This window comes from Afipia sp. GW821-FHT04G03, from assembly GCF_059419985.1.
On the sequence record NZ_JBWKSV010000001.1, the window covers coordinates 1,246,025 to 1,476,710 of the forward strand.

At 62.1% G+C, this 230,686-nt stretch carries 188 protein-coding genes, 1 pseudogene and 2 riboswitches (2 of these 191 cut by a window edge); of the genes and pseudogenes, 78 read left to right on the top strand and 111 right to left on the bottom strand.

Annotation, left to right across the window (positions count from 1 at the left end):
- The 4 genes from AC07UB_RS06105 to AC07UB_RS06120 form a co-directional block, all read right to left on the bottom strand.
- A protein-coding gene (locus AC07UB_RS06105) for a Y-family DNA polymerase (protein ID WP_492793001.1) crosses the window boundary here: on the bottom strand, nucleotides 1-1,173 show its 5' portion. The gene continues 414 nt to the left of window position 1, outside the view; the window shows 1,173 of its 1,587 coding nt (coding positions 1-1,173); it begins with the start codon at nucleotides 1,171-1,173; the stop codon falls past the left edge of the window.
- Nucleotides 1,070-1,864 (bottom strand): ImuA family protein, encoded by a 795-nt coding sequence (locus AC07UB_RS06110; protein ID WP_492793002.1) that lies wholly within the window; start codon nucleotides 1,862-1,864, stop codon nucleotides 1,070-1,072. The genes AC07UB_RS06105 and AC07UB_RS06110 overlap by 104 nt, the downstream gene beginning before the upstream one ends.
- 332 nt (nucleotides 1,865-2,196) lie before the next feature.
- Nucleotides 2,197-2,775, bottom strand: a complete 579-nt coding sequence (locus AC07UB_RS06115) for a YciE/YciF ferroxidase family protein (protein WP_492793003.1) — start codon at nucleotides 2,773-2,775, stop codon at nucleotides 2,197-2,199.
- 98 nt (nucleotides 2,776-2,873) lie between these two features.
- Nucleotides 2,874-4,052 (bottom strand): M20 aminoacylase family protein, encoded by a 1,179-nt coding sequence (locus AC07UB_RS06120; protein WP_492793004.1) that lies wholly within the window; start codon nucleotides 4,050-4,052, stop codon nucleotides 2,874-2,876.
- A 178-nt stretch (nucleotides 4,053-4,230) separates the two neighbouring features.
- On the opposite strand from AC07UB_RS06120, the gene AC07UB_RS06125 reads away from it, so the two are divergent.
- Entirely contained in the window at nucleotides 4,231-5,850 is a 1,620-nt protein-coding gene (locus AC07UB_RS06125) for a GMC family oxidoreductase (protein WP_494651713.1), read from the top strand.
- Here the strand turns inward: AC07UB_RS06125 and AC07UB_RS06130 are convergent, their stop codons facing one another.
- Nucleotides 5,851-7,407, bottom strand: a complete 1,557-nt coding sequence (locus AC07UB_RS06130; RefSeq protein ID WP_494651712.1) for an acyl-CoA carboxylase subunit beta — start codon at nucleotides 7,405-7,407, stop codon at nucleotides 5,851-5,853.
- 156 nt (nucleotides 7,408-7,563) lie between these two features.
- Here AC07UB_RS06130 and AC07UB_RS06135 point away from each other — a divergent pair, with 156 nt between their 5' ends.
- From AC07UB_RS06135 to AC07UB_RS06150, 4 genes are all read left to right on the top strand, one after another.
- Nucleotides 7,564-7,785, top strand: coding sequence for an acyl-CoA carboxylase biotin carboxyl carrier protein subunit (locus AC07UB_RS06135; protein WP_492793007.1), 222 nt, complete (start codon nucleotides 7,564-7,566; stop codon nucleotides 7,783-7,785).
- Between the two features lie 147 nt (nucleotides 7,786-7,932).
- Nucleotides 7,933-9,093 (top strand): TAXI family TRAP transporter solute-binding subunit, encoded by a 1,161-nt coding sequence (locus AC07UB_RS06140; RefSeq protein ID WP_494651710.1) that lies wholly within the window; start codon nucleotides 7,933-7,935, stop codon nucleotides 9,091-9,093.
- A gap of 55 nt (nucleotides 9,094-9,148) precedes the next feature.
- Entirely contained in the window at nucleotides 9,149-11,254 is a 2,106-nt protein-coding gene (locus AC07UB_RS06145) for a TRAP transporter permease (RefSeq protein WP_494651709.1), read from the top strand.
- Between the two features lie 202 nt (nucleotides 11,255-11,456).
- Entirely contained in the window at nucleotides 11,457-11,693 is a 237-nt protein-coding gene (locus AC07UB_RS06150; protein ID WP_492793010.1) for a hypothetical protein, read from the top strand.
- Between the two features lie 86 nt (nucleotides 11,694-11,779).
- On the opposite strand, the gene hpnO is transcribed toward AC07UB_RS06150, so the two are convergent.
- On the bottom strand, nucleotides 11,780-13,171 hold the full coding sequence (gene hpnO, locus AC07UB_RS06155) for an aminobacteriohopanetriol synthase HpnO (RefSeq protein WP_492793246.1): 1,392 nt from the start codon (nucleotides 13,169-13,171) through the stop codon (nucleotides 11,780-11,782).
- Nucleotides 13,172-13,295: 124 nt separating this feature from the next.
- On the opposite strand from hpnO, the gene AC07UB_RS06160 reads away from it, so the two are divergent.
- Nucleotides 13,296-13,928, top strand: a complete 633-nt coding sequence (locus AC07UB_RS06160) for a DUF2147 domain-containing protein (RefSeq protein WP_492793011.1) — start codon at nucleotides 13,296-13,298, stop codon at nucleotides 13,926-13,928.
- Nucleotides 13,929-13,993: 65 nt separating this feature from the next.
- Here AC07UB_RS06160 and hpnN read toward each other — a convergent pair whose 3' ends face one another.
- Complete coding sequence (gene hpnN, locus AC07UB_RS06165) at nucleotides 13,994-16,588, bottom strand: hopanoid transporter HpnN (RefSeq protein WP_492793012.1); 2,595 nt, start codon at nucleotides 16,586-16,588, stop codon at nucleotides 13,994-13,996.
- 216 nt (nucleotides 16,589-16,804) lie between these two features.
- Here hpnN and dxs point away from each other — a divergent pair, with 216 nt between their 5' ends.
- The 3 genes from dxs to hpnH are packed head-to-tail and all read left to right on the top strand — an operon-like array spanning nucleotide 16,805 to nucleotide 20,906.
- Nucleotides 16,805-18,721, top strand: coding sequence for a 1-deoxy-D-xylulose-5-phosphate synthase (gene dxs, locus AC07UB_RS06170; protein WP_494651707.1), 1,917 nt, complete (start codon nucleotides 16,805-16,807; stop codon nucleotides 18,719-18,721).
- Nucleotides 18,722-18,743: 22 nt separating this feature from the next.
- Nucleotides 18,744-19,703: a 4-hydroxy-3-methylbut-2-enyl diphosphate reductase gene (gene ispH, locus AC07UB_RS06175; protein WP_492793014.1), complete on the top strand. Its 960-nt coding sequence runs from the start codon at nucleotides 18,744-18,746 to the stop codon at nucleotides 19,701-19,703.
- 6 nt (nucleotides 19,704-19,709) lie between these two features.
- Nucleotides 19,710-20,906, top strand: coding sequence for an adenosyl-hopene transferase HpnH (gene hpnH, locus AC07UB_RS06180; RefSeq protein WP_492793015.1), 1,197 nt, complete (start codon nucleotides 19,710-19,712; stop codon nucleotides 20,904-20,906).
- Between the two features lie 77 nt (nucleotides 20,907-20,983).
- On the opposite strand, the gene AC07UB_RS06185 is transcribed toward hpnH, so the two are convergent.
- From AC07UB_RS06185 to AC07UB_RS06215, 7 genes are all read right to left on the bottom strand, one after another.
- Nucleotides 20,984-21,706, bottom strand: coding sequence for a phosphorylase (locus tag AC07UB_RS06185; RefSeq protein ID WP_494651706.1), 723 nt, complete (start codon nucleotides 21,704-21,706; stop codon nucleotides 20,984-20,986).
- The gene (gene shc, locus AC07UB_RS06190) at nucleotides 21,703-23,673 is read right to left on the bottom strand and encodes a squalene--hopene cyclase (RefSeq protein WP_494651705.1); all 1,971 of its coding nucleotides are present in this window, start codon (nucleotides 23,671-23,673) and stop codon (nucleotides 21,703-21,705) included. Before shc ends, AC07UB_RS06185 begins: the two co-directional genes overlap by 4 nt.
- A 23-nt stretch (nucleotides 23,674-23,696) precedes the next feature.
- Nucleotides 23,697-24,959, bottom strand: coding sequence for a hydroxysqualene dehydroxylase HpnE (gene hpnE / locus AC07UB_RS06195; protein WP_494651703.1), 1,263 nt, complete (start codon nucleotides 24,957-24,959; stop codon nucleotides 23,697-23,699).
- Complete coding sequence (gene hpnD / locus AC07UB_RS06200) at nucleotides 24,959-25,801, bottom strand: presqualene diphosphate synthase HpnD (protein ID WP_492793019.1); 843 nt, start codon at nucleotides 25,799-25,801, stop codon at nucleotides 24,959-24,961. Before hpnD ends, hpnE begins: the two co-directional genes overlap by 1 nt.
- 6 nt (nucleotides 25,802-25,807) lie before the next feature.
- Nucleotides 25,808-26,686 carry a squalene synthase HpnC gene (gene hpnC, locus AC07UB_RS06205; RefSeq protein WP_494651702.1) on the bottom strand — a complete coding sequence of 293 codons (879 nt, stop codon included), beginning with the start codon at nucleotides 26,684-26,686 and terminating at the stop codon, nucleotides 25,808-25,810.
- 291 nt (nucleotides 26,687-26,977) lie between these two features.
- Nucleotides 26,978-28,165, bottom strand: a complete 1,188-nt coding sequence (locus AC07UB_RS06210; protein WP_494651701.1) for a BaiN/RdsA family NAD(P)/FAD-dependent oxidoreductase — start codon at nucleotides 28,163-28,165, stop codon at nucleotides 26,978-26,980.
- 44 nt (nucleotides 28,166-28,209) lie between these two features.
- Nucleotides 28,210-29,796: a B12-binding domain-containing radical SAM protein gene (locus AC07UB_RS06215; RefSeq protein ID WP_494651699.1), complete on the bottom strand. Its 1,587-nt coding sequence runs from the start codon at nucleotides 29,794-29,796 to the stop codon at nucleotides 28,210-28,212.
- 402 nt (nucleotides 29,797-30,198) lie between these two features.
- On the opposite strand from AC07UB_RS06215, the gene AC07UB_RS06220 reads away from it, so the two are divergent.
- The 3 genes from AC07UB_RS06220 (at nucleotide 30,199) to AC07UB_RS06230 (ending at nucleotide 34,323) form a co-directional block, all read left to right on the top strand.
- Entirely contained in the window at nucleotides 30,199-31,194 is a 996-nt protein-coding gene (locus AC07UB_RS06220) for an NADP-dependent oxidoreductase (protein ID WP_492793023.1), read from the top strand.
- Between the two features lie 128 nt (nucleotides 31,195-31,322).
- On the top strand, nucleotides 31,323-32,606 hold the full coding sequence (oxlT, locus tag AC07UB_RS06225; RefSeq protein ID WP_492793024.1) for an oxalate/formate MFS antiporter: 1,284 nt from the start codon (nucleotides 31,323-31,325) through the stop codon (nucleotides 32,604-32,606).
- A gap of 127 nt (nucleotides 32,607-32,733) precedes the next feature.
- The gene (locus tag AC07UB_RS06230) at nucleotides 32,734-34,323 is read left to right on the top strand and encodes a gamma-glutamyltransferase family protein (RefSeq protein ID WP_494651698.1); all 1,590 of its coding nucleotides are present in this window, start codon (nucleotides 32,734-32,736) and stop codon (nucleotides 34,321-34,323) included.
- A 122-nt stretch (nucleotides 34,324-34,445) separates the two neighbouring features.
- On the opposite strand, the gene eda is transcribed toward AC07UB_RS06230, so the two are convergent.
- The 7 genes from eda to AC07UB_RS06265 form a co-directional block, all read right to left on the bottom strand.
- The gene (eda, locus tag AC07UB_RS06235; RefSeq protein ID WP_494651697.1) at nucleotides 34,446-35,105 is read right to left on the bottom strand and encodes a bifunctional 4-hydroxy-2-oxoglutarate aldolase/2-dehydro-3-deoxy-phosphogluconate aldolase; all 660 of its coding nucleotides are present in this window, start codon (nucleotides 35,103-35,105) and stop codon (nucleotides 34,446-34,448) included.
- Entirely contained in the window at nucleotides 35,102-36,055 is a 954-nt protein-coding gene (locus AC07UB_RS06240; RefSeq protein WP_494651696.1) for a sugar kinase, read from the bottom strand. Before AC07UB_RS06240 ends, eda begins: the two co-directional genes overlap by 4 nt.
- Nucleotides 36,056-36,072: 17 nt before the next feature.
- Nucleotides 36,073-37,056, bottom strand: coding sequence for a D-erythronate dehydrogenase (denD, locus tag AC07UB_RS06245; protein WP_494651694.1), 984 nt, complete (start codon nucleotides 37,054-37,056; stop codon nucleotides 36,073-36,075).
- Nucleotides 37,057-37,178: 122 nt separating this feature from the next.
- A complete protein-coding gene (locus AC07UB_RS06250; RefSeq protein ID WP_494651693.1) occupies nucleotides 37,179-38,090 on the bottom strand; it encodes a carbohydrate ABC transporter permease in 912 nt (303 codons plus the stop codon).
- Nucleotides 38,083-39,042, bottom strand: coding sequence for a carbohydrate ABC transporter permease (locus AC07UB_RS06255; RefSeq protein WP_492793030.1), 960 nt, complete (start codon nucleotides 39,040-39,042; stop codon nucleotides 38,083-38,085). The genes AC07UB_RS06250 and AC07UB_RS06255 overlap by 8 nt, the downstream gene beginning before the upstream one ends.
- Nucleotides 39,043-39,199: 157 nt before the next feature.
- Complete coding sequence (locus tag AC07UB_RS06260; protein WP_494651691.1) at nucleotides 39,200-40,525, bottom strand: ABC transporter substrate-binding protein; 1,326 nt, start codon at nucleotides 40,523-40,525, stop codon at nucleotides 39,200-39,202.
- A 128-nt stretch (nucleotides 40,526-40,653) separates the two neighbouring features.
- Nucleotides 40,654-41,721, bottom strand: a complete 1,068-nt coding sequence (locus AC07UB_RS06265; RefSeq protein WP_492793032.1) for an ABC transporter ATP-binding protein — start codon at nucleotides 41,719-41,721, stop codon at nucleotides 40,654-40,656.
- Nucleotides 41,722-41,971: 250 nt separating this feature from the next.
- Here AC07UB_RS06265 and AC07UB_RS06270 point away from each other — a divergent pair, with 250 nt between their 5' ends.
- The 3 genes from AC07UB_RS06270 to AC07UB_RS06280 are packed head-to-tail and all read left to right on the top strand — an operon-like array spanning nucleotide 41,972 to nucleotide 45,361.
- Nucleotides 41,972-43,837, top strand: a complete 1,866-nt coding sequence (locus tag AC07UB_RS06270) for an IlvD/Edd family dehydratase (protein ID WP_494651689.1) — start codon at nucleotides 41,972-41,974, stop codon at nucleotides 43,835-43,837.
- A 15-nt stretch (nucleotides 43,838-43,852) separates the two neighbouring features.
- Nucleotides 43,853-44,587, top strand: coding sequence for an SDR family oxidoreductase (locus AC07UB_RS06275; protein WP_494651688.1), 735 nt, complete (start codon nucleotides 43,853-43,855; stop codon nucleotides 44,585-44,587).
- 27 nt (nucleotides 44,588-44,614) lie between these two features.
- Entirely contained in the window at nucleotides 44,615-45,361 is a 747-nt protein-coding gene (locus AC07UB_RS06280) for an SDR family NAD(P)-dependent oxidoreductase (protein ID WP_492793035.1), read from the top strand.
- Between the two features lie 171 nt (nucleotides 45,362-45,532).
- Here AC07UB_RS06280 and AC07UB_RS06285 read toward each other — a convergent pair whose 3' ends face one another.
- From AC07UB_RS06285 to AC07UB_RS06330, 10 genes are all read right to left on the bottom strand, one after another.
- Nucleotides 45,533-46,849, bottom strand: a complete 1,317-nt coding sequence (locus AC07UB_RS06285; protein WP_492793036.1) for an MFS family transporter — start codon at nucleotides 46,847-46,849, stop codon at nucleotides 45,533-45,535.
- A gap of 198 nt (nucleotides 46,850-47,047) precedes the next feature.
- Entirely contained in the window at nucleotides 47,048-48,751 is a 1,704-nt protein-coding gene (locus AC07UB_RS06290) for an IlvD/Edd family dehydratase (RefSeq protein ID WP_492793037.1), read from the bottom strand.
- 71 nt (nucleotides 48,752-48,822) lie between these two features.
- A complete protein-coding gene (locus tag AC07UB_RS06295; RefSeq protein ID WP_494651686.1) occupies nucleotides 48,823-49,794 on the bottom strand; it encodes a fatty acid desaturase family protein in 972 nt (323 codons plus the stop codon).
- A 39-nt stretch (nucleotides 49,795-49,833) separates the two neighbouring features.
- Nucleotides 49,834-51,357 carry a UxaA family hydrolase gene (locus tag AC07UB_RS06300; protein WP_492793040.1) on the bottom strand — a complete coding sequence of 508 codons (1,524 nt, stop codon included), beginning with the start codon at nucleotides 51,355-51,357 and terminating at the stop codon, nucleotides 49,834-49,836.
- Between the two features lie 88 nt (nucleotides 51,358-51,445).
- Nucleotides 51,446-52,222 carry an HpcH/HpaI aldolase family protein gene (locus AC07UB_RS06305; RefSeq protein ID WP_492793041.1) on the bottom strand — a complete coding sequence of 259 codons (777 nt, stop codon included), beginning with the start codon at nucleotides 52,220-52,222 and terminating at the stop codon, nucleotides 51,446-51,448.
- A 95-nt stretch (nucleotides 52,223-52,317) separates the two neighbouring features.
- Nucleotides 52,318-53,403: a malate/lactate/ureidoglycolate dehydrogenase gene (locus AC07UB_RS06310; RefSeq protein ID WP_494651685.1), complete on the bottom strand. Its 1,086-nt coding sequence runs from the start codon at nucleotides 53,401-53,403 to the stop codon at nucleotides 52,318-52,320.
- 4 nt (nucleotides 53,404-53,407) lie between these two features.
- Nucleotides 53,408-54,136 (bottom strand): ABC transporter ATP-binding protein, encoded by a 729-nt coding sequence (locus AC07UB_RS06315; protein WP_494651683.1) that lies wholly within the window; start codon nucleotides 54,134-54,136, stop codon nucleotides 53,408-53,410.
- Between the two features lie 2 nt (nucleotides 54,137-54,138).
- Entirely contained in the window at nucleotides 54,139-55,914 is a 1,776-nt protein-coding gene (locus tag AC07UB_RS06320; RefSeq protein ID WP_492793044.1) for a branched-chain amino acid ABC transporter ATP-binding protein/permease, read from the bottom strand.
- Nucleotides 55,911-56,786 carry a branched-chain amino acid ABC transporter permease gene (locus AC07UB_RS06325; RefSeq protein WP_492793045.1) on the bottom strand — a complete coding sequence of 292 codons (876 nt, stop codon included), beginning with the start codon at nucleotides 56,784-56,786 and terminating at the stop codon, nucleotides 55,911-55,913. Before AC07UB_RS06325 ends, AC07UB_RS06320 begins: the two co-directional genes overlap by 4 nt.
- Before the next feature lie 159 nt (nucleotides 56,787-56,945).
- Nucleotides 56,946-58,091, bottom strand: a complete 1,146-nt coding sequence (locus AC07UB_RS06330; RefSeq protein WP_492793046.1) for an ABC transporter substrate-binding protein — start codon at nucleotides 58,089-58,091, stop codon at nucleotides 56,946-56,948.
- A 298-nt stretch (nucleotides 58,092-58,389) separates the two neighbouring features.
- On the opposite strand from AC07UB_RS06330, the gene AC07UB_RS06335 reads away from it, so the two are divergent.
- The gene (locus tag AC07UB_RS06335) at nucleotides 58,390-58,887 is read left to right on the top strand and encodes a hypothetical protein (protein ID WP_492793047.1); all 498 of its coding nucleotides are present in this window, start codon (nucleotides 58,390-58,392) and stop codon (nucleotides 58,885-58,887) included.
- Between the two features lie 121 nt (nucleotides 58,888-59,008).
- On the opposite strand, the gene AC07UB_RS06340 is transcribed toward AC07UB_RS06335, so the two are convergent.
- Nucleotides 59,009-61,774 carry an autotransporter outer membrane beta-barrel domain-containing protein gene (locus AC07UB_RS06340; protein ID WP_494651680.1) on the bottom strand — a complete coding sequence of 922 codons (2,766 nt, stop codon included), beginning with the start codon at nucleotides 61,772-61,774 and terminating at the stop codon, nucleotides 59,009-59,011.
- Between the two features lie 322 nt (nucleotides 61,775-62,096).
- Nucleotides 62,097-64,469, bottom strand: coding sequence for an efflux RND transporter permease subunit (locus AC07UB_RS06345; protein WP_494651679.1), 2,373 nt, complete (start codon nucleotides 64,467-64,469; stop codon nucleotides 62,097-62,099).
- Between the two features lie 267 nt (nucleotides 64,470-64,736).
- Here AC07UB_RS06345 and trhO point away from each other — a divergent pair, with 267 nt between their 5' ends.
- The 7 genes from trhO to AC07UB_RS06380 all read left to right on the top strand — a co-directional run bounded on the left by trhO (nucleotide 64,737) and on the right by AC07UB_RS06380 (nucleotide 70,926).
- Nucleotides 64,737-65,549 carry an oxygen-dependent tRNA uridine(34) hydroxylase TrhO gene (trhO, locus tag AC07UB_RS06350; RefSeq protein WP_494651678.1) on the top strand — a complete coding sequence of 271 codons (813 nt, stop codon included), beginning with the start codon at nucleotides 64,737-64,739 and terminating at the stop codon, nucleotides 65,547-65,549.
- Nucleotides 65,542-65,769, top strand: coding sequence for a SlyX family protein (locus AC07UB_RS06355; RefSeq protein ID WP_492793051.1), 228 nt, complete (start codon nucleotides 65,542-65,544; stop codon nucleotides 65,767-65,769). The genes trhO and AC07UB_RS06355 overlap by 8 nt, the downstream gene beginning before the upstream one ends.
- A gap of 206 nt (nucleotides 65,770-65,975) precedes the next feature.
- The gene (locus AC07UB_RS06360; protein ID WP_494651677.1) at nucleotides 65,976-67,157 is read left to right on the top strand and encodes a substrate-binding domain-containing protein; all 1,182 of its coding nucleotides are present in this window, start codon (nucleotides 65,976-65,978) and stop codon (nucleotides 67,155-67,157) included.
- A gap of 217 nt (nucleotides 67,158-67,374) precedes the next feature.
- Nucleotides 67,375-68,142 carry an ABC transporter ATP-binding protein gene (locus tag AC07UB_RS06365; RefSeq protein WP_494651675.1) on the top strand — a complete coding sequence of 256 codons (768 nt, stop codon included), beginning with the start codon at nucleotides 67,375-67,377 and terminating at the stop codon, nucleotides 68,140-68,142.
- On the top strand, nucleotides 68,139-68,861 hold the full coding sequence (locus tag AC07UB_RS06370) for an ABC transporter ATP-binding protein (protein WP_494651674.1): 723 nt from the start codon (nucleotides 68,139-68,141) through the stop codon (nucleotides 68,859-68,861). Before AC07UB_RS06365 ends, AC07UB_RS06370 begins: the two co-directional genes overlap by 4 nt.
- Nucleotides 68,858-69,868: a branched-chain amino acid ABC transporter permease gene (locus AC07UB_RS06375; RefSeq protein ID WP_494651672.1), complete on the top strand. Its 1,011-nt coding sequence runs from the start codon at nucleotides 68,858-68,860 to the stop codon at nucleotides 69,866-69,868. The genes AC07UB_RS06370 and AC07UB_RS06375 overlap by 4 nt, the downstream gene beginning before the upstream one ends.
- Nucleotides 69,865-70,926: a branched-chain amino acid ABC transporter permease gene (locus tag AC07UB_RS06380; RefSeq protein WP_494651671.1), complete on the top strand. Its 1,062-nt coding sequence runs from the start codon at nucleotides 69,865-69,867 to the stop codon at nucleotides 70,924-70,926. The genes AC07UB_RS06375 and AC07UB_RS06380 overlap by 4 nt, the downstream gene beginning before the upstream one ends.
- 98 nt (nucleotides 70,927-71,024) lie before the next feature.
- Here the strand turns inward: AC07UB_RS06380 and AC07UB_RS06385 are convergent, their stop codons facing one another.
- From AC07UB_RS06385 to AC07UB_RS06415, 7 genes are all read right to left on the bottom strand, one after another.
- Nucleotides 71,025-71,492, bottom strand: a complete 468-nt coding sequence (locus tag AC07UB_RS06385) for a cupin domain-containing protein (protein WP_494651669.1) — start codon at nucleotides 71,490-71,492, stop codon at nucleotides 71,025-71,027.
- A gap of 183 nt (nucleotides 71,493-71,675) precedes the next feature.
- Entirely contained in the window at nucleotides 71,676-72,452 is a 777-nt protein-coding gene (locus AC07UB_RS06390) for an alpha/beta hydrolase (protein WP_492793058.1), read from the bottom strand.
- A gap of 197 nt (nucleotides 72,453-72,649) precedes the next feature.
- Entirely contained in the window at nucleotides 72,650-73,933 is a 1,284-nt protein-coding gene (locus AC07UB_RS06395) for a DUF445 domain-containing protein (RefSeq protein ID WP_492793059.1), read from the bottom strand.
- A 129-nt stretch (nucleotides 73,934-74,062) separates the two neighbouring features.
- Entirely contained in the window at nucleotides 74,063-74,551 is a 489-nt protein-coding gene (locus AC07UB_RS06400) for a phasin family protein (RefSeq protein WP_492793060.1), read from the bottom strand.
- Nucleotides 74,552-74,708: 157 nt separating this feature from the next.
- A complete protein-coding gene (locus AC07UB_RS06405) occupies nucleotides 74,709-75,305 on the bottom strand; it encodes a GNAT family N-acetyltransferase (protein WP_492793061.1) in 597 nt (198 codons plus the stop codon).
- On the bottom strand, nucleotides 75,302-76,396 hold the full coding sequence (locus AC07UB_RS06410) for a PHA/PHB synthase family protein (RefSeq protein ID WP_492793062.1): 1,095 nt from the start codon (nucleotides 76,394-76,396) through the stop codon (nucleotides 75,302-75,304). The genes AC07UB_RS06405 and AC07UB_RS06410 overlap by 4 nt, the downstream gene beginning before the upstream one ends.
- Nucleotides 76,393-76,779 carry a hypothetical protein gene (locus tag AC07UB_RS06415; RefSeq protein WP_492793063.1) on the bottom strand — a complete coding sequence of 129 codons (387 nt, stop codon included), beginning with the start codon at nucleotides 76,777-76,779 and terminating at the stop codon, nucleotides 76,393-76,395. The genes AC07UB_RS06410 and AC07UB_RS06415 overlap by 4 nt, the downstream gene beginning before the upstream one ends.
- A 215-nt stretch (nucleotides 76,780-76,994) precedes the next feature.
- Here AC07UB_RS06415 and AC07UB_RS06420 point away from each other — a divergent pair, with 215 nt between their 5' ends.
- A complete protein-coding gene (locus tag AC07UB_RS06420; protein WP_492793247.1) occupies nucleotides 76,995-77,879 on the top strand; it encodes an alpha/beta fold hydrolase in 885 nt (294 codons plus the stop codon).
- 6 nt (nucleotides 77,880-77,885) lie between these two features.
- On the opposite strand, the gene AC07UB_RS06425 is transcribed toward AC07UB_RS06420, so the two are convergent.
- The 4 genes from AC07UB_RS06425 to AC07UB_RS06440 all read right to left on the bottom strand — a co-directional run bounded on the left by AC07UB_RS06425 (nucleotide 77,886) and on the right by AC07UB_RS06440 (nucleotide 84,702).
- Complete coding sequence (locus AC07UB_RS06425) at nucleotides 77,886-81,128, bottom strand: bifunctional cytochrome P450/NADPH--P450 reductase (RefSeq protein ID WP_492793064.1); 3,243 nt, start codon at nucleotides 81,126-81,128, stop codon at nucleotides 77,886-77,888.
- A 148-nt stretch (nucleotides 81,129-81,276) separates the two neighbouring features.
- Entirely contained in the window at nucleotides 81,277-82,284 is a 1,008-nt protein-coding gene (locus AC07UB_RS06430; RefSeq protein ID WP_494651666.1) for an alpha/beta fold hydrolase, read from the bottom strand.
- A gap of 15 nt (nucleotides 82,285-82,299) precedes the next feature.
- On the bottom strand, nucleotides 82,300-83,841 hold the full coding sequence (locus AC07UB_RS06435; protein WP_494651665.1) for a WS/DGAT/MGAT family O-acyltransferase: 1,542 nt from the start codon (nucleotides 83,839-83,841) through the stop codon (nucleotides 82,300-82,302).
- 60 nt (nucleotides 83,842-83,901) lie between these two features.
- Nucleotides 83,902-84,702, bottom strand: a complete 801-nt coding sequence (locus tag AC07UB_RS06440; protein ID WP_494651664.1) for an esterase/lipase family protein — start codon at nucleotides 84,700-84,702, stop codon at nucleotides 83,902-83,904.
- 459 nt (nucleotides 84,703-85,161) lie between these two features.
- On the opposite strand from AC07UB_RS06440, the gene AC07UB_RS06445 reads away from it, so the two are divergent.
- Entirely contained in the window at nucleotides 85,162-87,864 is a 2,703-nt protein-coding gene (locus AC07UB_RS06445; RefSeq protein ID WP_492793068.1) for a bifunctional acetate--CoA ligase family protein/GNAT family N-acetyltransferase, read from the top strand.
- Between the two features lie 114 nt (nucleotides 87,865-87,978).
- On the opposite strand, the gene AC07UB_RS06450 is transcribed toward AC07UB_RS06445, so the two are convergent.
- On the bottom strand, nucleotides 87,979-89,034 hold the full coding sequence (locus tag AC07UB_RS06450) for an alcohol dehydrogenase (RefSeq protein ID WP_492793069.1): 1,056 nt from the start codon (nucleotides 89,032-89,034) through the stop codon (nucleotides 87,979-87,981).
- Nucleotides 89,035-89,254: 220 nt separating this feature from the next.
- On the opposite strand from AC07UB_RS06450, the gene AC07UB_RS06455 reads away from it, so the two are divergent.
- Nucleotides 89,255-90,163, top strand: coding sequence for a LysR family transcriptional regulator (locus AC07UB_RS06455; protein WP_492793248.1), 909 nt, complete (start codon nucleotides 89,255-89,257; stop codon nucleotides 90,161-90,163).
- A 3-nt stretch (nucleotides 90,164-90,166) separates the two neighbouring features.
- Here the strand turns inward: AC07UB_RS06455 and AC07UB_RS06460 are convergent, their stop codons facing one another.
- From AC07UB_RS06460 to AC07UB_RS06470, 3 genes are all read right to left on the bottom strand, one after another.
- Entirely contained in the window at nucleotides 90,167-91,096 is a 930-nt protein-coding gene (locus tag AC07UB_RS06460; RefSeq protein ID WP_492793071.1) for a FecR family protein, read from the bottom strand.
- Between the two features lie 11 nt (nucleotides 91,097-91,107).
- Nucleotides 91,108-92,409: a tetratricopeptide repeat protein gene (locus AC07UB_RS06465; protein WP_492793072.1), complete on the bottom strand. Its 1,302-nt coding sequence runs from the start codon at nucleotides 92,407-92,409 to the stop codon at nucleotides 91,108-91,110.
- A gap of 214 nt (nucleotides 92,410-92,623) precedes the next feature.
- Nucleotides 92,624-94,297 (bottom strand): glycosyltransferase, encoded by a 1,674-nt coding sequence (locus AC07UB_RS06470; protein ID WP_494655260.1) that lies wholly within the window; start codon nucleotides 94,295-94,297, stop codon nucleotides 92,624-92,626.
- A 215-nt stretch (nucleotides 94,298-94,512) separates the two neighbouring features.
- Here AC07UB_RS06470 and AC07UB_RS06475 point away from each other — a divergent pair, with 215 nt between their 5' ends.
- The 4 genes from AC07UB_RS06475 to AC07UB_RS06490 all read left to right on the top strand — a co-directional run bounded on the left by AC07UB_RS06475 (nucleotide 94,513) and on the right by AC07UB_RS06490 (nucleotide 98,302).
- Nucleotides 94,513-95,697: a nucleotide disphospho-sugar-binding domain-containing protein gene (locus AC07UB_RS06475; protein ID WP_492793074.1), complete on the top strand. Its 1,185-nt coding sequence runs from the start codon at nucleotides 94,513-94,515 to the stop codon at nucleotides 95,695-95,697.
- Between the two features lie 102 nt (nucleotides 95,698-95,799).
- Entirely contained in the window at nucleotides 95,800-96,213 is a 414-nt protein-coding gene (locus AC07UB_RS06480) for a Zn-ribbon domain-containing OB-fold protein (protein ID WP_494651661.1), read from the top strand.
- Between the two features lie 5 nt (nucleotides 96,214-96,218).
- Nucleotides 96,219-97,358 (top strand): thiolase C-terminal domain-containing protein, encoded by a 1,140-nt coding sequence (locus AC07UB_RS06485; protein ID WP_494651660.1) that lies wholly within the window; start codon nucleotides 96,219-96,221, stop codon nucleotides 97,356-97,358.
- A gap of 23 nt (nucleotides 97,359-97,381) precedes the next feature.
- Nucleotides 97,382-98,302, top strand: coding sequence for an SDR family NAD(P)-dependent oxidoreductase (locus AC07UB_RS06490; protein ID WP_492793077.1), 921 nt, complete (start codon nucleotides 97,382-97,384; stop codon nucleotides 98,300-98,302).
- Nucleotides 98,303-98,373: 71 nt separating this feature from the next.
- On the opposite strand, the gene AC07UB_RS06495 is transcribed toward AC07UB_RS06490, so the two are convergent.
- From AC07UB_RS06495 to AC07UB_RS06510, 4 genes and pseudogenes are all read right to left on the bottom strand, one after another.
- Nucleotides 98,374-99,162 (bottom strand): crotonase/enoyl-CoA hydratase family protein, encoded by a 789-nt coding sequence (locus AC07UB_RS06495; RefSeq protein WP_494651659.1) that lies wholly within the window; start codon nucleotides 99,160-99,162, stop codon nucleotides 98,374-98,376.
- A gap of 23 nt (nucleotides 99,163-99,185) precedes the next feature.
- Nucleotides 99,186-101,924: pseudogene (ppc, locus tag AC07UB_RS06500) on the bottom strand (phosphoenolpyruvate carboxylase); the annotation flags it as partial.
- A 152-nt stretch (nucleotides 101,925-102,076) separates the two neighbouring features.
- Nucleotides 102,077-103,627, bottom strand: coding sequence for an acyl-CoA synthetase (locus tag AC07UB_RS06505; protein ID WP_494651657.1), 1,551 nt, complete (start codon nucleotides 103,625-103,627; stop codon nucleotides 102,077-102,079).
- A gap of 12 nt (nucleotides 103,628-103,639) precedes the next feature.
- A complete protein-coding gene (locus AC07UB_RS06510; RefSeq protein ID WP_494651656.1) occupies nucleotides 103,640-104,449 on the bottom strand; it encodes a crotonase/enoyl-CoA hydratase family protein in 810 nt (269 codons plus the stop codon).
- Nucleotides 104,450-104,556: 107 nt separating this feature from the next.
- On the opposite strand from AC07UB_RS06510, the gene AC07UB_RS06515 reads away from it, so the two are divergent.
- The 5 genes from AC07UB_RS06515 to AC07UB_RS06535 all read left to right on the top strand — a co-directional run bounded on the left by AC07UB_RS06515 (nucleotide 104,557) and on the right by AC07UB_RS06535 (nucleotide 110,391).
- Nucleotides 104,557-105,429: an SDR family oxidoreductase gene (locus AC07UB_RS06515; RefSeq protein ID WP_494651655.1), complete on the top strand. Its 873-nt coding sequence runs from the start codon at nucleotides 104,557-104,559 to the stop codon at nucleotides 105,427-105,429.
- Between the two features lie 45 nt (nucleotides 105,430-105,474).
- Nucleotides 105,475-106,701, top strand: a complete 1,227-nt coding sequence (locus AC07UB_RS06520) for an ABC transporter substrate-binding protein (protein ID WP_492793083.1) — start codon at nucleotides 105,475-105,477, stop codon at nucleotides 106,699-106,701.
- 102 nt (nucleotides 106,702-106,803) lie between these two features.
- Nucleotides 106,804-108,228, top strand: coding sequence for an amidase (locus AC07UB_RS06525; RefSeq protein WP_492793084.1), 1,425 nt, complete (start codon nucleotides 106,804-106,806; stop codon nucleotides 108,226-108,228).
- 57 nt (nucleotides 108,229-108,285) lie between these two features.
- Complete coding sequence (locus tag AC07UB_RS06530) at nucleotides 108,286-109,581, top strand: O-acetylhomoserine aminocarboxypropyltransferase (protein WP_492793085.1); 1,296 nt, start codon at nucleotides 108,286-108,288, stop codon at nucleotides 109,579-109,581.
- A 3-nt stretch (nucleotides 109,582-109,584) separates the two neighbouring features.
- Nucleotides 109,585-110,391 (top strand): alpha/beta fold hydrolase, encoded by an 807-nt coding sequence (locus tag AC07UB_RS06535; protein WP_492793086.1) that lies wholly within the window; start codon nucleotides 109,585-109,587, stop codon nucleotides 110,389-110,391.
- 25 nt (nucleotides 110,392-110,416) lie between these two features.
- On the opposite strand, the gene AC07UB_RS06540 is transcribed toward AC07UB_RS06535, so the two are convergent.
- The 7 genes from AC07UB_RS06540 to AC07UB_RS06570 form a co-directional block, all read right to left on the bottom strand.
- Nucleotides 110,417-111,676: a Glu/Leu/Phe/Val family dehydrogenase gene (locus AC07UB_RS06540; protein ID WP_494651652.1), complete on the bottom strand. Its 1,260-nt coding sequence runs from the start codon at nucleotides 111,674-111,676 to the stop codon at nucleotides 110,417-110,419.
- Between the two features lie 102 nt (nucleotides 111,677-111,778).
- Nucleotides 111,779-112,486, bottom strand: coding sequence for an ABC transporter ATP-binding protein (locus AC07UB_RS06545; protein WP_492793088.1), 708 nt, complete (start codon nucleotides 112,484-112,486; stop codon nucleotides 111,779-111,781).
- Nucleotides 112,476-113,210 carry an ABC transporter ATP-binding protein gene (locus tag AC07UB_RS06550; RefSeq protein WP_492793089.1) on the bottom strand — a complete coding sequence of 245 codons (735 nt, stop codon included), beginning with the start codon at nucleotides 113,208-113,210 and terminating at the stop codon, nucleotides 112,476-112,478. The genes AC07UB_RS06545 and AC07UB_RS06550 overlap by 11 nt, the downstream gene beginning before the upstream one ends.
- Nucleotides 113,207-114,214 carry a branched-chain amino acid ABC transporter permease gene (locus AC07UB_RS06555; protein WP_492793090.1) on the bottom strand — a complete coding sequence of 336 codons (1,008 nt, stop codon included), beginning with the start codon at nucleotides 114,212-114,214 and terminating at the stop codon, nucleotides 113,207-113,209. Before AC07UB_RS06555 ends, AC07UB_RS06550 begins: the two co-directional genes overlap by 4 nt.
- Nucleotides 114,214-115,092 (bottom strand): branched-chain amino acid ABC transporter permease, encoded by an 879-nt coding sequence (locus AC07UB_RS06560; protein WP_492793091.1) that lies wholly within the window; start codon nucleotides 115,090-115,092, stop codon nucleotides 114,214-114,216. Before AC07UB_RS06560 ends, AC07UB_RS06555 begins: the two co-directional genes overlap by 1 nt.
- Before the next feature lie 109 nt (nucleotides 115,093-115,201).
- Complete coding sequence (locus tag AC07UB_RS06565) at nucleotides 115,202-116,452, bottom strand: ABC transporter substrate-binding protein (RefSeq protein ID WP_494651650.1); 1,251 nt, start codon at nucleotides 116,450-116,452, stop codon at nucleotides 115,202-115,204.
- Between the two features lie 65 nt (nucleotides 116,453-116,517).
- On the bottom strand, nucleotides 116,518-117,342 hold the full coding sequence (locus AC07UB_RS06570; RefSeq protein ID WP_494651649.1) for a putative hydro-lyase: 825 nt from the start codon (nucleotides 117,340-117,342) through the stop codon (nucleotides 116,518-116,520).
- 112 nt (nucleotides 117,343-117,454) lie between these two features.
- On the opposite strand from AC07UB_RS06570, the gene AC07UB_RS06575 reads away from it, so the two are divergent.
- Nucleotides 117,455-118,417: a LysR family transcriptional regulator gene (locus AC07UB_RS06575; protein ID WP_492793094.1), complete on the top strand. Its 963-nt coding sequence runs from the start codon at nucleotides 117,455-117,457 to the stop codon at nucleotides 118,415-118,417.
- On the opposite strand, the gene AC07UB_RS06580 is transcribed toward AC07UB_RS06575, so the two are convergent.
- A complete protein-coding gene (locus AC07UB_RS06580) occupies nucleotides 118,371-118,625 on the bottom strand; it encodes a DUF6894 family protein (protein ID WP_492793095.1) in 255 nt (84 codons plus the stop codon). The two genes, AC07UB_RS06575 and AC07UB_RS06580, sit on opposite strands and share 47 nt — an antisense overlap.
- 123 nt (nucleotides 118,626-118,748) lie before the next feature.
- Here AC07UB_RS06580 and AC07UB_RS06585 point away from each other — a divergent pair, with 123 nt between their 5' ends.
- Nucleotides 118,749-119,507 (top strand): sulfite exporter TauE/SafE family protein, encoded by a 759-nt coding sequence (locus tag AC07UB_RS06585; RefSeq protein WP_492793096.1) that lies wholly within the window; start codon nucleotides 118,749-118,751, stop codon nucleotides 119,505-119,507.
- Here AC07UB_RS06585 and AC07UB_RS06590 read toward each other — a convergent pair.
- From AC07UB_RS06590 to AC07UB_RS06620, 7 genes are all read right to left on the bottom strand, one after another.
- Nucleotides 119,504-120,343, bottom strand: a complete 840-nt coding sequence (locus tag AC07UB_RS06590; RefSeq protein ID WP_492793097.1) for an aldo/keto reductase — start codon at nucleotides 120,341-120,343, stop codon at nucleotides 119,504-119,506. The genes AC07UB_RS06585 and AC07UB_RS06590 overlap by 4 nt on opposite strands.
- A 15-nt stretch (nucleotides 120,344-120,358) precedes the next feature.
- Nucleotides 120,359-121,462, bottom strand: coding sequence for a lipocalin-like domain-containing protein (locus tag AC07UB_RS06595; RefSeq protein WP_492793098.1), 1,104 nt, complete (start codon nucleotides 121,460-121,462; stop codon nucleotides 120,359-120,361).
- Nucleotides 121,452-123,929, bottom strand: a complete 2,478-nt coding sequence (locus AC07UB_RS06600) for an ABC transporter permease (RefSeq protein WP_494651646.1) — start codon at nucleotides 123,927-123,929, stop codon at nucleotides 121,452-121,454. The genes AC07UB_RS06595 and AC07UB_RS06600 overlap by 11 nt, the downstream gene beginning before the upstream one ends.
- Complete coding sequence (locus AC07UB_RS06605) at nucleotides 123,926-124,594, bottom strand: ABC transporter ATP-binding protein (RefSeq protein WP_494651645.1); 669 nt, start codon at nucleotides 124,592-124,594, stop codon at nucleotides 123,926-123,928. Before AC07UB_RS06605 ends, AC07UB_RS06600 begins: the two co-directional genes overlap by 4 nt.
- A gap of 178 nt (nucleotides 124,595-124,772) precedes the next feature.
- The gene (locus AC07UB_RS06610) at nucleotides 124,773-127,859 is read right to left on the bottom strand and encodes a MexW/MexI family multidrug efflux RND transporter permease subunit (protein ID WP_494651643.1); all 3,087 of its coding nucleotides are present in this window, start codon (nucleotides 127,857-127,859) and stop codon (nucleotides 124,773-124,775) included.
- A 21-nt stretch (nucleotides 127,860-127,880) separates the two neighbouring features.
- On the bottom strand, nucleotides 127,881-129,071 hold the full coding sequence (locus tag AC07UB_RS06615) for an efflux RND transporter periplasmic adaptor subunit (RefSeq protein ID WP_494651642.1): 1,191 nt from the start codon (nucleotides 129,069-129,071) through the stop codon (nucleotides 127,881-127,883).
- A 1-nt stretch (nucleotide 129,072) separates the two neighbouring features.
- Complete coding sequence (locus AC07UB_RS06620; protein WP_492793249.1) at nucleotides 129,073-129,774, bottom strand: TetR/AcrR family transcriptional regulator; 702 nt, start codon at nucleotides 129,772-129,774, stop codon at nucleotides 129,073-129,075.
- A 308-nt stretch (nucleotides 129,775-130,082) separates the two neighbouring features.
- Here AC07UB_RS06620 and AC07UB_RS06625 point away from each other — a divergent pair, with 308 nt between their 5' ends.
- On the top strand, nucleotides 130,083-132,098 hold the full coding sequence (locus tag AC07UB_RS06625) for a TRAP transporter permease (RefSeq protein ID WP_494651641.1): 2,016 nt from the start codon (nucleotides 130,083-130,085) through the stop codon (nucleotides 132,096-132,098).
- Nucleotides 132,099-132,126: 28 nt separating this feature from the next.
- Nucleotides 132,127-133,095, top strand: coding sequence for a TAXI family TRAP transporter solute-binding subunit (locus tag AC07UB_RS06630; protein ID WP_492793105.1), 969 nt, complete (start codon nucleotides 132,127-132,129; stop codon nucleotides 133,093-133,095).
- A 63-nt stretch (nucleotides 133,096-133,158) separates the two neighbouring features.
- Here the strand turns inward: AC07UB_RS06630 and AC07UB_RS06635 are convergent, their stop codons facing one another.
- The 4 genes from AC07UB_RS06635 to AC07UB_RS06650 form a co-directional block, all read right to left on the bottom strand.
- Nucleotides 133,159-134,403 carry an NAD(P)/FAD-dependent oxidoreductase gene (locus AC07UB_RS06635; protein WP_494652665.1) on the bottom strand — a complete coding sequence of 415 codons (1,245 nt, stop codon included), beginning with the start codon at nucleotides 134,401-134,403 and terminating at the stop codon, nucleotides 133,159-133,161.
- A gap of 93 nt (nucleotides 134,404-134,496) precedes the next feature.
- On the bottom strand, nucleotides 134,497-136,005 hold the full coding sequence (locus AC07UB_RS06640; RefSeq protein ID WP_494651639.1) for a tripartite tricarboxylate transporter permease: 1,509 nt from the start codon (nucleotides 136,003-136,005) through the stop codon (nucleotides 134,497-134,499).
- A 6-nt stretch (nucleotides 136,006-136,011) separates the two neighbouring features.
- Nucleotides 136,012-136,497, bottom strand: a complete 486-nt coding sequence (locus AC07UB_RS06645) for a tripartite tricarboxylate transporter TctB family protein (RefSeq protein ID WP_494651637.1) — start codon at nucleotides 136,495-136,497, stop codon at nucleotides 136,012-136,014.
- A gap of 93 nt (nucleotides 136,498-136,590) precedes the next feature.
- The gene (locus AC07UB_RS06650; RefSeq protein WP_494651636.1) at nucleotides 136,591-137,565 is read right to left on the bottom strand and encodes a tripartite tricarboxylate transporter substrate binding protein; all 975 of its coding nucleotides are present in this window, start codon (nucleotides 137,563-137,565) and stop codon (nucleotides 136,591-136,593) included.
- A 272-nt stretch (nucleotides 137,566-137,837) separates the two neighbouring features.
- Here AC07UB_RS06650 and nikR point away from each other — a divergent pair, with 272 nt between their 5' ends.
- The 4 genes from nikR to AC07UB_RS06670 all read left to right on the top strand — a co-directional run bounded on the left by nikR (nucleotide 137,838) and on the right by AC07UB_RS06670 (nucleotide 143,399).
- Nucleotides 137,838-138,290, top strand: coding sequence for a nickel-responsive transcriptional regulator NikR (gene nikR, locus AC07UB_RS06655; RefSeq protein ID WP_494651634.1), 453 nt, complete (start codon nucleotides 137,838-137,840; stop codon nucleotides 138,288-138,290).
- A 51-nt stretch (nucleotides 138,291-138,341) separates the two neighbouring features.
- Entirely contained in the window at nucleotides 138,342-139,610 is a 1,269-nt protein-coding gene (locus AC07UB_RS06660) for a Zn-dependent hydrolase (protein ID WP_494651632.1), read from the top strand.
- Between the two features lie 186 nt (nucleotides 139,611-139,796).
- Nucleotides 139,797-141,908, top strand: coding sequence for a S9 family peptidase (locus tag AC07UB_RS06665; RefSeq protein ID WP_494651630.1), 2,112 nt, complete (start codon nucleotides 139,797-139,799; stop codon nucleotides 141,906-141,908).
- A gap of 195 nt (nucleotides 141,909-142,103) precedes the next feature.
- Complete coding sequence (locus AC07UB_RS06670) at nucleotides 142,104-143,399, top strand: MFS transporter (protein ID WP_494651628.1); 1,296 nt, start codon at nucleotides 142,104-142,106, stop codon at nucleotides 143,397-143,399.
- A 16-nt stretch (nucleotides 143,400-143,415) separates the two neighbouring features.
- Here AC07UB_RS06670 and AC07UB_RS06675 read toward each other — a convergent pair whose 3' ends face one another.
- Both AC07UB_RS06675 and AC07UB_RS06680 read right to left on the bottom strand, forming a co-directional pair.
- Nucleotides 143,416-144,024, bottom strand: a complete 609-nt coding sequence (locus AC07UB_RS06675; RefSeq protein WP_494651627.1) for a hypothetical protein — start codon at nucleotides 144,022-144,024, stop codon at nucleotides 143,416-143,418.
- Nucleotides 144,025-144,027: 3 nt separating this feature from the next.
- Nucleotides 144,028-145,017, bottom strand: coding sequence for a hydroxyacid dehydrogenase (locus AC07UB_RS06680; protein WP_492793114.1), 990 nt, complete (start codon nucleotides 145,015-145,017; stop codon nucleotides 144,028-144,030).
- A 190-nt stretch (nucleotides 145,018-145,207) separates the two neighbouring features.
- Between AC07UB_RS06680 and AC07UB_RS06685 the strand changes: the two genes are divergently transcribed.
- Both AC07UB_RS06685 and AC07UB_RS06690 read left to right on the top strand, forming a co-directional pair.
- Entirely contained in the window at nucleotides 145,208-145,927 is a 720-nt protein-coding gene (locus AC07UB_RS06685) for an RraA family protein (protein WP_492793115.1), read from the top strand.
- Between the two features lie 169 nt (nucleotides 145,928-146,096).
- Nucleotides 146,097-147,515, top strand: a complete 1,419-nt coding sequence (locus AC07UB_RS06690; RefSeq protein WP_494651625.1) for a protein adenylyltransferase SelO — start codon at nucleotides 146,097-146,099, stop codon at nucleotides 147,513-147,515.
- 130 nt (nucleotides 147,516-147,645) lie between these two features.
- Here AC07UB_RS06690 and AC07UB_RS06695 read toward each other — a convergent pair whose 3' ends face one another.
- The gene (locus AC07UB_RS06695) at nucleotides 147,646-148,659 is read right to left on the bottom strand and encodes an NAD(P)H-dependent flavin oxidoreductase (protein ID WP_492793117.1); all 1,014 of its coding nucleotides are present in this window, start codon (nucleotides 148,657-148,659) and stop codon (nucleotides 147,646-147,648) included.
- Between the two features lie 275 nt (nucleotides 148,660-148,934).
- On the opposite strand from AC07UB_RS06695, the gene hemE reads away from it, so the two are divergent.
- Nucleotides 148,935-149,906 carry a uroporphyrinogen decarboxylase gene (hemE, locus tag AC07UB_RS06700; protein WP_494652664.1) on the top strand — a complete coding sequence of 324 codons (972 nt, stop codon included), beginning with the start codon at nucleotides 148,935-148,937 and terminating at the stop codon, nucleotides 149,904-149,906.
- Here the strand turns inward: hemE and hemC are convergent.
- The 7 genes from hemC to AC07UB_RS06735 all read right to left on the bottom strand — a co-directional run bounded on the left by hemC (nucleotide 149,903) and on the right by AC07UB_RS06735 (nucleotide 156,365).
- Nucleotides 149,903-150,871, bottom strand: coding sequence for a hydroxymethylbilane synthase (gene hemC, locus AC07UB_RS06705; RefSeq protein ID WP_494652663.1), 969 nt, complete (start codon nucleotides 150,869-150,871; stop codon nucleotides 149,903-149,905). The genes hemE and hemC overlap by 4 nt on opposite strands.
- 120 nt (nucleotides 150,872-150,991) lie before the next feature.
- A complete protein-coding gene (locus tag AC07UB_RS06710) occupies nucleotides 150,992-151,576 on the bottom strand; it encodes a flavin reductase family protein (RefSeq protein WP_494651623.1) in 585 nt (194 codons plus the stop codon).
- A gap of 7 nt (nucleotides 151,577-151,583) precedes the next feature.
- On the bottom strand, nucleotides 151,584-152,438 hold the full coding sequence (locus tag AC07UB_RS06715) for an ATP-binding cassette domain-containing protein (protein ID WP_494651621.1): 855 nt from the start codon (nucleotides 152,436-152,438) through the stop codon (nucleotides 151,584-151,586).
- Nucleotides 152,439-152,449: 11 nt separating this feature from the next.
- Nucleotides 152,450-153,259: an aliphatic sulfonate ABC transporter permease SsuC gene (ssuC, locus tag AC07UB_RS06720; protein WP_494651619.1), complete on the bottom strand. Its 810-nt coding sequence runs from the start codon at nucleotides 153,257-153,259 to the stop codon at nucleotides 152,450-152,452.
- A complete protein-coding gene (ssuD, locus tag AC07UB_RS06725; protein WP_492793121.1) occupies nucleotides 153,256-154,419 on the bottom strand; it encodes an FMNH2-dependent alkanesulfonate monooxygenase in 1,164 nt (387 codons plus the stop codon). Before ssuD ends, ssuC begins: the two co-directional genes overlap by 4 nt.
- Nucleotides 154,416-155,369, bottom strand: coding sequence for a sulfonate ABC transporter substrate-binding protein (locus AC07UB_RS06730; RefSeq protein WP_494651617.1), 954 nt, complete (start codon nucleotides 155,367-155,369; stop codon nucleotides 154,416-154,418). The genes ssuD and AC07UB_RS06730 overlap by 4 nt, the downstream gene beginning before the upstream one ends.
- A 45-nt stretch (nucleotides 155,370-155,414) precedes the next feature.
- Nucleotides 155,415-156,365 (bottom strand): aliphatic sulfonate ABC transporter substrate-binding protein, encoded by a 951-nt coding sequence (locus AC07UB_RS06735; protein ID WP_492793123.1) that lies wholly within the window; start codon nucleotides 156,363-156,365, stop codon nucleotides 155,415-155,417.
- Between the two features lie 395 nt (nucleotides 156,366-156,760).
- On the opposite strand from AC07UB_RS06735, the gene AC07UB_RS06740 reads away from it, so the two are divergent.
- From AC07UB_RS06740 to AC07UB_RS06750, 3 genes are read left to right on the top strand one after another with little or no spacing between them, the layout of a single operon-like run.
- Complete coding sequence (locus AC07UB_RS06740; RefSeq protein WP_494651615.1) at nucleotides 156,761-157,735, top strand: aliphatic sulfonate ABC transporter substrate-binding protein; 975 nt, start codon at nucleotides 156,761-156,763, stop codon at nucleotides 157,733-157,735.
- A 15-nt stretch (nucleotides 157,736-157,750) separates the two neighbouring features.
- The gene (locus AC07UB_RS06745) at nucleotides 157,751-159,184 is read left to right on the top strand and encodes an FAD/NAD(P)-binding protein (RefSeq protein WP_494651613.1); all 1,434 of its coding nucleotides are present in this window, start codon (nucleotides 157,751-157,753) and stop codon (nucleotides 159,182-159,184) included.
- A 57-nt stretch (nucleotides 159,185-159,241) separates the two neighbouring features.
- Nucleotides 159,242-160,054: an HpcH/HpaI aldolase/citrate lyase family protein gene (locus AC07UB_RS06750; protein ID WP_494651611.1), complete on the top strand. Its 813-nt coding sequence runs from the start codon at nucleotides 159,242-159,244 to the stop codon at nucleotides 160,052-160,054.
- Here AC07UB_RS06750 and AC07UB_RS06755 read toward each other — a convergent pair.
- Nucleotides 160,051-160,650 carry a TetR/AcrR family transcriptional regulator gene (locus AC07UB_RS06755; RefSeq protein WP_494651609.1) on the bottom strand — a complete coding sequence of 200 codons (600 nt, stop codon included), beginning with the start codon at nucleotides 160,648-160,650 and terminating at the stop codon, nucleotides 160,051-160,053. The two genes, AC07UB_RS06750 and AC07UB_RS06755, sit on opposite strands and share 4 nt — an antisense overlap.
- Nucleotides 160,651-160,874: 224 nt before the next feature.
- Here AC07UB_RS06755 and AC07UB_RS06760 point away from each other — a divergent pair, with 224 nt between their 5' ends.
- Both AC07UB_RS06760 and AC07UB_RS06765 read left to right on the top strand, forming a co-directional pair.
- Complete coding sequence (locus AC07UB_RS06760) at nucleotides 160,875-162,053, top strand: efflux RND transporter periplasmic adaptor subunit (protein WP_494651607.1); 1,179 nt, start codon at nucleotides 160,875-160,877, stop codon at nucleotides 162,051-162,053.
- A 150-nt stretch (nucleotides 162,054-162,203) separates the two neighbouring features.
- Nucleotides 162,204-165,419, top strand: coding sequence for an efflux RND transporter permease subunit (locus AC07UB_RS06765; RefSeq protein ID WP_492793129.1), 3,216 nt, complete (start codon nucleotides 162,204-162,206; stop codon nucleotides 165,417-165,419).
- A 169-nt stretch (nucleotides 165,420-165,588) separates the two neighbouring features.
- On the opposite strand, the gene hutX is transcribed toward AC07UB_RS06765, so the two are convergent.
- The 3 genes from hutX to AC07UB_RS06780 form a co-directional block, all read right to left on the bottom strand.
- A complete protein-coding gene (hutX, locus tag AC07UB_RS06770) occupies nucleotides 165,589-166,089 on the bottom strand; it encodes a heme utilization cystosolic carrier protein HutX (protein WP_494651604.1) in 501 nt (166 codons plus the stop codon).
- Nucleotides 166,090-166,101: 12 nt separating this feature from the next.
- Nucleotides 166,102-166,437: a heme-degrading protein HmuQ gene (gene hmuQ, locus AC07UB_RS06775; RefSeq protein WP_492793131.1), complete on the bottom strand. Its 336-nt coding sequence runs from the start codon at nucleotides 166,435-166,437 to the stop codon at nucleotides 166,102-166,104.
- Nucleotides 166,438-166,584: 147 nt separating this feature from the next.
- Nucleotides 166,585-168,870 carry a TonB-dependent hemoglobin/transferrin/lactoferrin family receptor gene (locus tag AC07UB_RS06780; RefSeq protein ID WP_494651603.1) on the bottom strand — a complete coding sequence of 762 codons (2,286 nt, stop codon included), beginning with the start codon at nucleotides 168,868-168,870 and terminating at the stop codon, nucleotides 166,585-166,587.
- 245 nt (nucleotides 168,871-169,115) lie between these two features.
- Here AC07UB_RS06780 and AC07UB_RS06785 point away from each other — a divergent pair, with 245 nt between their 5' ends.
- From AC07UB_RS06785 to AC07UB_RS06835, 11 genes are all read left to right on the top strand, one after another.
- Nucleotides 169,116-169,319 carry a hemin uptake protein HemP gene (locus AC07UB_RS06785; protein WP_492793133.1) on the top strand — a complete coding sequence of 68 codons (204 nt, stop codon included), beginning with the start codon at nucleotides 169,116-169,118 and terminating at the stop codon, nucleotides 169,317-169,319.
- 8 nt (nucleotides 169,320-169,327) lie between these two features.
- Nucleotides 169,328-170,308, top strand: a complete 981-nt coding sequence (locus AC07UB_RS06790) for a heme/hemin ABC transporter substrate-binding protein (RefSeq protein ID WP_494652662.1) — start codon at nucleotides 169,328-169,330, stop codon at nucleotides 170,306-170,308.
- A 50-nt stretch (nucleotides 170,309-170,358) separates the two neighbouring features.
- Entirely contained in the window at nucleotides 170,359-171,402 is a 1,044-nt protein-coding gene (locus AC07UB_RS06795) for a FecCD family ABC transporter permease (RefSeq protein WP_494651601.1), read from the top strand.
- Entirely contained in the window at nucleotides 171,399-172,193 is a 795-nt protein-coding gene (locus tag AC07UB_RS06800) for a heme ABC transporter ATP-binding protein (RefSeq protein WP_494651599.1), read from the top strand. The genes AC07UB_RS06795 and AC07UB_RS06800 overlap by 4 nt, the downstream gene beginning before the upstream one ends.
- Before the next feature lie 210 nt (nucleotides 172,194-172,403).
- Complete coding sequence (locus AC07UB_RS06805; RefSeq protein WP_492793136.1) at nucleotides 172,404-173,198, top strand: FadR/GntR family transcriptional regulator; 795 nt, start codon at nucleotides 172,404-172,406, stop codon at nucleotides 173,196-173,198.
- 176 nt (nucleotides 173,199-173,374) lie between these two features.
- Nucleotides 173,375-174,685 (top strand): ABC transporter substrate-binding protein, encoded by a 1,311-nt coding sequence (locus tag AC07UB_RS06810; protein ID WP_494651598.1) that lies wholly within the window; start codon nucleotides 173,375-173,377, stop codon nucleotides 174,683-174,685.
- An 89-nt stretch (nucleotides 174,686-174,774) separates the two neighbouring features.
- Complete coding sequence (locus AC07UB_RS06815; protein WP_494651597.1) at nucleotides 174,775-175,671, top strand: branched-chain amino acid ABC transporter permease; 897 nt, start codon at nucleotides 174,775-174,777, stop codon at nucleotides 175,669-175,671.
- Entirely contained in the window at nucleotides 175,671-176,660 is a 990-nt protein-coding gene (locus AC07UB_RS06820; protein ID WP_494651595.1) for a branched-chain amino acid ABC transporter permease, read from the top strand. Before AC07UB_RS06815 ends, AC07UB_RS06820 begins: the two co-directional genes overlap by 1 nt.
- On the top strand, nucleotides 176,657-177,406 hold the full coding sequence (locus AC07UB_RS06825; RefSeq protein WP_494651593.1) for an ABC transporter ATP-binding protein: 750 nt from the start codon (nucleotides 176,657-176,659) through the stop codon (nucleotides 177,404-177,406). Before AC07UB_RS06820 ends, AC07UB_RS06825 begins: the two co-directional genes overlap by 4 nt.
- Nucleotides 177,403-178,065, top strand: a complete 663-nt coding sequence (locus tag AC07UB_RS06830) for an ABC transporter ATP-binding protein (RefSeq protein ID WP_492793142.1) — start codon at nucleotides 177,403-177,405, stop codon at nucleotides 178,063-178,065. Before AC07UB_RS06825 ends, AC07UB_RS06830 begins: the two co-directional genes overlap by 4 nt.
- A gap of 26 nt (nucleotides 178,066-178,091) precedes the next feature.
- Nucleotides 178,092-179,687 (top strand): class I adenylate-forming enzyme family protein, encoded by a 1,596-nt coding sequence (locus AC07UB_RS06835; RefSeq protein ID WP_494651592.1) that lies wholly within the window; start codon nucleotides 178,092-178,094, stop codon nucleotides 179,685-179,687.
- A gap of 115 nt (nucleotides 179,688-179,802) precedes the next feature.
- On the opposite strand, the gene AC07UB_RS06840 is transcribed toward AC07UB_RS06835, so the two are convergent.
- Complete coding sequence (locus tag AC07UB_RS06840; protein WP_494651590.1) at nucleotides 179,803-180,327, bottom strand: MarR family winged helix-turn-helix transcriptional regulator; 525 nt, start codon at nucleotides 180,325-180,327, stop codon at nucleotides 179,803-179,805.
- A gap of 111 nt (nucleotides 180,328-180,438) precedes the next feature.
- On the opposite strand from AC07UB_RS06840, the gene AC07UB_RS06845 reads away from it, so the two are divergent.
- Together AC07UB_RS06845 and AC07UB_RS06850 are read left to right on the top strand one after the other, a co-directional pair.
- Nucleotides 180,439-181,593: an efflux RND transporter periplasmic adaptor subunit gene (locus tag AC07UB_RS06845; RefSeq protein WP_494651589.1), complete on the top strand. Its 1,155-nt coding sequence runs from the start codon at nucleotides 180,439-180,441 to the stop codon at nucleotides 181,591-181,593.
- 1 nt (nucleotide 181,594) lies between these two features.
- Complete coding sequence (locus tag AC07UB_RS06850; RefSeq protein ID WP_492793146.1) at nucleotides 181,595-184,738, top strand: multidrug efflux RND transporter permease subunit; 3,144 nt, start codon at nucleotides 181,595-181,597, stop codon at nucleotides 184,736-184,738.
- A gap of 14 nt (nucleotides 184,739-184,752) precedes the next feature.
- On the opposite strand, the gene AC07UB_RS06855 is transcribed toward AC07UB_RS06850, so the two are convergent.
- The 7 genes from AC07UB_RS06855 to urtA all read right to left on the bottom strand — a co-directional run bounded on the left by AC07UB_RS06855 (nucleotide 184,753) and on the right by urtA (nucleotide 191,434).
- Nucleotides 184,753-185,091 (bottom strand): FmdB family zinc ribbon protein, encoded by a 339-nt coding sequence (locus tag AC07UB_RS06855; RefSeq protein ID WP_492793147.1) that lies wholly within the window; start codon nucleotides 185,089-185,091, stop codon nucleotides 184,753-184,755.
- A gap of 94 nt (nucleotides 185,092-185,185) precedes the next feature.
- Nucleotides 185,186-186,415 (bottom strand): formamidase, encoded by a 1,230-nt coding sequence (gene fmdA / locus AC07UB_RS06860; RefSeq protein WP_494651586.1) that lies wholly within the window; start codon nucleotides 186,413-186,415, stop codon nucleotides 185,186-185,188.
- A 31-nt stretch (nucleotides 186,416-186,446) separates the two neighbouring features.
- Complete coding sequence (urtE, locus tag AC07UB_RS06865) at nucleotides 186,447-187,136, bottom strand: urea ABC transporter ATP-binding subunit UrtE (RefSeq protein ID WP_492793149.1); 690 nt, start codon at nucleotides 187,134-187,136, stop codon at nucleotides 186,447-186,449.
- Between the two features lie 10 nt (nucleotides 187,137-187,146).
- Nucleotides 187,147-187,902: an urea ABC transporter ATP-binding protein UrtD gene (gene urtD, locus AC07UB_RS06870; protein ID WP_492793150.1), complete on the bottom strand. Its 756-nt coding sequence runs from the start codon at nucleotides 187,900-187,902 to the stop codon at nucleotides 187,147-187,149.
- 10 nt (nucleotides 187,903-187,912) lie between these two features.
- Nucleotides 187,913-189,106, bottom strand: coding sequence for an urea ABC transporter permease subunit UrtC (gene urtC, locus AC07UB_RS06875; protein WP_494651584.1), 1,194 nt, complete (start codon nucleotides 189,104-189,106; stop codon nucleotides 187,913-187,915).
- A 12-nt stretch (nucleotides 189,107-189,118) separates the two neighbouring features.
- Nucleotides 189,119-190,045 carry an urea ABC transporter permease subunit UrtB gene (urtB, locus tag AC07UB_RS06880; RefSeq protein ID WP_492793152.1) on the bottom strand — a complete coding sequence of 309 codons (927 nt, stop codon included), beginning with the start codon at nucleotides 190,043-190,045 and terminating at the stop codon, nucleotides 189,119-189,121.
- A 126-nt stretch (nucleotides 190,046-190,171) separates the two neighbouring features.
- On the bottom strand, nucleotides 190,172-191,434 hold the full coding sequence (gene urtA, locus AC07UB_RS06885) for an urea ABC transporter substrate-binding protein (protein ID WP_492793153.1): 1,263 nt from the start codon (nucleotides 191,432-191,434) through the stop codon (nucleotides 190,172-190,174).
- Between the two features lie 161 nt (nucleotides 191,435-191,595).
- Here urtA and AC07UB_RS06890 point away from each other — a divergent pair, with 161 nt between their 5' ends.
- A complete protein-coding gene (locus AC07UB_RS06890) occupies nucleotides 191,596-194,982 on the top strand; it encodes a hybrid sensor histidine kinase/response regulator (RefSeq protein WP_494652661.1) in 3,387 nt (1,128 codons plus the stop codon).
- Nucleotides 194,972-195,889 carry a response regulator gene (locus tag AC07UB_RS06895; protein WP_494651582.1) on the top strand — a complete coding sequence of 306 codons (918 nt, stop codon included), beginning with the start codon at nucleotides 194,972-194,974 and terminating at the stop codon, nucleotides 195,887-195,889. Before AC07UB_RS06890 ends, AC07UB_RS06895 begins: the two co-directional genes overlap by 11 nt.
- On the opposite strand, the gene AC07UB_RS06900 is transcribed toward AC07UB_RS06895, so the two are convergent.
- From AC07UB_RS06900 to AC07UB_RS06910, 3 genes are all read right to left on the bottom strand, one after another.
- Nucleotides 195,890-196,663, bottom strand: a complete 774-nt coding sequence (locus tag AC07UB_RS06900; protein ID WP_492793155.1) for a ferredoxin--NADP reductase — start codon at nucleotides 196,661-196,663, stop codon at nucleotides 195,890-195,892.
- Between the two features lie 396 nt (nucleotides 196,664-197,059).
- Entirely contained in the window at nucleotides 197,060-198,955 is a 1,896-nt protein-coding gene (locus tag AC07UB_RS06905; protein ID WP_492793156.1) for a TRAP transporter large permease, read from the bottom strand.
- Between the two features lie 9 nt (nucleotides 198,956-198,964).
- A complete protein-coding gene (locus AC07UB_RS06910; RefSeq protein ID WP_492793157.1) occupies nucleotides 198,965-199,984 on the bottom strand; it encodes a TRAP transporter substrate-binding protein in 1,020 nt (339 codons plus the stop codon).
- A gap of 396 nt (nucleotides 199,985-200,380) precedes the next feature.
- On the opposite strand from AC07UB_RS06910, the gene AC07UB_RS06915 reads away from it, so the two are divergent.
- The 5 genes from AC07UB_RS06915 to AC07UB_RS06935 all read left to right on the top strand — a co-directional run bounded on the left by AC07UB_RS06915 (nucleotide 200,381) and on the right by AC07UB_RS06935 (nucleotide 204,931).
- Nucleotides 200,381-201,601, top strand: a complete 1,221-nt coding sequence (locus AC07UB_RS06915) for an ABC transporter substrate-binding protein (protein WP_492793158.1) — start codon at nucleotides 200,381-200,383, stop codon at nucleotides 201,599-201,601.
- A gap of 110 nt (nucleotides 201,602-201,711) precedes the next feature.
- Entirely contained in the window at nucleotides 201,712-202,566 is an 855-nt protein-coding gene (locus AC07UB_RS06920; protein WP_492793159.1) for a branched-chain amino acid ABC transporter permease, read from the top strand.
- Between the two features lies 1 nt (nucleotide 202,567).
- A complete protein-coding gene (locus AC07UB_RS06925) occupies nucleotides 202,568-203,497 on the top strand; it encodes a branched-chain amino acid ABC transporter permease (RefSeq protein WP_492793161.1) in 930 nt (309 codons plus the stop codon).
- Nucleotides 203,494-204,237, top strand: a complete 744-nt coding sequence (locus tag AC07UB_RS06930; RefSeq protein ID WP_492793162.1) for an ABC transporter ATP-binding protein — start codon at nucleotides 203,494-203,496, stop codon at nucleotides 204,235-204,237. The genes AC07UB_RS06925 and AC07UB_RS06930 overlap by 4 nt, the downstream gene beginning before the upstream one ends.
- Nucleotides 204,224-204,931: an ABC transporter ATP-binding protein gene (locus AC07UB_RS06935; RefSeq protein WP_492793163.1), complete on the top strand. Its 708-nt coding sequence runs from the start codon at nucleotides 204,224-204,226 to the stop codon at nucleotides 204,929-204,931. The genes AC07UB_RS06930 and AC07UB_RS06935 overlap by 14 nt, the downstream gene beginning before the upstream one ends.
- Before the next feature lie 140 nt (nucleotides 204,932-205,071).
- Here the strand turns inward: AC07UB_RS06935 and AC07UB_RS06940 are convergent, their stop codons facing one another.
- From AC07UB_RS06940 to AC07UB_RS06950, 3 genes are all read right to left on the bottom strand, one after another.
- Nucleotides 205,072-205,467, bottom strand: coding sequence for a carboxymuconolactone decarboxylase family protein (locus AC07UB_RS06940; RefSeq protein ID WP_492793164.1), 396 nt, complete (start codon nucleotides 205,465-205,467; stop codon nucleotides 205,072-205,074).
- A 141-nt stretch (nucleotides 205,468-205,608) separates the two neighbouring features.
- The gene (locus tag AC07UB_RS06945; RefSeq protein ID WP_492793165.1) at nucleotides 205,609-206,592 is read right to left on the bottom strand and encodes a tripartite tricarboxylate transporter substrate-binding protein; all 984 of its coding nucleotides are present in this window, start codon (nucleotides 206,590-206,592) and stop codon (nucleotides 205,609-205,611) included.
- Nucleotides 206,593-206,670: 78 nt separating this feature from the next.
- A complete protein-coding gene (locus tag AC07UB_RS06950; protein WP_492793166.1) occupies nucleotides 206,671-207,753 on the bottom strand; it encodes a tartrate dehydrogenase in 1,083 nt (360 codons plus the stop codon).
- A gap of 190 nt (nucleotides 207,754-207,943) precedes the next feature.
- Here AC07UB_RS06950 and AC07UB_RS06955 point away from each other — a divergent pair, with 190 nt between their 5' ends.
- The 3 genes from AC07UB_RS06955 to AC07UB_RS06965 all read left to right on the top strand — a co-directional run bounded on the left by AC07UB_RS06955 (nucleotide 207,944) and on the right by AC07UB_RS06965 (nucleotide 210,929).
- Nucleotides 207,944-208,648 (top strand): GntR family transcriptional regulator, encoded by a 705-nt coding sequence (locus AC07UB_RS06955; protein ID WP_492793167.1) that lies wholly within the window; start codon nucleotides 207,944-207,946, stop codon nucleotides 208,646-208,648.
- A 141-nt stretch (nucleotides 208,649-208,789) separates the two neighbouring features.
- On the top strand, nucleotides 208,790-210,007 hold the full coding sequence (locus tag AC07UB_RS06960; RefSeq protein ID WP_492793168.1) for an MFS transporter: 1,218 nt from the start codon (nucleotides 208,790-208,792) through the stop codon (nucleotides 210,005-210,007).
- A gap of 85 nt (nucleotides 210,008-210,092) precedes the next feature.
- Nucleotides 210,093-210,929, top strand: a complete 837-nt coding sequence (locus tag AC07UB_RS06965) for an alpha/beta hydrolase (RefSeq protein ID WP_492793169.1) — start codon at nucleotides 210,093-210,095, stop codon at nucleotides 210,927-210,929.
- 8 nt (nucleotides 210,930-210,937) lie between these two features.
- Here the strand turns inward: AC07UB_RS06965 and AC07UB_RS06970 are convergent, their stop codons facing one another.
- The gene (locus AC07UB_RS06970; protein WP_492793170.1) at nucleotides 210,938-212,107 is read right to left on the bottom strand and encodes a M20 aminoacylase family protein; all 1,170 of its coding nucleotides are present in this window, start codon (nucleotides 212,105-212,107) and stop codon (nucleotides 210,938-210,940) included.
- Nucleotides 212,108-212,195: 88 nt separating this feature from the next.
- A complete protein-coding gene (locus tag AC07UB_RS06975) occupies nucleotides 212,196-213,326 on the bottom strand; it encodes a M20/M25/M40 family metallo-hydrolase (RefSeq protein WP_492793256.1) in 1,131 nt (376 codons plus the stop codon).
- Nucleotides 213,327-213,554: 228 nt separating this feature from the next.
- Between AC07UB_RS06975 and AC07UB_RS06980 the strand changes: the two genes are divergently transcribed.
- Nucleotides 213,555-214,424, top strand: coding sequence for a DMT family transporter (locus AC07UB_RS06980; protein ID WP_492793258.1), 870 nt, complete (start codon nucleotides 213,555-213,557; stop codon nucleotides 214,422-214,424).
- A 6-nt stretch (nucleotides 214,425-214,430) separates the two neighbouring features.
- On the opposite strand, the gene hppD is transcribed toward AC07UB_RS06980, so the two are convergent.
- Nucleotides 214,431-215,555, bottom strand: a complete 1,125-nt coding sequence (gene hppD, locus AC07UB_RS06985) for a 4-hydroxyphenylpyruvate dioxygenase (RefSeq protein ID WP_492793171.1) — start codon at nucleotides 215,553-215,555, stop codon at nucleotides 214,431-214,433.
- A 139-nt stretch (nucleotides 215,556-215,694) separates the two neighbouring features.
- Here hppD and AC07UB_RS06990 point away from each other — a divergent pair, with 139 nt between their 5' ends.
- Entirely contained in the window at nucleotides 215,695-216,171 is a 477-nt protein-coding gene (locus tag AC07UB_RS06990; RefSeq protein WP_492793172.1) for an Lrp/AsnC family transcriptional regulator, read from the top strand.
- Here the strand turns inward: AC07UB_RS06990 and fahA are convergent.
- From fahA to AC07UB_RS07020, 6 genes are read right to left on the bottom strand one after another with little or no spacing between them, the layout of a single operon-like run.
- A complete protein-coding gene (gene fahA / locus AC07UB_RS06995) occupies nucleotides 216,168-217,439 on the bottom strand; it encodes a fumarylacetoacetase (RefSeq protein WP_492793173.1) in 1,272 nt (423 codons plus the stop codon). The two genes, AC07UB_RS06990 and fahA, sit on opposite strands and share 4 nt — an antisense overlap.
- 16 nt (nucleotides 217,440-217,455) lie before the next feature.
- Nucleotides 217,456-218,094, bottom strand: coding sequence for a maleylacetoacetate isomerase (maiA, locus tag AC07UB_RS07000; RefSeq protein ID WP_494651578.1), 639 nt, complete (start codon nucleotides 218,092-218,094; stop codon nucleotides 217,456-217,458).
- 9 nt (nucleotides 218,095-218,103) lie between these two features.
- Nucleotides 218,104-219,450 carry a homogentisate 1,2-dioxygenase gene (gene hmgA / locus AC07UB_RS07005; protein WP_494651576.1) on the bottom strand — a complete coding sequence of 449 codons (1,347 nt, stop codon included), beginning with the start codon at nucleotides 219,448-219,450 and terminating at the stop codon, nucleotides 218,104-218,106.
- Nucleotides 219,451-219,454: 4 nt separating this feature from the next.
- On the bottom strand, nucleotides 219,455-220,411 hold the full coding sequence (locus AC07UB_RS07010; protein ID WP_494651575.1) for an MBL fold metallo-hydrolase: 957 nt from the start codon (nucleotides 220,409-220,411) through the stop codon (nucleotides 219,455-219,457).
- Nucleotides 220,408-220,641 (bottom strand): DUF2783 domain-containing protein, encoded by a 234-nt coding sequence (locus AC07UB_RS07015; RefSeq protein ID WP_492793177.1) that lies wholly within the window; start codon nucleotides 220,639-220,641, stop codon nucleotides 220,408-220,410. The genes AC07UB_RS07010 and AC07UB_RS07015 overlap by 4 nt, the downstream gene beginning before the upstream one ends.
- On the bottom strand, nucleotides 220,638-222,272 hold the full coding sequence (locus AC07UB_RS07020; RefSeq protein WP_494651573.1) for an FAD-dependent oxidoreductase: 1,635 nt from the start codon (nucleotides 222,270-222,272) through the stop codon (nucleotides 220,638-220,640). The genes AC07UB_RS07015 and AC07UB_RS07020 overlap by 4 nt, the downstream gene beginning before the upstream one ends.
- Nucleotides 222,273-222,337: 65 nt before the next feature.
- On the opposite strand from AC07UB_RS07020, the gene AC07UB_RS07025 reads away from it, so the two are divergent.
- Nucleotides 222,338-222,871, top strand: coding sequence for a MarR family winged helix-turn-helix transcriptional regulator (locus AC07UB_RS07025; RefSeq protein ID WP_494651572.1), 534 nt, complete (start codon nucleotides 222,338-222,340; stop codon nucleotides 222,869-222,871).
- 181 nt (nucleotides 222,872-223,052) lie between these two features.
- Here AC07UB_RS07025 and AC07UB_RS07030 read toward each other — a convergent pair whose 3' ends face one another.
- The 3 genes from AC07UB_RS07030 to AC07UB_RS07040 all read right to left on the bottom strand — a co-directional run bounded on the left by AC07UB_RS07030 (nucleotide 223,053) and on the right by AC07UB_RS07040 (nucleotide 229,513).
- Nucleotides 223,053-225,098 carry a methyl-accepting chemotaxis protein gene (locus AC07UB_RS07030; protein ID WP_492793180.1) on the bottom strand — a complete coding sequence of 682 codons (2,046 nt, stop codon included), beginning with the start codon at nucleotides 225,096-225,098 and terminating at the stop codon, nucleotides 223,053-223,055.
- A 203-nt stretch (nucleotides 225,099-225,301) separates the two neighbouring features.
- Nucleotides 225,302-226,435, bottom strand: coding sequence for a ribonucleotide-diphosphate reductase subunit beta (locus AC07UB_RS07035; protein ID WP_494651571.1), 1,134 nt, complete (start codon nucleotides 226,433-226,435; stop codon nucleotides 225,302-225,304).
- 156 nt (nucleotides 226,436-226,591) lie between these two features.
- Nucleotides 226,592-229,513 carry a ribonucleoside-diphosphate reductase subunit alpha gene (locus AC07UB_RS07040; RefSeq protein ID WP_494651570.1) on the bottom strand — a complete coding sequence of 974 codons (2,922 nt, stop codon included), beginning with the start codon at nucleotides 229,511-229,513 and terminating at the stop codon, nucleotides 226,592-226,594.
- Nucleotides 229,514-229,623: 110 nt separating this feature from the next.
- Nucleotides 229,624-229,842, bottom strand: a riboswitch (cobalamin riboswitch).
- Nucleotides 229,843-230,089: 247 nt separating this feature from the next.
- Nucleotides 230,090-230,305: riboswitch (cobalamin riboswitch) on the top strand.
- A 99-nt stretch (nucleotides 230,306-230,404) separates the two neighbouring features.
- On the opposite strand from AC07UB_RS07040, the gene metE reads away from it, so the two are divergent.
- Nucleotides 230,405-230,686: the 5' end (the start) of a 5-methyltetrahydropteroyltriglutamate--homocysteine S-methyltransferase gene (metE, locus tag AC07UB_RS07045; RefSeq protein WP_494651569.1), read on the top strand. 2,061 nt of this gene lie beyond the right edge of the window; the window shows 282 of its 2,343 coding nt (coding positions 1-282); the start codon lies at nucleotides 230,405-230,407; the stop codon falls past the right edge of the window.

Sequence of the window (230,686 nt, forward strand, 5' to 3'; positions counted from 1 at the left end):
GTCCTGCGGCAGATGCACCACGACACGCTTGCCGCCGATACGCGCGGCGATGCGGTCGATCAGCGCCGCCACTTCGTCGTTGTCCTGCGTGCGGGTGTCGAAATCGCGCTGCTCCTGCACCACGATCTCGACATGGCTGGCGGACAGCCGGATGAGATCGAACCCGAATCCGGGATCGAGCGGATCGGCCAGCGCATCGAGCCGCTCGCGAAACAGCCTGTCCACGACATTGACCCTGGTCACTGGCTGTCCGGCATCCACCGCGATGGTGCGCACCGCGCCGTCGGTGCGGAAGAAACTCGCTTCCAGCCGCCGCGCGCCCTTGCCTTGTTTGTCCATCGCCGCGACCAGCATCTGCGCGAGGCCCGAGAGTATCGCGGCAATCACGGTATCGGTGGCGACAGGCTCTGGAAAACGCTTCTCCACCATGAAATCCGGCAGCGGCTTGCGCGGCGAGATCGGCGCATCACCCTGCCCCAGCGCCTGCTGCAACAGGCTCGTGAAGTCCGCGCCGAACCGTGCAGTGATCTCATGCGGCGCGCGGGACGCCACATCGCCGATAGTCTTGAGCCCCGCCCGGCGCAAGCCGCGCGTGATCGCATTGGCAGCACCCAGCGCGAATACCGGCAGTGAACTGACGGCGCGCGCTTCCTCGCCGTCCGGCACGATGCAGCTTCGCGCCGCGCGTGTCATGGTGCGCGCGCAGACCGGCGTACTCGCAATCGCCGCATTGACGATAAAGCCTTGCCGTTCGAGCGAGGCGCACACCGTGCGCAGCATCGCAGCCTCGCCGCCGAACAGATGCGCGCAGCCGCTGATGTCGAGCAGCAGACCATGAGGTGGATCGAGCGCCACCAGCGGCGTGAAGCGGTCGCACCAGTCGGCGATGGCCTCGAGCAGCCTTGCATCCGCCGCCTCGTCGGCGTCGCACACCTGCACGTCGGGACAGACCGCCCGCGCGTTCGCCAGCGGCAGGCCGGCCTCAAGACCGATATGCGCAGCAGCATCGTTCAGCGCCGCGATCTGCAACGCGTTGTTGAGCTTGGCGACGACGACGCAGGGACGTTCGTTATCCGGCGCGGCGTCGCCCGGCAGCCGCTTCAAGCGGTCGGTCGGCAGGCGCGGCAGCCACAGGCTGAGGATACGCCGAGTCCTTATGGAAGATGCCTTCACGGAAGAGGCCCTCATCACATTTCCACTCCATGATCCATTGCCCGGTCGAGCCGTGACGGTTGCGAACGAGTTGTGCGTCGAACATCGGCGCGCCCCACACCTCGTTTACGGATGACGATGGTGCTGCGCGCACGACCCATCGCGTCTCGGCGGTGCTGGCGGATGGTGTCGCCGCCGTTCGCAGCACCAGACACGCGACATTCGATGTACGTGCAGTAAGCGTCAGCCTGCGACTCGCGACCAGATCGAGCGCGCGCACCTCGCCCCACACATCCAGCACCACCGCGCCGAGCGCGTCGCAGGCAAGCGCATCGGCGGCCACGCGCAGCGCGGTCTCCGCATCCGCCGCCCACACCGTCACCAGCAGGCGCGGATCGAGCCCGAGTTCGTTGAGGCCGCTCATCGACAGCGCGCCGGATTCGATTTCGGTGAAATCCTGCCGCACCCAGACCAGCGGCCGCCGCCCCGCGAGACGATGCGCAAGACCGGCGACAAAGCCCGTCGCCACAGCACCGTGGCGGCCACTTTCCGCGAACACCTCATGCAGCGCGCCGCGCACCAGCCCGCCTTGAAGCATCGCGTCCGCCTCGGCATGACCGAGCGCCACGCGCGCAAGTCCACCGGCCTCGCCTTCAAGGCGGCCGATGGTCCCCCGCAGGGACGCAAGTGTTCTCGTGCGCGCGCTCATCATGCGCCGCTCCTGACAATCCGGTTCGTCACTCTCCTTATGGAACGGGTGACGGTCTCATTTGTTCATGATATGTTCTAATATAAAGCTAACAGTCGCCTGCGAGTCAACCGGCTTTATGGGTCATTTTTCTTGAGCAAAAACAATCATCTAGAAGGGCAACAAGGCGCAACATGAGTTTTCGCAGCCCCAGCACATCAACCTTATGGTGAGGAGCACGGCTCTCGCCGCGCGTCTCGAACCATGAGGCATGACGACATGCCCTCATCCTTCGAGACGCAGCCAAAAAGGCCGCTCCTCAGGATGAGGGGATGGATCGCCTTCAGATTATTCCGTCACGCCGCAAGCGCTTCGGGATTCACTTCCGCCAGCGCGAGGCTCGTCAATGCCTCGTCGGTGTTGTGTTCCTGCTGGAGCGTTTCATCCAGCAGCCGCACGGCTTCCGACATGCCGAGCTTGGTCGCCCACGCCTTCAAGGTTCCATAGCGCGAAATCTCGTAATGCTCGACCGCCTGAGCCGCTGCGAGCAAACCAGCATCGAGCGCTTCGGTGCCCTTGTACTCGTCCATGATCTCCTTGCCCTCGTCGAGAATTCCCATGATGGCGTGACATGTTTTTGCTTTCGCAGGCTTGTCGATCAGGCTGAACACCTGCTCGAGGCGATCCACCTGGCCCTCGGTTTCACCGTGATGTTTCTTGAACGCCGCGCTCAGGTCCGCCGACTGGGCCGCCTTCGCCATCTTCGGTAGTGCCTTCAAAATCTGTTTCTCGGCGAAGTAGATGTCCTTGAGCGTGTCATGGAACAGGTCGTTGAGATCCTTGTCCTTCGGCGCAGCCCTCTTGGCCGCCGGCCGTTTGGGTGCCTTCTTCGCTGACTTCCTGGCTGATTTTTTCGCGGATTTCTTCGCTGCCATCTGTCCGACTCCAAGTTGAATGCGGGATCGTTCCCGCCTCTCAACTCAACGTCCGGAGCAATGTTCCGTCAGCATGCTGAATCCAGCCGATCCGCGCTTCAGCTCGCGGCAAGCTGTGTTTCGACCAGCTTGATCCAGTAAGACGAGCCATAGACGATGGCGTCATCATTAAAATTGTAGGCGGGATGATGCAGCCCGGCGCTGTCGCCGTTGCCGATAAAGATGAAAGCACCTGGTCGGGCTTCCAGCATGTAGGCGAAATCCTCCGCGCCCATCACCGGCGGAATCTCGGAACTGACATTGCTGTCCCCTGCCACGGCGGCCGCGACCCGCGCGGCAACGCCGGTTTCGACAGGATGGTTGACCAGCACCGGGTAGCTGCGCTCGTAATCGAGGGTGATCTTCGCGCCCGACAGCCGGGCCACGCCTTCCACGACCTCGCGCACGCGCTGCTCGATCAGGTCGCGGACCTCGGGCGTGAGACTCCGCGCGGTGCCGAACAGTTCCGCCGTCTGCGGAATGACGTTGCGGGCATTGCCGGCATGGAACTCGCAGATCGAAATCACGGCAGCGTCGAGCGGATCGACGCTGCGCGAGACGATCGACTGCAAGGCGGTGATGAGTTGAGCGCCGACCAGCACCGAGTCGATGCTCTTGTGCGGCCGCGCGGCATGACCGCCCATCCCCTCGATGTGGATGTTGATGTGATCGGTCGCGGCCATCGCCGGGCCGACGCGCGTTGCAAAGGTGCCTATCGGCATACCGGGCGAGTTGTGCATCCCGTAAACCTGCTCGATCTTGAAGCGATCCATCAGGCCGTCTTCGATCATCGCGGCAGCACCCGCGCCGCCCTCCTCCGCCGGCTGGAAAATCACCACGGCGTCGCCGGCAAAATTCCGCGTCTCGGCGAGATAGCGCGCTGCACCCAGCAGCATCGCGGTGTGGCCGTCATGACCGCAGGCGTGCATCTTGCCGGGCACCGTCGAACGATAGGCTACGCCGGTTTCTTCCTCGATCGGCAGCGCATCCATGTCGGCGCGCAAACCGATTGCCTTCACGTCGCCGCCGTTGGCTAGCTTGCGTCCCTTAATGACGCCGACCACGCCGGTCCGCCCGAGGCCCGTCGCCACTTCATCGCAACCGAATTCGCGCAGGCGCTCGGCGACGAATGCCGCAGTGCGATGCACGTCATACATCAGCTCTGGATGCGCATGCAGGTCGCGGCGCCAGCCCATGATCTCGGGTTGCAGGTCGGCGATACGGTTGAGGATAGGCACGGCTGACACCTCACGGGACTGATCGAAACAGGAAAACTAGCATGATGCGGCGGCGGACCCAACATCCGTGCAAACGTCAATTGCACAGGATCGGACTGTACAGCCAACCCCGGCCGAGGCCATAAGATAAGAAACGTCTCGAATACGAAGAAACGCAGGCGAAGAATCAGGACAGGGAATGGCGAAACGTCTCGAAGGAGATTTCGACTACATCGTCGTCGGCGCCGGCACCGCGGGGTGCATCGTCGCCAATCGCCTGAGCGCCGATCCGCGCAAGCGCGTCCTGATCCTGGAGGCCGGCGGCAAGGACAACTGGATCTGGTTTCACATTCCCGTCGGCTATCTCTTCGCCATCGGCAATCCGCGCTCCGACTGGATGTTCAAGACCGAACCGGAGCCCGGTCTCAACGGCCGCGTGCTCGCCTATCCGCGCGGCAAGGTGATCGGCGGCTCGTCGGCGATCAACGCGATGATCTCCATGCGCGGTCAGGCGGCGGACTACGATCACTGGCGGCAACTCGGATTGAGCGGCTGGGGCTGGGCCGACGTGCTGCCCGCGTTCAAGAAACTGGAAGATCATTTTCTTGGGCCAAGCGAGCATCATGGCACAGGCGGCGGCTGGCGCATCGAAGCGCCACGCCTGTCATGGCCGGTGCTCGATGCCGTCGGCAATGCCGCACATGAGATGGGAATTCGCCGCACGTACGATTTCAACACCGGCGACAACGAAGGCATCGGATATTTTCACGTCAACCAGAAGCGCGGACGGCGATGGTCGGCGGCGCGCGGTTTTCTCAAGCCGGCGCTGTCGCGGCCGAACCTGCGGCTGGAAACCAATGTTCTGGTGGACAAGCTCATCGTCGAGAACGGCCGCGCCGTCGGCGTGCGCCTCACGCAAGGCGGCGAGACGATGGAAGCCCGCGCGAAGGGCGAAGTCATTCTCTGCTCCGGCTCTGTCGGATCAACGCAGGTTCTGCATCGTTCCGGCATCGGCCCGCAGGAGTGGCTGTCGCCGCTCGGGATCGACACCGTGCTCGACCGGCAAGGCGTCGGCCGCAACCTTCAGGATCACTTGCAGCAGCGCGCCATCTATAAGGTGGACGGCATCCGCACCCTGAACGAGACCTACTACAATCTGTTCCGGCGCGGCTGGATGGGCGTCGATTACGCGCTGCGGCGGCGCGGGCCGCTCACCATGGCACCGTCGCAACTCGGCATCTTCACGCGCTCCGATGCACGGCAGGAGCGCGCCAACATCCAGTTTCATGTGCAGCCGCTGTCGCTGGACAAATTCGGCGAGCCGCTGCATCGTTTCCCGGCCATTACGATCGCCGCCTGCAACTTGCGCCCAACCTCGCGCGGCACCATCCGCATTAAATCCGGCGCCCCCGATCAGGCGCCGGCGATTGCACCGAATTATCTCTCAACGCCCGAAGATCGTCAGGTCGCCGCCGACGCGATCCGCGTGACGCGCAAACTGATGAAGCAGCACGCGCTGGCCGCCTACCATCCGCAGGAATATCTCCCCGGCCCAGCTGTGGGCGATGACGATGCGTCGCTGGCGAAGGCAGCCGGCGACATCGGCACCACGATCTTCCATCCGGTCGGGACCGCGAAGATGGGCAGCGCCAGCGATCCGTTAGCAGTGGTGGATGAGCGCCTGCGCTTTCACGGCCTCAAAGGGCTGCGCGTCATCGATGCATCGGTGATGCCGACGATTACATCGGGCAACACCAACACGCCCACCGCGATGATCGCGGAAAAAGGCGCATCGATGGTGATCGAGGACGCGAAATAATTACGGTCTGATTGTCATGTGCGCCACGCCCGGCGTGCGCAGCGGCTCGGCCAGCCGCGCGAACTCGCACAACAAGCCGCGCGTCTTGCGTGGATCGATGATTTCCTCGACCCAGAATTTCTCCGCCGTACGAAACGGCGAACGCAGCTTGTTGAGACGATCCTCGATCTCCGCGAGCTTTGCCTTCGGATCGTCGGCTTCCGCGATGTCGGCGCGATAGGCGGCCTCGATGCCGCCTTCCAGCGGCAGCGACCCCCAGTAGGCCGACGGCCATGCATAGCGCATCGAGAACCGTCCCGCAGGCTGATGCACCACACCCGCGACGCCGAACGAGTTGCGCACGATGATCGTGCACCATGGCACGGTGCTCTGGTTGACGGCGGCCATCGCACGGACGCCGTGGCGGATCGTGGCCGCCTTCTCGGCATCGAGACCGATCATGAAGCCGGGGCAATCCATCAGATAAACCACCGGCAGATGGAACGTCTCGGCAAGGTCCACGAACCGCACGACCTTCTGACAAGCGTCGGCCGTCCACGAGCCACCATAGACAAAGGGATCGCTCGCCAGCACCAGCACGGCGCGGCCCTCAAGCCGTGCAAAGCCCGCGATGACCGAGCGCCCGAAATTCTGGGCCATCTCGAAGAACGAACCCTTGTCCATCACCGACTCGATGATGGGGCGCATCTTGTAAACCTGCTTGCGGCTGCGCGGCACGATGTTGAGCAGCGCTTCGTCGATGCGCTCCGGATCGTCGTCGCACGCAGTCGTCGGCGGAAGATCAAACACCGACGATGGCAGATACGACAAAAACCTGCGCGCGCATTCGAACGCTTCTTCCTCGGTGTCGACCGCATGGTCGACACCGCCGGCCTTGGTCTGGATCTGCGCGCCGCCAAGCTCCTGCTTCTCCAGCGATTGCCCGAGACGCGCAACCACCGGCGGACCCGCGACGAACATCGCGGATGATTTTGTCATGACGGAATAATGACTGGCCGCGAGCCGCGCAGCACCCAGACCCGCGACCGATCCCAGACCGAGGCCGACAACCGGCACGCGCGCCATGTTCGCAGTCGTGTACCAGTACCATTCCGTGCCGCCGATGCCGCCCGGCAGATTGGCCGCGCCCTTGGTCTCGATGGTCTTCACCGATCCGCCGCCACCGGAGCCTTCGATCACGCGGATGATCGGCAGGCGGAAATCATGCGCCATCTGCTCGGCCATGGTCGGCTTCGCGGAGATCGATGCATCGGCCGATCCGCCGCGCACGGTGAAGTCGTCGCCGACCACGACAACAGGACGGTCGGCGATCTTGCCGCGGCCGAACACGCAATTGGCCGGCGTCACGGTTTTCAGTTCGTTGGTCTCGTCATATTCCGCGATGCCCGAGAGCGCGCCCATTTCATGGAAGCTTTTGGGATCGACCAGCTTGTCGATCCGCTCACGCACCGTCAGCCTGCCCTGATCGTGCTGCCGCTTGACCTTGTCCGCGCCGCCCATTTCGCGGGCGAAGGCTTCCCGCCGCGCGAGTTCATCGAGTTCAGGCTTCCAGTTCATCGTGACTCCTTGGAGTACGCGCTGCGAACGCGCGTTTTCATTTGCTCACCGGCTCAAGTTTCCTCTTGCGGATCACGCTACCCCGGGCAATCTTTCGTCACAACAAAGAAGCCGCACGGGCATAACTTGCTCAAAGCGGAGGGAGGGGAAACTTTCGTGGCCGACATCAAGATCACGACCGAGGTTGCCGGACGCATCTGCGTGATCGCGGCCAGCGTCGGCGGAAGCGTCGGCAACGGAGACGATGTTGTGCTGGTCGAAGCCATGAAGATGGAAATTCCAGTCCCCTCGCCCGCCGCAGGAAAGATCAAATCGATCCTCGTCAACATCGACGACGTTGTGGCGGAGGGACAGACGATCGCAATTCTCGAAACGTGATTCGTTTGCACTGCAGCTTTTCCGCGACAAACTGTCCGGTAAACCTAAGTAGGCTTGCAGGCGTTGCGCCGGGTGCGGCACGATGACATGATCCGACAAAATCAAAAACGCATTCCGCATAGCGGAAGCACTGGGAGGACTTATTTCATGACGCGACCAATCACTACGATTGCGGCAATGTTTCTCGCGGGTGCGGCGGCGATATCGTCCGCGCAGGCCCAGGACGTCAAACTGCCTCCGACGATGGCGTTCACCGCCTATGATACCGGCACCTCCGGTTTCAATATCGCCGTCGGCGTCGGCAAGATGATGAAGGACAAATACGGCTCCGACGTGCGCGTTCTTCCCGCAGGCAACGACGTGGCGCGTCTCGCCCCGCTGCGCGCAAACCGCGCGGTGCTGGCTTGGATGGGCACCGGAAGCTATTTCGCTCAGGAAGGCGTGTTCGAATTCGGCGTCAAGGAATGGGGTCCGCAGGCGTTGCAAATGACGCTTTCGACCGTCGACTGCAACGGATTGTCGGTCGGCGTCGCGAAAGATGCCGGCGTCAAGGAGTGGAAGGATTTCCGCGGCAAACGACTCGGATTCGTGGTCGGCTCGCCTGCGCTGAACCAGAACGCCCTTGCGATCATCGCCTATGGCGGGCTCACGCAGAAAGACGTGAAGATCGTCGAATTCGCGAGCTACGGCGCGATGTGGAAGGGCCTCCTCAACAACGATGCCGATGGCGCATTCGGCTCGACGGTGACAGGGCCCGCCAAGGAACTGGAAAGCTCGCCGCGCGGTATTAACTGGCCGCCGCTTCCGCCGGAAGACAAGGCCGCATGGGAGCGCGTCAAGAAAGTCGGCGCGTTCTTCACCCCGCACAGCGTGACGTGCGGCGCCGCGATCGAAGCCTCGAAACCGCAGAAGCTCGCGACCTACCCCTACCCGATCGCGACGACCTACGCGACGCAGCCTGCCGATCAGGTTTACGGACTCACCAAGGCGATGATCGCCGGTTACGATTCGTACAAAGACGCCGCGCCGGGCTCGTCCGGCCTCGACGTCAAGCGCCAGACCAAGCAATGGGTCATTCCGTTTCATCCCGGAGCGGTGAAGGCGCTGAAGGAAGCCGGCAACTGGACCGCCGAGGACGAGACGTTCAACAACAATCTCATCAAGCGGCAAGGCGTTCTGGCTGACGCATGGAAAGCCTACAACGCAGCGAACCCGCCGGCAGAAGCCGACAAGTTCCTGACCGGATGGATGGCTGCGCGAAAGACCGCGCTGGCCAAGGCGAACATGCCGAACGGTTTCGAAGAATAACAGTTTCGATCCCGGCAAATACGGACGTCGTCAACATCCACTATCGGAATCGCCAATGTCAGCTTCGTCCGACGACACCAATCCGGCAGCCGCGCCCGTCGCGGCTGCCGCCATCGCCTCGGCGCAGAAGAAAGTGCAGTTCGACGATCCCCATGCCGGGGTCGGCGGCTTGCAGGAGGCCGAGGTCACGCGGGTGCGCACCTTGCGCGGCGGATGGCGCTGGGCACTGGTCGTCGCGACCGCCGCGACCATCCTGCTCTGCATCAATCAGCAATTCGCGCTGCGTTTTTTCGTCGATTTCACACAGCTCAACACCGAATACTTCTATTTGCTGATCGCGCTGATGCTGCCGTTCACGTTCCTGATTTTTCCGGGCACGGAGACCGCGCCGCTCGATCGCATTCCCTGGTACGACATTGTGCTGTTCGTCATGACATTCGCATCGGCGATCTGGCTGATGATGAACATCCGCAAGGCCGCCGCGCTCGGCTGGGAATTCGCCGGCGCACCGATGCCGGTCATCGCCGGCGGTCTGGTGATGTGGGCGGTGTTGATGGAGGCGCTGCGCCGCACCGGCGGCTGGAGTCTGCTGCTGAGCGTTTTCCCTTTCACCGTCTATCCGCTGTTCGCGGAGTCGTCCTGGCTGGGGCCGTTTCGCGGCAGCCAGTCGACACTTGAACAGGCGACCGCCTATCACGTGCTTTCGGGTGAAAGCCTGCTCGGCATTCCGATCCAGGCTTTCGCCGACACGGTAATCGGCTTTCTGGTGTTCGGCACCGCGCTGATGATGACCGGCGCGGGCAAGTTCTTCATCAACATCGCATTCGCGTTGTGCGGAACATTCCGCGGCGGCGCCGCCAAGGTCTGCATCTTCGCGAGCGGGCTTCTCGGCATGATGTCCGGATCGATCATTTCCAACGTGCTGACCGCAGGCACCATGACCATCCCCGTCATGAAGAAGAGCGGCTTCCGCGCGTCCTATGCGGCCGCCATAGAAGCGTGCGCCTCCACCGGTGCGGTGCTCGCGCCGCCGGTGATGGGCGCGACCGCGTTCGTCATCGCGCAATTCCTGAACGTGAGCTACGCCGACGTCGCGCTCGCCGCGATCATTCCGGCTGCGCTTTATTATCTCGGATTGTTCATGCAGGTGGATTCCTACGCGGCGCGTCACGGCCTCGCCGGAATACCGCGCTCCGAACTGCCGAAGATCTGGGATACGATCAAGGAAGGCTGGTACTACATCTTCGTCATCGCGCTGCTGATCGTGATGCTGCTGTACTTCAAGCGCGAAAGTCATGCGCCGTTCTATGCAACCGCCCTGCTGCTGGTGCTGAACCAGTTGTTCTCGAAGGACACACGCTGGACCTTCGCGACGATCGGAAAATTCCTCGAGGTCAACGGCCGCACCTTTGTCGAGCTGGTGGGCATTCTCGCCGGATGCGGCCTGCTGATCGGCGCGTTCTCGATGACGGGCGTGGTGTCCAGCCTCGCCAACGATCTTCTGACGATTGCCGGCGATAGCGCGTTCCTGCTGCTGGCGATGTGCGCGTTCACAAGCCTGGTGCTGGGACTCGGGCTGACGACAACGGCTTGCTACATCTTCCTCGCCATTCTTGTCGCGCCCGCGCTCGAGAAGGTCGGCCTCAACAAGATGGCCGTCCACATGTTCATCTTCTATTGGGGCATGTTGTCGTCGATCACGCCGCCGGTCGCCATCGCGTCGTTTGCCGCCGCAGGCATCGCCGGTTCACCCGCGATGAAGACTGGCTGGGAATCGATGTGGGTCGGCAGTATCATCTACTTCATCCCCTTCTTCTTCGTGCTGAACCCCGCACTCGTGTTGCAGGGAGACTTCCCCTATTTCGAGGCGCTCGGCCTGACGGCGCTGGTGGCATTCGGCACGCTGTTCATCTGCGGCGGAATTCAGGGCTATCAGGCTTTTGTGGGAGACCTCAGGCGGACTGGCACATTCGAATGGCCGCTTCGTTTTCTGCTGATCATCGGAGGATTCACTGTCGCAACGCCGGGCGGCGGCATCGTGCCGATTTCGCAGCTGCAAATGACAACGCTGGGACTGTCGATCCTGGTTCCGACATTAATCGTCGCTCTCGTATTGATGCGCCGGAACCCGCTTGCGCCGACGCCGCTGTCGGCGCGCTAACGCTATCGGCAGCGCGCGTTCGAGCGGACCGTGCGCTCATCGAAATGTGGCAGCAAGTTGTGCGGCGTGTTCCAACTCAGTGCGCGAACGCCACACCCGGCGAAATACGATTTCGCTGTCTCGATGCGTAAGACTTGTGTCTGGCCTTCTGATGTGTTGGACATATAGTCCAGTCATCAACGAACCTTCATAAGGGATAACGATGTTCAAAGCACTTCTCGCGACCACATTGCTTGTCTCGGCCACGGCCGGTGCATTTGCCCAAGGCCAGCAGCGCAGCGGCACACCCGAAGAACAGAAAGCCTGCGCACCGGACGTCTCGCGTTATTGCCGTACCGTGATGAATGATGGCGACTTCGTGATTCTGGGCTGCCTTCAGGCGAACCGCCCCAAGATCAGCAAGAAGTGCGACGCGGTTCTCAAGAGCCACGGTCAATAACAGACCGCCTGCCCTGGCGCCCATGCCGGGACGCATATGACTGGACCGGACCGATCGGCCTGACACCCGTCAGGCTGATTTCGTTGTCAGGCTGATTTTCTCGCGGCGTTGTCGACCAGGGTCTTGCCGAGCGACCAGATCGCGCCGGGCACGCGATGACTGCTTTCGATCACGTTGTCGAACGCGCCGGTGATCCAGTCGCAATCCTCGGTGGTCAGCGTCAACGGCGGGATCAGCTTGATCGTATGGCTGGCGTGGCCAGACACCTGGGTGAGGATCTTGTGGTCCTTGAACAGCGGAATGGTGATCAGCTGGCAGAACAGGCCTTTGCTCGCCGCCTCCAGCATGGTCCACGACGCCTTGAGCTTCAGCGATTTCGGCGGACCGAACTCGACGCCGATCATCATGCCCTTGCCGCGCACGTCCTTGAGCAATTCATAGCGCGGCACCATCGCCGACAGCGCCGAGAGCAACTGCTCGCCGCGCGCCGCCGCGTTCTCGATCAGCTTCTCGGATTTCAGCACCTCGAGCGTGGCAATGCCGGCCGCCATGGCAAGATCGTTCTTCGCAAAGGTCGATCCGTGCACCACGGCACGGTCCATGCGATCGAAAATCTTGTCGAAGATCGCCTTGCGCGTCAGCACCGCGCCGACCGGCACGTGGCCGCCGGAAAGCGATTTCGACAGCAGCACCATGTCGGGTTCGACATTCCAGTGCTCGACTGCGAGGAAGCGCCCGGTGCGGCCCATGCCCGTCTGAATCTCGTCCGCGACGAACAGCGTTCCGTAGCGTTTGCACAGCGCGGCGGCCGTTGGCAGAAAGTCATCGCCAGGAATGTTGACGCCCTTGCCCTGGATCGGCTCGACGATGAAGGCCGCGATCTGGCGGGAGGCCAGCGCCTTCTCAAGCGCAACGAGATCGTTGAACGGGATCGAGGTGCAGTCCGGCAGCAGCGGCCCGAAGCCGGTGCGGAAATTCGTATCGCCGGTCAGCGACAGCGAGCCATACGACAGGCCGTGATAGGCGTGGTCGCAATAAAGGATGCCGGTGCGGCCGGTCGCGCCGCGCGCAAACTTGATCGCAGCTTCGACACATTCTGTCCCTGAATTCGCGAAAAAGACCTTATCCAGATAAGGCACATTCGCGATCAGGCGCTCGGCCAGAATGCCGGCCAGCGTCGACAGATCGAGCTGAACGAGATTCGGAAGATCGCTGTCCAGAACGCTCTTGAGGGCGTCCTTGACGGTGGGATGGTTGCGGCCAAGCGCGAAAACGCCGAAGCCGCTCAACAGATCGAGGTAACGGTCGCCGTCGCGGTCGAACAGATACTGGCCCTGCGCGCGCTGAAAGCCGACGTCATAACCGATGGTCTTAAGCACCCGGACGAGTTGCTCGTTGAGGTACCGTGTATGCAAAGTGTTACGCTGGAACTGGCGATCCGCGAACATCTCTGAAATGTCTAGATTTGACTGCATGATGTCATACATACTTCGCTTGGCGGGCATCTAGTCAACCTAAAATAGTGTCTGCGTCGTTTTGTCAGTATCTAGAACAATGAGCGACTCTTGTGATTAAAGTTGGTTGCAATGCACGCGAGGATTCATGCGGAAATTAGCCTTTAGTGGAATGTTTTTTCTCGCCGCCGTCGGAACAGCCCATGCCGCCGACCCGCTGGGTGAATGGCGGGACGAGGACGGCAAGGCGACGATCCGAATCGTCGAGTGCAATTCACGCATATGGGGGATCATTGCGTCCGAAAAAACCCCCGGCACGATCGACAAGAACAATCCCGACAAGGCAAAGCGCACGCGCGCCACACTCGGCATTCCCATCCTCATCAACATGAAGAAGGATGAGGAAGAAAAAGACAGATGGGAAGGCGAAATCTACGACCCCATCCGCGGCAAGAACTTCTCCTCATCGATTCAGGTCAAATCCGCCAACGCATTGCGCGTCGAGGGATGCCTGGCGATGGTCCTGTGCGGCGGTCAAACCTGGACCCGCGTTGAACCTGGAACATCCGGTTTCACCTACTTGCCGAGCCTCGCCGCAAAGGCAGCACCGGGCGCGGCTCCTGCCCCTGCCGGCGCGCCCAAGACCACAGCCTCGCCCTTCCCTGCTCCGATCGGCACGCCCAAGGCTGCCGCCCCGAAAGCGGGCGCAGCCAAGGCGGGCGATTCGGTCTCGCACGAAATCTGCATGCTGCCCGAGATCATGTCCGCCCCGGTCAAGTAGGCTTCAGGCAGACGTCAAACAAACTTTAAAGGCAGGCTTCACGAAGCCTGCCTTTTTTACGGTCGTTACTTGTCCGTGGTCTCGCGCGGCTTGCCCATCAGCGCAGGCTGGAACAGCACAGCGGCCGCGAGAGTCGTGACCAGCGAGAGCGCCAGCAGCTTGCCCATGCTCGATGTGCCGGGATGGCTCGAAAGCCACAGGCTGCCGAACGCCGTCGCGGTGGTCATCGCGCTGTAGAAGATCGCGCGCGTCAGCGGAGACTGTAGCAGGTCGGTCTGACCGTTTCGCCACGCCGTCACGTAGTAGATCTTGAACGCGACGCCGATGCCGAGCAGCAGCGGTAGCGCGATGATGTTGGCGAAGTTCATCGGCAGCCCGATCAGGACGCAGATCTCCAGCGTGACCACACCTGCCAGAATCAGCGGCACAAGCGTCAGCAGCACGTCGCCGATTCGCTTCAGCACGATCCAGAGCAGGATCGCGATCGACAGCAGCGCCCAGCCGCCGGCCTGAATGAAGGCCGACACGATGGTGTCTCCCGATTTCAGGATCGAGATCGGACCGCCGATGGCGTCCGGCTGAACTTTCAGGATCGCGCCGGCAAACTTGCGCAGCGTGTCGTTGTCGTTGGGATCGCCCTTCGGCTGTGCCTCGACGCGGGTGCGCCCATCCGTGGACACCCAGTCGCTCAGGATGTCGGGCGGCAAGGTTTTCACGCTGACCGGCTGCGCCTTGAGCAGGCCACGGACCTGATCCAGCGCGACGTTCAACGGCGAGATGAACGTCGTCTCGGCCTTCTCGCGGGTGGCCTTGTCGGCCTGCGCGAGTTTCGCCAATGCGTCAGCCAGACGGCGCGCCGCCAGAGCGCCCGCCCCCTTGTCGTCGCCTGCGGTCTTGCGCAGGCTTTCCACGGAGCCTTTTAGCGCCGCGACGTTTTCCTCATCGGACGGCGCGGTGCCGCGCGATGTTTCGTTCAGGATCGGATTGAGCGACGCCGCAGCCTTGCGAATGATCCCGAGTTTCGCTTGCTGATCGTCCGGGATGAAGGTGTCGAGCGAAAGCGTTCGCGACACTTCGGGAAGTTTCGCAAGACGGGCCTGGATTTCCTTCGCCGCGGCCGGGGACGCAGCCATCACTTCGACGGCATTGGTGCCGGTGTTGGGATCACGCCGCAGATCGAGATAGGTCGCAACGGATTCGACCTTTGCGCTGCGCAGGTTCATCGGATTGAAGTCGAACTGCAGGAAGTAAAGTAACGGCAAGCCGAGGACAGCCACGCCGAGCGTCGCGACAACGACGCCGACGCGATGCCGCTCCAGAAAGCTGTCGACCGGAGCCAGAAACTTGAAGCCGAGCGCTTCGGCCTCGCCCGGAGGATTCAGGACCTTGAGCAGCGCGGGCAGCACGGTGATCGCCGCAATAAACGCGATGATCATGCCGGCGCCGGCGATCTTGCCCAGTTCCGACACACCCTTGTAGTCCGTCGGCAGGAACGAGAGGAAACCGGCCGCCGTGGCCACCGCCGCAAGCGTGAGCGGAACCGCGGAATACTCGGCGGCCTTCTCGATCGCGGGACTGAGTTCATCATTTTCGTGGCGTTCGGCGCGATAGCGCACGCTGTACTGGATGCCGAAATCGACTCCCAGACCGACGAACAACACGAAGAACGCAATCGAGATCAGGTTGAACGCCCCGACGATCATGAGTCCCATGGCGGTCGTGACCGACAGGCCGATCACCAGCGTGATGAAAACCGCGGCGATGATCTTGGATGACTTCAGCGCGCACCACAGGATGAACAGCACGATCAGGACGGTGCCGGTATGGGTGACAAGCGCCCCCTCCTGCACCGTCGCGAACTCATCGTTCGCGATCGGGACCGGCCCGGTCAGACGGACCCTGGCGCTGTAATCGCCCGCGAGTTTCACGTCCTCGGCCGCCTTGCGGATGGCATCGACAGCGGCGCCGCCCGGCTCCAGCGCCTTGAAGTCGAGAACCGGCCGGATCATGAGAAGCGTGCGCTTGTCGGACTCGGTCAGAGGCTCGGTGCTGGACAATTCCCTCCAGGAGAAGGTCGCAGGCTGGTTCGCCGTCACCTTTTCGACGGTCTCGGCCACCTGATTGAGCGGCTTCGCCATGGAATCGCGGGAATACTGGCCCCGCTGGGATCCGGCGAGGCCGAATTCCAGCACGCCGGTCAGGCCGCGCAGGCTGGGGTCATCGACCAGAATGTCGAAAATCGGGGCTGCGGAGGCCAACTGGCTGGTCTGCTTGGCCACCTCGGGGGTCGGCAAGAACAAAAGACCGTTATTATCGAAGAACGGTCCACCGCCCGGCCGGCGCACCCAAATGAACCTGTCGGTTTGTGGGAGCAACTTCTTCTCAAGGGCGTCGGCGGCCTGCCGGGAGAGTTCCGGGGTCGGCGCCTCTACAACGGCCAAAATGGTGTCATTTCGGCCCGGAAACGCCTTTTCGAACGTAATTTCGCGCTTACGCCAGTCCAGATTAGGAGAGATCAGCGTCGCAACGTCGGTATTGATGGCAAAGTTCCGGTGGGAATAGACGCCTGCCGCCGCTGCCAGAGCTACGCCGGCCAGGATGACCAGCCATGCATGGCGCGTGCAAAAACGAACAAGCGATACAATAGTCCTTGTCAGCACAGGTTTTCTTTCTATTTCTGGCGGCCAGCTTGAGGAAAAGAGGCAACTGCCGGGGGGGGCAAGCCGTTAACTAACTGATGCCTCAAACGATGCCCTTAAGTCACACAATAGTGGCATTTAACCGGCAGTTCCTCAGAACTACTGATGGATAGCTGCAATAATGCTACACTGCAAAATGTTCCCGTCTTGTTCCACTGTCGCATTGGAAGCCTTGTTATGACCTCATCGACCCCATTGCTCGACGCAATCAAAACGCCCGCCGACCTTCGCAAGATGAAGGAAAGCGAACTGCCTCAAGTCGCAGCAGAGCTTCGCGCCGAGACCATCAACGCGGTTGCGGTAACCGGCGGTCACTTGGGCTCCGGCCTTGGCGTCGTGGAACTGACGGTGGCGATACATCATGTTTTTAATACGCCGAACGACCGTGTCATCTGGGACGTCGGCCATCAGGCCTATCCCCACAAGATTCTGACCGAACGCCGCGACCGGATTCGCACCCTGCGTCAGGGTGGCGGATTGTCCGGGTTCACCAAGCGCGCGGAGAGCGAGTACGATTGTTTCGGCGCGGCGCACTCCTCGACCTCCATTTCAGCAGGCCTCGGTATGGCTGTCGCGCGTGATCTCGCGGGCGAAGAGCGAAATATCGTCGCAGTAATCGGCGACGGCGCGATGTCCGCCGGCATGGCCTATGAAGCGATGAACAATGCAGGTGCAATGGATTCGCGCCTGATCGTCATTCTGAACGACAATGAAATGTCGATTGCGCCGCCGGTCGGCGCGATGTCGTCCTATCTGTCGCGCCTCACCTCCAGCAACACCTACCGCTCGCTCCGCGAAATCGGCAAGCAGGTGGCCAAGCGTCTTCCAAAATTCGTTGAGAAGGGCGCGCAGCGCGCCGAGGAATATGCCCGCGGAATGTTGTCCGGCGGCACGCTGTTCGAGGAACTCGGCTTCTACTATGTCGGCCCGATCGACGGCCATAACCTTGACCATCTTCTGCCCGTGCTGAAGAACGTGCGCGACTCCAAGGTCGGCCCGACGCTGATCCACGTCGTCACCGAAAAGGGCAAGGGCTACTCCCACGCCGAAACCGCCGCCGACAAGTATCACGGCGTCGTCAAATTCGATGTCGCCACCGGCAAGCAGGCGAAAGCACAGGCCAACGCCCCCGCCTACACCAAGGTGTTCGGCAACAGCCTCGTCAAGGAAGCCGAGAAGGACGACAAGATCGTCGCGATCACCGCCGCCATGCCGTCCGGCACCGGCGTCGATATTTTCAGCAAGGCTTTCCCGGACCGCACGTTCGACGTCGGCATTGCAGAGCAGCACGGCGTGACGTTCGCCGCCGGTCTCGCCTCCGAAGGCATGAAGCCGTTCGTCGCGATCTACTCCACCTTCCTGCAGCGCGCCTACGATCAGGTCGTACACGACGTTGCGATTCAGGGCCTGCCCGTCCGCTTCATCATCGACCGCGCCGGTCTGGTGGGCGCCGATGGTCCGACCCATGCCGGTTCGTTCGATCTGGCTTATCTCGGCTGCCTGCCCGGCATGGTGCTGATGGCCGCTGCCGATGAAGCCGAACTGGTTCACATGGTTGCCACCGCGGCCGCGATTAACGACGCGCCGTCAGCGATCCGCTTCCCGCGTGGCGACGGCGTCGGCGTCGATCTGCCCGCCGTCGGCGTTCCGCTGGAAATCGGCAAGGGCCGCATCGTCCGCGAAGGCACCTCGGTGGCGCTGGTGTCGCTCGGCACGCGCCTCGCCGAATGCCTCAAGGCTGCAGACATTCTAAAAACGCACGGCTTGACCACGACGGTGGCCGATGCACGCTTTGCCAAGCCGATCGATACGGACATGATCCTGCGTCTGGCGCGTGAGCACGACGTGCTCATCACCATCGAGGAAGGCTCCATCGGCGGCTTCGGAGCGCAGGTCCTGCATACCCTTGCAGAGAACGGTGCGCTGGACAGAGGACTGAAGGTTCGCGCGATGGTTCTGCCGGATACGTTCATCGACCAGGACAGCCCGGCCGCGATGTATGCGAAGGCCGGCCTCGATGCCAAGGGTATCGTGACGCGGGTGTTCGAGGCATTGGGCCGCGAAGGCAAAACCGGCGCGGTGCAGCTTGCTTGATCGCGCGCCAATGAACGCCCCGATGAAAATCCTGCTGGCTCAGCCGCGCGGGTTTTGCGCTGGCGTGGTGCGTGCGATCGAGATCGTCGAGCGCGCGCTGGAGAAGTACGGCCCGCCGGTCTATGTCCGTCACGAGATCGTGCACAACAAGTACGTCGTCGAAAGCCTCAAGGCCAAGGGCGCGGTGTTCGTCGAGGATCTGCACGAAGTGCCGGCCAACGCCATCACGGTATTCAGCGCGCACGGTGTCGCCAAGAGCGTCGAGGAAGAAGCCGCTTCGCGCGGGCTGCCCGTTCTGAACGCCACCTGCCCGCTGGTGACCAAGGTCCACAACCAGGGCAAGCGCTACGTGTCCAAGGGACGCAAGCTGGTGCTGATCGGCCATGAGGGCCATCCGGAAGTCGTCGGCACCATGGGACAGGTCCCCGGCCCCGTCATCCTCGTCCAGAGCGTCGAGGACGTCGCAGCGCTGGACCTGCCCAATGACGCCCCGATGGCCTACATCACCCAGACCACGCTCAGTGTGGACGACACACGGGACATCATCGCAGCCCTCGAGGACCGCTTTACCGACCTCGAAGGCCCGGATACCCGCGACATCTGCTATGCGACACAAAACCGCCAGTCTTCGGTGCGAGACCTCTCCAAATTGGTCGATGTCATCCTCGTGGTGGGTGCGACCAACAGTTCCAACTCCAACCGCCTGCGGGAAATCGGGACCGAAGTCGGCGTCCCGAGCTACCTCCTCGCTGACGGCAGCCAGCTCAATCCCGAATGGTTGAAAGACGCGAAAACCGTCGGCATCACCGCGGGCGCCTCGGCGCCGGAGGTGCTGGTGGACGATGTGATTGACGCCCTGCGGAGAATCGGACCGGTAACAGTGTCCGTGCTGCCGGGCCGGGAGGAAAACATCGAATTCAGGCTTCCTGCGGAGCTGGTTCAACGCCAGCCGCGCCTCTCTCCTGCGATGCAAGAAAGATAGTTGTTCATGGCCATTCCATTTTTCAAAGAAATCAAGATCGGCTCCTACCTGGTGAAGCAGAAGCTGCTTGGCCGGAAACGCTATCCGCTCGTGCTGATGCTGGAGCCGTTGTTTCGCTGCAACCTCGCCTGCGTCGGTTGCGGCAAGATCGACTATCCCGATGCGATCCTGAACCGCCGCATGTCGGCGCAGGAATGCTGGGACGCCGCCGACGAATGCGGCGCGCCGATGGTCGCGATCCCTGGCGGCGAACCGCTGATCCACAAGGAGATCGGCGAGATCGTGCGCGGCCTCGTGGCGCGCAAGAAGTTCGTCTCGCTCTGCACCAACGCGCTGCTGCTCGAAAAGAAGCTCGATCTGTTCGAGCCCTCGCCTTACCTGTTCTTCTCCGTGCATCTCGACGGCCTGAAGGACCATCACGACAAGGCCGTGTCGCAGAAGGGCGTGTTCGACCGCGCCGTGTCCGCGATCAAGGCTGCGAAGGCACGCGGCTTCACCGTCAACGTCAACGCGACCATCTTCGACGGCCATGCCGCCGAGGACATTGCCAAGTTCCTCGACTACACGGTCGAACTCGGCGTCGGCGTTTCGATGTCGCCCGGCTACGCCTACGAGCGCGCGCCGGATCAGGAGCACTTCCTGAACCGCACCAAGACCAAGAAGCTGTTCCGCGACGTGTTCGCGCTCGGCAAGGGCAAGAAGTGGAATTTCATGCACTCGGGCCTGTTCCTGGACTTCCTCGCCGGAAATCAGGAATACGAGTGCAAGCCGTGGGGCATGCCCGCGCGCAACATCTTCGGATGGCAGAAGCCCTGCTATCTGCTCGGCGAAGGCTATACCAAGACCTTCAAGGAGCTGATGGAAACCACCGACTGGGAAACCTACGGCACCGGCAAGTACGCGAAGTGCGCCGACTGCATGGCCCATTGCGGTTACGAGCCGACTGCGGCCGATGCGGCGCTGACCAATCCGCTCAAGGCGCTTTGGGTGTCGCTGCGCGGCGTGAAGACCGAAGGCCCGATGGCGCCGGAGATCGATCTCAGCAACCAGCGGCCGGCGCAGTACATCTTCTCGTCGGAAGTGCAGAAGCGCCTGTCGGAAATCCGTGCCGATGAAGCGAAAGCGGCGGAAGCCAAAGCCGCCAAGCTCGCCGCCGCAACGGCAGACGCAAAGTCGGCTCAGGGCGCTTCGACCGCGGCATAACGATTTCAGCAACTGCTGATAAAAAAAGGCGCGAGCAATGCTCGCGCCTTTTTTAATTCGCTAGATGACGCGGGCCGTCAGCCCAGCGCGCCCCGGCAGCCGCGCAGCGAGCGCAGCGCGCGGCTGAAATCCCGGCCCGTCGAAATCAGATGAGGGATCGTCTTCGGATTACGCGCGATGCCGCGCATCACCTTCCACATATCGACATTGCCGTTCGGCTTGATGGCGCTCATCGTCAGTTCCGGCAGCGCCCGATGCGCCGGGTCGCTGATCACGCGGACCGCCGCAAAAGGCAGGCCGTAGTGCTCGGCATAACGCGCAGCGATATGGCTTTCCATGTCGACGGCATCGGCGCCGGTGGTCGCGCGCAGCGCGGCCTTTCCGAGCTGGCCGGTCACGATTTCTTCCACGCCGACCAGAACACCCGGCACGACCGAACGGCCGCGCTTGGTTGGCCGCGCGATCAGGTTCTCGGTCAGTGAAGCTGAGGTCGCCCAGCGATGATCCGCGGCGACGATTTCAGAGGCGATGATAATGTCGCCCGACTTGAGCGCCGGATTGAGACCGCCTGCGACGCCGAAGCTCACGATGCCGCGAATGCTCGCCGGATCGAACGACGTCATCATCTCGCGCAGCTGAATCGGATTGCTCGAACTGCAAATGACAGTGAGGCCGGGGCCGGCAGCGATGCGGGCCTCCTGCTTCAAACCGGTGACGATAAGCACCGGCAATTCGACCGGCAGTCCATCCCGTCCAAGTGCGATGTGTGCGGCGTTGTCCCCGCCGGCGCCGTTGATCACATTCCAATCCCCACGAAGCGGCTGTTAGTATTGCGCAAATTTCGGTATCGCGCCAGCGCCCACAGCGGGAAGAACTTGGAATATCCGTGGTATCGCAAATAGAACACACGCGGGAACCCGCCGCCTGTGTATTGCGGCTCGGTCCAGAGCCCGTCCTTGGCCTGATTTTGAATCAAATAGTCGATGCCCCGTTTGGTCGCGGGATGATCGACCTTCCCCGCCGCCATCAGAGCCAGCGTCGCCCAGGAGGTCTGTGAGGCCGTCGTATCGGCCTTCACATAGCCCTTGTAGTCCAGCCGGTAGCTGTTGCCGTCCTCGCCCCAGCCACCGTCGGCGTTCTGGATGGCGATCAGCCAGTCCGCCGCCTTGGCGATCACAGGGTCGCTGTGATCGATGCCGGCGGCATTCAGCGCGCACAGCACGGACCAGGTTCCGTAGATGTAGTTGACGCCCCAGCGCCCGAACCACGAACCGTCGGGCAATTGCGTGCGGCGAAGATAGTCGATGCCCCGCGCCATCGCCGGGCTCGTCTCGGCGGTCTCGCCAAGCTGCGCCAGCATCGAAACGCAGCGCGCGGTGACATCCTCGGTCGGCGGATCGAGCAGCGCGCCGTGGTCCGAAAATGGAATGTTGTTGAGATAGTATTCGAGATTGTCGGCATCGAACGCCGCCCAGCCGCCGTCCTTGCTTTGCAGCCCGAGCAGCCATTCCGTTCCGCGCGCGATCGCCTCGTCGTACTTTGTGCCCGCATTCAGCGTGCCGCGCGCGCGGTCCATCGCCATCACCACCACGGCGGTGTCGTCGAGGTCGGGATAGTGCGCGTTGTTGTACTGGAACGCCCAGCCGCCCGGACGCACGCCCGGCCGCTTTTCGATCCAGTCGCCCTCGACATCAAGCACCTGCCTCGGCTTCAGCCAATTCAGCGCAGCCTTGGCCGCCTCGACGTTCTCGTCGCCGCCGGCTTCGATCATGGCGTGCGCGGCGAGTGCGGAGTCCCATACCGGCGAGACGCACGGCTGGCAGTACGCCTCGTCATCCTTGATGACGAGCAGGTTCTCGATCGACTGGCGCGCCAGCACATAGTCCGGATGATCTTTCGGATAGCCGAGCACATCGTACATCATCACGGTGTTGGCCATCGCCGGGAAGATCGCGCCGAGACCATCGACGCCGTTCAGGCGCTCGGTCACGAAGTCGACCGCCTTGTCGATCGCCCGCTGGCGGGTCTTCTTCGGAAAGAAAGGATCGAAGGCGCGCAGCGCGGCATCGATGATCGCAAAGCCCGTGAACCAGAGCTGGCTCTGGTGCGGCGCCTTCGCCGTCATTCCGATGGTCTTCGGATCTTCAAGAAACAACTCGTCAATGCCGACCTTGAGTTCGTTGCGCGCGCGCGGCTTCTTCGCCAGCAGCACAAGCAGCGGCACGATCACGGTGCGCGCCCAATAGGATATCTTGGTGAGGTGGAACGGAAACCAGCGCGGCAGCAGCATGATTTCAACCGGCATCACCGGCACCGCGCGCCACGTCATGATGCCGAACAGCGCCAGCATGATGCGCGTGAAGACGTTGCTCTTGATCGCGCCGCCGCGGCGAAGCATTTCCTCGCGCGCCTTCTTCATGTGCGGCGCGTCCACGGAGTCGCCGATCATCTTGAGCGCGAAGTAGGCCTTCACGCTCGCGCTCATGTCGAACTCGTGGCCGTGGAACAGCGACCAGCCACCGTTCTCGTTCTGAATGCGCCGCAGGTAATTAGCGATCTTCGCTTCCAGCCCGGAATCGACAGGCTCGGCGAGATAATGCCGCAGCAGGATATACTCGGCCGGGATCGTGGCGTCCGCTTCAAGCTCGAACACCCAGTGTCCGTCCGGCTTGTGATGAGTCAGCAGCGCGCTGCTCGCGGTCGCGATGCTTGCCTCGAGAGCCGCAGCAGCGGGCGCGGCCTCCATATGCTGGTCTGTGATCGTCATGATGGTCGTTGAATTGAGCCCAATTACTGCATTTTGAGGGCGAAATCCGCGGCTTTATCGCCGGATCGGATCGAGCCCTCGATGGTCGCAGGCAGTCCCGTATCAGTCCAGTCACCCGCGAGGAACAGGTTTTTCCACTCGGTGCCAGTCCCGGGACGCATGGCGTTCTGTTCCGGGGTCGCCTCGAATGTGGCGCGGCGTTCGCGCACGATCTGCCACGGCGGCAGCGGGCCTTCCGCGACGTCGGTTCCGATTTTGGCGGCCTTGCAGATGTCGCGCCAGATGTCGCGCGCAAGCTCTTCGCGCGGCGCATTCACCAGCCGGTCGGCATTGCTGATGGTCACCGACAGCCGCTGCGGGAATGCGAACAGCCATTCGACCACGCCGCCGATCACGCCCATCATCGCCGGCGTGCCGGGCGGCGGATCGTAACGGAAATGCGCGTTGACGATGGCGCGGAACTTGGTCGGCGTCTTGAGCCCGAGCAGGATCGACGAGGCGGCGCGCGGCGGAACGGCCAGCACGATGACGTCGCTCGGCGCGACCGCAATCGTATCGTCGACAAACTCCAGCGACGAGACCGTTTCGCCGCCCATCAGCATCTGCCGCAGCTCATGTCCGAAATTGACGGTGCCGCCCTTCTCGCGGATCAGCTTGATCGCGGGATCGACCAGCACGGAGCTGAGACCTTCAGCCGCGATCAGCGGACGGCATGACTTGCCGCCGGCGAGCAGCGTCTCGCGCACGATCGCGCCCGCCAGGCCTGCCGATCCTTCCGGCGGATCGACATTGAGCGCCGCCAGCAGCAACGGCTGCACAAGACGGTCGTAGAGCGGGCCTTCGCATTTGATCGTGTTGCCGATCAGCGCGTCGTTGTTCGCCCAGATCACCGGCGCGAGCGCGACATAATCGCCGACGGTCGTATCCGGGACGCGGCGCGACTTGTCGAAAACCCAGGTCGGCAACCGGCCGTTGCCGAGATCAAGCTTCCAGCGCTTGTCGGATTTGAGATCGACAAAATCGAACTCGGCGCGCTCCGGACCGACGAGGCCGGCTTCGGAGCCGATCGACAGCGCATAGGACCGCGCGTGGAGATTGCCCGACAGCATCAGGTGGTTACCGTTGTCGATCACGAGATCGGTTGCTGCGTCATAGTACGAACGGCAGCGGCCGCCGGCCTGCTGCGTCGCTTCGTGGACGTGAACCTCGAAACCTTCATTCGCGAGCCGAACCGCCGCGGACAGGCCGGATATGCCGGCGCCGATGATGTGAGCTTTTTTTGTCATCAGATAAATGCGTACCGAATGAGAATGAAAATCTTGGCAGCCTTGCTGAGCTTGACCGGCTTGCGGGGCAGCGCGAAGCCGCGCTCCACCAGTTTCTCCAAAATCGCGTGGTAGTATTCCGACATGATCCTCGGCGCGCGCACGACGCGGCGCGAGTTGCGCGCCATGATGTCGTTCGATTTCGCGAAATGATCGCGCGCCTGTTTCAGAATCCCCTCGCACGCGCGGGGCAATCGCGGATCGGAAGCAACCGTCAGCGGATCGTTCGACATGATGCCGGCGGCGTTGAGATTTTCACGCGGCAGATAAAGCCGGCCGAGACCTGCGTCTTCGTCGATGTCGCGCAGGATATTGGTGAGCTGAAGCGCGCGGCCAAGATGGTGCGCGAGCAGAATGCCGTCTTCCTCGCCGAGGCCGAACACCCGCACCGACAGGCGCCCGACGGCGCTGGCGACGCGGTCGCAATACAGATCGAGCGTCTTCGCGTCCGGCGCGCGGATGTCGGCGGGCACATCCATCGCCATGCCATCGATGATCGCGATGTAATCCTCACGCCGCAGGCCGAACTGTTTCACCGATGGCGCGTAGTCCTTCACCCGCGCGGGCGGGTTGCCGGCATAGAGCGCGTCGATGTCGCGCCGCCACTGATCGAGCGCAGCAAGACGCTCCGGGCGCGGGCCGTCGGAATCCGCGATGTCGTCCACCTGACGGCAGAAGCTGTAAATCTGGAACATCGCATCGCGCTGCTCGCGCGGCAGAATACGCATCGCCGCATAGAACGAACTGCCCGAGGCGGTACCCTGCGCGTTGGTGTCCGGCGCTGTGGTGTCAATCGAGGTCATGTCAGATCACGCGCCCGGTACATGCCGCACGGCGGACGTCTGCCCGGTCGCGCGCCGATAAAGTCCCTGCGCCATCGCGGAGAGCGCAATGCCCGCCATCTGCCCCTTGGACAGATGCACGGTCTCGCTCAACGGATCGCGCACCTTCAGCAGATTGACGATCCTGTCGGCGAATGCATCGATCACGGCGATCTCCAGCCCGAACCGCGTATCCTTGATGTCGGTCGGAAGCGACGCGCCCTCATGCAGCAGCGTTTCGGTCCGGCGCGCCAGACCATGAATGCATGTCAGCAATTCCGGCGACGACTTCGGCGCGCCAAGCATCTCTACCGTGGCGCCCGAGGCCGCCAGCGCATCGCGCGGAATATAGACGCGGTCGAGTTCGCGATAGTCCTTGCCGCAATCCTGCAAGTGATTGTTGATCTGCAACGCTGCGCAGATCGCGTCCGACGCCGCCCAGGTCGAGCGGTCCTCGCCGTGAACATCCAGCATGAAACGTCCGACGGGCATGGCGGAGAGCGAGCAGTAATGGATCAGTTCGTCCCAGTTCTCGTAGCGCAGCTTGGTGACATCGAGACGAAACGCATTCAGCAGATCCTGTGCGTGCTTCGGCGGCATCCCGCGTTCCGCGAACGCCGCGCGCAGCGTCACTGCTTCGGGCTGGCTGTCGCCCTTGCCCAGCAACTCGGCTTCCAGCAGATCGAGCCGGTCGAGCTTTTCCTGCGCCGGCAACGAGATGTGGTCGGCGATGTCGTCGCCGGTGCGGACGAAATTGTAGAACGCAAGAATCAGCGCGCGGTGGCGCGGATGGATGATCCACGACGCGACCGGGAAATTCTCGTCCTTGTGGCTTTTGCCTGAACGCAACTCGCCCGCGGTCGTCATGGCGCGCACGCCGCGTTGGTTTGGACATGCGCCATCGCGCCGGATTTGGTCCAACGATCGCAGGTCACAGGAAACAAGATGATTTCAGCCGACAAATCAGGCTCACAGATCATGGGGCGTCAGTTGCAAAGGAATCCGGCGAATTCCAGCCGTCGATTAGCAGTTTAGCGCGACCGAATACAAATTCCTATAGGTCAGGGAAATATAGTCCTGATTTCAGGGGGTTATGGCGCGTCAAAACGGCGCTCCGAGAGCATTTTTTACCGTTTTGGAACCCCTGCCCGCGCAGGCTTACACATTGCGGCCCGCGGCCACGCCGGACGACCAGGCCCACTGAAAATTGAAGCCACCGAGATGGCCGGTAACGTCGATCACCTCACCGATGAAAAACAGTCCAGGCACGGATTTGGCCTCGAAAGTTTTCGACGATAATTCCGCCGTATCGACACCACCAAGCGTGACTTCAGCAGTCCGGTAGCCTTCGGTGCCGCGCGGAGTCACGCGCCATTGGTTCACAAGAGCTGCGACCGCCTGCAATTGCTTGTCCGGCAGATCGGCCATCCGCGAAACGCCGCCGGCTGTTTCCGCGATCATCTGCGCGAGCCGCGCGGGCAGCAGCCGCGCAAGCACCGTCGCCAGTTCCTGACGCGGATGATCGCGCCGCATCTCCTTCAGCGCAGCCAGCACATCGACGCCGGGCGCCATGTCGATCTGGATGTCGTCGCCGTCGCGCCAGTAGGATGAAATTTGCAGGATCGCCGGGCCGCTCAGGCCGCGATGGGTGAACAGCATCGCCTCGTCGAACTGTGTCCCGTTGCAACTCACCACCGTCTCGACCGCAACGCCCGCCAGATCGCGCAACCGCGCCAGCAGCGCCTCGTCGAAGGTCAGCGGCACCAGCGCCGCGCGCGGCGGCACAATCTTCAAATCGAATTGCTCCGCGACTTTGTAGCCAAAGCCGCTCGATCCCATTTTCGGAATCGACGGCCCGCCGGTGGCGATTACCAGCGATTGGGCGCGTATCTCGCCGCGATCGGTGACGACGGCAAATCCGCCCTCGCCCTTTGCGATCGACGAGATTTTCGTACCCGAATGCAGCGCCACGCGGGCGGCGCCACATTCATCCAGCAGCATGTCGATGATCTGCTGCGAGGAGCCGTCGCAGAACAGTTGCCCGCGCGTCTTCTCGTGATAGGCGATGCGGTATTTTTCGACCAGCGCGATAAAATCGTGCTGGGTGTAGCCGCTCAGCGCGGACTTGCAGAAATGCGGATTGCGCGACAGGAAATTCGCAGGCGTGGTGTGCAGGTTGGTGAAGTTGCAGCGCCCACCGCCGGAAATGCGGACTTTCTCGGCCGGACGCTTCGCCTGCTCGATCACCGCCACGGAACGACCGCGCGCGCCGGCGACACTGGCGCACATCAGTCCGGCCGCGCCCCCGCCAAGGACCACGACGTCATAAACCAGCGGCTGTTTCATGGATGCTCAGGCCGCGAGACGATGCGCGCGGCCGTCATGCGCCGTTACTCGGCGGCGACAGGCATGTCCCGCAATCTGGTCGAATAATACGATGCATTCTGCTGCCCGCCCGATGCGTCCCGCGCGAACAATATCAGATGGTGCGCGACCAGACCAACAGTGATGATCCGCTCGATATCGCCGCGCCTGAGCAGCGGCAGCGAGAACTTCCAGAATTCGCGCCGGTAGTCGCTCTTGACGCCGACCTGCCAGACGATATTGGCGAACATCGTCAGTCCGCGCTTGATGTTTCGCAGCGACAACCGCTGCTTGCTTTTCGGAAGCTTGATCCGGTTCGGATAGGTGTGGATCACCTGATACTCGAAACGCGCAAACAGCTTCTCCGGCGTGTACGCCCGGCCCATGCACTCGCGCCATGTCGAGACGACGTGATCGTAGGGCAGCAGGAAATCGACGTTTGAATCGCGGTCGCTGTCCTCGATCAGGCGGCCTTCGCGCTTGAGGCGATCCCACAGCGGCGTCTTCGGCAACGCCTGCAGCAGGTTGATCGTCAGCAACGGGATCTCGGACTGGTCGACGAATTCGAGAATGCCCTCGCCCGCGTCGAGCGAGTCGGTATCCAGCCCGAGGATGATGCCGGACACCACTTCCAGGCCGTAACTGTTGAGCGTCTGCACGCCCTCCAGAATCGGCACCACCATATTGTGCTGCTTCGACATCGCCTTCAGCGCGGCCGGGTCCGGCGTCTCGATGCCGCAGAACACCGTGGCGAAATAGGCATCGCGCATCAGCGAGAGAATTTCAGGGCGCTTGGCGATGTTCAGCGTGGCTTCACATGCGAATTGCAGCGCGAAGCCGTTGCGCTTCTGCCATTCGACGAGATGCGGCAGCAAATCCAGCGCCGCCTTGCGGTTGCCGATGAAATTGTCATCGACGAAATACACCGAGCCGGTGAGACCGCATTCCAGCAGCTTGTCGAGTTCGGCGGTAACCTGCTCGGGCGTCTTCAGGCGCGGGTTGCGCCCATAAAGACCGGGGATGTCGCAGAATTCGCACTGATAGGGACAGCCGCTGGAAAACTGGATGCTGCCGAGAAAATAACGCTCCAGCGGAATCAGTTCATAGGCCGGGATCGGAAACTCCGACATCTCGCGGCGTTCCTGCGTCGTGAGAACGACCTGCTTGTCGGGCCGCGAAGTATCGCGCGCCAGCCGCCGGAACAGCTCCTCCGTCGCGTCGCCAAGCTCGCCGACATGCAGATAGTCGAAATCGGGATAGTTTTCGGGACACGCGCTGACGGACGGCCCGCCCAGCGCCACGGCGAGATTGTGCTCGTGGGCGCGGCGGCAGATGTCGTTGATCTGCGGGCGCTGGATGTGCATTCCGCTGACGAACACGGCATCGGCCCAATCGAAATCCTCTGCCGTCGCAACCTTCATGTTCTCGTCGAGAAAGCGGACCTCCCAGCCCTTCGGTAGGGAGGCAGCAATCAGCAACAGCCCCTGAGGGGGCATGAAGGCCTGAACGCCGTCGGTCAGGGGATAGGCGTATTCGAAAGTGCCAAAGGAAGGGGAATACTTCGGAAAAACGCAAAGGATGCGACGAATAGATGGACTTACGACGTCTCTCATCAGGCCCCCTGCTCTCGATCTGTGCAGTCTTGGTAAGAACGGGCCACAATTTCGGTGAGATTAGGGCGCTTCCGGGGAGGCAGCCCTGCCCCACGCAGCTCGCAACTGGAGAAGCAAGTAGCGCACCAGTTCTCGAATAACGCCTTTAACGCCATCGGGTTCCGTGAGGCAGGCCCGCAAAACCATTCCCTCGAATTTCCCTTCCTCCACCATCACGCCGGGCCTGCGGTCCGGTGCCGCAAGCCTGTTTGAAAAGCGTCTGTTTGAAACGCATGCGCCGCGATCCTCACACCCGCAGACGACCGTATTGCGACAAGGCACCTCGCCGGTTCCATTCCCCCGGTGAACGCTGCTATCGTGCCGCACGAAACGCAAAAAACAACGCCGCCGGAGGGACAACACATGACCGCCAACCGCCAGATCCTGCTGGTCGAAAAGCCCACAGGCAAGCTCTCGCCGCAGAACTTCAAGATGACTGAAGCGGCAATGCCCGAAGCGCAGGACGGCGAGGTTCTGCTGCGCGTGCGTTACATTTCGCTCGATGCAGCGAACCGCGCGTGGATGCATGGCGCAACCTACCGCTCTGCGGTCGAGGCCAACTCGGTGATGGCCGGCGGCGCGGTCGCGGAAGTCGTCACATCGAAAGCACCGGGCTTCGCGCCGGGCGACCTCGTGTTCGGCGATACCGGCTGGCAGGATTATGCCGCGGTGAAAGCCAAGACGCTGGTCAAGGTGCCGCACATGGAGCCGATGACCCATTTGCTCAGCGTGTACGGCATCGCCGGCCTCACCGCCTATTTCGGCCTGCTTGAAGTCGGCAAGCCGAAAGCCGGCGAAACGGTTGCCGTTTCGGCGGCGGCGGGATCGGTCGGATCGATCGTCGGCCAGATCGCGAAAATTAAAGGCTGCCGCGTCGTCGGTATCGCGGGCGGCAAGGAGAAGTGCAACTGGCTGGTCTCCGAACTCGGCTTCGACGCCGCGGTCGATTACAAGTCGGAGCCTGTGTTCAAGGCGCTGAAGGCGGCGGCGCCGAGCGGCATCGACGTCTATTTCGACAATGTCGGCGGCGACATTCTAGAAGCGTGTCTCCCGCAGATGAACCAGAATGGCCGCATCGCATGCTGCGGCGCTGTCTCGCAATATGACGGCGCACCCTCCGCCACGGGTCCGCGCGGCGTGCCCGGGTTGATCGTTGTGAAGCGCCTCATCATGCAGGGCTTCATCGTGATGGACTACTACGACCAGACCGCGCGGGCGATGGCCGACCTTCAGTCATGGGTGAAGTCCGGCAAGCTCAAGGTGCAGGAAGACGTCATCGACGGCCTGGAGAATACACCGCAGGCGCTGATCGGCCTGCTCGCCGGCGAGAACCGCGGCAAGCGGATGGTGAAGGTGTAACGAACACATCTGCGGCGGATTCATTCCGTCCAAAAATGCATGTGCCGCCACTTCATAAACGCATAGCGCAAATGCGGTGAATGGCACGCACATTGCTGTGTTTTCTCCAGAACATGGAGAAAACGGGCATGAGCCTTACGACCGATTCAAAGACAAGCAACGCGCGCTGGATTCAACTGTTGCTGGGAGTCATCGCCATGATGGCGATCTCCAGCCCGCAATACGTCTGGACGCTGTTCGTCAAATCCTTCCAGACCACGACCGGCGCGACGCTGCCGGCCATCCAGATCACGTTTTCGCTGCTGATCGTCCTGCAAACCTTTTTCTCACCGGCGCAAGGCTGGTTGATCGACAAGTTCGGCCCCAAATGGCTTATCGCGATCGGAGCCGTCTTGAGCGGCCTCGGCTGGGTTCTTTCGGCCCATATCACATCGCTGACCGGACTTTATGCAACCTATGGCTTATTTTGCGGCATCGGCACCGGCCTCGTGTATGTCGGCATCGTCGGCCTGATGGTGCGCTGGTTTCCGGACAAGCGCGGTTTCGCGACCGGCATGGTCGCAGCCGGCTACGGTTTCGGCGCGATCCTCACCACCTTCCCGATTTCCGGCATGCTGGCGACATCGACCTATCAGCAAACTCTGACGACATTCGGCATCGTCCTCGGCGCGGTCGGATTTCTGGCGGCATTGGGTCTGCGCGATCCAAAGCCCGGCGAGGTCAGCGGCATCGCTCCCATGGTCTCGACGTCCACAACGGATTATGCGCCGAAGCAGATGCTGAAAACGCCGATCTTCTGGCTCATGTTCATCATGATGACCATGATGTCGACCGGCGGCCTGATGGTGATTTCGCAGTTCGCGAACTTCACCAAGGATTTCGGCGTCGCCAATGTGATGGTCTGGGGATTCGCCGCACTGCCCCTCGCCCTGACCATCGACCGCATCACCAACGGGCTGACGCGGCCGTTCTTCGGCTACGTGTCGGACAGGATCGGGCGCGAGAATACGATGGCCCTCGCGTTTATCTTCGAGGGCATCGCCATCGCGCTGATGGTCGCCTTCCGCGACAACGCCCTTGCGTTTGTGCTGTTGTCGGGCGTCGTGTTCTTCGGATGGGGTGAGATCTTCTCGCTGTTTCCCTCCACCCTGACCGACACGTTCGGCACCAGGAACGCGACGACGAATTACGGCTTCCTTTATATGGCGCAAGGCATCGGCTCCGTGCTCGGCGGACCCGTCGCGGCGATGATCCGTGAATCCACCGGAAGCTGGATGCCGGTTTTCAGCCTCATCATCGTGATGGACGTGCTGACCGGCCTGCTCGCCCTGTTCGTTTTGAAGCCGTGGCGAATGGCATGGTTCGGGCACACAGCGCCCGGCACACCTCCTCTCGCCGCCCCGGCGGAATAGGATTCACACCCCATCCACGTCCAGAATGCCCGGTAAGCCGGGCATTTTGCGTTTTGTCAAAAGCGAAGTTTTCGCTTACATGAGGGACATCGCGTCCATTGTTGACGCTCGAACGTGGACACGATCAATGCTGAATACGCCTCGCTCCCGCCGCGGCATGGTGACTTCGCCGCATCATCTCGCCTCTGAAGCCGGACTGCGCGTGCTGCGCGAAGGCGGCAACGCCATCGAGGCGACGCTGGCCATGGCGGCGTCCCTGCCCGTGGTCTATCCGCACATGAATTCCATCGGCGGCGACGGATTCTGGCTGATTTCGAAAGACGGCAAGCCACCCGTTGCGGTGGACGGCTGCGGTAGCGCCGCCTCCGCGGCGACCGTCGATTTCTACAAGAGCAAGGGCCTTTCCGCGATTCCGTCGCGTGGGCCGCTGGCCGCGAACACGGTTGCGGGCACGCTGTCCGGCTGGGCCGAAGTGCTCGCGATCAACACGGAGATGGGCGGTAAGCTCCCGCTGTCGCGCCTCGTGGAAGATGCAGTTTGGTCCGCCGAGAACGGTTTCGCCGTCACCGCCACGCAGCAGGAATTGACCGAAACCAAATTCGCGGAGCTGAAGGATTCTCCCGGCTTCGTCGAGACTTTCCTGCTCGACGGCCAGTTGCCGAAGGAAGGCCAGTTGATGAAGCTGCCGGCGCTCGGCAACACGCTCAAGCGCCTCGGCCAGCATGGCGCAATGGATTTCTACACGGGTACGCTTGCCAAGGAGATCGCGGCGGATCTGGCGCGCGTTGGCTCGCCGGTGACACTGGAAGACCTCGCCGCGCACAAGGCGCAGCGCCGCGCGGCGCTGTCCGTCGCGGTCAAGGGCGCGATCCTCTACAACTTCCCGCCGCCGACGCAGGGCCTTGCCTCCCTGATGATCCTTGCGATCTTCGAGCGGCTCGGCGTCAAGGAAGCCGAGAGCTTCGATTACCTGCACAGTATCGTGGAAGCCACCAAGCAGGCGTTCATCGTGCGCGACCGCATCGTTGGTGACCCGGCGCTGATGATGGAGAAAGCCGAACACTATCTGACGCCGGCCACGCTCGACGGACTGGCGGCCAACGTCAACCGCAAGCGCGCGCTGCCGTGGCCGGTGCCGGCCAATCCCGGCGATACGGTCTGGCTCGGCGCGGTCGATAAGGACGGCATCGCCGTCTCCTTCATCCAGAGCATCTATTTCGAATTCGGCTCCGGCTGCGTGCTGCCGAACTCCGGCATCGTCTGGCAGAACCGCGGATCGAGCTTCCTGCTCGAAGGCGATGGCCCGCGCGCGCTGCGCCCCGGCCGCAAGCCGTTCCACACCCTCAATCCGGCGATGGCGCTGTTCAATGATGGCCGCCGCATGGTCTATGGCAACATGGGCGGCGAAGGCCAGCCGCAGAGCCAGTCCGCCGTGTTCTCGCGCTACGCGATGTACGGTCAGGGCTTGCAGGCCGCGATTACCGCGCCGCGCTGGCTGCTCGGCAAGACATGGGGCGACGCCACGGTGACGCTGAAGCTGGAAGACCGTTTCGATCCCGCGGTCGTGCAGGCCATGCGCGACGCCGGCCATGACATCGAAATCCTGCCGGCCTTCACCTCGACCATGGGCCATGCCGGCGCTGTGGTGCGCCATGCCGACGGCATGTTCGAGGGCGCGACCGACCCGCGCAGCGATGGTGCCGCGATGGGATTTTGAGAGTCAGGCCGAGTCGTTAGGCGGCTTTTCTCATGTTCATGCAGAACCTGATTCCGGGATTCAACCTCCGCCGGCGATCCGAATCGTAACCCGTTCGCCGGACTCTGTTTTTCGGTCTGAGCTTACCTCCGCCGCAGCGCCTTCATCGCGTCGATGCAGCGGCCGGTAATGACCTCCCAGTTCGCCGCCTTGACGTCCGACGCCGGACACAGCCACGAGCCGCCGACCGCGATCACATTCGGCTCCGCGAGCCATGACACCACGTTGGCGGCATTGATGCCGCCTGTGGGGCAAAAGCGCGTGCCGGGAAACGGCCCCGCCAGCGCGCGCAGCATGGAAATTCCGCCCGCCTGCTCGGCGGGGAAAAACTTCAACAGATTGAATCCCTTCGCGTGCGCCTGCATCACTTCGGATGAAGTTGCGACGCCGGGCAACAATGGCAGATCGCTTGCAGCGGCAGCGTCGAGCAGGTCCGGCGTGGCGCCGGGGCTGACGGCGAACTGCGCGCCGAGTTCCTCTGCGCGCCGCAGGTCATCGCCGTTGAGGACAGTGCCCATGCCGACGATGGCATCCGGCACCTCCGCGATAATCAACCTGGCGGCAGCGGCGGCGGCCTCGGTGCGGAACGTGACTTCGAGAACCTTCAGCCCACCGGCCACCAGTGCGCGGGCCAGCGGCACGCCATCCTCGACGCGGTCGATGGTCAGCACCGGAACGATCCGCGCCGGGATCAGGATTTTCTCCAGTGCGGCCTGTCTTGCAGCCGCCGACAAGCCGGTCATGACGATCGCTCCATAGCAGCCGCTCCGGTCGCACCCACGGACGGCATAACTTCAGGCGGCATGGCTTCGCGCTGAATGATCGCGCCGGGATGGCCGATCACCGCGCCCGCCAGCCGGTGCCCCGCCCGCGCAGCATCCACCGGAGCCGCGCCGCGCAGCCGGGCGGCGAGATAAGCCGCCGAGAAACTGTCACCCGCCGCCGTGGTGTCCACCACCTTGCCGACCGGCTCCGCCGTCACGGCATGGTCCACGCCGTCAAGCCTGACAACGCTGGCGGGCGTGCCAAGTTTCAGCACGACTTCGCGCGCGGCCATCCGGTCAATCAGTTCGCCATGCATCCGCGCGCCGAACAGCGGGGTGAGATCATCCACCGATGCCAGCACCACGTCGGCGACCGCGAACACGTCGCGATACACCTGGCGCGCGGTGTCCAGCACCGGCCAGCCTTGAATCCGGAAATTGGTATCGAAGGCGATGCGGGTTTTACCCCCGCGTGCTGCGCCAAGGGCCTCGATCAGCTTACGGCGGCCGTCGGCGCTGTAGAGCGACAGCGTGATCCCCGAGAGATAGACCATGTCGTAGCTTGCAAGCGCCGCGAGAATGGCACCGGTTTCGGGCAGGTCGAGCAGCAGCCGCGCCGCCGCGTTCTCGCGCCAGTAATAGAACGAGCGCTCGCCAACCTTGTCGGTGCGGATCGCATAGAGCCCCGGCAGCTTGCCGCCCACGCGCGCGACGCGCCCGGTCCCGATGCCCTCGCCTTTCCACACCTCGATCATCTCGTCGCTGAACGGATCGTCGCCGAGCGCCGTGATGTAATCCACGCCGACGCCGAGCCGCGCCAGATAGACCGCCGTGTTCAGCGTGTCGCCGCCATAGCTGTACGTGAGCTGGTTGCCTGCGCCCCGCGACAGTTCGATCATGCACTCGCCAATGCAGGCGATTGTCGTCATCGCGGCACCGGTGGTTGTCAGGTTGCGAATTTCCCGCCGAGTTCGTCGTCGATGTGAATGCGGATGATGTCGTCGAACGTCTTCTCCGCCGTGGTGAAGCCGAGTTTCACCGCACGGTCGGTGACGAAGTCGCGCGGCCAGCCGGCCACGATGCCGACAATGGTCGGATCGGGCTCACGCTTGATGCGCGCGACGACGTTCTTGCCTGCAACGCGCTCCAGCGCCGCGATCTGTTCGCCCACGGTCACGGACAGGCCCGGCATGCTCAGCGCGCGGCGCGGGCCGATGGTGCTGGTGTCCATGGTCCCCGCATGGATCAGAAATCCTACCGCCGAACGTGGCGATGCGTGCCAATGCCGGACATCCTCGGACACCGGCAGCACGGCTTCCTTGCCGGCGAGCGGTTCGCGGATGATGTTGGAGAAGAAGCCCGAGGCGGCCTTGTTGGGAAGACCCGGCCGCACGCAGATAGTCGGCAGACGGATGCTGACGCCGTCGAGCAGGCCCTTGCGGGTGTAATCCGAAATCAGCAGTTCGCCGATGGTCTTCTGCGTGCCGTAACTCGTCAGCGGCGTGTTGAAAAACTCGTCGCCGATCTTCTCGGGGAACGGCGCGCCGAACACGGCGATCGACGAGGTAAACACCACGCGCGGCTTGTAACCGCCGCCGATGGCCCGGATCGCATCGATCAGATAGCGCGTGCCGTCGAGATTGATGCGATAGCCCTTGTCGAAATCGGCCTCGGCTTCGCCCGACACGATGGCGGCGAGATGAAAGATCACATCTGGCTTCGAGGCGACGAGCTTCGTCACCGACGCCTCGTCCGACACGTCTGCCGTCACGACATCGACAGGAATCGACGTGTTCGGCTTGGCCGGGGCCACGACGTCCTGCAACGTCAGACGCGTGATGTCGGTTTTGCCAAGCCTGCCTTCGCGGGTCAGCCGCTCGACGAGTTTGCGCCCGACCATGCCGGCCGCGCCGAGAACCATAATGTGCAAAGGGGTAACTCCTCTTCAGATCGACATCGTCATTGCGAGCAAAGCGAAGCAATCCAGAAACGTGCAAATGGATTGCTTCGTCGCTGCGCTTCTCGCAATGACGGTCTTTTATTGCTTCCTTGTTATTCCTTCACCGCGCCGGTCATGGCGGACACGTAGTGTTCAACAAAGAACGCATAGAGAATGACCAGCGGCAGCGAGCCGACCAGCGCGCCCGCCATCAGCGATCCCCATTTGTAGATGTCGCCGTCGACGAATTCGTTGACGATGGCCACCGGCACGGTCTTGTTCTGGGTCGAGGACAGGAACGTCAGCGCGTAGATGAATTCGTTCCAGCACAGCGTGAACGAGAAGATGAACGCCGAAATCAATCCCGGGATTGCGAGCGGCAGAACGATCTTGGTGAGAATCTGCCAGCGGCTGGCGCCGTCGATCAGGGCGCACTCCTCCAGCTCATACGGGATGGTCTTGAAATATCCCATCAGCAGCCAGGTCGAGAACGGAATCAGCAGCGTCGGATAAACTAGGATCAGCGACAGCGGCGAGTCAAACAGTCCATAGGAATGAATGACCGACGCCAGCGGAATGAACAGGATCGATGGCGGAATGAGATAGGCGAGGAAGATCGACGCGCTGACGACTTCAGCGCCCTTGAAGCGCAAGCGGACGATGGCATAGGCCGCCAGCACGCTGGCGATGATCGACAGCGTGGTCGCCGCCGCCGCCACATACATCGTGTTCCAGAGCCAGCGCGGGTACTGCGTCTCGAACAGCAGCTTCTGGATATGCTTGAGCGTCGGCTTCACCACCCAGAACGGGTTGAAGGTCTCCATGTCGATCAGCTGTTCGTCGGGTTTGATCGACGTCAGCGCCATCCAGTAAAACGGGAACAGCAGGATGACCACGATGATGAACAGCGGGATGTAGAGCGTGATGATCTTGCTGGGCAAGGTCTCCAGATAGCTCATGCCCTCGCTGTTGTCGCTCGCCGACTGGGTCGGCGCGGCAGGCGGATGTGCTGCATGATCAGTCATTTTCAGATCCTTGCTGCCACTTGCGGCGCTGCATCCCGAACCAGGAAATAGTAATCGCGGCGAGCAGGAACGGAATCATCGCGGTCGCGACCGCCGCGCCCTCCCCGAGCCTGCCGCTCAGGATTCCGCGCTGATAACTCAGCGTCGCCATCAAATGGGTCGCATTCACCGGCCCGCCGCGCGTCAACGCCCAGATCAACTGGAAGTCGGTAAACGTGAACAGCACCGAGAACGTCATCACCACGGCGATGATCGGCGTCAGCAGCGGATAGGTGATGAAGCGGAAGCGCTGCCAGTTGGTCGCACCGTCCAGCGTCGCGGCTTCGTAGAGCGACGGCGAGACGGTCTGCAAGCCGGCCAGCAGCGTGATGGCCACGAACGGCACGCCGCGCCAGATGTTGGCGATGATGACGCTGGCGCGCGCCCAAGACGAGTCACCGAGGAAATTGATGTTCTGCTCGATCAGACCCATTTTCCGCAGCGACCACGAGATGATCGAAAACTGCGAATCGTAGATCCACCAGAATGCGATGGCCGAGAGCACCGTCGGCACGATGAAGGGAACCAGCACCGCCGCGCGGATCATCGCCTTGCCGGGCATGTTGCGGTTGAGCAGCAGCGCAAGATAGAGCCCGAGCCCGAATTTGATGGCGCTGGCGATCGTCGTGTAGAGCAACGTGTTGAAGACGGAGAGCCAGAACACGCCGTCGTCCCACAGCCATTCGTAATTCTCGAGCCCGATGAACTGCCCGGCCCGCCCGATGCGCACGTCGGTGAAACTCATCCAGACACCGAGGCCGAGCGGATAGGCCAGAAACAGGATCAGGAACGCCGCCGCGGGCAGCATGAACCACAACGCGATCCAGTTGCGGTTCGTGGCAAGCCGCTGCCAGAACGACAGCGAACTGACGTAGGGCCGTGGCGTTGGCATCGATGCCGGTATCGTGCTCATGAAACCGAACCTTTGGGACCGAACCTGTGGGACCGAGCCTTCAGCGCGCATTCCGGAAAAGCAGACACCGGTTTTGCGGGCAGAATGCGCTCAAGTTGTGATCGAGAAGAAAGAGACGCCGGCGCGGAACGGTTCCGCGCCGGCGATCCGTGCGTCCTTAGCGATAAAGGCGCTTGGCCTGACGTTCGGCGAAGGCGATCGAGCCCTTCGCGTCTTCGCGGCCAGTGCAGTAGTTCGCGAACATGTCGACCACGATGAAGTCGGCGATCGCAGCCGCGGCGTTCTCTCCGAGCGTGCCGAGGCCGCCTGGCGTGAGCGTGCGCTTGGCGACGTCGCGATACACCGTGTTCTTCGGATCTGACGTCCAGACCGGATTGTTGTCGTAACCGTTGAGGAACGACGACAGATAACCCGACGCCGAGGTGAGCCATGGATTGTACTGGTCCGCTTCCATCATGAATGCGGTCAGTGCCTTGCACGCCTGCGGATACTTCGTGAAGTTGAAGGTCAGCATGGTGAACGGCAGATGCAGTTCGGTCGGCTTGCCGGCCGGTCCGATCGGCATGTAGGCGTGGTTCATGTCGTCGGCGACCGCCTTGTTCTCGCGCTTGGCGGTGACATAGACCGAGATGCCGTTACAGGTGACGTGAAGCTGGCCCGACACGAACGCCTTGTTGTTCGAAGAGTCGTTCCAGGACGCGGTGCCCGGAATGAAGGTCTCGTACAGCGCCTTGACGTATTCCAGCGACTTCATCGTCTCCGGGGAGTTGATGATGACCTTGTCGTTCTTGTCGACAAGGTAACCGCCGTGGCTCCACAGCGCCCAGTGCAGCCAGGTGTTGGCGTCGCCCGAGGCATGGCCGAGCGCCATGCCGGCCGGCGTGCCGTTCTTGTTGAGGCCCTTGCACAGTTCGAGGAAGCCCGCGGTGTCCTTCGGGAACTCCTTGAAGCCCGCCTTCTCGCACGAGCTGATGCGATAGTTCATCAGCGCGCCGGTGGCCGCGACCGGAATGCCGATCCACTTGCCGGTCTTGTCCTTGCCGTAGGCATTGGCGGATTCGGCCCAGCCGCCGTACTTCTTGGCGAGATAGTCGGCCACGTCCGTCACGTCGACGCACTTGGTCGGCAAAAGATGCGGCAGCGAATACAGGCCCCAGACCATGTCGAGGCCCTGCCCCGTGTTGGCCGCAACCGACGCCTTCGGCTGAATGTCGTCATAGGATTCATTGGTGACGTTGACTTCGACGCCGGTCGCCTTGCTGAACGCCTGAACGATGTTCATGAAAGCCACGTCTTCGGCTTCCACGAAGCGTTTCCAGCGCAGCAGGTTGATCTTGGCGCCCTTTTCGGCTTTCCACTGCGTGGTCTGCGCCCAGGCGGTCGCGAAATTGAGCAACTGGTCGGCGGAGACGGTCGCGGCACCCGCGAGCACGGACGCGCCGCCCTTCAGAAGTGCGCGCCGGTTTGGTGTGAAATCACTCATTGTAACTCTCCCTGTTTTCGCCGGCTCTTGATTGTCTTGGCCGGGTGCTGGTTATGATTTTAGCGTAAACCCGTTTTCGTCCGGCGCGGTCCGGTTTCGAAAACCGGACCATGCCTTGTTGATAAAACCTAGTTGATGAGACGCTTGCCGGTCTCCTTGTCGAAGACATGTGCCGAGGTCGGAATCGGCCGCAGCTTGACCTTGTCGCCGGGCTTGACCGGCCGGCGGTCGCGAATGACCGCGATCAAGTCCTGATCGCCGATGCGCGCGACGATCTGGGTTTCAGACCCCGTGGGCTCGACAACGACGACGCTGGCCTCGATGCCGTCATCGGCGAATTCCAGATGCTCGGGACGGATGCCGTAGGTCACCGGCTTGCCGTCGAGACCCGCGCGCGATGCGATCAGCGGCAGCTTGCTGCCGTTCGCCGTCTCGACATGGGGCGTGTTGCTGCCGACCAGCTTGCCTTCGAGGAAATTCATCGCCGGCGAGCCGATGAACCCCGCCACGAACTTGTTGTCGGGATGATCGTACAACTCGAGCGGCGATCCCATCTGCTCGACGATGCCGTCGTGCATGACCACGATCTTGTCCGCCATGGTCATGGCTTCGATCTGATCGTGGGTCACATAGACCGTCGTGGTCTTGAGCCGCTGATGCAGTTCCTTGATCTCGGTGCGCATGGCGACGCGCAGCTTGGCGTCCAGATTCGACAGCGGCTCGTCGAACAAAAAGACCTGGGGATCGCGCACGATGGCGCGGCCCATGGCGACGCGCTGGCGCTGACCGCCCGACAGCTGCCGCGGATAACGATCGAGCAGCGGCTTCAATGCGAGAATGTCCGCGGCGCGATGCACCAGCTTGTCTATCTCGTCCTGTGGCGCGTCGCGCAGCTTGAGCGAGAAGCCCATGTTCTTGGCAACCGTCATGTGCGGATAGAGCGCGTAGTTCTGGAACACCATGGCGATGTCCCGTTCCTTCGGCTGAACGTCGTTGACCACCCGGTCGCCGATCGAGATCGTGCCCGACGTGATCTTTTCCAGACCCGCCAGCATCCGCAACAGGGTTGATTTACCGCAGCCGGAAGGGCCGACCAGCACCACGAATTCCCCGTCCTCGATCGGAACGGTCACGCCGTGCAGGACTTCAAACCCGCCAAACGATTTGCGCACGTCGTGAATATGCACGGACGCCATACAGTCTTCCTCCCTCTCGTTTCGGCGTCGTCCGGCGAAAGCCGTCGCTGCTCTGTCTTTTTTTGAACGTCGATATCCGGAAGCGATCTTTGAAAGTTTGTGTCGAAGGGTATTCTCAACGGATTGATCCGTTCTTGCTATTGGACAGAGGTCTTAGCAGAGATTTTCGGTTCTGTCCCAAAGATCGGATGTTTGATTTGTAAGCGTTGCAGATGCCGCTTCGACATGCAAACATTACCAACGCCGACACATGGATTGTGTGCAGTGCGGGAGAAATCTTGTGAAAAAAAATGACGATCACGCCGCAATAAAAAATGGCGCAAATAACGGCGCGAAACGCAAACTCCGGTCCCAGCTCTGGTTCGATAATCCCGACAATCCCGGAATGACCGCTCTCTATCTGGAGCGGTATCTGAATTACGGGCTGACGCGGCATGAGTTGCAATCCGGCAAGCCGATCATCGGCATCGCCCAGACCGGCAACGACCTGTCGCCCTGCAACCGCCATCATATCGAACTCGCGCAACGTATTCGTGAAGGCATCCGCGAGGCCGGCGGCATCGCCATGGAGTTTCCGACCCACCCTATTCAGGAAACCGGCAAACGGCCGACCGCAGCACTCGACCGCAACCTCGCCTATCTCGGGCTGGTCGAAATCCTGTTCGGCTATCCGCTGGACGGCGTGGTGCTGACCACGGGCTGCGACAAGACCACCCCGGCCTGCATGATGGCCGCCGCCACCGTGAACATTCCCGCCATTGTATTGTCGGGCGGCCCGATGCTGAACGGCTGGCACAACGGCGAACGGACCGGTTCCGGCACCGTGGTGTGGAAATCCCGCGAGGAAATGGCTGCCGGCAAGATCGACTATGACGAATTCATGGACATCGTGGCCTCAAGCGCGCCGTCCGTCGGCCATTGCAACACCATGGGCACCGCCTCCACCATGAACTCCCTGGCGGAAGCCCTGGGCTTCTCGCTGCCGGGTTGTGCCGCGATCCCCGCGCCCTATCGCGAACGCGGCCAGATCGCCTATGAGACCGGCAAGCGCGCGGTTGAAATGGTGTGGGAGGATCTGAAGCCGTCGGACTTCCTCACCCGCAAGGCCTTCGAGAACTGCATCGTGGTCAACTCCGCGATCGGCGGTTCGACCAACGCGCCGATTCACATCAATGCGCTGGCCCGTCATATCGGTGTCGATCTCTCCATCGAGGATTGGCAGAAATTCGGCCATGACGTGCCGCTGCTCGTGAACATGCAGCCGGCGGGCTATTATCTCGGCGAGGAATATCATCGCGCCGGCGGCGTGCCTTCCGTGGTGCGCGAACTGATGAAGCACAAGCGCATTCATGAAGACGCCCTCACCGTCAACGGCAAGACCATGGGCGAGAACTGCAGGACCGCGACCGCGCCGGACAGCGACGTCATCCGCACCTACGACAAGCCGCTGGTGAAGGACGCGGGCTTTATTGTCCTGCGCGGCAACCTGTTCGATTCGGCGATCATGAAGACCAGCGTGATCTCCAAGGAATTCCGCGACCGCTATCTTTCCAATCCGAAAGATCCCGAAGCGTTCGAGGGACGCGCCATCGTGTTCGAGGGGCCGGAGGATTATCACCACCGCATCGACGATGAATCCCTGAAGATCGACGAGCACTGCATGCTGTTCGTGCGCGGCGTCGGCCCCATCGGCTATCCCGGCGGCGCGGAGGTCGTGAACATGCAGCCGCCCGCGGCCCTGATCAAGCGAGGCATCACCTCGCTGCCCTGCATAGGCGACGGCCGCCAGTCCGGCACGTCGGGCTCGCCGTCGATCCTGAACGCCTCGCCGGAAGCCGCCGCCAACGGCGGACTTGCGATCCTCAAGACCGGCGACCGTGTCCGCATCGACCTCAACAAGGGCGAAGCCAACATCCTGATTTCCGACGCGGAGGTGAAGCAGCGCCACGCCGACCTGCTGGCCAAGGGCGGCTTTCCGTTTCCGAAAAACCAGACGCCGTGGCAGGAGCTTTATCGCGACACCGTCGGCCAGCACGCCACCGGCGCGTGCCTCGAACTGGCGACCCGCTATCGCAACATCGCGGGCACCATCGGCGTCGCGCGGGACAATCACTGACAGCGAGGACGTCACATGTCTGACCGACTGAAAGGCAAGCGCGCATTCGTGACCGCGGGTGCGGCGGGAATCGGCCGTGCCTGCGCCCTCGCCTTCACCCGCGAAGGCGCCAGCGTGATCGCGACCGACATCGACGAGGTCGGCCTCGCCGCGCTGAAAAAGGAAGGCGTCGCGCAGACCGTCAAGCTCGACGTCCGCGACACCGCGGCGGTCGAGGCGATGGCGAAGAAAGTCGGCAAGGTCGACATTCTGCTGAACGCCGCCGGCTTCGTGCACAACGGCACGGCGCTGGAATGTTCGGACGCCGACTGGGACTTTTCGTTCGATCTCAACGTCAAGTCGATGCACCGCACGATCCGCGCATTCCTGCCGTTGATGCTGGAAGGCGGCGGCGGATCGATCGTCAACATCGCCTCCGCCGCCGGCGTGTTCAAGGCCGCGCCCAACCGCTACGTCTACAGCGCCACCAAAGCCGCCGTCGCGGCCCTGTCGCGCGCGGTTGCCGTCGACTTCATCACCAAGGGCATCCGCTGCAACTCGATTTGTCCCGGCACCATCGAGACACCGTCGATGCTGGGGCGCGCGGCAGCGCTCGGCAGCGGCGGCCGCGAGATGTTCGTCAGCCGCCAGCCGATGGGACGGCTCGGCACGGCGGAGGAAATCGCCTTGCTCGCGCTCTATCTCGCCAGCGACGAGAGCGCCTTCACCACCGGCGTCGATCACATCATCGACGGCGGCTGGACGCTTTAATCAACAAAAGAAGCTCAGGAGAACGCCTTGAACAAGATCGATCTCTCAGGACGGTTCGCCGTCGTCACCGGCGGCGCGCAGGGCTTTGGCCGCGCCATTACCGAGCGCTTCGCGGCGTCCGGCGCCAAGGTCATGATCTGGGATTTCGACGAGACGCTCAGCCAGAAGACCGCGAAGGAGATCGGCGGCGCCGTCACCGCGCTCAAGGTCGACGTCACCGATCCCGCCGCGGTCGAGGCCGCCAGGGACGCGACGCTGAAAGGTTTCGGACGCATCGATATCCTGGTCAACAATGCCGGCATCGCGGGCGTCAACAAGACCGTCGCGGACCTGTCCTACGACGAATGGCGGCAGGTGATGAAGATCAACCTCGACGGGCCGTTCCTGTGCTGCAAGGCCGTGGTGCCCGCGATGATGAAGCAGAACTACGGGCGCATCGTGAACATCGCCTCCATCGCCGGCAAGGAAGGCAACCCGAATGCCTCGCACTATTCGGCGTCGAAGGCCGGCGTCATCGCGCTAACCAAATCGCTCGGCAAGGAACTGGCGGGCACAGAGATCGCGGTGAACGCCGTGACTCCCGCCGCCGCCAAGACCGCGATCTTCGACCAGATGACGCAGCAGCACATCGACTTCATGCTGTCGAAAATTCCGCGCGGACGATTCCTGAAAGTCGAGGAGCTTGCCTCACTCGTGACATGGATGGCGTCGGAGGAATGCCTCTACACCACCGGCGCGGTGTTCGATATTTCCGGCGGCCGCGCGACGTATTGATCTTCCCCCTCTCCCCGCTCCTGTGGAGAGAGGGTTGGGGTGAGGGGCAACCTTCGTCGATCATCGGGCCCTCGCCCCTCACCCGGATTGCTGCAATCCGACCTCTCCCCGTAAACGGGGAGAGGTAAAAAGACTCCTCGCAATGACGCCGATTAGACGTGTGCCCTGCCCCTAATCCGGGTCTGACTCGTGCCCGTGCAGGTAGCCCTTGACCTTGGGGTCCGGCATCAGGATCGCCGCGAGCAGCGCAACGGCGCAGAGCGCTGTCACGTACCAGAAGAAACTCGACTCGAGGCCGTAATCCTTGAACCACAGCGCGACGTATTCCGCCGAGCCGCCGAACAAGGCGTTGGCGATGGCATAGGCGAAGCCGACACTGAGCGCCCTTACCTCGGGCGGGAACATCTCCGCCTTCACCACGCCGCTGATCGAGGTGTAGAGCGAGACAATCGCCAGCGCGAGAACGATGAGAAAGTAAGCCATATAAGGGCTGGTCACCCCGCCGATCGCATACATCAGCGGGACGACGCAGAGCGTCGCGAGCACACCGAACATCCGCATCTGCGTCCGGCGGCCGATCCTGTCTGACAGCGCACCGAACGGCGGCTGCATGATCATGTAGGTGAACAGCACCGCGCTCATGACACCGTTGACGGTGCGGTGATCCATATGCGCCGAGTTCACCAGATACTTCTGCATGTACGTGGTGAAGGTATAGAAGATCAGCGATCCGCCCGCCGTGTAGCCGAGCACAAGCAGGAACGGCTTCAGGTGATGGGTGAAGATCGTGCGCAGCGATCCCGCGCCCTCGTGCGAGCGGCTCTTCTCGGACGATGTCTCGTGCAGCGACATCCGCAGGTAGAGCGCCACGACCGCGCATAGCGCTCCGATCAGGAACGGAATGCGCCAGCCCCACGCGCGCATCTCCGCGTCCGTCAGCGTGAGTTGTATGACCAGCACGACAAGAGACGCCAGCAACTGGCCGCCGATCAGCGTGACATACTGGAACGATGCATAGAACCCGCGCTTGCCGGGAAGTGAGACCTCGCTCATGTAAGTCGCGGTCGTGCCGTACTCGCCGCCGACCGAAAGTCCCTGCACCATGCGCGCCAGCAACAGCAGGATCGGCGCCGCAACGCCAATGGTGTCATGGGTCGGAAGCAGGCCGATGGCGAGCGAGCCGCCGCACATCATCAGGATCGATGTGACCATCGATGTCTTGCGGCCGTATTTGTCGGCTATGGTGCCGAAAATATATCCGCCGATCGGCCGCATCAGGAACCCGATGGCGAACACCGCAGCGGTCTGGAGCAATTGCGTGGTCTGGTTGCCCGCCGGGAAAAACGCGTGGGCGAAATAGAGCGCCGTGAACGCGTAGGCGTAAAAATCATACCATTCGACGAGGTTTCCGGACGAACTTCCGACGATGGCCCATATCCGGCGGCGGCGATCGGCATGCTGATCGGCGGTCAACGTGACTGTGCTCATGGAGAGGCCCCTTCATCTGCGACGATAAGCAGCAGGCCCCGCCTTTCGCTCCCTGTCAAGAACCGGACCGCGGCAATCTACCGATGCACATCCTTCGAGGCTTACCGCAATCACGGCTCACACCTCAGGATGACACTGCGGTCAGGGGTATGGGTTCCCGCTTACGCGGGGATGACGTTGAGAGATATTGTCCGCCCCCTACTTCCCGTCCCGCCGCATGAAATCGAAATCGCAGCCGTCATCCGCCTGCGTGATCGTTTCATAAAATAAATGCGCGTAGCCGCGCGCGGCCCACTCCGGCGTCGCGGGCGCGGCGAGTGCCGCCCGACGCTTTTTCAGTTCGGCTTCATCGACCAAGAGATCGATCTTCCGGCCCGCAACATCGAGCTTGATCATGTCGCCGGTCTTCACCAGCGCCAGCGGCCCGCCCACCGCCGACTCCGGCGTGATATGCAGCACGATGGTGCCGAACGCCGTGCCGCTCATGCGCGCGTCTGAAATCCGCACCATGTCCTTGACGCCGGTGCGCAGTATTTTTTGCGGGATCGGCAGATAGCCCGCCTCAGGCATTCCCGGTGCGCCCTTCGGCCCGGCATTGCGCAGCACCAGCACGTCATCCGCCTTCACGTCGAGAGCCGGATCGTCGACCCGCAACGTCATGTCCTCCACGGACTCGAACACCACCGCACGGCCGGTGTGCTGCAACAGATTCTTGCTCGCCGCCGAATGCTTAATGATCGCGCCGCGCGGCGCGAGATTGCCGTGCAGCACCGCCATCGCGCCCTCGGGCGTGATCGGATTGTCGCGCGAGCGGATCGCATCCTGTCCCGGCACTTCCTCGGCATTGGCAACGACATCGCGCAGCGTCCCTCCCGCGATGGTTTTCGCATCGAGATCGATCAGGTCGCCGAGCTGCTTCATCAGCTTCGGCACGCCGCCCGCATGATGGAAGTGCTCCATGTAATGCGCGCCGGAGGGCTTCAGATCGATCAGTACCGGAACGTCCCGCCCCAACTGGTCGAATGCGGCGAGATCGATCCGGTGCGGCGTGCGGTTGGCAATCGCCGTCAGATGGATCAACCCGTTGGTCGAGCCGCCGATGGCCTGCAACACCACCTGCGCGTTCCTGAACGCGGCGGGCGTCAGCAATTCACTCGGACGCGGCCCGCCGGTGACGGCCATCTCCGCGGCGCGCCTGCCGCTGAGTTCAGCCGAGCGCACGCGCTCGGAATGCGGCGCAGGAATTGTCGCGCTCATCGGCAAGGACAACCCGAGCGTCTCGGTGATGCAGGCCATGGTGCTGGCGGTGCCCATCACCATGCACGTCCCCACCGACGGCGCGAGGCGGCCGTTGACCGCCTCGATTTCCACTTCGTCGATTTCGCCCGCGCGGAATTTCCCCCACATGCGGCGGCAATCGGTGCAGGCGCCCAGCACCTCGCCCTTGTGATGGCCGACCACCATCGGGCCGACCGGAATGACCACCGTCGGCAGATCGGCGCTCACCGCCGCCATGATCTGCGCCGGCAGCGTCTTGTCGCAGCCGCCGATCACCACCACCGCGTCCATCGGCTGCGCGCGGATCATTTCCTCGGTGTCCATCGCCATCAGGTTGCGCAGGTACATCGAGGTCGGAAACGAAAAGCTCTCGGCGATGGAGATGGTCGGAAACACCATCGGCATCGCGCCCGCCAGCATGACGCCGCGCTTCACCGCCTCGATGAGCTGCGGAACGTTGCCGTGGCAGGGATTGTAGTCGCTGTAGGTGTTGGTGATGCCAACGATCGGGCGCTCCAGCGCGTCGTCGGAATAGCCCATCGCCTTGATGAAGGCCTTGCGCAGGAACAGCGAAAATCCGGGATCGCCGTAGCTGGTCAGCCCCTTCTTGAGACCCTTGGTCATCTCGTTCTTTCCGTCGCATTGATTTGCGGCGGCACATTAGAAGCATTTCAGGGGCGTGGCAAAACCTGCAATCAGGCCGGTTGCTGCCGCGAGGTCGCGAGCCGCAGCACGTCGAGATAGCCAGGAGCGACATCGACCCGCTGGATCAGGCCCTTCTCGGTCAGCAGCCGGTGCGCCTCCGGCAGCCGGTAGCATGGCAGATACATGAACAGGTGATGCTCGGCGTGATAGTTCACCCAGTACGGCGCGATCAGCGCGCGCTCGATGATGTTGGCATGGGTGGTGCGCGCATGGCTGAACGGATCGGGGCCGGTCGAGGTGCAGGCATGTTCGGCGATGTTGCGCACGCGCGTCACCAAAGGAAACCATGTCGCCATCGCGACGATCCACACGCCGAAGAACCAGACGCCCGCGCCCGCCAGCCAGAACAGGCCGAACAACAGCGCATTGACGCCGAGAAAACGAAGCATCGCGATCCTGCCCGCGGTGAGAAAGTTCTCGGTCTCGTCATCGTCGGCAATGTCGTCGATGACTTTGTCGTTGCGCATGAACAGCGTCTTGAAAAGCGGCAGCCGCTGCTTGACGAAGGTCTGCCCGGTCAGGTCGCGGAACGCCTTGCGATAGAAGCTGTCCTTCGAGATCGGGAACGGCGCCGACAGGCCGAGGTCCGGATCTTCCGGCTGCTGCGTGAACCTGTGGTGCTTGAGATGATAGGCGCGGTAGCTTGCCAGCGACGCGCCGACCGGCACCGCGCAGATCCAGTTGCCGACGAATTCGTTGATTGTCTGGTTGGCGTGCAGCCCGCCATGCGCCGCCTCGTGCATCAGGATCGCAAGGCCGAGCTGCCGCGTCCCCACGATCATCACCGCCACAAGCCATGTGAACGGATTCGGCCAGATCGCCACCAGTGCTATGGCGGCGGCGATGGTGCCCCAGCAATGCGCCACCAGCCACATCCCGCGCAACGAACTGCGCGACGTCAGGTGCGCCCATTCCTCGGCGGAAAAGATCGTCTTCGGATCGACGCGCTCAACGGCTGGCATGGCGTTTCTCCCTGCGGCCGATTGGTTCGACTCTTGGGATTACATTGTAGCCCCAAGAACCCACGGCGCAAACTCAGCCGCGCCGAAATCGAAGGCCTCGCTCTTGGTCTGCTCGCCGGAGGCAACGCGCAGCATCAGGTCGAAAATGCGCTGGCCGCATTCCTGCACGGTTTCCTCGCCGTCGAGAATGGTGCCGCAATTAACGTCCATGTCCTCTTCCATGCGGCGGAACATCGGCGTGTTGGTCGCGAGCTTGATCGAGGGCGACGGCTTGCAGCCGAACACGCTGCCGCGCCCGGTGGTGAAGCAGACCAGATTGGCTCCGCCCGCCACCTGTCCCGTGGCCGCGACCGGATCGAAACCCGGCGTGTCCATGAAGGTGAATCCCTTCCGCGTGACCGGCTCGGCATATCCGACCACGTCCACAAGATTGGTGCTGCCGGCTTTCGCCATCGCGCCGAGCGACTTTTCCAGAATCGTCGTCAGGCCGCCGGCCTTGTTGCCGGGGCTGGGATTGGAGTCCATCTCCGCGCCGTTGCGCTTGGTGTAATCTTCCCACCAGCGCATCAGCGCGACGAGCTTCTCGCCGACCTCGGTGCTGACCGCGCGCCGCGTCAGCAGATGCTCCGCGCCATAGGTCTCGGGCGTTTCGGACAGGATCACCGAGCCGCCGTGGCGCACCAGAATGTCGCTGGCCGCGCCGAGCGCCGGATTAGCGGACACGCCCGAATAGCCATCCGAGCCGCCGCACTGAAGCGCCACCATCAGTTCGCTGGCGGAACACGGTTCGCGCGTGATGGCGTTGGATTCGGCCAGCACCTCGTGAACGAACGCGACCGCCTTCTCCACCGTCTTGCGCGAGCCGCCGACATCCTGAATGTCCAGCGAGCGCAACCGGCCCGCCAGTCGCTGCTCTTCGAGAAAGCCGCCGATCTGGTTCATCTCGCAGCCGAGGCCGAGAATGATGACATGCGAGAAATTCACATGCCGCGCGTAACCACCGAGCGTGCGCCGAAGCACCGTCAGCGGCTCAAGCTGTGTCATGCCGCAGCCGGTCTTGTGGGTCAGCGCGACCACGCCATCGACATTCGGAAACGCCGCCAGCGGATCGTGGCCGGTGAACGGATTTTTCTTGAACACGTCGGCGACCATACCTGCGACATGCGCGCTGCAATTCACCGAGGTGAGAATGCCGATGTAGTTGCGCGTCGCGACCCGCCCGTCGGGACGGCGGATGCCCTGAAACGTCGCGGGCAGATCGAAGTTTGGCGTCGGCTTGACGTCCACGCCATACGCATAGTCCTTCGAGAATTCGCCCATGCCGATGTTCTGCACATGGACATGCTGGCCGGGCGCGATGGCCGTGGTCGCAAAGCCGATGATCTGGCCGTAGCGCATCACTGGCTCGCCGACGGCGATGGGCTTCACCGCCACTTTATGACCGGCGGGAATGCGCTCGCTCGCAGCAACTCCCTTCGCCACCTCCGCTCCAGGCAGCAGCGCCGCCCGCGCGATCACCACGCTGTCATCGGGATGCAAGCGGATCACGGGTGTGGGGGCCATGGCTATTGTCCTTGTTGGCTCTGGCTTCTTCTTTTTCGCCTCTCCCCGTTTACGGGGAGAGGTTAGAAATCGCTGTTCCCGGCAGCGTCTACGCCTTGCCGCCGGAGTTCTTCCGTACCTCGCCGATGTGGCTCTTCGCGGACATCGCCAGCAACCCGCTGTCGTTCAGGATCGTCACCAGCTTGAAGCCGCGCTCGATGGCAAGCGTCGCGCCGGCATGACCGCTGCAATGGATGCCGGGGAAGATGCCGCGCTTGTCGCATTCCTTCACGATCCGCTCATAGATCTTGATGATCTCCGGCTCGGTGCGGTCGAGCGTCGGATGCAGGCCGTAGGAGAAGCCGAGATCGGACGGGCCGATATAAACGCCGGCGATGCCCTTCACATCCAAAATCGATTCCAGATTCTCGACCGCGGTCTTGGTCTCGATCATCGGAATGCAGAGCGTCTCTTCATTCGCGGTCTGCTGATACGTCCCGGCCGAGCCGTACATCATGGCGCGGATCGGTCCGTTGCTGCGGGTGCCGCGCGGCGGATACTTCGCATACTGCACGAAGCGCTCGGCTTCCTCCTTGGTGTTGATCATCGGGCAGATCACGCCGTAGGCGCCGCCGTCGAGCACCTTGCCGATGATGCCCGGCTCGTTCCACGGCACGCGCACCATCGGCGTCACCGGATGCGCCTGCATCGCCTGGAAGCACTGGATCATCGACTGATAATCCTGCACGCCGTGCTGCATATCGACCGTGACGCTGTCGAAGCCGCATTGCGCCATTACCTCGGCGGAAAAGCCCGACGGGATCGCCAGCCAGCCGTTGACGACCACCTTGCCGGCTGCCCAGATTTCCTTGACCTTGTTTGCCATTCGCTCGTTTCCCGTTTCTGTTTTGATTATAACTGGCTGATTTGGGCGCGGGTCATGCATGAGCAGCCCTCTCGGTGAGACGCCCGATCCTTAACCTATCCGGTCGCCTTGGCAACGGCGGCTTCGTCGATCCCGACCGCCCGCGCCGTTGCTGTGATGGAATTCCAGGTTTCGTCGGTCAGCGGCACGCCGTTTTTGGTGCGGTCCGCGCGCGTCGCCGCTTCCGGCTCGCCGGGGATCAGGACCGCGTCGTGGCCCTGCGCCAGCTTGCTGTCCTTGAAGAAGGCGATATAGCGCGCGACCTCGCCGTCGAAGAAATGCGCGGGGTCCACGACCTTCGGGTCGATGAAGATCGCCAGCATGCCGTTGGAAAAACGCCGGTCGGTCTTGGTGGCGCCGTTGCCGGTGAGCGCGCCGCCGAGCAGTTCGCACATCAGCGCGAGCCCCGAGCCCTTGTGATCGCCGAACGCGCGGATCGCGCCCTTGCCCTGCGCGTGGACGCGCGGACCTTCCGCCTCATAAGGCCCGTACAGCACATGCGGATCTTCGCTAAGACTGCCGTCCTCATCGACCAGTGCGCCCTTCGGCAGTTTCTTGCCGCCGCGGCTCGCCACCATCACCTTGCCTTCGGCCACAATGGAGGTCGCGAAATCAAGCACCACAGGCCCCTGCCCCGGACGCGGAATGCCGACGCAATAAGGTGCGGTGGAAAGCTTGCGCCCGACGCCGCCATAGGGCGCGACCAGCACGGAGCCCGCCGCGTTGACGAAGAAGATCGAGACGAGGCCTTCCGCCGCCGCCATTTCCGCCCAGTCGCCGACGCGGCCGAGATGGCCGGAGTTTTTCAGCGTCATCACGGCGATGCCGTTGGCCTTGCACTTGCCGATGCCGACCTTGACCGCCTGCGGCGTCACCGTCTGGCCATAACCGAAGCCGCCGTCCACCACCGCGAGCGATGGCGTATCGACCTCGAGCTTGATGGTCTGGTCGGGAACGATGATGCCTTCCTTGGCCCACTTCACGTATTGCGGCACGCGGATGACGCCGTGGCTGTCATGCCCGGTGAGGTTCGCCGTGGTCAGATAGGTGGCGATGCGCTCGGCTTCGGCTTTCGAGGAGCCCGCGCGCGAGAAAATATCAGCGACGAAGCCGATCAGCTTCTGGGAGTTGATTGTAACCATGATTTTAGACAGTTGCCTTGGTATGGCCGCCTAGGTAAGCGGCTCTGATTGCTTCGTTACCCCATAATTCATCGGGTTTGCCGCCCAGCGCAAGACGCCCTGTTTCCAGCACGTAGCCATGATCGGCAACGGACAATCCCATGCGCGCGTTCTGCTCCACAAGCAAAACCGTCGTGTCCTTGCGGATTTCGGCGATAATCCGGAACACCGCCTGAACGATCACAGGCGCCAGGCCCAGCGACGGCTCATCTAGCAGCAGAAGGCGCGGTTTCGCCATCAGCCCGCGCGCCACCGCGACCATCTGCAATTGCCCCCCGGACAGGGTCCAGCCGAGCTTGTCGGCAAACTGGCGGATGTCGGGGAACAGATCGAACATCGCATCGGCTTCGCGCGACAATTGCGCTTTCGCGACCCGGCGGTTCGACGCGCCGAGCATGATGTTCTCTTTCACCGTGAGGCCGGGAAACACCCGCCGCCCTTCCGGCACATGGGAAATGCCGAGGCGCACGATGGCTTCCGGCCCCATGCCGACGATGGACTTCCCGTCGTAGAGAATTTCCCCCGCGGCGGGTTTGGCGAGGCCTGAAATCGCGCGCAGCGTGGTGGATTTTCCAGCACCATTGGAGCCGAGCAGCGTCACCACCTGCCCTTCGTCCACTTTCAGCGAGATGCCGCGCAGCGCTTCGATCTCGCCGTACAGCACCATCAGGTCGTTGATCTCGAGCAGCGCCATGTTCACTCCGTCCCGAGATATGCGGAAATGACGTCGGGATGCTGCAACACCGCCAGCGATTCGCCGTCGGCGATGCGCTTGCCGAAATTCAGCACCGTGATGTGCTGCGCGGCTTCGCGCACCAGCGTCATGTCGTGATCGATGATGAGAATGGTCAGCCCCTGCGCCGCGATCCGCTTGAGCAGATCGTGCAGTTCGACCTTCTCGCTGGAGTTCAATCCGGCGGCAGGTTCATCGAGCAGCAGCAGCGTCGGATTTCCCGCCAGCGCGCGGGCGATCTCGATCAGGCGCTGATGGCCGTAGGAGAAACTGGACACCAGTTCGTTGGCGCGCAGGCCGAGGCCCACGAAGGTCAGCGCCGACAGCGCGCGCTGCGTCAGCGCATCCGAGCCCTTGTCGATCAGCGTATTGCCGGGCCGCTCCGCGCCGATCACGACGTTTTCCAACGCCGTCATCGACCGGAACAGCCGGATGTTCTGGAACGTGCGCCCGAGGCCCGCCGCCGTCCGCTCATGCGCCGGCATGTCGGTCACGTCGGTGCCGTCGAGCACGATCCTGCCGGCGGTTGTCTTGTAGAGTCCCGACAGCATGTTGAGCGTCGTGGTCTTGCCCGAGCCGTTCGGGCCGATCAGCGCATGAACGCCGCCGCGCCGCACCGACAGATCGACCTTGTCGACCGCCTTCAGGCCGCCGAAGTGCTTCGACAGGCCGGTGACTTCGAGCACGATGTCGCCGCCGGTCTTGGCGGGCGCAAGCTGAAGCGCAGGACTCGCGACATGCGGCACCGTCTTTGCGCGCCACTTGTTGATCAGTTCCTGCACAAAGCCCCAGATGCCGTCCGGCATGAAGCGCACGATCAGGATGACGAACAGGCCGTAGATGGCGAGATAAAGTCCGGGAATGGTTTTGAGAAAGCGCAGCCATTCCGGAATGAGAATCAGCAACCCGGTGCCGATCACAGCGCCAATCGGCGATCCGACGCCGCCGAGCAGCGCCATCGTGAGGAACACGATCGATTCCGCGAACGAGAACTGGTCCGGGCTGATGTAGGAGAATCCGCCCGCATAAAGCCCGCCGCCGATGCCGCCGAGCAATGCGGACAGCGCGAACGCCGCCACCTTGGTGCGGAAGATGTCGATACCCGCCACGCCCGCGGCGAGTTCGTTGTCGCGCACCGCGCGCATGGCGCGGCCGATCCGCGTATCGGGCAAATGCCAGACGAGATAGCCGATCACCGCAAGTGCGGCAACGCAGAACGCCAGAAACGCCTGCTGCGACTGCAACAGCGCCGGCCGGCCGATCCGCGAGATGCCGTCGGGGCCGCGCGTCAGCCAGATGGCGTTGATCATGACCAGCGTGATGATCTGCTGGAACGAGATCGTCACCATGGCGAGGTAGTGGCCGCCGAGTTTCAGCGTCGTCATGCCGAGCAGCGCGCCCGCAAGCAGCGCCAGCAGCGATCCGGCGATCAGACAGATCCAGAAATTGGTCTGATAGTCGGTGGTGCCGAGCGCGACGATGTAGGCGCCGATCCCGAAGAACGCCGCCTGCGCCAGATTGATCTGCCCGCACATGCCGAGCACGATGGTCAGCCCGAACACCGCAACCGCAAATGTCGTCGCCTGCATCAGGATGTTAAGGACATAGCCGTCGAAACTCATCGTCGCCGCGGCGAACACCGCAATCGCGGCGGCGATGAAATACGGCAGATGCCGCAGCAGCGACGGCGTGGAACGCACGGCGGTGTCCGCCGAAATCTTTTCGCCCTGCACGCTCATGCTTTTTCCGCCACGCGTTCGCCGAAGATGCCCTGCGGACGGAAGACCAGAAACAGGATCAGCACGAGGAACGCGAATGCGTCCTTGTAAGGCACCGACACATAAGCCGCGCCGAACGTCTCGATGATGCCGAGCGCAATGCCGCCGATGATCGCACCGGTAACGTCACCGAAACCGCCGATAATGGTCGCAGCGAAGGCTTTCAGCGCGATCGTCGCCCCCATCTGGATCGAGACGAACAGAATCGGCGCGACCAGAATGCCGGCAAGACCGCCCAGCACCGCCGAGTAGATGAACGTGATCATGATCATCGCCGACACCGAAATGCCGAGCAGCGACGCCATTTCCTTGTCCTGCGACGTCGCCTGCAATTTCTTGCCGAGCATGGTCTTCTCGAAGAACCAGTAATTGAAGATCACCAGCACGAGGGTGACGGCGATGATCAGCAGATACTGGCTGTCGAGATAGACCGGGCCGAGCTGGATGCCCGGCGTCTCGAACCAGCCCTCCAGCACCTGCGGCGCGGGGCCGTAGATCGCCAGTACCGAATTGGCCAGAAAGATCGACGCGCCGATAGTGGCGATGATCACCGGCAGGAAGGTGCGGTGACGCAGCGGATAATACACGCCGAGGTTGAAGATGACGCCGAACAGCGCCATCCCGCCGAGCGAGATCAGGAACGACAGCCAGTACGGCCATTGCAGATCGACGGCGAACACCACCATCAGGAAGGCCGCCACCATGGAGAACTCGCCCTGCGCGAAGTTCACCACGTTGGTTGCGCGGAAAATCAGCACGAACCCGAGCGCGACCAGCGCGTACACCGAGCCGATACCGATGCCCGTGAAGAGCAACTGAAGAATCTGATCCATGAAACGCTCGCTCAAGAGAAACAGGACATTTTGCTCACAGCGTCATTGCGAGGAGCGTTTGCGACGAGGCAATCCAGTCCTTCTTTATGCTCTGGATTGCTTCGCTTCGCTCGCAATGACGGCGGCTCTCTCCCGACGGGAGGAAGCCGCCGCTGCGCTTCAGGTCTTCGCTTCGATGTGCTTCTCGAAGACGATATTTCCCTTTTCGTTCTTCACGATGTTGTAGCCGTGAAGACCGTCTCCGTTCTTGTCGAAATTGTACTGGCCTTCCGCGCCTTCATACTTCTGGATCGCGAGGATGGCTTCGCGCACCTTTTCGGGGTCGGTGGTCTTCGCCGTGTTCATCGCCTTCGCCAGCACGTTGATGGCGTCATAGGTCCATGCGCTCTGGTTATCCGGCGCGAGCTTGTAGGCATCGCGATAAGCCTTGCCATAGGCCTTGGCCGCCGGGCTTGAATCCTCGGCATAGTCGGCGACGCCATAGGTTCCGTACAGCGACGCGCCCGCGAGCCGCGTCGACGACACGCCGACGATGGACGGCGAGCCCACCCACGGAATGTTGACGCCGAGCTGGCGCAACTGGCGCGCGAAGATGCCGAGATCGTTCTCGAACGTGAAGTACGAGCCCAGAACGTCGGCGCCGGACTGCTTGATCGCCAGCACCACCGGGGTGAAATCCTGGCTTTGGTTGGCATAGCCCTGGTCGAGGACCGGGGTGACGCCGAGCTTGCTCAATCCCTCGGTGAGCGCCTTGCCGCCCGCCGTGCCGAATGCGTCGGTGGAATGCAGAACCGCCCACTTCTTCTTGCCGAGGGTGTTGGTGCCGTAATCGGCGATCACGCTGCCCGAGTAGCTGTCGTTCGGCCGGAACCGGAACAGCCACTTGTTGCCCATGTGGGTCAGGTTGGGATCGGTGCCGCCGATGGCCATCGGCTTGCCGAGCTTCAGGACGTCCGGCGCCATCGCATGAACCTGCGTCGAGCGAATCGAGCCGAGGAAGGCGACAATGTCCGACTGCGCGGCGAGTTTGGAGAATGCGAGCACGACGCCCGGATTGGTGGTCTGGTCATCCTCGGTAATGAGTTCAAGCTGCTTGCCGAGAACGCCGCCCGCCTTGTTGACGGCTTCGAGTGCGAGCTTCGCGCCGTTCAGAGCGAACTTGCCCTGCTCGGCGGCCGATCCGGTGACCGGAAGCACCTGACCGATCTTGATGGTCGCGCCTTGCGCCCCGGCATTTTTGATGAAGGCCGGCGCGGCGAGCATTGCGGCGGCACCGACAGAAAAATCACGTCTCGTTAGTTTCATCGTCATCCTCCCAAATGGTCGTGCTTTTTCCGCCGACCTTGGAAGCGATTAGAAGTCCGAAAAACCGGATTGTCTACCGACTCTGGCGAAAATCATTCAAACATCCGATCATTGCGTTGCAACCTGCGAGATCGTGAAAACCGCCCGACAGTCCGGGGGACTCCGGTGTCACCGGAGTGACAAAAAGCTGGCGCGCAACAATTTTCCCGTTTTGGTGCAGTGCGCCACATATTCCCGTGAACCAAACCGTGTTATGAGCGACACATACATATCGACCGCAAAACGATGGTGTTTACAGATGTCTTTCCCCGCGACTTTTAATTACCGTAATTTCCGCAATGCCGCCGTGGCCGCTGCTCTCGTTCTGACACCGGGACTCGCACATGCCGATTCTCCGTTTGCCAATTATGCAGGCAATTGGTCCGGCAACGGCACCATCACGATCGCGGAGGGTGGCACGGAGCGCATCCGTTGCCGTGGCACTTATTCCGTCGACGGCAGCGGTAACACGCTCCATCAGGTGCTTCGCTGCGCCAGCGACAGCTACAAGTTCGAACTGACCAGCGACATCGCCGCCAAGGGTAGCAACATCACCGGCTCCTGGAGCGAAGCCAGCCGCGGCGTCAACGGCACCGTCGAAGGCAGCATCGCGAATGGGCAAGTCAGCGCGCTGGTCCAGACCAATGGCTATGCCGCCAGCTTCAATGTCACGACCCGTGGCAACAAGCAGTCGGTCAACATCAGTTCCAAGGGCGAGTTGCGCGGCGTGACGATCAGCCTGTCGCGGAGCAACTAAACCGTCCAATTCTGACAAAAACGGCCCGCCGATGATTCATCGGCGGGCCCGTTTCGTTGGCTGGAGCTCGGCAGGATGAAGAGATCGGCGACCCGCGCGGCGACAACCATAAGGGCCGCCGCTACCAGACGACGCGCACGCCGCCCTTGCCGGTGAAGGACGTGACATTGTCGTTCATGCCGGCGACTTCACCGGCAGCGAACAGCGCCATGCGCCCGATCTGCCAGTCCAGACCCGCGCCGCCATAGAGGCCGAACACGTTCTGCTTGTCCGGCGTCGCGGCGATGAAGTTCTGCCCGACCAGCGCGATGTTGACGGTGGCGTCGCCCGTGCGCTGCTGCGCCAGCAGGCCGCCGGTCACGCGAACGCCGAGGCGGCTGCCGTTGCTGAATGTATGGGCGTTGGCCAGCGTCACCTCCGCACGTTCCTCGAACGCCTGCATGTTGCGGTCGCCGACTGCGAGATTGGCGCTGGAGCCGGTCTCGGTGTAGCCGCCGAACTGCGCGGCGACGTAGCGCACTTTCAGCGCGGGCGTGACCATGACGCCGTGATCGAACGCGAAGCGATGGCCGAGCGCGAGCGAGGGATTGACGAACCAGCCGTCATAGGTGGCGCTGGCGGTCTCCAGCGCCAGCCCGCCGCCGATGTTGCGCTTCGACTCGTTGTTCAGCTTGCCGCCGATCAACGCGAGATCAAGGAAGCTCGCGCCGAACATGCTGCGGCTGTAGAGCCCGCCGAACAGCGTGTCGGTGTCGGTCCGGCCGGCATTGAGGTCGAGTCGGGTCTCGTTGGTGCTGCCGCCGATGAAACCGCCGAGCTTTGTATCGGGCGTGATCTGCCGGTCATAGCCGATGGCGCCGCCGTAACCGACCGTCACGCCGCCGATGAAACTGCCGTCCGTCGCCTGCTCGCGCCGTCCGCCAAAGCCCTTGGCCCAGACGCTGTTGCCGTCGCGGTCGGTGACAGCGCTGCCCCTGAACACCGGTGTTGTCGGCGCGAACGCCATTGCTCCGACGACCATGGCTTCGGACACGGTACCAAAGGCGTGGTCAAAACGGGGAGCCGCCGCCTCGATCGCAGCAAAGGCATTGGCCGCACCGCCCGATGCCGGCTCGAACACCGGCGTGTCGGGCAGCACCGACGCGATCCAGCCGGTGATGTCCATCACGGCGCGGTTCATGGCGCCGAAGCCGGAGAGATCGGCGACAATGATCTGGTTCGGTGTCACGACATACGGATTGCCCGACGTGGTAACGGTAGAGCGCGCGGCGTCGAAGTTCGCCGTGTTGAGAATCCAGCTTCCAGGTCCGAAATTCACCTTGTCGCCGCCGCCGCCAAAGTTCACCAGCCCGCCGAAGCGCGCACCGGGAAGGATGGTGAGGCTGTCGGAGGCGGCTGTGCCATTGGTGTTGAACCAGATCGCCGTGCCGCTCATACCGGCGATGGTGCCGGAATTGATGATGTTGCCGGTGGTGATGAGGCTGACGCCGTTGGCGCTCCCGGTGATGGAGCCGAAATTGGCCACATTGGCTGTGGTGGCCCGGATGCCGGAATTGTTGCCCCCGTTGATGGTGCCGGAATTGGTCACATTGGCTGTGCCGGCAAGGATGCCGTAGCTGCCGCCGGTAATGGTGCCGGAGTTGGTCACATCGGCTGTGCTGGTAGCGATGCCATAGAGGCTTGCTCCTGTGATGGTGCCGGAATTGGTCACAGTGAGGGTGGTGGCATAGATGCCGAAGAAGCCCCCGCTGACGGTGCCGGAATTGGCGACGGTGGCCGTGTCGGCATTGATGCCGCGGCCACCCCCGATGATTGTGCCGGAATTGGTTACATTGGCTGTGCTGGCCCGGATGCCGTAGTCGCTGCCGGTGATGGAGCCGGAGTTGGTCACGGTGGCTGTGTTGTCGGTATTGACGCCGGAGAAGTCTGCTCCCGTGATGGTGCCGGAGTTGGTCACATTGGCTGTATCGGCCCGGATGCCATAATCGCCGCCGGTGATGGTGCCGGAGTTGGTTACATTGGCTGTGTTGGCAACGATGCCGTAGTTGCCGCCGGTGATGCTGCCTGAGTTGATGACATTGGCTGTGACAAGGGCACTTATGCCGCGGGTGCCGCCGGTGACGGTGCCGGAATTGGTCACATTGGCCGTGCTGGCCCAGATGCCGTAGTCGCCGCCGGCGATGAGGCCGGAGTTGGTCACGGTGGCTGTGTTGACGGCATAAATGCCGTAGAAGTCTGTCCCCGTGATGGTGCCGGAATTGGTCACATCAACCGTGCTGGCACGGATGCCGTTGTCGCCGCCGGTGATGAAGCCGGAATTGGTCACGGTGGCTGTGTCGTTGACATGGACGCCGGCGAAGTCTGCTCCCGTGATAGTGCCGGAATTGATCACATTGGCTGTGCTGGCCCGGATGCCGTAATCGCCGCCGGTGATCGCGCCGGAGTTGGTCACATTGGCTGTGCCGGCAAGGATGCCGTAGAGGTTTGCTCCTGCGATGGTGCCGGAATTGGTCACGATGACGGTGTTGGCGGCATAGATGCCGGAGGAGTCTCCGGTGACGGTGCCGGAATTGGCGACGGTGGCCGTGTTGGCGCCGATGCCGGCGTTGAATCCGGCGACCCTTGCCCCGGACATGATCGTGACATTGAGATTGTCGAGGAGGAAGTTGCCGTAGCCGTTGACGTCAAGGCTGGTGCCGGGAGCGCCAGTGCCCTGATTGATGGTGGTGCCGGTGCAGGTTGCGGTGACGTTGTCGGCGGCGGCGGGATCGCAGGCGGCGCGGGCCGCTTCGCTGACCATCAGCACGGCGGCAGCAGCAGTCGAGGCCAAAAGCCCCTTCCGCAGCGCAGGCGACGGCTTCGCCGCGTTCGCATCCTTGCTGGACATTCGCAGTGCCCCGAAAATCAACAAGTCAAAATCCGCCGCACGCTTTGCTGCGCACTGGAAAATCATTCTGAATTTTTGGCCGAGATGTTCGCGATCACGACATTCACAATCACGGCATTCGTGATCACGACGTTCGCAATGACTTCCAAAATCAGCCCCACAATCATGCAAAGTCTAATCGGGTTCCGCTCAATCGGAAAGTGCGGATACCAGCGGGGGTGTCGCTCCCATGGGCAGTTTGTCACGTCTCACGGCACGGCATCGGCATGCCTGATTCTGGCAGAATCAAAAGCTTCAGCGTGCAGGCTCTAATTTGCAGGCTCTAATTTGCAGGCTTGGGCTTGCCGGCCCACGCCGCCTTGAGGCGATGCGACGTGCTGATGAGCCACATCGCCGTCGGCCGCAGGATGAAGAGATCGGCGATCAGGGCGGCGATCATCGAGAAGGCGCTGAGCCATCCGAACAGCCGCAGCGACGGCAGGTCCGAGAACACCGTCACGACCAGCCCGCAGGCCAGCACCACCGTGGTCAGGATCAGCGCCGGTCCCACCAGCACGGTGGCGCGCTCGACCGCCTGCGCCTCATCCACGCCCGGTTTTTCTTCCAGCCGCAGACGATTGAGGAAATGGATCGTCGCGCTCAATCCCAGTCCGAACGACACGGTGAGCGCGACCACGCTGGCGAATTGCAGCCCCTCCCCCATGAACCACAGCACCGTGCCCGACAACACCACCGGGAAAATGCCCGGCAGGATGCTGGCGAACATCACGACCACCGAACGGAACGCCAGACCGATGAAGGCCGCGACCAGAATGAATTCGATGGTGAGGCCGTGGTTGAGCTTGCCGATCATGGCCGCGCTGTTGCGGGCGGCGATAGCGGAGAGACCCGTGACCGCGATCTGGTAGCCCGGATGCGCGGTGCGAACCACGCCCATCGCGGCATCGAGCTTCTCGACCGTCGGCAGGATCTGGCTTGAGTCCAGATCGGGCACGCGGCCCGACACCACGACGGCGTCCTGCTGCTCGGAAATAAACCGCCGCGACAGATATTTCGGCAGCACGTCGACATATTCCTTCAGGATCGCGACGTCGGAACGGCCTGCCTTTTCGGCAAGCCAGCGCCGCAAGGTCTCGAGCGACCAGACGTTGCCCACGCCAGCCTGCTTCTCGATGATCGTATGGACCGCTGCGATGGTATCCAGCGTGTCCTTATCGTAGAGCGACTTGCCCTTGGGGAATTCGATCAGCACGTCGATCGGATTGGCGCCGGTGAGCTTGGCATCGAGACGGGATGAGGCTTCAACCGCCTGCTGCTTGTCCGGCACCTGATCGGCCAGCCGGTAGCGAGGCTCGAGGCTGGCGTAAATGATGCCGAGGCCAATCACCACGAGCAGCGCGATCAGGCTGAACAGGCCGGGACGGCCAACCATCCGCACCGCGATCCAGCGGCAGAACGCACGCAGCGCCTCGACGCCCCTGTCCGCGCCCTTCACCTTGGTGGCGAGCAGGTTCTCCTTGCGCACCAGCAGCACGCCGAACACCGGCACCAGCGACAACACCGCGATCAGCGCGATGATCGTCGCCATCAATCCGGCCTCGCCGAAGGTGCGGATCAGATCGGAGTCCGAAAGCTGCAATGCAAGGAACGACAGCGCCGCGGTGCCGTGGGTCAGCACACAGGCCGGTCCGACGACCAGCACGGCGTTGCGGAAGGCGGTGTATTTGTCTTCGCCTGCGATCAGCCGGTCGCGCGCGGCAAACGTCAGCTGCATCGAGTCGGCGAAACTGATGACCATGATGAGCGGCGTCATCACATTCAGGAACATGTTGAGGCTGAAACCGAGCCAACCCAGCGTGCCGATCGACAGCAGGATCGCCAGCAGCGGCGGGAATGCGGCCACGATCATGAAAGAGACGCGGCGGAAAAAGATGATCGCAATGATGCAGCCGGCGAGAATGCCGGCGATGTTGTAGGTCAGCCCGTCGCGTTCGACCGCGTTGCGGATTTCAAGCTGCATCACCGGCACGCCGGACAACTGGCTGTTGAGGCCCGTCCCCTCCAGATCGTCCGTCATGATCTTGCGGACTTCGCCGATGGTGGTTTTGAGGCCCTTGTCGCCGACAATCGCGGGGTCCAGCGCCAGCACGATCAGCGCCAGCGTGCCGTCATCCGCCAGCAGCTTGCCCTTGATGACCTCGTTTTCCTTCACCCGCTTAATGAATGCGTCGTAGGCGGCGCCTTCGGGCAGCGTTTCGGGAAACAGCGCGGCGGGAAGCCGTCCGCCTTCCGGCGGCTGGCGTGCGGAGAACAGCGAGATGATGCCGCGGGTGCCGTCCACCAGTTGCAGATCGGTGACCAGGTCGCGCAGCTTCTCGAGCGAATTGCGCTCCAGCAGCGATTTGCCCTCCACCACCACCAACACATCATATTCGCTGGAGGGGAAGCGCTTGGTCACTTCTTCATATTGCCTGTATTCCGGCGTGTCGGACCGGAACAACTGGCTCAGCGAATCGTCGATCTTGATGCGCTGGATGCCGAACACCGCGACCACGCACAGCGCCAGCAGAACGGCGGCCGCCACCTTCGGCGCGCGCAGCGCGATCAGCCCGATCCGTTCGAGCCCGAACGCGATGCTGAAGGATTTCTTGCCGGCGGCGTCCGGGGCGGGATCGTGTGAACTTCCGTGGGACAATGGCAATCCGATTCGATAAGGGAACTGGCCGGTTTTTCTAGCAGATTTCCTGCGATAGCGAGGCGGCCCCGCCAAAATAAGGCGGGATGGCCCGGCCGGCGGTGGGCAATCACCGGCCGCCCGGGATTGCCTCAAAATGCCGCAATTTTTTCAGGAAATTCAGCCGCGGCGGCCGGAATGCCTTGTCCCGAACGCGCCTCGCCCGGTGGCGAGCCCCCTCGGAATACCGATTCCTCCTCCGGCCGTGCTCCTGATATAAGCCCCGCCATGTCGTACAAGGTCGCCGCTTTCTATCAGTTTGTCGCACTCCCGGACTTTGAAAACCTGAGGGAGCCGCTGCGCAACATGTGCGTGGCGCTGGACATCAGGGGCATCGTCCTGCTCGCCGCCGAGGGCATCAACGGTACCGTCGCCGGCCGCGACGGCGCGATCGACGCGCTGATGAACCAGTTGCAGAACGGCGCGCTGTTCGGCGGCCGCCTCGACAACCTTGAGCTGAAATTCTCCAACGCCGCCGACATGCCGTTCAACCGGATGAAGGTGCGGCTGAAAAAAGAGATCGTGCGGCTCGGCGATCCGGACACCGATCCCAACGCCAAGGTCGGCGTCTATGTCGATGCCGCCGACTGGAACGAGCTGATTGCGCAGGACGACGTGCTGCTGCTCGACACCCGCAACGCCTTCGAGGTCGAGATGGGCACCTTCGAGGGCGCGGTCGATCCGAAGATCACCCGCTTCGGCGAGTTTCCCGATTATGCCGCGCGCGCGCTCGACCCGAACAGGCACAGGAAGGTCGCGATGTTCTGCACCGGCGGCATCCGCTGCGAAAAGGCCAGTTCCTACCTGCTATCGCAGGGTTTCGAGGAGGTCTATCACCTCAAGGGCGGCATCCTGAAATATCTGGAAGAGATTCCCGAGGCGCAGAGCCTTTGGCGCGGCGAATGTTTCGTGTTCGATCAGCGCATTGCGCTCGGCCACGGACTGTCGGAGCGCGCCAAGCCGGGCGACGGCAAGGATCACACCGATGCGACCGAGATCGACATGAGCGAACAAGTCCAGACCGAGCAAGCAGATGACTGAGCCCAAATCGCCCTCACCGTCTCCGGAGCGGATCGATGCGCTGGAAATCCGCATCGCCTATCTCGACGAGATCATCGAAACCCTGAACTCCACCATCACCGCGCAATGGAAGCAGATCGATGCGCTCAGCCGCGAAATGCTCCACCTGCGCGAGCGGCTCGATGACGCCGAGATGAAATCCGGCACCGCACCGTCATCGGAGCCCCCGCCTCATTATTAATGGGAGGCTGCGGCCGTTCCGGCCCCGAAGGGGCCTGGTTCTCTGGATTGCTTCGCTCCGCCCGCAATGACGAAAGGTCCGGTCATTTCTCCACCCGTCATTTCGAGGCGCGCAGCGACGAAGCAATCCAGCTTTCCCGAGCAAAAAAATTGGTAATTCCAATCCGGCTCTGTATGGTCCTGCCCAAGACCAATGGGAGGACATCGATGCGTAAGATTGCTATTTTTGCAGGCCTGACGGCTGCCGCGCTGGCATTGCCCGCGTCCGCGCAGGACCTGAAGATCGCGCTGATCCACGGCAAGACAGGCCCGCTGGAAGCCTACGCCAAGCAGACCGAAACCGGCCTGCGCATGGGTTTTGAATACGCCACCAAGAACACCATGACGGTCGATGGCCGCAAGATCGTCCTCATCACCAAGGACGATCAGGGCAAGCCCGATTTGGCCAAGGCGGCGCTCGCCGAAGCCTATCAGGACGACAAGGTCGATCTCGCCATCGGCACCACCGCGTCGGGCGCGGCGCTCGCCATGCTGCCGGTCGCCGAGGAAAACAAGAAGGTGCTGATCGTGGAGCCGGCGGTTGCCGACGTCATCACCGGCGAAAAGTGGAATCGCTACATCTTCCGCACCGGACGTAACTCGTCGCAGGACGCGATCTCCAACGCGGTCGCCATCGGCAAGCCGGGCGTCACCGTCGCCACGCTGGCGCAGGACAACGCCTTCGGCCGCGACGGCATCGCAGCCTTCAAGGAAGCGCTGTCGAAAACCGGCGCGACACTGGCGGCTGAAGAATATGTGCCCGCCGCCACCACCGACTTCACCGCGGGCGGCCAGCGCCTGCTCGACGCACTGAAGGACAAGCCCGGCCGCAAGATCATCTGGGTGGTCTGGGCCGGCGGCGGCGATCCGCTGACCAAGCTCCAGGACATGGACCCGAAGCGCTACAACATCGAAATCTCGACCGGCGGCAACATCCTGCCCGCGCTCGCCGCCTACAAGCGGCTGCCCGGCATGGAAGGCGCGACCTACTATTATTACGGCATCCCGAAAAACCCGATCAACGAGTGGTTCGTCGCCGAACACCAGAAGCGCTTCAACGCGCCGCCGGACTTCTTCACCGCAGGCGGTTTCGCGGCAGCCATGGCGGCGGTCACCGCCGTGCAGAAGGCGAAATCCACCGACACCGAAAAGCTGATCGCGGCGATGGAAGGCATGGAGTTCGATACGCCGAAGGGCAAGATGATCTTCCGCAAGGAAGACCATCAGGCGCTGCAAAGCATGTATCACTTCCGCGTCAAGGTGGACCCGAACCTCGCCTGGGCTGACAACGAACTGGTGCGCGAGCTGAAGATCGAGGACATGACCATCCCGATCAAGAACAAGCGGTAAGACTTCTCACCTCTCCCCGTTTGCGGGGAGAGGTCTGAGACTGAGCGCAGGCGTCGCCTGCATACTCGATGTCGTCCCCGCGAAAGCGGGGACCCATAACCACAAAGCGTTGTTGCAGCCCACCGTAGGAGAACCATACTCAGGGAGTATGGGTCCCCGCTTTCGCGGGGACGACAATAGATTGTCACGCGCCGGACCTCGCTCTCAAAGAACCGCCATGCCCCTCACCCTCGAAACCCGCGACCTGACCATCCGTTTCGGCGGCCATGTCGCCGTCAATAAAGTGAGTTGCACGTTTCGCCCCGGTGAGCTCACCGCCATTGTCGGACCGAACGGCGCGGGCAAGACCACCTACTTCAACCTGATCTCCGGGCAGCTTCGCCCCTCAGCCGGCAACGTGCTGCTCGCGGGCGAGGATATCACGCACCTCACAGCACCCTTGCGCACGCGCAAGGGCCTCGGCCGCGCCTTTCAGCTCACCAATCTGTTTCCGAATCTCAGCGTCGAGGAAAACGTCCGCCTCGCGGTGCAGGCGGCATCCGGCGTGCATTACGACATGTTCCGCACCTGGACGCACCATCGCGGCCTGATCGAACGCGCCGACGCCATTCTCGACTCCATCGCGCTCGGCAATCGCCGCACGGCGGCGGCAGCCGCGCTCTCCCATGGCGACCAGCGCAAACTCGAAGTGGCGCTGATGATGGCGCTGGAGCCGAAGGTCTTCATGTTCGATGAGCCGACCGCGGGCATGAGCGTCGATGAAGTGCCGGTGGTGCTCGACCTGATCGCGCGGCTGAAGCAGGATCAGAGCAAGATCATCCTGCTGGTCGAACACAAGATGGACGTGGTGCGTTCGCTCGCCGATCGCATCATCGTTTTGCACAACGGCCAGCTCGTCGCCGACGGCAAGCCCGCCGAGGTGATCGCCTCGCCCATCGTGCAGGAAGCCTATCTCGGCATCGCGCCCGGAAAGACCGCCGCATGAGCGACATGCTGACCCTCACCGGCGTCCACACCCACATCGCGCAGTATCACATCCTGCATGGCGTCGATCTCAATGTGCCGGAAGGCCAGATCACCATGCTGCTCGGCCGCAATGGTGCCGGCAAGACCACCACCCTGCGCACCATCATGGGGTTGTCGCCGCCCTCCTTCGGCACGATCACGCTCGCGGGCGAACGCACCGAGAAAAAGACAACGCCGGACATCGCAAGCCTCGGCGTCGGCTACGTGCCGGAATCCATGTCGGTGTTTTCCGATCTGACCGTGAAGGAAAACCTGATCCTTGCCGCGCGCGAAGGTCCGCTCGACGATGCGCGGCTGCAATGGATCTTCGGATTTTTCCCCGCGCTGAAGCGGTTCTGGCTGTCGCGCGCCGGATCGCTCTCCGGCGGACAGAAGCAGATGCTGTCCATCGCCCGCGCCATCGTCGAGCCGCGCAAGCTGCTACTGATCGACGAGCCGACCAAGGGCCTCGCCCCCGCCATCATCGTCAACCTGATCGAGTGTTTCGCGGAACTGAAAAAACGTGGCGCGACCATTCTGCTGGTCGAGCAGAACTTCCGCGTCGCACAGGACATCGGCGACAGCGTGCTGGTGATGGACAACGGCAAGATCGTGCATCGCGGCGCGATGGCCGAACTCGCGAAGGACACTGGCTTGCAGGAAAAGCTGCTCGGCCTCAGCCTCGAGGCGCATCAATGACCGATCTTGCTGCCACCGATCCCCTCCCGAAAGCCGCGCGCGACTGGCTTCCGCTGCTGCTGCCCGTCATTCTCGCCTTTGCGATGATCCCGCTGATCGGATCGCCCTCCACATGGGTGACGCTCACGGTGGCGAGCCTCGCCATGGGCATGATGATCTTCATCATGGCGTCGGGCCTCACACTGGTGTTCGGCCTGATGGACGTTCTGAATTTCGGTCACGGTGCCTTCATCGCGGTCGGCGCTTATGTCGCGACACTGGTGCTGGTGCCGATGGCGGGATACGTGCAGGCCGACTCGCTGTGGCTCAATCTGCTGGCGCTCGCGCCCGCAGCGCTGCTGTCGATGGCGGTGTCCGGCGCGCTCGGACTTGTGTTCGAGCGCGTACTGATCCTCCCCGTCTATGGCAACCACCTCAAGCAGATCCTGATCACCATGGGCGGGCTGATCGTCGCCGAACAGTTGCTCTATGCGCTGTGGGGACCGGAGCGTATTCCGCTGCCGTTGCCGTCGTCGCTGCGCGGCTCCTTCATTTTCGGCGACATCGCGATCGCCAAATACCGCGTGCTGGCGATGATCGTCGGCCTCGTTGTGTTCGGCTTCATCCTGCTGGTGCTGAACCGCACGAAAATCGGCCTGCTGATCCGCGCCGGCGTCGAGAACCGCGAGATGGTCGAGGCGCTCGGCTATCGCATCAAGCGATTGTTCCTTGGCGTCTTCATGGCCGGCTCGGCGCTGGCCGGTCTCGGCGGCATCATGTGGGGATTGTACCGCGAGGAAATTCACGCCGCGATGGGCGGCGACCTGATGGTGCTGGTGTTCATCGTCATCATCATCGGCGGTCTCGGCTCCATCGGCGGCTGTTTCATCGGCGCAATTCTGGTGGCGATGATCGCCAACTACGGCGGTTTCCTGGTGCCGAAGCTGGCGCTGATCTCGAACATCCTGCTGATGGTCGCGATTTTGATGTGGCGGCCGCGCGGACTCTATCCGGTGACAAATCGATGAAGATTCTTTCCGGCGATCCGCCGCGCAGCCGCGTTCTCAGCCTCCTGCTCATCGTCATCGTGACGCTGCTGGCGCTGGCGCCGTTCCTGTTCCCCGGCGCCAAGGCGATGAATGTCGCCACCAAGATCTGCATCTTCGCGGCGCTTGTCGCGTCCTACGATCTGCTGCTCGGTTACACCGGCACGGTGTCGTTCGCGCATACGATGTTCTACGGCATCGGCAGCTACGCCATCGCGATTGCGCTCTACGGGATGGGGCCGACATGGGCGGCGGTCGCCACCGGCATCGCCATCGGCCTGCCGCTGGCGGCGTTGCTCGCGCTCGGCATCGGACTGTTCTCGCTGCGGGTGCAGGCGATCTTCTTCGCGATGATCACGCTCGCGGTGGCGTCAGCATTTCTGGTGCTGGCGTCGCAACTCTCATGGCTGACCGGCGGCGACGACGGCCGCAGCTTCCAGTTGCCCGACCTGCTGCGGCCCGGCACGGTTCTGATCTCGAAAGACACGTTCGGCTTCGAGTTCAACGGCCGCACCCTGACCTATTACATCGTGTTCTTCGCGTCGGCGGCGATGATCCTGACACTTTTGAGAATTGTGAACTCGCCGTTCGGCCGCGTGCTGCAAGCCGTGCGCGAAAACCGCTTCCGCGCCGAGGCGCTCGGCTATCGCACCGTGTTTCACCTGACATGGGCCAACGTGCTGGCCGCACTGGTCGCGGCATCCGCAGGCGTGCTGAATTCATTGTGGCTGCGCTATGCCGGGCCCGACACGTCGCTCTCCTTCGCCATCATGATCGACATTCTTCTGATGGTGGTGATCGGCGGCATGGGCACCATGTACGGCGCAATCGTCGGTGCTGCGATCTTCATAATTGCGCAAAACTATTTGCAGGCGCTGATGGGCGCCGCCTCGAAGGCGACCGCGGGCGCGGGCATTCCGGTGTTGCCGGATCTGCTGCATCCCGACCGCTGGCTGCTGTGGCTCGGGCTGCTCTTCATCGCGAGCGTGTACTTCTTCCCGACCGGCGTGGTCGGAAAGCTGCGCGGGAAAAAGGCTTGAGAGCAGTTCCTCGCTCGTGATCGCGAGCGAGGCGTCGCAAGCCCCTGAGCTCCGTCATTGCGCAAACCATGACGCAGGCTCTCGTTTCCCCTCAGGTTCTAATTGTTCTTGCGCGGATCATCAGCCGGGTTGACGTAGATGATGTCTTGAGGCCCCATCCCGTGCAACTGGATGATGCTGTCCTCGGTAAACCACGCATAGTGCTGCATGCCTTTCGGAGCGCGCGCAAAACCTCCAGCCTTGAGAGCACTTCCATTTTTATCGTCGAACGTGCCACCCATTCCGATGTTGAACGTCCCGGAGAGGACAGTGACATTCTCATCGTTCGGGTGTGTATGCGGGGGCACCTTGTATCCGGCAGGCAGCTTCACCCGAACAACATAAAATCCTTCCTTCGACGGATCACCGCTCAGCACGGCTATCTGCGCACCTTTCGGGAAAGCCGGCGGTGCCGCCCCCCATTTCAGTCGATCCGGGGATACAACCGTGTGGTTGTCGGCAGCCGCAGCCGGTAACGGATGCAGAATGATCAGCGACAGTGCAGCGATCAGAGAGACGCGCTTCATGGCATTCCTCCTGATGTGTTCCCGCGCATCAAGATGCGCAGCCGCCCTCCAGCCCAAGCGCACATAGTCCACGGCTGGCATGAATGCCAGCCCCCGATAGGATTATGCGAAACTGAAGTACGTCCCCTGGACACCGCCCCGAGGCAGCTCCCGGGGACGGATATATCCAGTGGAATCAACCGTTCAGCGGCTCGGATCGGGATACACCAGACCGCGCCAGCCGCCACGATCAAACGGCGTCCACTCGCCTTCCTTCTGCGCGAGGCGATCAGCGACAGCGTAGACGATGGCGGGATGATGACCCATGCCGCAATGGCTCGCGCCCGACACTTCGATGTTCTCCACCAGCGCACCGGGCTTCTTCTCGATACAGCCCTGCCACGCGCAGATGCCGTCGGTGCGGCTGAAGATCGCCGTGGTCGGCACCGGTGGCGTGGTGGCCATCTCGCCGCCGAAGTCCGGCTTGGTGTCGTCGGCGCGCTGTCCGCTCACCGCTTCATAGACACGCCATGCGTTCGTTGCCTTCGGGCTGCCCGCGAACGGGCTGCCGAGCGTGATCACCGAACGCACGCGATCCGGCATCATCTTCGCAAGCTGCCGCGCATAGAGACCGCCGAGACTCCAGCCGACGAGACTGACCTTGCGGCCGCTGGTCTCGTTCATTTCAACGAGACGATCGACCAGTCCATCCTGCACGCCCGGACGCAAACCGAGATTGCGGCCCTGCCCCCAGCCGCGAACGGCATAGCCGCGCGTCTTCAGGAACGAGCGCAGCGGACGCGTCGATGTATCGCTTGTGACGAGGCCCGGCAGCACCAGCACCGAATGCCCGTCGCCCTTCGGCGCAAGACTCAGCAGCGGCAATGCGGCGAGGAACGCGCCAAACTCGTTGATCGCGCGCGCTTCCAGAAACATCAGCGTGCGCGACGGCGGGCGAAGCGCGTGGGCAGTAGCGGACATTCGAAAAATCCTTTTCGTTCATTCGCGCCGGTCACGAATTTCCGGCGTGTCTAGGACAGCTGGTCACACGGGGACGATATTGCAACGCACCAAACGATCAATTTTTCATTCTAGACACGGATTCGCATTTTCGCCATTTCGGACTCAGGTTCGTCACCACTTCGCCGCCAGATCGCCATCCGGATTCTTCAGCGATTTCAAAGGGCCTTTATCAGCACTTCGGCGCTATGAAGGGCCAATCCCGCAAGCCCTCCGATCATCGCGCCGTTGAAGCGGATGTACTGAAGATCCTTGCCGATATTGATCTCGATCAGGTTGATGAGCTGATCCATGTTCCAGGACTTCACCTGATCGGAAATGAAGCGCGAGACGCCGCTCTTCTGATCCGCGATGAAGCTGCGCAGCACGACCACGATGCCCTTGTTGATCTCGCCGCGCATGTCGGCGTCGCCCGCGAGCTGTTGTCCCGCCTTCACGAACATATCGGTCAGGTGCTGTGCAAGCACGTTGCTCTCGCCCCGCGCGTTCGCCTCGATAAATGTTTTCACATTCGACCAAATGTCGCGCGCGAGCGACGCCAGTTCGGGCCGCGCGAGCAGATCGCGCTTCAGGCCGTCGAGACGGTCGCCATAGGTTTTGTCGCTCGCAAGTTTTTCGGGAAGTGTCAGCAGGATGCGATCGACCTCATCGCGAAACGGATGCTTCGGATCGGCGCGCACCTCGTCGAAGAACGAGGTTGCAGAAGCGGCGATCTTGTTCAGCAAAAACCTGTCGGCACGATAGAGCTTGAGCAGCGTCGGCAACTCGTTGCGGATTTTCTCGCGCAGCAGCGCCAGCGTCTCCGGTTTGTTGAGCGTCTCATGCAGCGACTGCAAGAGATCGTCGAGCATTCCCTTGTGGCGGCCCTCGGCGATGAAACCGCGCAGCGTTCCCGCGGCCAGCGGCGCGAGATCGACGCTCTGCAATTGCGTGACGATGCGGCGCGTGACGAACGTCTTCAGGCCTGACGTCTCGGCGGCGGACAACGCCTCCGGCAGCAGACGAAGGACGAAGCGCGCGAGGTCCGCGCTTTTCTTCGGATCGGTCAGCCAATCGGAAATGAAGCGCGCGAAATCGACCTCGCGCAGTTTCGCTTCGACCGGAACAGGGCTTAAAAAATGGACTTCTATGAACTCGCCGAGCTTTTCGGCGATGCGGTGCTGGTTATGCTGGATGATGGCAGTGTGGGGAATCGGCAGGCCGAGCGGCCGCCGGAACAGCGCAACCACGGCGTACCAGTCCGCGAGGCCGCCGATGGTCGCGGCTTCCGCGAACGCGGCCAGAAAACCGAATCCCGGATGCACGTGCTCCATCATTTTTGCAATGATGAGCACGCCGACACATCCAAAGAGCACGAGCGTGGCGAGCGTCTTGACGCGGCGCAGTTCGGCGGCGCGCGCGATGTCGCCCGCATCCGCGATCAGCACGAATTTGTCAGTCATGATTGACCTCGATTCGCCGACATTGCACCGCGAACCCGATCCTCGTCAAAGGCAGGCGGTGGCAAACAAAGGCCCGCTCGAGGCGGGCCTTTGATCGTCGAATTGTAATCAGGTCTCAGGAAGCGGCGATCAGGCCGACTTAACGGACGCCGCGACCTTCGAGAAGTTGTCCTGCGCGGTCTTCGCACCGTCAGCGATCAGCTTGCCGAAGTATTCGGTGGTCGCCTTGGCGCGGGCCATGACGATTTCGCCCTGGGCGCGGAACAGGTCGCTCTGGATCGTCACGGCTTCGTTCAGCGTCTTCGCCGAAGCGAGCTTGTCGATGCCGGCGAACAGCGCCTGCGCGTCGTCGTAAACGGCCTGCTGGATGTTGCGGGAGATCTTCGCTGTCTCGCTGACCGAACCGGCAACGGCGGTTTCGATGGCCGAGGTCACCTTCTCCGAACCGGTGTGGAGGTCGGCGGCGCGATCCTTCGCGGTGCCGGCAGCCTTCTTCACGAACTCACGCGCAGCTTCAGGAACTTCCACGTTCGGGAAATTCTTGAGCGCGTCGGTGACAGGCGCGAAGGCGGTCTTGACGGTGTTCAGCACGGATTCGGTGTTGAAAGAATTGGTCATGGTGGTCTCCATCCTCAGGGTTTGACTAATGGCTCACCCCGTCCGGTGTGGCCCGGGGCACGGTTGTTATGCCAAAGTCTATGACGCGATGCAACATCAATGTTGCATTGCGTCATCACGAGATCGTGATGAAATAAATCGTAGTCTTTTAAAGAACTTAGCTGACGGCGCCGGTCACGCCATAAGCTTCAAGCTGAGCCCGGACCTTGGAGACGTTGTGCCCCAGCACCACGATGTCATGGGTTCTTCCCGACAAATCCCTCACCTGATCGTGGAGAAGGGCTTCGGCCTTGAAGCCAAGGCTCTCAAACAGGGCGATCGCGCCCGTCTGATCGACCGTCATCTGGGCGACGATCTTTTCCAGCCCAGCCCCCAGTGCTAGCGCAAAGGTTTCCTGAGACAGCGCCCGCCCCACCCCGAGGCCCCGGACCTCCTTGGACACCACCATGCGGATTTCACCGACATGGGGCGACCACGACAGCAGGTCACGAACGATGGTGCCGCAACCCACCACCGTGCTGCCCTTTACCGCCAGCAGGCTTGTCATGCCGCCGCGCTCGATCTCCTTGATCCAGGCCGACAGCACCTTGGGCTCGCTGATGTTGCGCGGAATGAACAGCAGATCATGGACCGGCAGTTTCTGCGCGAAGGCAAGAACAGCCGCTTCGTCCGCCGCCGTCATATGGCGAAATTCGATTTCACCGCCTTCGGTAGCGACACGGCGAGGATAGGTACGCTCTTCGGTCTTGCTCATGTGGATCGCTCACTTAACCAGGAATCGAGTTTGGGCCAGAGACGCTTGATGGCGTTCGCACCGGCGACGAGGCTGACGTGGCCGCCCTTGAGGATGACCTCGGTCTTGTCGGCCGATCCGATCTTCAAAATCAGATGCTTCGCGGCATCGTAGGGCACGATGTGATCGTGCTCGGCGACCGCGTGCAGCACCGGCACCTTGATTTTGGAAATGTCCGCAAGACGTCCGCCCACGGTCATCGTGCCGTTATAGAGTTTGTTGTCCCACATCAGATCCTTGGTGGTCTGCCGGAAATACTCGCCGGCCAGCGGCAGCGTGTCCTGGGCCCACCGGTCGAACATGCGGAATGATTTAACGTACTCGTCGTTCCAGATGTTTTCCCAAAGCTGAATCTGCCCGACGGCGCGCGACGCGGGCCGCAGCATCTCGAACGACGACAGGATCATTTCAGGCGGCACGTTGCCGACACCATCGACCAATCGATCCACGTCGAAATAGCGCCGGTCCGAGAAATTCTGGAACAGCTTCATTTCGCGGAAATCGATCGGCGTCGTGAAGCACACCAGATTTTTCACCGGGCCGTCGTGGAAGATCGATGCATACAGCAGCGACAACACGCCACCGAAGCAATAGCCGATCACATTCACATCGGTCTCGCCCGAATCTTCCTGCACGCGCTTGACGCAATCCGGAATGAAGCCGAGCACGTAGTCTTCCATGCGCAGCGATTTTTCTTCGGGGCGCGGCGCAGTCCAGTCGAGCATGTAGACATCGAAGCCCTTCTTCAGAAGAAATTCGATAAAGCTCTGGCCCGGCACCATGTCGAGGATATAGCCGCGGTTGGTCGTCGCCATGACGATCAAAATGGGGATGCGATAGATCTCATCCGCCAGCGGCCGGTAGTGATAAAGATTCATCGTGCCTTTGGAGAGGATAATGTCTTTCGGTGTCGATCCCAATGCGGGTCCGGAGGACGCGAAGTACTCCACGCCCTTGATGCTGCGCTGGATGGCGCGCTGTACTTCCGACTGTATGCGGTCTCCGACCTGCGCGATATCCGCGAGCGCGCCCGGATTTGCCGATGCATTCATGGCGTGCCTCCGCCTGAGGCGGATGGAGGCTGCTTGGTGCGCGGCGGTTTCGGCGCAGCCAGTCCATTGCCTTGTGATGCGACGTCGGCATGCACGCGGTTGAGCAGCGCCCTGATCTCGTTTAGCTGCCCTTCGATCGACTGCAACCGCTCGCCCATGCTGACCATCTGCGCGCGGCTCGGCAAATTCATGCTGACCAGATAGCGCTCCATGAGATCGCCGACGGTCTTCTGGGCGCCGACTGAAGCGCCGGTCAGCTGATGCGTGACCTTGCTGAACTGTTCCGACCCCATGACCTGGTTGGCCATGGCATTGAAGCCTTTTTCCATTTCGGCAAGCATGGTGTGCCACACCTGCACGGGGTCGTTCGGTTTGTCAGCCATAGGCGCCCTCCGGAAGCGTTAACGGGTGCCCGCCGGGCCCCGCTTTTTTCTTTGTATTCCATACCGTTGCGGGACCGGGGTCAACCGACCAGCGGTTTAAAACGGCCATGATGCCGCTCCGCCTTCTGCAAGCGGCAAAACCATGCCATAGGGGATTAACTTTATTCATTTCAAGGGATGCCGACGTGAACGCACTTCCACACCAGCCGCCGCAGATGGCGAAGGCCAACGGGATCGAGCTTTGCTACGAAATCTTCGGCGCGCCCGATGCGGAGCCGCTGGTTCTCATCATGGGCCTCGGCGCCCAGATGATCCTCTGGGACGACGACTTCTGCCGGGACCTGGCTGGGCGCGGCTTCCGCGTCATCCGCTTCGATAACCGCGACATCGGCCACTCGACCAGGATGTCCGGCGGCAAGCCGCTTCGCCCGATGGAACTGCTGAAACTGCGGATCTTCAAGATCGCGCCGGAAGCGCCCTACAAGTTATGGGACATGGCGAACGATGTCGTCGGCCTGCTCGATACGCTTGGCATCAGGAAGGCCCATATCGTCGGCGCGTCGATGGGCGGGATGATCGCGCAAGAGATCGCGATTCAGCATCCCGACCGGGTGCTGTCTCTGACATCGATCATGTCATCGACTGGTAATCCGAGACTGCCGCAGCCGACCCGCGAAGCATCCGCAATGCTGCTCGCGCCTCCGCCGACCACCAAGGAAGAATACCTCACGCGCTTCGGCCAGACTTGGAAGATCTTGCGCGGCGGCAGCTTTCCTCTCGACGAGGCGAAGGACCTCGAGCGCGCCGAGCGAACCTACGCGCGCGGGCTCAATCCCGCGGGCGTTGGACGGCAACTGCGCGCGATCCTTGCGTCGGGCAGCCGCAACGAACGGCTGAAATCAGTGAAAGCGCCGACACTCGTGATTCACGGCACGATCGATCCGCTCGTGAGAATGGAAGCCGGCAAGGACACCGCCGCATCGATTCCCGGCGCGAAACTGCTGCTGATCGAAGGCATGGGTCATGCGCTGCCGATACCGATGTGGCCGACGATCGTCGGCGCAATTGCCGAGCATGCGCAGGAGGCGCGCGCGAAGTAGCGCGCTTCAGCTCCCCGCCCACACATCGAGTACGTAGCGGTTCTGCGTACCCATCATGTCGATCCACTGTGCAGCAGCGGCCTCATCGGCTCCGGAGCGCTCGCGGTAGATCGTGGTCAGCACGCGCTTGACGTCAGGCTCCATCTTGCCGCCGTCGCCGCAGACATAGATGACGGCGCCTGCCTCGATCAGATTCCATACCTTGTCCTTCTGGGCCGCGATCAAATCCTGCACATAGCTTTTCGGCGTGCTGGCCCGCGAGAACGCGACGTGCAGTTCGGTAATGCCCTGATCCGCAAAGCCCTTCAGTTCATCGGCATAGAGGAAGTCCTGCTCGGGATGGCGACAGCCGAAGAACAGCATCGACGGACCAAGCGACTGGCCCCTGGCCTTCATCGCCGCCCGCTCCTGCAGAAAGCCGCGGAACGGGGCCAGGCCCGTACCGGGGCCAACCATGATGATAGGGGTCGATGGATCCTCCGGCAGGCGGAAGCCGGCCTTGGTTTCACGAATGACGGCATACACCACATCGCCCGGGCGACGGCTGGCGAGATAGTTCGAGCAGACGCCCTTGTAGATGCCCTGCCCTGAGATCGAGGGTGCCTCAACGACGCCGACGGTCACGCTGCATTTCGAAGCCCCTGCTACGGCTGGCGAGGACGAGATCGAGTAGTAGCGCGGCGACAGCAGCGAGAGCATTTCCAGATAGGTATGGAACGGCAGCTCGCACGCCGGAAATTCCTCCATGAGGTTGTAGACCGACTTGCGCTTGGCCAGAATTTCCGAACGGTAACGCTCGCTCGAGGCCGGATCGTCGCCGGTCAGCGCTTCCAGCTTCGGTTTGGTCATCGGGCAGCGGGTGTGCTCAGACATGATCTGGATTTGCTTGCGGGTTGCGATCTGCTGCAACTCCACGAATTCGCCGAGCAGGCGGCCGACCGACACTGCGTTGTCGACGGGAAGCTGCGCGCGGCGGCCGGTGGCCACCTGCAATCGCACCTGATCCGTCGGCAAGAAACCGAAGCGCCGCGATACCGCATCCACCAGCGCAGGCGCATTGCGCGGCACCACGCTGAGGTGGTCGCCGACACGGTAAGTGATGTTGTCCGGCAGTTCGACCTCGATATGACGTGTCGAGCGCGTCGAGGCATTTTCGCCCGACTTGTTCTGCAACTCGTCATTGACCACAAGCTTGACCGGGACCGCACCGCCGGACGCCGCCACGGTATTGACTGCGCTGTGCGCGACAGGCTCAACCTTGTAGAGCGGCTCATCGTTCGCTTCGCGGGTGAATCCCGTATCGATCGCGAATTCCTTCACCGCGATTTCGCGCACCGACGTGAACCATTTCTCGAACTGCCCGTCGAGATCGTCGCGGGCATCGCCCTCGCCGCGCACCACCGCGGCTGTTCCGCCATGCGCCGCAAGACGCTCGTCAATCATGCGCGGAATCGACTGATAGGTCGCCAGCCAGTCGCTGTTGCCGCAACCGAACACCGCGTAGCGGACGCCCTTGAAGGCATCCTTCGGCAAATCGCCGCTGATCCACTTGACGAACTGCGTGGCGTTGTCCGGTGGCGCACCGTTGTAGGACGCGCAGAAAATGATGACGCCACCCTGATCGCTCAGATTTCCGACGTAGTCATCGAGCGGCGCGAGCTTGGTGGCGAACCCATTGACCTCCGCAAGATCGGCGACTCGGTGAGCCAGATCTTCCGCCGTTCCCAGATTAGATCCGTAGAGAATAAGCAGCGGTGTGTTATGGCCGGGCCGGACCCGCGCCGGAGCCGCCGAGCCCGCGCTGTCGACAATCGCCGCAGACCCCGGACGGTTCGCCACGATGGTGCGATCCTTGTCCGAGCGCGCGCGAACCTTGATCTTGAAACCGTCGGGCTTGATGGTCAGCGTTTCCTTCAGCACCATCTGATAGCGCTCGTGATCGACCAGCTTGAAGCGCTGCAGGATCATGCCGAGCGCAAGCGCGGCTTCATGCATCGCAAAGCCACGACCGATGCAGGCGCGCTGGCCATTGCCGAACGGCTTCCATGCGTTGGGCGGCCGCTTCTTCTCCGCCTCACGGCTGAAATTTTCCGGATCGAACACGTCCGGGTGCGGTCCCCATACCGATGGGTCGCGATGCAGCGCCATCACCAGTACCGTGACGAAGGTGCCTTTCTTGAGCTTGTACTTGCCGCCGATGGTCTCGTCTTTCAGCGGCGTGACGCCGTAAGCCGGTGCTGGCGGCCACATTCGCAGCGATTCCTTCAATATCTGCGAGATATAGTGAAGTTGCGTGACCTGCTGAAAGGTCGGCTTGGCGTCAACATCGGCGCCGAGAACGCGGTCCACTTCCTCGTAAGCCTTGCGAAGCACCTCCGGATTCTTGAGCATGGCATAGATCGCGCACGACAGGAGGCCGCTGGTCGTTTCGTGACCCGCGATCAGGAAGGTATTGATCTGGTAGCGGATGTTGACGTCGTCGAGCTGCTCGCCCGTCACCTTGTCGACGCCGGTCATCATGGCGTTCAGCATGTCCTTGGTGCCTGCTGCGGCTTCCGCGTTCTTGCGGCGCTCGGCGACGATTTCGTCCACCATCTTGTTCATGAACGCGACGTCAGCCGCCATATCGGTGCGGCGCGCGCGCATGAATATCCCTTCAAGCGGGATACCGCGCGTCATCATGATCGTTTCGAGTGATCGCACCAGCGCGCCGACGAACGGATGGTAATCTTCCCGGTAGAACGAATTGAAGCGATAGTCGAAACCGCAGAGCCCGATGGTATCGAGCGTCAGCGCGGTCATGTCGTGAACGACATCGATTTCGTCGTCGGCGTTCAGCCGCTCCCATTTCTTGACGAGCTGTTCGGCGATGTCGACCATCATCGGGTGGTACGACTGCATCGCCCGGCCGCCGAACGGTGACAGCAGGATGTTGTGCGCCTTGGCCCAGTTCGGCTCGGTGGTGTCGGCAGTGAACAGCCCGTCGCCGCCAATCGAACGCACGCGGCGCAGCGCTCCGCGCACCGCCTTGTCAAAACGCTTCTCGTCGCTCAGTTCATCGACGAGATCGAATCCACCGACGATCACCAGCGGCTGACCCATCATGTCGAGCCAGAAAATCGGCCCAAGCTCCTTGGTCTTCCGCACCAGATCCTGCACCGGCGCCGTTGAATCCAGCGACAGCATGTTGCCGACGACCGGCTTCTTCGGCGGATGCGGAATCGGATTCAATTTATTCTGGGACGCCATCGCTCGGATATCTCCTGCCCACGTGACTTGCTCGACGTCCGGCTGGCCCGGAGCTTTTCTCCGAAGCTACTGTTCCGCCGCATCTTTTGCAAAGGCTTATGGCGCGAGGAGCTTGCCGGGGGTGGCATCCCACAAAAGTCACACCGTTTCAGCCGAACCGCCGCCTGCGCCAGTCCAGGATCTTGGCGCTGACCTCGTCGGGTTGCTCCTGTTGGGTCCAGTGGCCGCTGTCCTTGACGAGATATTTCTCGAGATCCGGAATGATCTTCTCCATTCCGTCGCAGGCTGACGGCGGCAGCACCTGATCGTTCTCCGCCATGATCATGAGCGACGGCACCCGCACCGTGTGGTCGATATGCGCTGAGCGCTCCCAGTTGCGGGTCATGTTGCGGTACCAGTTGATCCCGCCGGTGAAGCCGGACGCCTTGAACGTGTCGACAAACACCTTCATTTCCTCGGGCGACAGAATCTTCTCGCGCGGGTCTACCTTGGCGTCGTAGCCCGCCACCATCTGCGGAAACGCCATGTTCAGTTTTGGCGATGCGCCGAGGCCTCCGGCAGGCGGTCCGGCATCGGCCTCCACCACCGCCGGCTTCTTCTGCGGCATCGGCTTGCGCATGAAGAAATCGAATGTTTCCTCAACGCGGCTGCCGAAGATCTTGTCGGGCTTTCGCGCAGGGTCCTGAAACTGCGCAATGTAGAGGTGATCGCCATAGCGCTGGCGCAGCAGTCCGATCGGATCGGTCGCCGTACGCGGCGTATGCGGCGTGTTGATCCCGATGACGCCGGCGACGCGCGAAGGGTGTCGCAGCGGCATCTGCCACACGATAAATCCGCCCCAGTCGTGACCGACGAAAATCGCTTTATCGATTTTCAGATGATCGAGCAATCCGACGAGATCGGCGGTCAGGTTCTCGATGTCGTACGCCTCGACCGGCTCAGGACGATCGGTCGCGCCGTAGCCGCGCTGATCGGGCGCGATGACCCGAACCCCTGCTTCGCTCAGCGTCTTGATCTGGTGCCGCCACGAAAATGCGATCTCCGGCCAGCCGTGGCACAGCACCAGCGGCGGCGCATCGGTCTTCGGGCCGGCGTCGTAGAAGCCCATACGTATGCCGTTAGTCTGAGCATACTGAAGCGGCGGCATTTCAATCATTGCAATGGCCGCGTTTCAGCTTGCGACGCTTGCAAGATTGCTGGGCGGCGCGTAGGCGGCGGCAAGGCGCGCGAACTCTCCGGGCAACATATCCGCCAGCACCTGCACGTTGGGAATAATATTCGCGCCCGCGATGAAGCCGAAGTCGAGCTGATCGCGATAGCTTTGCACGGTGATGTTCAGGGCAAGCCCGTGCGTCGCGATCGAGACAGGAAAGATGTGCAGCAACTCGGCTCCCACCGCATAAAGCGTTTGCCGCGGACCCGGCACGTTCGAGATCGTGACGTTCGCGGCGGGCGGGAGCACATCGGACAGATTGGAGCGGCTGTAAAGCAGCGCCAGCACCTGAATCAGCATCGGCGCGCCCAGCATCGCGACATTGGAGATCGAGGGCATCAGCGCCCGCAACGGATGTGACATTTCCTTGGATTTGGCCGATTGCGTGATGATCGCCTCGATACGTTCCTTCGGATCCTCGATATTGCTCGCCAGCGAGCACACCATGCCGAATACCTGGTTGTTCGCATCGTTGTTACCTTCCTCGCGCAGCGAGATCGGTACCGCTGCCGTAAGCGAGCGGCTCGGCAATCCGCCTTGCTCCAGCAGGTAACGGCGCAGCACGCCGCTCGACAGCGCCATCACCACATCGTTGAGTTTGCCGCCGGCCTGCTTCGCCAGCGCCTTGGCTTCCGGCAGCGAGACGGATACGCCCGCGAAACTGCGCTCCGACGAAATCGACTTGTTCAGCATCGTGGACGGCGAAACAAGGCTCGCGATGCTGTCACGCGCCTTGGGATCGGAAACCTTCGCGATCATGTCCCGCATGCTTTTGGCGGCTTCGGGAATGCCGCCGATCATCTTGATGCCGCTCTCGATCTGGAACATCGCATTGTCGAACAGGATCGAGCCGAGATCGCTCTTGCCGCTACGCGGCAGGTCGAAGCTCTTGGCCGTGGACGGATCCAGCGGCTGACGCCAAAGCTGCGTGTAGGAATCGATCATATTGGTGGCGATATCGCGCGGCTCGTTGGCCGGCTTGTTCGGAACGATCTTCGGAAATTCACGCGGCACCGGCGTGATGTCGTAAATCATATTGGTGAGCGCGGCGCCCGCGCCGCCGTCGATACAGGCATGGTGCATCTTGGAATAAAGGCCAATCTCGTTGTTCGCCATGCCCTCGAAGACATAGAACTCCCACAGCGGCCGCGCCCGGTTGAGCAGTTTGGCGTGCATCCAGCCGACGGTGCGCTCCAGCATCGCGCGGTCGTGCGGCGCTGGGAGACTCGCGCGGAAAATGTGGCGATCGATGTCGAACTGATCGTCCTCGACCCAACTTGGGTTATCGATGTCGAGCGGCGCTTTCTCCAGCCGCGCCTTCAGGATCGGCGCAACATGAATCCGGCTCGCGATCATCTTCTTGAAGTCTTCGAAGAAGTCGCCTTGATATCCGTCCTTCAGCCTGAAGATCGCCATGCTTCCGACGTGCATCGGCATCTCGGGTGTTTCGAGATAAAGAAACGACGCGTCCATCGAGGACAGCTTCTTCGCGTGACTCATGTTACCCTCCCGTTTAACCGCCGCTGTCGCCTTTTGGCGTTCTCATCCGGCAATCGTATTTTAAGCGCTGGTTCTCTCCGGACGTGCGTAGGCCAATCCGAATGGCCCTGAGCGGTCGAACGGATGAAATTCTCCTTCAGGCTGCGCGAGACGATCGGCGACGGCCCATAGCGCCGCCGCGTTCACGCCGATGCCGATATGGCTCGCGAGCGAGATTTCAATATTTTCAGCGGTGTCGGATTCACGGACGAGACAAGTCCGCCAGTTCACGATTCCGTCGGTGCGGGTATAGAGCGATGACGTCGGCACCGGCAGATCGCCGGACAAGGCCTGAATGTCTTTGATGTCGGCATCCTGAATGGTCTCGCCGGACACCATTTCGTAAACGCGCTTGGCGTTGGTCGCCGTGATGTCGCCTGCGAACGGGCTTCCCAAGGTCACGACATAACGCACCATGTCCGGCATCCGCAAAGCCAGATCGCGCGCGTAAACACCGCCCAGACTCCAGCCGACCAGACTGACCTTCCGGCCCGTCGTTGCGTGAACGCTGGTCAAGAGCTTGGCCAGCTTTTCCCTCATGCTGTAAACGCCGCCGGTGTTTCGCCCGAAGCCCCAGGGATGCGTGGAGAACCCAAGCAGGTCGAGATAGCGCCGCAGGATCAGCGTCGATACATCGCTCGCAAGCAGGCCGGGCAGCACCAGAACGGGATGACCGTCGCCGCGCGGGGCCGTCAAAAGCGCGGGAGACAAAAGCAGTGTCGCATTTAGTTCGAACACGCCCCTGCCCTCGGCAAGAAACAGCCCGAGATTTGGCGGACGAAGGCGGCCTTTTTCGGCGAGGTGGCTCTCGTTGACTGTCATCGCGATCTACCTCGACAGAGCACACACGTCATCGCAACACGTTCCTGCGCTGTCTAGTACCGCCTATTGGAAGTTCCTGCATCGCAAGCTGCGAGTCCAATCAGGAACTTCCAATAGAAAGCGGTACTAGAATTATTAGCTTGCTAGTACCCATAACTTTCCGAAGTTCGTGAAAGTCGTTGCGGAGGCGGAGTACGAACTTCGGAAAGTGGGTACTAGGGCAACATCCGCCCAGTCTAGAAGCATGTCGCGCCTCGTGCCAATCGGCTTTCGCTGAAAAGCCCTCCTCGGGGGCAACGTGGTGAATTTTATTGCTCTGCACCATCATCCGGAAGATGTTAGCCGGAGTGCGCCACCGGATTCGCGCCATGCGACGTCATGCCTGCGCGCCCGCCCCATGGCGGGCACATTTCCCGCCGAATTGCGATAGCCTGTAACGATGATGGCCCGGGACCCTTTATGAGCACCTATCGCCTCGAGCACCTCTTTGTCCCGCGCTCAATCGCTCTTGTCGGCGGGAGTTCCAAGCCTGCCTCGGTCGGCGGCGCGACGCTGCGAAACCTGATCGCCGGCGGATTCAGCGGGCCGATTTATGTGGTCAATCCCAAGCATTCCGAAATCGAGGGCATCAAGACGCTCCGAGACATCAAGGATATTCCCGGAACACCCGATCTCACCATCATCTCGACGCCGCCGTCCATCATCCAGGGCATCGTGAAGACGGCGGGTTCTCGCGGATTTCCAGCCGCGATGGTGCTCTCGGCGGGCCTCGGCCTCGGCACCGGCTCATATACCGAAGCCATCGCGCAGACGGCGCGGAAGACCGGCCTGCGCCTGATCGGCCCCTCGCTCGGCGTTCTGGTGCCGCGCATCAAATTGAACGCCAGCTTCGCGTCGCGTCTGCCACAGACCGGCGACCTCGCACTTATTTCGCAATCCGGCGCGATTTCGACTGCCCTCGTCGAATGGGCCGCGAACCGCAACGTCGGATTTTCCGCCATCGTTTCGACCGGCGAAAATCTCGACATCGATTTCGGCGACCTGCTCGACTATTTCGCCCTCGATAGTGATACGCGCGCCATCCTGCTTTACATTGAGTCGATCAGCGATGTTCGCAAGTTCATGTCGGCTGCTCGGGCCGCCGCACGCGTCAAGCCCGTGGTCGTCATCAAGTCTGGCCGTCACACCCAGGGCGCGCGTGCCGCGGCGACACACACCGGCGCGCTCGCAGGATCGGACGCCGTCTATGACGCGGCGTTTCGCCGTGCCGGTCTGTTGCGCGTGCTCGACCTCGACGAATTATTTTCCGCCGCTGAAACGCTCGGGCATCTGCAATCGTCCCACGGACACCGGCTCGCGATTGTCACCAATGGCGGCGGCCTCGGTGTGCTCGCGGTGGACCGGTTGATCGATCTCGGCGGCGAACTCGCAGGAATTTCCGAAGACGTGAAGAAAAGCCTCGACAAGGTGCTGCCGGAGCGATGGTCGCACGCCAATCCGATCGACATTCTCGGCGATGCCGATGGCGAGCGCTATGCGCAAGCCTGCGAGCGGGTGCTGGGCGACACGGCGAATAACGCGGTTCTCATTATGAACTCGCCCAATACGCTGGCCTCGCCCGTCGATTGCGCAAAATCGGTTGTCGCCGCGGTGAAGAAGCATCGCGCCGAGACGTACTCGCGCAAGCCTGTGTTCACCACCTGGGTCGGCGACAGCGGGCCAGCCGCTGCGGTGTTCGGCGAAGCGGGCATTCCTCATTTCCCGAACGAAGCCGACGCCGTGCGCGGCTTCATGCACATCGTGCGTTATCGCGAAGGCCTCGACGTGGCGATGCAGACACCGCCGAGTCTCCCCGAGGATTTCGCGCCGGACGTGGCGGCCGGCCGCGCGATCGTCCAGAACGCCTTGAAGGACAAGCGCGGCTGGCTCAACCCGATCGAAATCGGCGAGCTGTTCGCGGCCTATTCGATCCCCATCGCGTCCGCCGTGCTGGCGCGCGATCCGGATCAGGCCGCGCGTGCGGCAACCTCCATTCTGGCGGAAGGCAGCACCGTCGTCGTCAAAATCAGTTCGCCGGATATTCTGAACAAGTCCGACGTCGGCGGCGTGCGGCTGAACCTGACCAGCGAACGCGCGGTCCACGCTGCCACCGACGAGATTTTGCAACGCGCGCGCACGATGCGCCCGAAGGCGCGTATCGACGGCGTGACCGTGCATCCGATGATCCTGCGGCCCCGCGCGCGCGAACTGATCGCCGGCCTCGCCGACGATCCGACGTTCGGCCCGGTCGTCGTGTTCGGCCGCGGCGGCACGGCGGTCGAGGTTATCAATGACAAGGCGCTGGCGCTTCCGCCGCTCGACCTCAATCTGGCGCGGGATCTGATCGCGCGCACGCGCGTATCGCGCATTCTCAAGAGCTACCGCGACGTTCCAGCAGCGAATGAAGCCGAAGTTGCGCTATTGCTCGTCAAGCTGGCGCAGATGGCGGCCGACCTGCCTGAAATCCGCGAACTCGATATCAATCCGCTGCTGGCGGACAAGGAAGGCGTTATCGCGGTGGATGCTCAGGTATCGATCGCGCCGCTCAGCGAGTCGATCCGCGGCTCAGGGCATTATCGCTTTGCGATCCGGCCCTATCCCAAGGAATGGGAGCGGCGTCTCACGCTCAAGGATGGCAGAGCCATCTTCGTGCGGCCAGTCCGGCCGGAAGACGAGCATCTTTATCCCGAATTCTTTGCGCATGTGAGTCAGGAGGATGTCCGGCTGCGGTTCTTCTCGGCGATGAAAGAACTGACGCATCCGTTCATCGCGCGACTGACACAGCTCGATTACGCGCGCGCGATGGCGTTCATCGCCATCGAGGAAACCACCGGCAGGATGCTCGGCGTGGTGCGCCTCCACACCGACGCGGATTTCGCCAGCGCCGAATATGCGGTTCTGATCCGGACCGATCTCAAAGGCATCGGTCTCGGCTCGATGCTCATGAAAATGATCATCGAATACGGCCGCGCCGAAGGCGTGCGCGCCATCCGCGGTCAGGTGTTGAGCCGGAACACGGTTATGCTCGACATGTGCAGACGGCTCGGATTCGAAATTCGACCCGATCCGCAGAATTCGGATATATCGCTGGTTGTCCTGCCGCTCGCGGCACACGAAAAATAGAAAACGCGCTTCGGAGGTTCATGATGGCCAGACTTGTCATTTCAGCAGCGATCGCGCTGGCCATCATTGTCTGGGCTTACGCCGGCATGATGGCGCAGTAAACGGCCGATCCCGTTAAGGCACCAGCACCGCGCGGCCGACGAGCTTGCCCTTCTTCAGGTCCTCGAGCGTCGCATCGACCTGCTTCAATTGCCGCGTCGTGACCGGAATCGGCGCGATCTTCTTTTCACGGACGAGATCGATCAATTCCTGCGTCTCGCGCAGGCTTCCGACATAGCTTCCCTGAATCGTGATCGCCTTCATCGGGATCAGGGGCAGCGCCCACGGCGCACCGCCGCCGAACAGTCCGACCATGACAAGCTTGCCGCCCTTGGCCAGACAGTCGAAGCCGAGCTGCGCGGTCGCCGAATTTCCGACGAGGTCGATGGCGCCACGGATCGGGCCGCCGGCCTTCGTCATGATCTGCTGCAAGGCATCGGGTGCCGCGCCATCAACGGTGCCGAGCGCGCCGGCCTTCTCCGCCGCCTCCCGCTTGCTCGCATCGATATCGACCATGATGGCGCCCTTGCCACCCATGGCTTTCAGCAGCGTCAGAGCCATCAGCCCGAGCCCGCCCGCGCCGAAGATGACGATGGGCCGATCGAACACCGCTTCCACTTTCTTGATCGCACTGTATGTCGTAACGCCGGAACAAGCGTAGGGCGCGGCCGTGACCGGATCGAGCCCCTTCAGGTCGATGAGATAGCGCGGATGCGGCACCGTGATGTGATCGGCGTAACCGCCGTCACAAAACACGCCGAGCGAGTTCGACTTGACGATGCACATGTTCTCATCGCCGGTCTGACACGTTTCGCATTTGCCGCAGCCGAGCCAGGGATACACCAGCCGCACGTCACCGACCGCCACGCCCTTGGCATCAGGACCGAGCGCCACGACTTCACCCACCGTTTCATGACCCATGGTGAGCGGCAGCGAAACGCCGCGGTCCTTCAGCGACAGCGGCTTTCGGCCGTGACCGAGGTCGTAACCGCCCTCCCAGATATGAAGATCGCTGTGGCAGACGCCGGCAGCCTTGACCTTGAGCAGCACTTGCGAGCCGGAAGGCTGGGGAGTCGCGATGTCCACTTCCGTCAGCGGAGCATTGAATTCCGTAACCTGGAAACTCTTCATCGCGCTTCTCCCTTTTCTTATGCCGGCAACTGATGCACGGAGGCTGTTATCGGGCGGGAGTAGAGGCGAGCGAAGGCGGCCCTGTCAATACGGCCATGGGCCGCCGCATTGTGCCCGCCGCCGCTTAGATGAACCTTGGCCCGGCGTGCGGGATGGATTACCCAACGTATGCAGACGGCGGCATTTCGGCGCTCGCCGGCGACTATCGAAAGCAACCGCGATGACCGACCAGTTTGACTGGAATCTTGTTCGATCGTTTCTGGCCATCACGCGCAGCGGCAGCATGACGGCGGCGGCGAAGCGCATGAAAATCGACTATTCAACGCTCAGCCGCCGGATTGCCGCCCTTGAATCATCGCTGGGCTCCCAGCTTTTCGATCGGCGCACCAGCGGCTCGTCTCTCACCGAGGCCGGCGAACGGCTGCTGGAAATGGCCGAGCAGATGGACCAGCTCGCGACTTCCGCGGCTCAATCCATCGGCGATGCGAAACTTGAGGCCACCGGCGCAGTCCGGATCGGCACACCGGACGGCTTCGGAACGAAATTTCTGGCGCCGCGCCTCGGTCAACTCAGTGACAGGCACCCGGAACTCACCGTCGAACTCGTCGCGATGCCGCGTGAATTCAGCCTGTCCCGTCGCGAAGCCGATATCGCTGTCAGCCTGACACAGCCCAGTGAAGGACGGCTGCACTCCCGCAAACTGACGGATTACGAACTCGGTCTCTATGCATCGCCGAATTATCTGGCCAACCACCCTGCGATCAAGACCGCGGCCGACGTGCCGTCTCACCGGTTCATTTCATATATCGACGATCTGATTTACTCGCCCGAGCTGGAGTACACGCATTTCGTGTCACCCGAGCTGCGGCCTGCGATCAAAAGCTCGAACCTCATCGCGCAACTGAACTCCACCATCGCGGGCGCCGGCCTGTGCGTGCTGCCGTGTTTCATCGCGCGGGACGAGCCGCAACTCGTGCGCGTGCTTCCGGATTTTCGTTTGGTCAGGACATTCTGGCTGTTGCTGCACAGCGACTTGCGTAACATCGCGCGTGTGCGGGTCACGGCCGATTTCATTGCCGAGGAGGTCAGCCGATCTCACGCGGTGTTCATGCCGGCGAATGGACAGTAGTTCTCAGTATCCGCAGCCCGAATAACAACCGCCGGAGCCACCGGTAACGGGCGGCGGAGATTGATTCGTCTGAACGGAGTTGGTCTGATTTGATTGCGACTTGTTCTTTGCAACGGCGTTGCCACCGTCAAAGATCGAGAAGTAACCCAGCGGATCGGTCCCCGGCGGCTTCGCCGGATCGGTGACGATGGTTTTACCAAAGCCAAGACGGGCGGCCATCTGGTCAGTCGGTAAATCCGAAACGCCGCCGGTTTGCCCCTGCCCGCTCGTCAGCGCGGCTATGATTTTCTGAAGCAGGAAATCCGGAATCGGGAACGGCTCCGGAATCGGATCGTTCGGGCCGGATACCCATGTCATGTAGCCGGGCCTGACGATTACCGATCCAGTGTTGTTCTTGATGACGACCGAACCGACATGCCCGATGACGATCTCGCCGCGAGCCTGCGCCAGCTTCGGATCGGAGCCGGTAAAGCCTGGCGGGATCGGATAGACCACCGTCGCCACGCCACCCCGAATGCCGAGCGTCGCAACCGGCGTATTCACCGTCACGCCCGCCGTGTGGCTGATCTGACCACCGACAAAACGCATCACGCCCTTGCTGACGGTCGCCACCATTTTGCCGGTGCCGGCATTTGGATCGTAGACGTATTCGTCAATAACGATGTTGCTATTGCGGCCGACGTTCAATGTCGAGGTGTCGGGAAACATGATCTGCGTCGAACCTTGCGCCGACGTCTGCACCCGCTCCTTGTAGATGACGTTGGTGCCAATCGTGAGCGTGCGTGACGACGCGCCGGGCGGCGTACCCGTCGCTTCGAGATTGACAGCCCCGACGCGTCCTGAATTTTGCGCATCGGCATTCTGAATGAGCGCCGTGGTCGAAAGCCACGCGGTCAACAACGACGTGAAGTATGCGGGTTTGCGGAAAAACATTTGCTGCTACCTCAGAAACGGGCTGTCGGGCCGAACATCACGGAGAAGTTCTCGAGGCGATAATTGGGCAGTGACGACGTGGTCCGGTCGTACTGCACGGCGGTCGAAAGACCGAAGGTCTTCGTGATCGGCGCGTTGAAAAGCGCACCGACCGACCATTGTCCGTCGCTCCGCACCGTGAACGGATCGATAAATGGATTGGCCGCATCGAACCGGGTCTCGATACGCCGCACGAATGGCGCAACGCTCCAGTTGCGCGACATCCAATCGGCCGGCGGCGCGAATTCAAACGTCAACGCGGCTTCGATGGCCCACTGGTCGAACGACTGGAATGCGAATGCCGACTCGCCGCGCCGATAAAGGCCGCGCGTGTCGAGCTTGATCTGCTGAGAGATGACCGCGCTCGCGGAGATACCGGTCGTGAACCAATCGCCGGTATTGAAGCCGGACACCGGAATGACATCTCCGGTTTTGAACTCGGCGCGTCGGTACTCGAAATCCGGACCGAAGGAGAACCGGTCGTTCACCGGAAACTTCAGCGACACGCCCGCACCGACGGTGGAGAGATAGTTGGCTCCGGCCAGCCAGGTATTACCGCCAACGACATAGGGCTTGATGGTTGCGCCGGGCAAAAGCTCCGGAGCCAAAGCCAGCCGCGGGCCGAAGCTTGCCTCCACGGTGCCAACGTTGAGATCGGGCAGACGATCCTGCTGCGTCAGATAACCGACGGCGCGCGTTTCGAGAATGTCGCCGCGCTGGTTCTGAAGATCGTAATCGTGACTCACGCCAGCGAGACCAAACCAATTGACATCGCTTTTCTGACGCGCTGTCGGAAGCAGAGCCAGATCCTGGCCACCGAGGCGCAGAATTCCGCCGCCAGGCGCGAAGCTCGCGTTGCTCTGCGAACGGATGCCGGTTTGCACGAAACCGGAGAACCGGCTCGGCTGAAGCTGCTTCTCGGTGTCCGGCAGATAGGTCTCGACGCGCTGTTTGGTAACCGCGTCGATATCCGGGCTGGCGAGGGCTTCATTGAAATATCGCTTGGCCATCTCATAGGAGCCGAGCCGGAAATACAGCGCACCGAGCTCGTACTTCACGCGCGTCAGTTTGGGATTGTAAAACAGCAAACGTTCGAGCGCACCGATGGCGGCTTCGTAGTCTCCGCGTGATGTCGCGACCCTGACGAATTCGAATGTCACTTCGTGATTTTTCGGATTGCGGACCATCTGCTGGAACAACTGGTCCTGCTGCGCAGCGTCTTGCGCAAACGCAGCACCAGATGGCATCGACAGCATGACGGCGCATGCAATCATCAAGCCTCGGCGCGAAAGCTCCGATCGCAGCCCTCCAAAGGCGCGGTGCACGCAAAACAACATAACCAAAAAACCCCGTAGACTTTCAATCTCCGACAAAAAACACGGAAAACCTGCACAATCAACGGTATAACCGGGGCAGCGCGTGGCGGATTTGCTACAGCTGCCGAAAAAGGATTCCCGTTTTAACCAAGTCAGATCGCCGCGATCGTCATCAAGCCTGACGCTGCCGTACGCATTGGTACATGTGAGCGAGCCATCGGTTCACTTCGTTGAAGGCCATTCGGGCCGGAAAACGGGCGTCCGTCTCATGTTTGGCCAACAGCAAGGCCAGAAACGATCCCTCCGGGGGTGCCAGATTATGAGGCACACCGGCTCTTCGCCAGACCTCATCGTGAATCTGGAAAAAGCAAAAATCATTGCACTTTCGATTCAATTCACCTGCATATGCCGGGTCGAACAAGCTCGGCACCTCGAACCAGGAGAGAGGTCCCAGCGGTGCCCGGTTCCGGAAATCTCTGAATCCGTGCTTGCCGATCAGGGTCGTCAACAAGTCCGCGCCAGATCTCTCCCAATCCTCAAGGGAATCGCCGAGCGATTCCGCTGCAGCGATTGCATCCGCCAGGAGCGGATGGCCCGGCGGAAGTTTGAGCGCGCCCATAGGCACGCGATCAAAGATATCGGGACCAGCAAAGAAAACGTCCCCTTCAGGAAGATCCGGAGTCAGCAGCAAAACGTCCGGGTCGATCCACCATCCTCCAAGCTGATGGAGCAACGCATAGCGAAACAAATTCGCGTGGATTGCGACCGGACCGTTCTCCGACAGCGGACGCAGTATGCGTTCGCGTCCCATGATGAGATCGGCGCTTTTGATTTCGATCCAGTCCGGAAGACGCAGATCGGGGTTATAAGAAAAAACCTGCACGCGATGACCGCGCTCGACGAAGCTGCGCAGACACATCAACTGATATGGTCCCATGGTATCGCCGTGCCAGAACGTCCGGACGGTCTGGGGCTCACGTACAGTGACGTGTTGCCGGACAGGCGAAGGATTTTCGTCCGCCTCATTGATCAGGCGCATCCCCGGCTGCCAGCCGTTCACGTGTATCGACCGCGCGAGGTGATCGAGCGAGTCATAGCGAACTCTGTCGAGTCCGAGTTTCGTCTTCAGCTCTTCGATAACACGGTACTCGCGGACCCAGGCCTCGATTGCGTCGTATGACAAACGAGCCCGCGCGGAAACGTGAATGCCAAAACGCTTGAACAGCAGATCGAGATAACTGCCCTCCGGCGGCCCGTAATTTTTAGGGATACGGTATAATCGCCACGCTTCATTCCAGAGATGCGTGAAGTCGCTTTCGGCGAGACGCTGCGCAACGCTATCGCAAGCGGCGGGATTGAAGAACGAGAGCACGTCCGTATGAGGAATTTCGTAGGCCTTGGATTTGGGAAGGACCAGATGATCCAGCGCGTATTCCGCGATCAGGCGCGTGAACAGCGCGGGGCCTATCACAACGCGCGCCGCATCGGTCGTGGCCATTCCGGCTTGCGGCAAAAGACGCCACGCCTCGTCGATTGCGCCAGCCATGACCGGTGATCGTTCGGGAAACTTCATCACCGCGGCATTGACGGAATCCCATCGCTCATAGGCGACGTACGTCTTCGCCGCAGGAAGCTGCTGGCCCAGAAAAACAATATCCAGGTCCATGTACCAGCCGCCGAACTTGTAGACGGCGAGATACCGGAACAAATCGGAGTGCAACGCAAAGGACTTGTCGCCATTGGCGTGGCGAAACTGATGAACCGGGCCCGACAATATCTCGTCCGCATCGGCAAGCTCTACGCCGTCCGGAACAATCAGATCCTTCTCATAGGTATAAAGAATCACCCGAGCGCCGGATGCGACGACGCTTTTCAGCGAGAGCTGCTCGTAATAGCTCAGGACGGGGCCCGTCCAGAAAACCCTGACTTCCTGGCGTTGCGATGTCGGCGCTTGTGACGTCATAAGGAATGTCCGGAGTTTCCCGTTTGATCTTCACTTGTTATAGGCAATATTCCCAAACCACTATCCTTCACGCAAACCCCCCGGGAGCGTCATCCGTCATGAAGACGGTCCTTTTTACCTGGGAGTTGGGCGGCGGAATCGGCCATGTCACGAGCCTGAGCCGCTTTGCGGCGGTCCTCAAACGTCATGACGTCTGCCTGCTCGCCGCCGCGAGAAATCTGGAATCGGCGCGGATTCTTCGCGATGCCGGCGTGGAGACTTTCCAGGCCCCGCCGTGGCCCATCGAATTCCAGACGCAAGAGGAACGCGCGGCTCATTCGTCAGCGACAATGAACGATCTGCTGTCTGCCTTCGGCCTCAGAAATGAAGACGCGCTGCGGCCCATGCTTCTGCAATGGGATGAGATCCTCCAGACCGTCCGGCCGGATCTTGTCGTGGCGGATTACGCGCCCGCCTCCAGCCTGATGTCGCGTGGCCGTATCCCGCTGATGATCGTCGGAAACGGATACACATTGCCACCGTCGGAGATGAAGCGGTTTCCATTGATCCACCGCTCATATGCTCCGCGATGCGATGAAGATAAGACCCTATCGACTGTTAATCGCGCTTTGCGATCGATGGGGCGTTCACCGTTGGAGAGGCTTCCCCAGGTCTTCGAAGCGGATGCGCGGCTCGTTGAAACTTTCCCGCTGCTCGATCCCTATGACGCGCAACGGCTTGAGAGCGCGAACGGTCCGGTGTTCGGCAGCGCTCCCATCGCGCGTCAACAGGATGCTGACCGCGTTCTGGTTTATCTCTCGCGAGGCTATGCACTTCGCCCCGATATCGTCGGCGCGCTCCAGCCGTTCGCGCATTGGCTTGATATCCATGCGCCGGATTTGACGGCCGAACAATCGGCAGCGCTCAGCAGCGGGGGCGCTCAAATTCATCACCGTCCGCTGCCTCTACGCGAGACGCTGCCATCGACGCGCCTCGTTGTTCATCTCGGCGGAAGCGGGCTTGCTGCGGAAGCCCTCGCGGCGGGGGTCCCTCAGCTTGCGCTGGTGACCCACATCGAACAGCAGTTGAACGGAACCGCACTTGAGAACGCGGGCGTAGGGATGATGATCAAGGATTTCGATCCGAACTCGAAGGTCGAGCCCGAGACGATCGAGGCCCTCCTCGCCGACGACGTTATGGCAGAGCGGGCGATGCAGGTCGGCGAGCGGCATCGCGAGATGCTGCAAATGCTGAATCCTCTGGCCGCGTTCGAGACCGCCGCCCTGAAACTCCTGAACGCATAACAGACCTCCCTCTCGCGCTGCGGGCTCCACTTGCCCGGAGTGAAGAATATCGGCATAGTTAATCGATCAATTAACAAGAAGCCGATCAGGGAGAGACTGCCAATGGTTGCACCTTCGCGCGCCTTACCGGTGCCAACGCCCGAAACCCAACACTTCTGGGAAGGCACGCAGGCGAGCGAACTGCGCCTGCAACGCTGCGACGATTGCGCGAACGTCTATTTTCCACCCCGGCCGTTTTGCCCGTCATGTGCGTCGCGCAAGGTCAGCGTGTTCAAGGCCAGCGGCAAGGGCAAGCTCTACAGCTACGTTATCAACCACCGGCCCGCCGCGCCCGGCTTCACGCCGCCCTACGCCATCGCCGTGGTCGAACTCGACGAAGGCCCGCGGATGATGAGCAATATCCTCGACTGTCCGCAGACGCCCGAAGCGCTCGTGCTCGACATGAAGCTCGAGGTCGCCTTCGAGAAAGTCAGCGACAAGATCACCCTTCCTCAGTTCCGCCCGGCGAAGGGATAAGCACCATGCGCAGAAATCAGGTCGCCGTCGTCGGTGCGGCAGAAACCACCAAGCTCGGGGTCATTCCCGACGTATCGCAAATCCAGCTTCACGCCGACGCCGCGCTGAACGCGCTGGCGGATGCGGGTCTGAAGCTGTCGGACATCGACGGCATCGCCACCGCGGTCGAAACCCCGCAGCAACTTGCGCACTATCTTGGCATCACCCCGACCTGGGTGGACGGCACGTCGGTCGGCGGCTGTTCGTTCATGCTGCATGTTCGCCACGCCGCAGCGGCCATCGAGGCGGGCCTGTGCAAGACGGTACTCATCACCCACGCCGAAAGCGGCAAATCGATGATCGGCAAGCTGCCGCGTTCGATTCCCGCAGACAGCCTGCAAGGCCAGTTCGAGGCGCCCTTCGGCGTCTACGGCCCGCCCAGCATGTTTCCGATTCCCGTGCTGCGCTACATGAAGACCTATGGCATCACCCACGAACAGATCGCCATGGTGTCGGTTGTGCAGCGCGAGTGGGCCGCGAAGAATCCGCGCGCCATGATGAAAGACCCGATCACCGTTGAAGACGTGCTCAACTCGCGGATGATCGCATATCCGTTCAGGATTTTGCAATGCTGCCTCGTCACCGACGGCGGCGGCGCGCTGATCCTGACCAGCGCCGACCGCGCCAAGGATTTTCCGCAGAAGCCGGTCTATATTCTTGGCACCGGAGAAAGCGTCGAGACCCCGATGGTCAGCCAGATGGAAACCTTCAACTCATCCCGCGCGTTCAAGGTTGCGGGGCCGACGGCGTTCCGCGAGGCCGGCATCGTGCACAAGGACGTCGACCATCTGATGATCTACGATGCCTTCGCGCACCTGCCGCTGTTTGGCTTGGGTGATCTCGGTTTCATGCCGCATGAGGAGACCGGCAAATTCATCGCCGACCGCAATACCGCCATCGGCGGCAAGCTGCCGATGAACACCAATGGCGGCGGCCTCAGCTACATGCATTCCGGCATGTACGGAATGTACGCCCTGCAAGAGAGCGTGCGGCAGATGCGCGGCATCGCGCCGGCGCAGGTGCCAGGCGCGAAGATCTCGGTCTGCCATGGCGTCGGCGGCATGTTCGCCGCCAGCGGCACCATCATTTTCACCAACGAGCGCTGACAGCGAGAAACAGGAGCTAAATCATGTCGAACAAAAAATCGCTGGACGGCAAGGTCGTCATCGTCACCGGCGCAGGCCGCGGCATCGGCCGCGAGATTGCGCTGCTGGCCGCCGCCGAAGGCGCCAAAGTCGTGGTCAACGATCCCGGCGTCGCCGCCGACGGCTCGGGAACCAACGCAGCGCCCGCCGAGGAGGTCGTCGAGGAAATCAAGAAGCGCGGCGGCACGGCGGTCGCGAATTTCGAAACGGTAGCGGAGGCGATCCCCGCCAGCAAGATCATCAAGCAGGCGATCGATACTTATGGCCGCCTCGACGGCGTCGTGAACAACGCCGGTATCCTGCGCGACGCGATCTTCCATCGCATGAGCGTCGAGGCTTTCGAGTCGGTCATCAAGGTTCACCTGATGGGCTCGTTCTACACCTCGCACGCCGCCGCCCGTATTTTCCGCGAACAGGAAAGCGGCGCGTTCGTCCACTTCACATCGACCTCGGGCCTGATCGGAAATTTCGGCCAGGCGAACTACGCAGCGGCCAAGCTCGGCATCGTCGGGCTCTCCAAGTCCATCGCGCTCGACATGGAGCGCTTCAACGTGCGTTCGAATTGCGTGTCGCCGTTCGCGTGGAGCCGCCTGATCGGCACCATCCCGACCGAGACCGAGGAAGAGAAGGCGCGCGTCGCCCGTATGCAGCAGATGGGACCGGAGAAAATTTCGCCGCTCTCGGTGTTCCTGCTGAGCGACGCCGCCAAGGACGTGACCGGACAGATCTTCGCCGTCCGCATGAACGAGATTTTCCTGATGGGCCAGTCACGCCCGTTGCGCTCCATCCACCGCGCGGAAGGCTGGACGCCACAGACCATCGCCGAACACGGGATGCCGGCGCTAAAGTCGTCGTTCTACAAGCTCGACCGTTCGGCGGATATTTTCTCGTGGGACGCGATCTGAGACGCAACTACCGAAACAGGCTGCACGCCCTCTCCCCGCTTGTGGGGAGAGGTGAAAGAAACACTTCGCTGCTACTTGAACGCCCCATGCCGGCCGGCTCCGCTGGCGAAGCGCTTGGCTCCTTCAAGCGTTTCGCCGGAGGCGATGACATCAAGGCCGCCCTGCATCTCGTCGTTGATCGCGTCCTCTTCTTCGAGATCCCATTGACGCAGCGCCGAGCGCTTGTCGTTGCGCAGGCAGCCTTGCGGGAAGCGCGCCAGCTCTCCCGCCAATGCAATGGCGTGCGCTCGCGCCTCGCCTTTCGGCACGAGCCGGTTGGCGAGACCGATATCAAAGGCTTCCTTCGCATCGACAGCACGACCCGTGAGGATCAGATCCATCGCCCGTGAATGTCCGATCAAGCGCGGCAACCGAATGGTGCCGAGATCGATCAGCGGCACGCCGAAGCGGCGGCAGTAGACGCCGAAGGTCGCGCCCTCACCGACCACGCGCATGTCGGCCCACAGCGCAAGCTCCATGCCGCCAGCGACTGCATGGCCCTCGACTGCCGCGATCACGGGCTTGCTCAGGCGCAAGCGGCTCGGTCCCATCGGCGCGATGGTGTCGTGGCCGCCAAGCTCGCGCTTTTTCTCACGGTCGCCCAATGCGACGGCCTTCAGGTCTGCGCCTGCGCAGAACGCCCCGCCGGTCCCCGTGAACACCGCGACGGATGACTCCGGATCGGCGTCGAAGGCGCGGAAAGCGTCGAACAGGCGGCGCGCGGTAGCGCCATCGACCGCGTTCTTGCGCTCCGGACGATTGATGGAAACGATGGTGACGGGCCCCTCGCGCTCGACGAGGATCGTGTCGGTGTCGGTCATCGTTTCCTCCCGTTGTTTGATTGTCAGCCGCTGTTGCGCAGTCCTGCCGAGATGCCGTTGATCGTGAGCTGGATGCCGCGCAGCACCTGCTCGTCGGGGCTTTGTGCGCGGTGCGCTTGAAGCAGTTCGACCTGAACGTGATTGAGTGGGTCGAGATACGGAAACCTGTTACGGATCGAGCGTTCCAGTAACGGATTGCCCTCGAGCAGCCGGTCATGACCCATGATGGTCAGCAGCATCTCGATGGAGTTATGCCATTCCGCGCGAATGCGGCCGAAGATCGCGACGCGCAGTTTTTCATCCGGCACCAGATCCGCGTAACGCGAGGCGATGGCGATGCTGCTTTTGGACAGAACCATGTCCATGTTGGACAGCAGCGTCTGGAAGAAGGGCCACTCGCGATACAGCTCCTGCAGGAACGCGATGCCCTTGTCCGGATGTTGCTTGACCCAGGTATCGACGGCGCTGCCGAAACCATACCAGCCGGGCAGCATCAGCCGGCACTGCGCCCAGCTGAACACCCAGGGAATCGCGCGCAGATCCTCGATCTTCCGCGTCTTGGTACGCGAGGCGGGACGGCTGCCGATATTCAGCGTCGAGATTTCCGAGATCACGGTGGAAGCCCAGAAATAGTCCTCGAAACCGTCCGTCTCGTAGACAAGGTTGCGATAGGCCGCGTATGCGAGATTGGATAGCTCCTCCATCGCTGCAATGTATTCATCGCGCGGCGCAGAATGCTTCGGCTGCAACAGGCTCGCCTCCAGCGTTGCCGCTGCAAGAATTTCCAGATTATGACGGCCGACATCCGCGTTGGAGTATTTGCTGGAAATGATTTCGCCCTGCTCGGTGATGCGGATTTGCCCGTCTACCGCGCCGCCGGGCTGCGCCAGAATGGCGTCGTAGCTTGGCCCGCCGCCGCGGCCGACCGAGCCGCCGCGCCCGTGAAACAAACGCAAGCGAATGCCATGATGCGCGAACACTTCAACGAGGCTGATCTCGGCCTTGTATAATTCCCAGCCCGAGGTGACGAAACCACCGTCCTTGTTGCTGTCCGAATAGCCGAGCATGACCTCCTGAAGACCGCCGCGGCTGTCGACAAGGCGGCGATATTCCGGCAGCGCGAACAGGCTATCCATGATTTGCGCGCACTGGCGAAGATCGTCGATGGTCTCGAACAGCGGAACGATATTGAGGCGGCTGGTGCCGTCCGGCGCGACAAGCCCCGCCTCTTTCAGCAGCACCGCGATCTCCAGCAGATCCGAAACGCCCTCGGTCATCGAGATAATGCACTGGGGGATCACGGCTTCGCCCAGGATGCCATGCGCTTCGGCCGCGGCGCGCAGCACGCCAAGTTCCTTGATCGTCTCTTCACCGTAGGCAACGAACGGCGACGCCAGCGGCCGCGCGGTGTTCAATTCACGCGACAACAGCGCGATGCGCTTGTCTTCCGGCAAATCCTTGTAGTTCGTGCCGGGCGCCGCCGCCTCGAACAATTCCGAGATGGTCCGCTCATGGACGGCGGAATTCTGCCGCATGTCGAGGGCCGCGAGATGAAATCCAAAGCAGTCCACCGCACGGCGCAGATGCCGCAGCCGTCCCCGTGCGATCACCAGCGAATTGTTGGCGACGAGCGACGCGTGCAGCACATCGAGATCGCGCGCCAGTTCATCTGGCCCCGCATACGGGGCTGCATTCCCGACCGGCGGGCGACTGGTCTCGATGTTCAGCTTCAGCGCCGTGGCGGCAAGCCGCGCGTAAATGCCGGAGACCGCCAGCCGATACGGCTCGCCGCTCCGGTGCGGCGACGGGTCCGGCGACTGCTGCGCCAGCGCGCGCAATTCGGGCGAAACATCGGCGAGATGCGCCGCGAGCGACAGCTCCGCGCCGAGTTCATGCAGTTCGGCAAGATAGAAGCGCAGGATGCGTGTCGAGTGCATCCGAAGGGCGCCGCGCATTACCTCTGCGGTAACGAATGGATTGCCGTCGCGGTCGCCGCCAATCCAGCTTCCCATCTTCAAGAAGGTCGCAAGTTCCGGCGCGTCCTGCGCCTCAGCGGCCTTGCCGCCCTGCTCCGCGAGCCGGTCCTCCAACGCGCAATGCAGCCGTGGCACTTCACGCAGGAACGTATAATCGTAGAACGAGAGGCCGTTGGCGACCTCGTCAAGCACCGTGAGTTTTGTCCGGCGCAGCAGGTTGGTCTGCCAGAGCGTCACCACCGCGCGGCGCAATTGCTCGTCGCTGGCGGCAATTTCATCGGCGGTCATCTGCGTGCGCTCGCGGATATCGAGCACGGACGCGATTTCCATTTCGCGGTCGATCGTGCTCTTGCGGCGCACCTCGGTCGGGTGCGCAGTCAGCACCGGCGAGACCTGCGCCTTGGCGAAGAACGCGCGCAACGCGTCCGCATCGATACCCGCGTCATGTGCGCGGTTGAGCGCAGATTCCAGCGTTCCAGCGCGCGGCGACGTGCCTGCCATGTCCTGCGCGCGGCGCTGGCGGATGTTGTTATGGTCTTCGGCGATATTCGCCAGGTGCGAGAAGTAACTGAACGCGCGAACGATGCGGACGGTCTCCGCGATCGACATGCCGTCCAGAATGGCTTCGAGTTCGCGGCGCGCCGGCTTGTCGTCGTCGCGATGGAATCGGATCGAGGTCTGCCGGATGCGCTCGACCAGATCGAAAACGTCCGCCCCTTCCTGATCGCGCACGGTATCGCCGAGAATGCGCCCGAGCTGCCGGATGTCCGCCCGGAGCTGCGCATCGGCGTCGGACGACGGGGCATCGCCCTCCCGAAGCCTGTTGTCAGGGTTTCTGGTTGAAGACGCCTCTGGCGACATGGGATATCCGCTTGCGCGAGAAATGACCGGCATTCTCAAGTCGCAATTTTTGCACGCGGACGCAAGCGTGGACGGGCCTAAATCTTGCGTCCCGCCCGCTCCCAATACGGATCGCGCAGCCGCCGCTTGAAGATCTTGCCGGAATCCTCGCGCGGCAGGCTGGCCTGAATTTCGATGTGTTTGGGCACCTTGTAGCTGGCCAGCATGCCTTTGAGTTGTTCGCGGATCTCCGTCACATCAAGCGCCGCGCCCGGCTGCGGCTCGACCACCGCCATCAACGCCTCGCCGAACTCTTCGTCGGGAATGCCAAACACCGCGCAGTCATGAATTCCGGAAATACCGTGCAGCACGGCTTCGATCTCCGCCGGATAGATATTGACGCCACCCGAGATCACCATGTCGCGCTTGCGGTCGCAGATGAAGACATAGCCATCGGCGTCGATGTAACCGACATCGCCACTGGTGATGAAGCCATCGCGGTCGATCTCGGCGCGCTTCTCGGGCCGGTTGTGATAGGTGAAATCGGGGTAGGCAGGGAGGCGCGAATAAATCTCGCCGATCTCGCCCTGCGGCAGAATGCGGCCGTCATCGCCAAGGAACCGCAGTTCAGCGGTGGGAGAAATCTTTCCCACCGTACCGGGTTTCTTCAAGGCATCCTCGGAAGTCGCGAACGTCACCGCGCCGGATTCGGTGCTGCCGTAGAATTCATAGATCACCGGACCGAACCATTCGATCATGGCACGCTTCACCTCCGCCGGACATGGCGCGGCGGCATGGATCACGTGGCGCAGTGAGGAGACGTCGTAGGACCTGCGAACCTGTTCGGGCAGTTTCAGCAGCCGCGTGAACATGGTCGGAACCATGAAGACGTTGTCGATCTTCTGCTCGTCGATGATCCGCAGAAATTCCTCGGCCTCGAAACGCGGCATCAGGATCGTCACATCGCCGAGCCGCCCGGCACGCAGGCCGAACGCATTCGGCGCGGAGTGATACAGTGGACCCGGCAGCAGCGCGCGAACGCCGGGCTTCAATCCGTAGATCAACGCACGCATGGCTTCGACGGATGCCGCTTGCTCCGGCGTCGGGGCAAATCGCTTGACGCCCTTGGGATGTCCCGTGGTGCCCGACGTGTAGATCATGTTCTGCGGCTGCGGCAGTGTCGGGCCGTCATAGGGCGTTTGCTTCGCAAGCCAGGCATCGAAATCGAGCGCTCCGCGCGGGGCCGCGCACAGCGCAGGGCCGATCCGATAGGTCGTGACGATTTCCGGCGGCGGCGGCACGCTGAGCAGTGTAATGGCTTCAGAAACGACTCCGTGAAGCCCGTGCAGCAGGTCGGCGTGGCCGATCAGTACACGCGCGCCGGAATCGCTCATGACATAAGCGATCTCATCGGCCTTGAAATGCCAATTGATCGGCACGGCGTAAGCCCCGAGCGTCATTACCGCGTAGGCGGCCTCGAGGAACGCGATATCGTTGCGCATCAGGATGCCTACGCTGTCGCCCTGCCTGACGCCGAGCGCCGCGAGACCTCCCGCGATCAGCCGCGATCGTTCGTTGATTTCATCCCGGCTTTTGCGGCGATCGCCACTGATGATGCCGGTTGCGAGCGCCGTTGCGGAGACTGTCATGACAACCGCCGCTCAGTTCGAACCGTCTACAAATCGGGGGGCGCGTTTTTCGATGTTCGCGCGCACCGCCTCAGTCTGGTTCGGTTTTCCCATCACCTTCATCTGCTCGACCGATTCCGCGAGCAGCGCCGGGCCGGGATCGCCGCCGAGATTGTTGAGCATCCGCTTGATGCCGCGGATCGCGTCCGGGTTCTTGCCCGCGATCTCGCGTGCGGCAGCCAAAGCCTCGGCGCGCGGGTCATCACATACCCGCGTCGCGAGGCCATAGCTCATCGCCTCCTGCGCCGAGAAAATCCGTCCGGTGAATGCAAGGTCGCGCAGAATGTCGTCGCGCACGAGACGTGCGAGGATTGGCGTGCCCGCCATATCCGGCACCAGACCCCATTTGATTTCCGTCACCGACATACGCGTGTCGGGCGCAAGGAAGCGCATGTCCGCGCCGAGCGCCAACTGGAAGCCGCCGCCGAACGCCACGCCGTGTACGGCTGCAATCACCGGCACCGGCAATTGCCGCCAGCCCCAGACCGCCTGCTGCGAGTGATTGGCGAGGCCGTGCGTGCGCTTCGCAAGATCGCGCAGGTCGCTGGTGCCTTCACCCATCGCGGCAAAGCGCCCCATGTCGAGGCCGGCGCAGAACGCGCGCCCCTCACCGGACAGGACGACCGCGCGCAGGCCCTTCTCGTCCTTGAGCCGCGCTGCCGTGTCCACCAGTGCATTGAACATGGGCGCATCCAGCGCGTTCATCTTGTCCACGCGGACCAGACGGACGTCGGCCACGCGCTCCGACATCGAAACCGTAATGCGATCGTTGGCGGCGGACATGGCGTTCTCCCGGTTGTTTCGTTTCTTGCTCTTTACACGATTAGATCATGCTGTTTTAATTAATCAACTAACTAATCGACAAAAGTCATTCAGAGGAGGATTGCACCATGTTCACAGATCGTCTTCTTGCGGGCCGCAAGATTCTGGTGACCGGCGGCGGCACCGGCCTCGGCAAGGCAATGGCCGCGAAGTTTCTCAGCCTCGGCGCGGAGATTCACATCTGCGGCCGCCGCAAGGGCGTCTGCGAAGAGACCGCCGCCGAACTCATGAAGACCCATGGCGGCAAGGTCACGGCGCATGGCGTGGACATCCGCGATGCAGCCGCCGTCGACGCGATGATCGAGAGCGCATTCAAGGACGGCCCCCTCACCGATCTCATCAACAACGCCGCCGGAAATTTCATTTCGCGCACGCAGGATTTGACGCCGCGCGGTTTCGACGCCGTCGCCAATATCGTGATGCACGGCACGTTCTATGTCACTCATGCGGTCGGCAAGCGCTGGATCGCCGGCGGCGATCGCGGCAACGTCGTGTCCATCGTGGTGACTTGGGTGCGCAACGGCAGCCCCTATGTGGTGCCGTCCGCGATGAGCAAGTCCGCGATCCACGCCATGACCATGTCGCTTGCGACCGAATGGGGCCGTTACGGCATCCGCCTCAACGCCATCGCGCCGGGAGAAATTCCGACCGAGGGCATGAGCAAGCGGATCAAGCCCGGCGACGAAGCCGGCGCGCGCACCATCGCCATGAATCCGATGGGCCGCGTCGGGCAGATGAGCGAACTGGAAAATCTCGCGACATTCCTGATTTCCGGTGGCTGCGACTGGATTAACGGCGAGACCATCGCGATGGACGGCGCGCAGGCGCTCGCGTCCGGCGGCAATTTCTACCAGTTGCGCGACTGGAAGGACGCCGACTGGACCGCGGCGCGCGATGCCATCATGGCGCAAAACGAAAAGGACAAGGCGAAACGGGGATAACCCTCACCGAATCCACTCAATCAAAAAACAAGCAGGGAGAACGAAATGCGTCTGAATAGTTCGCTATGCATGGCTGTTGCAGCAGGATTTCTGATGGCCGCGACCGGCAGCGCTGTCGCCCAGAAGAAGTACGACACCGGCGCAACCGACACCGAAATCAAGATCGGCAACATCATTCCCTACAGCGGACCCGCTTCGGCGTATGGCGTCGTCGGCAAGGCGATGGAAGGCTACTTCAGGAAAATCAACGATGAAGGCGGCATTAATGGCCGCAAGGTCAATTTCATTTCCTATGACGACGCCTACAGCCCGCCGAAATCCGTCGAGCAGACACGCAAGCTGGTCGAGAGCGATGAGGTGTTGCTGGTGTTCGGCGCGCTCGGCACACCGTCCAATTCGGCGATCCAGAAATACATGAACGCCAAGAAAGTGCCGCACCTGTTTCTCGCGACCGGCGCCACGAAGTGGAATGACCCGAAGGGCTTCCCGTGGACAATGGGCTGGCTGCCGAGCTACCAGAGCGAAGGCCGCATCTATGCGAAGTATCTCCTGAAGGAGAAACCCGATGCGAAAATCGCCGTGCTCTACCAGAATGACGATTTCGGCAAGGACTACCTCAAGGGCATTCAGGACGGTCTTGGCGCCAAGAAATCCATGATCGTGATCGAGGAGAGCTACGAGCTTTCCGAGCCGACCATCGACTCGCATATCGTCAAGATCAAATCCCTGAACCCCGACGTCCTCGTCATCTTCACCACACCGAAGTTCGGCGCCCAGACTGTCAAGAAGGTCGGCGAACTCGGCTGGAAGCCGACGCTGATCATCAGCAACGTCAGTGCATCGACGGCCACCGTCATGAAGCCCGCGGGATTTGATAACGCACAGGGCGTTATTTCGGCGGCCTACGCCAAGGACACTTCCGATCCGCAGTGGAACGACGATCCCGGCATGAAGGACTACAAGGCTTTCTTGGCCAAATACGTTCCCGAAGCCAACGTCGCGGATAGTTCGGCCGTCACCGGCTACAACATGGCGCAGACCATGGTCCAGGTGCTGAAACAGTGCGGCGACAACCTGACCCGCGAGAACGTCATGAAGCAGGCCGCCAGCATCAAGGACCTGCAACAAGGCGGGCTTTTGCCCGGCATCAAGATCAACACCAGCGCGACGGATTTCTCGCCCATCGAGCAGTTGCAGCTCATGCGGTTCAAGGGCGAGCGCTGGGAGCTGTTCGGAAGCGTGCTTGATGGTGAAGCCGGCGGCGAACGCTGACCCCTGACCCAGCGAGGCGGAAAGTTGTAATTTCGCCTCGCCATTACCTCGCCTCCCGCTATATTGGCCGCCAACGAAAACCAATAAACGGGAGGCGATTTCGTGACATCCAGTGTGGAGCTTGTGCGGGCAACGGCCTGCGAGAACGTCGAGCGGCTGCGACGCGGAGACATTACCCCGCATGACCTGCTCGATGCACTGGAATCGCGAATCAAGGAGGTCGACGGCCAGGTCAACGCGCTGCCGACTCTCTGCTTCGACCGCGCCCGGGCCCATGCCGACCGGCTGATGAAAAAGCCCGTAAACGAGCGCGGCCTGCTCGCCGGTATGCCGGTGCCGATCAAGGATCTGACCGATGTCTCCGGTGTGCTGACCACGCAAGGCTCGCCGATCTTCAAGGACGCGATTGCGACCAAATCGAACATCGTGGTCGAAAATCTCGAGACCAACGGCGCGGTGATCTACGCCAAATCCAACACGCCGGAGTTCGGCGCGGGCGCTCAAACTTTCAACGAGGTGTTCGGCGCGACGCTCAATCCGTGGAATCTGTCGCGCTCCGCATCCGGTTCATCCGGCGGCGCTGCGGCCGCGCTGGCGAGCGGCACGGCATGGCTCGCTCATGGCACGGATGTCGGAGGGTCGCTGCGCAATCCCGCGAGCTTCTGCGGCGTGGTTGGAATGCGCCCCAGCATCGGCAGGGTCGCGCATTCGCAGGCCGCGAAGGTCGACCGCACGCTCAGCGCCGACGGCCCGATGGCGCGCAACGTCGAAGACCTCGCGCTGATGCTGGATGCGATGTCCGGCGAGCATCCGGGCGATGCGCTGTCGCTGCCTCGTCTGCCGACATCGTTTCTCACGGCCGCCCGTTCCGGCGCAAAACCGAAGCGCATCGCCTATTCCGCCGACCTTGGAATCTCTCCGGTCGATCCGGAAGTCGCCGAGATCACCCGCAAGGCCGCGCAGCGATTTGCCGAGGCCGGCGTCATCGTCGAAGAAGCCCATCCGGATTTTCGCGAGTCGGTCGAATGCGCCCATGTGCTGCGGGCGTATGATTATGTGCTCACCAAGGGCAAGCTGCTGAAACAACATCGCGATCAGCTCAAGCCGGAAGTAATCTGGAACATCGAACAGGGCCTCAAACTGACGCTGGCCGACATCGAGCGCGCCGAAGCCCAGCGCGTCACGCTGATGAACCGCGCTCTCGCCTTCTTCGAGACCTACGATCTGCTGTTGTGCCCGACCACCATCGTGGCGCCCTTCCCGGTCGAGCAGCGCTATCTCGCCGAATGCAACGGCGTGAAGTTCGACAATTATGTCGGCTGGCTCGCCATCGTTTCCGCCATCACCGTCGCCTGCTGTCCGGGGTTGTCCATTCCCTGCGGCTTCACCCGCGAAGGCCTGCCTGTCGGGCTGCAGATCGTAGCCCCACCGCGTGGCGAAGGCCGGGCGCTTGCGGGCGGCAAATTGCTGGAAACCATTCTCGGGCTTGGGGCTATTACCCCGATCGATCCTCGCCTTGGGAAGTAAACTTGCAATCGGCAGTTTCGCGTGAAAGATACCTCACCCGACAACCAGGGACGATAAATGGCCGCGCCAAAACCTCCTGCGTTCGACACGCTCAGCCTTCATGCGGGCCAGCATCCAGACCCCGTGACAGGCTCGCGCGCGGTTCCGATTCACCAGACGACGTCCTACGTGTTTCAGGATGCCGATCACGCCGCGGCGCTGTTCAATCTGGAGCGCGCCGGTCACATCTACACGCGCATATCAAATCCGACGACGGCGGTGCTGGAAGAACGTCTGGCGGCGCTGGAAAACGGCGTCGGCGCGGTCTGCACCGCGAGCGGCATGGCCGCGCTGCATCTGGCGATCGCGACGCTGTGTGACGCCGGGGATCATATCGTCGCCTCGGCCTCGCTTTACGGCGGCAGCATCAACATCCTGACCCACACGCTGCCGCGGTTCGGGATCACCACCACCTTCGTCAAGCCGCGCGACCTCGATGGCATCCGCGCCGCGATCAAACCGAACACCAAGCTCGTGATCGGCGAAACCATCGGCAATCCCGGCCTCGAAGTGCTGGATATTCCAGTCGTTGCGAAGATCGCGCATGACGCCGGCATTCCGCTGCTGATCGACAATACGTTTGCGACGCCCTATCTCGCACGTCCGATCGAGATGGGTGCCGACATCGTCATGAACTCGATCACCAAATGGATCGGCGGCCACGGCATTGCTATTGGCGGCGTCATTGTCGATGGCGGACATTTCGACTGGGAGAAGTCCGGCAAGTTTCCGACGCTGACCACGCCCTATGCCGGCTATCACGGCATCGTCTTCGCCGAAGAGTTCGGGCCGCAGGCATTCATCATGCGCGCCCGCGCTGAGGGCCTGCGCGATTTCGGCGCGTGCATCTCGCCGACCAACGCATTCCAGATTTTGCAGGGCGTCGAGACCCTGCATGTGCGCATGCAGCGCCACGTCGAGAATGCATCCGCCGTTCTGGCCTTCCTCGCCGCGAACAAGGCCGTCGAGTGGGTGCTGCATCCTTCGCTCGACAATCACCCCGATCACGAACTGGCAAAAAAGCTGCTGCCGCGCGGCGCGGGCTCCATCATCACTTTTGGCATCAAGGGTGGACGCGACGCCGGGCGCAAGTTCATCGAAGCACTCAAGCTCGTGAGCCATGTCGCCAATGTCGGTGACGCCAAGACGCTGGTCATCCATCCTGCCTCGACCACGCATCAGCAGATGAACGCCGAACAATTGAAGATCGCAGGCATCGGCGAGGAACTGATCCGGTTGTCTATCGGCATCGAAGCCGCCGACGACATCATCGGCGACCTCGGCCAGGCGCTCCGCTTTTCTCAGAAGGCTTGAGACATGATCCTGACTGTGGACGGCGTTGAGACCTTTGCGACGACAGGCGGCAAGCCGCTCGATCCGAAATTGCCGCTGGTGGTGTTTCTGCACGGAGCAGGTTTCGATCACTCGATGTGGGCGCTGTTCAGCCGATGGTTCTCCCATCATGGCTACAGCGTGCTCGCGGTGGACCTGCCGGGACATGGAAAATCGAAGGGCAATCTGATTTCATCGATCCCCGGCATGGCGGACTGGACTGTCCGCCTTATCGAAGCAGCCGGCGCAAAGAAAGCGGGGCTTGTCGGACATTCGATGGGCTCGCTGATTGCGCTCGATGCCGCCGCGCGGCATCCGGACAAGGTCTCCGCATTGTCACTGATCGGCGTCGGCGGCGCGATGCCGGTGTCTCCCGATCTGCTCAATGCGGCGAAGGACAACAATCATGACGCCATCGACATGGTGTCGATCTGGGGCTTCGGTTTCGCCGCGGGCCTCGGCGGCTCGCAGGCGCCGGGCCTGTGGATGATGGGCGGTGGACAGCGCGTGCTGGAGCGCGACGCGCCGGGCGTGCTGTTCAACGATCTTGCGGCCTGCAACGACTACAAGGATGCGCTGACCGCTGCCGCGAAGGTGACCGCGCCGACGACGCTCATCCTCGGCGAGCGTGACATGATGACACCGCTGAAATCGGGCAAGCAACTCGCCGCTGCGATTGCTGGTTCAAGGCAAGTGGTGCTGCCCGGCGCGGGACACATGTTGACGGCCGAACGGCCCGATGATGTGCTCGCGGCGCTGGTCACATCGCACACACAAAAACAACCGGCCTAGAAGATCGGCCCGGCGCGCCGGTAGCTCAAGGAAACAGCCCGCGCACCGTCTTGGCCGCGCGGACCTTCTCGACGCCGATCGCCATCGCCGCCGTCCGGTGCGACACCTTGTCCTGCCTGGCGCGCGCCACCATCTGTTCGAACGCGCGATCGAGAATCCGGTATTCGCGCTGCGTGACTTCTTCCTCTTCCCAGAACAACTGCTGCAAGTCCTGCACCCATTCGAAGTAGCTGACCACCACGCCGCCAGAATTGCACAAAATGTCGGGGATCACGAAAATCTCATCCTCCCGCTGCTCAAGCACGAGATCGGCGTCCGGCGTGGTCGGCCCGTTCGCCCCTTCCGCCAGCACGCGGCAACGGAGTTGCGCAGCCACCTCCGCATCGATCACCCGTTCGGTCGCAGCCGGCACCAGCACGTCGCACGGTAAAGTCAGCATCGCCTTGGGATCGCATTGCAGCTCACTGGAAAACCCGGCGATGCTGCCGTGCTTCCCGACATGCGCCGCCAGTGCTGCTACATCGAGTCCCTTCTTGTCGTGAATAGCACCGGTGTGATCGCTGACGGCGATTGTCTTGACTCCGAACTGCGCCAGTTCAAGTGCGGTGTATGAACCGACATTGCCGAAGCCCTGGATCACCGCGGTCGCCTCGCCGAAATTGATCGACTTCAGGCTGAGGACGCGCCGCGCGAGATAGGCAACGCCTCGTCCCGTCGCCTCGCGCCGGCCGAGCGTACCGCCGGTCGCGACAGGTTTCCCGGTGACGATTTCAGTCACCGTCTTGCCCTGGTACATGGAATACGTGTCCATGAACCATGCCATTACCTGCTCGTTGGTGCCCATATCCGGCGCCATCACATCCGTGTGCGGACCGACGAACGGAATCATCTCCTGCATGTAGCGCCGCGACAGACCCTCGAGCTCGGTGCGCGACAACGCCGACGGATCAACGTTGATGCCGCCCTTGGCGCCGCCATAAGGCAACCCGACCAGCGCGCATTTCCAGCTCATCCAGATCGCCAGCGCCGCCACCTCGCCGAGATCGACACTCGTTGCAAAGCGCGTGCCGCCCTTGGTCGGTCCCATTGTGAGATGATGCTGAACCCGATAGCCTTCAAATACCGCAATGGTGCCGTCGTCACGGTGGATCGGACAGGACACTGTCACTGACCGCTTCGGCATCAAAAGCCGCGCGCGCTCGTCGTGCGGGATCGACAGATGATCGGCGATCACGCCGAACTGCTTCGCCGCCATGTCAAAGACCGGACCGCTATACACTGTCACAGCATCTATCCTCGTTCGCACATTGATCGCATGTCATTGTGTTAATAAAACGGACGCTGCGCCGGAGACCGCCGCTTAGAAATTTTTCCGACTGCCGGTGCATTACATTCCGAGATAGATCCGCCGCACTTCGGGATTGGCCTTGATGTCAGAGGCTGGGCCGCTCATCACCACCTTGCCGGTTTGCAGCACATAGGCGCGGTCGGAAATCTCCAGACTTTCCGACAGCCGTTGCTCGACCAGCAGGATCGTCACGCCGTTGTCGCGGATCTGCTGAATGGCTGCAAAAATTTCATCCACAAGCTTGGGCATGATGCCCTGCGACGGCTCATCCAGCATCAGGAGGCGCGGCCGGGTCATCAGCGCGCGTGCAATCGCCAGCATCTGCTGTTCGCCGCCGGACAACGTCGCCGCGCGCTGGTTGAGACGCTCTTCCAGACGCGGAAACAGCTTGAACACGAATTCCAGCGGAGCGTCGCGATCCGGCGTGCCGCGGTGCAGATAACTGCCGAGCCGCAGATTGTCGGCGACGCTGAGACGAGGAAACAGGCGCTTGTTTTCCGGCACGAAGGCCAGTCCGCGCCCGGTGATCAGATGCGCCGGAATGGTGTCGATTCGTTCGCCGCCGAAGCTGACCGATCCGGATTTTGCCTTCTCCATGCCGGAGATGGATTTCAGCAGCGTCGATTTTCCCGCGCCGTTAGCGCCGGCGACAGTAACGATCTCGCCGGAATCGACCTGAATCGAAATATCGGAAATCGCGATCAATCCGCGATAGGCCGTGGTGAGGTTGGCGACATCAAGCAGCACGGTGACGATCCCCCAGATAGGCGGTGATCACCTTGTCGTCCCGCACGACCTCCTTCGGCAGTCCCTCCGCCAGCACCTTGCCAAGATGCAGCACCACGGCGCGGTCGACCAGCGGCATCACCACTTCCATGACGTGCTCGACCATCACCACGGTGACGCCGGTCTCCCTCACCTTGCGGATCAGATCGACGCCCGCCGCCGCTTCGCTCGGCGTAAGGCCCGTCAGCACCTCATCGAGCAGCAGCAGCTTCGGCTCGGTCGCCAGCGCTCGCGCCACTTCGAGGCGGCGCTTCTGCGGCGGCGTGAGATCCGCGGCCGACGAATCGGCATGAGACGCAAGCCCGACATATTCGAGAACATCGAGCGCCTTGGCGCGGGCCTGCAACACGCCGGGATAGCGCACGAACGCGCCGACGGTGACATTCTCGACCACCGACATGGAATCGAACGAACGCGGCACCTGATAGGTCCGCGCGATGCCGAGCTGACAGCGCTTCGCGGCCGGCAGCGGCGTAATGTCCTGGCCGTCGAATTCGATGACGCCGAACGACACCGGAAACGCGCCCGCGATCAGATTGAACAGCGTCGATTTGCCTGCGCCGTTCGGACCTATCAGCCCGAGAATTTCGCCGCGCTTGACATCGAGATCGATGGAATCGTTCGCCACCAGTCCGTCGAAACGACGGGTCACGCTGCGGCAACTGATGATCGGCTTGTCGGTCATGTCGTGGTCCCGCGCGCTGTCGGCGGCTTGATGATGCTGAGAATGCCTTCGGGGCGCGTCAATGAGACGATCATGATGAGACCGCCATAGATGACGAGATCAAGACCCGACCCGGCGCCGCCCAGATACGAGCGCGTCAATTCGGCCAGCGGAATCAGGATCAGCGCGCCGATCGCCGGTCCCCACAGCGAGCCGACACCGCCCAATACGGCAGGCAGCGCCATCAGCAGCGAAAAGCGGAAGTGCATCACGCTGTCAGGGTCGATGTAGGACACGAAGGCCGCGTAGAAGCCGCCGCCGACCGCGGTGAAGAAGGCGGAGATCGCCGCCGCCGCCATCTTGGAATGGAAGATCGTGACGCCGAGGCTTTCGGCGGCTTCGGAATTGTCCTTCACCGCGCGCCACCAATAGCCCCACTTCGATTCGACGATGGAGAACGTGACGAGCCAAGTGACGGCGAACAGACCGAGCGCGAAGTAAAAGTAAGGCGCCTTATCGCGGGCGAACTGCAAGGTCCACCATGAGTCCGGCGTGAACGGCCACTGAATGCCGAGCGCCGCCCCGGCGTAATCCCAGTTGTGAAACAGCAACAAGCCGATTTCTGCGATGACAATGGTCGCAATCGAAAAGTAATGTCCCTTGAGCCGGAAACACGGATAGCCAAGCGCCAGCGCGATGGCGGCTGCGATGATGCCGCCCGCGAGCAGACCGCCCCACGGGGTGATGCCGAACTTCACATAAAGAATGCTGGTGGCGTAAGCGCCAAGCCCGAAATACAGCGCGTGCCCCAGCGACACCTGCCCGCAATAGCCGCCGAGCAGATTCCAGCTCTGCGACAGCGCCGCGAACAGCAGCGTCAGGATCAGCACGTTCATCAGGTAGACGTCGGACACCATCCGCGGCACCAGCGCGATCGCCGCGAAGACCACGAACGCAATGACAAGCTGCCTCCTGCGGCCGGAAACGAACGACGTCATCGATGAGACCGCTGCGCTCTCCGCCATCACAACCTCCCGAACAGGCCGCTCGGCCTGACGAACAGCACCAGCAGATAGAGTGAATACACCCCGACGGATTTCAGCGACGCCGGCAGGATCAGCGTGGTCAGCGCCTCCACCAGTCCGACGATCACGCCGGCGACCAGCGCGCCGAAGATGCTGCCGAAGCCGCCGAGCGCCACGGTGACATAGGCTATCAGCGCGAAGGTGCCGCCGACCTGCGGATGGATGTAATAGAAGATCGCGAGCACTGCGCCCGCGATGCCGACCAGCGCCGCGCCAAGTCCCCAGCCGAGCGCGAACACGCGGTTGCGGTCGATGCCGACCAGGGCCACCGCGCCCTGGTCTTCGCGTGTCGCTTCAAGCGCCTTGCCGAAGTCCGTGCGCGTGATCAGCCAGTAGAGACCCGCGAACACCGCCAACGAGACCGCGCCGCCGAAAATCTGCGGCCACGGCAGGAACACCCCGCCCAGGTTGAGCGTCTTGCCGCCGAGCCATGTGTTGGCGATGTTGCGATAATCCGGCGTGAAGAAATACTGCGCGAGGCCCTGGATCAAGAGCGCAAGGCCGAAGGTCGCGAAGATCTGCACCATGCCGGGATTGGCCTTGGCGCGCATCGCGTAACGGATGATGCCCGCATAGACCGAAACGCCGAGCACGAACATCAGCGCCACAACGAGCGGCGCCAGCACGACGGGATCGAGCGCGGTCATGAACACCAACCCGAAGGTCGCGTACATCGCGAGCATCAGGAACTCGCCATGGGCGAAGTTCACCACGTCCATCAGACCGAAGATCAGCGACAGGCCGACCGCGATCAGCGCATAGATCAACCCCATCAAGAGGCCGCTTGCGATCACCTGAAGAAAGGCCTGTGTTGTCACCGGGAACAATCCATCCAGATAAACGGCCGCACGGCGGCGGTGCCGTCAGACATTGCATTCGAACATTCGTAAAAAAGGCGCTGTCGCGAAGACAGCGCCTTGTCACGGATCAGCCGTTCATCGGCCATTTCGGTTCGGCGATCGCGGCCTGCTCCGGATACACCGTGACGAACTTGCCGCCGATATACTGCAACAGCACCGGATCGGCATCATCGTTCTGGCCTTCGGCGGTGAACTTGATGCGCTTCCACGGCATGATGGTTTTCTCGCCGGGCGTATCCGTGGCAGCGAGTGCCGCGCGGATTTTCTCGCCGTCGGTGGACTTGGCACGATCGATGGCGTCAGCCAGCACGAGAATCGAGGTCAACTGCCGCGAGGTGTTGTCGTTGAGGTCACGGTTGGCACGCGCCTTGAACATGTCGTTGACCTTGCCGACCGACGGACGCTTGGCGGCGAGATCGAGCGAGAAGCTGGCGCGCGAGATCATGCCGTTGAGCTTGTCGGCCACCGCATCGAAGGTCGCCTTGTCGGCGAATCCCGCCGCCTGCGCCAGGATGTTGTTCGGCTTGTAGCCGAGCTCGTCCATGGTCTTCATCAGCAGGATGGAGTCTGTGGTGTAGCTAGATGGCAGCAGCACGTCGGGATTGGCGCTCTTGATCTGCTGCACTTCAGCCGTAAGCGATGGCGAAGAGGCGCGATACTTGATATCGACCGCAACCTTGTAACCGCGATCCTGCGCCAGCTTGCGCTGCACGTTGGAGGAGTCGGTCCCGAAGATCGTGTCCTCGAAGAACAATCCGACGCTGTCGATCTTCTTGCCCTTCTTTTTCAGTGCATCCATGAACTCGAACATCGCGAGCGAGAACATCTCGTCATGGGCTGCGGGACGGAAGAAGAATTTCAGACCCCGGCGATGCAGGCTCGGTGATGACGAATCGGCCGCAATATAGGGAATGCCATAGCGCTCGCAGGACGCGCTGACCGTGGCCGACACCGACGAGTGGAATGCGCCGCAGATGGCGACGACCTTGTCCTGTGTGATCAGGCGCTCGGCTTCGGCACGGCCCTTCTGCGGATCGCCCTGATGGTCGGCGAACACCAGCTTGATCTTGGCATTGCCGAGGCCTGCGAGACCCGCATTCTTCGCGGTCGGGAGGTCGAGATCGTGCGAGCCGTTGACAATATCGGCCGCCGTTTCAAGAGCCGCTTTCGCGTCTGCTCCGACCTGCGCAGTTGGCCCGGTCATCGGCCAGATACAACCGATCAGGATTTCACCACCGGCCTGCGCGAAGGCGCGCGTCCCGATGGTTCCGGCCAATGACATTGCAACACCGGACAACAATACTTCGCGGCGATTCATCGACGATACTCCTGTGTTTGACGAAGCCTGTTGTCTGGCAAAGGCTTTGCGACTGGTTGACCAATTTACTGAATAGAAAATTCCGTATTGCGAGCGTCCGTCACCAGCATGTAGCCCGGCGCGTGGGTGATCGCGAAGGGCAGCCGCGATTGCAGGATGACCGATTGCGGTGTGACTCCGCACGCCCAAAATACCGGCACTTCATCGGGCCGAATGCTCACGGCGTCGCCATAGTCGGGCTTGGAAATATCCTTGATGCCGATCAGTTCGGGCTTGTCGAAATGCACCGGCGCGCCGTGCACGGCCGGAAACCGCGTTGTGATCTGGATGGCCCGGATCGCTTCCGCCGGCTTGAACGGCCGCATCGAGACGACCAATGGACCGGCGAACGGTCCGGCCGACGCGCACGGCACATTGGTGCGATACATCGGGACGTTACGCCCCTCTTCGATGTGGCGGATTTTCAGACCGTCGGCGACCAGCGCTTCTTCAAACGAGAACGAGCAGCCAATGACGAAGGCGACGAGATCGTCGCGCCAGTGCGCCATGATGTCGGTGGGTTCTTCCGAAAGCTCCCCGTCGCGCCAGACGCGGTAACGCGGCAGATCGGTGCGGATGTCGAGATCGATGCCTAGCGCCGGAATGCGCGGATCGCCGACCTCGGACATGCCGATGATGGGACAAGGCTTGGGATTGAGCTGGCAAAAACGATGAAACGCCGACGCGAGCGCTTCGGGAACGATGGCGAGATTGCCCTGAACGAAACCGGGGGCCACGCCCGCCGTGACGCCGACCTTGCCGGAACGATAAGCCAGCCGCGCATCCCGGCTCGGAAGCTGCGCACCACGGCTTTGAACGGTTGGAGACACCTGCTCGGCAGCAGACAGCATAAGACCACTCCGTTTCTCTTCAAAAAGAGTGGATCATTGCGCTACGATAAAGTCTAGTCGTGTTTTCTTATGAGAAACGATAAGCTGGACTAATGGGTGCGGGGTTACAGGCATGGTCGATTTCAAATCGCTCGAAACATTTCTCTGGGTGACAACGCTCGGCAGCTTCGGTGGCGCGGCGCGAAAGCTCAACACGACGCAGCCGGCGATCTCGCAACGCATCGCGCAGCTTGAAAGCGAGATCGGCGTCAAACTCCTGCAACGCGACAGCCGTGCCGTGACGCCGACGCCGAGCGGGCGGCAGATGATGCAATATGCCGAGAAGCTGATCGGCCTGCGGTCGGAAATGCTGGCCGCGGTGATGGATCGTTCGGCGATGCGCGGCGTGCTGCGCCTCGGAGTGTCCGAGACCATCGTTCATACGTGGCTGCCGCAACTGATCGAGCGGGTCGCGAGCGCCTATCCAAATCTGTCGCTGGAAATCGAAATCGATATCACGCCAAATCTGCGCGAGCGGCTTTTAGCGCAGGAGATAGATCTCGCTTTTTGTCTCGGGCCATGGTCGGCGTCGAACGTGCGTAACCGCGTGCTGTGCGATTATCCGAATTCGTTCGTCGCCAGCCCCTCTCTCGGGCTCGGAGCCGGTGTGCTGACGGTTCACGATCTCGCGCGGTTCGCGATCATCACCTTTTCGAGAAAGACTCAACCCTATGAGATCGTGCGTTCGCTGTTCAACCGGCCGGACCTGCCGCCGCCTCGCCTGCATGCGAGCGCTTCGCTCGCCACCGTCATCCGCATGGCGACGGACGGGATCGGCGTCGCTGTCATCCCCACGGCGATCGTGGAGCGCGAACTGGCGGAAGGCCAGCTCCGTCTCCTGACGACGGATTTGCAGGTACCGACCCTGACATTCGCCGCAAGCTGGCTGGCCTCGCCGGACACGCTGGCCGTCGAGCTTGTCGCCGATATTGCCGTCAGGCTCGCGCAGGGCGAGGACGCCCCGGCAATTCAAACCCGCACACCCGTCGTCAGTGCCGCGAAGGCGGGTCGTCAGGAATCTCGATCGCCTCGGTGAAGGGGAATTCGAGCACGATCTCGCCGGCCGCGTCCGTGACCTCCAGCGATGCCGCCAGAAGGCCCGGCTCCTTACCCTCTTCCTGCAAGATCTGCCGGATGGTCGCGCGCGCCACGCGCCAGGCGTGATCGGGATCGCGCAATTCGGCGCCCTCGGGGTCAGGAATCAGCGTCTCGCCGATGCGGGTATTGAAGAAGTAACGCGGCATGACCGCAAGCTAAGGTCGCTATCGCAAACCCACAAGGGCAGCCTGCATTTCTGTACCGCGATATCGGTTGATCTTGGTGTGCCTTCTAAGGCCTAAGTGGAACGTATCTGACGGAATCATGACGTGCACGCGATCATCACCGAACCGCTGTTCTATTTTGTCGCCATTCCCGCGGTAATCCTGCTGGGTTTGTCGAAAGGCGGCTTCTCGGGCCTCGGCATCGCGTCCACGCCATTGCTGGCGCTGTATCTTCCACCGCTGGAAGCCGCCGCGCTGATCCTGCCGATCCTGATCACGCAGGACATCATTTCGGTCTACGTCTACCGGCGCCACTGGGACGCTTGGAACCTGAAAGTCATGCTGCCCGGCGCTGTCGCCGGCATGGCGCTCGGCTGGCTGCTGGCCTCGTATCTGTCCGATGCTTTCGTCCGCATCGTCATCGGCTTCATCGGGCTGGCCTTCGTCGCCAATACATGGATTCACCGCGACCGGATCGAACCCCAAGCCGCGACGGCCGCCAGCGGCATGTTCTGGGGCAGCATCTCGGGATTCACGTCATTCATGACACAGGGCGGCGGGCCGCCGTTTCAGGTGCATGTGCTGCCGCAGCGGTTGCCGAAGCTGGTGCTGGTCGGCACCACCACGATCTTTTTCGCGATCGTCAACGTCCTGAAAATCGGCCCCTACTTCCTGCTGGCGCAGTTCAGCGCCAAGAACTTTGCGACGTCGCTGCTCCTGGTGCCGATTGCGGTGCTGGCGAATTTCGCAGGCATCTGGCTGGTCCGCATCACGCCGACCGGATTATTCTACAATATCGCTTACGTGCTTTTGTTCGCCATCTCCCTGCTGCTGCTCTGGCAGGGAGTAGCGGAAATCATCTAGATCATCGGCAGGCTGCGCGGCTCGCGGCCCAGCGCAAACGCCTTGTCGAGCGCGGCGATCTCGCTCTCGGTCAGGATCAATACGCCCGCACCCGCGTTGTCCGCGGCATGACCCGGCGACGAGGCCTTGGGAATCGCGAACACCGACGACCATCGCGTGAGAAAACCAAGCGCTACCTGACGCGGCGTCGCACCGTGCCGTGACGCAATCTCCTGCAAGACCTTGCCTCCTGCCGACTGCGCGTCGGGAAAGTCGTCATGGCCGAACGGCGAATAGGCGACGACTGCGACGCCGTGCGCCTCGCACCATGGAATGACGGAGTGCTCAATGGCCCGTTCGTTCAGATGATAAAGCACCTGATTGCAGGCGATGCGCCCTTCCCCCGCCACATCCACCATCTCGGCAAGATCGGACGCATCGAAATTGCTGACGCCCCACGACAGAATCTTTCCGGCGCTGACAAGTTCGTCGAACGCAGCAACGGTTTCCTCCAGCGGATATTGGCCGCGCCAATGCAGGAGATAGCAGTCGAGCCGGTCCGTCTTCAGCCGCTTCAGCGAACGGTCGCAGGCCTGCACGGTCCCTTTGCGCGAAGCATTGCTTGGCAGCACCTTCGAGACAAGAAACACCTCGTCGCGGCGGCCGTTCATCGCTTCAGCCACTACCAGCTCCGCGTCGTCGTACATCTCGGCGGTGTCGATATGCGTCATGCCGGCATCGAGACCGCTGCGAAGCGCGGCCACCGACGCCGCGCGGTCGCCGCGGTCGATGTACCAGGTACCCTGTCCGATCATCGCGACCCGCGGTCCGTTGTTGCCGAATGCTTTCTGCTTCATGCCGATTGCGCCTTTTCAATAACCTGTCATTTCAAGATAGCCCGCGCCACTCGTCCGGCTGTCGTTCAGCATGCCCCGAAAGCCGATCGGCCCTTCCCAATAAGCGAACCGCGTGCCCATCCAGCTTCTGGCATTCAGCGGCACGGTTTCGATCTTCAAATTGCGATCCGGGATTGCGATGGTCCACGACGTCGGAAGCTTGCGATCCTCGATGTCGGTGAAGCCGGTCGGCGTCATGATGATCCCGTTCCCCGCGAGAACCTCCGAGCGCCCCGTACGATCAATCCAGTTACCGGCGAAATAGTTCCTGCCATCCTTCTGGCGCAGACGGAACAGCATCACCTTCTCGCCGGATTCCAGATGCAGCGAGAACCAGTCCCATCCGGTCTGGTCGGAAGCCAAGGGCTGGCTGCTCCATTCGCGGTCCATCCATGCGCGGCCTGTGACCGCAACCTGCGCGTCGCCCAGCGTGATCGAGCCGGAAGCTTCATAGTAGGGCTGGCTGAAATAGTATGATGCCTGCCCGCGTTCGGATTTCTTGCTGTACCCGCCGTCGCCTTGCAGCACCAGCGGGCGATCCGCCTTGAGCGTGAGAGCGTAACTGAAGTCCCTGCCCGACGCCGAGACGGCAAGCGGCGCGGCATCCCGCGCCGAGAATGGATCGCGCCCGCGCATCTCCCACGAATCGATCCACGCGCGAAACGGCTCGGCGTCAGCGCCCGCCTGTCCCACGCCGCCGCGCGCGAATTTTTCGGCGTAACGATGGGTCTGCGCATTGGTGACGGCGGCGTGCCCCATCCAGATTTGCTGATTGGCCCAGCCATCCAGCTGCACACCCGGCGCTGACGCCGACCGGAACAGCGTCCATTGCGCACCCCACTCCGTGCCGGTGGCATCGCGCAGGTTCGCGGTGAGATACCACCACTCGATGCGGTAGTCCGGATGCGGGCCATGGTCGCGCGGAAACTCCAGCACCTTGCCCGGCACGACCGGCGCGAACCCCTCACTCTCGCCGCCCAATCCCGCAAAACCCTGCGCACGCGCAAGCCCACTGCCGAACATTGCGAGCAAACTGCCGCCGATAAATGCGCGGCGGCTGGTGCGGAGATCAGCGCTCATTGGCAAATATCTTCACAAGGGCGGCCGGTTGCAGCCGCATCAAGCGGAGGATCGGCAGACACGTCGCGAGCAGCGCGGCCAGCATCGCGATCACGAGCAATTCCAGAAGTTGCATCGGAAAGACATGGAACGGCAACCGCCAGCCGAACGCCTTCACGTTCACCACCGCAACCAGACACCACGCCACCAGCAATCCCAGCGGCAGCGCCAGCAGCGCGGTGATGAATGCAACCGACATGGTCTTCAGCAGTTCGATCCCGGCCAGCCGCCGCCGCGTCAGACCAAGCGCCCACAACGGCGCGAGCTGCGGCAACCGGCTGTTGCTCAGTGTGAGGAGACTTGTCAGCAACGCGACACCAGCGACGCCGAGTGTAAAAGCGTTCAACGCAGAGGTCACCGAAAAGGTGCGGTTGAAGATGCGGGTGGACTCAGACTTTAATGTCGCCTGATCCAGTAACCGGCTGGAATCGAGTCCGAATTTGTCTCGCAGCGCCGCGACAAGCGCCGAAACTTTATCCGGAGCGACACGCAGCCCGAACCGCGTGCGCGCGATCTCCGGCCAGTGTCCGGCCAGCGCGTCGATGTCGATGCCCATCTGCCCCTTGGGATTGCCGTAGTCCGGATAGATGCCGGCGACCTTGATGGGCCATAATCCGCGGGGGGTTGGAATCCGCACCTCATCTTCGAGCTGAACTTTAAGACGCCGCGCAAGTTGCTCGCTGAACAGCGCGCCCTCGCCCGCGCGCACCTTGTCCCAGACGCCTGGCACCGATTCCAGCAGCGGCCAGCGTTCGCGGTAGGTCGCATGATCCGCGAAGCCGAGCACTTCGACAGGCAGCGTGTCGAGCGTCACGTCGGTGCGCCACGCCGGCAGGATCGCATCGACCTCCGGCCGCTGCCGCAGCCACGCCACGATCTCGGCCGCTTGCGCGTCGCTGGTCGCATTCAGGTAAATTTCCGCCGCAAGCCGGTCGTCGAGCCAGCCTGTGAACGTGCGCGAGAAACTCTGCACCATGGTGCCGACGCCGACATTAACGGCGAGCGCCAGCAGCAGCGCCATCAAGGCCAGCGACAGGCCCGGCAACTGCTGGCGGCTGTCGGCCCAGAACCATTTCACGATCGGCCGCACCGTGCCGCGCTGGCCGAACCACAGCACCGCGCCGAGCAGCACCGGCAGCGCCAGCGCCGCCGCGAGCAGCAGTCCCGCCAGCACAAGGAAACCCGATGTGAGAGAATCTCCCAGATAGAGACATGCCGCCGCGACGAGCGCGACGACGAGCGCGAACGCGCCCTGCCGCATCAGCCAGCGTTGCTGCGATTGTTGCCAGGCATAGGGCTGCGCCGCCGCAAGGATCGGAAGACGATAGACGCGATAAAGCCCGGCAGCGGCGGCGAGCAATGCGCCGAGAACGCTCATGCCCAATCCCGAAAGCCACCAGCTTGGCTTCAACGATAATTGGCCGGGAATTTGCGCGCCGTAGAGTCCGCGCAGGCTCGCGGCCACATCGGGCAGCAAGAACGCCGCCACCACATACCCGCAGATCAGCCCGACAATGCCGGACAATAGCGCCAGCGACACCAACTCCGTGACCAGAACGACCGTGAGCGCCCGCGCCGACACGCCGCAGGCGCGCATCGTGCGCAGCATCGGCAATCGCTGTTCGAGCGCCAGCCCGATGGCCGAATGCACAATGAACAAGCCGACCACGAACGACAGCAACCCGAATGCCGTGAGGTTCAAATGAAAGCTGGACGTGAGCCGTTCGAGATCGCTCGGTGCGCCCGCCTCCACGATCCGCAATTGATCGCCGACCACCTGGGCCAGCGGCGGTCGCTTGCCGTCGGTCTGATCGCCCACAAGAAGCCGCGACACCTGATCCGGCATTTTGAGAACGCGCTGCGCGACGCCGATGTCCACCACCAGCACACCCGGCGCGAGCGTGTCCTGCACCGCAAGTGGCGGCAGCGCCATGGCGTTGACGTGCGGCGCGGCACCTTCAGCCAGCTTCAAATCCGACAACGTCTCCGGCGCGACCAGCGTCTGCCCCGGCGGCATCAGAAATTTCTGCAAATCCGCCTGCCCGGATTCCATCTGCATGAAGCCCGGCGCAGCACCCGCGCCCGCAGGCAGTGTGATCGGCTCGATGCCGAGCAGCCGGAACGAACGCCCGCCAATGACAATGCGCCCTTCCACCACCGGCGACACCGGCCAGTTGGCGCGGCGCAGATCGATGAACAGTTGTTGAGCGAATGACGGACTGTCGCGCCCGACCAGCATCGCGTTGTTGCCGCCGCCGAAGGTCGCCGCCGCGCGGTCGTAGCTGTTGCGCGCCTGGCTGTTCAGCGCCTGCACGCCGCTCCAGAGTGCGGTCGCGGAAATCAATCCGATCAACAGGGTGGCAAGTTGCATCCGGTGCCGGGTCCAGTGGCTCAAGAGAGCACGAAGAATCCAGACCGGGCGCGTCATGTGATCCGCCCCGCGCTGAGATGAACCTGCCGGTCCAGCGTCGCGGCGAGGCGTGCGCTGTGGGTCACCATCAGAAAACTACAGCCGGTGCGCGCGACCAGATCGCGTGCCAGCGCCAGCACATCGTCGGCCGTCGTCTCGTCGAGATTTCCGGTAGGCTCGTCGGCAAGCAGCACAAGCGGCTTGATCGCCAGCGCGCGCCCGATGGCGACGCGCTGCTGCTGTCCGCCCGACAATTGCTCGGGATAGCGATCGAGCAGCGCGCCGAGCCCAAGCCGCTCGATCAGTTCGTCCTGCCACGCCGCATCGTAGCGGCCTGCGATCCGGGCCTGAAACGCAAGATTGTCGCCGATCTGCAGACTCGGAATGAGATTGAACTGCTGGAACACAAGACCGAGACGGTCGCGCCGCATGACGGCCCGGTCGCTGTCAGACAGATCGGACACCAGCCCGCCGTCGAGCCAGACCTCGCCGCCGTCGGCTTTGTCGAGGCCGGCGATCAGATGAAGCAGCGTGCTCTTGCCGCTGCCGGATTCACCGGTCAGCGCGACGCTCTCTCCGGCCGCAAGGGTCAGGTCAACGCCTCGCAAAACCGCAAGCCGCTCGTCCGACGTCCGGTAGGATTTGGTGAGGTTGCGAACCGTCAGCATGATCGTCGCGATCATACACGGAGCGGGTGGAGGCGTAAAACAACCCGCAACCGCGATGCGCCCCTTCTCCCCGTATGCGGGGAGAAGGTTGGGATGAGGGGCGAACCGGAGGCTCACAACAAAAGTTGCCCCTCACCCGGATTGCTGCGCAATCCGACCTCTCCCCGTAAAACGGGGAGAGGTAAGAGCGACGTCACGTCAAACTGAGTTCGTACTTCTCGATGTCCTTCGCGCGCTCGGAATCCGCCGACGCCCTGTGGTCGGTTGCAATCGCGGTGTAGACCGCCGGCAACACGAACAGCGTGAACAGCGTGCCGATCGACATGCCGGCCACGACCACGATGCCGATGGAGAACCGGCTTGCCGCGCCGGCGCCACTTGCCGTGAGCAACGGCAGCAGACCGGCGACCATCGCCGCAGTGGTCATCAGGATCGGCCGCAACCGCACCCGTGCGGATTGCTCGATCGCGGCCCGGCGATCCAGCCCTTCCTTGAGCTGGAGTTCGTTGGCGAACTCCACCATCAGGATGCCGTGCTTGCTGATCAGGCCGATCAGCGTCACCAGACCGACCTGGGTGTAGATGTTGATCGTCGCCAGCCCGAAGAACAGCGGAATCAACGCACCCGAGATCGCCATCGGCACCGAGATCAGGATGACCAGCGGGTCGCGCAGACTTTCAAACTGCGCGGCCAGCACCAGGAAGATGATGATCAGCGCGAACACGAAGGTGACGGCGAGCTGGTTGCCTTCCTGCACGAACTGCCGCGAGTCGGCGAGATAATCGCGCGAGAAGCCAGCAGGCAACTGCTTGGCCTGGGTCTCGAGGAATTCGACCGCCTTGCCGACCGTGACACCCGGCATCGGCACCGCCTGGAACGTCGCCGAATTGAGCTGATTGAAATGCGTCAGCGCGTTCGGGTTGGTTTTCGTCTCGATGGTGACGATGGTCGACAGCGGCACCTGACGTCCGCCGGTTGTCGCGACATAGTACTTTTCGAGCGCTTCCGGCGACAGCCGGAGGCCGCGTGGCACCTGCGGGATCACCTGATAGGAGCGGCCCTCGAGATTGAAGCGGTTGACGTAGTTGCCGCCCAGCAGCGTCGCCAGCGTGTTGCCGACGGCCTGCATGCTGATGCCCAGATCGTTGGCTTTCGACCTGTCGATTTTAACGGCAACCACCGGCTGGTTGAACGCGAGATCGCTGTCGGCCACGATGAACAGACCGCTTTCGCGCGCCGCCTTCTTGAGCTTGTCCATCTGCTCGAACACGGCCTGGAATCCGCTGGTGGTGCTGATGACCATCTGGATAGGCAAGCCGCCCGGCCCGCCCGGCAGCGGCGGCAAGTTGAACGCGAAGGCATTGACGCCCTCGATCTTGCTCAGTTCGCCCTGAACCAGCGGCTTCAACGCCAGCGACGACCGCTTGCGCTCATCCCACGGCTTCAGGATCATGCCCGCGATGCCGTTGGCCGGTCCGGTAATGCCGTTGATGATGAAGCGCAGATCGGTTTCCGGGAAACTCGCAAACGCCTTGTCGAGCTTCTCGCCATAGAAGTTGGCATAGTCGATGTTGGCGTACTGCGGCGCCTTCGTCACCGAGAACAGAATGCCCTGATCTTCTTCCGGCGCCAGTTCCTTATTGGTGTTCACGTACATGAAGCCGACGAGGAACAGGATCGTCACGGCGAAAATTCCCGTGAGCGGCCGATAGTCCAGCGAACGGTCGAGCTTGCGGCCGTACCAGTCGGTCACGCGGGAGAAGACCCGATCGACGGTCTTTGCGAAACGCCCCTGATTTTGGTGACCGCCCTTGAGCAGCACCGAACACATCATCGGCGATAGCGTGAGAGCAATGACGCCGGAGATGATCACCGCGCCCGCGAGCGTGAACGCGAATTCGCGGAACAGCGCGCCTGTCAGTCCGCCGAGGAATCCGATCGGCGCATAGACCGCCGCGAGCGTGATGGTCATGGAAATGACCGGCCCCACGATCTCGCGCGCGCCGACCAGTGAGGCTTCGACGGGAGATTTTCCCTCCTCCAGATGCCGGTGAATGTTCTCCACCACCACGATGGCGTCGTCCACCACGAGTCCGATCGCAAGAACCATCGCCAACAGCGTCAGAAGATTGAGCGTGAAGCCCATCGACAGCATCAGGATGCACGCGCCCACCAGTGACAGCGGAATCGTGACCACGGGAATGATGACCGAACGGAACGAGGCCAGGAACAGGAAGATCACGACGACCACGATGACCACCGCTTCGACCAGTGTGTTGCGCACCTCGTCGATCGACGACTGGATGAACTTGGTCGAATCGTAAGCCACGCGCATTTTCAGCGATGGCGGCAGATTGCGTTCCATTTCCGGGAACAGCCCGCGCACGCCCTGAACGATGTTGAGCGGGTTGCCTTGCGGCGTCGACTGCACGCCGATGAAGATCGCCTGCTGGCCGCTGAGCGACACGCTGGAATCGGTGCTCTGGGCGCCAAGCTCCACCACCGCGATGTCTTCAAGCCTGACGAAGCCGCCGTCCTTGGCCTTCACCGTCATGCGCTTGAACTGTTCGATGCTGGTCAGGTCGGTATTGGTCGTCACGTTGGAAACGATGAAATAGCCTTTGGACTGACCGGCAGCCGCCTGGAAGTTGTTGGCCCGGATCGCCGCTGCGACATCGTCGGGCGACACGTTGCGCCCGGCCATGCGGGCCGGATCGAGCCAGATGCGGGTGGCGAGCGTCTGCGCGCCGAGAATGTCGGCGGATGCGACGCCATCCACCGTCGACAGGATCGGCTGCACCACGCGCGCGAGATAGTCGGAAATCTGCGGTCCGCTCAACTCGTCGCTGGCGAAGCCGAGATACATCACGGCCGTGGTCTGGCCGGTCGATTTGGTGATCACGGGGTCGTTGGATTCCCTCGGGATCAAATACCTGACCGAACTCACTTTCGAGCTGACTTCGGTCAGCGCCGAATTCGGATCGACGTTGAGCTTGATGTAAACCGAGATCGTGCTGGTGCCCTGCGTCGAGGACGACGTGATGTAATCGACGCCTTCCGCCGACGCCACCGCCTGCTCGATCGGCTGCGTGATGAAGCCCTGCATCAGGTCCGGCGACGCGCCCGGATAGGACGTCGTGATCGTAACCACGGTGTTCGACAGTTTCGGATACTGACGAATACCGAGGCTTGTCGCCGCCTTGAAGCCGATCAGCAGGATCAGCAGGCTGACGACAAGCGACAGCACCGGCCGCTTGATGAAGATATCGGTGAAGGCCATGAGCGGCGCTCCGTTATGAGATCAATTGCGCGGCGGCTGCGCGGGAATCGGCGGCGGCGGGTCCGACGAGATCGTGACGGCGGAGCCGGACTGGAGCTTGAGCTGTCCGACGGCAACGACACGATCGCCGGGCTTCAAACCGGTGGTGATGACGACCCGGCCGTGAATGCGGGGGCCGGTCTTCACGAAAGTCCGGTCGGTCTTCAGCGAAGTCTTGCCGTCCGCGTCTTTGGTCTCCGTGATCAGCCAGACGGAATCGCCGTACAGCGTGTAGTCGACGGCCGTTTCGGGCACGGTGATCACCGCCGGCTTCGCCGGCAGTTCGACCGTCGTGGTCGCGAACATGCCCGGCTGGAGAACGCGGTCGGGGTTCGCCAGCGTTGCCTGAATACGGACGTTGCGCGTGTCGGCGCTGATCTGCGGTTCGATGGTGGTGATCTTGCCCTCGAACGTACGGCCCGGATAGGCGTCCACAACGATGCGAACAGTCTGGCCGACGTTCAGAACAGCACGGTCTTTTTCAGTCGCCGTGAAGTTCAGATAGAGCTGAGACAAATCGGTCAGCGAGACGATCTGCGTTCCGGCGCTCAGATATTGTCCGAGTTCGACCAGACGCACACCGAGGTCACCGTCAAACGGCGCCTTGATCCGCTTTTGCGAGATGACAGCTTCGGTCTTGGCGACCGCGGCGGCACCCTGGTCGTAGACAGCCTGCGCCTGATCGACCGTCGCCTGCGGACCGAACGATTTTGCGAGCAGCGCCTTGGCGCGATCGAGCGCCAGCTGAGCCGCAAGTGTCTGCGCCTTGAAGCTGGCCAGGTCGCTCTGGTCCGGCGCGTCGAAGATCTGAAGAAGCGGATCGCCCGCCTTCACTCGCGCGCCCGGCGTAAACAGGATTTCCGTCACGCGGCCGTTGACGTCGGTCGTGACGTTGACCTGATGGACCGCAGCGAGATCGCCGACGCCGGTCAGGAGATTCGGCAGCACTTCCGATTTGGCTTCAGCGACCGCGACATTGGTCGGAGGCGGCTTCATGTTCGCGAAGAACTGCGCGATCATGTGGCTGCGGAAGGCATTGAAGCCCCAGATGACACCGACCAGCAGCAGGCAACCGCCGCCGATGATGATCGTCCAGCGCCGCATCCGCACCGGCGCGCGCGGCTTCTCGCTTGGCGAAGGCGTTTGATGAGAGGGGGTGCTTTTGGCGTCCATGTTATGCACTTTCCGCAATTCGCGCACCCGCCTGGAATAGCGGTGGCGCGGTATCCAAATGTGAGACGATGGCCCGGCTTGTTACTCCGATTCCCCGCAGAATGAATTGGGTGATCTGGCGTTCGAAATCGGGGGCGTTGGGATAATTCAACGAGGGCGTCGCGGGGAGCCTTGTAAGGGCAATCATGTGAACAACCTGATGAGAAAACCAGAAAAGATTGAGCGGCTCTCCCTCGACCTGCGTGGCGTCTCCCGCAGCGATGGCGCGCTCAAGCGATGCACTGAAGATAGGTCCGATCAGATCGCCGATTTTTTCATACAGAAGGCGGGCGAACTCGCCGTCGTTCAACTGGCTTGAAATCACCAGCCTGATTCGCTGGGCTTCTTCCTGATCCGGCGTATCCGTGGCCCGCATGAAGTGCGTCACCATTTCGCGGATGAGAATCACCAGCGTCTCGGTCGACGGCGTCAACTCGCGCAGCCGCAGCAATTCCGGATCAGCCTCGCAGGCCTCCGCAAGAATTTCGGCATAGAGAGCGGCTTTAGTTGGGAAATGCTTGAACAGCAGCCCCTCGGAAATCGATGCCGCCTGCGCAACGCTCTTCGTCGTCGTCCCCGCATAGCCATACAGGGCGAAGCAACGCTTGGCCGCTTCCAGGATTTGCTCCCGGCGGAGATCGCTTGTCAGTCTGAGGGTGCTCATCGGGGCGTGAGTAAACACTCACCTCGCCCCAAGTCAACTGATTTGCTGCATCGCAATGCCAAAATTGATGCACTTTTCGGGGATTGGCGAAGTTCGGCCCCGGGCCGGGTCCTGCGAATTCCCTGCACTTTATAATGGCTCGCGCGCAGGAACCGCTGAGACCACATGATGTTGATGGTGCCGTCTGCCACTAAGGAAGTCTTGCCTAAACCGCCCAAACCCGCCTCAATGCGCGACAACGAAACGGCCCCTGCTCCAACAGGAAGGCCGCAGTGACCCGCACCAATGGGTCAGGGGGAGAGCACAGCATGACGACCGTAAATCTGCCGCCGGCAGATGACCCTCAGGTCATTTCCGACGAGGCCTTGCGCAAGGCCGAAGAATTCATCGAAGCCGATGAGGGCGCAACCAACAGGCTCGGTGGCTGGGCGGGCCAGACGGTCACCTACATCGCTATCGCGATGAGTCTGTTTCATCTCTACGCGGCCTACGCGATCGTTCCGACACAGGAGCTTCGCTACACCCACGTCGCGTTCACCCTGCTGCTCTCCTTCCTTTTGTTTCCGCTGGCGGCTCGCTTCCGCAACCGTGTGCGCTGGTGGGATATCATCCCAGGCCTGCTCGCGATCGCGACCATCGCCTACGCGCTGATGGGCGGCGACGACTTCACCGACCGCGCGACGACGCCCGACCGCTGGGACGTCATTGTCGGCATCATCTTTATCGTCCTAGTACTGGAGGCGACGCGCCGCACCACCGGGCCGATCATGCCCGTGGTCGCGATCTTTTTCATCGCCTATGCGATGCTCGGCCCGCACCTCCCTGCCCCGTGGACCCATCGCGGCTATGACCTGTCGCGGCTGGTCGGCCATCTCTTCATTACGCTGGAGGGCATCTTCGGCGTCGCGGTCGATGTGTCGGCGACGCTCATCATCCTGTTCACGATCTTCGGCGCGTTTCTCCAGCAATCCGGCGCCGGCAAATTCTTCATCGACTTCTCTCTGGCGCTGATGGGCGGCAAGCCGAACAGCGCCGGACGCACCGTGGTGCTGTCGTCGTTCCTGCTCGGCGGCCCGTCCGGATCCGGCGTGGCGACGACAGTGATGATTGGCACCGTCGCCTATCCGATGATGAAGAAAGCCGGCTTCGAGAAGAACGCCGCCGGCGGACTTCTCGCCGCAGGTGGTCTCGGTGCGATCCTGTCCCCGCCAGTGCTGGGCGCGGCGGCCTTTCTGATCGCGGAGTTCCTCAAGATCAGCTACCTCGACGTGATCTGGATGGCGACCATCCCGACCTGTCTTTATTACCTGTCGCTGCTGTTCATGGTGGAGCTTGACGCCAAGAAATTCGACGCACGCGATGTCAGCTTCAAACCGGATCTTTCATTGGGCGAAATGACGAAGCGTTATGGCTTTCATTTCATCTCGCTCATCGCCGTCGTCATCTTCATGGTGATCGGCTATTCGCCGGCCTTGTCGGTGTTCTACGCCATCGTAACGACCTTCCTGCTCAGTTTCCTGCGCAAGGATACGGCGCTGTTTCCGCCGAAGCTCAAACGCGCGCTGGCGGACGGCTCGATCGGTGCGCTGAATGCGGCGACCACCTGCGCCTCGGCCGGCATCGTCGTCGGTATCGTGACACTGACGGGCCTCGGCTTGAAATTCTCGTCGATCGTCATTTCCTATGCCGGCGGCAGCCTGCTGCTGACAGCGATCTACACCTCGCTAATCGTGTGGATCATCGGCCTCGCCGTTCCCGTCACGGCGTCCTACATCATCTGCGCGGTGATCGCCGCACCTGCGCTGATCAAGCTCGGCGTGCCGGATTACGCCGCGCACATGTTCATCTTCTACTACGCGGTGCTTTCGGAAGTCTCGCCGCCGACGGCGCTCTCGCCGTTCGCAGCGGCCGCCATCACCGGCGGCGACCCGTACAAAACGACGCTTCAATCGTGGAAATACACCCTGCCCGCGTTTCTTGTGCCGTTCGTGTTCGTTCTCGATCCGCAGGGCGTCGGACTGCTGCTCAACATTCCGAAGGGCGGCACGTGGGTCGACATCGTCGAGATCAGCATCAAGACCACGTTCGGGCTGATGGCGCTGGCAGCTGCGGCGCAGGGCTGGGCGCTGCGGCGCACCACCACGATCGAACGCGGATTGCTGATCCTGTCGGGACTGTTGCTGGTGTTTCCAAGCCTGATCGAAGCGCTCATTGAAGCGGCGATTGGTCGCGACATCAGTTATACTTATGTACCCGGAATCCTTATCGGATTAGGGGTACTGTTGTGGCAGGCAAAAGGACCGGCACTTCAACGCCCGGCCTGACGATTAAAAACCAAGGGAGATAGTGACCATGAAGAGAATGACAAAAGCAACGGCGGTGCTTGCCTTTGCGGTTTCCGCCGGACTTGCGCTGAGTGCATATGCCCAGCAAAAGACCATGGCGATCGGAACCGGCGGCACCGGCGGCGTGTACTATCCGCTCGGCGGCGCGATCGCGAACGTGCTCTCGAAGAACCTGCCGAACGTGCAGGCCACCGCGGAAGTCACCGGCGGTTCGGTCGACAACCTCAAGCTGATCGGCACCGGACAGAGCGAACTCGGCTTCACCATGGCTGACGCCGCGCTCGACGCCTACAAGGGCGAAGACAAATTCAAGAGCGGCAAGATTCCGTTGCAGGCGCTGCTCGTGGTCTATCCAAACCGGATGCACGTCGTCACCGTCGAGAGCACCGGCATCAAGACGATGGCCGACCTCAAGGGCAAGCGCGTCTCCACCGGCTCGCCCGGCGGCGCAACCGAAGTCATGGCTTTCCGCGTCATCGAAGCCGCCGGCCTCGACAAGGACAAGGACATGAAGCGCGAACGGCTCGGCGTCGCCGAATCCGTCAACGCCATCAAGGACGGCAAGATCGACGCCTTCTTCTGGGTCGGCGGCATTCCGACCGCATCGGTCACCGACCTTGCGGCAACACCCGGCATGAAGATCAGACTGATCGACCACGCCGATACGGTCGAGAAGATGAACGCCAAGTACGGCAAGCTGTACAGCGCCGGCGTCATCAAGGCCGGGTCGTATCCAGGCTATGACGTCGACAACAAGATGGCCGAAGTCTGGAACATCATCGTCACCGGCGACAAGATGAGCAATGACGACGCCTACAACATCGTCAAGACGCTGGTGGAAAAGAAGGCCGACATCGTCGCCGTGCACAAGGAAGCGCTCAGCTTCTCACTGGACAACCAGGTGCAGGACCGCTCGCCGGTACCGTTCCATCCCGGCGCGATGAAGTATTTCAAGGAAAAGGGCAAGGGCGGCTAGGCCTGCGCAGATACAAGACAAACGAAACCCCGGCCAGCGCGCCGGGGTTTTTCGTTGTGCCTATCAATCCGTCTTCGGCGCATCGCGATCGATGGCGAAATCATCGAACCACGGCTGATTGTTGCCGGCGATGGACGCCGCGATCATGCGCGAAGCGAGATAGCTATACGTGATGCCGTTGCCGCCGTAGCCGAAAGCGGCATGAATGCGCGGATGACCGGGCACGCGCCCGATCAGCGGCAGGCCGTCGCTGGTGGTTCCGAACGCGCCGGACCAGACATAATCCGCGACGGGATTCGCCGATGACCAAAGGCCGTTCAGCTTTCGCAACAGAACCTCCGTCTTCTCGGGCATCAGGCGGTCGCGGGCGTCTGGCTCGACAACCGCGTCGTCGTCTTCACCGCCCATGATGATGCGATTGTCCGTGGTGGTGCGCGCGTAATTGTAATTGTCCGACGCCTCCCAGATCAGGGCGCCGCCGCGCCACAGAGCGCCCGGTTCCTGCGGCGGCGTCGCCACGGCCCAGCTCGAAACGACCTTGTGCAAATCCGACGTCATAATATCAGGCATGACATAGCCGGTCGCGAGCACGACGTGTTTCGCCTCGATGACATGGCCGTCATCAAGCTCGACCGTCACGGCATCGCCACTGCTGTCATAGGTCATGGCCTCCGCGTCGAACAGCTTCGCGCCCTCTCCCGTCGCCGTTGCAAGCAACGCCTGCGACAGCAGCAAGGGATCCGCGTCCGCCGATCCCAGCGCCACGATAGCCGCTTCGCGGTACAGTCCGAATTCCTGCAGCAGCGTCAGATGATCCAGAAAATCGCCGGGCAGTCCGGCCCGCTGCCTGAGTTCATGCTCCGCAAGCAACTTGCGGGCATCCACATCTCCGGCCGCAAGATAGAGCGAGCGCTTGTGGCGAATTCCACATCGCAACTGGCGCGAATTGACCAGACTGAGAAGGCCAGTCATCGCACCGAAACTGCGGCGATAGATATTCGCGGCACGGTCGAAGCCGTAAATCTCCGTGAGGTCGCTCAGCGAACGGTCAATCTCCCACAGCAGCATCGCAGTGCTCGCCGCCGTGCTGCCAAAGCCGGGGCGCTGCCGGTCGATGATGCAGACCTCATGCCCGAGGGACGCCAGATGCTCAGCCGCGAACGAGCCTGTGATGCCCGCGCCCACGACAAGGACATCGCAGCGAAAATTCTCATCGACCGATGACCGCCGCGACTGCAGCAGCCTCGAAGCCCACGGCGGCGTGCCGCCGCGCAGATCGTTTTGTCGCGCACTCTCTGGATCGAACATCATTCCGCAATGTCATGGGTGATCCGGCAAGTTATTTTGCCGGAGCCATGATGACGCCGAATGCGCGGAAAAGTTCCCGTGAATGAACGAGAATCACGCCCCTTCGTCGAGCGCGACCAGCTCACGTTTTTTGCGCAGCGACGGCAGCAGCGGCCCGATCAGGAGAATCACGGCAAGGGCCAGACATGCGGCCGAGATCGGACGCTCCACGAATGTCATCAGGTCGCCCTGCGACAGGATCAGCGACTTGCGCAGGTTGTTCTCGAGCAGCGGTCCGAGCACGAATGCCAGCACCAGCGGCGCAGGCTCATAGCCGAACTTGCGCATCAGATAGCCGATGATGCCGAAGCCGACCATGACGTAGACGTCGAACACGTTGTTGCTGCTGCAATAGACGCCGACGATGGTGAACAGCAGGATCAGCGGAAACAACACGTTGTAAGGCAGCTTGAGCAGTTGCACCCACATGCCGATCAGCGGCAGGTTGAGAATCAGCAGCATGATGTTGCCGATATACATGCTGGCGATGATGCCCCAGAACAGTCCGGGATTTTGCGTGATCATCAGCGGCCCCGGTTGCAGGCCGTGAATGACGAAGGCGCCGAGCAGCAGCGCCATCACCACGTTCGGCGGGATGCCCAGCGTCATCAGCGGAATGAACGCGCCGCCCGCAGCCGCATTGTTGGCCGCTTCCGGTCCCGCGACGCCTTCGATTGCGCCCTTGCCGAAACGCTCCGGCGTTTTCGACAGCCGTTTCTCCAGCGCGTAGGACGCAAAGGTCGCGACCACCGCACCGCCGCCCGGCAGGATGCCGAGGAAAAATCCGAGGATCGTTCCACGTCCGATCGGGCCGCCGCTCGCCTTCCAGTCCGCCTTGTTGGGCAAAAGCTGCGTGATCTTGGCGTCGATCACATCACGCTTGAGGACCTGCTCGATATTGATGAGCACTTCGGCCACGCCAAAGAGACCCATCACCACCGGCACGAGGCCGATGCCGTCGATCAGTTCAAGGCGGCCAAAGGTCAGCCGGGGCTGCGCGTTGATGCTGTCGAGGCCGATCAGGCCGAGCACCAGCCCGATGCAGGCCATCAGCAGCGCCTTGGCCATCGAGCCTTGGGTGAGAAACGTCAGCACCACGAGGCCCAGCACCATCAGGCTGAAATATTCTGCGGGCCCGAACGCGACGGCGACGCTGGCGAGCGACGGCGCAATCAGCATCAGCGCGACCAGTGAAAACGTGCCTGCGATAAACGAGCCGAGCGCCGAGATGCCGAGCGCCGGGCCCGCCCGGCCCTGCTTCGCCATCTGGTGACCATCGAGACAGGTCACCACGGACGCCGCTTCGCCCGGAATGTTGACAAGGATCGAGGTCGTCGAGCCGCCGTACATCGAGCCGTAGTAGATGCCCGCCATCATGATGATGCCGGACTCGGGCGTACCCGAGAGCGTTACCGGCAGCAGCAGCGACATCGCCGAGATCGGGCCGATGCCGGGCAGCACGCCGACCAGCGTGCCGATGAAGACGCCGATGAAGCAATAAAGCAGGTTCACCGGCTGAAGAGCGATGCCGAATCCATGCGCGACGTTGAGAAGAACATCCATGAGCGGTCAGCCGATGCCGAAAATGCCCGAAGGCAATTGAATGAGAAGCGCGCGCTTCAGAACCCACCAGACGCCGATCGGGACAAGGACGGCGAGCGGTATCGTCAGCGTCCAGCGGACCGGATCGATGACGCGCAACAGCAGCAGCAACAGTGGAATCGACGCCAGCAGGAAGCCGAGCGGCGCGAACAGGAACGCAAACGCCGTCAGGCACGCGACGACGACCAGAGGCTTGGTCCATCGCGTTCCGGCCCACAATGACTCAACGGTCGGCCCGCCCTCGGTGATGGCCGAGACGATGATCGTCACCGCGAATACGCACATCAGCAGACCGGCGTAGAACACGGCGAAGCCGGAGCCCGGATCGTTGATCGTTCCGATATTGAGCTTGAGTCCCGACCAGACCACGAAAATGGCGAGCGCGAGCCCGACCAGACCGCCCCACAATTCGGAGTTATTGAGCCTGAATTTCGTGTCGCTCGAACCAGCCATCGTGCACCGCCTCCCCCGTAAGTGTCAGGTGCAGAAATTCCGACGCCGGGCCTGCGGGATCGCTCGCAGGCCCGTCATCGCGTGCAGCGATCGTCAGTTCGTCTTCTTCGCAAGTCCCAGGGAGTCGATCACCTTGCGCTCGGAGTCGGTGACGTCGGCGACGAACTTCACATAGTCCGGCGTGTTCTTGTAGTTCGCCACCATGTCGAACTTCGCAAGCGTCGCAATCACCGCCGGGTCCTCGATGGCTTTCTTGAACGCATCGTGGAGCTTGGCGACGATCTTCGGGTCCATGCCCTTCGGTCCCGCGATGCCGAACGGCGAATCGTAGACCATGTCGTAGCCGAGTTCGTTGAGCGTCGGCACATCCGGGAAGTTCGGCGAACGCTTGGACGTCCACACCATCAGCAGGCGAAGCTTGCCGGCATCAACCAGCGGCCGCCATCCGGTCGAATCCGCCTGAAGCATGGTGTGATTGCCAAGCACTGCGGCATTGGTTTCTGCGCCGCCCTTGAACGGCACCTGCGTCAGCTTGATGCCGGCGCGCGTTGCGATCTGCTCCATGCCCACATGGAGCGACGTTCCAGCGCCAGGCGTTGCGTAAGTCACCTTGCCCGGATTGGCCTTGGCGAAATCCACCACGTCCTTCCAGGTCTTGAACTGGGACTCAGCATTGGTGGTGACGCCGAAGGTGTAGCCGGTCAGATGCACGATGTAGGTGAAATCCTTGGCGGGATCCCACGACACCTGCTGCATGAGCGGCAGACGGAACACCGTGATCGGAATCTGCGAGATCGTATAGCCGTCCGGCTTGGCCGCCGCCGCCATGGTCGCCGGGCCGACGGTGCCGCCGCCGCCCGCCTTGTTGTCCACGACGATGGGCTGGCCGAGGATTTTCGACGCGCTGTCGGCGATCGCGCGCATCGAAATATCGGTCGAGCCGCCGGCGGGCCACGGCACGATCAGTGTGATCGGCTTGGTGGGATAGTCTTGCGCCGATGCAACGCTAGACAGGACCGCGAGCGCAGCGGCGGCCAGCATGGTTTTCAAGCCCGTGCGATAGATCATCCAGAATTCCTCCCTCTGCGGTTCGTGAAATCCGAACCTGCCGTTGTTTGTGGATCGATGATCCCCGAAATCGGCGGGAAAGAAAAGCAATGAGACTGGTCAGCGCGCACTTATTGCGGCGCATCAGGCCGATGCGTCATTACGCCTCAAGAAAATCAGTCTCGAGGCCGCTGCTGTGTTCGCTCAGCGAAATCAGGCGCACCGGAACCACGGATCGGCTATGCTCGCGGTGACCCACCATGATCCGGCGTCCGCCGGTACGGAGCCCACCAATGCAGCGCGTTACCATCACCCTCGATGACGATCTCATGGCCGAGTTGGATCGCATGATCGAGGAACACGGCTATCAGAACCGCTCCGAGGCGATTCGCGATTTCGCCCGCGCCGGAATGCAGCAGGCGGCGCAGGACGCAGGCAAGAACGGCGAGTGTGTCGCGGCGCTGGTTTATGTCTACGACCACGCGGCGCGCGATCTCTCCAGCCGTCTCGTCAACAATTTCCACGATCATCATGACCTGTCGCTGGCGACGCTGCATGTCCATCTCGACAACGACAACTGCATGGAGATCACTGCCCTGAAAGGCAGCGCCGCGGACGTGAAGCATCTCGCCGATCATGTCATCGCCGAGCGCGGCGTCCGTTACGGCCGCGTGGTGATGATCCCGACCGAGGCGAGCGCCAAGCCTGCGGGCGCGCGCAAAAAGCACGTCCATAAGCACACCTGACACGCCATTTTCGGGGATGCCCCTGACAACAACCTGCGGTAACGATCACTCATGACAAAAGCAAAATCCAATCTTCAGATCGATTCCGCGCGCCTCTGGGGCGACATCCACGAAACCGCGAAGTTCGGCGCCACGCCCAAAGGCGGCGTCAGACGCCTCACCCTCGGGCCTGAGGACAAGCAGGTGCGCGACTGGTTCCGCGCCGCCTGCGAGGCTGCCGGCTGTGAAGTCCGTGTCGATGCGCTGGGCACCATGTTCGCGATCCGGCCGGGCCGCGACATGTCCAAGCCGCCGATTGGCATCGGCTCGCATCTCGACACCCAGCCCACCGGCGGAAAATACGACGGCATTCTCGGCACGCTCGCCGCGCTCGAAGTAGTGCGCGTGCTGAACGATGCGGGGATCGAGACCGACGTTCCCATCTGTGTCTGTAACTGGACCAATGAAGAAGGTTCGCGCTACGCGCCGGCGATGATGGCCTCGGCCGCCTACTCCGGCGAATACACCACCGAGGACATTCTCGGGCGCAAGGACGCCGACGGCTTCACCGTGGCCGAGGCGCTCGACACCATCGGCTATCGCGGCGCGGACGCGGTCGGAAAACAGAAGTTTTCAGCGTTCGTCGAATTGCACATCGAACAGGGCCCGCTGCTGGAGGCCGAGCACAAGACCATCGGCGTTGTCGATCGCGGCCAGGGCATCATCTGGTACGACGGCGCGATTTCAGGATTTGCAAGCCACGCGGGCACCACACCGATGCCGCTGCGCAAGGATGCGCTCGTCGCATTTTCGGAAGTCGTGCTGGCGGTGGAAAAGATCGCGCGCGATTTCGGCCCGAATGCGGTGGGCACCATCGGCGAGATGAAGATCGACAATCCGTCCCGCAACGTCATTCCCGGCGATCTCGCCTTCACCATCGACGTGCGCAGCGCGGACTCTAAAACCCTCGACAAGCTGCATGACGGGATCATGGCGGCGGCAGCGGAGATTGCGGCCCGCCGCAAGGTCAAGGTCGATGTGAAGAAAATCTGGCGCAAGGAGCCGACGGTTTTCAACACGGCGCTGGTCGATGCCGTCGAGGCCGCCACCAAGGAGCTTGGCTACGCCCACCGCCGCATCACGTCCGGCGCGGGACACGACGCCTGCAATCTCGCCGGCGTCATGCCGGCGGCGATGATCTTCGTGCCATGCAAGGACGGCATCAGCCACAACGAGCTGGAAGACGCCACCCAGGCCGACTGCACGGCAGGCGCGAATGTGCTGCTGCATACGGTTCTCGCGCTCGCAGGCATTGCATCGGCGGCGAGGACGGACGGTTAGCATCGCCTCGTCAAAATGCAAATTTATCGTCGTCCCCGCGAAAGCGGGGACCCATAACCCCTAGTCTGTCGGCAAGGCACAACATACATCCTGCTAACATTCAAAGTCAGGGAGTATGGGTCCCCGCTTTCGCGGGGACGACACACGAAAATTCCTTGCCTCCCGCCACTTGAAAGCCCGCTCAGCATGACTTCGAAAACAACTCCTCCCGTCGCGCCGCGCCGTCCACACAGCTTCACCCATCACGGCATCACGGTGACCGACGATTATGCCTGGCTGAAGGACGAGAACTGGCAGGAGGTGCTGCGCAAACCGTCGATCCTCAAGCCCGACATCCGCGCCTATCTCGAAGCCGAGAACACTTATGCCGACGCGGTGCTAGGTCACACCGCGCCGTTGCAGAAAGAGCTGATCGCGGAAATGCGCGGCCGCATCAAGGAAGACGATTCCAGCGTGCCCTCGCCCGATGGCCCGTTCGCGTATTTCCAGAAATACCGCGAGGGCGGCCAGCACGAGCAAATCGGCCGCGTGCCCCGGAAAGACATCGACAATACAGCCAGCGCAGCCCGCTTCATTATCGACGGCGATGAACTCGCCAAGCAAAGCGAGTACTTCAAGTTCGGCGGCGCGCGCCATTCGCCCGATCACAAGCTGGAGGCATGGAGCGCGGACATTCGCGGCTCGGAATATTTCACCATCCGCGTCCGCGACTGGGACACCGGCATCGACAGCGCCGACATCATCGAGGAAACCGACGGCGGCGTGGTGTGGGCCGCGGATTCCAAATCGTTCTTCTATGTGAAGCTCGACGACAATCACCGCCCGATGCAGGTGTATCGTCATACGCTCGGCACGCCGCAGGCGAGCGATGCGCTCGTCTACGAGGAAAAAGACTCCGGCTGGTTCACGCATATTCACGAAAGCACCAGCGGGCGTTTCTGCGTGATCGCTGGCGGCGATCATGAAACCTCCGAGCAGCGGCTGATCGACCTGCAAACGCCAGACGCCAAACCGCGCCTTGTGGCGAAACGCGAGGAAGGGGTGCAGTACTCCATCGGCGATCGCGGCGATCAGCTCTTCATTCTCACCAATGCCGATGACGCCATCGACTTCAAGATCGTCACCGCGCCGCTGGCCTCGCCCGCGCGCAAGAACTGGCGCGACCTCATCCCGCATCGCCCCGGCATCTACATCATCGACATCGAGCTTTATTCCGGCCATCTGGTCCGGCTCGAGCGCGCCAATGCGCTGCCCTCCATCGTGATCCGCGATCTTGCGACCTTGCAGGAACACGCCATCGCCTTCGACGAGGCCGCCTATTCGCTCGGCACCATCGGCGGCTACGAATTCGACACCACGCAGATCCGGTTTTCCTATTCGTCGATGACCACGCCGTCCGAGGTGTTCGACTACGACATGGTCAGCCGCGAGCGCACGCTGCGCAAGCGCCAGGAAATTCCCTCCGGCCACAACCCCGCCGACTATGTCACCACGCGGATCATGGCTACCTCGCACGACGGCGCGCAGGTGCCGGTGTCGATCCTGCATCGCAAGGACCTGAAGCGCGACGGCAGCGCGCCGCTGCTGCTGTATGGCTACGGCTCCTACGGCATGGCGATGCCCGCTTCCTTCTCCGCCAACCGGCTGTCTCTGGTGGATCGCGGCTTCGTCTATGCCATCGCGCATATCCGCGGCGGTGCGGACAAGGGATGGGGCTGGTATCTCGACGGCAAGCGCGAGAAGAAGACCAACTCGTTCGATGACTTCGCCTCCGCCGGCCGCGCGCTGATCGAGGCGAAATATACTTCGGCGAAAAAGATCGTCGGACACGGCGGCAGCGCGGGCGGCATGCTTATGGGCGCGGTGGCGAACCGCTCCGGCGAATTGTTCGCGGGCATCGTTGCGGAAGTGCCGTTCGTCGATGTGCTCAACACCATGCTCGACGAGTCCCTGCCGCTGACGCCGCCGGAATGGCCCGAATGGGGCAACCCCATCGAGAGCGCCAGCGACTTCAAAACCATCCTCTCGTACTCACCCTATGAGAATGTGGCGGCAAAGGAGTATCCCGCCATTCTTGCGATGGGCGGCCTCGCCGATCCGCGCGTCACCTATTGGGAGCCGGCGAAATGGATCGCGCGGCTGCGCCCGGTCATGACGGGCGGCGGTCCGGTTCTGCTGCGCACCAACATGGGCGCTGGCCATGGCGGCGCGTCGGGCCGGTTCAACAGGCTGGATGAAATCGCCATCGCCTATGCGTTCGCGCTGTGGGCGGTCGGGCTGGCCGGCGACGAAAGCTGATGCGAGATAACAATTCATCGTCGTGCCGGCCAACGCCGGGACCACGAGACATCTTGCGTCGGTTACCTCTCAGGTAATTTAATCACAGCCACCGGCCGCGCATCATGTGATTCGCTTCCGTTGCAGCGCGTCATGACGCGCTGCGTTTCTCCGCCCATACTCCCGTCCTGACCACGTCCTTGCCGGAACTTCCGAATGCGCCGCCTGCCCTTCTATTACGGCTGGATCATCGTCGGGGTCACCTTCATTACCATGGGCATCGGCGTGAACGCCCGCACGTCGTTCTCGCTGTTCTTCGCGCCGATCGTCGATGAATTCGGCTGGGATCGCGGCGTCACCGCAGGCGCGTTCTCGTTCGGGTTTATGGTCTCGGCGCTGCTCAGTCCGTTGATGGGACGGCTGATGGACCGCAGCGGGCCGCGCACGTTGATGGAGCTTGGCGTCGGGCTGATGGCAGTCGGCCTCCTGCTCGCGCCGCTGACAACGCAGCCGTGGCATCTTTACGCGACCATCGGCTGTCTGGTCGGCGCGGGTAGCATTTGTCTGGGCTATTCCGGCCAGTCGCTGTTCCTGCCGAACTGGTTCGTCAGACGCCGCGGGCTCGCGGTCGGTCTCGCCTTCGCCGGCGTCGGTATCGGCTCCATCATCATCCTGCCCTGGGTGCAATTGCTGATCGACAAAAGCGGCTGGCGCGCGGCGAGCTGGGCGATGGGCATTCTCGTGCTCGTCGTGCTGGTGCCGCTCAATCTTCTGCTGCGCAAACGCCCCGAAGATATCGGCCTGCTGCCGGACGGCGACGCCGCGCCGACAGCCGCGACCGTCGCGCCACCGTCGAACATCGTCGATCCGGCCTGGGCGTCCGTGGACTGGACGCTTGAACGCGCGGTGCGCACCGCGCGGTTCTGGTGGATCTCGCTCGGCTATTTCTGCGGACTTTATGTCTGGTACGCGGTGCAGGTGCATCAGACCAAGTATCTCGTCGAGATCGGATTCAGCTCGACCTCGGCAGCATGGGCGCTCGGCTTTGTCAGCCTGATCGGCATTCCCGGGCAGATCGTGCTCGGCTATCTGTCCGACCGGATCGGCCGCGAATGGATCTGGACGATTTCATCATTGGGATTTGCGATCTGCTTCGCGGCGCTGATCGCGCTCCAGTATGCCCCGTCGCTGGCGCTGGTCTATGTCATGGTCGTGGTGCAGGGATTTCTCGGCTACGGCTTCACCTCGATCATGGGCGCCGTGGTGGCCGAGATCTTTCAGGGCAAGCATTTCGGCACGATCTTCGGCACGATCGGATTTACGGCACTGGCCGGCGGCGCTGCCGGTCCGTGGGTGACGGGCATCCTGCATGACATCTACGGCGACTACACCATCGCCTTCGTCATCGGCATCGCCGTCAGCGCGCTGTCAGCGGCAGGGATCTGGCTTGCGGCGCCCCGCAATGTCCGCGCCGTCGCCGGGCAGATGCACCGGATTCCGAAGCCGGCGTGAGCGCATTCTTCCGTCATCAGGTAAGCCCGATCTGCACCGGATAACCGTCGCGCAGCGCGTTGACGATCGACGGCGGCGTCAGCAGCTTTGCATCGGCAAGACTGGCGGAGGCACGGGTGTAACCCGCGAACGACCACAGCCACACCTCGCCCCTCGCAATCAGATAACTCTCGCCGCCGGACGTGATCATCGCGCCATCGGGCAATTTCAGCGGCGGCGCGTGTAACGCATGCAGCCTTTTCACACGGCCATCGAGACGCTCACCGTGCAACACGGCGTCCATTTCTGTCGCATACGGCTTGTCGCGCCGGTTGCCTTTGGCCCACGCATCGCGGAACGCCGTTGCATCCTCGCGGCGGCAATAGAAGCAAGGCCGATGCCCCGCCGCGAAGGATGTCGCTTCGTCGAGAAAGAACAATTCGGTCCAGCTTCGCCGGCTCATCACCTTGCGCTTGCGCCCGCGAAATTCGCAGACGCAGGTGATCCAGGCCTTCGAGGACCATCGCCGGTTCAGCAGCGTCCGCGTCGCCGGATCGTGGATGATGCCGCGATTGCCGGTGAAGCGCCCGCGATGCGCGGTCGCGACAATCTCGCCGAACGGCGACACGCGGTTTTGCAGGGGCATGAGTTAGTTCAGCACATCCTGATTGATAACGTTCTCGCGGATCGGCTTGCCGTCGAGCGCACTCAGCATGTTCTTCGCGGTCTGAAGGCTCATGCGGTCCAGCGCCTCGCGCGTCACGCCCGCCACATGCGGCGCCATGATGACGTTGTCCAGCGCGAACAGCGGATGATCCGGACGCGGCGGCTCCTGCGCGAACACGTCGATGCCCGCGCCCGCGATCTTGCCCGAGGTCAGCGCGGCATAAAGCGCGGCCTCATCGACGATGCCGCCGCGCGCGGTGTTGATGAGATACGCCGTCGGCTTCATCAGCTGCAATTGCGCCGTGCTGAACATGTTGACGGTTTCCGGCGCCTTGGGGCAATGGATCGAAACAAAATCCGCGCGCGGCAGCGCGGTTGCGAGATCGGTCACGCGTTCCGCGCCGACGGCCTCGATCTCGGCCGCGGTCTTGAACGGATCATAGACCAGCACGTTCATTTCCATCGCCACCAGCCGCTTCACCAGCCGCACCCCGATGCGGCCCATGCCGACCACCAGCGCGGTCTTACCCAGCAGGTCGAACGGGATCGCACCAAGACGCTTGGTCCAGTTGCCGCTCTTGACCAGCTTGTCGAGTTCGGCGGCGCGCTTCGCCAGCGCCAGCATCATGAACAGCGCGCATTCGGCGACCGAGGGCGAGTTCGCGATGCCCGTCGTCATCAGCGGAATCTTGTTGGCGCTCAGCGCCTTCACATCGACCGCGTCGTAACCGACGCCGATACGCGTGACGACCATCATTTCGCCCGACGAGACGATCTCGTTCGCGCCGAACGCGGTGCCGCCCAGCGCCACGCCGTTGACCGGCGCATGTTGACGCAACATCTCGTTGAAATCGGGGGCGGAAATCGTATTGGGGAATTCGATGGCCTCGATGTCGCTGCGCTCCCGAAGCAGCGCCCAGCCGCCGGGCGACAGGGTTTCCACGATCAGCAGTTTCTTCTTGTTGGTCGCCATATCATCCCCTGACGTTTTGTTGGTCTTGAAGCGCGCCCATCATCGCCTTGATTCAGCCCGCACCGCAAGCGGGGCCAAGCATACATGAGGCATACGTCCTGATACTTGCCGCCGTCGCAATGCGCAGGCAAACTCGCCAGACGCAGCCGGTCCGGCTCGAACGGCCAACAGAACAACTGGAGATCAACCCGTGACAAATCCCGTTTCCGCGCCCCATCCCGCATCGCTGCTCGAGGCGCTGGCCCGCTGGGACACGCCGACCATCTGCAACGCGCTGGAAGTCGTGGCGCCCGAGCGGCGCCTTACCGGCTTCACCACAAAACCGCTGGTCTGCCCGTTTCCGGACCTGCCTCCGATGGTGGGTTACGCCCGCACCGCAACAATCCGCGCCACGTCGGCCTCCAGCCTGTCGGCGGCGGATGCGCGCGCGCAACGCGTGGCGTATTACGAATATTGCGGCACCGGACACGGCCCGCGCATCAGCGTTATTCAGGATCTCGACGGCGCGAACATCGGCTTCGGCGCGTTCTGGGGCGAGGTCAACAGTTCGGTCCACAAGGCGCTCGGCTGCCTCGGTGTGGTCACTGACGGATCGATCCGCGACATCCCGGCGTGGGCGCCGGGCTTTCAGGCGCTGGCCGGAAGCGTCGGGCCTTCGCACGCCTACGTTCATCTCGACGGCTTTGGCGACGACGTGTGCGTGGCCGGCATGACGGTGCGTTCGGATGATCTCATCCATGCGGACCGCCACGGCGCGGTCGTGATTCCGGCCAATGTTGCCGCGAAACTGCCCGATGCAGCAAAGCTCTGCGAACGCCGCGAGGAGCCTATCCTCGGCATCGCGCGCAGCCCCTCGTTCACGCTGGACAAGCTGAAAGAGGCATTGGCCAAGTCCGCGGAGATTCACTAACGCGCGCAAAAGGCGTAAGCCGGTGCCGTCGATTCACAACGAAAGGTTCGCCGCATGAAAGTCGTTCTCGGTATCATCGTCGGCGTGGTAATCGGCTTCCTCGCCATGACATACTTCAAGACCGGCCATCTGCCGTTCTGATGGTTTTGCAAGGCGATTCGGACTCCTGATGCCTGTCTCTCCCCGCTATCGCGCCTCCACCAGCCATGCAGCGCTGGGTCCGGAGTTCTTCGACGTCGTCGCGGCAGCGGCGTTTCCCGATCACATCCTGCGCTACCGCAACCGGCGCGCGGCGAAGACGGTGGGACTCGATACGCTCACCGACGAGGAATGGATCGCGCATTTCGGACGCTTCGCGCCGCTGGCGGAGAGTTTCACTGAGCCGCTGGCGCTGCGTTATCACGGCCACCAGTTCCGCACCTACAATCCGGAGCTTGGCGACGGACGCGGTTTCCTGTTCGCGCAACTCTACGATGACAAAGGCCGCCTGCTCGACCTCGCCACCAAAGGCAGCGGCAAGACGCCTTGGTCGCGCACTGCCGATGGACGGCTCACGCTCAAGGGCGGCGTACGCGAGGTTCTCGCCACATCGATGCTGGAAGCGTTGGGCGTCGATACGTCCAAGACGTTCAGCCTGATCGAGACCGGCGAAGCGCTGGAGCGCGGCGACGAGCCGTCGCCGACGCGGTCGTCGGTGATGGTGCGGCTCAGCCATTCGCATATCCGCATCGGCTCCTTCCAGCGTCAGGCGTTTCATCGCAACACCGAAAACATCCAGAAGCTGCTCGACTACACCATCAAGACCTACATGCCTGACGTTTGGCACGACGACGCCCCTGCCCGCGCTGTGGCGTTCCTTGAAGAGGTCTGCCGCCGCGTCGCGCGGGTCGGCGCGCAATGGATGGCCGCGGGATTCGTCCACGGCGTGCTGAACACCGACAACATCAACGTCACCGGCGAAAGTTTCGATTACGGCCCGTGGCGCTTCCTGCCGGTGCTCGATCAGTCGTTCACTGCCGCCTACTTCGACGAGACCGGTCTCTACGCCTTCGGACGGCAGCCCGACGCGCTATTCTGGAATGTCACGCGGCTGGCGGAATGCCTGTTGCCGATTGCCGACCAGCCGTCACTCGAAAAGGCGCTCGGCGCATTCGAGCCGGCGCTGCGCGCGGAATTCACAAGCGCGATGCTGAGGCGTCTCGGCGTCGCATCGCAGGGCGTCGAGCGCGATGCCGAGTTGACGCGCGCGCTGTGGGTCTTCCTGTCGGATAGCAAGGCGCCGTTCGAGCAAACCTTCTTCGACTGGTTCGGCGGGCTGGCCAGCGCGGAGCGCGCCGCCAGAAGCCCGTCAAAAGATCATTACGCAAGCGAGGCGTTCAATCCCGTGCGGCAGGCGCTGAAGGACTTCGCGGCTTTGCCCCACGTCGATCTCAATCGGCCGTTCTTTCAGAACACCGTGGCCTGCACCATGCTGATGGAAGAGGTCGAGGCGATCTGGAAACCGATCGCGGAAAATGACGACTGGTCGGTGTTTCAGGCCAAGCTCGACGCCATTGACGCGATGCGCGAGGCGTATGGGCTGGCGTGAGGACATCCCACACGTCATTCCGGACAGCCCGCGCAGCGGGCTGATCCGGAATCCAGACGAGTTCATCGAAAACAATTCCGGGATTCCGGGTTCGCTCGCGAGTGCTCGCGCCCCGGAATGACCGGCAGTCTTACGCCACCTTCTTGCGCGGCTCGGTCACCGTATAGGTGCCGTCGAGGAATCCCGCCAGGCGCTTGCGGATAATGAACTCCGCATCCGCCATGATGCGGTCGATCAGCTCCTTGCAGGTCGGGATATCGTTGATCAGGCCGACCATCATGCCGCAGCTCCAGGCGCCCGCGTCCATGTCGCCTTCAAGCATCACCTTCGGGTAGACGCCCGCGACCTGATCCATGATGTCCTGAATCTTCAGGTCCTTGCCCTTTTCGTTCTCGATCTCGATCAGCTTCTCGACGTTCTTGTTGTTGAGAACGCGCTCGGTGTTGCGCAGCGCGCGCATCACGAGGCGGGTGTCGAGTTCGGTCGCCTTGAGCAGCGCCTGCTTTACGTTGTCATGCACCGGCGCTTCCTTGGTGGCGATGAAGCGCGTGCCCATATTCATGCCCTGCGCCCCCATAGCGAGCGCTGCAACGAGACTGCGTGCGTCGGCCATGCCGCCCGACGCCACGAACGGAATTCTCAATTCCTCTTCCGCGCGCGGCAGCAGGATCATGTTCGGCATGTCGTCTTCGCCGGGATGACCGCCGCATTCGAAGCCGTCGACGCTGACCGCATCACAGCCGATCGCCTCGGCCTTCAGCGAATGGCGCACCGAGGTGCACTTGTGAATGACCTTGATGCCCGCTGCCTTGAGCGCAGGCATATATTGCTCGGGGCTGCGGCCAGCGGTTTCCACCGCCTTGATGCCAGCTTCCTTGATGGCCGCGATATATTCGGGATACGGAGGCGCCGCGAAGGTCGGCAGGAACGTGAGGTTCACGCCGAACGGCTTGTCGGTCATGTCCTGGCACTTCTTGATTTCCTTCGCCAGCAGTTCGGGCGTCTTCTGCGTGAGACCCGTGATGATACCGAGGCCGCCCGCGTTGGAAACGGCGGACGCAAGTTCCGCGAAGCCAACAAAGTGCATGCCGCCCTGGATGATCGGGTGCTGGATGCCGAACAGTTCCGTAATCGCCGTTTTCATGTGTTCCCTCTCCTGTGTTCTGTCACACCGTTACCGCAGGCTGGCGACGCCCGACAATGGCCGAGCAAGTCATCGCTGCCATGCTATAAGTTCTAAAATAGAACGTATCAGGTTGATTCAAACCGTCAACCGGTGGCCAAATGCGGAGGCACCGTGTATCAGAGCGGCGATAACTCCATTGTCTCACAACGGAATTTCGCTTGAGCCAGCCGCAGCCAGTTAAACCGTTTCTTGAAGTTCTCGCGGGAAGCCGCCAGCCCGTGCCGCCGGTCTGGATGATGCGGCAGGCCGGGCGCTACCTGCCGGAATATCGCGACTTGCGCGCGAAGGCCGGCGGATTTCTCGATCTTTGCTTCAATCCGGAATGGGCCGCCGAGGTGACGTTGCAGCCGATCCGGCGTTTCGGCTTCGATGCCGCGATCATCTTTTCGGACATTCTGGTGATCCCGCACGCGCTCGGACGTTCCGTGCGTTTCGAGGTGGGTGAAGGCCCCCGCCTCGATCCGCTCGACACGCCTGAGAAGATCAAGACGCTGGCGGCGGCCGCCGACTTTTCAAAGCTCGAGCCTGTCTATGAAGCGCTGCGCCGGGTCCGCAGCGCGCTCGATCCGAAGGTGACGCTGATCGGCTTCTGCGGCGCGCCGTGGACGGTGGCGACCTACATGGTCGCGGGCCAAGGGACGCCGGATCAAGCGCCTGCGCGGATGCTTGCCTATCGGGAGCCGGACGCATTCGCGAAAATCATCGACGTGCTGGTGGAGAACTCGATTGAATATCTGCTCGGCCAGCTGAAAGCCGGCGCGGACGTCCTGCAGATTTTCGACACCTGGGCGGGCGTATTGCCGCCGCGCGAATTCCAGCGCTGGTCCGTCGAGCCGACGCGACGCATTGTCGAGGGCGTGCGCGCGAAAGCGCCCGGTGCGAAGATCATCGGATTCCCGCGCGGCGCGGGCGCGCAACTTCCGCTGTATGTCGGACGCACCGGCGTGGATGGCGTCAGCATCGACTGGGCGGCTGAGCCGACGCTGATCCGCGAGCGCGTGCAAAGCCATGTCGCCGTGCAGGGCAATCTCGATCCACTGGCGCTGATCGCGGGCGGCGCGGCGCTCGACCGTGCGGTGGATGATGTGCTGGCGAATTACGCGAGCGGCCGGTTCATCTTCAATCTCGGCCATGGCATCCAGCCGGAAACGCCGATCGCCCATGTCGAGCAGATGCTCAAGCGCGTGCGGGCGTATAAAGGCTAGACCGGCCGCGACCGCTCGATGATCGCCGCAGCGCCCTTTGCCAGAAGATCGAACGCCACGGCGCGGCCAAGCTCGCGCGGTTTGTCCGCCGGGCCGCTGCGCGTGGCTTCCAGCAACTGATCGCCTTCGAGATCGAGCACCGACGCGGTCAGCGTCATATCGCGACCGTCGATCGTCGAGAAGCCCGCGATCGGCGAATTGCAATGGCCGTTGAGCACCCACAACACCTCGCGCTCCGCATCGGCGGACAGATGCGCGGCGGGATCATCGATCAGCGACAGATAACGCCGCGTCTGCCAGTCGTTCGCGGCGCATTCCACCGCCACGATGCCCTGTCCTGCCGCCGGCAACATCTCGCGCGTTGTGAACTCATGGGCGACGCGCGCGCCGAGCCCGACGCGCTCCAAACCCGTCCGCGCCATGATCAGCGCATCCGCCGGACCGGCCGCACCGCCATCCGGCAGCCGCTGCAACTCGCCATTGTCGAGTTTGCGCACCCGCGTGTCGGCTGCGCCGCGAAAATGAATCACCTCGATCTCGGGAAACAACCTGCGCACATAAGCCGCACGCCGCACCGCATTGGTGCCGATCTTGAAGCCTTTGCCCTTGGTCCGCTTCAGATCCTCGAACGTCACGCCCGCGCGCAACACCAGCGCATCGGTCGGCGGGTCGCGTTTCAGCGTCGCGCCGATCACAAGACCCGGCGTGTCCTCATTCCCCGGCATATCCTTCAGCGAATGCATCGCCGCTTGCAGATCGCCTGCGGTTATAGCGCTGCGAATCTGATCGACGAACGCCCCGCCCTTGCCGCCGTGCGTCAGCAAAAGACCGGTCTGGTCCGAGTCGCCGCGCGTCTCGAACTTGACGATCTCGACGTCCAGATCGGAAACGGCGGCGGACAGCTGGCGCGCGATTTCCCCGGTCTGCACCAGCGCCATCGTGCTTTTGCGCGTGCCGATCCGCATTGAAGTTTTTGCCACGTCCGCTCCGTTGACCGCCATTCGGCGGCACCATACGGCGAGCGGTCCCCGGAATGCAAACGCATTGGAAACGACGGAAAATCAGGGAAAATCAGCTCAAATCTGTCAGAGCGCCCGCGCCGTCGGCAGGCTGACCTCGGCCAGACGCGCCGCGTCCTCGTTCTGGTCGAGGGCAACATACTCCCCCTGCCAATAGGTCAGCGCACCCTTGCCCGATGACACCCGCAGATCGAGCACCCGCCCGATCACGATGGCATGGGAATGGCGCTCGAGAACATGCTCGACCTCGCAGTCGAACGCCGCCAGCGCACCGGCCAGCAGCGGCACGCCGGATGCGAGACTGATCCACTCGGCGCCGGCGAATCGCGCAGCGCCCTTCAGGCCGCCGATGCCGGAAAACCGTTCGGCGACGTCCACTTGGTCAGCGCCGAGAATGTTGACGCCGAATACGCCATGCTTCTGAAGCAGCGGCCACGACGACGACTGGCGGTTGACGCTGACGATCAGCGTCGCCGGCTCCACCGACAGCGACGACACCGACGTCACGGTCATGCCGGACAGATCGTTGCCCCGCCCGACCGTGATGACGCTCACACCGCCCGCAAGCGAGCGCATGGCATTGCGAAAACTGTCGGCCGACGCCGAAGCATCGATCTTGGTCTCGCGGATGTTCCGGACCAGCGAATTCATGTCAGCCTCACGCGCCAGCGGCTTCGCCGGTCTCTTTCAGCAGTTCGCGCAAAATGGTGCCTTCCAGCGCCGCGAGATCCGCGGAGCCACGCTGGCGCGGGCGCGCCAGATCGACATTGATATCGTGGGCGATGCGGCCATCTTCAATGACCAGCACGCGATCCGCGAGGGCGACCGCTTCAGCCACGTCGTGCGTCACCAGAATCGCGGTAAAGCCCTGATCGTGCCAGACGCTTTCCAGCAGACGCTGCATCGAAATGCGCGTCAGCGCATCGAGCGCACCAAGCGGCTCGTCAAACGCCAGCACGCGCGGATGGCTGACCAGCGCGCGCGCCAGCGCGACACGCTGCTTCTGTCCGCCCGACAATACCGCGGGCCACTCGTCCCGCTTTTCGTCAAGGCCGACCTCCTTCAACGCATCGTCGGCGCGAATTTTCGCATCCGGCGAATTGCGGTCGCGGCCGAGACCGACTTCGACATTCGACAGCACCCGCGCCCACGGCAGCAGCCGCGGCTCCTGAAACATCACGCGGACGTGGTCGCTCGGGCGGCCCTCATGGTCGCCGAATTCGATGGTCCCCGCGCTCGGCTCGTCCAGCCCGCCGATCAGGCGCAGCAGCGTGCTCTTGCCGCAGCCCGATTTGCCGACGATGGCGACGGACTGTCCCCCCGGAATATGAAGTTCGATGCCGCGCAGTACTTCATTATCTCCGAACGATTTGCGAAGGCCGCGAATGGTCAGCGACAGCGCGCGCGAGGAATCGCGCATTCCGTCCCGCGCCACCTTCGCCTCACGGATCAGGTCGGTGGCGGCGTCCAGCGCTTTTGCGTCGTCCGGAGCGAATCGAAATGCCTGCGTCATGTTCATTCCCGTTATTTCTGGAAGGCCGGATGCCAGGACAGCGTGAACCGCTCCAGCACGCGCGCGGTGCTATCGGCGAGCTTGCCGAGCAGCGCATAGATCAGGATGCTGAGCACGACGACATCGATCAGCATGAATTCGCGCGCCTGCATCGCCATGTAGCCGAGGCCCGATGACGCCGCGATGGTTTCCGCCACGATCAGCGTCAGCCACATGATGCCGAGCGCGAAGCGAAGTCCCACGAAGATCGACGGCAGCGCGCCGGGGAAGATCACGCGGCGAAACAACTCGCTGTTGCTCATGCCGTAGATACGGCCCATTTCGATCAGCTGCGGGTCCACGGTTTTGATTCCGTGCAGCGTGTTGAGATAGATCGGGAAGAACACGCCGAGCGCCACCAGGAACAGCTTGGCCGACTCGTCGATGCCGAACCACAGGATCACCAGCGGGATCAGCGCCAGATGCGGCACGTTGCGCACCATCTGCAAGGTCGTATCGGTGAGCTTATTGCTGATCTGCGACAACCCGTTGGCCAGACCGAACGCGAAACCGATCGCGCCGCCGATCAGAAAGCCGACGCTCGCGCGCCAGAAGCTGACCCAGATATTCTTCGCAAGCTCGCCGGACAGCGCCAGCTTCCAGCCCGCCACCGCGACGTCGCTCGGCGCAGGCAACACCCGCGCCGACACAAAGCCGGTGACACATGCGATCTGCCAGACCAGAAGAATGGCCAGCGGCACGATCCACTGGGTCAGGCCGTCTGCGCGCGGAATGCGAAACCCGCGCGCGCGGGGCTGCGATACGGTGTCAGCGAGACTCATGACGACGATGCCTGCTTCTGGGGACGATAATCGTTGCCGATGGTCTCCCCGAACGGTCCGGTGTTGACGCGCAGCGGCGCGACGTTGGACTGATTGAGGTTGAGCAGCGGGAACACCAGTTCGGCGAAGCGATATGCTTCCTCAAGATGCGGATAGCCGGACATGATGAAGGTATCGACGCCGACGTCCTGATATTCCTTGATGCGCGCCGCCACCGTTTGCGGATCGCCGACCAATGCCGTGCCCGCGCCGCCGCGCACGAGGCCGACGCCGGCCCAGAGGTTCGGGCTGATCTCGAGCTTGTCGCGCCGTCCGCCGTGCAGTTGCGCCATGCGCTGCTGGCCGACCGAATCCATCCGGGAGAATATCTTCTGCGCCTGCGCGATGGTGTCGTCGGTGACGTATTGAATCAGTTCGTCCGCCGCGCGCCACGCCGCTTCATTGGTTTCGCGCACGATCACATGCAGACGGATGCCGAAGGAGAGCTTGCGGCCCTTCTTGGCGGCCGCGGCCTTCACGCGCGCGACCTTCTCGGCCACCTGCGCCGGGGGCTCGCCCCATGTCAGATACTTGTCGACCGTGTCGACTGCGACATCGATGCCGGCATCCGACGAACCGCCGAAATACAGCGGCGGGCGCGGCGATTGCACCGGCGGAAACAGCAGGCGGCCGTCCTCGATCGAGATGTGCTTGCCCTGCACGTTCACGGTCTTGCCCGAGAGCAGATCGCTGTAGACGTTCAGAAACTCGCGCGTCACGGCATAGCGTTCGTCATGATCGAGAAAAATGCCGTCGCCCTTGTTCTCGACAGGATCGCCGCCGGTCACGACGTTGATCAGCAGGCGTCCGTTGGACACACGATCCAGCGTCGCAGTCATGCGCGCGGCCACGCTTGGCGATTGCAGACCGGGACGCACCGCCACGAGATAGCGCAGCCGTTCGGTCCATGGCGCCACGGCAGAGGCGACCACCCATGAATCCTCGCAGCTTCGCCCGGTCGGCAGCAGCACACCGAAATAGCCGAGCTGGTCCGCAGCCTGCGCGATCTGGCGCAGGTAGTTGAAGTTCACCTCGCGTCCGCCGGTGGTGGTGCCGAGATAGCGGCTGTCACCGTGTGTCGGCAAAAACCAGAGAACGTTGGCTGGAGTATTCGCGCTCATGATCCGGACTTTCTTGCAACGTCGGAAATCTTGATCGCCTTCGGGATCAGACCGAGCGCGAAGAACGTGTCCGCAACCTGCTGCTGTTCAGCGATCACCGTGTCGTTGATCGGCTTGATGCCGTAAGACTGCCGCTTCAGCGCCAGTTCAAGCACCGGCACCGGCAATCCGACCGACGGGCTGAGCTGTTCGGCGACGGCCTTGATGTCGCCCTTCGCCCAGTCGTCAACCTCGCTCAGCTGCGCCAGCACCAGATCGACGACCTTCGGATCGGCACCCAGAAACTTCTGCGACGAGAAATAGAACTGATAGTTCGACACGATGCCGGTGCCGTCCGCCAGCGTGCGCGCCTCTGTCGCCACTTCGGCCGCCGCCTGGAACGGATCCCAGATCACCCAAGCATCGACCGCGCCTTTCTCAAACGCCGCGCGCGCATCGGCGGGCGCAAGAAACACCGGCGTGATCTCGGAATATTTGACACCCGCCTTCTCCAGCGCCTTCACCAAAAGATAGTGAACGTTGGAGCCTTTGTTCAGCGCGACCTTCTTGCCTTTCAGGTCGGCGACGGTCCCGAGTTTGCTGTCTTTCGGGACAAGGATCGCCTCACCTTTCGGCGCGGGCGGCTCGTAGGCGACATATTGAATCGGCGCACCGGCGGCCTGCGCGAAGATCGGCGGGGCTTCGCCCGTGTTGCCGAAGTCGATCGCGCCGACGTTGAGCGCTTCGAGCAGCGGCGGCCCCGACGGAAATTCGGTCCAGACCACGCTGTAACCCAGCGCTTTTAGTTTCGGCTCCAGCGAGCCCTTGCTCTTGAGCAGCACCAGCTTGCCGTATTTCTGGAAGCCGATGCGGACCACTTTCTCCTGCGCCTGCGCTGGAATGATCGATGAAAGCGTCAGCGCCGCTACGGCGGTGATCGCGAACGTGGTCAATGTGCGACGTGTGTGCATGAACGTACCTTTTGATGAAACGGAATAATGAGAATGATGAAGGCATCAGGACTGCGCGGACTTCCAGACGATGTCGCGGACCACGATCTGTCTCGGGATCAGCCCAAGCTTGTGGAAGCGGTCGGCGACGCCCTGCTGGGTCTCGATGATCCCGTCGGTCACGGGACCGATTGCGAACGAGGCGCGGCTCGCGGCCAGCGTCTGAATGTCGAGCGGCACGCCGGTGATCTCATGCAGCGACTTCGCAACCGCGTCGCGGTTGGCTTCCGCCCACGCCGCTGCGGTGGCGAGGCCCGCGATCACTTCGCGCAGCGGCCCCGGCTTCTGGGCGGCGAAATCGCGATTGGCGATGAAGAAGGCGTTGGTCTTCGCAACCTCATGGGCATTGATGAGAATGCGCGCGTTCTGCTTCTTCTCGCCGATGGCGAAATACGGGTCCCACACTGCCCAGGCGTCGATGCTGCCGTTGGCGAAAGCAGGGCCTGCGTCCGGCGGCGTCAGATAGACCGGCGTGATGTCATTATAAGTGAGCCCGGCTTTCTCCAGCGTCTGCACGACAATGTTGTGCGCGCTCGATCCCTTGGTGAAGCCGACGCGCTTGCCCTTCAAGTCTGCGATGCTCTTGATGGATGAACCGGGCGGCACGAGAATGCCCTGCCCGTTGCTGATCGGCGATGCCGCCGCATAAACGATATTGGCATTCGCGGCCTGCGCGAAGATCGGCGGCGAATCCCCAACCGCGCCGAAATCCGCGGCGCCAGTGCTGATGGCTTCCAGCAGCGGCGGGCCGGACGTGAACTCCAACCACTTCACCGACGTGCCGCTCGCCGCGAACCGCTTTTCGATGGTGCCCTGCTGGCGCGCGATCACAAGCACGCCGGTCTTCTGATAACCGATGCGGACTTCCTTCGCGACCGCCTGCGCGCGCGACGCGCCCGACGACGCCGCGACAGCGATGGCCGCCGTGGACAGTTTCAGAAATTCCCGGCGCTTCATGCCATTCTCCTGCAAATCGATCACGCAAACTGATTGCGTTGGTGATTGGAATGATGGCCACGCTCTTCCTGAGTGTCGAGTGCTCCGCAAAAATAGCGATGCCCGCACTGTCACGATGCATACGCTCAACAGGAATGTTTCAGAAAGCGCGCCGATTGCAGGTCGATTTTCTGCACACGTTTTGATCACACCGACGTCAACGATCAAGAATATCGATCTTGGATTCTCGTTCGCTCACGGGCGCGTGAAGCGCAAAGACTCACCATCACGCATTCATTTCGCGTTGTGTCCTGAAATGAGAACAAAGTACGCGCGGGCTATCGGAACTTTGGCAACTCATTATCCGGCTTGTTTCATAGAGTCCGCGCCGAACCGCCGCCAAAGGACAACGACACATGACTCGACACGCCAGACCCATCGCCGGACTGTTCGCCGCCGCATCACTGCTGCTTGCGGCGACGGCATCGTTCGCACAAAGTGACAAGCCGGCCGATCAGATCCGCATCGGATTGCAGAAATCTTCGACGCTGATCGCCGTGCTGCGCGCCAATGGCGAACTGGACAAGGCCCTCGCCCCGCTCGGCGTGAAAGTGTCGTGGCATGAATTCTCCAGCGGGCTTCCGCTGCTGGAATCGCTTGGCGTCGGCAATCTCGATTTCGGCGCGGACGTCGCCGACACCGTGCCGATCTTCGCGCAGGCCGCCGGTTCCAAACTCGCCTATGTCGCGGAAGAAAGCGCCTCGCCCGCAGCGCAAGCCATTCTCGTTCCGACAAACTCGCCGATCAAGACGCTGGCCGATCTCAAGGGCAAGAAGGTCGCGGTGACCAAGGGCGCGGGCAGTCATTACTTGTTGCTCGCAGCCCTCGGCAAGTCCGGGCTGAACTTCAAGGAGATTTCGCCGGCCTACCTCGCGCCCGCCGATGGCCGCGCCGCGTTCGTCAGCAACAATGTCGACGCCTGGGTGGCGTGGGACCCGTTCCTCACCAGCGCGCAGCGCCAGTCCGGCGCGAAGATTCTGAGCGACGGCAGCGGCGGGCTCGCAAGCTACAAGCGCTACTATCTCGCCTCCGAAACCTTTACCGAACGCCGCAGCGACGTGCTGAACATCGTGTTCGCCAAATTGCGCGAGACCGGAAAGTGGGTGAAAGCCAATCCGAAGGACGCGGCCACGTTGCTCGCCGGCCTCTGGGGCATCGACGCCGCAACCGTCGAGGAGGCCAACAGCCACCGCAGCTATGGCGTCGGCGCGGTCACGCCCGCGGGTCTCACCGAACAGCAGAAGATCGCCGATGCGTTTCTCGGCGAAGGCCTGATCCCGAAAAAACTGGACACCGCCTCTGTCAAGATCTGGACGCCGAACGCGCCATAAGGTCTTGATGGGTTCATGATCCAGACGGACCGCTCCGCTGCCGGCGATCTTCCGACAATTGTCATTGTCGGCGGCGGGTTCTCGGGCGCGGTGCTGGCGTGGCATCTGCATCGCGCAGCGCCCGGCAGACACAACATCGTCATTGTCGAGCCGCGCGACGAGATCGGGCGCGGCCTCGCCTATGACAGCGTTGATCCGGCGCACCGCATCAACGTGCCCGCGCTGAAGATGAATCTCGATTACGACGAGGAAGGCCATTTCGAGCAATGGCTGGTCGCGTCGGGATACCCGGCGCGCGATCCTGCGGCGCAGTTGCCCGGCGCGCTGTTTCCGACCCGTGCGGCATTCGGCGATTATGTCAACGCGCACGTCAGGCAACTTGGCAGCGCCGTCACGCACCTGAAGACGACCGCGCGCGCCATTGCTCCGCAACCGGGCGGCTACCGCGTCATTACCGATGATGGCGGCGAGATCGACGCCGACGCCGTGGTGCTGGCGGTCTGCCACACGCCGCCGCAGGTGCCATCGTCTCTCGCGCCGCTTCAGGACGATCCGCGATTCATCGCCAATCCATGGCAGCGCGATGTGTTGCGCGACATCGCGCCGGACCATCGCGTGCTGATCGTCGGTACCGGCCTCACCATGGCGGACGTCGTCGCCTCGCTCGACCGGCAGGGCCATCGCGGCAACATCCTCGCGGTGTCGCGGCGCGGACGGCGCTCGCAGCCGCACGCCACCGAACAGATGGAGCCGTTCGGAGAGTTCGCGGAAAATCCCGAACGCACCACGTTGTCGCTGCTGCGCCGCGTCCGCCGCGTCATCGCGGAGGCCGCGCGCGAAGGGCTGTCGTGGCATCCGGTGCTCGATCAGTTGCGCCTGCAAGGCGTCGAGATATGGCGCGCGCTGCCGCTGCACGAACGCGCGCGACTCGTTCATCATCTGCGCCCGTTCTGGGACACCTATCGCTTTCGCATCGCGCCGCAGGTCGATGACGTGATCAAACGCCGGATCGCGGACGGCACGTTTGCAATCAAAGCCGGGTCAATCCGCGCCAGCGCGACGCAGGATCGTGACCTTGCTGTCGATCTGCGTCCGCGACGCAGCCTTGCGTGGGAGCGCCATGGGTTCGACGCCGTGGTGATCGCGACCGGTCCCGCGCACGGCACGGTGTTCGCAAGCAACGCGCTGCTCGGACAGATCGGCGGCGCGGGTCTCGCCCGCCCCGATCCGCTGGGTCTCGGCATCGACGTCGACCTGCAGGGCCGCGCCATCGACCGCGACGGCGCAGCCGCGCAGGCGTTGTTCGTGGCGGGTCCATTGGCGCGCGGCACCTTCGGCGAATTGATGGGCGCGCCCGATCTGGCCCGGCACGCGCGCAATATCGCGGAAACCATTGCGCGCGAACATATCCGCGCGTCACGGTTGCCTCCGCGTCCCGTCCCGGCCTAAAACACGTCAACATGCCGGCCATCGCGGCCGCCCATCAGACAGCCGGAGAAGCCGTCAATGACGCCCGCCCTCGCGCGCATCAGTTTCCTTGCGCCCCTGTTCGTTCCCGCCAACCGTCCCGAGCGCTATCACAAGGCCGCCAATTCCGGCGCGGATGGCGTCATCATCGATCTCGAGGATGCCGTTGCGCCGGGCGACAAGGATGCCGCGCGCGCAACGCTGCTCGGAGCCTCCATTCCGGTCAATTCCATCGTCCGCATCAACGCGGCGGGCACGCGCTGGTACGACGACGATGTGCAGGCTGCGAAGAAGCTCGCCGTCGGCGTCATGCTGCCGAAAGCGGAATCCGCGGACCAAATGAAAAGCCTGCGCGAAACGCTCGGCGATCGTCCCCTCATCGCCCTGATCGAGTCCGCGCAAGGCATTGCGAACGTGCGCGCAATCGCTCACCACGCCGACCGGCTCGCGTTCGGCTATATCGACTTCAGCGCGGATCTCGGTTGCAGCATGGAGCGCGACGCATTGTTGACGGCGCGCGCGGAAATCGTGCTGGCGTCACGGCTCGCGCAAATTCTCCCGGCCCTTGAAGGCGTAACGCCCTCGTTCGACGACGCGGCTTTGGTGGAAGACGATGCGCGCTATGCCGCGTCGATGGGCTTCAGCGGCAAGCTCTGCATTCATCCGAAACAGATCGCCCCGACATTGAAGGGCTTCCGCCCCGCGCAGGCCGACATCGAATGGGCGACCAAGATCGCAAATTCCGGCGACGGCGCGGTTGCCCTTGATGGGATCATGGTCGATGCGCCGGTGCGGCTGCGCGCGCAGCGTATTCTCGCGGCAGCTAAAGCCAGCGACGCGGCGGGCGGTTAACCCGCGGCGACCGGCGGCCAGGTCGTCAAAACCATCTCGACGATTTTCTTGAGATCCGCCCGCGTGGTGCCGCCCACGGCCTGCACCGCGATCCCCTGCATCATGGTGGCGAGATAGCGCGCCAGCACCGTGGCATCCGCGCCGTCGGGTAAATCACCTTCCGCCTTTGCCCGCTCCAGACGCTGGCGCAGGTTCTCTTCCCATGTCGCGCGGCGCGCCATCAGTTCCTGCTTGATGGATTCAGCGGTGACACCGCCCGTCAGCGCGCCGTTGATGGAGAGACATCCCGCCGGACATTCCGGGTCGGTCACCGCATCGACTTCGCCATAAAGAAGTTTTTCCACAACGCTGCGCGCTGTGGGCTGCTGGAGCGCGAGCTTGGCGTAGCCGGCAGGACCATCGACATAAGAGTCGAACGCCTTGCGGAAAAGTTCTTCCTTGTTGCCGAACGCGGCATAGAGCGACGGCTTGGTGATGCCCATCGCCTCCGTCAGGTCGGCCATCGACGCGCCCTCGTATCCCTTCTCCCAGAAAACGTGGAGCGCGTTTTCCAGAGCCTGATCAAGATCGAATTCCCGGGGTCGCCCGATAGCCACAGTCAGAACCTTTCTGAATTTGTACCTTTCGGTAGATATGGCCCTTGACGGTGAAAGTCCAAGTCCCATTTATACCGAACGTTACAGTTGCGGTGCAGCAATAAAACACTGCGACGCGGGGAAGTTTGGAACTTTTATTCTCTCGTCTCGAGACCATCCCCAGCAACGTATTGAAATAACTGCGTTTAGTGCCTGAGCGCAAAATGCAAAAACGGGGCCTTGCGATGAGAAATCTTTCCAAAAGAACAAGCCTGATCGGAGCCGGTGTCGGCGTGGCGCTGCTGGCTGCCGCGGGCACCCTGGTCTTCACGACCTCGAATAACCGCGCCAAGGCCGATGCCGCAGCAGCGCCTCCCCCGGCCACGCCGGTCTCGGTGGCCAGCGTCAATGAGCGGGAAACCGCGATCTGGGACGAATTTTCGGGCCGCCTTGAAGCCGTCGAGCAGGTGGAAGTCCGCTCGCGTGTCGCAGGCGCCATTCAGGACATCCGGTTTCGCGAAGGCGCGCTGGTTCAGAAAAACGACGTGCTTGTCGTGATCGACCCCGCGCTTTACGCCGCCGATGTCGCCCGCGCCGAAGCCCAGGTGTCCGCCGCGCAGGCAAAACTCGTCTTCACCAAAAGCGACTACGAGCGCGGCCAGCAACTGAGCGGATCGCAGACGATCTCGCAGCGCGATCAGGACAACCGCATCAACGCCTATCGTGAAGCGGAAGCCAATCTGAAGGCCGCTCAGGCCGCGCTGCAAACCGCGCAACTCAATCTCAGCTACACCGAAGTCCGCGCGCCGGTAACGGGCCGCGTCGGCAAGCGCGAGATCACGGTCGGAAACCTGATCGCTGCGGGTCCCGGCTCGCCGTTGCTGACGACCATCGTCTCGACGACGCCGATCTACGCCAGCTTCAACGCCGACGAGCAGGTGGTGCTGCGCGCGCTCAACTCCCTCGGAGACGACGCCGCCGCATCGAAGACCGGCCGCATTCCCGTGAAGATGGGCACCGCGACCAGCAACGGCCTGCCGTTCGAAGGCCACATGCAGTTGATCGACAATCAGGTCGATCCGCGCAGCGGTACGGTGCGGGTCCGCGCCATCTTCGACAACAAGGACGGCCGCCTGCTTCCCGGACAGTTCGTCCGCCTCGCGATGGGCCAGCCCAAGACCGAGCGCGCCATGATGATCAATGAGCGCGCCGTCGGCACCGACCAGAACAAGAAATACGTGATGGTCATCAACAAGGACAACAAGGCCGAGTACCGCGAGGTTTCGCTCGGCGTCTCTGTCGATGGCCTGCGCATCGTGACCGCTGGCCTGAAGGACGGCGAACAGGTCGTGGTCAAGGGACTGCAACGCATTCGGCCCGGTGCGTCCGTTGCGCCGGAAGTCGTGGCGATGGACGCGAACTGACGCCCCTCGCCTTCCTCAAGCAACGTCATTGCGAGCGCAAGCGAAGCAATCCATCGCTGAAAAGAAAAGATGGATTGCTTCGTCGCTACCCTCCTCGCAATGACGACATCGGACAGACGACTGCAACAAGACCAATAATGAGATGACGTCATGAATATCTCGAGATTTTTCATCGACCGGCCGATTTTCGCCGGCGTGCTGTCCGCCCTGATTTTCCTCGCGGGCCTGCTCTCGCTTCCAGCACTTCCGATCTCCGAATATCCGGAAGTCGCCCCGCCGGTGGTCACGGTGCGGGCGCTGTATCCCGGCGCCAATCCGAAGGTGATCGCCGAGTCGGTCGCTACCCCGATCGAAGAGCAGATCAATGGCGTCGAGAACATGCTCTACATGAGCAGCCAGGCGACTTCTGACGGCCAGTTGACGCTGAACGTCACATTCCGCCTCGGCACCAATCCCGACCTCGCACAGCAGATGGTGCAGAACCGCGTCTCGCAGGCCGAGCCGCGTCTGCCCGCGGTGACGCGCCAGCTCGGTATCACCACGGTGAAGAGCTCGCCTGACATCACGCTGGTCGTGCATCTGCTCTCGCCGAACGACCGCTATGACATGACGTACTTGCGCAACTACGCCCTGATCAACGTCAAGGATCGCCTCGCGCGCATCCAGGGTGTTGGTCAGGTGCAGATGTGGGGCGCGGGCGATTATTCGATGCGCATCTGGCTCGATCCGCAGAAGGTTGCCGAACGCGGCCTGTCGCCGGGGGACGTGGTGCGGGAAATCCAGGCGCAGAACGTCGAGGCCGCGACCGGCACCGTCGGCGCGTCGCCGAGCCTGCCCGACGTCGAATTGCAGATTCCGGTGAATGCGCAGGGCCGCCTCAACACCGAGGAGCAATTCGGCGACATCGTCGTAAAAACGGGCCAGAACGGCGAAATCACCCGTCTGCGTGACATCGCCCGCATCGAACTCGGTTCGTCGGAATACGCGCTGCGCGCGTTGCTCGACAACAAATCCGCGGTCGGCATCGGCATCTTCCAGTCTCCCGGCTCCAACGCGCTGAACATCGCACGTGACGTGCATGCGGCGATGGCGGAGATCAAACAGAACATGCCGGACGGCGTGGACTACCGCATCGCCTATGATCCGACGCGGTTCGTCCGCGCCTCGATCGAGGCCGTGGTGCATACGCTGCTGGAAGCCATCGCGCTGGTGGTGCTCGTGGTCATCCTGTTCCTGCAGACATGGCGGGCGTCAATCATCCCGCTGGTGGCGGTGCCGGTCTCCGTGGTCGGCACCTTCGCGGTGATGTTCCTGCTCGGCTCCTCGATCAACGCGCTCAGCCTGTTCGGACTCGTGCTGGCCATCGGTATCGTGGTGGACGACGCCATCGTCGTGGTCGAGAACGTCGAGCGCAACATCGAACAGGGACTGACGCCGCGCGAGGCGACCTATCGCGCCATGCGTGAAGTGTCAGGACCCATCGTTGCGATCGCGCTGGTGCTGCTGGCGGTGTTCGTACCGCTGGCCTTCATCAGCGGTCTCACCGGCCAGTTCTACAAGCAGTTCGCGATGACCATCGCGATCTCGACGGTGATCTCCGCCATCAACTCGCTGACGCTGTCGCCCGCGCTCGCCGCGCTGCTGCTGAAGGGCCACGATCAGCCGAAGGACGCGCTCAGCCGCTGGATGGACAAGGCGTTCGGCTGGTTCTTCCGGCGCTTCAACAAGGTGTTCAACCGCGGATCGGATGCCTATAGCGGTGGCGTCAAGCGCGTGATCTCGCGCAAGGCCATTGTCATGGGTGTCTATGTCGCGCTGCTGGCGACGACATTCGGTTTGTTCAAGACCGTGCCCGGCGGCTTCGTGCCCGGTCAGGACAAGCAATATCTGATCGGCTTCGCTCAGCTTCAGGACGGCGCAACGCTGGACCGCACCGAAGACGTGATCCGGCGCATGTCGGAGATCGCGAAGAAAACACCCGGCGTCGAAAACGCCGTGGCGTTCCCGGGCCTGTCGATCAACGGCTTCACCAACTCGTCGAGCGCGGGCATCGTGTTCTCGGTGCTCAAGCCGTTCGAGGAGCGCAAGGACCCTTCACTCAGCGCGGTCGCTATCGCGGCCGAGTTGAACAAGAAATATTCCGCCGAGATCCAGGATGCCTTCGTGGCCATGCTGCCGCCGCCGCCGGTCAACGGCCTCGGCACCACAGGCGGCTTCAAGCTCGAACTCGAAGATCGTGCGGGCCTCGGCTACGAGGCGTTGGACGACGCCAAGAAGGCGTTCATGGCAAAGGCCGCCGAGGCGCCCGAGATCATGGGTCTGTTCTCGAGTTATCAGATCAACGTGCCGCAGCTTTACGCCGACATCGACCGCACGCGCGCGCGGCAACTCGACGTACCGATCACCAGCATCTTCGAGACGATGCAGGTCTATCTCGGCTCGCTCTATGTCAACGACTTCAACAAGTTCGGCCGCACCTACTCGGTGCGCGTGCAGGCGGACGCGAAATATCGCGCGCGCTCGGACGATATCGGCCAGTTGAAGGTGCGCTCCAACTCGGGCGAGATGATTCCGCTGTCGGTGCTGCTCAAGGTGAAAACCAGCGCGGGGCCGGAAAGCGCGATGCGCTACAACGGGTTCCTCGCCGCCGACATCAACGGCAATACCAAGCCGGGATTCTCGACCGGGCAATCGCAGGCCGCAGTCGCGCGTATCGCCAAGGAGACGCTGCCGAAAGGCATCGACTACGAATGGACCGACCTCACCTATCAGGAGATCATCGCGGGCAACACCTCGCTTTACGTGTTCCCGATCGTGATCCTGCTGGTGTTCCTTGTGCTCGCGGCGCAATACGAAAGCCTGACGCTGCCGCTGGCCATCATCATGATCGTGCCGATGAGCTTGCTGGCCGCCATGTTCGGCGTCTGGATCACCGGCAGCGACAACAACGTGTTCACGCAGATAGGCCTGTTCGTGCTGGTGGGACTATCGGCGAAGAACGCCATTCTGATCGTGGAGTTCGCGCGCGAACTTGAGTTCGCGGGCCGTACGCCGATCGCGGCGGCCATCGAAGCCAGCCGGTTGCGGCTGCGGCCGATCCTGATGACGTCGCTCGCCTTCATCATGGGCGTGGTGCCGCTGGTGACATCCACCGGCGCGGGCGCGGAAATGCGTCATGCCATGGGCGTCGCGGTGTTCTCCGGCATGATCGGCGTCACGGCGTTCGGCATCTTCTTCACGCCCGTGTTCTACGTGCTGCTGCGCGCCCTCACCGGCAACCGGCCGCTGATCCAGCACGGCGAGAGTTCGATCGTCGAGGCTCATCCCGTCCCCGCCGAACAGCACTTCAAGGCGGCCGCCGAGTAACCGGCCGCAGGAATGGCGCAGCGCTGAATGCCCGTGACGCGACGCGCCCGCGACGAAGCAACCCGGTCATTGCCCCTCCAAGAGCCGGGTTGCTTCGCTCGCAACTTTCAAATGCAAAAGAAAATGGCCGGGATTTTCCCGGCCATTTTTGATTCAGATGACGCAGAATTCACCCCAGCGACTTCGCCAGCGCGCGGAATTTCTCAAGCTGATCGGCCTTGAGCGCGCGGGCCTCGTCGCGCCCGACGAACACCTTGAACATCACGCCGCCATCGACATTGAGAAACGCCGCGAACGCCGACGACTTGCCCATGAACGGCCGCTCGACGAAGGCGATGCCGCCGCAGCGCTCATGGCGCAGATGACCGTGCATCCCCTTCGGCTTCATGATGTTGTAATAGCCGCGGCCGATTTCGCCGCCGCCGACCGGCTCGGTAATCTCGAAGATGCCGTCCTCGGTATGGATGATCAGCGTCACCTCGTCCCATGTCGCGATGTCCTGCATCGCGGCCACGAACGCCGATCCTGGCGCGAAGGAACGCATCTCGTCCGGCAACGCCTCGATCACGGCCCGCGCCGTGACGTTCTTCTCGCGCGCGACGTCCTCGATGACGCCGCCCGGATTCTCCGCCATGTGCTTCTTGAGATCGGCGAGATCGGTGCTCAGCATAACTAATCCTTCTCAGGCGGCTGCGCTGGTCTTGCGCTCGGTCTGGATCACCTCGAAGCCCTCGAACTTCGGGTGGCCGAGATAGAGGCTCTCGCCGGTCTGGTTGTCGGCACGCGCATGCGCCTTGCGGAATTGCTCCGACTTGGTCCATGCCTCGAACGCGGCCTTGTCGACCCATGTCGTGTGCGTCGAATACAGCGTGTGGTCGTCGGCCTTAGGGCCGCGCAGCAGGTGAAACTCCACGAAGCCCGCGAGTTCGCCGAGATACGATTCGCGCGTCGCCCACACCGTTTCGAACGCCTGTTCCGAGCCGGTCTTCACCTGAAATCTGTTCATTGCGATAAACATTGGTCTTCTCCTGTTTGTTTCATTGTAGGCCGACATGGCCGCTTGTTAAAGGGCCGCTGTATCTGCGCTGCGTCAGCAAGCACATCGAGCCGCGCAGAAAAGCTCTGCGCGGCGATTGAAAGCGAAAACTGTTTGTCGTCGTGCCTGTCAGACTCCTCCAAATCGGACCTTGAGACTTGCCTTGTAAACCCGCCCCGGCGCAGATCCCGCCAGCGCGGTATCGGTGCCGTCCGTTCCGCGAAGCGTCGCGAACGGGATGTAGTACCGGTCCAGCAGGTTATCGATTCCGAAGCTTGCGACGATGTCAGGCGTCGGCTGGTAGGCGAAGTAGAGATTGACCAGATCGTAATTCGTCGCCGGATTGTAGAGCGTGCTCAGGCCGGACTGCGAAGTCACCGAGGCCCAGCGCACCGAGGCCGTCAGTTTCTGATCGAAGAAGCGCGCACCGAGCGTCGTGACGATCTTCTGGCCCGGAACGCTCTGCAAATGCTCGCCGGTCGACACGTTGATGCCCTCCATCCACGACCCGGCCACACCCGCGAACCAGAGGCCTGAATCGTAGGTCGATTCCAGTTCGAGACCATCGATGCGGGCATTCGCGATGTTCTGGTACTGGACCAGCGAGGTTGTCGTGAACGCGACCGGAAGCCACGGAATCGGAAAGGGGCAAAATCCGGGAGGTCCGGGACAGATCGAAACCATCGCTTGCGGCGGACCGAACGAGACGAGGTCGATATAGTCATCAACGTCGTTGCGGAACACGTTGATCTTCGCACGGATCTTGTCGCCCGCCGAGAACACGTCGTTGAACCGCAGGTTCAAACCGGCTTCCTTGGTCTTTCCGACCTCTGGTTTCAGAGCAAGATTGGGCAGAAGCGTAAACAGCGATCCATACAGGGTTGAGCCCGTGCTGACTCCGACACCCGGGTGAATACCGGAGACGAGCGTTTCGGTCACCGATGGCGCACGGTAGCCTTCGGCATAAGTCGCATACCCGGTCACCCATGGCGCAGGCGTGATGCCGATGGTCGACTTCGGCGAAAAGCGATTACCGCTGGTCTCGAAGCTGCCGCTGTTCAGCGCGTATTCGTCGAACCGCACGGCATTGATGAATTCGAGCATCGCGTAGTTGCTCTTCACCTGGACGAATGCACCGTCCACCCGCCGGTCGCCGTTTGGCGTGGTGTAGGCGGACGCGCCACCGGGATCGCTTACCTTGACCTTGTCCGAGAAATAATCGCCGCCGTAGGTGATGGCGTGCGCGACCGGACCCGTATCAATGCGCGATGTGTTGTAGATGTCGAAGCCGACGGTATCGACCGTGAACGAGCGCTTGTCGCCGATCTTGCCGGTAATCGGATTTCCCGCGCCGGCATTCTTGATCTGATCGGTATCGGTGCCGTTGAAATAGACGCTCGCCTTGTAGTCGAACAGGCGATCTTCCGGCCTCTGATACTTCCAGCTCAGTGTCGCCGTCTGGTTGCTGGTATTGGTGGCGTAACCCGACGTATTCGGAATCGACGGCTGGCCGGTGTTGTAACGCGCATCGTAGCCGACGAAGCCGAGCTTGACCTCGTGACCATCCGCGGGCCGGAACGTCAGCTTGGCGAGTCCGGACTGGGTGTCCGACGCGGTATTCGGGACCGTAACGCCGTTACCGTTCTTGTAGTCGGATTGCGCGCGATAGGATCCGCCGACAATGGCCTCGACGGTTCCGTTCTGGTTCTTGCCAGCCGCGAATGTCGAGAAATTCGTCCGCCAGTTGTTGGACCCGACGCCCATTTCGCTGAGAACGCCCCAGCGTTCGCCGATACGCACGATGTCCTCGACATCCTTGGTGCGGAACGACACCACGCCGCCGATGGCGCCGGAGCCGTAGATATTGGCCACCGGACCACGCACGACATCCACGTCGCCGATCATCGCCGGATCGATGTAGAAGTAGCCGTTGGCGTTGTGGCCGGTGCGCTGAAAATTCTGGCGCGCACCGTCGATGACCACCGCGACACGTCCGAAATCCTGCAAGCCGCGCACAGCGATGGCGCTGCCCGGCTCGTCGCCGCGCTCCTGGAACGAGACGCCCGGCGTGTTGATGAAAATGTCGGACGTTCGCTTCGGCCCGACCTGATCGATCTCGGCCTGATTGATTCTGCTGACCCCGGCCAGCGCATCGATGGTCCGCCCTTCGGTCTTCGTCGCGGCGACGCTGATCTCGTCGAGAGTGGTGCCCTGCGCAACCTGCGCGCGGGCATCAAGCGCTTGTGCAGAAGGTGCCTGAGGCGGCGCGGCCGCGCGCTTTTTCTTGGCCTGTTTGGGCTTTGCGATCGGAGCCGCCGGATCGGCGGTTTGAGCATGCGACACGCCGGCAGCCCCCAGCGCAACAACAGACACAGATACGAGAAGCGCGCACGCGCGCGCGTTCAGCCCCAACATGACAGCCCCAACTCTTTATTATGCTTTGATGCGGCTGGCGGGCATCGCCTTGAGAAGGCGGCTGGCTGGCTAGTTGTGAATTACGCCGGTCTTTTACCAACGTGCTGACACTTTTCGTAAAAACGCGCCGCCGGGTCAATCGTGGATCAGCGAGTTTACATCTATTGTAAATTTGAGCATTGGCGTTTGCGCAACAGCAAAATTAAAGAAGAGCAACACTTTCTCGAATTGAACGCGCAAGACGGATGAGCACTGACCAACGTGAACCTGCCAACAATCCGGAGAAGCAGTCTGGAACGACTCTAATTGAGCGCTCCGTTCCGTTGATGGATAACCGCATCAACAGCCGCGACCTGTTTGCCGCCACGCGGGAAATCCTGATCGCTCATGGCGACGAGACCTATCGCCTGCGGCTGACCGCGCAGAACAAGCTGATCCTGACGAAATGACAATGCAGATGACCTTCCGCCGGACATTCGGCGTCACCCTTGGTGTCACGCTCGGCCTTGCCGCAAGCCTTTATATTAGTGCGATCCCGCTGGCGGCCGCCCGTGCCGAAGGTACCGTGATCCATGACGCGCGCGGCCGCGATGTCGCCATCGGCAATACCGACCGCATCGTCTCGATCGGCGGCGCTGTCACCGAGATCCTGTACGCGCTCGGTCTCGGCGACAGGATCGTCGGCGTCGATACCACGAGCCTTTATCCGCCACAGGCGCTCGGCGAGAAGCCCAACGTCGGCTACATGCGCCAACTGTCCGCCGAGGGCGTTCTCGGCCTCAATCCGCAATTGATCCTGGCCGTCGAAGGGTCCGGCCCAAAGGAAACGCTCGACGTGCTCGACGCGGCGAAGATTCCGTTCGTGTCGTTTCCCGAAACATATTCCGAGCAGGGCCTGCGCGATAAGATCAAGCTCGTCGCCCACGCGATGGGCGCCGATTCGCGCGGCGCGTGCCTCACCGAAGCTGTCGACAGGGATCTCGCCGAACTCAAGAAGCTGCGCGACAGCGTCAAGCAGCCGGCGCGCGTGATGTTCGTGATGTCGTTCCTCAACGGCCGGGCGATGGTGGCCGGGCAGAAGACCGCGGCGAACGAAATCATCAAGCTGGCCGGCGGCGTCAACGCCATCGACGGATTCGAGGGCTACAAGCCCGTCAACGACGAGGCGATCGTCGCGGCCAAACCCGACGTTGTGCTGACCATGGCGCGCGGACACGAGCAACTGGACGCGGCGACCGTATTCGCCAATCCGTCCTTCGCGCTGACGCCCGCAGCTGCGAAAAAATCCTTCGTCGCGATGGACGGGCTGTACCTGCTGGGCTTCGGGCCGCGCACCGCCGCCGCCGCGCGCGATCTCGCCGTGTCGCTCTATCCCGATCTCAACGAAAAGGCCGCAGCCTGGAAACCGGCCACGCTGTCCGTCGACTGCCATCAATGACACCGGCCGATGCAGCAACTTCTCACGCGGCTCACCCCCGCGTGTCGTCCATGAGGCCGTCCGCGATTGTCGTTTACGCCGTGCTGATCGCGGGCGTGTTCGCCGTCGCGTTGCTCGCAACCACCGTCGGCGCCGCCGGCATTCCGCTGCCGCGTCTGGCCGCAGCACTGGGGTTGAACATCGCAAATGCCGATCCCGCCATGCTGGCGCGGGACGAACTCGTGCTGTGGTCGATCCGGATTCCGCGCATCGCCATCGCGGGCATGATCGGCGGGCTACTCGCATTGTCGGGCGCGATCATGCAGGGGCTGTTCCGCAATCCCCTCGCCGATCCCGCGCTGGTCGGCGTCTCCAGCGGCGGCGCGTTCGCAGCGGCCTCGGCCATCGTGATTTCCGACAGCGCATGGGGCGCGAGCTTTCGCTTCCTGCAATTCGAGTTGCTGTCGATTGCCGCCTTTGCCGGTTCGCTGCTGACCACAACGCTGCTTTACAAGATCGCGAGCCGCGAGGGCCGCACCTCAGTGGCGATCTTCCTGCTCGCGGGTCTTGCCATCGCCGCCATCGCCAATGCGGGCATCGGGCTTCTGGTGTTCGTCGCGGATGACCGGCAGTTGCGCGACATTACGTTCTGGCTGCTGGGCTCGCTCAGCGGCGCGACCTGGCCGAAAGCCGGGATCGTTGCGCCGGTGGCACTACTGGCTCTGCTGGCGATACCGCTGATCGCGCGCGGGCTCGATGTACTGGTGCTGGGAGAAGCGGAAGCCTTTCATACCGGCGTCGATGTCGAGCGCCTGAAGAAAATCTCGATCGTGCTGATTTCGGCGATGACCGGCGTCGCGGTGTCGATCTGCGGTGTGGTCGGTTTCGTCGGCATCGTGGTCCCTCACCTGCTGCGCATGGTGATCGGCCCCGGCCATCGCATGCTGCTGCCCGCCTCGGTGTGTCTCGGCGCGATCCTGCTCATTCTCGCCGATACCATTGCGCGGGTGCTGGCTGCGCCCGCCGAAGTGCCGATCGGAATTCTGACCGCGGCGCTCGGCGCGCCGTTCTTCCTGTTCATCCTGTTGCGGCAACGAAAGCTGATCGCGTCGTGACATCGCCTCGCCCCGCACTGATCGAAGCCGATGCGGTCTGCATGAAAGTGCGGCACGCGACGCTGCTCGACAATGTCAGCGTGCGGCTTCATGGCGGCGAGACCGTCGCCATTGTCGGACCGAACGGCGCGGGCAAGTCCACGCTGTTGCGATTGCTGTCCGGCGATCTGCGTTGCAGCGGCGGCGGCGTCCGGCTGAAAGGCCGCGACCTCGGATCATACGCGTCGCGCGACCTTGCAAAACATCGCGTCATGTTATCGCAGCACGTCAGCGTCAGCTTTCCGTTCACTGTCGAGGAGATCGTCGCGATGGGCGCCGGAGATCGTCCGCGCATGGCCGCGAAACCGCTGGTCGACGCCGCCATCGCCGAACTCCAACTGGAGCCGTTCCGACACCGCGAATTGCCGACATTGTCCGGCGGCGAACAGCAGCGCGCGCATTTCGCCCGTGTTCTCGTTCAACTGGCGTGCGGCGAAGCCGATCACGGTCCCGGCGTACTGCTGCTCGACGAGCCGACATCGAGCCTCGACCTGCGCTACCAGATCAATCTCGTGGAAATCGCCAAGCGCCGCGCCCGCGCCGGCACAACTGTGGTCGCGGTGCTGCACGATCTCAACCTCGCCGTCCGTTTCGCCGACCGCATCATCGTGCTGCGCAAGGGCTCGGTCGCCGCCGACGGCTCGCCCAGCGAGACCATCACCGACCGCATGATCAGCGACGTGTTCGACGTCGCCACCAGCATCGGCTCCGAGGACGGGCAGCCTTATGTTCTGTTGCAGCGGATGCAGTAACGCGGGCGATTGCTGGGCCGCTTGTATGCCAGACACCGATGCTGCGCCGCGCTGTTTTTCAGTTGCTTCCCCTGCTCGCGGATGCGAGATTGAGTTTCTTCCTGCAATGCACCAGAAGAACATCCGATGTTTAACATCGGATGTTTTGTGGCGGCCCGCACATGCGCGTGCTAGCTTGGCAGTCAGTCGCTCAAACTCAATCGAATTGAAATGAAATCTCCCGCCCGCTCCCGCCTCAAAACCAACGGCAAGCTCGTCAAGCCAGGACGCATTCAGTCCGTGCTCCGAACACTCGGCAGCGAGATCGCGCAGGACCTCATTCCGGTCGGCGCGACGCTGCCGCCCGAGCACGATCTTGAAAGCCGATTCGGCGTCGGCCGCGGCGTGGTGCGCGAGGCGATCAAGACGCTTGCGGCGAAAGGCCTCGTCACCGTGCGGCCCCGCCACGGCACCCATGTCCGCCCGCGCGGCGACTGGAGCCTGCTCGACCGCGACGTGCTGAGCTGGCTGGTGGAAACGGATGAGCCCAATCGCGCGCTGCTGCTCGCGCTTCAGGAAGTGCGCCTCATCATCGAGCCCGCCGCCGCAGCCCTTGCCGCAGAGCGCGCCACCGCGAAGGACCGCAAGCGCATCAACACCGCGCTCGCCGCGATGGAAGCCTCGCACGACGTGCCGACCGCCATCGTCGCCGACAAGGCGTTTCATCTGGCGATCATCGACGCCACTCACAATCCGGTGCTGCAAGGCTTTCGCGGCGCCATCGACACCATTCTAAGCGCGGTTTTCATGGTGGCCACCGGCAGCCCCGGCTGGTTCAACGAGAACCTGCCGAACCACGCGCTCGCCGCGCACGCCATCACCGAAGGCAACGCCGAGAAGGCTCGCGCCGCGATGCAGCAGGTGCTCGGCTATACCCAGTTCAAGCTGTCGAAAAAGAAATATGGGCGCGCCGCGAAGGCGTCGTCTGGCGAACAAAAGCCGAAGCGCAAACGCCGCGCCGCGTAAGGCTTTTCGGACCGGCAGCCAACTGGATACGTGGGGCTTTTCGCCTTCGCTACCGTTTCGCAAGCGCGTCATGGACGAGGCCGAAAAGCGCCCGTAAGCTGCGAAGAGTTTCACCGATGCCCGGCAAACGGGTGCGGACACAAGCCGGCTTCGACCGGATACTCGGGAGGGAATACATGAAGAGCTTCAAGCGCTTTACGCGATCATTTGGGATGCTGACGGCCTGCTCCGCCGCTGTTCTGGCGCTGACCGGCCCGTCATCGGCCCAGGACTCGTTCAAGGTTGGAATCGTCACCTTCCTGTCAGGTCCGGCAGCGGAGAGCTTCGGCGTTCCCGCCGGCAAGGCCGCGGAATTCGTCATCGGCGAATTGAACAAGGGCGCCGGCCCCGCGCCCTATAATAAGGTCGGCTTCGGCGGCATGAAGATCGAGCCCATCATCATCGACGAGAACGGCGGCGCGACCAAGCAGGTACAGGAACTGCGCAACCTCTATCAGCGCGACAATGTCGACGCGGTCATCGGCTATATCGGCTCCGGCGACTGCCTCGCGGTTGCGCCCATCGCGGAAGAATTAAAGAAGCCGCTGTTCCTGTTCGACTGCGGCACGCCGCGCATCTTCGAGGAAGCCAAATACAATTACGTCTTCCGCACCTCGGCCCACGCCACCCAGGATAACGTCGGGCTGATCCGCTACATGAAGCTAAAGAACATCAAGATGGATACGTTCTCGGCCATCAACCAGGATTACGCCTGGGGCCAGGACAGCCGGGCGGACTTCGTCGCAGCGGCCGGCCAGTTGTATCCGAACGCCAAGCTCGGCGCGGATCTGTTGCCGAAGTTCGGCGCGGGCCAGTACGGCACCGAAGTCTCGGCGCTGGTCTCGGCGGGTTCGGACGTCGTTTACTCGAGCCTCTGGGGCGGCGACCTGCAGGCCTTCATCCTGCAATCGGTGCCACGCGGCCTTGCCAAGCGCAGCCAGCTTGTGCTCAGCGCCGCCGACCACGTGCTGCCGCCGCTCGGCGACAAGATGCCCGACGGCGTCATCATCGGCGCGCGCGGCGCTTACGGCCTGATGTCGCCGAAGACCCCGCTCAACGAGTGGTTCTTCACCGGCTACGAGAAGGCCAACGGTGTTTATCCCGTGCAGGCCGCCTACCGTGTCACGCAGTCGATCCTCGGCGTGAAGAACGCGGTCGAAAAGGCCATGGCCAAGAACGGCGGCAAGAAGCCGACCACCGACGAACTGGTCGCGGCCATGACCGGCTCCGAGTGGGAGAGCCCCGGCGGACTGATCCAGATGAAGAACGGCGACGGCCATCAGGCCATCCAGCCGATCGCGTTTAGCCGCACCAAGTACAACGCGGAAAAGAAGCGCGTCGATCTGGTCGACATCGTCAACTTCGAAGCCGAATGCGTGAACCCTCCTCCGGGAGTGAAGGCAATCGACTGGATCAAGGGCGGAATGAAGAACGACAAGTGCAAGTAATCTTCTGCGCTTGACGGCCACCGGGCGGCGCGACGATGTGAATCTTGCGCCGCCTATCTCTTCGCGACAACTCCGGCCTGAATCCGTTCATGAACACGTTTCTCACGGTCATACTCGACGGCCTGATTCAGGCGTCGTGGCTTTTCATTGTGGCGCTGGGCCTGACGCTCGTTTTCGGCGTGCTCAAGATTCTCAACATCGCCCACGGCGGCTTCTACGCGCTCGGCGCCTATCTCGCGGCGACGGCCGTCACGCTGGCGGCGGCGCATAAGGTTCCCCCCGCACTTGGCTTCATCCTGATGCTGCTGGCGGTCGCCTTGATCGCCGCGGTGATCGGCCTCCTGATGGAGCGCGGGCTGATCAAGCTGTTTTACGGCCGCGATGAAGTCGTGCTGCTGCTGGTGACCTACGCGGTGTTTCTCATCCTCGAGGACGCCACCAAGCTGATCTGGGGCGTCAATCCAATCTACGCCAACCAGCCCTACGAACTGTTCGGCAATGTCGAGTTCGCCGGGCTGTTCTATGTCGGCTACGACCTGATGCTGATCCCGCTCTCGGCGGCGATCGGGTTTGCGGTCTGGTTCGGACTCAACCGCACGACGTCCGGCAAGATCGTCTCCGCCGTGATCCACAACGCCGAAATGAGCGCGAGCATGGGCGTGAAGATCAACCGCGTCTATGCGCTGGCGTTCGCCTTCGGCGTCATGCTGGCCGCGATTGCCGGCGGCCTCACCGCGCCGAAAATATCGGTGCAGCCGGGATTGAGTTCCGAAATCATCATCCTGAGTTTTGCCATCGTGGTGATCGGCGGGCTCGGCAGCGTCGAAGGCGCGGCCATCGGCGCGATTCTGGTCGGCATGGCGCGCGCGGCATCGGTGCACCTGCTGCCGCAGGCCGAACTGTTCATGATCTATCTCATCATGGCCGCCGTGCTGATGTTCAAGCCTGAAGGCCTGTTCCGCCGCGAAACCGCGAGGCGGATCTGATGAAGCACGCAACCAATCCCTTCGTTCTTCTCGGCCTCGTCGTGCTGGCCGTGCTGTTCGGCCGCATCATTCCGGCATGGACCTTGTCGCTGGCGACGGTCGCGGCATCCAAGGCGCTGGTCGCGCTCGGCATCGTCGTGCTGGCGCGCACCGGCAACGTCTCGTTCGGACAGGGCCTGTTCTATGCCGGCGGCGGCTATGGCGTGGCGCTGATCGCGCACAACTGGGGCCTGACCGACGCCGTCGCGCAGGTGCTGATCGGCGCGGTGTTCGGCGGCCTGCTCGGCCTTGTCATCGGTCCACTGATCGCCCGCTACAGCGGCATCTTCTTCGGCATGCTGACGCTGGCGCTGTCGATGGTGCTCTACGGCGCGCTGGTCAAGACCACCATTCTCGGCGGCTCCGACGGTTTCAACGTCGGCCGCCCGACCCTGTTCGGCGCGGTGTTCAACGATCCGCGCGAGGCGGACTTCATGCTGTATGCGGTGTCCGTGGTCGCCACCGGCATCGCGGGCATCGTTGCGACCATCCTGTTCCGCTCCGAATTCGGCCTGACAAGTCTCGCCGTGCGCGAGAACAATCTGCGCGTCGAATATCTCGGCACCTCCGCGAACCGCGTCGTCACCATCAACTTCGTGATCGCCGCGATCTTCGCCGGGGCCAGCGGCGCGCTCGCGCTGATGGCGCAGCGGCATATCGATCCGGAATTCGCCTACTGGACGACCTCCGGCGAGTTCGTCTTCATCGCAGTGCTCGCGGGCACGCAAAGCGTCGGAGCCGTGTTCATTTCAGCGCTGGTGCTCGAACTCGTGCGCTCGTTCTCCAATCTCTACCTTCCGAACACATGGCAACTCGTGCTCGGACTGTTCCTGCTGGCGGTCATCCTGTTCCTGCCGCGCGGCATCGGCTCGCTCTGGAGCGGAAGAAGGCGGAAGACTTCCGAGCCGCCGCCGGAACCGGCTGTCGCCGAGAAAGGATCGGCATCATGACGCCCGTCCTTTCCGTGCGCGGACTGCAAAAGCGCTTCGGCGCCGTCGTCGCCGCCGACAACATCAGCATCGATATTCCGGCGGGCCAGAAGATCAGCCTGATCGGCGCCAACGGCGCGGGCAAGACCACCTTCGTCAACATGGTGACGGGCTACATGAAGCCCGACAGCGGCGAAATCGACCTCGACGGTTCGCCGATCGGGCGGCGCTCTCCCCGCGATGTCGCAAAACTGGGAATCTCGCGCTCGTTCCAGATTCCACAGTTGTTCATCGAACTCACCGCCGTCGAGAATCTCACCGTCGCCGTCTCCAGCGCGACGGGCGGGCCGTTGTCTCCGACGCAGCCTGCGGAAGCCGGCGACCGCCGCGACAAGGCGCTCGCCCTGCTCGACCGCTTCGGTCTCGCCCACCAAGCGGAACGGCCCATTGCCGAGCTCGCCGGCGGCGTGCGCAAGCTTGTCGACATCGCCATGGCGCTGGCACGGCGGCCCAAGCTGCTGCTGCTCGATGAGCCCACCTCCGGCGTGTCGGCGGAAGAGAAATTTACCACCATGGACCGCGTCATTCACGCCGTCTCCGCCGAGGCCGCGACCATCGTCTTTGTCGAGCACGATATGGACATCGTCAGTAAATACGCCGACCGCGTCGTCGCGTTCTACAATGGCCGGATTCTCGCCGACGGCGAGCCCGCGCATGTGCTGAAAGACGCCCAAGTCCGCCGTTACGTGACGGGAGGCGCACGATGACCGCCGCTCGTCCGCTGCTCGACATCGAAAATCTTGCGGTTGAAATCCAGTCGATGCCCGCGCTGCGCGGCTTCACCATGCAACTGACCGAAGGCGCCATGGTCAGTCTGGTGGGCCGCAACGGCGCCGGCAAGACCACGCTGATGCGCTCGATCATGGGGCATCTTGCACCCAAACGGGGCACCATGCGTTTTGCCGGCGACGATCTGGCGGCGCTGCCGCGCCACGCCCGTGCCGGTCTCGGCATCGGCTACATGCCGGAAGACCGCGGGCTGGTGCCGCAACTGACCGTTGAGGAAAATATCCTGCTACCGCTGTGGGTGGCAAGGAACGTCGACCAGAAGGCGCGACTCGCCTTCGTTTATGACGTGATCGGCGAACTCGCCACCATGCGCGACCGCAAGGCCTTATTATTGAGCGGCGGGCAGCAAAAGCTGGTGGCGCTGGGGCGCGCGCTCGGTATCGGCACCAGATGCCTGCTGCTCGATGAGCCATTCGAAGGGATCGCACCTGCCCTGTCGGAGCGGATTTCAGATGTTCTTGCATCGCTCAAGGGCAAGGGTTTAACTGTATTGATGTCGCAATCGGATTTGAATCATTCTCATACTTTGTTCGACGCCGAATTCGTGATCGAGCGCGGCGCCAATCTTTCAACCTGATACCAGATATCAGGACAGGGCTATTTATGGACTGGTCGCAATATCCGATTCCGCCGATGCGGATGGAAACCCGCTTCGGCGATCGCATCGTCCCGGCATTCGAGAACCGCCCCGCCAGCATCTGGGCCATGGTCGCCGATGCCGCCTCGACCAACCCTGACGGCGAGGCGCTGGTCTGCGGCGACGAACGAATGACATGGCGCGAGGTCGCGCAAAAATCCGCGCAGATCGCCGCCGGATTCAAGGAAATCGGATTGCTGCCCGGCGACCGCATCGCGCTGCTGCTCGGCAATCGCATCGAGTTCGTGCTCGCGCTGTTTGGCGCAGCGCATCTCGGTGTTGTCAGTGTGATGTTCAGCACCCGGCAGCAGAAACCCGAGATCGCTTACATGCTGGCGGACTCCGGCGCGAAGCTCATCATTCACGAAGATGCGCTGGCCGAACGTATCCCCGACTCCGTCGAGATCCCCACTCTGCTTCAACGCGTCTCGATCGGTGCGATCGATGGATCGCTGGCGTTCGCCGACTTGATTGCGACAGAGACCACGCAGACGCCCATGGCGGTCGCCGAGCAAGACATCGCCATGATCCTCTACACCTCAGGCACCACGGGCAAGCCCAAGGGCGCGATGCTGGCGCATTGCAATCTGATCCATTCGGCGATGATCTACGAAATCTGTCTCGAGATGACGCGCGACGACCGTTCGGTTGCCGCCGTGCCGCTCGCGCATGTCACCGGCATCGCCGCCAATATCATGACCATCGCGCGCTGCGCCGGGACGCTCATCATCGTCCCGGAATTCAAGGCGACGGACTACCTCAAGCTCGCCGCGCGCGAACGCATCACCCAGACCGTGATGGTGCCGGCGATGTACAACCTTTGCCTGCTGCAAGCCGATTTTGAGTCCTACGATCTTTCGGCCTGGCGCATCGGCGGATACGGCGGCGCGCCGATGCCGGTCGCGACCATCGAACGGCTCGCCGAGAAACTTCCCGGGCTGAAACTCGTCAACGCCTATGGATCGACGGAAACATCGTCGCCCTCGACGATCATGCCGCCGCAGTTCACCAAGACTCACAGCGACAGCGTCGGACTGCCATGTCCGGGCGCACATATCATTGTCGTGGACTCGAACGGACACGAACTGCCGCGCGGCGAGATCGGCGAACTCTGGATTCACGGCGGATCGGTCATCAAGGGCTACTGGAATAATCCCCTTGCGACCTCGGAAGGTTTCACCGGCGGCTACTGGCATTCCGGCGATCTCGGGTCGATCGATCAGGAGAATTTCGTCCGCGTGCTCGACCGCCAGAAGGACATGATCAATCGCGGCGGCCTCAAGATTTATTCCGCGGAGGTCGAGTCGGTTCTGGCCAGTCATCCCGCTGTCATCGAGAGCGCTGTCGTCGCACGGCCGTGTCCGGTGCTGGGCGAGCGCGTTCACGCCGTCGTCGTTGTCCGCAGCGAGATCGACTCACCCGCGCTGCGCTCATGGTGTGCCGAGCGGCTGTCGGATTATAAAGTGCCCGAGACGATGACCGTCGGCACCGATCCGCTGCCGCGCAACGCCAATGGCAAGGTCATGAAGAAAAACCTGCGCGAAACGCTGGTGGATTCCTGAGCGAGACGCCGTGATTCCTGCGTGATCCGCCTTCATTCTTGCGTGATGCGCCCGGACACCATTTCGCCCTTTGTATCCAGGTCCGCCGCCATTTCGCCTTTTGAAAAGCGCGAGTTTAGGACCGCGCGCGCGCCCGCCGCGCCTTTAGCTGGTCCTTGATCTGATCCTTGGTTTGATCTTTGGGCTCATCCGCCTCCGGCGGGTCCTCGGCCATGGTCTTGATCCGCGCCTTTATCTCAACGAGGGTCTCAAACGTTGATTCGATTGCGGTTTTAGAAATATCGCGCAGCACATCGGTCGCAATCGCGTCCCGCAAGCTGTCGAGATCGTCGACCAGTTGCCGCCCCTTGCCGGTCAGGAACAGCCGGTTGGCCCGGCGGTCGGTCGGATCGGGCTTTCGTTCAAGCAATTTGGCCTCGACCAGCCGGTCAAGCAGCCGCACCAGAGAAATCGGCTGAAGTTCGAGCACATCTGCGAGATCGACCTGCGACAGCCCTTCCTGCTGCCGTAATCGAAACAGCACAATCCACTGCGCGCGCGTGGTCCCGCGACCCTTCGCCCGCTGATCGATGTGATTGCGCAGGAGACGAGACGTCTCAACGAGTTGCGCGATCACCTGGCGTTTCAGATCAAGCGACATGCGGATTAGGTCCGAACCTTTCCAAGAATTAATAATGCGCCTGCATACTAAGTGCTGGCTCATTAGTTATAAGCTATACGGGATCGCCACCCTGAAGCAATTGAGATCGGTATGACAAAGCGTCGCATTCCTGGCTGGGCTTGTTTCATCGCCGCACTGCTCCTGATCGGAGGCGGGTATTTCGGATGGCCACGGCATCAGCTGCCGAAGGTCTCGGACAGCAAATCCGCCGCAGCCGTTCCGGTCACCGTGGCTGCGGTCACGAAAGAGGATTTCCCGATCTATCTGACCGGGCTTGGAACGGTTCAGGGTTTCAACACCGTCACGGTGCGTACGCGCGTCGACGGCCAGATCAACCAGATCGCCTTCAAGGAAGGCCAGATGGTCAAGGAAGGCGACCTGATCGCGCAAATCGATCCGCGTCCTTTTCAGGCCGCGCTCGATCAGGCCAACGCAAAGAAAAGCCAGGATGAAGCGGGTCTGGCCAACGCCCAGCGGGATCTTCAGCGTTCCACCAAGCTCGGCGATTTCGCCACCAAGCAAACCGTCGACACGCAAACCGCGAATGTTCAGCAACTGACCGCGCAGATTGCCGCCGATCAGGCCGCGATTTTCAACGCACAGACGCAACTCGACTACGCCAGCATCCGCGCGCCCATTTCCGGTGTCGCCGGCATCCGGCAGGTCGATGTCGGCAATATCGTCAACTCAGCGACGCAAACCGGCATCGTCACCATCGCGCAGATCGAGCCGATTTCGGTGATCTTCACCGCGCCCGAACAACAGCTTCCAGCGATCGCCAATGCACTTCGCCAGCATGAGACGACAGTTACCGCCCTCACATCCGACGGGCGCAAGGTGCTGTCCGAAGGCGTCCTTTCGCTGATGAACAATCAGGTCGATACCACGAGCGGAACCATCCGCCTCAAGGCGACGTTCGACAACAAGGATCATGCGCTGTGGCCGGGCTTGTCGGTGGCCACGCGCCTTCTTGTCGATACAACGAAGGATGCGACCGTGATGCCCGACGACGCCATCCAGCATGGCGCCGACGGACTTTATGCTTTCGCCGTGACCACTGGCGACAAAGCCGAACTGCGCAAGATCATGGTCGGCCCCTCCACCGACGGCAAGACGCTGATTGAAAGCGGTTTGGTCGCGGGCGAACGAGTCGTGACCCGCGGGCAATACCGCGTCCAGCCCGGCTCGCTGCTGACGGTCAATGTGGCAAGCTCAGGACAATCACCCTCGGCGAAGGCTGACTGACATGAGCGAGGGCATCTCCGGTCCGTTCATTCGCTATCCCATCGCGACGTCGTTGCTGATGGCCGGCATTCTTTTTGTGGGCCTCGTTGCCTATCCGCTATTGCCGGTCGCGCCGCTACCGCAGGTGGATTTCCCGACCATTCAGGTTTCCGCAAGTCTTCCCGGCGCAAGTCCCGAAACCATGGCGTCATCGGTCGCGCAGCCGCTCGAACGGCAGTTCGCGCAGGTTCCCGGCGTGGCGCAAATGACCTCGACGAGTTCGCTGGGGTCAACGTCGATCACGATCCAGTTCGACCTCAACCGCAGCATCGACGGCGCGGCTAACGATATCCAGGGCGCGATCAACGCAGCCGGCGGCCAGCTTCCGAAAACCCTCCCGAGTCCGCCGACCTATCGCAAGGTCAATCCGGCGGATTCGCCGATCCTGCTGCTCTCGGTCACATCCGACACGCTGCCGCTGATCGACGTCAACGACTACGCCGATACGCAGATGGCGCAGCAGATCAGCCAGATTTCCGGCGTCGCGCAAGTGACCATCGGCGGCCAGCAGAAACCGGCGATCCGCATTCAGATCGATCCGGCAAAACTCGTGGCCAAAGGCCTGCAACTCGAGGACGTGCGCAGCCAGATCGCCATCACCACCGTCGACAGCCCCAAAGGCAATATCGACGGCAAAACGCGCAGTTTCACGATCTACGCCAACGACCAGTTGCCGAAATCGAAAGACTGGAACGACGTGATCGTCGCCTACCGCAACGGCGGGCCGCTGCGGATTCGCGACATCGGTCAGGCGGTGTCCGGGCCGGAGGATGCCAAGCAGGCCGCATGGGCCAACGGCAAGCGCGGTGTATTCCTTGTCGTCTTCAAGCAACCCGGCGCCAACGTCATCGACACCGTCGACAAGATCAAGGCGCAGTTGCCGCGCCTGGTCGCGGCCATCCCGCCATCGATCAATGTGTCGGTGCTGAGCGATCGCACGCAAACCATCCGTGCGGCGGTGGAAGACGTCCAGTTCACGTTGCTGCTCACTATCGCCCTCGTGGTCATGGTGATTTTCATCTTCCTGCGAAGCCTTTGGGCCACGATCATTCCCAGCGTCACCGTCCCGCTCGCGTTGCTCGGCGCATGTGCGCTGATGTGGGCATTCGGCTACACACTGGACAACCTGTCGCTGATGGCGCTGACCATCTCGGTCGGGTTCGTGGTCGACGACGCCATCGTCATGCTGGAGAACATCAGCCGGTATATCGAGGAAGGCGAACAACCATTCGCAGCCGCGCTGAAGGGCGCCAGCGAAATCGGCTTTACCATTGTCTCGATCAGCATCTCGCTGGTCGCCGTTCTGATTCCCCTCCTGCTGATGGGCGGCATCATCGGCCGCCTGTTCCGCGAGTTCGCCATCACGCTTGCGATGACGATTTTCGTCTCGCTTGTGGTCTCTCTGACCCTGACACCGATGATGGCGTCGCGCTTCCTGAAGGCGCACAGCGCCGAAACCCAGCACGGCAAGCTCTATCAACTCAGTGAACGCTTCTTCGACGGGATGCTGCGCGGATATGAATGGGGGCTGAACCTCGTCCTTCGCTGGCGTTTGACCACACTGTGCGTCTTCTTCGTTACCGTTTTCCTGTCGGGTTACCTGTTTGTCGTCATCCCCAAGGGCTTCTTTCCGCAACAGGACATCGGCCTCATTACGGGAATCACCGAGGGCGGACAGGACATCTCATTTGCTGAAATGTCGCGCCTTCAGTCGCAGATCGGCGGAATCATTCAAAAAGATCCCGCGGTCGCAAATATCGCCATGTCGATCGGTGGCGGCGGCAGCGCGCTGAACAACGGGCGCATGTACATCACGCTGAAGCCGCGCGATGAGCGGGACGTCAGCGCGCAGCAGATCATTGCGCGGCTGCGACCGCAATTCGACAAGCTCGAAGGCGCGCGCGTGTACCTCCAGGCTTCGCAGGACGTCCGTCTCGGAGGACGCGCCACACGAACGCAGTTTGAATATACATTGCAGGATGCGAACCTCGACGAGTTGAACAGTTGGGCTCCGAAGATTCTCGAAAAACTGAAAACCCTGCCGGAATTGCGCGACGTCGCCACCGACCAGCAAACCGCCGGCACGACACTGACCCTGACCATCGACCGTGACACGGCCTCGCGCTTCGGCATCCAGCCGCAGCTGATCGACGACACGCTGTCGGATGCGTTCGGGCAACGGCAGGTCGCCCAGTATTTCACGCAGGTCAACAGCTACCACGTCATTCTGGAAATTCTGCCCGAGCTGCAGGGCTCGGTGGATACGCTGAGCAAGATTTACATCAAGTCGCCCACGACCGGAGATCAGGTGCCGCTGTCCGCGTTCGCGCGCTGGACGACCGTGCCGGTGCGTCCGCTGTCGATCAGCCATCAGGGCCAATTCCCCGCGACCACAATCAGCTTCAACCTCGCACAGGGAACGGCGCTGGGTCAGGCGACGGATGCCATCCAGAACGCGGTGGCGCAGCTCAATGTCCCGCCCACGGTCAACGGCAGCTTCCAGGGCACCGCGCAAGCGTTTCAGCAATCGCTCGGCACGGTTCCGCTGCTGATTCTGGCCGCGCTTATCGTTGTCTACCTGATCCTCGGTATCCTGTACGAGAGTTACATCCACCCGCTCACGATCATTTCCACCCTGCCCTCGGCCGGTGTCGGTGCGCTGGCGATCTTGATGATGTTCGGGTTCGATTTCAGCTTGATTGCACTGATCGGCATCGTGCTTCTGATCGGCATCGTGAAAAAGAACGGCATCATGCTGGTGGACTTCGCCATCGCTGCCGAGCGCGACGAAGGCCTCGCTCCTGAAGAGGCGATCCGCAAGGCTGCGCTGATCCGCTTCCGCCCGATCATGATGACGACCATGGCGGCGCTGCTTGGCGGCGTCCCGCTGATGCTGGGAACGGGAACCGGCTCCGAGATACGGCAGCCGCTGGGCTACGCGATGGTGGGCGGCCTTGTGGTCAGTCAGGCGCTGACGCTGTTCACGACGCCGGTGGTCTACCTGTACCTCGACAAGCTGTCGAACATGTTCTCGCGCGTCGGCCGATCGAACAGGAAGACTCCATCCGTGAGACCGACGAACAAGGTTTCGGAAGCCGCCGAATAGCGTGCTCTCCAGCTTTAATGGCTGATCATCCAGGGCCGAGCGGTCGGAAAGCTTTTCGCACCGCTGCGGGTTTTGGTGACCAGCCGGGACGGTTTCGTCGAACAGCATCCGCAGCCCGGCTTGTGTGACGCCTTGTACTCGCCAAGCGTCTTCGGGGCGTTGGCGCTGCGCTCATTGATCGCGTGCGACTTCCTCTTGTCCGCCGGCATGCAGGAAAAATGCGGCGCGGTGAGAATGACCCGCGGTGCTTCCACCGCACAATGCGGGCAGTCCTGCGGCTCATCGCACTCGGCCATCGGCTTCATGTCCGTGAATGGACCGCAGTCGTTGCAAAGATATTCGTAAACCGGCACAGCCCGTCTCCCTCGGTTGGTCCTGTTGTCCTGGGATCGCCGCGGGAAGGCAGAGGCGGCAGAGTACGCGCCGCCTCCGCGCTCCTTCGCGGGACTATTTGTCCTGAGACAGCGGCATATCGATGCCGCCCTTGATGTGTTTGATCGGTCCCGCCGACGACGGCATGATGTCGAAGTCGAAGATTTCCGTCGGCAGCCACAGCGTGGCGCAGGCGTTCGGAACGTCCACGACACCCGAGATGTGCCCCTGCACCGGCGCCGTTCCGAGAATGGAATAGGCCTGTGCGCCGGAGTATCCGAATTTCTTCAGATACTCGATGGCGTTGAGACAGGCCTGACGATAGGCAACCGTCACATCGAGGTAATGCTGCTTGCCGGCCTCGTCGACCGAGATGCCTTCGAAGATCAGGTAATCCTTGTAGTTCGGCGTCATCGGCGATGGCTTGAACACGGGATTCTTGATCCCGTACTTCGCCATGCCGTCCTTGATGACATCGACCTTGATATGCAGCCAGCCCGCCATCTCGATGGCGCCGCAGAAGGTGATTTCGCCATCGCCCTGACTGAAATGCAGATCGCCCATCGAGAGACCTGCGCCCGAAACGTAGACCGGGAAGTAAATCTTCGAGCCGCGCGACAGATCCTTGATGTCGCAGTTGCCGCCATGTTCGCGCGGCGGAACGGTGCGCGCGCCTTCGGCCGCGGCCTTTGCCTTGGCGTCACCCTTCAGGCGGCCCATATGCGCGGTCGGACCGAACGGCGGATTGGCGAGACCCGGGACGCGGGTTGGATCTGTCGCGATCAGCGCGGTCTCGCGTTCGTTCCACATCGACAGCATCTTCGGATCGGGCAGACAGCCGATCAGGCCGGGATGAATCAGCCCCGCGAAGTTGACGCCGGGAATATGCCGCGACGACGTGTACATGCCCTTGAAGTCCCAGATTGACTTCTGCGCCAGCGGGAAGTGGTCGGTCAGAAAGCCGCCGCCGTTCTGCTTGGAGAAGAAGCCGTTGAAGCCCCACAGGCTCTCCTTCATCGGCCCGACATCGAGCAGATCGACCACCAGAAGATCGCCCGGCTCCGCACCCTTGACGCCGATCGGCCCCGACAGGAAATGCACGATCGACAGATCGATATCGCGAACGTCGTCGGCCGAATCGTTGTTCTTGATGAAGCCGCCGGTCCAGTCGTAGGTCTCGATGATGAAATCGTCGCCCGGACTGACCCACTCCACCATCGGGATCTCTGGATGCCAGCGGTTGTGAACCTTGTCGTTGTCGTAGGCCGACTGGTTGAGATCGACCTTAATCAGTGTATCTGGCATTTGAGATGCTCCCCTGGTTACATCGGCTTCGTTAAACTGAAAGATATTTCGCGACCTGCGCAGCATCGATGCCGTCGCGCTTCTCGTCGCGGACGATCTCGCCGTTTTCGATGACGAGAACACGGTCGGCGACATCCAGCGCGAAGCTGAGAACCTGCTCGGACACGATGATTGAAAGCCCGCGCTCGTCGCGGATGCGCTTCAGCGTGCGCGCCATTTCACGGATAATCGACGGCTGAATGCCTTCGGTGGGTTCATCGAGCAAAAGAACCTTCGGCTTGGTCGCAAGCGCGCGCGCGATGGCTAACTGCTGCTGCTGGCCGCCCGAAAGATTGCCTCCGCGCCGGCCCTTCATCTCAAGCAACACCGGGAACAATTCATAAATGTCGCCAGGGACGTCCCTTTCGCCCGACGCGACCAGCCCGGTTTCGATGTTTTCCTTCACCGTCATGGTCGAGAAGATCATCCGGCCCTGCGGGACATAAGCGAGGCCCTTTGCGACGCGTTCATAACTTTTGAGCGCGCTGAGTTCGCTGCCCTCCATGGTGACGGAGCCGCTCTTGGTCGGAACGATGCCCATCAGCGACTTCATCAGCGTGGTCTTGCCCATGCCGTTGCGGCCCATGATCGCGACGATCTCGTTGGGCGCAACAGAGACATTGAGGCCGTGCAGGACTTCGCTCTGTCCGTATGCAACGTGGAGATCCGAGATCGCGAGCATGGTATCTTCCTTAATGGCCCAGATAGACTTCGATAACTTTCGGGTCGTTCTGGACCGCCTCCATCGAGCCTTCCGACAGGATTTTCCCCTGATGCAGCACGGTCACCTTGTGCGCGATGTCCTCGACGAATTTCATGTCGTGCTCGATCACCAGCACCGAACGATCCTTGATGATGCGGTTGAGCAATTCGGCGGTCTTGATCCGCTCGCTGACACTCATTCCTGCCACCGGCTCGTCGAGCATCAGCAGGTCCGGGTCCTGGATCAGCAACATGCCGATCTCGAGCCATTGCTTCTGGCCGTGGCTCAGCAATTCCGCACTCATGGCGAGACGATCCTTGAGAAAGATCATCTCAGCGACCTCCTCGACGCGATCGCGCACCGTCGCATCGCGTTGGAACGTCAGCGCGCCGAACACCGTTCGCCCGCGCGGATAGGAGATTTCGAGATTTTCGAAAACGGTCAGATCGTCGTAGATCGACGGCGTCTGGAACTTGCGGCCGACGCCGGCCTGGACGATCTGATTTTCCTTCATTTTGGTCAGTTCCTGATTGCGGAACTGAATCGAGCCGGATGTGGCCTTGGTCTTCCCGCAGATCAGATCGAGCACTGTGGTTTTGCCCGCGCCGTTCGGGCCGATGATGACGCGGATTTCGTTCTCGTCGACGTAGAACGACAGGTCGTTGACGGCCTTGAAGCCATCGAACGACACCGTCAAGGCCTCGACCGCGAGCAGGAATTCCTTGGGTTGATGACCGACAAGCATGATGTTCTCCCTACTCCGCAGGTGCGCCGTCAGCGACAGAACCGCTGGTCCAGCCGCTCTTCCCGCCCGCCTTCGGCTTGCGTGATGAAATCAGGCGGTCGATGCGGCTCTGGATGTGATCGCGCCAGATCCCGGCAAGACCGTTCGGGAAAGCCAGCACCACTGCGATGAACAACGCACCGAGACCGAACAGCCACAATTCAGGAAATGATTCCGACAGGCCGGTCTTGGCGAAATTGACCAGCAGCGTGCCGTAGACCGCGCCCAGGATGGATAGCCGGCCGCCCACCGCCGCATAGATCACCATTTCGATCGACGGAACGATGCCGACGAAGGACGGCGACATGAAACCGACCTGGAGAGCGAACATCGCACCCCCGATGGCTGCAAACACCGCCGCCGCGCAGAAAGCAAAGATCTTGAAGTTGGCGACGCTGTAGCCTGAGAACCGAACGCGGTCCTCCTTCTCGCGCATCGCAACCAGAATTCGTCCAAGCTTCGAATGACGGATGAACTGCGCGACGCCGATGCATCCGAACAGGCAGGCCACTTCCACGAAGTAGAGAATAAACTTGGCGTTGTCGGTGCGGATATCCCAGCCCTTCAGCGTGCGCAGATCGGTGATGCCGTTAACGCCCCCGGTGTAACCCTGCTGGCCGATAATAAGGATGGTCAGGATCGCCGCGATTGCCTGGGTGATGATGGCAAAGTACGTGCCGCCGACGCGGCGCTTGAACATGGCAGCGCCGATGATGAAGGCGAAGATCGCCGGCACCACAACGATTGCAATAATTGTTAATGTCAGACTGTGAAACGGCTTCCAGAATAACGGCAGCTGTGTGATCTGATTCCAGTCCATGAAATCCGGAATGCCGGGCGTCGACTGAATCTTGGTGTTCGCGACACTGGATGCTTCCAGCTTGAGAAACATCGCCATGCAGTAGCCACCGAGGCCGAAGAATACACCCTGTCCGAGACTGAGAATTCCGCCGTACCCCCAGCAAATCACCAGTCCGATTGCCACGAAGGCGTAGGTCAGATACTTCGCGACCAGGTTAAGCCGGAAGTTGTCGAGGGTCAGCGGCAGGATGACGACCAGCAGTACCGCCAACACCAGAATGCCGAAAAGTTCGGAGCGATTTGCGAAGCGTGGGTTGTCGTTGACGGCTTTGGCGACAGTTTGCTCGGCGACTTTCTTGGACATTTCCTGGCCTTTTCACTTCCGGACCTTGAGAGCGAACAGTCCCTGCGGCCGCAGCATGAGGATGCCGACAACCGCAAGCAGCGTGAGAACCTTGGCCATCGATCCGGACAGGAAAAACTCCATGGTGGACTGCGCCTGGGAGATGGTGAATGCCGATGCGATGGTGCCAAGCAGGCTGGCCGCGCCCCCGAACACGACCACAAGAAATGTATCGACGATGTAGAGCTGGCCGGAGGTCGGGCTGGTCGAGCCGATCATGGTGAAAGCCGAGCCTGCGATGCCCGCGATGCCGCAGCCGAGGCCGAAGGTGTAACGATCGACCTTCTCGGTATTGATGCCGACCGCGCCGGCCATCACGCGGTTCTGCACCACGGCGCGGACCTGACGACCCCAGCGGGATTTATACATGATGTAGGCCACAGCGATGGTGATCAGCACGGTCAGGCACATCACGAAGATGCCGTTGATGGGCACTTCGATGGTGTCGGTGATCTGCTTCGATCCCAGCATCCACTGCGGGAGCTCGACGCCGACTTCGCGCGCACCGAAGATCGAGCGATAGGCTTGCTGCAAGATCAGGCTCAAGCCCCATGTCGCAAGCAGCGTATCCAGCGGCCGCTTGTAGAGGTGCCGTATCAGCGCCCATTCCACCAGCATTCCGAGTGATCCGGACGCTATGAAAGCCAACGCCATCGCGAGAAAGAAGTAGCCGCTGAACAGTGAGGGAAGATAGGCCTGAAAGAAATTCGACGTCATCCACGTGACGTAGGCACCGAGGATCATGAATTCGCCGTGCGCCATGTTGATGACGCCCATCTGGCCGAAGATGATCGCAAGCCCGAGCGCCATCAGAACGTAAACGGAGAAGAGGATGAGACCCGCGAAGCCCTGCATCGCAAAGATCGCGCCGAGGTCGCCAATCGAATAGTCGCCGAACATTTCAATTCTCCGCGGAGAGTAAGTCTCGCGCCGCGAACGAATTCGCGGCGCGAGGGCTGCGGACGTGGACCGAAAAATCCACGCCAGGGAGCTCAGCTTTCGGAAGGACGCTTACCGGCGGCGCTTTTACTGGTAGCCCTTGGGGAACGGATCGGGCTCGATCAGATTCGGCGTCTCGTAAACCACCTTGAACTGACCATCGAGACCGGCGAGACCGACGCGGGTCTTGGACCAGAGATGGTGGTTCTTGTGGATCTTGACGTAGCCTTCCGGCGCCTTGGTGAACTCGATGTCGGTGGAGGCTTCGGCGATCTTGTCGACGTCGAAGCTGCCCGCCTTCTCGACCGTCATCTTCCACAGCCATGGGCCAAGATAGGCAGCCTGTGTAACGTCTCCGATCACGGTCTTCTCGCCCCACATCTTCTTGAAGGCGGCGACGAATTCCTTGTTGTTCGGATTGTCGAGCGACTGGAAATACTTCATGCAGGCGAATGCTCCCGCAATGTTCTCGCCGCCGATGCCGTCGATCTCGTCCTCTGTCACGGAGATGGTCAGCAGCGTCTGCTTCGACAGGTCGATGCCGGCCGCCTTGAGCTGCTTGTAGAACGCGACGTTCGAACCGCCGACGATGATGGCGTAGATCACGTCCGGCTTGGTCAGCTTGATCTTGTTGATGACCGAGTTGAACTGCGTGTGGCCGAGCGGGAAGTATTCCTCGCCGACAACCTTCGCGCCCTGCAGGTGGCCTTCGATGTGCTTGCGCGCGATCTTGTTTGAGGTACGCGGCCAGATGTAATCCGAACCGAGCAGATAGAAGGACTTCGCACCCTTGGTCTTGTTGACCCAGTCGAGACCGGCGATGATCTGCTGGGTCGCTTCCTGGCCGGTATAGATGACATTCTTCGATTGCTCGAGGCCTTCGTAGAAGGTCGGATAATAGAGCATGCCGTTGTATTGTTCGAACACCGGCAGCACTGCCTTGCGCGAGGCCGACGTCCAGCAGCCCATGACCGACGCGCACTTGTCGTTGACGAGCAGCTTCTTGGCTTTTTCAGCGAAGGTCGGCCAGTCAGATGCGCCGTCTTCCTGAATGAACTTGATCTTGCGGCCGAGCACGCCGCCCGAGGCGTTGATCTGCTCGATGGCCAGCTTTTCGGCCTGCACCGATCCCGTTTCGGAGATCGCCATGGTGCCGGTAACCGAGTGCAGGATTCCGACTGTGACTTCGGTATCGGTCACCGCCAGTCCCGTGGTGTTGACCACGGATGTGGCAGGCCCTGCACCGAATGACGGCCCCGGAAGCAGCGACATGGCAGGCAACGCCGCCATTCCCATCAACAATTTGCGCCGGAAAGCGGACTGCAAACCCTGTTTTTTCTCGTCTGACATGGCCTTCCCCTTTTTTGAATAACGCCCTGATGGGGGAAAACATGGCCCGGTTTGTGCTACGCACAGATACGCGAAATCGCGCATACTTCACCGCAAAAGCGCGACGTAGATTTTTGCGGGACCGGGATCAGGACGCGTAACGCGTGACGATGGAGATCAAAGTGGCCGGACGTCAGCGGATAGACCGCGTCAGACGCCAGTACAATCAATGGGTTGCGAACCAAACGCTGGAAGACTACGCACTTCGCTTCACGGCCAAGAGTGCGCGCCGCTGGTCGGCCGCGCGGGTAGCCAATACCGCTTTGGGCGCGATTTCCTTCCTCGCGCTGGAGGCCATCGGCGGCACCATCACCCTGAACTACGGCGTGACCAACGCCACCGCCGCCATCCTGATCGTGAGCGTCATTATTTTCTGCTGCGGGCTGCCGATTGCCTATTACGCAGCGAGATATGGCGTCGATATCGACCTTCTCACCCGGGGCGCGGGCTTCGGCTACATCGGCTCGACGATCACGTCGCTGATCTACGCCTCCTTCACCTTTATCTTCTTCGCCATCGAAGCCGTGATTCTCGCGATGGCCCTGGAACTGTGCTTCGGCATACCCCGCCCGATCGGCTATCTCATCAGCGCGATCGTCATCATTCCACTCGTCACCCACGGCATCACGCTGATCAGCCGCTTCCAGTTATGGACGCAGCCGTTCTGGATCTTGCTTCACATCCTCCCGTTCGCGGCCATCGCGATCAAAAGCCCCGGCTCGTTTGCCGAGTGGCGGGCCTTTCCGGGAGATCATGGAAATCCCGACGGGCATCTCGATCTGCTGCTGTTTGGAACCGCAGCATCCGTTGTGTTTGCGCTGGTGGCCCAGATCGGCGAACAGGTCGACTTCCTGCGATTTCTCCCGCGCGACCGGCGCACCTCGAAGCGCGCGTGGTGGATCGCCATGGTCAGCGCCGGCCCCGGCTGGATCGTCCCCGGCGCCGTCAAGATGCTGGCCGGCTCGTTCCTCGCATTCTTCGCGATCAAACATGGCGTGGTGGCTGAATACGCCGCCGAACCTTCGCACATGTATCTCGAAGCGTTTCGCTATGTGCTCTCGCAACCGGATCTCGCACTGGCGCTGACGGGTACCTTCGTCATCCTCTCGCAGCTCAAGATCAACGTCACCAACGCCTATGCCGGCTCGATCGCATGGTCGAATTTCTTCTCGCGATTGACGCACAGTCATCCGGGCCGGGTGGTATGGCTCGTGTTCAACGTGCTAGTCGCGTTGCTGCTGATGGAAATCGGAGTTTACAAGGCGCTGGAGCAGACGCTCGCGCTCTATTCCAACGTGGCGATCGCCTGGGTCGGTGCGCTGGTCGCCGACCTCATCATCAACAAACCGCTCGGCTTGCGGCCTCCGCATATGGAATTCAAGCGCGCGCATCTCTACGATATCAATCCGGTCGGCGTCGGCGCAATGACGATTGCCACGATTGTATCGATCACGGCGTTCTATGGCTTTTTCGGAACAACCGCAAAAGCGCTCGCGCCGTTTGTCGCGCTCGCGGTGGCCTTCGTTACGGCGCCCGTCATCGCGTGGGCCACCGGCGGAAAGTACTATATCGCGCGCAAGCCGAAGCGAAGCTGGCAGAATCTCGAAACCATCAAGTGCTGCATCTGTGAACATGCGTTCGAGCCGGAAGACATGGCCTCCTGCCCCGCCTATGCCGGCCCGATCTGTTCGCTATGCTGCTCGCTGGACGCGCGCTGTCACGATCTGTGCAAACCGCATGCACGGGTGCAGGCGCAGTTCTCGGACGTCCTCGGCAAGGTTCTCCCGCAATTCATCTATGCCCGCATCAATTCGCAACTGGGACACTATCTCGGCGTCTTCGCGTTGTCGGCCGGCCTGGTCGGACTGACGCTTGGCTTGATCTATCTGCAAACGGCGACCGCGATCCGTTTCGATCAGATTCAGCTGTCCGACGTGCTGTGGAAAGTCTTCTTCGCGCTCTCGATCATCATCGGCGTGGTGGCGTGGCTGTTCGTGCTGGCGCGGCAAAGCCGTCAGGCCGCTGAAGCGGAGACGAAACGGCAGACCGCGCTGCTGATGCAGGAAATCGACGCCCACCGGCAAACCGACATGGAGCTTCAGCGTGCGAAGGAAGTGGCCGAATCGGCCAACCTCGCCAAGAGCCGGTATGTGGTGGGACTGAGCCACGAATTGCGCTCGCCGCTCAATGCCATCAGCGGCTACGCGCAATTGCTCGAACAGGATGCGACCATCCTGCCGAAGCCGCGCGATCAGGTCCGTGTCGTTCGCCGCAGCGCCGACCATCTGTCGGGGTTGATCGACGGCCTATTGGATATTTCCAAGATCGAGGCCGGACGGCTTCACCTGTCGCGCGACGAGGTTCGCCTTCACGCCTTCCTCGATCAGCTTGTCGGCATGTTCCGGCTGCAAGCCGCCGCGAAGAACGTCGAGTTCGTGTTTCAGCGCCCGGAAACGCTGCCTCCTGTCGTCTACGCAGACGAGAAGCGGCTGCGGCAGATCCTGATCAACCTGTTGTCGAACGCCATCAAGTTCACCCAAAGCGGGAGCGTCCATTTCATCGTGCATTATCGCAGTCCCGTCGCCGAATTCGAAGTGCGCGACACCGGCCCCGGCATCCAGGCCGAGGATCTGGAGCGCATCTTCGCGCCGTTCGAGCGGGGCGCGCTCGGCATCTCGCAACCGCAGACCGGCACGGGTCTGGGTCTCACCATTTCCAAATTGCTCGCGGGCGTGATGGGCGGCGACATTCGGGTCACCAGCACCGTCGGCCATGGCAGCACGTTTCAGGTGAAGATGCTGCTGTCCGAGGTGACCAATCCCACGCGCATCAAGGCGATCAATGCGCCGATCTACGGCTATCACGGTCCGCGCCGGACGATCCTGATCACCGACGATGATCCTACCCACCGCGATCTGCTGCGCGAGGTCCTCGCCCCGCTCGGCTTTATCATCCTGAGCGCGCCTGACGGCGCGACATGCCTCAATCTGGCGCAGCACTGTCAGCCGGACATGTTCCTGCTCGACATCTCCATGGCAGGCATCGACGGCTGGTCGGTCGCGGAAACCCTTCGCGCCAACGGCCACCATCACGCCCGCATCCTGATGATTTCAGCGAGCGCGCTCGAAGCCCACGGCGCGCCGCTGGCGCAGCCGTTCCATGACGGCTATCTGATGAAGCCGATCGACGTGCCGCGTCTGGTGGAACTGGTCGGCCAATTGCTCAAGATCGAATGGTCGTATGAACCGGGCGCCATTCAACCCGACGAAGCTCCTGCCCCGACATGGAATTTGAACGACGATCCGCGCCCGCCCGTTCAGTACGTCGACGAATTGATCGATCTGGGACAGATCGGCTATGTCACCGCGATCCATCTGAAACTCGATCAGATCGACAAGGATCATCCGGAACACGCCGGGTTCGTGTCGCAGATGAGATCGCTGGTGGAACGGTTCGATCTTGGGCAATACATGGCAACTCTCAAGTCTGTGCAGCGCCATGATCACTGAAGCCAAATCACGCGATACGGTCCTCATCGTCGACGATTCGCCGGAAACACTGCGTATGCTCACCGACGCACTGGATGGCGCAGGCATGACCGTGATGGTCGCGCTCGACGGGACATCGGCGCTGCGTATCGGCGAGCAGATCGTTCCGGATGTTATTCTGCTCGACGCCGTGATGCCGGGAATGGACGGCTTCGAGACCTGCCGCCGCCTGAAGCGCGAGGCCACACTCGCCGGGGTGCCGGTGATCTTCATGACGGGACTGGCCGAAACCGAGCATATCGTGCGGGGTCTGGAAGCCGGCGGCGTCGATTACGTGGCCAAGCCAATTGTGATCAAGGAAATGCTGGCCCGCATCAAGGTTCACTTGGCAAATGCACGGCTCACACAGAGCGCACGGGCCGCGCTCGACGTGTCGGGGCGCTACCTGTTCGCCGTCGATCACCGCGGGCGCATCATCTGGGCCACGCCGCAGGCGGAGAAGCTCGCGCGCGATCGCGCGACAAGCGAAAAACTCGAACTCCCCGAGCCATGGCTCGACTGGCTCGGCCAGATGCACCAGGGGATGGCTGAATCCAAATCGCCGCCTGCGATGTCGTTTCGCGACGAGAAGCTGCGCCTGCAATACATGGGCAGACTGGGTGCGAACGAGTTTTTGCTGCGGCTGGCGCGGGACACCAGTTCGGATTCACCGGCGGAGTTCAGCAAGGAACTCGGACTCACCAGCCGGGAGGGAGAAGTGCTGTCATGGCTCAGCAAGGGCAAGACGAACCGCGACATCGCGCAGATTCTCGGCCTCAGCCCGCGCACCGTCGACAAGCATCTTGAGCAGATCTATGCGAAGCTCGGTGTGGAAAACCGGACCGCCGCGGCGGCCGTCGCGAGCAACGCGAGCCGCCAGCGCATGTGATCAGCGTTCCGCGAACGCCTTCTCGACGACGAAGTCCGCCGGTTCGCCGTGATTGCCTTCGACGAAGCCGCGATCGAGCAACAGCGTCTTGGTGTCCGCAAGCAGCGCCGGGCTGCCGCACATCATGACGCGGTCCTGGCTGGCGTCGAGTTGAGGCAATGCAATGTCATCGAACAGCTTGCCCGACGTAATGAGGTCGGTAATGCGGCCGCGGTTGCGGAACGGGTCGCGCGTCACGGTCGGATAGTAGATCAGCTGGGCGCGCACCATGTCGCCGATCAGATCGTCCTGCGGCAGCTTCTCGGTGATCAGTTCGCCGTAAGCCAGTTCCTTGACATGGCGGCAGCCGTGCAAAAGCACGACCTTCTCGAAACGCTCGTAAGTTTCGGGATCCTTGATGACACTGAGGAACGGCGCGAGGCCGGTACCCGTGCCGATCAGGTAAAGATTGCGGCCGTCGGTCAGATTGTCGATTACCAGCGTGCCGGTGGCCTTGCGGCTGACGATGATCTCGTCGCCTTCCTTCAGGTGCTGGAGGCGCGAGGTCAGCGGACCGTCAGCAACCTTGATCGAGAAGAATTCGAGGTTCTCTTCATAGTTCGCGCTCGCGACGCTGTAGGCGCGCAGCAGCGGCTTCTCGTTCACCTTGAGACCAATCATGGTGAACTCGCCATTCCGGAACCGGAACGATGAATCGCGTGTCGTCGTGAAGCTGAACAGATTGTCGGTCCAGTGATGGACACTCAGCACCGTTTCCTGATTGAAGTTGCTCATAACCAGACCCACGCTCTTGCAATTGGTGAGCGCACAATCGCCGGACTTGCGGGCGATCACGCCTCACGCAGAACTTCATTCGCCAATGAATTTTGCTGAATGGCCTGCATCGCAGGCGAAGACGGCGGCAGCATTCACGACGGGGGTGAAATAGCCGAATTCTCGTTTTCCGTCAATTACATACCGCGCCTGCGTCATGCCCTGAAGGCAGACCGGCGTTGCATTCTAAGATCCTGTTCCACAGGAGAAATTTCCTCCCGCACGGAGCCTGCCGGGAGGAAATTACACTCTATCCAGATCCGGGCCGTCGCGGGAACTGCCCCGACCCTGACAGCGATTCCTACTTCTTCACCATCGGGCAATTGCCCTCGCATCGCGCGCCGTAACATTCAACTCCTACTTCGCGAGAAATCCGATGGAAATCCACGGAAACGCAGCGACGATGATGAGCCCGATCAGCAGCGACAGCAGATAACCCCAGATCGGCCGGATGCCTTCCGCCGGATCGACCTTGCCGATCGCGCAGGCGGCATAATATCCGACGCCGAACGGCGGCGCGAACAGTCCGATGCCCATCGCGAGAATGACGATCATCGCATAGTGGACTTCGTGAACGCCGACAGCGTGGGCGATGGGAAACAGCAGCGGCCCGAACAGGACGATGGCGGGAATGCCTTCCAGCACGCTGCCCAGGATCATGAAAGCCACGATGGACACCGCGATGAAAATGGTCGGGCCACCGGGGAGCCCGGTCATGGCCGCCGCGAGCGAGCGGGAAAATCCGGACTGGGTCAGGCCCCACGCCATTCCGGTCGCGGTCCCAATGATCAGGAGAATGGCGCCTGACAATGACGCCGTTTCGATCAGCATCGGCATCAGGCGCGACCAGTCGAACTGACGATAGATCGCCAGACCCGCGAAGATCGTAAAGACGATGCCGATGGTCGAGACCTCTGTCGCGGTCGCAACGCCCTCGACCACCGCGGCGCGGATCACGAACGGCAATGCCAGTGCGGGGAGTGCAATGATGAATGTGCGCAAGATGTGCTTTCCGGTCGCACGCTCGACATGGCTCAAGTCTTCGCCGCGATAGCGCCACCACACCAGTCCCGACAGCGTGAGCGCCAGCACCAGGCCCGGCAGCAGACCGCCGGTGAAGAGTGCGGCGATGGACACGCCGGTCACGGAGCCGATGGTAATGAGGACGAGACTCGGCGGAATGGTTTCGGTCTGCGCGCCGGTCGCCGCAAGTAACGCGACCAGATCCCCCGGCTTCGCGCCCCGCGCTTTCATTTCCGGAAACAGCACAGGCGCGACGGCCGCCATGTCCGCTGCTTTCGCGCCGGAGATACCGGACACCAGATACATCGCGCCGATCAGCACGTAATGCAGACCACCGCGGACGTGACCGAGCAGGCTCGCAAGGAACGCGACCATGGCGCGCGCCATGCCTGTCATTTCGATCAGCAGTCCCAGAAACACGAACAGCGGCACGGCAAGCAGGATGAGATGGCTCATGCCCTCGTCCATCCGCCCGACCAGCACCATCGGCGGCGTATGCGTCGTCAGCACGAGATAGCCGAAGATCGAGAGGCCGAATGCAAAAGCGATCGGCACGCCAGCGAAGACGCAGAGCGCCACGACACCAATGAAGAAAATGACGAGGTTGAGATTGCCGAGCGGCCGCAGCACCGGCTGCGCGAACCAGAATGCGGCGACGATCGCGCTCACGGACAGCACCGCCACGAGGAGTTGCTTTTTGTCCGTGTGCCGCGCCAGCCGCAACAGCGCGAACACCACCATCAAACACACGCCGATGGGCAGCGCGGCAGCGCGCCACGAATTGGAAATCTGAAGCGCGGGTGTCGTGATGAAACTTTCCTCGTAGGCATATTCATAAGACGGCAGCGCAATCATCAGCAGAAAGGCCAGCGCCGCACAGGTGCCGCATATGTCGAGGAACACGCGCATCGACGGCTGGCATTTTGCCACCACCGCCGTCATGCGCATGTGTTCGGAGCGGCGGAAAGCCACCACCGCGCCGAACATGGCCAGCCACAGAAAGAGAATGGAGGCCAGCTCGTCGGACCATATCAACGGACTATGGAAAACGTAACGCGATACCACGCCCGCGAACAGGATGACGATTTCCGCGATGGCCAGCAGCGCGGCAGGAATTTCAACCAGCCGCCCGAGCATGACTTCGATCGACGAGAGCGCACTGCGCCCGGGCGCGGCAATGGCTGCCGCACCCGCAGTGCCAACCGGGGTCAAGGATACTGGCTCGTTCATGACCGTCGGTTACGTCAGCTTGCCGGCGTTCTTTTCCAGAATCGCCCAGGCCTCGTCGCCATACTTGGCCTTCCACTCCGCGTAGAATCCAGCCTGCTTGAGCTTCTCGCGGAACGGCGCGAGATCGGGCTGGTTGAACAGGAATCCCTTCCCCGCCAATTCCGCCTGCAGATTGGCGTTCAGCTTTTCGGTGTCCTCACGCGCCTTCAGTGCGGCGCCGTTGACGTTCTTGGCGACGATGGTGCGCACGTCGGGCGGCAACCGCTCCCACGCACGGCGGTTGGCGAGGAACCAGTAGCCGTCCCACATGTGGTTGGTCAGCGAGCAATACTTCTGCACTTCGTAAAGTTTCGCGGTCGAAATCAGCGCGAGCGGATTTTCCTGACCTTCGACGATCTTAGTCTGCAACGCTGAATAGACTTCGTTGAAATTGATCGACGCAGGCGATGCATCGAACGCCTTGAACATCGAGGTCCACAGCGGCGAGACCGGCACCCTGATCTTGAAGCCCTTGTAGTCCTCGGGAGTCTTGATCGGCTTGGTGGATGACGTGGTCTGCCGGAATCCGTTGTCCCAGATCTTGTCCAGCACCACGAGGTTGGCCTTGGTGATCTGCCCGCGAATGTATTCGCCGAGATCGCCGTCCATGGCTTTCCAGACCGCCGGGTAATCCGGGAAGGCAAAGCCGATGCCGTTGATGGACGCCGCCGGGACTAGCGTCGCCAGAATGAGACCAGACAGCGTGAAGAACTCCACGCCACCCGAACGAAGCTGGCTCAGCGTATCGGTGTCGGACCCAAGCTGGCTGCTCGGGAAAATCTGGATATCGACGCGGCCGTTGGTCTCCTGCTTGATGGCCGCGGACATTTCGCGGGATCGCACATTAATGGGGTGCGTATCCGGTAAGTTGTTGGCGAATTTATAGACAAATTCGGCCTGCTGCGCCCGGGCCACGAGCGGCGCGCCGACGCCGGCCATGACGGTGGCGGCTGCTGACGATTTGAGCAAAGCGCGGCGTGAGACGTTCATTGGTCTTCTCCCTAAGGGTGTTGTTTTTGTTGCTTCTTGATCGGAAGCCGACCGCGGCAGATCATCCATGTTGCGACAAAATGTCAAATCATCCGCGCCCACAAAACGCAGTGGCCGCGGGATTATTTTACATCCTCACGACGGAGCTGCCGTCATGCACGATCCGTTTCAAACACTTCAACGTGACGGTTCCCAGCTTTTGGCGCTGCAACATTACGTCAGGCGAGCGACGTTTCTGATCTCGCTGTTACCGGATCACCTCTTCCATGAACCGCTACATGAACTGTCGCTGCAATCATCCGATCTTTGCTTGACTTGATCTTGTCCCGGCGGGCAGTCTGTCGATGCAAATAAAAAGCACCGGACACGAATTCGGATGCATCAGGGAGAAACGTCATGAAGTCATTTCTCAACCTGCTCGCAACTGCGAGCATCTTAAGCGCCGGAGCGCTTCTCTCCACAACCCCGGCGTCAGCGCAGCAAGGCCCCATCAAGATCGGCGTTCCCACCTCGGTCCAGCTTCAGGTCGGACGCGATACGCAGAATGCCATTAAAATGGCGATCGAGGACATCAACAGCAAAGGCGGCCTCGTCGGTCGCAAACTTGAAATGGTGGCTGCGGATGAAACCGAAAACCCCGAACAGGGCATCGCGGCGATCAAGAAGCTCACAGCCGACGACAAGGTCGATGTGCTGATCGGCGGTTACACCAGCGGCGTGACGCTGGCCCAGTTGCCGCACATTTCCAATGCGAAGACGATCTACCTCGGCGTCGGCGCGGCCTCTCCAGCGATCACCGCGAAGGTGAAGGCCGACTACGAGAACTACAAGTATATCTTCCGGGTTTCCCCGATCCATGCCGGCCATCAGGCCCGCGCACTGGTCGACTTCATCAACGGCAAGCTCAAGGGCGAGATGGGCTTGAAGAAGATCGCCATTGTCGGCGAGAACGCCAAGTGGGTGCAGGATCTCGTTCCGATCCTGAAGAAGGGCGCGGTCGAGGGCGGCACCGAAGTGCCGCTGGCCGAATTCTTCGACACATCGACCTCGGACTTCTCGCCGCTGTTTGCCAAGGTGAAATCCAGCGGCGCGCAGTATCTGATCGTGATCCTGTCGCACGCCTCCTCGGACATCTTCGTCAAGCAGTGGCATGACGCGCAGGTGCCGATTCCGATCGGCGGCATCGATGTGAAAAGCCAGGACGCGGACTTCTTCACCCGCGTGAGCGGCAAGGCGCTGTCCGAGACCGTCGGCCTGTTCGCGACCCGCGCCGAACTGACGCCCAAGACGATCCCTTTCTGGGACGAGTTCGTCAAACGCTTCGGAACGGCGCCTGTCTACACCGGCGTCGGCGCCTACGACGCGATCTACGTCTACGCGGAGGCCGTGAAGCGCGCCAACTCGGTCGAGCCGAGTGCGGTCATCAAGGAACTCGAGAAGACGGATTATGTCGGCATCGCCGGCAAGATCCAGTTCGACGAAGTCCACGATGTGAAGACCGGACCCGGCCTGCAGAACCTGTTGTTCGCGCAATGGCAGAAGGACGGCGCACGCATCGTCGTGTGGCCGAAGGCTTCCGAAACGGGGAAGATGATCCCGCCGCCCTGGATGAACTGATCTGTACTTGTCGTGAGACGCGGCCGGTAATGAACTTACCGGCCGCATCCCTTCGCTCTGGAAGGGTGAAGCGAACGTCGGATACGGGACACTAGGAACAGCAGGGATCCATGCTCGAAATCCTGATTTACGGCGCGGTCTCCAGCGCAATTTACGCGATGCTCGCGGTGGGCTTCACGCTCATCTTCGGTGTCGCCCGCATCCTCAATCTCGCGCACGGCGCATTCTACGCTTTGGGCGCGTATGCCGCCTACGTCTTCACCTCCTTGCTGAATTTCCCACTGTTCATCGCGGCACCGCTGGCCGTCCTGCTGGTCGCGGGATTTGGCGTTCTTATGGAGCGCTATCTGGTGCGGCCGCTGCGCGCGTCGCAGCTCGCGGTGCTGATGATTACGCTGGCCGTTTCACTTGCCGTCGAGCAGGCGCTGTTCATCACCTTCGGCTCCGAATACCGCAACGTCCCCTCCTTCGTAGCGGACAAGGTTTCGATCGGCGGCGTCGACATCGGCGGCCAGAGATTGCTCGCGCTTGTCGCCGGCGTCCTGGTGCTGCTCATGCTGTGGCTGTTCATCCAGCGCACGCGGCTCGGCGCGGCCATTCTCGCTGTGTCGCAGGACCCGGAGGCCGCGCAATACATGGGCATTCCGACCAACCGCATTTTCTCCATTGTCATGGCGATTTCGGCCGGCACCGCGGCGCTAGCCGGCGTGCTGGTGTCGCCATTTCTTACCGTACAGCCGACCATGGGGCTGCTGCCGATGGTGAAAGCCTTCGCCATCGTCATTGTCGGCGGATTGGGATCGATCCCGGGCAGCATCATTGCCTCGCTGATCCTCGGCTATTCCGAAACCATCGTGGCCTATCTGGTTTCGACGTCATGGACCGAACTGGTGTCGCTGGTCGCGGTCGTCATCACACTCATGATCAGACCGTCCGGAATTCTCGGCCGGCGGGCGGCTTTCTGACATGCGGCAGGTCTCAACGATCGATATCGCCGGTGGAATCGCGGTCGTCGCCATCCTGGCGCTGGCTCCGGTGTTCGTGGCGAGCAACTACCTCACCGGCGTGCTGACGGTCTGCGCCATCTACGGCATCTGGGCGTCGAGCTGGGATTTCATGTCCGGCCTGACCGGCCGCGAAAATTTCGGCCACTCGCTGTTCATCGGCGCAGGTGCTTACACCGCGGGCTTTCTTGCGACGATCTGGTTTGCCAATCCGTGGTACAGCCTGCCCGCCGCCGTCGTTATTGCGGTGGCATTCAGTCTCATCGTCGGCTTTCCGACATTACGCCTGCGCGGGCCCTACTTCGCGCTGGCGATGCTGTCGGCGTCCGCAATCCTGCAACGCCTCTGCCTGATCTTCTGGGAGCAGACCGGTGGCGAAGAAGGCCTCTATGGCCTCGAACCGCTAATTCGTAATCCCATGCACTACTACTGGTTCGTGCTGGCGGTCCTCGTCGTCACCGTGATCGCGCTGACGCTTCTCGCGCAATCGCATTGGGGCCTGCTGCTGCGCGCCATTCGCGGCGACGAGGCAACCTGTCAGGCCGCCGGCATCAACGTCACCTTCTACAAGATCGCATCGCTGGCCATCAGCGCGGCGTTCGCGGGGCTCGGCGGCGCGCTTTATGCGCATTACCAGCTTCAGGTCAGCCCGCCGCTGTTCTCGGTCATCGTGTCGATCACCATCATCATCATGTGCTACGTCGGCGGCATCGGCTCGATCTATGGCGCGGCCATCGCAGCGATCCTTCTCACCCTGCTCACCGAGATGCTGCGCGGCTTCGGCGAGTACCGGCTCTGGATCTACACGCTCACCCTGATGCTGATCCTGTTCTTCCTGCCGAACGGCCTGGTCGCGCCGCTCTGGCGCCGGTTGACGGAGCGTTTCCGATGACGGCGTTGCTCGAAGTCCACGACGTCACCAAGCGCTTCGGCGGCCTCACAGCCGTGAAGAACGCGACCTTCACGCTGCAGAAAGGCGAATTCACCGGAATCCTCGGGCCGAACGGCGCCGGCAAGACGACGCTGTTCAATTTGCTCACCGGCTTCATGGCGCCGACGTCCGGCACCATCAAGTTCAACAACGAGGCGCTGCAGGGCCTCGCGCCGTACAAGATCGTCAATCGCGGCATGGCGCGTACCTTCCAGCTCACGCGGCCGTTCGTCGGCATGAACCTGCTTGAAAACGTGCTCGTCGCCTGCATGTCGCCCCGCGCACATCAGGACAAAGACAAGGAAGACCGCGCGCGCCACCTGCTCGAACAGGTCGGTCTCGGAGGACGCGGGCTGGAGCCGGTTGAAACGCTGCCCTACGGCGACCTGCGGCGGCTCGAAATCGCCCGCGCGCTGGCGACCCGGCCCGACCTGCTGCTGCTCGATGAACCCTTCGCTGGATTGGGCAGCAGCGAAATCGAACCGCTGGCGCAACTGATCAAACGCCTGCATCGCGAGGAAAACCTGACCATCCTTCTGATCGAACACAAGCTGCGCGAGTTCATGGCGCTGGTCTCTCGGGTGATCGTGATGAATTTCGGCGAGATCATCGCGGTCGGCCCCCCGGATGAGATCGTGAAAAATCCGAAGGTGGTCGAAGCGTACATCGGCAAGACGGAGGACACCCATGCCTCTGCTTGAAGTCTCCAACCTGCGCGTCAGCTACGGCAAGGCGCTCGCCATCGAATCCGTCTCAATCAAGGTCGAAAAAGGCGAACTGGTCGGCGTGCTCGGCCCCAATGGGGCCGGCAAGACCACGCTGCTCAAAGCCATCTCACGCTCGATTCCGTCGCAGGGCACACTGAAGTTCAAGGATCAATCGCTTGAGGGCGTCGCGCCTTACGATGTGGTTGCGCGCGGCATCTGTCACTGCCCCGAAGGCCGCAAGCTGTTCTCCGAACTGTCGGTGCTGAAGAACCTGCAACTCGGCGCGTATCTGCGCAAGAACACCGCCGAGATCAGCGCCGATCTGGAGCGCGTGTTCACGCTGTTTCCCGTGCTGCGCGAACGGCAGTGGCAGCAATCCAGCACGCTCTCCGGCGGCGAACAGCAGATGGTTGCCATCAGCCGCGCGCTGATGGGCCGCCCCGAACTGCTGTTGCTCGACGAGCCGTCGGTCGGCATCGCCCCGCGGCTGAAGGGTCTGATCTTCGACGCAATCCAGCAGATCCGGAAGGATGGCACCGCCATCCTGATCGTCGAGCAGGACGCAACCTCTACCCTGAAGATCACCGATCGCGTCTATGTGCTCGAACACGGTCACACCATCCGCGAAGGCACGGCAAAGGACCTCGCGGGTGACGAGTATATTCGTCAGGTGTATCTGGGAGTTTGACGACAGAGATCAGCATATTGTCATGGCCGGGCTCCTCCCGCCATCTACGCCTGTTTGTCGCTATGCTCTTAAGACGTAGATGGCCCGGCACAAGGCCGGGCATGACGCCGTAGAAAAATTGTAACCTCAGATATGCCGCGTTACTTCTTGTCGAGCGCACCTTCGGCTTTCAGCACCTCGTGCGCGGCCTTGAAGGCCTCGAGGCCTGCAGGAATGCCGCTGTAGACCGTGGCGTGCAGCAGGATTTCCTTGATCTCATCCACGGTGACGCCGTTGACCAGTGCGCCTTTGACATGGAGCTTGAGCTCATTGGGCGCTTTCAGCGCCGTCAGCATGGCGAGATTGAGCATGCTGCGCGTCTTGCGATCGAGGCCGGGCCGCGTCCATGCATAGCCCCAGCACCATTCGGTGGTGATGCCCTGGAACGCCATCATGAAATCGTCGGCCTTGGCGATGCTGTTGTCGACATAGTCCTTGCCCAGAACGTCACGACGGACGGCCAGACCTTTTTTGAATTGTTCGCTTTCGCCGCTCATGACGTCCTCCAGACACTTCAACCAATGATGATTTATCAGCCTTAGCGGCTCTTCGTTGATCCGACAATCGCCTGTTTGCGCGTTGCCGCCATGATCGTCCGGCGGCGTTGCGCCGCCGGACGATCATCGTATCAGGTTCGCCTAGTTCGCCTTCGCGCCCGAGGCCTTGATGACAGGCGACCATTTTGCGACTTCGGCCTTGAGATGGGCGGACAGTGCTTGCGGACCTGCCTGCGCAGGTTTCACAGGCTCCGTGCCCAGTGCGGCCAGACGCTCGATGACTTTCGGGTCCTTCAATGCGGTCTGCAAGGCGTCGCTCAGTTTCTTCTGGACATCGGCAGGCAGTCCCTTGGGCGCCCACATCGCGTGCCACGCAGCCACCTCGAAGCCCTTGAGGCCGACCTCATCGAGGGTCGGCAGATCGGGCAAAACCTTCAGCCGCTCCCTGGTCGTCGCGGCGTAGCCCTTGATCTTGTTTTCCTTGATCTGCATCGTGGTGGTCGTGGTCTGGTCGCACATCACGTCGAACTGGCCGCCGAGAAGATCGGTCATCGCCGGCCCGGTCCCGCGATACGACAAGGCGGTCATCTGCGTATCGATGGCGCTCATCAACATGATCGCGCACAGATGCGACGCCGAACCGATGCCTGCATGGGCATAGGTGACCGCGCTCTTCTTCTGCTTGATCCAGTCGATCAGTTCCTTGGCCGTCTTCGGCTCAAGGCCGGCCTTGCCGACGACCGTCATCGGAACGTCAGCGATGCGGCCGATGGAATCGAAATCGTCGATCACGTTGTAGCGCAGGTTGTCATAAAGAGTCGGCGCGGTCGCCTGCGCGATATGCCAGACCGTCACCATGTATCCGTCGGCGGGAGAGTTCGCGACACGCGTCATGCCAATGGTGCCGCCCGCGCCGCCGACATTCTCGACAATAATTCGCTGACCCAGCGTTTGCCCCATCGATTCCGCGACCAGGCGGGAGACCGCATCCGTTGGCCCGCCCGCAGCGGCCGGAACGATCAGGGTGACCGGACGAGACGGAAAGTCCTGTGCCGTGGCGCGTTCGATGCCGACCGGCAACAGCGCCGTTATCGAGAATACAAGTCCAACGAATAGCTTCCGCATGACGTCCTTCTCCCTGTGCTTTTGTTTCCTTGCCGTGTTCTTGTTTTTGTTCTTTTGACCTTTACCGCTGGCTGGATTTCAGTCCGCTTGATTGTCTCCGATGAGCGCGTCGCACACGGCCTTCGTGACGTCGGCCGTTCGGGCTTTTCCGCCCAGATCCGGCGTGTGCAGCGATTTGTCCGCCGTGACCTTCTCGATCGCCCGCATCAGGCGCGCCGCCGCGGATGGCTCGCCGAGATGTTCCAGCATCATGACACTGGACCAGAACGTGCCGACCGGATTGGCGATGCCCTTGCCGGTGATGTCGAAGGCCGAGCCATGAATTGGCTCGAACATCGACGGAAACTGGCGCTCGGGATTAAGGTTGGCGGTCGGTGCAATGCCGAGCGAGCCGGCCAGCGCCGCCGCCAGATCGGACAGAATATCGGCATGAAGATTGGTCGCGACGATGGTGTCCAGCGTCTCGGGCTTGAGCGTCATACGCATGGTCATGGCGTCGACCAGCATCTTGTCCCATGTGACATCGGGAAACTCGGCAGCCACTTCCGCTGCGATTTCATCCCACATCACCATCGCATGGCGCTGCGCGTTGGACTTCGTCACCACGGTCAGGAACTTGCGTGGACGCGAACGGGCCAGCGCAAAAGCGAAACGCATGATGCGCGCGACCCCTGCCCGCGTGAACATCGACACGTCGGTGGCAACTTCCTCCGGCAGGCCACGATGCACGCGGCCGCCCACTCCGGCATACTCTCCTTCGGAATTCTCCCGGACGATCACCCAGTCCAGTTCGGGACCGGAGACATTGCGCAACGGACTGACGATACCGGGCAGGATGCGCGTCGGCCGCACATTGGCGTATTGATCGAACGGCTGGCAGATCGCGAGCCGCAGGCCCCACAGCGTGACGTGATCGGGCACGTCGGGCGCGCCTGCGGACCCGAACAGGATCGCATCGTGGTTCTTGATCAGGTCGCGGCCATTGTCCGGCATGAACGCGCCGGTTTTCTTGTAGCGGTCCGACCCCCAGTCGAAATGATCGAACGCGAACGTGAACCCGCCATCGCGCTTCGCGCATGCGGTGAGCGCTTCCACACCGGCGGAAATAACCTCGGAGCCGATACCGTCTCCGGGGATGGCAGCAATTCGATAAGTTTTCACGATGACCGTCCGATAGCCGAGAAGAACGCGGGATGGGTAGCCGCCAGCGACCGGGCATTTTGCACCCCCGCCGCCCTCCGGCTGCCAATTTGAGGTGCCATCTTCCATGGAAGATGGTACGCATGTCAAGGTGACGATCCGCGATCCCGGCGAGATTGCGCTTTGCGGCTGTTTCGTTAGGAATCGGCAGATGAATCGCTTGAATGCTCCCGGCGCCCCGCCGCCCGCGAAAACCCAGTCGTTGGTGGCCGATGCCTATGGGATGATGAAGGCCGCCATTCGCGACAACGTTTTCCCGCCCGGCTATCAGGGTTCGGAACAGGAGATCGCGCTGCGGCTCGGCATGAGCCGGACGCCCGTTCATGAAGCCCTGATCCGCCTTCAGGAAGAAGGCCTCGTTCGCGTGCTGCCGAAGCGCGGCGTCACCGTGCTGGCGCTGTCGCCCGGCGACATGCGCGAAGTCTACGATGTTATCATCGCGCTTGAGGGAATGGCCGCGGAGCTGATCGCCGCCATGAGCCCCGCCGCCCGCCGCCCGATCGTTGTCGAACTCGACACCATCAATGCCGAGATGAAAGCCGCCCTGCAACACGACGATCTCGACGCTTGGGCGCGCGCGGATGACCGGTTTCACCGCACGCTGATCGATCGCAGCGGCAATGCCCGTCTCGCCCGGCTGTTCCGCAGCATCATGGATCAATCGCACCGGGCACGCATGATGACCCTGCGGCTGCGCGCCAAGCCGCTGAAATCCATCAAGGAGCATCAGGCCCTTGCCGCCGCCATCAAGAGCGGCGATCCGGCACTGGCGTGTGGCCACGCCCAAAGCCATCGGCGGCGCGCCCGCGACGAGCTTCTTCCGCTGCTGGATCAATTCGGAATGAAGCATCTCTGAGCCGGATGGCCGTTAACAGCTTCGCTGTCGCGAAACAGCCCCACGATTGCATGGGCGCATTCGAAAACTGCACCTGCTCCTGACCGCGGAATTGCGGTTCATATCCGGTATGGATCGCGACTCACGCTGCCGGCACGCCCGATGACGCCACCGTTGAAACCGATGAACACGGCGCTCGGTGTGCTTGCGCTGTGCTTTGCGTTATCAATCATCGGGCGCGGGCTGAGTGAGACTTTCACAGTCTTCCTGCTGCCGATCTCGCAGGGTTTCGGATGGGATCGCGCCGAAGTCATCTCGATTTACTCCGTGGCGGCATTGGCGACCGGCCTCGCCAATCCGGCCGTAGGGCGCCTGTTCGACCACTCAGGCCCCCGGACAGTTTACGCCGTTGGACTGTTGCTGCTGGGCGGCGCATTTTTCACCTCAGCCTTCGCCCAGCATCTCTGGCAATTTCAGCTCACCCTCGGTCTGTGTGTCGGGTTCGGCGCGTCCTGCATCGGCAATGTGCCGAATTCCATCCTGCTCGGGCGATGGTTCGGACCGAGGCTGCCGACCGCCATGTCCGTGGTCTATTCGGCGGCCGGCGCCGGTGTCCTGATCTTGCTGCCGCTGTCGCAGGTTCTCATCGACCATTTCGGCTGGCGCGGCGCGTATCAGATTCTGGGCGGCACGGTGCTCGTCCTGCTCGTGCCTTTGCTGTTGCTGCCCTGGAAGACTTTCGCAACGGGATCCACGACACTGGCAAAATCCACATCGGCCGACGCCAACTATGTCGACTGGACGCTCGTCAGCGCCATGCGTCACCATGCTTTCTGGTCGCTGTTCTTCACGTTCTTTTTTACCGCCGTGGGCATGTTTTCCATTGCGGTACAAATCGTCGCCTATCTTGTCGATGCCGGTTTCCCGCCTTTGCAGGCCGCGACCGCGTGGGGCTTCAGCGGGGTCGTGCTGCTGTTTGGCATGCTGGGGGTGACCTGGCTTGACGGAATCATCGGCCGCCGGCGCTCCGTGCTGTTCAGCTACGCGCTATCGATCATCGGCATCGGCCTGCTCTGGCTGCTGCGCTTCTACCCGAACGTCTGGATGCTGACCGCCTTCGTGGTTTGCTTCGGCAGCATGATCGGTTCGCGCGGGCCGCTCATTTCCGCAACCGCGCTGAAGATATTTCGCGGCGAGCGCGTCGGCACCATCTACGGCACAATCTCCATCGGCAGCGGACTGGGCGCGGCGCTGGGCTCATGGGCCGGCGGCCTGATTCACGATTTCACCGGAAACTACGATGTCCTGCTGGTGTTCTCGCTGGTGAGTGTCGTTCTCGGCATGATCCCGTTTCTTGTTGTCCCCGCGCTGCGGCAGTAATCTCTGCCATCATGCAGGTTGCGTTCGCGACATGCAGTTGCGATCATTGCCCGGACAACAAGACGCCCATCCGAGAGGTTTCGTCATGAGTACCCCGCGCGACGCACCGGATTGGCGCAAGCTGACACAAGAGCAGCTTGATCTCGGCCTGAACAACACGCTTCACGTGCCTGAAACAGCCACCATCGTCGGCGGATGGGAAAAGGCCTCCGCCGAGATGCGCGCCCGCTATCCGCAGTCGCTCGATCTTCGCTACGGCCCGCGCGAGCGCAACCGCATCGACCTCCTGAAAGCGAACACGGGCGGCCCGACGCTGGTTTTCATTCATGGCGGCTACTGGCAGACGCGCGCGAAGGAGAACTTCACGTTCTGTGCCGCGGGTCCCATGAAGCACGGCATCAACGTCGCCTTTATGGGCTACACGCTTGCGCCCGATGCCACGCTGGACCAGATCGTGGATGAGGTCCGCACCGGCATCGACTATCTTGCCGGAGAATTGCCTGCGCTGGGCGGCGATCCCGAGCAGATCGTGGTGTCGGGCTGGTCGGCCGGCGGTCATCTGTCGTCCATGGTGCTCGGGCATCCGCGCATCAAGGCCGGGCTTCTGATCAGCGGCATCTACGATCTCGAACCGATCCGCCACAGCTATCTCAACGCCAAGCTCGGGCTCGACGAAGCCATGAGCCGCCGCAACTCGCCGATGTTGCAACCGGGCGGCGTCAACAAGCCCCTCGTCGTCGTGGCCGGAAGCGGCGAACTGCCGCTGCTGCGCCAGCAGTCCGCCGAGTTTGCAGCTCACCGCGCAACCCACGGGCTGCCTGTCGTGTACGAGGAAATCCCCCGGGCGAACCACTTCACCATGATGGATGAACTGGCGTCGCCAACGGGCCGCCTGACGACGCTGGTCCGCCGGCTCTTTTGAAAGCCGGGCTATCCCGCCGCGAGCGGCATCCGCGTCTCGATGATCCGCGAAAACAGACTGGCTCCGACCGGCAGGATTCCATCGTCGAGAACAAACCCGGGATTGTGCAGCGGCACCGATCCTTCGTGCCCCAGCCAGAAGTACGCTCCCGGCACCTTGAGCAGCATGTCGGCAAAATCCTCGCTCCCCATCTTCGGCTTGGACACGGTCAACACATTGTCGCCGCCGACGACTTCGCGCGCGACATCCGCAACGAATCCCGCCTGCTGCTCGTGATTGATCAGCACGGAAAAGATGTCGCGAATGTCCACGTCAATCTCGACCTGATAGGCTGCGGCGATCCCGGCCGCAATGGTCCGCATGCGTTCGCTGATCTGTTTGCGAACCTTGTCCGAGAAGGTGCGCACCGTGCCGGACAGCTTCGCCTCGCCCGGAATGACGTTGTAGGCCGAGCCCGCATGAATCTGCGTGATCGAAAGAACCGCGGCTTCAGTCGGCTCGACGTTGCGGCTGACGATTGTCTGCAAGGCCTGCCCAAGTGTCATCGCGATCACCACAGGATCTCGCGACATTTCCGGCATCGCCCCGTGACTGCCATAGCCGGTGATGGTGATGTCGAAGAAGTCGGCGCTCGCCATGCAGGCACCCGGAGCGATGGCGACCTGCCCCGGTCCCAGTTGCGGCGCGTTATGCAACCCGTAGACCTCGTCGACCGGAAACTTCTCGAACAGGCCGTCCTTGATCATGGCCCGCGCGCCGCCGAGACCTTCCTCAGCCGGTTGAAAGATGAATGCAACCGTGCCGTCGAAGTTGCGCGTTTCGGCCAGATAGCGCGCGGTGCCCAGGAGGATGGTGGTGTGACCGTCATGACCGCAGCCGTGGAAGCGATCGGGAATCGTCGAGCGCCATGGCAGATTGGTCTTTTCCTCCATCGGCAATGCGTCCATGTCGGCGCGCAGACCGATGCGCTTCTTGCCGCCGCCCTTGCCTTTCAACAGGCCGATCACGCCGGTGCCGCCGAGGCCGCGATGCACCTCGATCCCCCACTGCGCGAGCTTCTCGGCGACGATGCCCGATGTGCGATGTTCCTCGAAGCCGATTTCCGGATGCGCGTGAAGGTCACGGCGGATGGCGATGAGTTCGTCGGCGTAACCTTCGATACGATCGATATTCGGCATGGGTTGCTATCCCGCTTTGATGATTTTTGATCCGGCCTTGCGTCTCACTCCCGGCCGCGTGGCGCGACCGGAGGCCCATCCTTGCATCTCATGCGAGACTGGCCAAGAGCCCTGCCATCAGACGGCCGCGCTCAACGAGGCTATCGACTTCGATATGCTCGTTCAGCGTGTGATAGTCGGCGCCGCGAAGACCCAGACCGTCCAGCGTCGGCAATCCCATCGCGCCCGTGAAGTTGCCATCGGAACCGCCACCCGAACTGCCGTGTATCAAATTGAGACCGAGCTTCTGCGCGACGGCGCGCGCCTGCTCATACAGCGCAATGGTTCCGGCATCCGGTTCCCAAACCGGCCGGGTCACACCGCGCGTGACCGTAAAGCTCACATCGTTGCTCGTGCCGGACAGCGCCAGCATCCGCTCGACGCCGTGGTCCAGATCGGATTGACGTTTCGCCATGCTGAGCGCTTCGCCGCGGCAACTCGACGCCACGCAATTCACCCACTGCCCGCCATGAACCACGCCGACGCTGAACGTGCAGTCCTCGCCCGTCATGCCGTCGATGGCGATGATCTGCCGCGCCATTTCACGGATCGCGGAACGCCCGGCCGCGAGCGTCGCGCCGGCATGGCTTGGTTTTCCCGCAGCTTCCAGATTGAACCGCGCGATCGCGTAGCGCCCGGTGATGACGCCTGAATTCTTGAACGCGGGTTCCGGCACCAGCACATATTTATTGCGGGAGGCTTCGGCTTCGATGATATCGCGCGTGCTGGGTGTGCCGACCTCCTCGTCGGGCGTGAAGAGAACAGTCACGGGAAGCGGCGTTGCGATGGCCGCCTTCTGCAATTGCCGGATCGCCTCGAGCGACGCGTAATTGCCGCCCTTCATGTCGAGAATACCGGGGCCATAGCATTTGCTGCCTTCACGCCGCCACGGCAGCTTCTCCAGCGTGCCGACGGGATGAACGGTGTCCATGTGCCCGGCGATCAGGATGCCCGGCTCTCCCTGCCGGGGATGGGGAAACCGCGCGCGGATGCATCCGCCAAAGCCTTGACGTCCCACAATGGTTTCGATCGACGCACCGGCAATCGCCATGTCGCGCGCCGCGAGCGCAAGCATCCTGTTGACGGCGGCGGCATCCCATGTCGGGCTCTCGCACTCCACCCATGGGCGCAGGCCCGTCAGCATCGTATCGACATCGAACGGCAGCGAGGCGGGATCGATCACGGCGTGTCCTCTTGTTTTGCTTTTAGCGGAGGAAGCAGACGCCCCGCGCTGGGATCGTTGCAGGTTCAGCCGCCAATTCAAATGCAAACTTGAGGGACCTGCTGCGAGTTTGGCGATGTTGCGCGCGCAAATGAGATTGCGTAAGCAGATCGCGCCAATATAGGGGTTTACGATGTTGATTTGCGCTGCAGCAAAGGTGCGTTTGTGAAGCAATCCATCGTCGCGATGCCACCCTCCAATGCGAAAGCCGCGAGTTGGATGGCCGGCTGGCTTACCCTGATGCTGATCATGCTGGTCGCGGGCCGCGAGGCTGCCCGCGAGGTCAACGTTTTCCAGATCCTGGAAATGCGTTCGGTCATCGGCCTCCTGATGCTTTATCCGCTGGTTCACATGAGCGGCGGCCTTGCCGGCATGAAGACGGCGCGCCCGATGCAGTACATCGGCCGCAACATCATTCATTACGGAGCGCAGTACGGCTGGTTTCTGGCGCTGACGCTGATTCCGCTGGCGCAGGTGGTGGCCATCGAATTCACGATGCCGATCTGGACCGCCCTGCTCGCGGTCAGCTTTCTCGGCGAGCGCCTGAATGTCTGGAAAATCCTGGCCATCGTGCTGGGACTCGTCGGCGTCGTCATCATCGTGCAGCCCGGAGCCGCCGAGATCAGCCCCGGTCAGCTCATCATGGTCATGGCCGCCATCGGCTTCGGCATTTCGGTCGTCATGATGAAATCGCTCACCCGCACCGATTCGGTTGTGGTGATTGTGTTCTGGATGATCGTCATCCAGTCCGTGATCGGATTGATTCCGGCCATCTACACCTGGAAATGGCCGTCCGCGCACGTCTGGCCGTGGATCATCGTGATCGCATTCTGCGGCACCTATTCGCACTACTGCATGACGCAGGCGATGCGTTATGCCGATGCCACGGTCGTCGTGCCTATGGATTTTCTCCGGGTGCCGCTGAGCGCCGCCGCCGGCTGGCTGGTCTATTCCGAGCGGCTTGACGCCGCGACCGTGATCGGCGCGGCGCTGATCCTGACCGGAAACCTGCTCAACCTGAAACGCTCGGCCTCGGCGCGCACGGCAACAACGTAAGGTCCGTCAGGCCGCGCTCTTGTTGTCGACCGATAGCACGCCGCGCCGGATCTGATCTTCCTCGATGGATTCGAACAGCGCCTTGAAGTTGCCTTCGCCGAATCCGTCGTCACCCTTGCGCTGGATGAACTCGAAGAAGATCGGCCCGATGGCGTTGGCAGAGAAGATCTGCAACAGCACCTTGGTGTGGCCGCCATCCACCACGCCCTCGCCATCGATCAGGATGCCGTTCTTCTGCAACCGCGCGACATCCTCGCCGTGCTTCGGCAGCCGCGCGTCGATTTTCTCGAAGTAGGTTTCCGGCGGCGGCGGCATGAACGGCAGCCCGTCTGCCCGCAGCTTTTCGATGGTGCGATAGATGTCCTTCACACCACAGGCGATGTGCTGAATGCCCTCGCCGCGGTAGATATTGAGATATTCCTCGATCTGCCCGGAATCGCCCGCATCCTCGTTGATCGGAATTCTGATCTTGCCGTCGGGACTGGTCAGCGCGCGCGAGAACAATCCAGAGGCCCGGCCCTCGATATCGAAGAAGCGGATCTGCTTGAAGTTGAACAGCCGCTCGTAGAAGCCGGTCCAGACGTCCATCCGTCCGCGATGCACGTTGTGAGTGAGGTGGTCGAGATAGAACAGTCCCGCGCCGTCCGGACGTGCATCCCTCGCACCGAGCCATTCAAACTCGGCGTCATAGGCAGACCCCTTCGCGCCATAGCGATCGACGAAGTACAAAAGACTGCCGCCAATGCCCTTGATCGCCGGAACATCGATCGTCTTGCGAGCGGACACCTCATCCGCCGGCTCCGCGCCGAGCGACAGCGCCCGCTCATAGGCCTGCTTCGCATCGACCACGCGGAACGCCATCGACGGCGCGCAGGGTCCATGCGCAGCGACAAACTCGAAACCGTGGGTGCCGGGCTGCTCGTTGACGAGATAATTCACCTCGCCCTGACGATAGACGGTGATCGCCTTGGTCTTGTGCTTGGCGACGGCGGTAAACCCCATCAGGCGAAACAGGGCATGAAGCTGCTCGGGCTCGGGATGGGCATATTCGACGAACTCGAAGCCATCGGTCCCCATGGGGTTCTGTGCGGAAATAACGGCGGCCGGTGCATCGTGCGGAAACGGACCCATGACGGTCTCCCTTGAAAAGCCTGGCTGACGGCTGTCTACTTCCAGCATCGTGCGCCGCTTTTGACGCAATGTACGTGCAAAATCAGGCTAGAAATGCCATAATGACGCATACTTTGTGCATGAAAGAGAGATTTTACGCATGATTTCGCTCGACGGTTTTGACCTCAAAATCCTTGCCGCGCTCCAGGACGATGGCCGCCTGACCAACCAGCAACTGGCCGATCTCGCCGGTCTCTCGGCCTCGCAATGCTCGCGCCGCCGCACGCGGCTGGAAGACGAGAAGATCATCGCAGGCTATCACGCCGACCTCGCCAGCGAGGCGCTTGGGTTCAACGTGCTGGCGTTCATCCAGATCACGCTGGCGACGCACTCCCCCAACAACGCCAAACGCTTTCGCGACCTGATGCGGCGGGTCGACGACATCCAGGAAGCATATTCGCTGACCGGCGATGCGGATTATCTGCTGAAGGTGGTGCTGAGCGATCTCAAGAGTCTGTCGGACATCGTCAACAATGTCCTGATGCCGCATGACAGCGTGGCGCACGTGCGCTCGTCCATCGTGCTCGACCGGTTGAAAACGACACGCAAGCTGCCGCTGCGGAGGCTCGCGAGTTAGACCGACGGCAGGATAGTGCCTTCGACCTCGCCGAAGCCGATGCGGTAGCCATCGCCCTGGCACCAGCCGCGCATGGTGAGCGAGTCGCCGTCCTCGAGAAATGCGCGCTGCTCGCCGCTCTCGAGCGTCATCGGCTCGGCGCCGCCCCAACTCAACTCCAGCATGCTGCCGCGCTCGCCCTTCTCGGGACCGCTGATGGTGCCGGAGCCAAGCAGATCGCCGACATTCATCGCGCAGCCGCTGGATGCATGATGCACAAGCTGCTGCACCGACGACCAGTACATGTACTTGAAATTCGTGCGGCTGATGCCGGCCGGCTTGTTCATTTTCTCCGTGCGCAGATCGACCGCGAGCTGAACATCGTAGTTCTGCGGCTTGGCCTGCTGCAGATAGGACAGCGGCTTCGGGTCCTGCGCCGGACCGCTGACCAGAAACGGCTCCAGCGCCTCGCGCGTCACGATCCACGGGCTGATTGAAGTGCCAAACGCTTTCGCCTGAAACGGCCCGAGTGGCACGTACTCCCACGCCTGAATGTCGCGCGCGCTCCAGTCGTTCAGGAGCGTGAAGCCGAAGATCATCTCCTCGGCCTGCTGCTCGGTCAGCATCTCGCCCATCGCGGACGCCTGCCCAATCACGACGCCCATCTCCAGTTCGAAATCCAGCCGCTTGCACGGACCGAATGTCGGCAGATCCGCAGTCGGCGGCTTGAGTTGTCCGCGCGGACGGCGGATCGGCGTGCCGCTGACCACGACGGTCGATGCACGGCCATTGTAGCCGATGGGAATCGACAGCCAGTTCGGCATCAAGGCGTTGTCCTTGCCGCGGAACATGATGCCGACATTGGTCGCGTGTTCCTTCGACGAATAGAAATCGGTGAAGCCTTGGACCTCAATCGGCATGTGCATATCCGCGAAGTTCCGCGGAATCAGGACACGCCTCCTTAGTTCAGCGTTGTCGCGTAGCTCAGGATGATCGTGCCGCAACAACTCACTGATGCGTGCGCGGGTCTTCGTCCACACCTTCGGTCCCAGAGCCATGAAGGTATTCAGCGAGGGCTTCGCGAAGACAGCTGTGGCATCCTCGAAACGGATTAATCCCGCCGCTTCCAGCGCCGCCAGATCGAGAACGAAATCGCCGATGGCCACACCCACGCGCAGGTCCGGCTGCTCGGGGGTGAAGAACACGCCATAAGGCAAATTCTGGATCGGAAAATCCGACGACGCATCGACGTCGATGAAAGAGCGCAGCCTCGGATCGTTCGGGTGCATCGTGTCCATCCGTTGGTTATTCGGCGTCGGGCTGGCGGCCGGGCTCGGCGGCGGCGAAAGCTTCGATTTTTGCTGCGGCAGCATCGAGGGCCGCGATACGCTTGTACGGCGTGAGATCGACCCCGAAACGCCGCGCGTTGAACACCTGCGGGACAATGCAGATATCCGCCAGCGTCGGTTTGTCACCGAGTGCAAACGGGCCCGGCAGATGGGCCAGCCGCGCCTCGATTGCGTCAAAGCCGGCTTCGATCCAGTGCTTCGACCACGCCGCACGCGTCGGCTCATCGACGCCCATTTCGATCAGTTTATTCAGCACGCGCAGATTTCCAATCGGATGAATGTCGCTGACCGCGACCAGCGCGATCTCGCGCGCAATCGCCCGCCCCTTCGCGTCCGGCGGCAGCAACGGCGGCTCGGGATGCGTCTCGTCGAGATACTCGATGATCGCCAGCGATTGTGCGAGTTCGAGATCGTCGTCGATCCAGTACGGCACCAGCCCCGCCGGATTGATCTTGCGGTAAGCCGGCTGCGTCTGCTCGCCCTTGCGCAAATGCACGAAATGATGGTCCGCGCTCAGCCCCTTGAGATTAACCGCGATGCGCACGCGATAAGCCGCTGTGGAGCGGAAGTACCCGTAAAGAACTGCGTCACTCATGCGGCGCGCTTACGGCTTGGAGGGATCGAAGCGGCGCTCCAACCCTTGCCAGCACTCGGCATAGTCGTCCTGCAACGCGCTGGTCTTCGCCGCATATTCGGTCACGCGCTGTGGATAGCGGGTCTCGAACATGAAGGCCATGGTGCCGGTCAGCTTGACGGGCTTCAGTTCGCCGTTGCTGGCGTGATCGAACGCTTCGCGGTCCGGCCCGTGCGGCAGCATCATGTTGTGCAGGCTGATGCCGCCCGGCACGAAGCCCTGCGGCTTGGCGTCGTACACGCCGTAAATCAGCCCCATGAACTCCGACATGATGTTCATGTGATACCATGGCGGGCGGAAGGTGTTTTCCGCCACCGCCCAGCGCTCGGGGAAAATCACGAAATCGATGTTCGCGGTGCCAGCGGTTTCCGATGGCGACGTCAGCACCGTGAAGATCGACGGGTCGGGATGATCGAAGCCGATGGCGCCGATGGGCGAGAATGTCCGCAGGTCATATTTATACGGCGCGTAGTTGCCGTGCCACGCCACCACGTCGATGGGCGAATGCGGCAGTTTGGTCACGAACAGCGAACCGCCCCACTTCACATAAAGCTCTGTCGGCGTTTCCTTGTCCTCATAGGACGCCACGGGCGTCAGGAAATCGCGCGAGTTGGCGAGGCAGTTTGCGCCGATCGGTCCGCGCTCCGGCAGAGTGAACGCGCCGCCGTAATTCTCGCAAAGATAGCCCCGCGCCGGACCTCTCGGAATCTCCACCCGGAATTTCACGCCGCGCGGAATCACAGCGATCTCGCCGGGCTCGATATCGATGAGGCCGAATTCTGTGACGAGGCGCAGATTGCCCTCCTGCGGAACAAACATCAGTTCACCGTCGGCATTGTAGAAATGCTGATCCACCATCGACTTGGTGATGAGATAGATGTGTGCCGCCATCCCGGCCTGCGTGTTCGCGTCGCCTGCCGTTGTCATGGTGATGACGCCTTGCAGGAAGGTCTGGTCGCCCTTCGGCATCGGCAATGGGTCCCAGCGCAGTTGCGCGATGGGCATGTCGTGTTCGGCGCACGGCGCGGTGCGCCAGTATTTCGCATCGGCCTTCGCGAAACGGCCGGAATGTTTCACCGACGGACGGATGCGATACAGCCACGAACGCTCGTTGCTGCCGCGCGGCGCGGTGAACGGCGAACCCGATAATTGCTCGGCATAAAGCCCGTAAGCGCAGCGCTGCGGCGAGTTGCGCCCGATGGGCAGCGCGCCGGGCAAGGCCTCGGTCTCGAAGCTGTTGCCGAAGCCGGACATGTAGCCCGGCGTCACGTTGACGCTGTTGCGGTTAACGACGCCAGGAGCGGTGTTGACGTTCATGGTCCTATCCTCCTTGCAGAGCAGCCCACATGTCGCGATCGCGCTTGTCTGTCCAGATCACGGGATCGTCGATCCCCGACGCCTCGTCGAAGGCGCGCGAGACATTGAACGGCAGGCAATGCTCATAAATGGCGAAGCTGGAAAACTTCGGGTCCATCACCTCGCGGGTCGCCGTCATGGTTTCCTTCAGCGTGCGCCCCTTCGCCACCGACAATTCCGCCGCGCCATACAGCGAACCGACGAAATCGCGCGTCATGGCAATCGCCTCGTTCACGGTCGCCGTACCCTTCAGCGCATCGCCACGGCCCGGTGCGACCGCCTTCGGATTGAATTCGCGGATTTCATTCAGCGTCATCGGCCATTCGCGCAACAGCGCGTCGCCGCAATAGCACGCCGAATGAAATTCGATCAGGTCGCCAGAACACATCACCTGCGCATCCGGCACCCAGGCCACGATATCGCCGGAGGTATGCCCCGCGCCGAGATGCATCAGCTTCACCTCGCGCTTGCCGAGATAAATGGTCATGTCGGTCTCGAAGGTCAGCGTCGGCCAGGTCAGGCCGGGAATGCTCTCGGCGTCGCGAAACAACCGCGGAAACCGTCCGAATTCGGAGTCCCAGTCCTGCTGCCCGCGCTCCGCGATCAGGCGGTGGGTTTCCTGCGACGCAACGATGTCCTGCGCCCTGTAGGCCGAGGCCCCGAGCACGCGGACGGCGTGATAATGCGACAGAACCACATACTTGATCGGCTTGTCGGTCACGGTCCTGACCCGCTCGATCACACTGTTCGCCATCGCCGGGGTCGCCTGCGCGTCGAACACAATGCAGCCGTCATCGCCCACGATCACCGCTGTGTTGGGATCGCCTTCCGCGGTGAATGCATAAATGTCCGGTCCGATCTCGGAGAAGGTGATCTTCTTCTCGGCCATATCCCCGGTCGATGCGAAACCCTTGGCGGTCATGTGCTGTCCTTTGTCGTCGTCTTCTTGTCTGCGGGGTTACCGAGCTGCCGCTTCGCCAGCGCGATGGCTTCGCGCAACACCTCGGCATCCCCGATATGATTGGCGAGAATCAGAACCAGCGCCGTATCCAGCGATACACTGTCCTCGTCGCTAAGACCGCGATGCGCCTCGACCATCAGACGATAGGCGGCATCCGGATCGGCAAAATTCGATTGCGTCGAAAGCGTCATGACGTCGCTCCCGGTATTGTTTCCATCCTAGCGCTGGCGCGAGTGATGGCGGCCTGTACGGCACCGCGCGTCGGACGCTTGAAGCGCGCCGCGACATATCCATCGGGGCGCAGCAAATAGGCCGCACCGTCCGATGCATCATAGCGTTTCGCGAACAATCCCGATGGGTCGCGCAGCGGTGCGCTATCGCCGATCCAGATGGATTGACAGACTGGAATCCCGACATCGGCACCATCGCCCGATCGCAGCAGCACAAAGCCGTCGAACGATTTTCTCGCCTCGGTTAGATGGATCGGTTCTCCGGTCGCCCTTGCCAATGGCGCGTCGATCATCTGCGCGCCCGGACGCGGCCCCGCGGCCCAGACATCCGCATCGGGCGTCGACAGCGGCGAGTCATAAACCGACGGCGTCGAGAGCCGCCCGCCATTGACCATGCGCTTGGCAAATTCTGTGTCCTTCGCCAGCCTCAGCACCGCCTGACGCATCCGGCGTTCCTGTCTGGAATGCGGCGCGATGAAGTCGGTCGAGCGGGTCGAGGCGCGGATGTTCTCGTCGGCAGCAGCGCTGCGTTCGATCTCGTAGCTGTCGAGCAGCGCGACCGGCGCGTCGCCGCGCAGGATCATGGAGAGCTTCCAGGCGACGTTTTCCGCGTCCTCTAACCCCGAGTTCGCGCCGCGCGCGCCGAACGGCGAGACCTGATGCGCGGAGTCGCCCGCGAAAATCACGCGCTCATGCACAAAGCGATCCATGCGGCGGCACTGGAACTTGTAAACCGAAATCCATTCAAAATCGAACTTGGCATGACCCAGCATTCGTTCGATCCGCGGCCGCACGTTCTGCGGCAGCCGCTCGATGGCGGGATCGGCATCGGGTCCGAGTTGCAGATCAATGCGCCAGACATCGTCGGGCTGGCGATGCAGCAGCGCGGACTGGCCCGCGTGAAACGGCGGATCGAACCAGAACCAGCGCTCGGTGGGAAATTCGGCGGTCATCTTGACGTCCGCGATCAGGAACTGGTCCTCGAACACCTCTCCGGAGAATTCCGCGCCGACAAAGCCGCGCAGCGCCGAGCGCGCGCCATCGCACGCGACCACGAAATCGGCTTTCAGGTGATAGCGGCCGTCCGGCGTATCGATGGCGAGAACGACGTGATCGTTGCGTTGTTCCAGCCCGACAACCTTGTTGCGCCAGCGCAGATCGACCTGCGGCAAGTCCTGGATGCGATCGACCAGAAAGGCTTCCGCGTAATACTGCTGGAGATTGATGAAGGCCGGCATCTTGTGGCCGTCCTCGGGCAGCAGGTCGAACTGGTAGACCAGATCGTCCTGGAGAAATATCTTGCCGACCTTCCAGACGACGCCCTTCTCCACCATCCGCTCGCCGACTCCGAGCCGGTCCCACAATTCGAGCGAGCGCTTCGAGAAACAGATCGCGCGCGAGCCGTCGCCGATCCGGTCGGCATCGTCCAGCACGACAACCGGATGTCCGCGCTGCGCCAGATCGATCGCCAGCGTCAGCCCGACCGGGCCGGCGCCGACCACCACCACCGGATGGCGCGCGGCATTCCCGGCCGCCCGGTCCTGATCGGAATGGCGGCGATAGCCGAATTGTGTGACGGGAGGTTGCGGCACATCTCAAACCCTGTTCTGACCGGCTTCTTGAAACGAAGCTCTGGCCAAGAGGATAGACCATCGCTATGATCGTTGCAACTGCAACCAATGAGCCATCCCGCCCCAATCGGACATCTGCCTTGACCAAGCTCGATCTCTTCAAATTCATGCCGTTCCGGCTGAACCGGCTGGCGGCGGAAGTCAGCGCGGAACTCGCCAGCGAGTACCGGGAGCGATATGGCCTCGATATTCCGGAATGGCGGGTTCTGGCCACGCTCGGCTTCCGTGACGACGCCTGCACCGCGCAATACATCGCCTACTGCACGCGAACGCACAAATCGACCATCAGCCGGGCGGTCGCGCATTTGCTGAAACAGCAGGTGATCGAACGGGTGGAGAACGAGGACGACAGGCGCGAGCTGGCGTTGCAGCTCACGCGCAAGGGCCGCGCGCTTTATGAAGAGCTGATCCCGCGCCTGCTCGACAAGGAACAGGACATCCTGTCATGCCTCACGGCCACGGAGCGCAAGGAATTCGCGCAGGTGCTCGGCAAGATCGAAAAGCGGCTCGATCTGATTCAGAGCACCACAGACGCGCGCGCGAAGAAGGATGCGTATTAGACTTTCTGTCGCCGACGTGAATGACGTGATTGACACGATCTGCTCCCTCGCCCCGTTCTTACGGGGAGAGGGTCGGGGTGAGGGGCGCACTTCACTAATAGCTGACCGGACAGGCCCCTCACCCGGATTGCAATGCAATCCGACCTCTCCCCGTAAGAACGGGGAGAGGTAAAGCAAAAAATCACGCCGCCCGGATGTTCTCCATGAAGCGGTCGAGTTCCTGACGAAGCCGGGTGCTTTCGACCGCAAGCGTCTGCGCCGAATTCAGAACCTCGCCGGACGCAATGCCGGATTCGCTGGCGCCCCGGTTGACCTCGGAAATGCTCTCCGCGATCTCATGGGTGCCGCTGGCCGCGCTCTGCACGTTGCGGGCGATCTCGGTCGTCGCCGTGCTCTGCTGCTCGATCGCGGCCGCGATGTTGCCGGCGATCCGCGAGATCTGGCCGATGGTCTGGCCGATTTCCTTGATCGCGAAAACCGATTCCTGCGTCGCTTCCTGCATTCCGGCAATGTGCGACGAAATCTCGTCGGTCGCCTTCGCCGTCTGGCTGGCCAGCGATTTCACCTCGGATGCGACCACGGCAAAGCCGCGCCCCGCTTCTCCGGCCCGCGCCGCTTCGATGGTGGCGTTCAGCGCCAGCAGGTTGGTCTGCTCGGCGATAGCGGTAATCAGCTTGACCACGTCGCCGATCTGCTGCGCGGCCATCGACAGCTTGTTGATGCGCGCATCGGTCGCCTCGGCCTGCGAGACTGCGGCGGCTGCGATGCGGCTCGACTCCTGAACCTGCCGGCCGATTTCGTTGACGGACGCCGAGAGTTCTTCGGTCGCGGCGGCAACGGACTGGACGTTGGACGATGCCTCTTCGGAGGCGCTGGCGACCTTGCCCGAAAGCTCCTGCGCCGCGCCGACCGTTCGGCTCAGCGTGGTGGCGGAGGATTCAAGCTGACTGGCCGAGGCCGACACGCTCGAGACGATGACCCCGACGGCGGTTTCAAAATTGTCGGCAAAACGATGCAGTTCCGCGCTGCGCGCTTCGCTCGCCGATTTGCTCTGCGTCTCGCGTTCGGCGGCATCTTCCTGCGCCTTGACAACGGCCCGCATCTTGAACTCCTCGACCGCGCTGGCCATCTCGCCGATCTCGTCCTTCTGACCGAGGCCAGGCAGAACGACATCGAAGTTGCCGCCGGCGAGTTCACGCATCGCCTTGCACATGCCGACCATCGGCCTGGAAATACCGCGCCCCAGCAGCCATGCCAGAATGACGCCGAACGCAATGCCGCCGGCGCCGAGAATCGTCACGAAGGTCCCTGTCTTGTGCGCCTCTGCGGCGGATTCCTTTGCCATGCGGTTCTGCCGAACCAGCAAGCCATCCTTGATGGTTTTCGCTTCGCCCGTCACTGCCCCGGCCGCATCGTTCATCTTGGCGGACAGCGCATCGATTTGCCCCGTGTTCTCGACGAACTTCGCAAATGAAGCCTGATAGTTCTCAAGTTCCTGAGTGAGTTCCTTGATCTTCAGCAGCAGTTTCGGATCATCCGACTGGAGCGACGACATGCCGTTCTTGAGAAGCTGCATGCGGGCCTTCACGCTCCCGGCAACGGACTTCTCCGGCCTGACGACATAGTTGCTGATGTTCGCCGTGATGGCGGCGGCCTGCGGCGCGAGTTCTTTCGCGGCGTTCTGAAACGAAGCAAACCCGGCCAGAATCGCGGTGTCGGCAAGGTCCTCGAACTTGTAACGGATGACGTTGCCTATCCGGAGCAACTGGTTCGCGGCGATGCTCGCGTTTTCCGTCTTGAGCGCAACGGTTTCCGCGAAGACAGATGCAAACTCGTTATAGCTGACCGAAAGGCTGAGAACGCTCTTGCGGCTTCCGGAGGTGGCGACGCGCGTGGCGCGCTCGATGGCGCTGCCGAGGGCCGTCTCCGCGGCTTTTGCCGCCGCTTCATCGGCCTCATTACCGCTCATCACGTAATAGCGGGCGAGGAGCTGATAGGCCGCAAGCTCGCGATCGATGTCACGCGCGCTGTCGGTTTCGGCCACGATTCCCTGATACGACAGCACGCCGGCGGCAATGCGCTCGAACCCGAAATAGGCAACGCCCATGTTGATCGCCGAAACGCTCAGCACGGTCACGAAGCCAAGCATGATCTTGGTTCGGAATCGTAGATTTGAAAAGAAGCTGGACTTTGCCTTCTGCTTCGCCGCGCCCCTGAACCAAGCCATTCCCACCCCCAGCCATTGCACGCAAAACCAGCGGGCAGCCCGCCCGCAGAAGCTTCAAGGTAAAAGAAATTGGATAACGCGCCGTAAATTCATACCCTGCCGCCGCGAAAAGCGCCTGCAAAGCAGGCATTTGTCGCGAATGTCAGCAGTTCGGCGGTATTTGAGTCTGGCGCTGGCGTCCGCCCGCGGCAGAAGTTAACGAATTATTCCCAGCTCAGCGCGCCGCCGTTCTGGTACTCGATCACGCGGGTCTCGAAGAAGTTCTTCTCCTTCTTCAGGTCCATGGCTTCAGACATCCACGGGAACGGATTTTCCGTCTCATTGAACACGCGGGTGAGCCCGAGCTGCGCACAGCGCCGGTTGGCGATGAAGTGCATGTACTGCTCGCAGAGCGCCGCGTTCAAACCCAGAAAGCCGCGCGGCATGGTGTCCCTGCTGTAAGCCGCCTCGAGCTCTGCGGCGTCCCGGATCATGCCACGCACCTCGTCCTGGAATTCACGCGTCCACAGATGCGGATTTTCCATCTTGATCTGGTTGATGACATCGATGCCGAAATTCAGGTGAATGGATTCGTCGCGCAGGATGTACTGGTACTGCTCGGCGATGCCGACCATCTTGTTGCGGCGGCCGAGCGACAGGATCTGCGCAAAGCCCGTATAGAACCACATGCCCTCGAAGATCACATAGAACGCCACGAGATCGCGCAGGAACGACTGATCCGCCTCAGGCGTGCCGGTCTTGAAGTCCGGGTTCTCCAGATTCTGCGTATGCCTCAGCGCCCAAGCCGCCTTGTCGGTGATCGACGGCACCTCGCGGTACATGTTGAATAGCTCCCCCTCGTCCAGCCCGAGGCTTTCGACGATGTACTGGAAGGTGTGCGTATGCACCGCCTCCTCGAACGCCTGCCGCAGCAGGTACTGGCGGCATTCGGGGTTTGTCAGGTGGCGATAGATCGCGAGCACAATGTTGTTGGCGACGAGGCTTTCGGACGCCGCGAAGAAGCCGAGGTTGCGCTTGATGGCGCGGCGCTCGTCCTCGGTGAGGCCGTCGCGCGACTTCCACAGCGCGATGTCGGCCTGCATCGAGACTTCGGTCGGCATCCAGTGATTGTTGCAGCCGGCGAGATACTTCTCCCAGGCCCATTTGTATTTCAAAGGCAGAAGCTGGTTGACGTCGGCGCGGCAGTTGATCATCGCCTTGTCGTCCACCGACACACGGCCGCCCTTGCGGTCGATGGTGCCGAGCCCGGTTTGGTCGGTCGGGGCTGATTGGCCGGTCAGGATGGGTGGAAGCGAATTGACGGCTTTGTTCGGTGTGGTTTCGGACCAGTCGAGCATGACGATATTCCTGTTATCTCGATGTCGTCCCCGCGAAAGCGGGGACCCAGTGCTTTGCAGACATCGACTTGAAGTTGAGTGTGGTGGCGGCGTGGCTCGCGAACTCAGACCTGTGCCTGAAGTATGGGTCCCCGCTTTCGCGGGGACGACGCAGTACTACTGGCACGCCTCGCAGTCCGGATTGTCGATCGAGCACGCCACTGCATCGGACAGATCCGGCGCGGTCGATGCTTGCGGCACCACGATGGGCTTGTTCACCGGCATGGCAGCAAGCGACGACGACGACGAAACCGAATTGAGCTTGCCGTCGGTCCCCTTCAGCGTGGATTTCTCCACATGGGTCGCGCTACGCGAACGCAGGTAATAGGTCGTCTTCAGGCCGCGAGCCCATGCCAGCCGATACAGCTGATCGAGCTTCTTGCCCGACGGATTGGCGATGTAGAGGTTGAGCGACTGCGCCTGATCGATCCACTTCTGCCGACGTGCCGCAGCTTCGATGAGCCATGCGCTGTCGATCTCGAACGCCGTTGCATAGAGCAACTTGAGATCGTCGGGCACGCGATCGATGGAGCCGACGCTGCCGTCGAAGTACTTCAGGTCGGACACCATTACCTCGTCCCACAACCCGCGCGTCTTCAGGTCGCGGACCAGAAATTCGTTCACCTCGGTGAAGTCGCCCGACATGTTCGATTTGACGTAGAGGTTCTGGTAGGCGGGCTCGATCGACTGCGCCACGCCGCAGATGTTGGAAATCGTCGCCGTCGGCGCGATCGCCATCACGTTTGAGTTGCGCATACCGGTGGATTGCACCCGCTCGCGCAATGCAGCCCAATCCATCGTTGAGCCGCGATCCATCTCCAGACCACCTCGCGCATCCGCCAGAATCTCAATCGAGTCGAGCGGCAGGATGCCTTTGCTCCACAACGAGCCGCTGAACGACGGGTAGCTTCCGCGCTCCGCGGCCAGATCGACCGACGCCGAGATGGCGTGAAAGGAGATCGCTTCCATGCTCTGGTCGGCGAAGGCGACGGCGGCGTCCGACGCCATCGGGATTCGCAACGCATGAAGCGCATCCTGAAAGCCCATCAGGCCGAGGCCGACCGGGCGATGCTTGAGGTTCGAGCGGCGCGCTTCCGGAATGGTGTAGAAATTGATGTCGATGACGTTATCGAGCATCCGCATCGCGGTCGAAATCGTCCGCTTCAGCCGCGCATGATCGATGCCGCCCTCACCCACATGGTTGAGCAGGTTCACCGAGCCGAGATTGCACACGGCGACTTCGTCGTCCGACGTATTGAGCGTGATCTCGGTGCAGAGGTTCGACGAATGGATGACGCCGACATGCTGCTGCGGCGAGCGCAGGTTGCATGGGTCCTTGAACGTAATCCACGGATGTCCGGTCTCGAACAGCATGGTCAGCATACGCCGCCACAGGTCGGTGGCGCGCAGCGTCTTGAACACGCGCATTTCGCCGCGCGCGGCCTTCGCTTCATAGAACGCATAACGCTCGGCAAAGGCCTTGCCATAAAGGTCGTGCAGATCCGGCGTCTCGTCCGGCGAGAACAGCGTCCATTCGCCGTCGGCTTCGACGCGCTGCATGAACAGGTCCGGCACCCAGTTCGCGGTGTTCATGTCATGGGTGCGGCGGCGGTCGTCGCCGGTATTCTTGCGCAGGTCGAGAAACTCCTCGATATCGACATGCCACGTTTCGAGATAGGCGCAGACCGCGCCCTTGCGTTTGCCACCCTGATTGACCGCAATCGCAGTGTCGTTAGCGACCTTGAGGAATGGCACCACGCCCTGGCTTTCGCCGTTGGTGCCCTTGATGTGCGCGCCGAGGCCGCGCACGCGGGTCCAGTCGTTGCCGAGACCGCCGGAATATTTCGCCAGCAGCGCATTGTCCTTCACCGACTTGAAGATGCCATCGAGGTCGTCCGCCACCGTGGTGAGGAAGCAGGACGACAATTGCGGCCGCAGCGTGCCGGAATTGAACAACGTCGGCGTCGAGGCCATGAAATCGAACGACGACAGCAGATTGTAGAACTCGATGGCGCGGGCCTCGCGATCGATCTCGCGAATGGCGAGACCCATCGCGACGCGCATGAAGAACGCCTGCGGCAGTTCTATGCGGTTGCCGTCGGTATGCAGGAAGTAGCGGTCGTAGAGCGTCTGCAAGCCGAGGAACTGAAACGCGAGATCGCGCTCCGGCTTCAAAGCCGCCGCGATCCGCTTCAGGTCATAGCGCGCCAGTTCCGGATCGAGCAATTCGGCTTCGATCCCTGCTTTGATGTAAGCCGGAAAATACTCCGGGTAGCGCGCGGTCATGTCGGCCTGCGTGGCGTTGATCTGCGCGGCGTGGACAAACGACAGCACCTCGGTGCGCAGCTTGTCGAGCAGCAGCCGCGCGCTGACATAGGCGTAATTCGGCTCCTGCTCCACCAGCGTGCGCGCGGCCATGATGCCTGCGAGCGCGAGTTCGTCCTGGCTGATGCCGTCGTAGAGATTGCGGCGGGTCTCGGTGAGAACGGGGCCGAAATCGACACCGTCGAGATTGCCGCAGGCCTCCTGAATGATCAGCGTGAGGCGATCGACATCGAGCGGCACGCGCGTGCCGTTGCCCAGCGTCACATGCAGCTGCGGCTCGGACGATGTCTTGACCGGCTTGGCGGCGGCCTCTTCGGCGCGCTGGCGCTGGCGTTCATCGCGGTAGAGCACATAGGCCCGCGCGACCTTGTGGTGTTCGCTGCGCATCAGCGCGAGTTCGACCTGATCCTGCACGTCTTCGATGTGGAAGGTGCGCCCCTCGCCGATCCGGCGGGTCAGCGCGCTCACCACCTCGTTCGTCAGTTGCTCGATGATTTCATGGACGCGGCGCGAAGCAGCGGCCGTGTTTCCTTCCACCGCGAGGAACGCCTTGGTCATCGCAATGGAAATCTTGCCCGCGTCGAACGGCGACACGGTGCCGTTGCGGCGGATGACCTGCAACGGCGGCTCATTTGCAGGGATGGCCAGCGACTCGGAACGCAACTGAATGAGAGGAGCGGATTTGGCGGCTTCGCGTTCGATCGAGAGTGACATCGGCAGACCCCGTGCATGTTGCAATTTTCTGGGGGCTGGGGCCGAAAGGCGCGTCGTCGCGGCGCGCGAACGCACCGAAGCACGCGACCGCCGGACACCCCGCCCGTGGACGTTCTTTTGGTGTCGCGGCAGGTCTCCTGGCTCGCAGGTCGGCGCTGAGTCCGGTCTTCCCGATGCGGATCAGGCATCAGTGACTTAGGTCGGACTCAACTCACTGCTTACAGTTGCGGGGGCAGCGCCGGAATTGCTGCACTGGATGCAGCTCACCGGCTTCCCATTTTCACCGCTAGGCCTTGCGGCTTTGCGGAACCTCGACGTCTACATCTGGTATCCGCCAGGCTGCACTGTCAAGCGGCAGTGATCGTGGAAAACGGGGACAGGACGAGAAACAACATCAAACAAACGGGAAAACTCTCGAAAAAAATTTTGACCAGTCGTCGATACGCCGTGCGGCCGACTGCTCTCCGGCGAATTACTAGAGAACTCTCTCAGGATGATTCTGCCCACTCTAGTTGGGGCGACGTCCGGGAGCGGTCCAGTGGGAAGCTTTCCTTTTGACCTGACGCCGCCCGCTTCTCATAACGAGAGCATCGCGGTTCTGCGGATCGGTGATCCGGAGCCAAGAGGGAATGCGGTGCGCGGGGCCTGACGGTCCCGCAATTCCGAAGCTGCCCCCGCAACTGTAAACGGTGAGCTTTGTCCATCCATGCCACTGAGGCGAAAGCTTCGGGAAGGCAGGACTTAAAGCGGCGACCCGTGAGCCAGGAGACCTGCCACGATCACATTACGTCCACGGGCGGGGTGCCCCGGTGTGTCGCTTGCGAGAGGACGGCCCCGCCGTCTCTGTTGTTCGCGCATGTCCGGCCCTGCTCCAACATCACGGGGTTTCCGATGTCGAGTTTGTCTTACGTATCGTCTATTCCTGTCGCCACGCTGGGCGTTCCGCGCATCGGTCCACGGCGCGAACTGAAAATCGCGCTGGAAAAATTCTGGGCCGGCAAGATCGATGAGGCCGCATTGCGAGAGGCGGCGGCGAGAATTCGCGCCGACAACTGGACGCGCCAGCGCGATCTCGGCGTCACCGTCATCCCGTCCAACGATTTCTCGCTTTACGATCAGGTGCTCGACACCAGCGCGATGGTCGGCGCGATTCCAAAGATCTACGGCTGGACC

Bases quoted from the DNA above. Each gene is read 5' to 3' on its own strand.
- AC07UB_RS06780 (WP_494651603.1), bottom strand. From the start codon at position 168,870: ATGTTGGGGCTGAACGCGCGCGCGTGCGCGCTTCTCGTATCTGTGTCT.
- AC07UB_RS06210 (WP_494651701.1), bottom strand. From the start codon at position 28,165: ATGAAACAGCCGCTGGTTTATGACGTCGTGGTCCTTGGCGGGGGCGCG.
- fmdA (WP_494651586.1), bottom strand. From the start codon at position 186,415: ATGCCAGATACACTGATTAAGGTCGATCTCAACCAGTCGGCCTACGAC.
- fahA (WP_492793173.1), bottom strand. From the start codon at position 217,439: ATGCACCCGAACGATCCGAGGCTGCGCTCTTTCATCGACGTCGATGCG.
- AC07UB_RS06140 (WP_494651710.1), top strand. From the start codon at position 7,933: ATGACGCGACCAATCACTACGATTGCGGCAATGTTTCTCGCGGGTGCG.
- AC07UB_RS06710 (WP_494651623.1), bottom strand. From the start codon at position 151,576: ATGAATTCGCTGGTCCGGAACATCCGCGAGACCAAGATCGATGCTTCG.
- AC07UB_RS06270 (WP_494651689.1), top strand. From the start codon at position 41,972: ATGGATTGTGTGCAGTGCGGGAGAAATCTTGTGAAAAAAAATGACGAT.
- hpnE (WP_494651703.1), bottom strand. From the start codon at position 24,959: ATGACAAAAAAAGCTCACATCATCGGCGCCGGCATATCCGGCCTGTCC.
- hpnH (WP_492793015.1), top strand. From the start codon at position 19,710: ATGGCCATTCCATTTTTCAAAGAAATCAAGATCGGCTCCTACCTGGTG.
- AC07UB_RS06550 (WP_492793089.1), bottom strand. From the start codon at position 113,210: ATGACCGACAAGCCGATCATCAGTTGCCGCAGCGTGACCCGTCGTTTC.
- AC07UB_RS06825 (WP_494651593.1), top strand. From the start codon at position 176,657: ATGACGCCCGTCCTTTCCGTGCGCGGACTGCAAAAGCGCTTCGGCGCC.
- AC07UB_RS06915 (WP_492793158.1), top strand. From the start codon at position 200,381: ATGAAGTCATTTCTCAACCTGCTCGCAACTGCGAGCATCTTAAGCGCC.
- AC07UB_RS07015 (WP_492793177.1), bottom strand. From the start codon at position 220,641: ATGACGCTTTCGACGCAATCGAATTTTGCCGATCCGGATGCCGCCTAT.
- AC07UB_RS06745 (WP_494651613.1), top strand. From the start codon at position 157,751: ATGATCCAGACGGACCGCTCCGCTGCCGGCGATCTTCCGACAATTGTC.
- AC07UB_RS06590 (WP_492793097.1), bottom strand. From the start codon at position 120,343: ATGAAGCAGAAAGCATTCGGCAACAACGGACCGCGGGTCGCGATGATC.
- AC07UB_RS06255 (WP_492793030.1), bottom strand. From the start codon at position 39,042: ATGAGCACGATACCGGCATCGATGCCAACGCCACGGCCCTACGTCAGT.
- AC07UB_RS06555 (WP_492793090.1), bottom strand. From the start codon at position 114,214: ATGGCGGAGAGCGCAGCGGTCTCATCGATGACGTCGTTCGTTTCCGGC.
- AC07UB_RS06530 (WP_492793085.1), top strand. From the start codon at position 108,286: ATGGCCGCGCCAAAACCTCCTGCGTTCGACACGCTCAGCCTTCATGCG.
- AC07UB_RS07035 (WP_494651571.1), bottom strand. From the start codon at position 226,435: ATGCTCGACTGGTCCGAAACCACACCGAACAAAGCCGTCAATTCGCTT.
- AC07UB_RS06340 (WP_494651680.1), bottom strand. From the start codon at position 61,774: ATGTCCAGCAAGGATGCGAACGCGGCGAAGCCGTCGCCTGCGCTGCGG.
- AC07UB_RS06940 (WP_492793164.1), bottom strand. From the start codon at position 205,467: ATGAGCGGCGAAAGCGAACAATTCAAAAAAGGTCTGGCCGTCCGTCGT.
- AC07UB_RS06935 (WP_492793163.1), top strand. From the start codon at position 204,224: ATGCCTCTGCTTGAAGTCTCCAACCTGCGCGTCAGCTACGGCAAGGCG.
- AC07UB_RS06760 (WP_494651607.1), top strand. From the start codon at position 160,875: ATGAGAAATCTTTCCAAAAGAACAAGCCTGATCGGAGCCGGTGTCGGC.
- AC07UB_RS06595 (WP_492793098.1), bottom strand. From the start codon at position 121,462: ATGAGCGCTGATCTCCGCACCAGCCGCCGCGCATTTATCGGCGGCAGT.
- AC07UB_RS06610 (WP_494651643.1), bottom strand. From the start codon at position 127,859: ATGGCCTTCACCGATATCTTCATCAAGCGGCCGGTGCTGTCGCTTGTC.
- AC07UB_RS06330 (WP_492793046.1), bottom strand. From the start codon at position 58,091: ATGAAACTAACGAGACGTGATTTTTCTGTCGGTGCCGCCGCAATGCTC.
- urtD (WP_492793150.1), bottom strand. From the start codon at position 187,902: ATGCTTGTCGGTCATCAACCCAAGGAATTCCTGCTCGCGGTCGAGGCC.
- AC07UB_RS06805 (WP_492793136.1), top strand. From the start codon at position 172,404: ATGAAATCTCCCGCCCGCTCCCGCCTCAAAACCAACGGCAAGCTCGTC.
- AC07UB_RS06925 (WP_492793161.1), top strand. From the start codon at position 202,568: ATGCGGCAGGTCTCAACGATCGATATCGCCGGTGGAATCGCGGTCGTC.
- AC07UB_RS06715 (WP_494651621.1), bottom strand. From the start codon at position 152,438: ATGACGCAGGCATTTCGATTCGCTCCGGACGACGCAAAAGCGCTGGAC.
- AC07UB_RS07025 (WP_494651572.1), top strand. From the start codon at position 222,338: ATGATCGTTGCAACTGCAACCAATGAGCCATCCCGCCCCAATCGGACA.
- AC07UB_RS06570 (WP_494651649.1), bottom strand. From the start codon at position 117,342: ATGCTGTCTGCTGCCGAGCAGGTGTCTCCAACCGTTCAAAGCCGTGGT.
- AC07UB_RS06490 (WP_492793077.1), top strand. From the start codon at position 97,382: ATGTCGAACAAAAAATCGCTGGACGGCAAGGTCGTCATCGTCACCGGC.
- AC07UB_RS06615 (WP_494651642.1), bottom strand. From the start codon at position 129,071: ATGGACGCCAAAAGCACCCCCTCTCATCAAACGCCTTCGCCAAGCGAG.
- AC07UB_RS06665 (WP_494651630.1), top strand. From the start codon at position 139,797: ATGACTTCGAAAACAACTCCTCCCGTCGCGCCGCGCCGTCCACACAGC.
- AC07UB_RS06485 (WP_494651660.1), top strand. From the start codon at position 96,219: ATGCGCAGAAATCAGGTCGCCGTCGTCGGTGCGGCAGAAACCACCAAG.
- AC07UB_RS06285 (WP_492793036.1), bottom strand. From the start codon at position 46,849: ATGAGCACAGTCACGTTGACCGCCGATCAGCATGCCGATCGCCGCCGC.
- hppD (WP_492793171.1), bottom strand. From the start codon at position 215,555: ATGGGTCCGTTTCCGCACGATGCACCGGCCGCCGTTATTTCCGCACAG.
- AC07UB_RS06895 (WP_494651582.1), top strand. From the start codon at position 194,972: ATGATCACTGAAGCCAAATCACGCGATACGGTCCTCATCGTCGACGAT.
- urtA (WP_492793153.1), bottom strand. From the start codon at position 191,434: ATGTCAGACGAGAAAAAACAGGGTTTGCAGTCCGCTTTCCGGCGCAAA.
- ispH (WP_492793014.1), top strand. From the start codon at position 18,744: ATGAAAATCCTGCTGGCTCAGCCGCGCGGGTTTTGCGCTGGCGTGGTG.
- AC07UB_RS06275 (WP_494651688.1), top strand. From the start codon at position 43,853: ATGTCTGACCGACTGAAAGGCAAGCGCGCATTCGTGACCGCGGGTGCG.
- AC07UB_RS06625 (WP_494651641.1), top strand. From the start codon at position 130,083: ATGACGACCGTAAATCTGCCGCCGGCAGATGACCCTCAGGTCATTTCC.
- eda (WP_494651697.1), bottom strand. From the start codon at position 35,105: ATGACCGGCTTGTCGGCGGCTGCAAGACAGGCCGCACTGGAGAAAATC.
- maiA (WP_494651578.1), bottom strand. From the start codon at position 218,094: ATGAGTGACGCAGTTCTTTACGGGTACTTCCGCTCCACAGCGGCTTAT.
- hemC (WP_494652663.1), bottom strand. From the start codon at position 150,871: ATGCGGATCGGCACGCGCAAAAGCACGATGGCGCTGGTGCAGACCGGG.
- AC07UB_RS06440 (WP_494651664.1), bottom strand. From the start codon at position 84,702: ATGACAGTCAACGAGAGCCACCTCGCCGAAAAAGGCCGCCTTCGTCCG.
- AC07UB_RS06965 (WP_492793169.1), top strand. From the start codon at position 210,093: ATGAGTACCCCGCGCGACGCACCGGATTGGCGCAAGCTGACACAAGAG.
- AC07UB_RS06110 (WP_492793002.1), bottom strand. From the start codon at position 1,864: ATGATGAGCGCGCGCACGAGAACACTTGCGTCCCTGCGGGGGACCATC.
- nikR (WP_494651634.1), top strand. From the start codon at position 137,838: ATGCAGCGCGTTACCATCACCCTCGATGACGATCTCATGGCCGAGTTG.
- AC07UB_RS06150 (WP_492793010.1), top strand. From the start codon at position 11,457: ATGTTCAAAGCACTTCTCGCGACCACATTGCTTGTCTCGGCCACGGCC.
- shc (WP_494651705.1), bottom strand. From the start codon at position 23,673: ATGACGATCACAGACCAGCATATGGAGGCCGCGCCCGCTGCTGCGGCT.
- AC07UB_RS06450 (WP_492793069.1), bottom strand. From the start codon at position 89,034: ATGAAGAGTTTCCAGGTTACGGAATTCAATGCTCCGCTGACGGAAGTG.
- AC07UB_RS06300 (WP_492793040.1), bottom strand. From the start codon at position 51,357: ATGGCCCCCACACCCGTGATCCGCTTGCATCCCGATGACAGCGTGGTG.
- AC07UB_RS06810 (WP_494651598.1), top strand. From the start codon at position 173,375: ATGAAGAGCTTCAAGCGCTTTACGCGATCATTTGGGATGCTGACGGCC.
- AC07UB_RS06955 (WP_492793167.1), top strand. From the start codon at position 207,944: ATGAATCGCTTGAATGCTCCCGGCGCCCCGCCGCCCGCGAAAACCCAG.
- AC07UB_RS06920 (WP_492793159.1), top strand. From the start codon at position 201,712: ATGCTCGAAATCCTGATTTACGGCGCGGTCTCCAGCGCAATTTACGCG.
- AC07UB_RS06575 (WP_492793094.1), top strand. From the start codon at position 117,455: ATGGTCGATTTCAAATCGCTCGAAACATTTCTCTGGGTGACAACGCTC.
- AC07UB_RS06620 (WP_492793249.1), bottom strand. From the start codon at position 129,774: ATGAGCACCCTCAGACTGACAAGCGATCTCCGCCGGGAGCAAATCCTG.
- AC07UB_RS06785 (WP_492793133.1), top strand. From the start codon at position 169,116: ATGAGCACTGACCAACGTGAACCTGCCAACAATCCGGAGAAGCAGTCT.
- AC07UB_RS06455 (WP_492793248.1), top strand. From the start codon at position 89,255: ATGACCGACCAGTTTGACTGGAATCTTGTTCGATCGTTTCTGGCCATC.
- AC07UB_RS06480 (WP_494651661.1), top strand. From the start codon at position 95,800: ATGGTTGCACCTTCGCGCGCCTTACCGGTGCCAACGCCCGAAACCCAA.
- AC07UB_RS06320 (WP_492793044.1), bottom strand. From the start codon at position 55,914: ATGAGCGTGCAGGGCGAAAAGATTTCGGCGGACACCGCCGTGCGTTCC.
- AC07UB_RS06125 (WP_494651713.1), top strand. From the start codon at position 4,231: ATGGCGAAACGTCTCGAAGGAGATTTCGACTACATCGTCGTCGGCGCC.
- hmuQ (WP_492793131.1), bottom strand. From the start codon at position 166,437: ATGTTTATCGCAATGAACAGATTTCAGGTGAAGACCGGCTCGGAACAG.
- AC07UB_RS06850 (WP_492793146.1), top strand. From the start codon at position 181,595: ATGAGCGAGGGCATCTCCGGTCCGTTCATTCGCTATCCCATCGCGACG.
- AC07UB_RS06645 (WP_494651637.1), bottom strand. From the start codon at position 136,497: ATGGCTGGTTCGAGCGACACGAAATTCAGGCTCAATAACTCCGAATTG.
- AC07UB_RS06390 (WP_492793058.1), bottom strand. From the start codon at position 72,452: ATGTCCGCTACTGCCCACGCGCTTCGCCCGCCGTCGCGCACGCTGATG.
- ssuD (WP_492793121.1), bottom strand. From the start codon at position 154,419: ATGAGCGCGAATACTCCAGCCAACGTTCTCTGGTTTTTGCCGACACAC.
- AC07UB_RS06565 (WP_494651650.1), bottom strand. From the start codon at position 116,452: ATGAATCGCCGCGAAGTATTGTTGTCCGGTGTTGCAATGTCATTGGCC.
- AC07UB_RS06740 (WP_494651615.1), top strand. From the start codon at position 156,761: ATGACTCGACACGCCAGACCCATCGCCGGACTGTTCGCCGCCGCATCA.
- AC07UB_RS06675 (WP_494651627.1), bottom strand. From the start codon at position 144,024: ATGCCCCTGCAAAACCGCGTGTCGCCGTTCGGCGAGATTGTCGCGACC.
- AC07UB_RS06960 (WP_492793168.1), top strand. From the start codon at position 208,790: ATGACGCCACCGTTGAAACCGATGAACACGGCGCTCGGTGTGCTTGCG.
- AC07UB_RS06415 (WP_492793063.1), bottom strand. From the start codon at position 76,779: ATGGCTGACAAACCGAACGACCCCGTGCAGGTGTGGCACACCATGCTT.
- AC07UB_RS06750 (WP_494651611.1), top strand. From the start codon at position 159,242: ATGACGCCCGCCCTCGCGCGCATCAGTTTCCTTGCGCCCCTGTTCGTT.
- urtB (WP_492793152.1), bottom strand. From the start codon at position 190,045: ATGTTCGGCGACTATTCGATTGGCGACCTCGGCGCGATCTTTGCGATG.
- AC07UB_RS06690 (WP_494651625.1), top strand. From the start codon at position 146,097: ATGCCTGTCTCTCCCCGCTATCGCGCCTCCACCAGCCATGCAGCGCTG.
- trhO (WP_494651678.1), top strand. From the start codon at position 64,737: ATGTCGTACAAGGTCGCCGCTTTCTATCAGTTTGTCGCACTCCCGGAC.
- AC07UB_RS06295 (WP_494651686.1), bottom strand. From the start codon at position 49,794: ATGCCAGCCGTTGAGCGCGTCGATCCGAAGACGATCTTTTCCGCCGAG.
- AC07UB_RS06315 (WP_494651683.1), bottom strand. From the start codon at position 54,136: ATGGCGCTGCTCGAGATCAACGACCTGATGGTGCTGTACGGCGAGATC.
- hemE (WP_494652664.1), top strand. From the start codon at position 148,935: ATGATGCGGCAGGCCGGGCGCTACCTGCCGGAATATCGCGACTTGCGC.
- AC07UB_RS06735 (WP_492793123.1), bottom strand. From the start codon at position 156,365: ATGAAGCGCCGGGAATTTCTGAAACTGTCCACGGCGGCCATCGCTGTC.
- AC07UB_RS06505 (WP_494651657.1), bottom strand. From the start codon at position 103,627: ATGACAGTCTCCGCAACGGCGCTCGCAACCGGCATCATCAGTGGCGAT.
- AC07UB_RS06945 (WP_492793165.1), bottom strand. From the start codon at position 206,592: ATGCGGAAGCTATTCGTTGGACTTGTATTCTCGATAACGGCGCTGTTG.
- AC07UB_RS06795 (WP_494651601.1), top strand. From the start codon at position 170,359: ATGAGGCCGTCCGCGATTGTCGTTTACGCCGTGCTGATCGCGGGCGTG.
- AC07UB_RS06930 (WP_492793162.1), top strand. From the start codon at position 203,494: ATGACGGCGTTGCTCGAAGTCCACGACGTCACCAAGCGCTTCGGCGGC.
- AC07UB_RS06990 (WP_492793172.1), top strand. From the start codon at position 215,695: ATGATTTCGCTCGACGGTTTTGACCTCAAAATCCTTGCCGCGCTCCAG.
- ssuC (WP_494651619.1), bottom strand. From the start codon at position 153,259: ATGAGTCTCGCTGACACCGTATCGCAGCCCCGCGCGCGCGGGTTTCGC.
- AC07UB_RS06580 (WP_492793095.1), bottom strand. From the start codon at position 118,625: ATGCCGCGTTACTTCTTCAATACCCGCATCGGCGAGACGCTGATTCCT.
- AC07UB_RS06680 (WP_492793114.1), bottom strand. From the start codon at position 145,017: ATGGCGACCAACAAGAAGAAACTGCTGATCGTGGAAACCCTGTCGCCC.
- AC07UB_RS06650 (WP_494651636.1), bottom strand. From the start codon at position 137,565: ATGATCTATCGCACGGGCTTGAAAACCATGCTGGCCGCCGCTGCGCTC.
- AC07UB_RS06465 (WP_492793072.1), bottom strand. From the start codon at position 92,409: ATGATTGCATGCGCCGTCATGCTGTCGATGCCATCTGGTGCTGCGTTT.
- urtE (WP_492793149.1), bottom strand. From the start codon at position 187,136: ATGCTCGCGATCTCGGATCTCCACGTTGCATACGGACAGAGCGAAGTC.
- hpnC (WP_494651702.1), bottom strand. From the start codon at position 26,686: ATGACGACCGCGGGCGAGTTGCGTTCAGGCAAAAGCCACAAGGACGAG.
- hpnD (WP_492793019.1), bottom strand. From the start codon at position 25,801: ATGACCTCGATTGACACCACAGCGCCGGACACCAACGCGCAGGGTACC.
- AC07UB_RS06835 (WP_494651592.1), top strand. From the start codon at position 178,092: ATGGACTGGTCGCAATATCCGATTCCGCCGATGCGGATGGAAACCCGC.
- AC07UB_RS06970 (WP_492793170.1), bottom strand. From the start codon at position 212,107: ATGCCGAATATCGATCGTATCGAAGGTTACGCCGACGAACTCATCGCC.
- AC07UB_RS07010 (WP_494651575.1), bottom strand. From the start codon at position 220,411: ATGACCGCCAAGGGTTTCGCATCGACCGGGGATATGGCCGAGAAGAAG.
- AC07UB_RS06630 (WP_492793105.1), top strand. From the start codon at position 132,127: ATGAAGAGAATGACAAAAGCAACGGCGGTGCTTGCCTTTGCGGTTTCC.
- AC07UB_RS06600 (WP_494651646.1), bottom strand. From the start codon at position 123,929: ATGACGCGCCCGGTCTGGATTCTTCGTGCTCTCTTGAGCCACTGGACC.
- AC07UB_RS06605 (WP_494651645.1), bottom strand. From the start codon at position 124,594: ATGATCGCGACGATCATGCTGACGGTTCGCAACCTCACCAAATCCTAC.
- AC07UB_RS06420 (WP_492793247.1), top strand. From the start codon at position 76,995: ATGGCGAAGGCCAACGGGATCGAGCTTTGCTACGAAATCTTCGGCGCG.
- AC07UB_RS06840 (WP_494651590.1), bottom strand. From the start codon at position 180,327: ATGTCGCTTGATCTGAAACGCCAGGTGATCGCGCAACTCGTTGAGACG.
- AC07UB_RS06730 (WP_494651617.1), bottom strand. From the start codon at position 155,369: ATGCACACACGTCGCACATTGACCACGTTCGCGATCACCGCCGTAGCG.
- oxlT (WP_492793024.1), top strand. From the start codon at position 31,323: ATGAGCCTTACGACCGATTCAAAGACAAGCAACGCGCGCTGGATTCAA.
- AC07UB_RS06670 (WP_494651628.1), top strand. From the start codon at position 142,104: ATGCGCCGCCTGCCCTTCTATTACGGCTGGATCATCGTCGGGGTCACC.
- AC07UB_RS06365 (WP_494651675.1), top strand. From the start codon at position 67,375: ATGCCCCTCACCCTCGAAACCCGCGACCTGACCATCCGTTTCGGCGGC.
- AC07UB_RS07030 (WP_492793180.1), bottom strand. From the start codon at position 225,098: ATGGCTTGGTTCAGGGGCGCGGCGAAGCAGAAGGCAAAGTCCAGCTTC.
- AC07UB_RS06425 (WP_492793064.1), bottom strand. From the start codon at position 81,128: ATGGCGTCCCAGAATAAATTGAATCCGATTCCGCATCCGCCGAAGAAG.
- AC07UB_RS06115 (WP_492793003.1), bottom strand. From the start codon at position 2,775: ATGGCAGCGAAGAAATCCGCGAAAAAATCAGCCAGGAAGTCAGCGAAG.
- AC07UB_RS06250 (WP_494651693.1), bottom strand. From the start codon at position 38,090: ATGACTGATCATGCAGCACATCCGCCTGCCGCGCCGACCCAGTCGGCG.
- AC07UB_RS06905 (WP_492793156.1), bottom strand. From the start codon at position 198,955: ATGAACGAGCCAGTATCCTTGACCCCGGTTGGCACTGCGGGTGCGGCA.
- AC07UB_RS06230 (WP_494651698.1), top strand. From the start codon at position 32,734: ATGCTGAATACGCCTCGCTCCCGCCGCGGCATGGTGACTTCGCCGCAT.
- AC07UB_RS06435 (WP_494651665.1), bottom strand. From the start codon at position 83,841: ATGAGTCACGCGAAGAAGCTGTCCTCGATGGACGCGTCGTTTCTTTAT.
- AC07UB_RS06375 (WP_494651672.1), top strand. From the start codon at position 68,858: ATGACCGATCTTGCTGCCACCGATCCCCTCCCGAAAGCCGCGCGCGAC.
- AC07UB_RS06360 (WP_494651677.1), top strand. From the start codon at position 65,976: ATGCGTAAGATTGCTATTTTTGCAGGCCTGACGGCTGCCGCGCTGGCA.
- urtC (WP_494651584.1), bottom strand. From the start codon at position 189,106: ATGTCCAAGAAAGTCGCCGAGCAAACTGTCGCCAAAGCCGTCAACGAC.
- AC07UB_RS06495 (WP_494651659.1), bottom strand. From the start codon at position 99,162: ATGACCGACACCGACACGATCCTCGTCGAGCGCGAGGGGCCCGTCACC.
- AC07UB_RS06355 (WP_492793051.1), top strand. From the start codon at position 65,542: ATGACTGAGCCCAAATCGCCCTCACCGTCTCCGGAGCGGATCGATGCG.
- AC07UB_RS06160 (WP_492793011.1), top strand. From the start codon at position 13,296: ATGCGGAAATTAGCCTTTAGTGGAATGTTTTTTCTCGCCGCCGTCGGA.
- AC07UB_RS06305 (WP_492793041.1), bottom strand. From the start codon at position 52,222: ATGGCAAACAAGGTCAAGGAAATCTGGGCAGCCGGCAAGGTGGTCGTC.
- AC07UB_RS06900 (WP_492793155.1), bottom strand. From the start codon at position 196,663: ATGAGCAACTTCAATCAGGAAACGGTGCTGAGTGTCCATCACTGGACC.
- hutX (WP_494651604.1), bottom strand. From the start codon at position 166,089: ATGCTGAGCACCGATCTCGCCGATCTCAAGAAGCACATGGCGGAGAAT.
- AC07UB_RS06260 (WP_494651691.1), bottom strand. From the start codon at position 40,525: ATGAGTGATTTCACACCAAACCGGCGCGCACTTCTGAAGGGCGGCGCG.
- AC07UB_RS06660 (WP_494651632.1), top strand. From the start codon at position 138,342: ATGACAAAAGCAAAATCCAATCTTCAGATCGATTCCGCGCGCCTCTGG.
- AC07UB_RS06290 (WP_492793037.1), bottom strand. From the start codon at position 48,751: ATGACCAAGGGTCTCAAGAAGGGGCTGACCAGCTACGGCGATCCCGGA.
- AC07UB_RS06765 (WP_492793129.1), top strand. From the start codon at position 162,204: ATGAATATCTCGAGATTTTTCATCGACCGGCCGATTTTCGCCGGCGTG.
- AC07UB_RS06265 (WP_492793032.1), bottom strand. From the start codon at position 41,721: ATGGCGTCCGTGCATATTCACGACGTGCGCAAATCGTTTGGCGGGTTT.
- AC07UB_RS06460 (WP_492793071.1), bottom strand. From the start codon at position 91,096: ATGTTTTTCCGCAAACCCGCATACTTCACGTCGTTGTTGACCGCGTGG.
- AC07UB_RS06395 (WP_492793059.1), bottom strand. From the start codon at position 73,933: ATGACTGACAAATTCGTGCTGATCGCGGATGCGGGCGACATCGCGCGC.
- AC07UB_RS06385 (WP_494651669.1), bottom strand. From the start codon at position 71,492: ATGAAGCGCGTCTCTCTGATCGCTGCACTGTCGCTGATCATTCTGCAT.
- AC07UB_RS06445 (WP_492793068.1), top strand. From the start codon at position 85,162: ATGAGCACCTATCGCCTCGAGCACCTCTTTGTCCCGCGCTCAATCGCT.
- AC07UB_RS06695 (WP_492793117.1), bottom strand. From the start codon at position 148,659: ATGAAAACGGCGATTACGGAACTGTTCGGCATCCAGCACCCGATCATC.
- AC07UB_RS06520 (WP_492793083.1), top strand. From the start codon at position 105,475: ATGCGTCTGAATAGTTCGCTATGCATGGCTGTTGCAGCAGGATTTCTG.
- AC07UB_RS06400 (WP_492793060.1), bottom strand. From the start codon at position 74,551: ATGACCAATTCTTTCAACACCGAATCCGTGCTGAACACCGTCAAGACC.
- AC07UB_RS06510 (WP_494651656.1), bottom strand. From the start codon at position 104,449: ATGTCCGCCGCCAACGATCGCATTACGGTTTCGATGTCGGAGCGCGTG.
- AC07UB_RS06220 (WP_492793023.1), top strand. From the start codon at position 30,199: ATGACCGCCAACCGCCAGATCCTGCTGGTCGAAAAGCCCACAGGCAAG.
- AC07UB_RS06380 (WP_494651671.1), top strand. From the start codon at position 69,865: ATGAAGATTCTTTCCGGCGATCCGCCGCGCAGCCGCGTTCTCAGCCTC.
- AC07UB_RS06910 (WP_492793157.1), bottom strand. From the start codon at position 199,984: ATGAACGTCTCACGCCGCGCTTTGCTCAAATCGTCAGCAGCCGCCACC.
- AC07UB_RS06130 (WP_494651712.1), bottom strand. From the start codon at position 7,407: ATGAACTGGAAGCCTGAACTCGATGAACTCGCGCGGCGGGAAGCCTTC.
- AC07UB_RS06325 (WP_492793045.1), bottom strand. From the start codon at position 56,786: ATGGATCAGATTCTTCAGTTGCTCTTCACGGGCATCGGTATCGGCTCG.
- AC07UB_RS06405 (WP_492793061.1), bottom strand. From the start codon at position 75,305: ATGAGCAAGACCGAAGAGCGTACCTATCCTCGCCGTGTCGCTACCGAA.
- AC07UB_RS07040 (WP_494651570.1), bottom strand. From the start codon at position 229,513: ATGTCACTCTCGATCGAACGCGAAGCCGCCAAATCCGCTCCTCTCATT.
- AC07UB_RS06370 (WP_494651674.1), top strand. From the start codon at position 68,139: ATGAGCGACATGCTGACCCTCACCGGCGTCCACACCCACATCGCGCAG.
- AC07UB_RS06640 (WP_494651639.1), bottom strand. From the start codon at position 136,005: ATGGATGTTCTTCTCAACGTCGCGCATGGATTCGGCATCGCTCTTCAG.
- AC07UB_RS06830 (WP_492793142.1), top strand. From the start codon at position 177,403: ATGACCGCCGCTCGTCCGCTGCTCGACATCGAAAATCTTGCGGTTGAA.
- hmgA (WP_494651576.1), bottom strand. From the start codon at position 219,450: ATGAACGTCAACACCGCTCCTGGCGTCGTTAACCGCAACAGCGTCAAC.
- AC07UB_RS06535 (WP_492793086.1), top strand. From the start codon at position 109,585: ATGATCCTGACTGTGGACGGCGTTGAGACCTTTGCGACGACAGGCGGC.
- AC07UB_RS06790 (WP_494652662.1), top strand. From the start codon at position 169,328: ATGACCTTCCGCCGGACATTCGGCGTCACCCTTGGTGTCACGCTCGGC.
- AC07UB_RS06335 (WP_492793047.1), top strand. From the start codon at position 58,390: ATGTCTTTCCCCGCGACTTTTAATTACCGTAATTTCCGCAATGCCGCC.
- AC07UB_RS06215 (WP_494651699.1), bottom strand. From the start codon at position 29,796: ATGAGAGACGTCGTAAGTCCATCTATTCGTCGCATCCTTTGCGTTTTT.
- AC07UB_RS06845 (WP_494651589.1), top strand. From the start codon at position 180,439: ATGACAAAGCGTCGCATTCCTGGCTGGGCTTGTTTCATCGCCGCACTG.
- AC07UB_RS06635 (WP_494652665.1), bottom strand. From the start codon at position 134,403: ATGTTCGATCCAGAGAGTGCGCGACAAAACGATCTGCGCGGCGGCACG.
- AC07UB_RS06310 (WP_494651685.1), bottom strand. From the start codon at position 53,403: ATGGTTACAATCAACTCCCAGAAGCTGATCGGCTTCGTCGCTGATATT.
- AC07UB_RS06240 (WP_494651696.1), bottom strand. From the start codon at position 36,055: ATGACGACAATCGCCTGCATTGGCGAGTGCATGATCGAACTGTCGCGG.
- dxs (WP_494651707.1), top strand. From the start codon at position 16,805: ATGACCTCATCGACCCCATTGCTCGACGCAATCAAAACGCCCGCCGAC.
- AC07UB_RS06475 (WP_492793074.1), top strand. From the start codon at position 94,513: ATGAAGACGGTCCTTTTTACCTGGGAGTTGGGCGGCGGAATCGGCCAT.
- AC07UB_RS06515 (WP_494651655.1), top strand. From the start codon at position 104,557: ATGTTCACAGATCGTCTTCTTGCGGGCCGCAAGATTCTGGTGACCGGC.
- AC07UB_RS06410 (WP_492793062.1), bottom strand. From the start codon at position 76,396: ATGAATGCATCGGCAAATCCGGGCGCGCTCGCGGATATCGCGCAGGTC.
- AC07UB_RS06815 (WP_494651597.1), top strand. From the start codon at position 174,775: ATGAACACGTTTCTCACGGTCATACTCGACGGCCTGATTCAGGCGTCG.
- AC07UB_RS06820 (WP_494651595.1), top strand. From the start codon at position 175,671: ATGAAGCACGCAACCAATCCCTTCGTTCTTCTCGGCCTCGTCGTGCTG.
- AC07UB_RS06980 (WP_492793258.1), top strand. From the start codon at position 213,555: ATGCCACCCTCCAATGCGAAAGCCGCGAGTTGGATGGCCGGCTGGCTT.
- AC07UB_RS06430 (WP_494651666.1), bottom strand. From the start codon at position 82,284: ATGATTGAAATGCCGCCGCTTCAGTATGCTCAGACTAACGGCATACGT.
- AC07UB_RS06145 (WP_494651709.1), top strand. From the start codon at position 9,149: ATGTCAGCTTCGTCCGACGACACCAATCCGGCAGCCGCGCCCGTCGCG.